214 protein-coding genes, 7 tRNA genes, 1 other RNA gene and 7 pseudogenes are annotated in these 230,686 nt (G+C 51.5%); 152 read left to right on the top strand and 77 right to left on the bottom strand.

Annotation, left to right across the window (positions count from 1 at the left end; genetic code table 11):
- Positions 1 to 111: 111 nt before the first annotated feature.
- Entirely contained in the window at positions 112 to 960 is an 849-nt protein-coding gene (locus FEK66_RS09125; protein ID WP_130207550.1) for a MurR/RpiR family transcriptional regulator, read from the bottom strand.
- A 207-nt stretch (positions 961 to 1,167) separates the two neighbouring features.
- Between FEK66_RS09125 and yfhb the strand changes: the two genes are divergently transcribed.
- A complete protein-coding gene (gene yfhb, locus FEK66_RS09120) occupies positions 1,168 to 1,803 on the top strand; it encodes a phosphatidylglycerophosphatase C (protein WP_130222054.1) in 636 nt (211 codons plus the stop codon).
- A gap of 57 nt (positions 1,804 to 1,860) precedes the next feature.
- The gene (gene tadA / locus FEK66_RS09115; protein ID WP_214251100.1) at positions 1,861 to 2,364 is read left to right on the top strand and encodes a tRNA adenosine(34) deaminase TadA; all 504 of its coding nucleotides are present in this window, start codon (positions 1,861 to 1,863) and stop codon (positions 2,362 to 2,364) included.
- Here tadA and mltF read toward each other — a convergent pair.
- On the bottom strand, positions 2,361 to 3,917 hold the full coding sequence (gene mltF, locus FEK66_RS09110) for a membrane-bound lytic murein transglycosylase MltF (protein WP_131162555.1): 1,557 nt from the start codon (positions 3,915 to 3,917) through the stop codon (positions 2,361 to 2,363). The genes tadA and mltF overlap by 4 nt on opposite strands.
- Before the next feature lie 257 nt (positions 3,918 to 4,174).
- On the opposite strand from mltF, the gene purL reads away from it, so the two are divergent.
- From purL to glnB, 5 genes are all read left to right on the top strand, one after another.
- Positions 4,175 to 8,062, top strand: a complete 3,888-nt coding sequence (purL, locus tag FEK66_RS09105) for a phosphoribosylformylglycinamidine synthase (protein WP_138211449.1) — start codon at positions 4,175 to 4,177, stop codon at positions 8,060 to 8,062.
- A gap of 596 nt (positions 8,063 to 8,658) precedes the next feature.
- A complete protein-coding gene (gene qseE, locus FEK66_RS09100) occupies positions 8,659 to 10,086 on the top strand; it encodes a two component system sensor histidine kinase QseE/GlrK (protein ID WP_135494862.1) in 1,428 nt (475 codons plus the stop codon).
- A 163-nt stretch (positions 10,087 to 10,249) separates the two neighbouring features.
- Entirely contained in the window at positions 10,250 to 10,963 is a 714-nt protein-coding gene (qseG, locus tag FEK66_RS09095; protein ID WP_135494860.1) for a two-component system QseEF-associated lipoprotein QseG, read from the top strand.
- Complete coding sequence (glrR, locus tag FEK66_RS09090; RefSeq protein ID WP_064526171.1) at positions 10,953 to 12,287, top strand: two-component system response regulator GlrR; 1,335 nt, start codon at positions 10,953 to 10,955, stop codon at positions 12,285 to 12,287. The genes qseG and glrR overlap by 11 nt, the downstream gene beginning before the upstream one ends.
- A gap of 60 nt (positions 12,288 to 12,347) precedes the next feature.
- Complete coding sequence (gene glnB, locus FEK66_RS09085; RefSeq protein WP_000717691.1) at positions 12,348 to 12,686, top strand: nitrogen regulatory protein P-II; 339 nt, start codon at positions 12,348 to 12,350, stop codon at positions 12,684 to 12,686.
- A gap of 43 nt (positions 12,687 to 12,729) precedes the next feature.
- On the opposite strand, the gene hmpA is transcribed toward glnB, so the two are convergent.
- Positions 12,730 to 13,920, bottom strand: coding sequence for an NO-inducible flavohemoprotein (gene hmpA, locus FEK66_RS09080; RefSeq protein WP_135494858.1), 1,191 nt, complete (start codon positions 13,918 to 13,920; stop codon positions 12,730 to 12,732).
- 330 nt (positions 13,921 to 14,250) lie between these two features.
- Between hmpA and glyA the strand changes: the two genes are divergently transcribed.
- On the top strand, positions 14,251 to 15,504 hold the full coding sequence (gene glyA / locus FEK66_RS09075; protein WP_000919159.1) for a serine hydroxymethyltransferase: 1,254 nt from the start codon (positions 14,251 to 14,253) through the stop codon (positions 15,502 to 15,504).
- Positions 15,505 to 15,701: 197 nt separating this feature from the next.
- Here glyA and FEK66_RS09070 read toward each other — a convergent pair whose 3' ends face one another.
- Complete coding sequence (locus tag FEK66_RS09070) at positions 15,702 to 16,895, bottom strand: ROK family protein (RefSeq protein ID WP_130260414.1); 1,194 nt, start codon at positions 16,893 to 16,895, stop codon at positions 15,702 to 15,704.
- A 117-nt stretch (positions 16,896 to 17,012) separates the two neighbouring features.
- On the opposite strand from FEK66_RS09070, the gene FEK66_RS09065 reads away from it, so the two are divergent.
- The 6 genes from FEK66_RS09065 to FEK66_RS09040 all read left to right on the top strand — a co-directional run bounded on the left by FEK66_RS09065 (position 17,013) and on the right by FEK66_RS09040 (position 25,942).
- Entirely contained in the window at positions 17,013 to 20,294 is a 3,282-nt protein-coding gene (locus tag FEK66_RS09065; protein WP_135494856.1) for a DUF5107 domain-containing protein, read from the top strand.
- Positions 20,295 to 20,390: 96 nt separating this feature from the next.
- Positions 20,391 to 21,374 carry a substrate-binding domain-containing protein gene (locus FEK66_RS09060; protein ID WP_105268353.1) on the top strand — a complete coding sequence of 328 codons (984 nt, stop codon included), beginning with the start codon at positions 20,391 to 20,393 and terminating at the stop codon, positions 21,372 to 21,374.
- A 22-nt stretch (positions 21,375 to 21,396) separates the two neighbouring features.
- On the top strand, positions 21,397 to 22,908 hold the full coding sequence (locus tag FEK66_RS09055) for a sugar ABC transporter ATP-binding protein (protein WP_131162559.1): 1,512 nt from the start codon (positions 21,397 to 21,399) through the stop codon (positions 22,906 to 22,908).
- Positions 22,909 to 22,932: 24 nt separating this feature from the next.
- Positions 22,933 to 23,931, top strand: coding sequence for an ABC transporter permease (locus FEK66_RS09050; RefSeq protein ID WP_113640591.1), 999 nt, complete (start codon positions 22,933 to 22,935; stop codon positions 23,929 to 23,931).
- Between the two features lie 32 nt (positions 23,932 to 23,963).
- Entirely contained in the window at positions 23,964 to 25,058 is a 1,095-nt protein-coding gene (locus FEK66_RS09045) for a zinc-binding dehydrogenase (RefSeq protein ID WP_171023568.1), read from the top strand.
- Positions 25,059 to 25,069: 11 nt separating this feature from the next.
- On the top strand, positions 25,070 to 25,942 hold the full coding sequence (locus FEK66_RS09040) for an aldose 1-epimerase (protein WP_135494854.1): 873 nt from the start codon (positions 25,070 to 25,072) through the stop codon (positions 25,940 to 25,942).
- A 159-nt stretch (positions 25,943 to 26,101) separates the two neighbouring features.
- On the opposite strand, the gene FEK66_RS09035 is transcribed toward FEK66_RS09040, so the two are convergent.
- Positions 26,102 to 26,524, bottom strand: coding sequence for a DoxX family protein (locus tag FEK66_RS09035; RefSeq protein WP_001087245.1), 423 nt, complete (start codon positions 26,522 to 26,524; stop codon positions 26,102 to 26,104).
- A 256-nt stretch (positions 26,525 to 26,780) separates the two neighbouring features.
- Between FEK66_RS09035 and FEK66_RS09025 the strand changes: the two genes are divergently transcribed.
- The gene (locus tag FEK66_RS09025) at positions 26,781 to 27,920 is read left to right on the top strand and encodes a 3-phenylpropionate MFS transporter (RefSeq protein ID WP_135407558.1); all 1,140 of its coding nucleotides are present in this window, start codon (positions 26,781 to 26,783) and stop codon (positions 27,918 to 27,920) included.
- Here FEK66_RS09025 and csiE read toward each other — a convergent pair.
- The 3 genes and pseudogenes from csiE to suhB all read right to left on the bottom strand — a co-directional run bounded on the left by csiE (position 27,912) and on the right by suhB (position 31,185).
- On the bottom strand, positions 27,912 to 29,192 hold the full coding sequence (gene csiE / locus FEK66_RS09020) for a stationary phase inducible protein CsiE (protein ID WP_138211448.1): 1,281 nt from the start codon (positions 29,190 to 29,192) through the stop codon (positions 27,912 to 27,914). The two genes, FEK66_RS09025 and csiE, sit on opposite strands and share 9 nt — an antisense overlap.
- A 190-nt stretch (positions 29,193 to 29,382) precedes the next feature.
- Positions 29,383 to 30,236: pseudogene (locus FEK66_RS09015) on the bottom strand (alpha/beta hydrolase).
- 145 nt (positions 30,237 to 30,381) lie between these two features.
- The gene (suhB, locus tag FEK66_RS09010; RefSeq protein ID WP_130260405.1) at positions 30,382 to 31,185 is read right to left on the bottom strand and encodes an inositol-1-monophosphatase; all 804 of its coding nucleotides are present in this window, start codon (positions 31,183 to 31,185) and stop codon (positions 30,382 to 30,384) included.
- A gap of 118 nt (positions 31,186 to 31,303) precedes the next feature.
- Here suhB and trmJ point away from each other — a divergent pair, with 118 nt between their 5' ends.
- The 11 genes from trmJ (at position 31,304) to sseB (ending at position 40,145) form a co-directional block, all read left to right on the top strand.
- Entirely contained in the window at positions 31,304 to 32,044 is a 741-nt protein-coding gene (gene trmJ, locus FEK66_RS09005) for a tRNA (cytosine(32)/uridine(32)-2'-O)-methyltransferase TrmJ (protein ID WP_135494852.1), read from the top strand.
- Between the two features lie 268 nt (positions 32,045 to 32,312).
- The gene (gene iscR / locus FEK66_RS09000) at positions 32,313 to 32,801 is read left to right on the top strand and encodes a Fe-S cluster assembly transcriptional regulator IscR (protein WP_001241357.1); all 489 of its coding nucleotides are present in this window, start codon (positions 32,313 to 32,315) and stop codon (positions 32,799 to 32,801) included.
- A gap of 111 nt (positions 32,802 to 32,912) precedes the next feature.
- On the top strand, positions 32,913 to 34,127 hold the full coding sequence (gene iscS, locus FEK66_RS08995) for a cysteine desulfurase (RefSeq protein WP_001295373.1): 1,215 nt from the start codon (positions 32,913 to 32,915) through the stop codon (positions 34,125 to 34,127).
- Positions 34,128 to 34,154: 27 nt separating this feature from the next.
- Positions 34,155 to 34,541: a Fe-S cluster assembly scaffold IscU gene (iscU, locus tag FEK66_RS08990; protein WP_000331707.1), complete on the top strand. Its 387-nt coding sequence runs from the start codon at positions 34,155 to 34,157 to the stop codon at positions 34,539 to 34,541.
- A gap of 16 nt (positions 34,542 to 34,557) precedes the next feature.
- Entirely contained in the window at positions 34,558 to 34,881 is a 324-nt protein-coding gene (iscA, locus tag FEK66_RS08985) for an iron-sulfur cluster assembly protein IscA (RefSeq protein ID WP_000028953.1), read from the top strand.
- A 95-nt stretch (positions 34,882 to 34,976) separates the two neighbouring features.
- Positions 34,977 to 35,492, top strand: coding sequence for a co-chaperone HscB (gene hscB / locus FEK66_RS08980; protein WP_000384413.1), 516 nt, complete (start codon positions 34,977 to 34,979; stop codon positions 35,490 to 35,492).
- 16 nt (positions 35,493 to 35,508) lie between these two features.
- The gene (gene hscA / locus FEK66_RS08975) at positions 35,509 to 37,359 is read left to right on the top strand and encodes a Fe-S protein assembly chaperone HscA (protein ID WP_001196587.1); all 1,851 of its coding nucleotides are present in this window, start codon (positions 35,509 to 35,511) and stop codon (positions 37,357 to 37,359) included.
- 1 nt (position 37,360) lies between these two features.
- Positions 37,361 to 37,696 (top strand): ISC system 2Fe-2S type ferredoxin, encoded by a 336-nt coding sequence (gene fdx / locus FEK66_RS08970; protein WP_001124471.1) that lies wholly within the window; start codon positions 37,361 to 37,363, stop codon positions 37,694 to 37,696.
- 11 nt (positions 37,697 to 37,707) lie between these two features.
- Positions 37,708 to 37,908: a Fe-S cluster assembly protein IscX gene (iscX, locus tag FEK66_RS08965; protein ID WP_000523616.1), complete on the top strand. Its 201-nt coding sequence runs from the start codon at positions 37,708 to 37,710 to the stop codon at positions 37,906 to 37,908.
- A 58-nt stretch (positions 37,909 to 37,966) separates the two neighbouring features.
- Positions 37,967 to 39,250: an aminopeptidase PepB gene (gene pepB, locus FEK66_RS08960; RefSeq protein WP_130207510.1), complete on the top strand. Its 1,284-nt coding sequence runs from the start codon at positions 37,967 to 37,969 to the stop codon at positions 39,248 to 39,250.
- 118 nt (positions 39,251 to 39,368) lie between these two features.
- Complete coding sequence (gene sseB, locus FEK66_RS08955; protein WP_135494850.1) at positions 39,369 to 40,145, top strand: enhanced serine sensitivity protein SseB; 777 nt, start codon at positions 39,369 to 39,371, stop codon at positions 40,143 to 40,145.
- Between the two features lie 31 nt (positions 40,146 to 40,176).
- Here sseB and timP read toward each other — a convergent pair whose 3' ends face one another.
- Together timP and sseA are read right to left on the bottom strand one after the other, a co-directional pair.
- A complete protein-coding gene (gene timP / locus FEK66_RS26195) occupies positions 40,177 to 40,302 on the bottom strand; it encodes a small toxic inner membrane protein TimP (protein ID WP_252152854.1) in 126 nt (41 codons plus the stop codon).
- A 339-nt stretch (positions 40,303 to 40,641) separates the two neighbouring features.
- Complete coding sequence (sseA, locus tag FEK66_RS08950; RefSeq protein ID WP_135494846.1) at positions 40,642 to 41,487, bottom strand: 3-mercaptopyruvate sulfurtransferase; 846 nt, start codon at positions 41,485 to 41,487, stop codon at positions 40,642 to 40,644.
- A gap of 206 nt (positions 41,488 to 41,693) precedes the next feature.
- Here sseA and yfhM point away from each other — a divergent pair, with 206 nt between their 5' ends.
- The 14 genes from yfhM to FEK66_RS08880 all read left to right on the top strand — a co-directional run bounded on the left by yfhM (position 41,694) and on the right by FEK66_RS08880 (position 68,346).
- A complete protein-coding gene (gene yfhM / locus FEK66_RS08945; RefSeq protein ID WP_135494844.1) occupies positions 41,694 to 46,652 on the top strand; it encodes an alpha2-macroglobulin in 4,959 nt (1,652 codons plus the stop codon).
- The gene (pbpC, locus tag FEK66_RS08940) at positions 46,653 to 48,965 is read left to right on the top strand and encodes a peptidoglycan glycosyltransferase PbpC (protein ID WP_135494842.1); all 2,313 of its coding nucleotides are present in this window, start codon (positions 46,653 to 46,655) and stop codon (positions 48,963 to 48,965) included. It abuts the gene before it with no gap.
- 148 nt (positions 48,966 to 49,113) lie between these two features.
- Positions 49,114 to 49,545: a nucleoside-diphosphate kinase gene (ndk, locus tag FEK66_RS08935; protein ID WP_000963835.1), complete on the top strand. Its 432-nt coding sequence runs from the start codon at positions 49,114 to 49,116 to the stop codon at positions 49,543 to 49,545.
- A gap of 149 nt (positions 49,546 to 49,694) precedes the next feature.
- Positions 49,695 to 50,849 carry a bifunctional tRNA (adenosine(37)-C2)-methyltransferase TrmG/ribosomal RNA large subunit methyltransferase RlmN gene (locus tag FEK66_RS08930; RefSeq protein WP_130207500.1) on the top strand — a complete coding sequence of 385 codons (1,155 nt, stop codon included), beginning with the start codon at positions 49,695 to 49,697 and terminating at the stop codon, positions 50,847 to 50,849.
- A gap of 284 nt (positions 50,850 to 51,133) precedes the next feature.
- Positions 51,134 to 52,144, top strand: a complete 1,011-nt coding sequence (rodZ, locus tag FEK66_RS08925) for a cytoskeleton protein RodZ (RefSeq protein ID WP_135494840.1) — start codon at positions 51,134 to 51,136, stop codon at positions 52,142 to 52,144.
- A gap of 26 nt (positions 52,145 to 52,170) precedes the next feature.
- Positions 52,171 to 53,289 (top strand): flavodoxin-dependent (E)-4-hydroxy-3-methylbut-2-enyl-diphosphate synthase, encoded by a 1,119-nt coding sequence (ispG, locus tag FEK66_RS08920; protein WP_000551807.1) that lies wholly within the window; start codon positions 52,171 to 52,173, stop codon positions 53,287 to 53,289.
- 110 nt (positions 53,290 to 53,399) lie between these two features.
- A complete protein-coding gene (gene hisS / locus FEK66_RS08915) occupies positions 53,400 to 54,674 on the top strand; it encodes a histidine--tRNA ligase (RefSeq protein ID WP_135494838.1) in 1,275 nt (424 codons plus the stop codon).
- A 17-nt stretch (positions 54,675 to 54,691) separates the two neighbouring features.
- Positions 54,692 to 55,312: an ancillary SecYEG translocon subunit YfgM gene (yfgM, locus tag FEK66_RS08910; protein WP_130207491.1), complete on the top strand. Its 621-nt coding sequence runs from the start codon at positions 54,692 to 54,694 to the stop codon at positions 55,310 to 55,312.
- A 10-nt stretch (positions 55,313 to 55,322) separates the two neighbouring features.
- Positions 55,323 to 56,501 (top strand): outer membrane protein assembly factor BamB, encoded by a 1,179-nt coding sequence (gene bamB, locus FEK66_RS08905; protein WP_135494836.1) that lies wholly within the window; start codon positions 55,323 to 55,325, stop codon positions 56,499 to 56,501.
- A gap of 117 nt (positions 56,502 to 56,618) precedes the next feature.
- The gene (der, locus tag FEK66_RS08900; RefSeq protein WP_032281443.1) at positions 56,619 to 58,091 is read left to right on the top strand and encodes a ribosome biogenesis GTPase Der; all 1,473 of its coding nucleotides are present in this window, start codon (positions 56,619 to 56,621) and stop codon (positions 58,089 to 58,091) included.
- A gap of 62 nt (positions 58,092 to 58,153) precedes the next feature.
- Positions 58,154 to 58,369 carry a zinc ribbon domain-containing protein gene (locus FEK66_RS08895; RefSeq protein ID WP_130207487.1) on the top strand — a complete coding sequence of 72 codons (216 nt, stop codon included), beginning with the start codon at positions 58,154 to 58,156 and terminating at the stop codon, positions 58,367 to 58,369.
- Between the two features lie 209 nt (positions 58,370 to 58,578).
- Positions 58,579 to 60,759: an intimin-like inverse autotransporter SinH gene (sinH, locus tag FEK66_RS08890; protein WP_135407542.1), complete on the top strand. Its 2,181-nt coding sequence runs from the start codon at positions 58,579 to 58,581 to the stop codon at positions 60,757 to 60,759.
- A gap of 55 nt (positions 60,760 to 60,814) precedes the next feature.
- Positions 60,815 to 61,780, top strand: a complete 966-nt coding sequence (locus tag FEK66_RS08885; RefSeq protein ID WP_135494834.1) for a SinI family autotransporter-associated protein — start codon at positions 60,815 to 60,817, stop codon at positions 61,778 to 61,780.
- 116 nt (positions 61,781 to 61,896) lie between these two features.
- Positions 61,897 to 68,346: a DUF823 domain-containing adhesin gene (locus FEK66_RS08880; RefSeq protein WP_138211447.1), complete on the top strand. Its 6,450-nt coding sequence runs from the start codon at positions 61,897 to 61,899 to the stop codon at positions 68,344 to 68,346.
- A 68-nt stretch (positions 68,347 to 68,414) separates the two neighbouring features.
- On the opposite strand, the gene xseA is transcribed toward FEK66_RS08880, so the two are convergent.
- Positions 68,415 to 69,791 (bottom strand): exodeoxyribonuclease VII large subunit, encoded by a 1,377-nt coding sequence (gene xseA / locus FEK66_RS08875; protein WP_131162106.1) that lies wholly within the window; start codon positions 69,789 to 69,791, stop codon positions 68,415 to 68,417.
- 161 nt (positions 69,792 to 69,952) lie between these two features.
- Here xseA and guaB point away from each other — a divergent pair, with 161 nt between their 5' ends.
- Both guaB and guaA read left to right on the top strand, forming a co-directional pair.
- A complete protein-coding gene (guaB, locus tag FEK66_RS08870) occupies positions 69,953 to 71,419 on the top strand; it encodes an IMP dehydrogenase (protein ID WP_001296289.1) in 1,467 nt (488 codons plus the stop codon).
- A gap of 68 nt (positions 71,420 to 71,487) precedes the next feature.
- Entirely contained in the window at positions 71,488 to 73,065 is a 1,578-nt protein-coding gene (gene guaA / locus FEK66_RS08865; RefSeq protein WP_000138266.1) for a glutamine-hydrolyzing GMP synthase, read from the top strand.
- 132 nt (positions 73,066 to 73,197) lie between these two features.
- Here guaA and FEK66_RS08860 read toward each other — a convergent pair whose 3' ends face one another.
- From FEK66_RS08860 to FEK66_RS08850, 3 genes are all read right to left on the bottom strand, one after another.
- Entirely contained in the window at positions 73,198 to 73,737 is a 540-nt protein-coding gene (locus FEK66_RS08860) for a DUF5384 family protein (protein WP_130207481.1), read from the bottom strand.
- A gap of 15 nt (positions 73,738 to 73,752) precedes the next feature.
- On the bottom strand, positions 73,753 to 74,271 hold the full coding sequence (locus FEK66_RS08855) for a glycine zipper 2TM domain-containing protein (protein WP_165382790.1): 519 nt from the start codon (positions 74,269 to 74,271) through the stop codon (positions 73,753 to 73,755).
- A 312-nt stretch (positions 74,272 to 74,583) separates the two neighbouring features.
- Positions 74,584 to 74,775 (bottom strand): YfgG family protein, encoded by a 192-nt coding sequence (locus FEK66_RS08850; RefSeq protein ID WP_165383277.1) that lies wholly within the window; start codon positions 74,773 to 74,775, stop codon positions 74,584 to 74,586.
- A gap of 28 nt (positions 74,776 to 74,803) precedes the next feature.
- On the opposite strand from FEK66_RS08850, the gene FEK66_RS25670 reads away from it, so the two are divergent.
- A complete protein-coding gene (locus FEK66_RS25670; RefSeq protein WP_167854240.1) occupies positions 74,804 to 74,944 on the top strand; it encodes a hypothetical protein in 141 nt (46 codons plus the stop codon).
- Between the two features lie 181 nt (positions 74,945 to 75,125).
- Positions 75,126 to 77,369 (top strand): sensor domain-containing phosphodiesterase, encoded by a 2,244-nt coding sequence (locus FEK66_RS08845; protein WP_130207477.1) that lies wholly within the window; start codon positions 75,126 to 75,128, stop codon positions 77,367 to 77,369.
- Positions 77,370 to 77,413: 44 nt separating this feature from the next.
- Here the strand turns inward: FEK66_RS08845 and ppx are convergent, their stop codons facing one another.
- The 4 genes from ppx to purM form a co-directional block, all read right to left on the bottom strand.
- Positions 77,414 to 78,955 carry an exopolyphosphatase gene (gene ppx / locus FEK66_RS08840; RefSeq protein ID WP_130207475.1) on the bottom strand — a complete coding sequence of 514 codons (1,542 nt, stop codon included), beginning with the start codon at positions 78,953 to 78,955 and terminating at the stop codon, positions 77,414 to 77,416.
- A gap of 3 nt (positions 78,956 to 78,958) precedes the next feature.
- The gene (gene ppk1, locus FEK66_RS08835) at positions 78,959 to 81,025 is read right to left on the bottom strand and encodes a polyphosphate kinase 1 (protein WP_130207473.1); all 2,067 of its coding nucleotides are present in this window, start codon (positions 81,023 to 81,025) and stop codon (positions 78,959 to 78,961) included.
- Positions 81,026 to 81,197: 172 nt separating this feature from the next.
- The gene (purN, locus tag FEK66_RS08830) at positions 81,198 to 81,839 is read right to left on the bottom strand and encodes a phosphoribosylglycinamide formyltransferase (RefSeq protein ID WP_130260487.1); all 642 of its coding nucleotides are present in this window, start codon (positions 81,837 to 81,839) and stop codon (positions 81,198 to 81,200) included.
- Complete coding sequence (purM, locus tag FEK66_RS08825; protein WP_130207469.1) at positions 81,839 to 82,876, bottom strand: phosphoribosylformylglycinamidine cyclo-ligase; 1,038 nt, start codon at positions 82,874 to 82,876, stop codon at positions 81,839 to 81,841. The genes purN and purM overlap by 1 nt, the downstream gene beginning before the upstream one ends.
- Positions 82,877 to 83,274: 398 nt before the next feature.
- On the opposite strand from purM, the pseudogene FEK66_RS25975 reads away from it, so the two are divergent.
- Positions 83,275 to 83,379: pseudogene (locus tag FEK66_RS25975) on the top strand (family 1 glycosylhydrolase); the annotation flags it as partial.
- A 19-nt stretch (positions 83,380 to 83,398) separates the two neighbouring features.
- Positions 83,399 to 83,719: a family 1 glycosylhydrolase gene (locus FEK66_RS08815; RefSeq protein ID WP_276606721.1), complete on the top strand. Its 321-nt coding sequence runs from the start codon at positions 83,399 to 83,401 to the stop codon at positions 83,717 to 83,719.
- 30 nt (positions 83,720 to 83,749) lie between these two features.
- Here FEK66_RS08815 and FEK66_RS08810 read toward each other — a convergent pair whose 3' ends face one another.
- On the bottom strand, positions 83,750 to 84,526 hold the full coding sequence (locus FEK66_RS08810) for a hypothetical protein (RefSeq protein WP_130207465.1): 777 nt from the start codon (positions 84,524 to 84,526) through the stop codon (positions 83,750 to 83,752).
- 168 nt (positions 84,527 to 84,694) lie between these two features.
- On the opposite strand from FEK66_RS08810, the gene upp reads away from it, so the two are divergent.
- The 3 genes from upp (at position 84,695) to FEK66_RS08795 (ending at position 87,496) form a co-directional block, all read left to right on the top strand.
- Positions 84,695 to 85,321, top strand: a complete 627-nt coding sequence (upp, locus tag FEK66_RS08805; protein ID WP_130207463.1) for a uracil phosphoribosyltransferase — start codon at positions 84,695 to 84,697, stop codon at positions 85,319 to 85,321.
- A gap of 88 nt (positions 85,322 to 85,409) precedes the next feature.
- Positions 85,410 to 86,699 carry a uracil permease gene (gene uraA, locus FEK66_RS08800; RefSeq protein WP_130207461.1) on the top strand — a complete coding sequence of 430 codons (1,290 nt, stop codon included), beginning with the start codon at positions 85,410 to 85,412 and terminating at the stop codon, positions 86,697 to 86,699.
- A gap of 95 nt (positions 86,700 to 86,794) precedes the next feature.
- The gene (locus tag FEK66_RS08795; RefSeq protein WP_074399451.1) at positions 86,795 to 87,496 is read left to right on the top strand and encodes a DnaA inactivator Hda; all 702 of its coding nucleotides are present in this window, start codon (positions 86,795 to 86,797) and stop codon (positions 87,494 to 87,496) included.
- A 137-nt stretch (positions 87,497 to 87,633) separates the two neighbouring features.
- Here FEK66_RS08795 and arsC read toward each other — a convergent pair whose 3' ends face one another.
- Positions 87,634 to 87,993: an arsenate reductase (glutaredoxin) gene (arsC, locus tag FEK66_RS08790; protein WP_131162103.1), complete on the bottom strand. Its 360-nt coding sequence runs from the start codon at positions 87,991 to 87,993 to the stop codon at positions 87,634 to 87,636.
- A 20-nt stretch (positions 87,994 to 88,013) separates the two neighbouring features.
- Positions 88,014 to 89,477 carry a beta-barrel assembly-enhancing protease gene (bepA, locus tag FEK66_RS08785; protein ID WP_130260490.1) on the bottom strand — a complete coding sequence of 488 codons (1,464 nt, stop codon included), beginning with the start codon at positions 89,475 to 89,477 and terminating at the stop codon, positions 88,014 to 88,016.
- Positions 89,478 to 89,689: 212 nt separating this feature from the next.
- Between bepA and FEK66_RS08780 the strand changes: the two genes are divergently transcribed.
- A complete protein-coding gene (locus FEK66_RS08780; protein WP_130207455.1) occupies positions 89,690 to 90,751 on the top strand; it encodes an AI-2E family transporter in 1,062 nt (353 codons plus the stop codon).
- A 108-nt stretch (positions 90,752 to 90,859) separates the two neighbouring features.
- On the opposite strand, the gene bcp is transcribed toward FEK66_RS08780, so the two are convergent.
- Entirely contained in the window at positions 90,860 to 91,330 is a 471-nt protein-coding gene (gene bcp, locus FEK66_RS08775; protein ID WP_130207453.1) for a thioredoxin-dependent thiol peroxidase, read from the bottom strand.
- Positions 91,330 to 91,902 (bottom strand): glycine cleavage system transcriptional repressor, encoded by a 573-nt coding sequence (locus FEK66_RS08770; protein ID WP_130207451.1) that lies wholly within the window; start codon positions 91,900 to 91,902, stop codon positions 91,330 to 91,332. Before FEK66_RS08770 ends, bcp begins: the two co-directional genes overlap by 1 nt.
- 146 nt (positions 91,903 to 92,048) lie before the next feature.
- On the opposite strand from FEK66_RS08770, the gene dapA reads away from it, so the two are divergent.
- From dapA to ypfH, 6 genes are all read left to right on the top strand, one after another.
- Complete coding sequence (gene dapA, locus FEK66_RS08765; RefSeq protein ID WP_130207449.1) at positions 92,049 to 92,927, top strand: 4-hydroxy-tetrahydrodipicolinate synthase; 879 nt, start codon at positions 92,049 to 92,051, stop codon at positions 92,925 to 92,927.
- Positions 92,928 to 92,943: 16 nt separating this feature from the next.
- The gene (gene bamC / locus FEK66_RS08760) at positions 92,944 to 93,978 is read left to right on the top strand and encodes an outer membrane protein assembly factor BamC (RefSeq protein WP_130207447.1); all 1,035 of its coding nucleotides are present in this window, start codon (positions 92,944 to 92,946) and stop codon (positions 93,976 to 93,978) included.
- 211 nt (positions 93,979 to 94,189) lie between these two features.
- Entirely contained in the window at positions 94,190 to 94,903 is a 714-nt protein-coding gene (gene purC / locus FEK66_RS08755; protein WP_001295467.1) for a phosphoribosylaminoimidazolesuccinocarboxamide synthase, read from the top strand.
- Between the two features lie 167 nt (positions 94,904 to 95,070).
- A complete protein-coding gene (locus FEK66_RS08750; RefSeq protein WP_130207445.1) occupies positions 95,071 to 95,934 on the top strand; it encodes a neutral zinc metallopeptidase in 864 nt (287 codons plus the stop codon).
- A 14-nt stretch (positions 95,935 to 95,948) separates the two neighbouring features.
- A complete protein-coding gene (tmcA, locus tag FEK66_RS08745) occupies positions 95,949 to 97,964 on the top strand; it encodes a tRNA cytosine(34) acetyltransferase TmcA (protein WP_135494833.1) in 2,016 nt (671 codons plus the stop codon).
- A 73-nt stretch (positions 97,965 to 98,037) separates the two neighbouring features.
- Positions 98,038 to 98,736 carry an esterase gene (ypfH, locus tag FEK66_RS08740; RefSeq protein WP_130260492.1) on the top strand — a complete coding sequence of 233 codons (699 nt, stop codon included), beginning with the start codon at positions 98,038 to 98,040 and terminating at the stop codon, positions 98,734 to 98,736.
- A gap of 97 nt (positions 98,737 to 98,833) precedes the next feature.
- Here the strand turns inward: ypfH and FEK66_RS08735 are convergent, their stop codons facing one another.
- Genes FEK66_RS08735 through FEK66_RS08725 form a run of 3 tightly spaced genes read right to left on the bottom strand, consistent with a single transcriptional unit; the run spans position 98,834 to position 100,549 of the window.
- On the bottom strand, positions 98,834 to 99,034 hold the full coding sequence (locus tag FEK66_RS08735; RefSeq protein WP_000383836.1) for a YpfN family protein: 201 nt from the start codon (positions 99,032 to 99,034) through the stop codon (positions 98,834 to 98,836).
- A gap of 27 nt (positions 99,035 to 99,061) precedes the next feature.
- The gene (gene dapE, locus FEK66_RS08730) at positions 99,062 to 100,189 is read right to left on the bottom strand and encodes a succinyl-diaminopimelate desuccinylase (RefSeq protein ID WP_130207439.1); all 1,128 of its coding nucleotides are present in this window, start codon (positions 100,187 to 100,189) and stop codon (positions 99,062 to 99,064) included.
- A gap of 3 nt (positions 100,190 to 100,192) precedes the next feature.
- The gene (locus FEK66_RS08725; protein ID WP_130207437.1) at positions 100,193 to 100,549 is read right to left on the bottom strand and encodes an ArsC family reductase; all 357 of its coding nucleotides are present in this window, start codon (positions 100,547 to 100,549) and stop codon (positions 100,193 to 100,195) included.
- A 378-nt stretch (positions 100,550 to 100,927) separates the two neighbouring features.
- Here FEK66_RS08725 and ypfM point away from each other — a divergent pair, with 378 nt between their 5' ends.
- Complete coding sequence (ypfM, locus tag FEK66_RS08720) at positions 100,928 to 100,987, top strand: protein YpfM (protein ID WP_001386977.1); 60 nt, start codon at positions 100,928 to 100,930, stop codon at positions 100,985 to 100,987.
- Positions 100,988 to 101,079: 92 nt separating this feature from the next.
- On the opposite strand, the gene acrD is transcribed toward ypfM, so the two are convergent.
- Together acrD and narQ are read right to left on the bottom strand one after the other, a co-directional pair.
- Positions 101,080 to 104,193: a multidrug efflux RND transporter permease AcrD gene (gene acrD, locus FEK66_RS08715; RefSeq protein ID WP_130207435.1), complete on the bottom strand. Its 3,114-nt coding sequence runs from the start codon at positions 104,191 to 104,193 to the stop codon at positions 101,080 to 101,082.
- 163 nt (positions 104,194 to 104,356) lie between these two features.
- Entirely contained in the window at positions 104,357 to 106,057 is a 1,701-nt protein-coding gene (narQ, locus tag FEK66_RS08710) for a nitrate/nitrite two-component system sensor histidine kinase NarQ (protein ID WP_130207433.1), read from the bottom strand.
- A gap of 205 nt (positions 106,058 to 106,262) precedes the next feature.
- On the opposite strand from narQ, the gene aegA reads away from it, so the two are divergent.
- The 3 genes from aegA to FEK66_RS08695 all read left to right on the top strand — a co-directional run bounded on the left by aegA (position 106,263) and on the right by FEK66_RS08695 (position 110,054).
- Positions 106,263 to 108,242 carry a formate-dependent uric acid utilization protein AegA gene (gene aegA / locus FEK66_RS08705; RefSeq protein WP_135494831.1) on the top strand — a complete coding sequence of 660 codons (1,980 nt, stop codon included), beginning with the start codon at positions 106,263 to 106,265 and terminating at the stop codon, positions 108,240 to 108,242.
- A gap of 67 nt (positions 108,243 to 108,309) precedes the next feature.
- The gene (gene nudK / locus FEK66_RS08700) at positions 108,310 to 108,885 is read left to right on the top strand and encodes a GDP-mannose pyrophosphatase NudK (RefSeq protein WP_000193711.1); all 576 of its coding nucleotides are present in this window, start codon (positions 108,310 to 108,312) and stop codon (positions 108,883 to 108,885) included.
- Between the two features lie 125 nt (positions 108,886 to 109,010).
- Positions 109,011 to 110,054 (top strand): DUF1176 domain-containing protein, encoded by a 1,044-nt coding sequence (locus FEK66_RS08695; protein WP_135494829.1) that lies wholly within the window; start codon positions 109,011 to 109,013, stop codon positions 110,052 to 110,054.
- Positions 110,055 to 110,105: 51 nt separating this feature from the next.
- Here the strand turns inward: FEK66_RS08695 and tkt are convergent, their stop codons facing one another.
- Both tkt and tal read right to left on the bottom strand, forming a co-directional pair.
- Positions 110,106 to 112,109 (bottom strand): transketolase, encoded by a 2,004-nt coding sequence (tkt, locus tag FEK66_RS08690; protein ID WP_138211446.1) that lies wholly within the window; start codon positions 112,107 to 112,109, stop codon positions 110,106 to 110,108.
- A 20-nt stretch (positions 112,110 to 112,129) separates the two neighbouring features.
- A complete protein-coding gene (gene tal, locus FEK66_RS08685; RefSeq protein WP_130207425.1) occupies positions 112,130 to 113,080 on the bottom strand; it encodes a transaldolase in 951 nt (316 codons plus the stop codon).
- A 287-nt stretch (positions 113,081 to 113,367) separates the two neighbouring features.
- On the opposite strand from tal, the gene maeB reads away from it, so the two are divergent.
- The 18 genes from maeB (at position 113,368) to eutR (ending at position 130,719) form a co-directional block, all read left to right on the top strand.
- On the top strand, positions 113,368 to 115,647 hold the full coding sequence (gene maeB, locus FEK66_RS08680) for an NADP-dependent oxaloacetate-decarboxylating malate dehydrogenase (protein ID WP_135494827.1): 2,280 nt from the start codon (positions 113,368 to 113,370) through the stop codon (positions 115,645 to 115,647).
- Positions 115,648 to 115,933: 286 nt separating this feature from the next.
- Complete coding sequence (gene eutS, locus FEK66_RS08675) at positions 115,934 to 116,269, top strand: ethanolamine utilization microcompartment protein EutS (protein WP_000356956.1); 336 nt, start codon at positions 115,934 to 115,936, stop codon at positions 116,267 to 116,269.
- A 12-nt stretch (positions 116,270 to 116,281) separates the two neighbouring features.
- The gene (gene eutP / locus FEK66_RS08670; protein ID WP_000820758.1) at positions 116,282 to 116,761 is read left to right on the top strand and encodes an ethanolamine utilization acetate kinase EutP; all 480 of its coding nucleotides are present in this window, start codon (positions 116,282 to 116,284) and stop codon (positions 116,759 to 116,761) included.
- Positions 116,736 to 117,437 carry an ethanolamine utilization acetate kinase EutQ gene (gene eutQ, locus FEK66_RS08665; protein WP_130222003.1) on the top strand — a complete coding sequence of 234 codons (702 nt, stop codon included), beginning with the start codon at positions 116,736 to 116,738 and terminating at the stop codon, positions 117,435 to 117,437. The genes eutP and eutQ overlap by 26 nt, the downstream gene beginning before the upstream one ends.
- Positions 117,434 to 118,237: an ethanolamine utilization cob(I)yrinic acid a,c-diamide adenosyltransferase EutT gene (eutT, locus tag FEK66_RS08660; RefSeq protein WP_135494825.1), complete on the top strand. Its 804-nt coding sequence runs from the start codon at positions 117,434 to 117,436 to the stop codon at positions 118,235 to 118,237. Before eutQ ends, eutT begins: the two co-directional genes overlap by 4 nt.
- Complete coding sequence (pta, locus tag FEK66_RS08655; protein ID WP_138211445.1) at positions 118,234 to 119,250, top strand: phosphate acetyltransferase; 1,017 nt, start codon at positions 118,234 to 118,236, stop codon at positions 119,248 to 119,250. The genes eutT and pta overlap by 4 nt, the downstream gene beginning before the upstream one ends.
- Before the next feature lie 38 nt (positions 119,251 to 119,288).
- Complete coding sequence (gene eutM, locus FEK66_RS08650) at positions 119,289 to 119,582, top strand: ethanolamine utilization microcompartment protein EutM (protein WP_000387713.1); 294 nt, start codon at positions 119,289 to 119,291, stop codon at positions 119,580 to 119,582.
- Positions 119,583 to 119,688: 106 nt separating this feature from the next.
- Positions 119,689 to 119,976, top strand: coding sequence for an ethanolamine utilization microcompartment protein EutN (eutN, locus tag FEK66_RS08645; protein ID WP_130207415.1), 288 nt, complete (start codon positions 119,689 to 119,691; stop codon positions 119,974 to 119,976).
- Between the two features lie 11 nt (positions 119,977 to 119,987).
- Positions 119,988 to 121,391 (top strand): aldehyde dehydrogenase family protein, encoded by a 1,404-nt coding sequence (locus FEK66_RS08640; RefSeq protein WP_131162094.1) that lies wholly within the window; start codon positions 119,988 to 119,990, stop codon positions 121,389 to 121,391.
- A 10-nt stretch (positions 121,392 to 121,401) separates the two neighbouring features.
- Positions 121,402 to 122,238 carry an ethanolamine utilization protein EutJ gene (eutJ, locus tag FEK66_RS08635; protein WP_001551440.1) on the top strand — a complete coding sequence of 279 codons (837 nt, stop codon included), beginning with the start codon at positions 121,402 to 121,404 and terminating at the stop codon, positions 122,236 to 122,238.
- A complete protein-coding gene (gene eutG, locus FEK66_RS08630) occupies positions 122,228 to 123,415 on the top strand; it encodes an ethanolamine utilization ethanol dehydrogenase EutG (RefSeq protein ID WP_135486910.1) in 1,188 nt (395 codons plus the stop codon). Before eutJ ends, eutG begins: the two co-directional genes overlap by 11 nt.
- 116 nt (positions 123,416 to 123,531) lie before the next feature.
- Positions 123,532 to 124,758 carry an ethanolamine utilization protein EutH gene (gene eutH / locus FEK66_RS08625; RefSeq protein WP_130260661.1) on the top strand — a complete coding sequence of 409 codons (1,227 nt, stop codon included), beginning with the start codon at positions 123,532 to 123,534 and terminating at the stop codon, positions 124,756 to 124,758.
- Positions 124,755 to 126,158: an ethanolamine ammonia-lyase reactivating factor EutA gene (gene eutA, locus FEK66_RS08620; RefSeq protein ID WP_135494823.1), complete on the top strand. Its 1,404-nt coding sequence runs from the start codon at positions 124,755 to 124,757 to the stop codon at positions 126,156 to 126,158. The genes eutH and eutA overlap by 4 nt, the downstream gene beginning before the upstream one ends.
- Before the next feature lie 11 nt (positions 126,159 to 126,169).
- Positions 126,170 to 127,531: an ethanolamine ammonia-lyase subunit alpha gene (gene eutB, locus FEK66_RS08615; protein WP_000769975.1), complete on the top strand. Its 1,362-nt coding sequence runs from the start codon at positions 126,170 to 126,172 to the stop codon at positions 127,529 to 127,531.
- 20 nt (positions 127,532 to 127,551) lie between these two features.
- Complete coding sequence (eutC, locus tag FEK66_RS08610) at positions 127,552 to 128,439, top strand: ethanolamine ammonia-lyase subunit beta (protein WP_135492878.1); 888 nt, start codon at positions 127,552 to 127,554, stop codon at positions 128,437 to 128,439.
- Between the two features lie 9 nt (positions 128,440 to 128,448).
- Positions 128,449 to 129,108, top strand: coding sequence for an ethanolamine utilization microcompartment protein EutL (eutL, locus tag FEK66_RS08605; protein ID WP_001111027.1), 660 nt, complete (start codon positions 128,449 to 128,451; stop codon positions 129,106 to 129,108).
- Between the two features lie 12 nt (positions 129,109 to 129,120).
- A complete protein-coding gene (eutK, locus tag FEK66_RS08600; RefSeq protein ID WP_130207402.1) occupies positions 129,121 to 129,621 on the top strand; it encodes an ethanolamine utilization microcompartment protein EutK in 501 nt (166 codons plus the stop codon).
- A 45-nt stretch (positions 129,622 to 129,666) separates the two neighbouring features.
- Entirely contained in the window at positions 129,667 to 130,719 is a 1,053-nt protein-coding gene (gene eutR / locus FEK66_RS08595) for an HTH-type transcriptional regulator EutR (protein ID WP_130207400.1), read from the top strand.
- 5 nt (positions 130,720 to 130,724) lie between these two features.
- Here eutR and hemF read toward each other — a convergent pair whose 3' ends face one another.
- The gene (gene hemF, locus FEK66_RS08590; protein ID WP_130207398.1) at positions 130,725 to 131,624 is read right to left on the bottom strand and encodes an oxygen-dependent coproporphyrinogen oxidase; all 900 of its coding nucleotides are present in this window, start codon (positions 131,622 to 131,624) and stop codon (positions 130,725 to 130,727) included.
- Positions 131,625 to 131,627: 3 nt separating this feature from the next.
- Positions 131,628 to 132,497, bottom strand: coding sequence for an N-acetylmuramoyl-L-alanine amidase AmiA (gene amiA, locus FEK66_RS08585; RefSeq protein ID WP_130207396.1), 870 nt, complete (start codon positions 132,495 to 132,497; stop codon positions 131,628 to 131,630).
- 213 nt (positions 132,498 to 132,710) lie between these two features.
- Between amiA and FEK66_RS08580 the strand changes: the two genes are divergently transcribed.
- The 4 genes from FEK66_RS08580 (at position 132,711) to yfeX (ending at position 135,346) form a co-directional block, all read left to right on the top strand.
- Positions 132,711 to 133,136 carry a GNAT family acetyltransferase gene (locus tag FEK66_RS08580; protein WP_000406000.1) on the top strand — a complete coding sequence of 142 codons (426 nt, stop codon included), beginning with the start codon at positions 132,711 to 132,713 and terminating at the stop codon, positions 133,134 to 133,136.
- On the top strand, positions 133,123 to 133,572 hold the full coding sequence (locus tag FEK66_RS08575) for a DUF2919 domain-containing protein (RefSeq protein WP_130207394.1): 450 nt from the start codon (positions 133,123 to 133,125) through the stop codon (positions 133,570 to 133,572). The genes FEK66_RS08580 and FEK66_RS08575 overlap by 14 nt, the downstream gene beginning before the upstream one ends.
- Positions 133,573 to 133,778: 206 nt before the next feature.
- Positions 133,779 to 134,351, top strand: a complete 573-nt coding sequence (locus FEK66_RS08570) for an RpoE-regulated lipoprotein (RefSeq protein ID WP_135494819.1) — start codon at positions 133,779 to 133,781, stop codon at positions 134,349 to 134,351.
- A 95-nt stretch (positions 134,352 to 134,446) separates the two neighbouring features.
- Positions 134,447 to 135,346 carry a porphyrinogen peroxidase gene (gene yfeX / locus FEK66_RS08565; RefSeq protein ID WP_000084590.1) on the top strand — a complete coding sequence of 300 codons (900 nt, stop codon included), beginning with the start codon at positions 134,447 to 134,449 and terminating at the stop codon, positions 135,344 to 135,346.
- A gap of 238 nt (positions 135,347 to 135,584) precedes the next feature.
- On the opposite strand, the gene pbp4b is transcribed toward yfeX, so the two are convergent.
- Genes pbp4b through murQ form a run of 3 tightly spaced genes read right to left on the bottom strand, consistent with a single transcriptional unit; the run spans position 135,585 to position 139,216 of the window.
- The gene (gene pbp4b / locus FEK66_RS08560) at positions 135,585 to 136,889 is read right to left on the bottom strand and encodes a penicillin binding protein PBP4B (RefSeq protein WP_135407494.1); all 1,305 of its coding nucleotides are present in this window, start codon (positions 136,887 to 136,889) and stop codon (positions 135,585 to 135,587) included.
- 2 nt (positions 136,890 to 136,891) lie between these two features.
- Positions 136,892 to 138,316 (bottom strand): PTS N-acetylmuramic acid transporter subunit IIBC, encoded by a 1,425-nt coding sequence (gene murP / locus FEK66_RS08555; RefSeq protein WP_135494817.1) that lies wholly within the window; start codon positions 138,314 to 138,316, stop codon positions 136,892 to 136,894.
- Positions 138,317 to 138,319: 3 nt separating this feature from the next.
- A complete protein-coding gene (murQ, locus tag FEK66_RS08550) occupies positions 138,320 to 139,216 on the bottom strand; it encodes an N-acetylmuramic acid 6-phosphate etherase (protein ID WP_130207386.1) in 897 nt (298 codons plus the stop codon).
- Positions 139,217 to 139,387: 171 nt separating this feature from the next.
- Between murQ and murR the strand changes: the two genes are divergently transcribed.
- From murR to cysM, 7 genes are all read left to right on the top strand, one after another.
- Positions 139,388 to 140,245, top strand: coding sequence for an HTH-type transcriptional regulator MurR (gene murR, locus FEK66_RS08545; RefSeq protein ID WP_131162080.1), 858 nt, complete (start codon positions 139,388 to 139,390; stop codon positions 140,243 to 140,245).
- A 128-nt stretch (positions 140,246 to 140,373) separates the two neighbouring features.
- Positions 140,374 to 141,165, top strand: coding sequence for an SDR family oxidoreductase UcpA (gene ucpA / locus FEK66_RS08540; RefSeq protein WP_000517431.1), 792 nt, complete (start codon positions 140,374 to 140,376; stop codon positions 141,163 to 141,165).
- Between the two features lie 170 nt (positions 141,166 to 141,335).
- Positions 141,336 to 142,352, top strand: a complete 1,017-nt coding sequence (gene cysP / locus FEK66_RS08535) for a thiosulfate/sulfate ABC transporter substrate-binding protein CysP (protein WP_000290223.1) — start codon at positions 141,336 to 141,338, stop codon at positions 142,350 to 142,352.
- Positions 142,352 to 143,185 carry a sulfate/thiosulfate ABC transporter permease CysT gene (gene cysT, locus FEK66_RS08530; RefSeq protein WP_000458420.1) on the top strand — a complete coding sequence of 278 codons (834 nt, stop codon included), beginning with the start codon at positions 142,352 to 142,354 and terminating at the stop codon, positions 143,183 to 143,185. Before cysP ends, cysT begins: the two co-directional genes overlap by 1 nt.
- Entirely contained in the window at positions 143,185 to 144,060 is an 876-nt protein-coding gene (gene cysW, locus FEK66_RS08525; protein ID WP_000852695.1) for a sulfate/thiosulfate ABC transporter permease CysW, read from the top strand. The genes cysT and cysW overlap by 1 nt, the downstream gene beginning before the upstream one ends.
- The gene (cysA, locus tag FEK66_RS08520; protein WP_135494813.1) at positions 144,050 to 145,147 is read left to right on the top strand and encodes a sulfate/thiosulfate ABC transporter ATP-binding protein CysA; all 1,098 of its coding nucleotides are present in this window, start codon (positions 144,050 to 144,052) and stop codon (positions 145,145 to 145,147) included. The genes cysW and cysA overlap by 11 nt, the downstream gene beginning before the upstream one ends.
- Before the next feature lie 133 nt (positions 145,148 to 145,280).
- On the top strand, positions 145,281 to 146,192 hold the full coding sequence (cysM, locus tag FEK66_RS08515; protein WP_135407487.1) for a cysteine synthase B: 912 nt from the start codon (positions 145,281 to 145,283) through the stop codon (positions 146,190 to 146,192).
- 2 nt (positions 146,193 to 146,194) lie between these two features.
- Here the strand turns inward: cysM and FEK66_RS08510 are convergent, their stop codons facing one another.
- Positions 146,195 to 146,563 carry a YfeK family protein gene (locus FEK66_RS08510; RefSeq protein WP_135494811.1) on the bottom strand — a complete coding sequence of 123 codons (369 nt, stop codon included), beginning with the start codon at positions 146,561 to 146,563 and terminating at the stop codon, positions 146,195 to 146,197.
- Positions 146,564 to 146,666: 103 nt separating this feature from the next.
- Here FEK66_RS08510 and pdxK point away from each other — a divergent pair, with 103 nt between their 5' ends.
- Positions 146,667 to 147,518, top strand: coding sequence for a pyridoxine/pyridoxal/pyridoxamine kinase (pdxK, locus tag FEK66_RS08505; protein WP_130257428.1), 852 nt, complete (start codon positions 146,667 to 146,669; stop codon positions 147,516 to 147,518).
- A 41-nt stretch (positions 147,519 to 147,559) separates the two neighbouring features.
- Here pdxK and crr read toward each other — a convergent pair whose 3' ends face one another.
- The 5 genes from crr to cysZ form a co-directional block, all read right to left on the bottom strand.
- Positions 147,560 to 148,069, bottom strand: a complete 510-nt coding sequence (crr, locus tag FEK66_RS08500; RefSeq protein WP_000522247.1) for a PTS glucose transporter subunit IIA — start codon at positions 148,067 to 148,069, stop codon at positions 147,560 to 147,562.
- A gap of 40 nt (positions 148,070 to 148,109) precedes the next feature.
- Positions 148,110 to 149,837 (bottom strand): phosphoenolpyruvate-protein phosphotransferase PtsI, encoded by a 1,728-nt coding sequence (ptsI, locus tag FEK66_RS08495; RefSeq protein WP_000623129.1) that lies wholly within the window; start codon positions 149,835 to 149,837, stop codon positions 148,110 to 148,112.
- Between the two features lie 44 nt (positions 149,838 to 149,881).
- Positions 149,882 to 150,139 (bottom strand): phosphocarrier protein Hpr, encoded by a 258-nt coding sequence (gene ptsH, locus FEK66_RS08490; protein ID WP_000487600.1) that lies wholly within the window; start codon positions 150,137 to 150,139, stop codon positions 149,882 to 149,884.
- A 382-nt stretch (positions 150,140 to 150,521) separates the two neighbouring features.
- Positions 150,522 to 151,493, bottom strand: a complete 972-nt coding sequence (gene cysK, locus FEK66_RS08485) for a cysteine synthase A (protein ID WP_000034402.1) — start codon at positions 151,491 to 151,493, stop codon at positions 150,522 to 150,524.
- A 184-nt stretch (positions 151,494 to 151,677) separates the two neighbouring features.
- Positions 151,678 to 152,439, bottom strand: a complete 762-nt coding sequence (gene cysZ / locus FEK66_RS08480; RefSeq protein ID WP_135494809.1) for a sulfate transporter CysZ — start codon at positions 152,437 to 152,439, stop codon at positions 151,678 to 151,680.
- Between the two features lie 229 nt (positions 152,440 to 152,668).
- Here cysZ and zipA point away from each other — a divergent pair, with 229 nt between their 5' ends.
- The 3 genes from zipA (at position 152,669) to FEK66_RS08465 (ending at position 155,955) form a co-directional block, all read left to right on the top strand.
- Positions 152,669 to 153,649: a cell division protein ZipA gene (zipA, locus tag FEK66_RS08475; RefSeq protein ID WP_130260672.1), complete on the top strand. Its 981-nt coding sequence runs from the start codon at positions 152,669 to 152,671 to the stop codon at positions 153,647 to 153,649.
- Between the two features lie 70 nt (positions 153,650 to 153,719).
- Positions 153,720 to 155,735 (top strand): NAD-dependent DNA ligase LigA, encoded by a 2,016-nt coding sequence (gene ligA, locus FEK66_RS08470; protein ID WP_135494807.1) that lies wholly within the window; start codon positions 153,720 to 153,722, stop codon positions 155,733 to 155,735.
- Position 155,736: 1 nt separating this feature from the next.
- Complete coding sequence (locus tag FEK66_RS08465) at positions 155,737 to 155,955, top strand: DUF3820 family protein (protein WP_111948453.1); 219 nt, start codon at positions 155,737 to 155,739, stop codon at positions 155,953 to 155,955.
- Here FEK66_RS08465 and FEK66_RS08460 read toward each other — a convergent pair.
- From FEK66_RS08460 to FEK66_RS08435, 6 genes are all read right to left on the bottom strand, one after another.
- On the bottom strand, positions 155,952 to 156,950 hold the full coding sequence (locus FEK66_RS08460) for a bile acid:sodium symporter family protein (RefSeq protein ID WP_130207366.1): 999 nt from the start codon (positions 156,948 to 156,950) through the stop codon (positions 155,952 to 155,954). The two genes, FEK66_RS08465 and FEK66_RS08460, sit on opposite strands and share 4 nt — an antisense overlap.
- Positions 156,951 to 157,301: 351 nt before the next feature.
- Positions 157,302 to 157,427, bottom strand: a non-coding RNA gene (locus tag FEK66_RS08455) — RtT sRNA.
- 30 nt (positions 157,428 to 157,457) lie between these two features.
- Positions 157,458 to 157,533 (bottom strand) — tRNA-Lys (locus tag FEK66_RS08450).
- Between the two features lie 4 nt (positions 157,534 to 157,537).
- Positions 157,538 to 157,613: transfer RNA gene (locus FEK66_RS08445), tRNA-Val, on the bottom strand.
- 46 nt (positions 157,614 to 157,659) lie between these two features.
- Positions 157,660 to 157,735 (bottom strand) — tRNA-Val (locus FEK66_RS08440).
- Between the two features lie 44 nt (positions 157,736 to 157,779).
- A tRNA-Val gene (locus tag FEK66_RS08435) sits at positions 157,780 to 157,855 on the bottom strand.
- A gap of 258 nt (positions 157,856 to 158,113) precedes the next feature.
- Between FEK66_RS08435 and gltX the strand changes: the two genes are divergently transcribed.
- Entirely contained in the window at positions 158,114 to 159,529 is a 1,416-nt protein-coding gene (gene gltX / locus FEK66_RS08430; RefSeq protein ID WP_130207364.1) for a glutamate--tRNA ligase, read from the top strand.
- Positions 159,530 to 159,581: 52 nt separating this feature from the next.
- On the opposite strand, the gene FEK66_RS08425 is transcribed toward gltX, so the two are convergent.
- Together FEK66_RS08425 and FEK66_RS08420 are read right to left on the bottom strand one after the other, a co-directional pair.
- Positions 159,582 to 159,974, bottom strand: a complete 393-nt coding sequence (locus FEK66_RS08425; RefSeq protein ID WP_130207362.1) for a YfeC-like transcriptional regulator — start codon at positions 159,972 to 159,974, stop codon at positions 159,582 to 159,584.
- A gap of 1 nt (position 159,975) precedes the next feature.
- Complete coding sequence (locus FEK66_RS08420) at positions 159,976 to 160,335, bottom strand: YfeC-like transcriptional regulator (protein ID WP_130207360.1); 360 nt, start codon at positions 160,333 to 160,335, stop codon at positions 159,976 to 159,978.
- A gap of 220 nt (positions 160,336 to 160,555) precedes the next feature.
- Between FEK66_RS08420 and FEK66_RS08415 the strand changes: the two genes are divergently transcribed.
- The 3 genes from FEK66_RS08415 (at position 160,556) to FEK66_RS08400 (ending at position 163,144) form a co-directional block, all read left to right on the top strand.
- Positions 160,556 to 160,631, top strand: a tRNA-Ala gene (locus FEK66_RS08415).
- A 39-nt stretch (positions 160,632 to 160,670) separates the two neighbouring features.
- Positions 160,671 to 160,746: transfer RNA gene (locus FEK66_RS08410), tRNA-Ala, on the top strand.
- A 208-nt stretch (positions 160,747 to 160,954) separates the two neighbouring features.
- Entirely contained in the window at positions 160,955 to 163,144 is a 2,190-nt protein-coding gene (locus tag FEK66_RS08400; protein ID WP_130207356.1) for a sensor domain-containing phosphodiesterase, read from the top strand.
- Positions 163,145 to 163,371: 227 nt separating this feature from the next.
- Here the strand turns inward: FEK66_RS08400 and nupC are convergent, their stop codons facing one another.
- The gene (nupC, locus tag FEK66_RS08395) at positions 163,372 to 164,574 is read right to left on the bottom strand and encodes a nucleoside permease NupC (RefSeq protein ID WP_064526382.1); all 1,203 of its coding nucleotides are present in this window, start codon (positions 164,572 to 164,574) and stop codon (positions 163,372 to 163,374) included.
- A 335-nt stretch (positions 164,575 to 164,909) separates the two neighbouring features.
- On the opposite strand from nupC, the gene FEK66_RS08390 reads away from it, so the two are divergent.
- Positions 164,910 to 166,148, top strand: a complete 1,239-nt coding sequence (locus FEK66_RS08390) for an Nramp family divalent metal transporter (protein WP_130216878.1) — start codon at positions 164,910 to 164,912, stop codon at positions 166,146 to 166,148.
- Positions 166,149 to 166,290: 142 nt separating this feature from the next.
- Here FEK66_RS08390 and ypeC read toward each other — a convergent pair whose 3' ends face one another.
- Complete coding sequence (ypeC, locus tag FEK66_RS08385) at positions 166,291 to 166,617, bottom strand: DUF2502 domain-containing protein YpeC (protein WP_130207352.1); 327 nt, start codon at positions 166,615 to 166,617, stop codon at positions 166,291 to 166,293.
- Positions 166,618 to 166,731: 114 nt separating this feature from the next.
- Positions 166,732 to 167,988: an ion channel protein gene (locus tag FEK66_RS08380; protein WP_135494794.1), complete on the bottom strand. Its 1,257-nt coding sequence runs from the start codon at positions 167,986 to 167,988 to the stop codon at positions 166,732 to 166,734.
- Positions 167,989 to 168,192: 204 nt separating this feature from the next.
- Here FEK66_RS08380 and glk point away from each other — a divergent pair, with 204 nt between their 5' ends.
- The 6 genes from glk (at position 168,193) to ptsP (ending at position 175,630) form a co-directional block, all read left to right on the top strand.
- Positions 168,193 to 169,158, top strand: a complete 966-nt coding sequence (gene glk / locus FEK66_RS08375; protein WP_130207348.1) for a glucokinase — start codon at positions 168,193 to 168,195, stop codon at positions 169,156 to 169,158.
- Between the two features lie 218 nt (positions 169,159 to 169,376).
- Positions 169,377 to 169,703 carry a PTS fructose transporter subunit IIB gene (locus FEK66_RS08370; RefSeq protein ID WP_000038455.1) on the top strand — a complete coding sequence of 109 codons (327 nt, stop codon included), beginning with the start codon at positions 169,377 to 169,379 and terminating at the stop codon, positions 169,701 to 169,703.
- A gap of 21 nt (positions 169,704 to 169,724) precedes the next feature.
- A complete protein-coding gene (locus FEK66_RS08365; RefSeq protein WP_135494792.1) occupies positions 169,725 to 170,972 on the top strand; it encodes a PTS fructose transporter subunit IIC in 1,248 nt (415 codons plus the stop codon).
- Between the two features lie 15 nt (positions 170,973 to 170,987).
- Positions 170,988 to 172,073, top strand: coding sequence for an aminopeptidase (gene ypdF / locus FEK66_RS08360; protein ID WP_135494790.1), 1,086 nt, complete (start codon positions 170,988 to 170,990; stop codon positions 172,071 to 172,073).
- Entirely contained in the window at positions 172,073 to 173,110 is a 1,038-nt protein-coding gene (gene ypdE / locus FEK66_RS08355) for an aminopeptidase (RefSeq protein WP_135494788.1), read from the top strand. The genes ypdF and ypdE overlap by 1 nt, the downstream gene beginning before the upstream one ends.
- 24 nt (positions 173,111 to 173,134) lie before the next feature.
- A complete protein-coding gene (gene ptsP, locus FEK66_RS08350; protein ID WP_131162068.1) occupies positions 173,135 to 175,630 on the top strand; it encodes a phosphoenolpyruvate--protein phosphotransferase in 2,496 nt (831 codons plus the stop codon).
- Between the two features lie 2 nt (positions 175,631 to 175,632).
- Here the strand turns inward: ptsP and FEK66_RS08345 are convergent, their stop codons facing one another.
- The 3 genes from FEK66_RS08345 to ypdA are packed head-to-tail and all read right to left on the bottom strand — an operon-like array spanning position 175,633 to position 178,949.
- Positions 175,633 to 176,490 carry an AraC family transcriptional regulator gene (locus tag FEK66_RS08345; RefSeq protein WP_135559773.1) on the bottom strand — a complete coding sequence of 286 codons (858 nt, stop codon included), beginning with the start codon at positions 176,488 to 176,490 and terminating at the stop codon, positions 175,633 to 175,635.
- A gap of 12 nt (positions 176,491 to 176,502) precedes the next feature.
- Positions 176,503 to 177,237: a two-component system response regulator YpdB gene (gene ypdB / locus FEK66_RS08340; RefSeq protein ID WP_130237839.1), complete on the bottom strand. Its 735-nt coding sequence runs from the start codon at positions 177,235 to 177,237 to the stop codon at positions 176,503 to 176,505.
- A gap of 14 nt (positions 177,238 to 177,251) precedes the next feature.
- The gene (gene ypdA / locus FEK66_RS08335; protein WP_131162066.1) at positions 177,252 to 178,949 is read right to left on the bottom strand and encodes a two-component system sensor histidine kinase YpdA; all 1,698 of its coding nucleotides are present in this window, start codon (positions 178,947 to 178,949) and stop codon (positions 177,252 to 177,254) included.
- A 375-nt stretch (positions 178,950 to 179,324) separates the two neighbouring features.
- On the opposite strand from ypdA, the gene alaC reads away from it, so the two are divergent.
- Positions 179,325 to 180,563, top strand: coding sequence for an alanine transaminase (gene alaC, locus FEK66_RS08330; protein WP_130207332.1), 1,239 nt, complete (start codon positions 179,325 to 179,327; stop codon positions 180,561 to 180,563).
- A gap of 64 nt (positions 180,564 to 180,627) precedes the next feature.
- Here alaC and ypdK read toward each other — a convergent pair whose 3' ends face one another.
- Complete coding sequence (gene ypdK / locus FEK66_RS08325; RefSeq protein ID WP_010723117.1) at positions 180,628 to 180,699, bottom strand: membrane protein YpdK; 72 nt, start codon at positions 180,697 to 180,699, stop codon at positions 180,628 to 180,630.
- Positions 180,700 to 181,021: 322 nt separating this feature from the next.
- Complete coding sequence (gene lpxP, locus FEK66_RS08320; RefSeq protein WP_130260687.1) at positions 181,022 to 181,942, bottom strand: kdo(2)-lipid IV(A) palmitoleoyltransferase; 921 nt, start codon at positions 181,940 to 181,942, stop codon at positions 181,022 to 181,024.
- Positions 181,943 to 182,293: 351 nt separating this feature from the next.
- Here lpxP and FEK66_RS08315 point away from each other — a divergent pair, with 351 nt between their 5' ends.
- Positions 182,294 to 182,536: a YfdY family protein gene (locus tag FEK66_RS08315; RefSeq protein ID WP_131162065.1), complete on the top strand. Its 243-nt coding sequence runs from the start codon at positions 182,294 to 182,296 to the stop codon at positions 182,534 to 182,536.
- 932 nt (positions 182,537 to 183,468) lie between these two features.
- On the opposite strand, the gene FEK66_RS08305 is transcribed toward FEK66_RS08315, so the two are convergent.
- Genes FEK66_RS08305 through FEK66_RS08275 form a run of 7 tightly spaced genes read right to left on the bottom strand, consistent with a single transcriptional unit; the run spans position 183,469 to position 189,701 of the window.
- The gene (locus FEK66_RS08305) at positions 183,469 to 184,779 is read right to left on the bottom strand and encodes a hypothetical protein (protein WP_131162064.1); all 1,311 of its coding nucleotides are present in this window, start codon (positions 184,777 to 184,779) and stop codon (positions 183,469 to 183,471) included.
- Positions 184,776 to 185,594 carry a glycosyltransferase family 2 protein gene (locus FEK66_RS08300; RefSeq protein ID WP_130207322.1) on the bottom strand — a complete coding sequence of 273 codons (819 nt, stop codon included), beginning with the start codon at positions 185,592 to 185,594 and terminating at the stop codon, positions 184,776 to 184,778. The genes FEK66_RS08305 and FEK66_RS08300 overlap by 4 nt, the downstream gene beginning before the upstream one ends.
- 5 nt (positions 185,595 to 185,599) lie before the next feature.
- Positions 185,600 to 185,956 (bottom strand): multidrug transporter, encoded by a 357-nt coding sequence (locus tag FEK66_RS08295; RefSeq protein WP_130216894.1) that lies wholly within the window; start codon positions 185,954 to 185,956, stop codon positions 185,600 to 185,602.
- A gap of 14 nt (positions 185,957 to 185,970) precedes the next feature.
- The gene (locus FEK66_RS08290; RefSeq protein ID WP_131162063.1) at positions 185,971 to 186,786 is read right to left on the bottom strand and encodes a TIM barrel protein; all 816 of its coding nucleotides are present in this window, start codon (positions 186,784 to 186,786) and stop codon (positions 185,971 to 185,973) included.
- Position 186,787: 1 nt separating this feature from the next.
- Positions 186,788 to 187,555: an NAD-dependent epimerase/dehydratase family protein gene (locus FEK66_RS08285; RefSeq protein WP_131162062.1), complete on the bottom strand. Its 768-nt coding sequence runs from the start codon at positions 187,553 to 187,555 to the stop codon at positions 186,788 to 186,790.
- The gene (locus FEK66_RS08280) at positions 187,543 to 188,580 is read right to left on the bottom strand and encodes a glycosyl transferase family 2 (RefSeq protein WP_131162061.1); all 1,038 of its coding nucleotides are present in this window, start codon (positions 188,578 to 188,580) and stop codon (positions 187,543 to 187,545) included. Before FEK66_RS08280 ends, FEK66_RS08285 begins: the two co-directional genes overlap by 13 nt.
- Positions 188,581 to 188,585: 5 nt before the next feature.
- On the bottom strand, positions 188,586 to 189,701 hold the full coding sequence (locus FEK66_RS08275; RefSeq protein WP_138211444.1) for an FAD-dependent oxidoreductase: 1,116 nt from the start codon (positions 189,699 to 189,701) through the stop codon (positions 188,586 to 188,588).
- 254 nt (positions 189,702 to 189,955) lie between these two features.
- Here FEK66_RS08275 and FEK66_RS08270 point away from each other — a divergent pair.
- The 3 genes and pseudogenes from FEK66_RS08270 to FEK66_RS08260 all read left to right on the top strand — a co-directional run bounded on the left by FEK66_RS08270 (position 189,956) and on the right by FEK66_RS08260 (position 194,323).
- A pseudogene (locus tag FEK66_RS08270) lies at positions 189,956 to 191,092 on the top strand (IS3 family transposase).
- Between the two features lie 294 nt (positions 191,093 to 191,386).
- A pseudogene (locus tag FEK66_RS08265) lies at positions 191,387 to 192,417 on the top strand (IS630 family transposase).
- Positions 192,418 to 193,297: 880 nt separating this feature from the next.
- Entirely contained in the window at positions 193,298 to 194,323 is a 1,026-nt protein-coding gene (locus FEK66_RS08260) for an acyltransferase (protein ID WP_138211443.1), read from the top strand.
- Positions 194,324 to 194,421: 98 nt separating this feature from the next.
- Here the strand turns inward: FEK66_RS08260 and intS are convergent.
- A pseudogene (gene intS / locus FEK66_RS08255) lies at positions 194,422 to 194,895 on the bottom strand (prophage integrase IntS); the annotation flags it as partial.
- Between the two features lie 160 nt (positions 194,896 to 195,055).
- Positions 195,056 to 195,130 (bottom strand) — tRNA-Arg (locus tag FEK66_RS08250).
- Between the two features lie 195 nt (positions 195,131 to 195,325).
- Between FEK66_RS08250 and FEK66_RS08245 the strand changes: the two genes are divergently transcribed.
- Positions 195,326 to 196,495 carry a site-specific integrase gene (locus tag FEK66_RS08245; RefSeq protein WP_135494786.1) on the top strand — a complete coding sequence of 390 codons (1,170 nt, stop codon included), beginning with the start codon at positions 195,326 to 195,328 and terminating at the stop codon, positions 196,493 to 196,495.
- On the opposite strand, the gene FEK66_RS08240 is transcribed toward FEK66_RS08245, so the two are convergent.
- The 11 genes and pseudogenes from FEK66_RS08240 to FEK66_RS08200 all read right to left on the bottom strand — a co-directional run bounded on the left by FEK66_RS08240 (position 196,479) and on the right by FEK66_RS08200 (position 200,798).
- Positions 196,479 to 196,661 carry a helix-turn-helix domain-containing protein gene (locus FEK66_RS08240; RefSeq protein ID WP_135494784.1) on the bottom strand — a complete coding sequence of 61 codons (183 nt, stop codon included), beginning with the start codon at positions 196,659 to 196,661 and terminating at the stop codon, positions 196,479 to 196,481. The two genes, FEK66_RS08245 and FEK66_RS08240, sit on opposite strands and share 17 nt — an antisense overlap.
- 10 nt (positions 196,662 to 196,671) lie before the next feature.
- Positions 196,672 to 196,818, bottom strand: a complete 147-nt coding sequence (locus FEK66_RS08235) for a hypothetical protein (RefSeq protein ID WP_135494782.1) — start codon at positions 196,816 to 196,818, stop codon at positions 196,672 to 196,674.
- Positions 196,802 to 197,161 (bottom strand): hypothetical protein, encoded by a 360-nt coding sequence (locus tag FEK66_RS08230; protein WP_135494779.1) that lies wholly within the window; start codon positions 197,159 to 197,161, stop codon positions 196,802 to 196,804. Before FEK66_RS08230 ends, FEK66_RS08235 begins: the two co-directional genes overlap by 17 nt.
- Positions 197,161 to 197,448 (bottom strand): hypothetical protein, encoded by a 288-nt coding sequence (locus tag FEK66_RS08225; protein WP_135494776.1) that lies wholly within the window; start codon positions 197,446 to 197,448, stop codon positions 197,161 to 197,163. Before FEK66_RS08225 ends, FEK66_RS08230 begins: the two co-directional genes overlap by 1 nt.
- 23 nt (positions 197,449 to 197,471) lie before the next feature.
- Positions 197,472 to 197,636: pseudogene (locus FEK66_RS25970) on the bottom strand (ATPase); the annotation flags it as partial.
- Between the two features lie 425 nt (positions 197,637 to 198,061).
- Positions 198,062 to 198,217, bottom strand: a complete 156-nt coding sequence (locus FEK66_RS25665; RefSeq protein WP_167854239.1) for a hypothetical protein — start codon at positions 198,215 to 198,217, stop codon at positions 198,062 to 198,064.
- A 53-nt stretch (positions 198,218 to 198,270) separates the two neighbouring features.
- Positions 198,271 to 198,495 (bottom strand): hypothetical protein, encoded by a 225-nt coding sequence (locus FEK66_RS08215; RefSeq protein WP_135494770.1) that lies wholly within the window; start codon positions 198,493 to 198,495, stop codon positions 198,271 to 198,273.
- A 48-nt stretch (positions 198,496 to 198,543) separates the two neighbouring features.
- Entirely contained in the window at positions 198,544 to 199,371 is an 828-nt protein-coding gene (locus FEK66_RS08210; RefSeq protein WP_135494767.1) for an SPFH domain-containing protein, read from the bottom strand.
- Entirely contained in the window at positions 199,368 to 199,526 is a 159-nt protein-coding gene (locus tag FEK66_RS26280) for a hypothetical protein (protein ID WP_346763424.1), read from the bottom strand. The genes FEK66_RS08210 and FEK66_RS26280 overlap by 4 nt, the downstream gene beginning before the upstream one ends.
- Positions 199,527 to 199,556: 30 nt before the next feature.
- Entirely contained in the window at positions 199,557 to 199,943 is a 387-nt protein-coding gene (locus FEK66_RS25965) for a hypothetical protein (protein WP_240782934.1), read from the bottom strand.
- A gap of 177 nt (positions 199,944 to 200,120) precedes the next feature.
- Positions 200,121 to 200,798, bottom strand: a complete 678-nt coding sequence (locus FEK66_RS08200; RefSeq protein WP_138211442.1) for a S24 family peptidase — start codon at positions 200,796 to 200,798, stop codon at positions 200,121 to 200,123.
- A 153-nt stretch (positions 200,799 to 200,951) separates the two neighbouring features.
- On the opposite strand from FEK66_RS08200, the gene FEK66_RS08195 reads away from it, so the two are divergent.
- From FEK66_RS08195 to FEK66_RS07990, 42 genes and pseudogenes are all read left to right on the top strand, one after another.
- Positions 200,952 to 201,212: a YdaS family helix-turn-helix protein gene (locus FEK66_RS08195; protein WP_135494764.1), complete on the top strand. Its 261-nt coding sequence runs from the start codon at positions 200,952 to 200,954 to the stop codon at positions 201,210 to 201,212.
- Positions 201,213 to 201,229: 17 nt separating this feature from the next.
- The gene (locus tag FEK66_RS08190; protein WP_135494761.1) at positions 201,230 to 201,523 is read left to right on the top strand and encodes a hypothetical protein; all 294 of its coding nucleotides are present in this window, start codon (positions 201,230 to 201,232) and stop codon (positions 201,521 to 201,523) included.
- Between the two features lie 328 nt (positions 201,524 to 201,851).
- Positions 201,852 to 203,468 (top strand): DEAD/DEAH box helicase, encoded by a 1,617-nt coding sequence (locus FEK66_RS08185; protein ID WP_135494758.1) that lies wholly within the window; start codon positions 201,852 to 201,854, stop codon positions 203,466 to 203,468.
- Positions 203,465 to 204,436: a toprim domain-containing protein gene (locus tag FEK66_RS08180; RefSeq protein ID WP_135494755.1), complete on the top strand. Its 972-nt coding sequence runs from the start codon at positions 203,465 to 203,467 to the stop codon at positions 204,434 to 204,436. The genes FEK66_RS08185 and FEK66_RS08180 overlap by 4 nt, the downstream gene beginning before the upstream one ends.
- Positions 204,436 to 204,852, top strand: coding sequence for an antiterminator Q family protein (locus FEK66_RS08175; RefSeq protein ID WP_138211451.1), 417 nt, complete (start codon positions 204,436 to 204,438; stop codon positions 204,850 to 204,852). The genes FEK66_RS08180 and FEK66_RS08175 overlap by 1 nt, the downstream gene beginning before the upstream one ends.
- A 92-nt stretch (positions 204,853 to 204,944) precedes the next feature.
- Positions 204,945 to 205,175: a hypothetical protein gene (locus tag FEK66_RS08170; protein ID WP_135494752.1), complete on the top strand. Its 231-nt coding sequence runs from the start codon at positions 204,945 to 204,947 to the stop codon at positions 205,173 to 205,175.
- A 98-nt stretch (positions 205,176 to 205,273) separates the two neighbouring features.
- Positions 205,274 to 205,825: a hypothetical protein gene (locus FEK66_RS08165; protein WP_135494749.1), complete on the top strand. Its 552-nt coding sequence runs from the start codon at positions 205,274 to 205,276 to the stop codon at positions 205,823 to 205,825.
- The gene (locus FEK66_RS08160) at positions 205,822 to 206,760 is read left to right on the top strand and encodes a hypothetical protein (RefSeq protein WP_240782932.1); all 939 of its coding nucleotides are present in this window, start codon (positions 205,822 to 205,824) and stop codon (positions 206,758 to 206,760) included. Before FEK66_RS08165 ends, FEK66_RS08160 begins: the two co-directional genes overlap by 4 nt.
- Positions 206,666 to 207,280, top strand: a complete 615-nt coding sequence (locus FEK66_RS08155) for a methyltransferase domain-containing protein (RefSeq protein WP_135494746.1) — start codon at positions 206,666 to 206,668, stop codon at positions 207,278 to 207,280. The genes FEK66_RS08160 and FEK66_RS08155 overlap by 95 nt, the downstream gene beginning before the upstream one ends.
- 43 nt (positions 207,281 to 207,323) lie before the next feature.
- Positions 207,324 to 207,644, top strand: coding sequence for a hypothetical protein (locus tag FEK66_RS08150; protein WP_060569213.1), 321 nt, complete (start codon positions 207,324 to 207,326; stop codon positions 207,642 to 207,644).
- On the top strand, positions 207,622 to 208,152 hold the full coding sequence (locus tag FEK66_RS08145; protein WP_084832871.1) for a lysozyme: 531 nt from the start codon (positions 207,622 to 207,624) through the stop codon (positions 208,150 to 208,152). Before FEK66_RS08150 ends, FEK66_RS08145 begins: the two co-directional genes overlap by 23 nt.
- Entirely contained in the window at positions 208,149 to 208,700 is a 552-nt protein-coding gene (locus tag FEK66_RS08140) for a hypothetical protein (RefSeq protein ID WP_135494744.1), read from the top strand. Before FEK66_RS08145 ends, FEK66_RS08140 begins: the two co-directional genes overlap by 4 nt.
- A gap of 135 nt (positions 208,701 to 208,835) precedes the next feature.
- Positions 208,836 to 209,264, top strand: a complete 429-nt coding sequence (locus FEK66_RS08135) for a hypothetical protein (RefSeq protein ID WP_023344738.1) — start codon at positions 208,836 to 208,838, stop codon at positions 209,262 to 209,264.
- Entirely contained in the window at positions 209,264 to 209,446 is a 183-nt protein-coding gene (locus FEK66_RS08130; protein WP_063931084.1) for a hypothetical protein, read from the top strand. Before FEK66_RS08135 ends, FEK66_RS08130 begins: the two co-directional genes overlap by 1 nt.
- Before the next feature lie 64 nt (positions 209,447 to 209,510).
- A complete protein-coding gene (locus tag FEK66_RS08125; RefSeq protein ID WP_048214540.1) occupies positions 209,511 to 210,515 on the top strand; it encodes a tyrosine-type recombinase/integrase in 1,005 nt (334 codons plus the stop codon).
- Positions 210,516 to 210,761: 246 nt separating this feature from the next.
- On the top strand, positions 210,762 to 211,364 hold the full coding sequence (locus FEK66_RS08120; RefSeq protein ID WP_138211441.1) for a hypothetical protein: 603 nt from the start codon (positions 210,762 to 210,764) through the stop codon (positions 211,362 to 211,364).
- A 198-nt stretch (positions 211,365 to 211,562) separates the two neighbouring features.
- On the top strand, positions 211,563 to 213,179 hold the full coding sequence (locus FEK66_RS08115; RefSeq protein WP_023150218.1) for a hypothetical protein: 1,617 nt from the start codon (positions 211,563 to 211,565) through the stop codon (positions 213,177 to 213,179).
- Position 213,180: 1 nt separating this feature from the next.
- Positions 213,181 to 214,644, top strand: coding sequence for a DUF1073 domain-containing protein (locus FEK66_RS08110; RefSeq protein WP_045354463.1), 1,464 nt, complete (start codon positions 213,181 to 213,183; stop codon positions 214,642 to 214,644).
- 76 nt (positions 214,645 to 214,720) lie between these two features.
- A complete protein-coding gene (locus FEK66_RS08105) occupies positions 214,721 to 215,254 on the top strand; it encodes a phage minor head protein (protein WP_135494800.1) in 534 nt (177 codons plus the stop codon).
- Between the two features lie 261 nt (positions 215,255 to 215,515).
- Positions 215,516 to 216,787 carry a DUF2213 domain-containing protein gene (locus FEK66_RS08100; protein WP_135494735.1) on the top strand — a complete coding sequence of 424 codons (1,272 nt, stop codon included), beginning with the start codon at positions 215,516 to 215,518 and terminating at the stop codon, positions 216,785 to 216,787.
- 11 nt (positions 216,788 to 216,798) lie between these two features.
- Positions 216,799 to 217,302: a hypothetical protein gene (locus tag FEK66_RS08095; RefSeq protein ID WP_135494733.1), complete on the top strand. Its 504-nt coding sequence runs from the start codon at positions 216,799 to 216,801 to the stop codon at positions 217,300 to 217,302.
- Between the two features lie 11 nt (positions 217,303 to 217,313).
- Positions 217,314 to 218,261, top strand: a complete 948-nt coding sequence (locus FEK66_RS08090) for a DUF2184 domain-containing protein (RefSeq protein ID WP_135494730.1) — start codon at positions 217,314 to 217,316, stop codon at positions 218,259 to 218,261.
- 45 nt (positions 218,262 to 218,306) lie between these two features.
- Positions 218,307 to 218,717: a hypothetical protein gene (locus FEK66_RS08085; protein WP_088728362.1), complete on the top strand. Its 411-nt coding sequence runs from the start codon at positions 218,307 to 218,309 to the stop codon at positions 218,715 to 218,717.
- Positions 218,689 to 219,099 carry a DUF4054 domain-containing protein gene (locus tag FEK66_RS08080; protein WP_023150225.1) on the top strand — a complete coding sequence of 137 codons (411 nt, stop codon included), beginning with the start codon at positions 218,689 to 218,691 and terminating at the stop codon, positions 219,097 to 219,099. The genes FEK66_RS08085 and FEK66_RS08080 overlap by 29 nt, the downstream gene beginning before the upstream one ends.
- Positions 219,096 to 219,602 carry a hypothetical protein gene (locus FEK66_RS08075; protein WP_135494727.1) on the top strand — a complete coding sequence of 169 codons (507 nt, stop codon included), beginning with the start codon at positions 219,096 to 219,098 and terminating at the stop codon, positions 219,600 to 219,602. The genes FEK66_RS08080 and FEK66_RS08075 overlap by 4 nt, the downstream gene beginning before the upstream one ends.
- On the top strand, positions 219,602 to 220,006 hold the full coding sequence (locus FEK66_RS08070; RefSeq protein WP_032625723.1) for a hypothetical protein: 405 nt from the start codon (positions 219,602 to 219,604) through the stop codon (positions 220,004 to 220,006). The genes FEK66_RS08075 and FEK66_RS08070 overlap by 1 nt, the downstream gene beginning before the upstream one ends.
- Entirely contained in the window at positions 219,999 to 220,544 is a 546-nt protein-coding gene (locus FEK66_RS08065; RefSeq protein WP_135494798.1) for a hypothetical protein, read from the top strand. The genes FEK66_RS08070 and FEK66_RS08065 overlap by 8 nt, the downstream gene beginning before the upstream one ends.
- Positions 220,545 to 220,547: 3 nt before the next feature.
- Complete coding sequence (locus FEK66_RS08060; RefSeq protein WP_135494724.1) at positions 220,548 to 221,693, top strand: DUF3383 family protein; 1,146 nt, start codon at positions 220,548 to 220,550, stop codon at positions 221,691 to 221,693.
- A gap of 11 nt (positions 221,694 to 221,704) precedes the next feature.
- Positions 221,705 to 222,145, top strand: a complete 441-nt coding sequence (locus FEK66_RS08055) for a DUF3277 family protein (protein ID WP_000257260.1) — start codon at positions 221,705 to 221,707, stop codon at positions 222,143 to 222,145.
- Positions 222,146 to 222,148: 3 nt separating this feature from the next.
- Entirely contained in the window at positions 222,149 to 222,601 is a 453-nt protein-coding gene (locus tag FEK66_RS08050; protein ID WP_135494721.1) for a phage tail assembly chaperone, read from the top strand.
- 11 nt (positions 222,602 to 222,612) lie between these two features.
- Positions 222,613 to 222,789, top strand: a complete 177-nt coding sequence (locus FEK66_RS25960) for a hypothetical protein (protein WP_024131618.1) — start codon at positions 222,613 to 222,615, stop codon at positions 222,787 to 222,789.
- Entirely contained in the window at positions 222,779 to 224,800 is a 2,022-nt protein-coding gene (locus tag FEK66_RS08040; RefSeq protein ID WP_135494718.1) for a transglycosylase SLT domain-containing protein, read from the top strand. The genes FEK66_RS25960 and FEK66_RS08040 overlap by 11 nt, the downstream gene beginning before the upstream one ends.
- Positions 224,800 to 225,387, top strand: a complete 588-nt coding sequence (locus FEK66_RS08035) for a phage baseplate protein (protein ID WP_135494715.1) — start codon at positions 224,800 to 224,802, stop codon at positions 225,385 to 225,387. Before FEK66_RS08040 ends, FEK66_RS08035 begins: the two co-directional genes overlap by 1 nt.
- The gene (locus FEK66_RS08030) at positions 225,387 to 225,689 is read left to right on the top strand and encodes a hypothetical protein (RefSeq protein WP_135494712.1); all 303 of its coding nucleotides are present in this window, start codon (positions 225,387 to 225,389) and stop codon (positions 225,687 to 225,689) included. Before FEK66_RS08035 ends, FEK66_RS08030 begins: the two co-directional genes overlap by 1 nt.
- 2 nt (positions 225,690 to 225,691) lie before the next feature.
- Positions 225,692 to 226,762, top strand: coding sequence for a hypothetical protein (locus FEK66_RS08025; protein ID WP_135494709.1), 1,071 nt, complete (start codon positions 225,692 to 225,694; stop codon positions 226,760 to 226,762).
- Entirely contained in the window at positions 226,762 to 227,103 is a 342-nt protein-coding gene (locus tag FEK66_RS08020) for a hypothetical protein (protein WP_135494796.1), read from the top strand. The genes FEK66_RS08025 and FEK66_RS08020 overlap by 1 nt, the downstream gene beginning before the upstream one ends.
- 5 nt (positions 227,104 to 227,108) lie before the next feature.
- Entirely contained in the window at positions 227,109 to 227,606 is a 498-nt protein-coding gene (locus FEK66_RS08015; RefSeq protein WP_135494706.1) for a hypothetical protein, read from the top strand.
- Positions 227,607 to 227,679: 73 nt separating this feature from the next.
- Positions 227,680 to 228,333, top strand: coding sequence for a Gp138 family membrane-puncturing spike protein (locus tag FEK66_RS08010; RefSeq protein WP_135494704.1), 654 nt, complete (start codon positions 227,680 to 227,682; stop codon positions 228,331 to 228,333).
- Positions 228,334 to 228,335: 2 nt separating this feature from the next.
- Positions 228,336 to 228,689, top strand: coding sequence for a hypothetical protein (locus FEK66_RS08005; protein WP_135494701.1), 354 nt, complete (start codon positions 228,336 to 228,338; stop codon positions 228,687 to 228,689).
- On the top strand, positions 228,690 to 229,886 hold the full coding sequence (locus FEK66_RS08000; RefSeq protein ID WP_135494698.1) for a baseplate J/gp47 family protein: 1,197 nt from the start codon (positions 228,690 to 228,692) through the stop codon (positions 229,884 to 229,886).
- Positions 229,883 to 230,563 carry a DUF2612 domain-containing protein gene (locus tag FEK66_RS07995; protein WP_138211440.1) on the top strand — a complete coding sequence of 227 codons (681 nt, stop codon included), beginning with the start codon at positions 229,883 to 229,885 and terminating at the stop codon, positions 230,561 to 230,563. Before FEK66_RS08000 ends, FEK66_RS07995 begins: the two co-directional genes overlap by 4 nt.
- Positions 230,563 to 230,686, top strand: a pseudogene (locus FEK66_RS07990) (phage tail protein); the annotation flags it as partial. The gene FEK66_RS07995 and the pseudogene FEK66_RS07990, both read left to right, overlap by 1 nt.

Below are 230,686 nucleotides of genomic sequence, written 5' to 3'. Positions count from 1 at the left end.
TATGCACTGGCGCACATATCACAATTGATGCATTTTTTAGTGATTAACAGCGCCATAAGGAAACTCTCAAAACAACACAAACCGGGCGGGCATTATACGCGCATTCTTTGCTCAAACCAGTTTTTTCACCAGTGCCTCGCTGTGGCGAATGCGCTCAGGGGCCAGTTCCAGGTCCTGCTGAATTAGCGCAATGAACAGCAAATCTGTAAGCATTCCCTGAGCGTGACAAGCGGAGATCGATGCACTATTCGTCGCCTGTTCTTCGGCAATCGTATACAGGCAGTGGGACGCTCGTTGTTGCAGAGCATTCGGCGTGAAACCGGTAATTGCCAGCACCTTTCCACCCACGCGCAGCATCTCATCTGCCGCGAGATTTAACTCACGTCGTACACCAGTGTAAGAGATGGCTAATAACAGGTCGTCCGGTGAAGATGCCTGTACAGTAGCGAGCAACGCATGCATATCGCGTTCTGCGGCAGCATTGAAACCAATCTTCATCAGTTTCCAGGCAAAGTTTTGCGCTACCAGACCCGAAGCACCAATGCCAGTTAAAATAATCCGCCTCGCAGAACGCAGCATCACCACGCATTCATGCAATTTCTCTTCACTGTTAACGTTCAGCGTCGCATACATGGCAGCCGTGTTTTCTTTTATGAGTTTTTCACCCACCAGTCGCAGCGGATCATCACCGCGAATTTGGTTATGAATGGGGACAGAAGGGGATTCCGGCTGGCTCGCCAGAGCTTCGCTTAACGCCAGTTTTAAGGCTGGAAAACCTTTATAGCCGAGTTTTTGTGCGAATTTCACTACGCTGGATTGACTGACCCCAGCTTCGTTGGCCAATTGCTGCGAACTTAAATGGCGCGCCGTATCAGGTTGTAGCAGGAGATAGTCCGCCAGTTTTTTATCACTCTGGGCAAGCTGCTGGTAACGCTGACGAATACGAAGTAAGCCGTTCATATCTTTCCTCGCGATGAAATAATGGCGACAACAGGCAATATGAGACACAAGCGAGTGAATATTATATTCCATAGCTTGTAAGATCTATGAATTAAAAATTCCATTCAGCATTATACGGTAGATTGTTGCCGGAAAAGTGATGATCTATCTGTTAGGCTATGTAGTAGCGATGATTAATCAGGATGTTTCAGTCCAGAGGAGTATGGTTTGGCAACTCACGAGCGTCGTGTGGTGTTTTTTGACTTAGATGGAACATTGCATCAACAGGATATGTTCGGTAGTTTTCTGCGCTACTTACTGCGTCGCCAACCGCTGAATACACTGCTTGTCCTGCCGCTATTGCCGGTTATTGCCATGGCATTATTGATAAAAGGCCGTGCTGCGCGCTGGCCGATGAGTCTGCTATTGTGGGGATGCACTTTTGGTCACAGCGAAGCGCGTTTACAGGCATTACAAGCCGATTTTGTACACTGGTTTCGCGACAATGTTACTGCCTTTCCGCTGGTGCAAGAGCGCCTGACCACCTACTTGCTCAGTTCCGATGCTGATATCTGGTTGATTACCGGTTCTCCACAGCCGCTGGTTGAGGCGGTCTATTTCGATACGCCCTGGTTACCGCGGGTGAATCTTATCGCCAGCCAAATTCAGCGTGGTTATGGCGGCTGGGTATTGACAATGCGTTGCCTCGGGCATGAGAAGGTCGCGCAACTGGAACGCAAAATCGGCACGCCACTGCGGTTGTACAGTGGTTACAGCGACAGTAATCAGGACAACCCGTTGCTTTATTTCTGCCAGCATCGTTGGCGAGTAACCCCGCGCGGTGAACTCCAGCAACTGGAATAGAGTAAAGCATAGCGTCCGTGTATAATGCGCCGCGCTTTTATAACCGGAGTTTTCTTTTTGTCTGAAGTCGAATTAAGTCACGAATACTGGATGCGCCATGCCATGACGCTGGCAAAGCGTGCCTGGGACGAGCGGGAAGTACCGGTCGGCGCGGTATTGGTGCATAACAACCGGGTAATCGGCGAGGGCTGGAATCGTCCGATTGGTCGGCATGATCCTACCGCGCACGCTGAAATCATGGCCCTGCGTCAGGGCGGTCTGGTGATGCAAAATTATCGCCTGATCGACGCCACATTATATGTCACGCTGGAGCCGTGTGTGATGTGCGCCGGAGCGATGATTCACAGCCGGATTGGTCGTGTAGTTTTTGGTGCACGAGATGCGAAAACGGGGGCTGCCGGATCATTAATGGATGTGTTGCACCATCCGGGCATGAATCACCGGGTGGAAATCACGGAAGGGATATTGGCGGAAGAGTGTGCAGCGCTGCTCAGCGACTTCTTTCGCATGCGCCGTCAGGAAATCAAAGCGCAGAAAAAAGCGCAATCTTCTGCGGATTAATTTTGCTTCTTTTCACTTCCCTTCCTGGAAAACAGCAGCGAAGGGGAGTGTGTCAGATAGTTAGATGACGACTGTGAAAGAAACGAGAGAAAAGGAAATTTCCCTTTACTCAATTCTGTTGGCGACACTGCCGGATAATCCTGAGCCAGCTGCATCGCCGCTTCTGTTGCCTGCTTTTCTTTCTCTTGCAGATACCCCACCAGACTAATCTGATACTTACGGATATTCTCGACATAGGCGTAAGCTTCATGTCCCCGCGCATAACCGTAAGTCAGCTTGCTGTAATAGGGTTTCTGGCTAAGTAAAGGCAGACGTTGTTTAACATCGGTCCAACTGTCTGGATTACCTTTGGTTTTTGCCGTCAGGGCGCGAGCATCCAGCATATGCGCATAACCCATATTGTAAGCGGCGAGCGCAAACCAAATCCGTTCATTTTCTGGCACGCTTTCCGGCACTTTACTCATCATATCCTGCAAATAACGCGCGCCGCCGCTGATGCTTTGTTCAGCATCGGTACGATCGGTAATGCCCAGGCTTTGCGCGGTATTTTTGGTCAACATCATCATGCCGCGCACACCGGTCGGCGAGGTGGCCTGCGCGTCCCAATGTGATTCCTGGTAAGCAATAGCCGCCAGCAAACGCCAGTCAATTTCCTCGGCGTATTTCTCAAACAAAGGTTTTAATTGTGGCAGCACCGCATCGACGGCGCGTAAAAATGTGCGCGTATCGACATAATCAAAATCATCGCCATGCCCCAGGTATTTCTCTTCAATGCGTGCCAGCGTGCCGTCCTCATTCATTTTGTTGAAGAAGTCGAGCAGAGCTGCGGAAAGGGTATTATCGTCATCTAACTGGCTAAACCAGGTCACTGGTTGTTCATCGGTGATATCGAGTGCCACGGCGAGTTCCGGATGAACTCGCTGGAACAGGCTGATGGCGACAGAATCAGCAATGGTGTAATCCAGCTTACCTCCGATGACATCTTCCAGTAATTCCGCTGAGCCTTTTTTGTCGTCCACCTTCCAGCTTAAATCCGGGAATTTAGTTTCTTTCAGTCTTTGTAGATCGTTAACGACGACGTGTCCTGGTGCGATGGAGAGCTGTTCCGCCGTCAAATTGCCCAGCGTGCGTGGGCGATATTGACCCACTTTGTAAACCAGTTGTTGTGATACGGAATAATAGGTAGGACCAGGCTGATAGTTTTTTACCCGCTCACTGTTATAAACCAGACCTGCTGCCAGCAGGTCGGCGTTGCCGTTGTCGAGATCGTCAAACAACTGGCTGATATTCTGCCGTACGGTCACTTTCAGTTTCACGCCGAGGTAGTCGGCAAATTGTTTGGCCAACTCATAATCCAGCCCGGAAGATTTACCGTTAATCTCATTCCATGTGAGGGGAGTATGAATGGTGCTCACGCGCAATTCTCCCCGCGCTTGAATGGCGGCGATACGGTTGTCGGCTTTACCAAACCAAGGAATAGATGGCCAGAGAGCTACCGCGAGAAGCAGTGCCAGAATGCCAATGAACAGATAATTAATCTTTAATTTTTTCAATTAGTTAATTCTCTGTGTCGTTCGTGTCCTGGCTTGAAAAAACGATATGCTAAACAAAGGTATAATCATCAATGAGCGGCATTTTGCGTAAACCTGTGCCAGTTGGCAACTTATTACAACCATTGGCGGCACGCGTTGCTAATTCACGATGGTGATTTTATTTCCACGCAAACGGTTTCGTCAGCGCAGCAGATTCTTTATAATGACGCCCGTTTCCCCCCCTTGGGTACACCGAAAGCTTAGAAGACGAGAGACTTATGATGGAAATTCTGCGTGGTTCGCCTGCACTGTCGGCATTCCGAATCAATAAACTGCTGGCGCGTTTTCAGGCTGCCAGGCTCCCGGTTCACAACATTTACGCCGAGTATGTCCATTTTGCTGACCTCAATGCGCCGTTAAACGAAGAAGCGCACGCGCAACTTGAACGCCTGTTGAAATATGGTCCGGCACTCGCCAGCCATGCCCCGGAAGGCAAATTACTGCTGGTGACCCCGCGCCCAGGCACCATCTCTCCCTGGTCTTCAAAAGCGACCGATATCGCCCATAACTGCGGGCTGCAACAGGTAAACCGCCTTGAGCGCGGCGTGGCTTACTATGTAGAAGCCGCTACGCTGACCAATGAACAGTGGCAGCAGGTTACCGCTGAACTACACGACCGTATGATGGAAACGGTCTTTTTTGCTTTAGATGATGCAGAGCAGCTGTTTGCGCATCATCAACCGACTCCAGTCACCAGCGTTGATTTACTGGGGCAGGGCCGTCAGGCGCTGATCGACGCTAACCTGCGTCTCGGCCTGGCACTGGCGGACGATGAAATTGACTATCTGCAGGATGCTTTCACAAAGCTTGGTCGTAATCCGAACGACATCGAGCTGTATATGTTCGCCCAGGCGAACTCTGAGCACTGCCGCCACAAAATTTTTAACGCCGACTGGATTATCGACGGTGAACAGCAGCCGAAATCGCTGTTTAAGATGATCAAAAACACCTTCGAAACCACGCCGGATCACGTTCTCTCAGCTTATAAAGATAACGCCGCGGTGATGGAAGGTTCTGAAGTTGGCCGCTACTTTGCCGACCACGAAACGGGCCGCTACGATTTCCATCAGGAACCGGCGCACATCCTGATGAAAGTCGAAACTCACAACCACCCGACGGCGATTTCTCCGTGGCCGGGCGCGGCGACGGGGTCTGGCGGTGAAATCCGTGATGAAGGCGCCACCGGACGCGGCGCGAAGCCGAAAGCCGGTCTGGTCGGTTTCTCCGTTTCCAACCTGCGTATTCCTGGCTTTGAACAGCCGTGGGAAGAAGATTTCGGTAAGCCTGAGCGCATTGTCACCGCGCTGGATATCATGACCGAAGGTCCGCTGGGCGGCGCGGCATTTAACAACGAATTTGGTCGTCCGGCACTGAACGGCTACTTCCGTACTTATGAAGAAAAAGTGAACAGCCACAACGGCGAAGAGCTGCGCGGTTATCACAAACCGATCATGCTGGCGGGCGGGATCGGCAACATTCGCGCCGATCACGTACAAAAAGGCGAGATCAACGTTGGTGCGAAGCTGGTCGTTCTCGGCGGTCCGGCAATGAACATTGGTCTTGGCGGCGGTGCGGCGTCTTCTATGGCGTCTGGTCAATCTGATGCCGACCTCGACTTTGCTTCTGTTCAGCGCGACAACCCGGAAATGGAACGTCGTTGCCAGGAAGTGATCGACCGTTGCTGGCAGCTTGGTGATGCCAACCCAATCCTATTTATCCACGACGTTGGCGCAGGCGGTCTTTCTAACGCGATGCCGGAACTGGTAAGCGACGGCGGGCGCGGCGGTAAATTTGAACTGCGCGACATCCTAAGCGACGAACCGGGCATGAGCCCGCTGGAAATCTGGTGTAACGAATCCCAGGAACGTTACGTGCTGGCGGTTGCTGCCGATCAGTTACCGCTGTTTGACGAACTGTGTAAGCGTGAACGCGCGCCCTACGCGGTGATTGGTGAAGCGACCGAAGAACTGCATCTCTCCCTACACGATCGTCATTTTGATAATCAGCCGATCGATCTGCCGCTGGACGTACTGCTTGGTAAAACACCGAAGATGACCCGCGATGTGCAAACGCTGAAAGCGAAAGGCGACGCGCTGGTCCGTGAAGGGATCACCATTGCTGACGCGGTGAAACGTGTGCTGCATCTGCCGACCGTGGCGGAGAAAACCTTCCTTGTGACCATTGGCGACCGTAGCGTAACCGGCATGGTGGCGCGCGATCAGATGGTTGGCCCGTGGCAGGTGCCGGTCGCTAACTGTGCGGTCACTACTGCCAGCCTCGACAGCTACTACGGTGAAGCGATGGCAATTGGCGAACGTGCGCCAGTTGCGCTGCTGGATTTCGCCGCTTCTGCCCGTCTGGCGGTCGGTGAAGCGTTAACTAACATCGCCGCAACACAAATTGGCGATATCAAACGCATTAAACTTTCCGCCAACTGGATGGCGGCGGCAGGCCACCCTGGTGAAGATGCGGGCCTGTATGAAGCTGTTAAAGCGGTGGGCGAAGAGCTTTGTCCGGCGCTGGGCCTGACGATCCCGGTGGGTAAAGACTCTATGTCGATGAAAACCCGCTGGCAGGAAGGTAACGAAGAGCGTGAAATGACGTCGCCGCTGTCGCTGGTCATTTCTGCATTTGCCCGCGTGGAAGATGTGCGTCACACCATCACGCCGCAGCTTTCTACCGAAGATAACGCACTGTTGCTGATTGATCTGGGCCTTGGCAATAATGCGCTGGGCGCAACGGCGCTGGCGCAGGTTTATCGTCAGCTTGGCGACAAACCGGCTGATGTGCGCGACGTCGCACAACTGAAAGGCTTCTATGACGCGATTCAGGCGCTGGTTGCACAGCGTAAGCTGCTCGCGTACCACGACCGCTCTGATGGTGGTCTGTTGGTGACGCTGGCGGAAATGGCATTTGCCGGTCATTGCGGCATTGAAGCGGATATCGCCTCTCTGGGCGACGATCATCTGGCGGCGCTGTTTAACGAAGAGCTGGGTGCGGTGATTCAGGTTCGTGCCGCTGACCGTGAAGCGGTCGAAGCGGTACTGGCACAGCATGGCCTTGCTGAGTGCGTCCATTATGTTGGCCAGGCGGTTTCCGGTGACCGTTTTGTGTTTACCGCCAACGGGCAGGCTGTATTCAGCGAAAGCCGTACTACGTTGCGCGTCTGGTGGGCAGAAACCACCTGGCAGATGCAGCGCCTGCGTGACAACCCGGAGTGCGCCGATCAGGAACATCAGGCGAAATCCAACGACGCTGATCCGGGCCTGAATGTGAAACTGTCGTTCGATATTAACGAAGATGTAGCAGCTCCGTTTATCGCTACTGGCGCGCGCCCGAAAGCTGCCGTACTGCGTGAGCAAGGCGTGAACTCGCATGTTGAAATGGCGGCAGCTTTCCATCGTGCGGGCTTCGACGCTATCGACGTGCATATGAGCGATCTGCTGGCTGGACGCACTGGTCTGGAGGATTTCCATGCCCTGGTCGCGTGCGGTGGTTTCTCCTACGGTGATGTGCTGGGTGCCGGTGAAGGTTGGGCGAAGTCTATTCTGTTCAACAACCGTGTACGCGATGAGTTTGCAACCTTCTTCCATCGTCCGCAAACGCTGGCGCTGGGGGTATGTAACGGTTGCCAGATGATGTCTAATCTGCGTGAGCTGATCCCAGGTAGCGAGCTGTGGCCTCGTTTCGTGCGTAACACCTCCGATCGCTTTGAAGCGCGTTTCAGCCTGGTTGAAGTGACCCAAAGCCCGTCTCTGCTGTTGCAGGGGATGGTGGGCTCGCAGATGCCGATTGCTGTGTCTCACGGTGAAGGGCGCGTTGAAGTACGCGACGCGGCGCATCTGGCGGCACTGGAAAGCAAAGGGCTGGTTGCGCTGCGCTATGTCGATAATTTCGGCAAAGTCACCGAAACCTACCCGGCTAACCCGAACGGTTCCCCGAACGGTATTACGGCGGTCACTACCGAAAGCGGTCGTGTCACCATTATGATGCCGCACCCGGAACGTGTTTTCCGTACTGTCAGCAACTCCTGGCATCCGGAAAACTGGGGCGAGGATGGCCCATGGATGCGTATTTTCCGTAATGCGCGTAAGCAGCTGGGGTAAGGCTGCGGAAATTCCACTCAACCCATTGTTTTGTAGGCCGGATAAGGCTTTCACGCCGCATCCGGCATTACACACAACCACTTCGCCAACAATTATAAGCTCCCAACTCCGGGAGCTTTTTTTGTGTCTGTAAATCACGACAATGGGTGGTTTGCCGTGTCGCTTATAGGTGACACATAACTTATTGATTTAATTTAAAACGAATAATTTAAGCTTTGGGCGTCTCTTTTAAGCGACACACTGGCTGATTTATAGCCAACCAGTGGAACAGCCATTAATCCATTAAAGCTATGTTTTATCAGTACGTTATCAAACTATTTTATTTATTGGCACAGTTACTGCATAATAATAACCAGTGGCTCATTCACCCACTTATGTCAGCCCCTTCGGGACGTGCTACATAAAATTCGAATGACGCACAACAAGGTGCCTGCCGTCCAACTTCTGATATCAGCGTAGCTATATCAACCATCGGGCGAAACGTCGAGTTAGGCACCGCCTTATTCCACAACAAAGCCGGGTAATTCCCGGCTTTGTTGTATCTGAACTCCCCCTCGGTTAGCATCAGACTATTCGCGTCTGACGAGAGTAACACCTTGAAACGTTGGCCTGTTTTTCCACGTTCATTACGACAATTAGTCATGCTGGCATTCTTGCTGATTCTGCTGCCTCTGCTGGTACTGGCATGGCAAGCCTGGCAAAGCCTTAATGCGCTTAGCGATCAGGCGGCGCTGGTCAATCGCACAACGCTTATTGACGCCCGGCGCAGTGAGGCAATGACTAATGCGGCACTGGAGATGGAGCGTAGCTACCGTCAGTATTGCGTGCTGGACGACTCAACCCTGGCGAAGGTCTATCAAAGCCAGCGTAAACGTTACAGCGAAATGCTCGATGCCCACGCTGGCGTGCTGCCGGACGATAAACTTTACCAGGCATTGCGTCAGGATTTGAACAATCTTGCCCAACTCCAGTGTAACAACAGTGGGCCAGATGCGGCGGCCGCCGCGCGTCTGGAAGCCTTTGCCAATGCCAATGCCGAAATGGTACAGGCCACGCGCACCGTGGTGTTTTCACGCGGGCAGCAACTCCAGCGAGAGATAGCCGAACGCGGACAGTATTTCGGCTGGCAGTCACTGGTGTTGTTTCTGGTGAGTCTGATAATGGTGCTGCTTTTCACCCGAATGATTATTGGTCCGGTGAAAAATATCGAGCGGATGATCAACCGTCTGGGAGAAGGACGCTCACTGGGTAATAGCGTCTCGTTTAGTGGACCGAGCGAGTTACGCTCGGTAGGACAACGTATTCTTTGGTTAAGTGAACGCCTGTCATGGCTGGAATCCCAGCGCCATCAATTTTTAAGACATTTATCTCATGAATTAAAAACACCACTGGCGAGTATGCGCGAGGGCACTGAATTACTGGCTGACCAGGTTGTCGGGCCGCTTACGCCAGAGCAAAAAGAGGTGGTGAGCATCCTTGATAGCAGCAGCCGCAATTTGCAAAAACTGATAGAACAACTGCTTGATTACAACCGTAAACAGGCAGATGGCGCGGTGGAACTGGATAATGTTGAGTTAGCACCGTTGGTGGAGACGGTAGTTTCCGCTCACAGTCTGCCAGCTCGGACTAAAATGATGCATACCGACGTTGATCTCAAGGCAACAGCATGCCTGGCGGAACCCATGTTGCTGATGAGCGTGCTGGATAATCTTTACTCCAATGCGGTGCACTACGGGGCTGAATCCGGTAACATTTGCCTTCGCAGCAGTTTACATGGCGCACGGGTTTATATTGATGTCATCAATACAGGCACGCCCATTCCGCAAGAGGAACGCGCCATGATCTTCGAACCCTTTTTTCAGGGAAGTCACCAGCGAAAAGGGGCGGTGAAGGGGAGCGGTCTGGGATTAAGCATTGCCAGGGATTGTATTCGCCGTATGCAGGGGGAACTGTATCTGGTCGACGAGAGCGGGCAAGACGTTTGCTTCCGCATTGAATTGTCTTCGTCGAAAAACACGAAATAATGTTAAGGCCTATCCCATTAGGCTATTTTATTTGCCAGTTCGGCCCCGGGCAGTGCTCGAAATCCTCACGTACTACGTGTACGCTCCGGTTTCTCCGCGCTGTCCGTGTCCAAACTGCCTGCAACAATTACGCCCACTGGGATAGGCTCTGAGTCTGGTGAATATGCGACACATTTTTCAACGATTTTTATCCCGACGGCTGTGGCTGGCGGGGTTGCCTTGTCTGGCGCTGCTGGGCTGCGTGCAGAATCACAATAAGCCAGCCATTAATGCGCCAGTAGAAGAAAAAATCCCGGTTTATCAACTGGCTGATTATCTTCCTACTGAATGTAGCGACATCTGGGCGCTGCAAGGTAAATCAACTGAAACTAACCCGCTTTACTGGCTACGGGCGATGGATTGCGCCAACCGCTTGATGCCAGCGCAGTCGCGTCAGGAAGCACGCAAGTATGGTGATGGCAGCTGGCAAAATACCTTTAAGCAGGGGATTTTGCTTGCCGATGCCAAAATCACGCCTTTTGAGCGCCGCCAACTGGTCGCGCGCATTGATGCGTTAAGTACTGAGATCCCGGCGCAGGTTCGCCCGTTGTATCAACTCTGGCGCGACGGACAGGCGTTGCAACTGCAACTGGCGGAAGAGCGCCAACGCTACAGCAAACTCCAGCAATCCAGCGACAGCGAACTGGACGCTCTGCGCCAGCAGCAACACGTTCTACAGCAACAACTGGAACTCACCACCCGCAAGCTGGAGAACCTGACGGATATTGAACGTCAACTCTCGACTCGCAAACCGGCCGGAAATTTCCCACCGGACACGACGCACGAGAGTGAAAAAAACGCGCCATCCACCAATGAGGTCACCCCTGATGAGCCATAAACCTGCGCATTTATTATTGGTCGATGACGATCCGGGATTACTGAAATTACTTGGCCTGCGCCTGACCAGCGAAGGCTACAGCGTGGTCACGGCAGAAAGTGGTGCCGAGGGGCTGCGGATACTGAATCGTGAAAAAGTGGATTTAGTCATCAGCGACCTGCGGATGGATGAAATGGATGGTATGCAACTGTTTGCTGAAATCCAGAAAGTGCAGCCAGGTATGCCGGTAATCATCCTCACCGCGCATGGCTCCATTCCCGATGCCGTTGCCGCGACACAGCAGGGCGTGTTTAGTTTCCTCACTAAGCCCGTCGATAAAGACGCGCTATATCAGGCAATTGACGATGCGCTGGAACAATCCGCGCCAGCCACCGACGAACGTTGGCGCGAGGCGATTGTCACTCGCAGCCCGCTGATGCTGCGCTTGCTGGAACAGGCCCGGCTGGTGGCGCAATCCGACGTTAGCGTTTTGATTAACGGTCAGAGCGGCACCGGGAAAGAGATTTTTGCCCAGGCTATCCACAACGCCAGCCCGCGCAACAGCAAGCCGTTTATTGCTATTAACTGTGGCGCATTGCCCGAGCAGTTGCTGGAGTCGGAACTGTTTGGTCATGCACGCGGCGCGTTTACTGGTGCTGTCAGCAATCGCGAAGGTTTATTCCAGGCGGCGGAAGGCGGTACGCTGTTTCTCGATGAGATTGGCGATATGCCCGCACCGTTGCAGGTCAAATTGCTGCGCGTATTGCAGGAGCGAAAAGTCCGTCCGCTGGGCAGTAACCGCGATATTGATATCGACGTGCGGATTATTTCTGCGACCCACCGCGACTTACCAAAAGCGATGGCGCGCGGGGAATTCCGCGAAGATCTCTATTACCGCCTCAATGTCGTCAGCCTTAAAATTCCGGCACTGGCGGAGCGCACGGAAGACATTCCGCTACTGGCAAACCACTTATTGCGCCAGGCGGCAGAGCGACATAAACCGTTTGTCCGCGCGTTCTCCACCGATGCGATGAAACGCCTGATGACTGCCAGCTGGCCGGGAAATGTGCGCCAGTTGGTGAACGTGATTGAACAGTGCGTGGCGCTGACCTCATCTCCGGTGATTAGCGATGCATTAGTAGAGCAGGCGCTGGAGGGCGAAAACACGGCGCTGCCCACCTTTGTTGAGGCACGTAACCAGTTTGAACTCAATTACTTGCGCAAGTTGCTGCAAATCACCAAAGGCAACGTCACCCACGCGGCGAGAATGGCGGGGCGCAACCGGACAGAATTTTATAAACTGCTTTCCCGACACGAGCTGGATGCAAACGATTTCAAGGAATGAATCGGTGTAATGTGTTACGTTTAGCAGATCAAAAGACAGGCGACCTTTTCAAGGAATAGCATGAAAAAGATTGATGCGATTATTAAACCCTTCAAGCTGGACGATGTCCGTGAAGCACTGGCCGAAGTCGGTATTACCGGCATGACCGTGACCGAAGTGAAAGGCTTTGGGCGCCAGAAAGGCCACACTGAGCTGTATCGCGGTGCGGAATATATGGTGGATTTTCTGCCGAAGGTGAAAATTGAGATCGTCGTGCCGGACGACATTGTCGATATCTGCGTAGACACGATTATTCGTACGGCGCAAACCGGCAAAATTGGTGATGGTAAAATTTTCGTCTTCGACGTGGCACGGGTCATTCGTATCCGTACCGGCGAAGAGGACGACGCGGCGATTTAAACCGCGTCAGGGTTGCCGGATGTCTCCATCCGGCAACATCAAATCACAGCACTTTATGTGGGCCAAAGCATTCGTAATGAATGTTTTCCTGCTTCACACCCAGGTCCACTAACTGTTTTGCCGCAAACTGCATGAAGCCGACCGGACCGCAGAGATAGAACTGCATGGCCGGATCGCTGAACGCACCTTCCTGTTTGCTCAAATCCATCAGACCTTCGCTATCAAACTGACCTTTAGCGCGATCGGCTTCGCTCGGCTCGCGATACCAGGTATGCGCGGTAAAGCGCGGTAGTGCTTGCCCCAGTTCCTTAACTTCATCAGCAAAGGCGTGAACATCGCCATTTTCTGCCGCGTGGAACCAGTTCACTTGTGCTGTGTGGCCTGTTTTTGCCAGCGTGTCGAGCATTGCCAGCATTGGCGTTTGCCCTACACCCGCAGAGATCAGTGTTACCGGCGTGTCATCTGCCACATCCATAAAGAAATCACCCGCCGGAGCGACCAGTTTCACGACATCGCCAACGTTGGCGTGATTGTGCAGCCAGTTGGATACCTGCCCTCCATCTTCGCGTTTCACCGCAATACGATAGCCTTTGCCATCAGGTTTGCGAGTCAAAGAGTACTGACGAATTTCCTGATGCGGGAAACCTTCTGGTTTCAGCCAAACGCCGAGATACTGTCCTGGACGGTATTCTGCCACTGCGCCACCGTCGACCGGTTCCAGTTCGAAGCTAGTGATCAGTGCGCTGCGCGGCGTTTTAGCCACAATGCGGAAATCGCGAGTACCTTCCCAGCCACCGGCTTTGCTGGCGTTTTCGTTATAGATTTCCGCCTCGCGATTGATAAATACATTAGCCAGTACGCCATAGGCTTTACCCCACGCGTCCAGCACTTCCTGGCCTGGGCTGAACATTTCGTCCAGGGTCGCCAACAGGTGTTCGCCAACGATGTTGTACTGTTCCGGTTTGATCTGGAAACTGGTGTGCTTCTGCGCGATTTTTTCTACCGCTGGCAGCAGCGCAGGCAGGTTTTCAATATTACTGGCGTAGGCGGCAATAGCGTTAAACAGGGCTTCACGTTGATCGCCATTACGCTGGTTACTCATGTTAAAAATTTCTTTGAGTTCTGGGTTATGAGTAAACATACGGTCGTAGAAATGGGCGGTTAACTTTGGCCCTGTTTCCACCAGTAAAGGGATGGTGGCTTTTACTGTAGCGATGGTTTGAGCGTCAAGCATATGGTCTTCCTTTTTTTGCATCTTAATTGATGTATCTCAAATGCATCTTATAAAAAATAGCCCTGCACTGTAAATGGTTCTTTTGGTGTTTTTCATCAAGAATGTGATGAAGTGAAAAATTTGCATCACAAACCTGAAAAGAAATCCGTTTCCGGTTGCAGGCCCTTTATTCTCCAAAGCCTTGCATAGCTTGAAGGTAATCGTTTGCGTAAATTCCTTTGTCAAGACCTGTTATCGCACAATGATTCGGTTATACTGTTCGCCGTTGTCCATCAGGACCGCCAAAATTAGGCGAAAAAATTTTATTGTTAGCTGAGTCAGGAGATGCGGATGTTAAAGCGTGAAATGAACATTGCCGATTATGATGCCGAACTGTGGCAGGCTATGGAGCAGGAAAAAGTACGTCAGGAAGAGCACATCGAACTGATCGCCTCCGAAAACTACACCAGCCCGCGCGTAATGCAGGCGCAGGGTTCTCAGCTGACCAATAAATATGCTGAAGGTTATCCGGGCAAGCGCTACTACGGCGGTTGCGAGTATGTTGATATCGTCGAACAACTGGCGATCGATCGCGCGAAAGAACTGTTCGGCGCTGATTACGCTAACGTTCAGCCGCACTCCGGCTCCCAGGCTAACTTTGCGGTCTACACCGCGCTGCTGGAACCAGGTGATACCGTTCTGGGTATGAACCTGGCGCATGGCGGTCACCTGACTCACGGTTCTCCGGTTAACTTCTCCGGTAAACTGTACAACATCGTTCCTTACGGTATTGATGCTACCGGCCATATCGACTACGCCGATCTGGAAAAACAAGCCAAAGAACACAAGCCGAAAATGATTATCGGTGGTTTCTCTGCATATTCCGGCGTGGTTGACTGGGCGAAAATGCGTGAAATCGCTGACAGCATCGGTGCTTACCTGTTCGTTGATATGGCGCACGTTGCGGGCCTGGTTGCTGCTGGCGTCTACCCGAACCCGGTTCCTCATGCTCACGTAGTGACTACCACTACTCACAAAACCCTGGCGGGTCCGCGCGGCGGCCTGATCCTGGCGAAAGGCGGTAGCGAAGAGCTGTACAAAAAACTGAACTCTGCCGTTTTCCCTGGTGGTCAGGGCGGTCCGTTGATGCACGTAATCGCTGGTAAAGCGGTTGCTCTGAAAGAAGCGATGGAGCCTGAGTTCAAAACTTACCAGCAGCAGGTCGCTAAAAACGCTAAAGCGATGGTAGAAGTGTTCCTGGAACGCGGCTACAAAGTGGTTTCTGGCGGTACTGATAACCACCTGTTCCTGGTTGATCTGGTTGATAAAAACCTGACCGGTAAAGAAGCAGACGCCGCTCTGGGCCGTGCTAATATCACCGTGAACAAAAACAGCGTACCGAACGATCCGAAGAGCCCGTTTGTAACTTCTGGTATTCGTGTAGGTACTCCGGCGATTACGCGTCGTGGCTTCAAAGAAGCAGAAGCGAAAGAACTGGCTGGCTGGATGTGTGACGTGCTGGACAGCATCAATGATGAAGCGGTTATCGAGCGCATCAAAGGTAAAGTTCTCGACATCTGCGCACGTTACCCGGTTTACGCATAAGAGAAACGGTGATTTGCTGACAACGTGCTCGTTGTTCATGCCGGATGCGGCGTGAACGCCTTATCCGGCCTACAAAACTTTGCAAATTCAATATATTGCAATATCCGTGTAGGCCTGATAAGCGTAGCGCATCAGGCAATCTTACGTTTGTGATCGTCAAGGCTTCCTTCGGGAAGCCTTGTTACGTTATCGCGCCATCAAATCTGTCGTAACTGCGCCTCAACATACAAATAGCCAATCCCCAGCACCTGTTGTGCACGGCTTAATTGCCCGAAGCCAATTTGCGTCGCTTTCACGCTCGGTCCTTCGTCGCGGTCGAACGGGTTAAATCCCGTCTGGCGAATAATGGTATTAAGCCAGTTCTCACCAAAGGCACAGCTGCGACCGTACAACCAAATCTGATTAATATTGAGGATGTTGAGGAAGTTATACAGACTCAAACCAATGGCGTTGGCACTGCGGTCAACCCAACTGGTGATCCACGGTTCTCCACTCTGCCAGGCAGCGATTAATTGCGCTGTAGTCAGTTTTTCTGGATCAAGTTGAGTATTGCCAGGTTGTGATTTTAGCCATACTCGCGCCTGTTTTTTTAATGCGCTTAACGAGGCGACGGTTTCCAGGCAGCCATAACGTCCACAGTCGCAGGCGACGCCATCCGGATTAACAATGGTGTGACCAATCTGCCCGCTACCATACAAACTACCGCGATAAATTTGCTCGTTAATCACGAACGACGAGCCAATGCCGTAATCAACGTTGATCACGCAGAAATCCCGTCCCTGCGAATTATTTTGCCATTTCTCCGCCAGCGCCAGCATCACGCAGTCATTATCAACCATTACCCGAATACCGAGCTTCTCTTCCAGCAGGTACTTCACCTCAACTGGCGTGGTCCACGGGGCTTGCGGCATGGTTTGCGATACACCAGTTACCGGATCAACCTGACCGTGAATTGCCAGCGCCAGGTTGATGGTGCGGCCCGGCCACAGTTTGCGATGACGATGCCAGCATTTTTCGATTTCGGACAGCAGTGCCTGCGGTGTCGGTGCATCAATCTGAAAATATTCAAATTCGCCTTTCGGACTTAAACAAGCGTTAGCGACCTGGCACTCAATGCTGGTGGGCGTCACGTTCAGGCATAGCGTCCAGTCACCTTCCGGCGCAATCAGCCATGTGCCGCTGCTATGCCCGCGCGTCTGGCTTTCATCGTCGATATTCACCACCCGTTTTTCGTTTTCCAGTTCCTGCAAAATATTACTGACCGCCGGAATTGAAATTTGCGCCAGCCGGGCCAGCGTCGACTTGTTGGCGCGCTTTTGCCGGTACAGCAGTTCCAGAATCACGCATTTGTTATGGTGGCGGATCTGTTGATTGTTAATGCAGGCTCTCATCTTCACTAAACCTTGTTTAGTTAATTGCGTGATTATTCCGCGAAAACATTGCCAGATTGTTCAATACACTGCCACAAATCTTTTAATTCAGTATGTCTTGTTAATATTGAGGGCACCATGACTCCAGTAAAAGTGTGGCAAGAGCGCGTTGAGATCCCGACCTATGAAACCGGGCCGCAGGATATACATCCCATGTTCCTGGAAAATCGCGTTTATCAGGGATCGTCCGGCGCGGTTTATCCCTATGGCGTGACCGATACGCTGAGCGAGCAGAAAACCCTGAAATCCTGGCAGGCGGTGTGGCTGGAAAACGACTACATCAAAGTGATGATCCTGCCGGAACTAGGCGGTCGCGTGCATCGCGCATGGGATAAAGTGAAACAGCGAGATTTTGTCTATCACAATGAAGTCATTAAGCCGGCGCTGGTGGGGCTGCTGGGGCCGTGGATTTCGGGCGGGATTGAGTTTAACTGGCCACAACACCATCGCCCGACCACCTTTATGCCCGTTGATTTCACCATCGAAGCCCATGACGACGGCGCACAGACGGTGTGGGTCGGCGAAACGGAGCCGATGCACGGTTTACAAGTGATGACTGGTTTCACACTGCGCCCTGACCGGGCGGCGCTGGAAATCGCCAGCCGCGTCTATAACGGCAACGCCACGCCGCGTCATTTCTTGTGGTGGGCCAACCCGGCAGTGAAAGGTGGTGAAGGGCATCAGAGCGTTTTCCCGCCGGATGTGACTGCGGTGTTTGATCACGGCAAACGGGCTGTTTCAGCTTTCCCCATCGCCACCGGCACCTACTACAAAGTGGACTACTCCGCCGGAGTGGACATTTCTCGCTATAAAAATGTGCCAGTGCCGACTTCGTATATGGCTGAAAAATCGCAGTACGATTTTGTTGGCGCGTGGTGTCACGATGAAGATGGCGGTTTGCTGCACGTTGCCAACCACCATATTGCGCCAGGTAAAAAACAGTGGAGTTGGGGACACAGTGAATTTGGCCAGGCGTGGGATAAGAGTCTGACCGACAATAACGGTCCGTATATCGAGCTGATGACAGGTATTTTTGCCGATAACCAGCCCGATTTTACCTGGCTTGATGCTTACGAAGAGAAGTGTTTCGAGCAGTATTTCCTGCCTTATCATTCTCTGGGCATGGTGCAAAATGCCTCCCGCGATGCGGTGATAAAACTCCAGCGTAGCGAGCGGGGGATTGAGTGGGGGCTGTATGCCATCTCCCCGTTGAGTGGATATCGTCTGGCGATCCGCGAAATCGGCAAATGCAACGCGTTGCTCGATGATGCCGTGGCCCTGACACCAGCGACCGCCATCCAGGGCGTGTTGCACGGTATCAATCCTGACAGACTGACCATCGAACTTTCCGATGCTGACGGCAATATTGTACTGAGTTATCAGGAACATCAGCCGCAAGAGTTGCCGTTGCCGGACGTTGCCAAAGCGCCACTGGCTGCACAAGACATTGCCAGTACAGATGAAGCCTGGTTTATCGGTCAGCATCTGGAGCAATATCATCACGCCAGTCGTTCACCGTTCGATTACTACCTGCGCGGCGTGGCACTGGACCCGCTGGATTATCGCTGTAACCTGGCGCTGGCGATGCTGGAATATAACCGCGCAGATTTCCCGCAAGCGGTGGCGTATGCCAGTCAGGCGCTGAAACGCGCACATGCGCTGAACAAAAACCCGCAGTGTGGACAGGCAAGTTTGATTCGCGCCAGTGCTTATGAACGTCAGGGACAATATCAACAGGCCGAAGAGGATTTCTGGCGTGCGGTCTGGAGCGGCAATAGTAAAGCGGGCGGCTATTATGGTCTGGCACGGCTGGCGGCGCGTAATGGTAACTTCGACGCGGGTCTGGATTTTTGCCAACAAAGTCTTCGTGCCAGCCCAACCAACCAGGAAGTGCTTTGCCTGCATAACCTGCTGCTGGTGTTAAGTGGTCGTCAGGACAACGCGCGTTTGCAGCGCGAGAAACTGCTGCGTGATTATCCGCTGAACGCCACTCTGTGGTGGCTGAACTGGTTCGATGGTCGTAGCGAATCAGCCCTCGCGCAGTGGCGCGGTCTGTGTCAGGGACGCGACGTTAACGCCCTGATGACCGCCGGGCAACTGATTAACTGGGGAATGCCCGCCCTGGCGGCAGAGATGCTGAACGTACTGGACTGCCAGCGCACGCTTCCGCTTTACCTGCAAGCCAGCTTGCTGCCGAAAGCCGAACGCGGCGAACTGGTCGCAAAAGCCATTGATGTCTTCCCACAGTTTGTCCGTTTCCCGAATACGCTGGAAGAAGTGGCGGCGCTGGAGAGTATTGAAGAGTGCTGGTTTGCCCGTCATTTACTGGCCTGCTTCTATTACAACAAGCGTAGCTACAACAAAGCCATTACTTTATGGCTGCGTTGCGTAGAGATGTCACCGGAGTTTGCCGACGGCTGGCGCGGGTTGGCGATCCATGCGTGGAATAAGCAGCACGATTATGAGCTGGCCGCGCGTTATCTTGATAATGCTTATCAGCTTGCGCCGCAGGATGCACGTCTGCTTTTCGAACGGGATTTGCTGGATAAGTTAAGCGGAGCCACACCGGAGAAACGACTGGCACGTCTGGAAAATAATCTGGAAATTGCTCTGAAACGCGACGACATGACCGCAGAACTGCTCAATTTGTGGCATCTCACAGGTCAGGCCGACAAAGCGGCGGATATTCTCGCCACGCGAAAATTCCACCCGTGGGAAGGCGGGGAAGGGAAGGTCACCAGTCAGTTTATCCTTAACCAAATGTTACGCGCTTGGCAACACCTTGATGCCAGACAACCGCAGCAGGCCAGCGAACTGCTTCATGCCGCGCTGCACTATCCGGAGAATTTAAGCGAAGGCCGTTTACCGGGGCAAACTGACAACGACATCTGGTTCTGGCAGGCGATATGTGCCAAAGCTCAGGGCGATGAAACTGAAGCGACGCGTTGTTTACGTCTGGCGGCGACCGGCGATCGTACCATTAACATCCACAGTTATTACAACGATCAGCCGGTTGATTATCTCTTCTGGCAAGGAATGGCGCTGCGACTGCTGGGCGAACAACAAACCGCACAGCAACTGTTTAGTGAAATGAAACAGTGGGCGCAAGAGATGGCGAAAACCAGTATCGAGGCGGATTTCTTTGCCGTCTCGCAACCTGACTTGTTGTCGCTGTATGGCGATTTACAACAGCAGCATAAAGAAAAATGCCTGATGGTGGCGATGCTGGCGGCCGCGGGACTAGGGGAGATTGCGCAATACGAATCTGCTCGCGCTGAATTGACTGCGATTAATCCGGCCTGGCCGAAAGCGGCATTATTCACCACCGTGATGCCTTTTATTTTTAACCGCGTTCACTAAACCCTATTAACTGTAATATTTGAGCGGCACGCGCTGCCGCTCACGCTCAAATAATTAAAATAAGCCGTTGTAAATAAAAACCCTACAGGAGGCACTATGCCTAAAAAAATGAGAACAACCCGTAATCTATTATTAATGGCTACGCTATTAGGTAGCGCACTATTTGCCAACGCTGCGGATAAAGAAATGACCATTGGCGCAATATACCTTGATACCCAGGGATATTACGCTGGAGTGCGTCAGGGCGTTCAGGATGCGGCAAAAGATTCTTCAGTACAGGTACAGTTAATTGAAACTAACGCCCAGGGCGATATTTCGAAAGAAAGTACTTTTGTAGATACCCTCGTGGCGCGTAATGTCGATGCCATTATTTTATCGGCAGTGTCTGAAAATGGCAGTAGCCGCACCGTTCGCCGCGCCAGTGAGGCGGGTATTCCGGTGATTTGCTACAACACCTGTATTAATCAAAAGGGTGTCGATAAATATGTCTCGGCGTATCTGGTGGGCGATCCGCTGGAATTTGGTAAAAAACTGGGTAACGCTGCCGCCGATTATTTTATTGCCAACAAAATTGACCAGCCGAAAATTGCCGTCATCAATTGCGAAGCCTTTGAAGTTTGTGTGCAACGACGTAAAGGGTTTGAAGAAGTATTAAAAGCCCGCGTTCCCGGCGCGCAAATTGTCGCTAATCAGGAAGGGACTGTTTTAGATAAAGCGATTTCTGTCGGTGAAAAACTGATTATCTCCACGCCAGATCTCAACGCCATTATGGGGGAATCGGGCGGAGCGACACTCGGCGCGGTAAAAGCGGTACGCAATCAAAATCAGGCCGGAAAAATTGCCGTTTTCGGTTCGGACATGACCACTGAAATTGCTCAGGAGCTGGAAAACAACCAGGTGCTGAAAGCGGTAGTGGATATTTCCGGTAAGAAAATGGGCAATGCTGTTTTCGCGCAAACATTGAAGGTTATCAATAAACAAGCCGACGGTGAAAAAGTGATTCAGGTGCCAATCGATCTCTATACCAAAACTGAAGACGGTAAACAGTGGCTGGCAACGCACGTTGATGGTCTGCCCTAATAGCTGATTCGCAGAGGTCCCTATGTTCACGGCAACAGAGGCAGTCCCGGTAGCAAAAGTGGTGGCAGGAAATAAGCGTTACCCCGGCGTCGTTGCGCTGGATAACGTTAACTTCACGCTCAATAAAGGCGAAGTTCGCGCGCTGTTAGGCAAAAACGGTGCGGGAAAATCGACCCTCATTCGAATGCTTACCGGTAGCGAACGTCCGGATAGCGGTGATATCTGGATTGGCGAGACGCGACTGGAAGGCGACGAAGCTACGCTGACTCGCCGTGCCGCTGAACTGGGGGTACGCGCGGTTTATCAGGAATTAAGTCTGGTGGAAGGGCTGACGGTGGCAGAAAACCTCTGCCTTGGTCAATGGCCTCGCCGCAACGGCATGATTGACTACCCGCAAATGGCGCAGGATGCCCAACGTTGCTTACAGGCGCTGGGCGTTGACGTTAGTCCTGAACAACTTGTTTCAACGCTAAGCCCGGCGCAAAAGCAACTGGTGGAAATTGCGCGGGTGATGAAGGGCGAGCCGCGCGTGGTCATCCTTGATGAACCCACCAGCTCGCTTGCCAGTGCGGAAGTTGAACTGGTGATCAGCGCCGTGAAAAAAATGTCGGCACTGGGCGTGGCGGTGATTTACGTCAGCCACAGGATGGAGGAAATCCGCCGTATCGCCTCTTGTGCCACCGTCATGCGCGACGGGCAGGTGGCGGGCGATGTGATGCTCGAAAACACCTCAACTCGCCATATTGTGTCGTTGATGCTCGGACGCGATCACGTTGATATTGCACCGGTTGCAGCTCAGGAGATTGCGGACCAGACCGTACTGGAAGTTCGCGCGTTACACCACAGACCAAAACTTACGGAGATCAGTTTTTCACTGCGTCGTGGCGAAGTGCTCGGCATTGCTGGCCTGCTGGGGGCAGGGCGCAGTGAATTGCTGAAAGCGATAGTTGGGCTGGAAGCGTATGAACAGGGCGAAATTGTTATCAATGGTGAGAAAATCACGCGCCCTGATTACGGCGACATGCTGAAACGTGGCATTGGCTATACGCCAGAAAACCGCAAAGAAGCGGGGATCATTCCCTGGCTGGGCGTTGACGAAAATACAGTGCTGACCAATCGGCAAAAAATCAGCGCCAACGGCGTACTGCAATGGTCCACCATCCGCCGCCTGACCGAAGAGGTGATGCAGCGGATGACGGTTAAGGCTGCCAGTAGCGAAACACCCATCGGCACGCTTTCTGGCGGTAATCAGCAAAAAGTGGTGATCGGTCGTTGGGTCTATGCCGCCAGCCAGATTTTGTTGCTCGACGAGCCAACGCGCGGCGTCGATATCGAAGCCAAACAGCAGATTTACCGTATTGTCCGCGAGCTGGCTGCCGAAGGAAAAAGCGTGGTGTTTATCTCCAGTGAAGTGGAGGAGTTACCGCTGGTGTGCGACCGCATTCTGTTGTTACAGCACGGTACGTTCTCGCAGGAGTTTCACTCTCCGGTCAATGTGGATGAGCTGATGTCCGCCATTCTGTCTGTGCACTGATGAATTTTACCGAGGAACCTGAAGATGTCTGCTTCGTCATTACCATTGCCGCAGGGCAAGAGCGTCTCGCTCAAACAATTTGTCAGTCGCCATATTAATGAGATCGGTTTGCTGGTGGTGATTGCCATTTTGTATCTGGTCTTCTCTCTGAACGCGCCTGGCTTTATCTCATTGAATAACCAAATGAACGTGCTGCGCGATGCCGCTACCATTGGGATCGCCGCCTGGGCGATGACGCTGATTATTATCTCCGGGGAAATTGATGTCAGCGTTGGACCAATGGTGGCTTTTGTCTCAGTGTGCCTGGCATTTTTGCTGCAATTTGACGTTCCGCTGGCGGTGGCGTGTCTGCTGGTGTTGCTGTTAGGGGCGCTGATGGGAACGCTGGCCGGGGTGCTGCGCGGCGTGTTTAACGTACCAAGTTTCGTTGCCACGTTGGGGCTGTGGAGCGCCCTGCGCGGAATGGGGCTGTTTATGACTAACGCCCTGCCAGTGCCGATTGACGAAAACGAGGTACTGGACTGGCTGGGTGGACAATTTCTCGGAGTGCCGGTATCCGCGCTGATCATGATGGTGTTGTTTGCGCTGTTTGTGTTCATCAGCCGCAAAACCGCCTTCGGGCGCTCGGTTTTTGCCGTTGGCGGTAATGCTACGGCGGCACAGTTGTGCGGCATCAACGTTCGTCGGGTGCGCATTCTTATCTTTACCCTTTCGGGATTATTAGCGGCGGTGACCGGCATTTTGTTGGCGGCGCGCCTCGGTTCTGGTAACGCAGGTGCCGCAAACGGTCTGGAGTTTGACGTCATCGCCGCGGTCGTGGTCGGCGGTACGGCACTTTCCGGCGGTCGCGGTTCCCTGTTCGGTACATTGCTTGGTGTGCTGGTGATTACACTAATCGGTAACGGTCTGGTATTGCTCGGGATTAACTCCTTTTTCCAGCAGGTGGTACGCGGCGTCATCATCGTGGTGGCAGTGCTGGCGAATATCTTGCTGACCCAGCGAAGCAGTAAAGCGAAACGCTAAACCTTAACGCCCCTGGCGCGGGTGCGGCAGGGATGAAAATTAATCGTATTGTTAATGAGGGATTTATGAAAACGATGCTGGCAGCTTATTTACCAGGAAATTCGACCGTCGATCTGCGGGAAGTTGCGGTGCCGACGCCGGGGATTAACCAGGTGCTGATCAAAATGAAATCCTCCGGGATTTGCGGAAGCGATGTCCACTATATCTACCATCAACACCGCGCCACGGCGGCGGCGCCCGATAAACCGTTATACCAGGGCTTTATCAACGGTCATGAGCCGTGCGGGCAAATTGTGGCGATGGGGCAAGGCTGTCGCCATTTTAAAGAGGGTGATCGCGTGCTGGTGTATCACATTTCTGGCTGTGGTTTTTGCCCGAACTGCCGCCGCGGCTTTCCTATCTCTTGTACTGGCAAAGGAAAAGCGGCTTACGGCTGGCAGCGTGACGGCGGTCATGCCGAATATCTGTTGGCGGAAGAAAAAGATCTGATCCTCCTGCCGGATGCACTGAGTTACGAAGATGGTGCGTTTATCAGTTGCGGCGTTGGCACGGCCTATGAAGGGATTTTGCGCGGCGAAGTTTCCGGCAGCGATAACGTGCTGGTGGTCGGGCTGGGACCGGTCGGCATGATGGCGATGATGCTGGCGAAAGGTCGTGGTGCAAAAAGGATCATCGGCGTTGATATGCTGCCGGAACGTCTGGCAATGGCGAAACAGTTAGGGGTGATGGATCACGGTTATTTAGCGACGACCGAGGGCTTGCCGCAGATAATCGCTGAACTCACTCACGGCGGCGCGGATGTTGCGCTCGATTGTTCCGGTAATGCTGCGGGGCGCTTGCTGGCATTGCAATCCACCGCCGACTGGGGGCGCGTGGTTTACATTGGTGAAACCGGAAAAGTGGAGTTCGAAGTCAGCGCCGATCTGATGCACCATCAACGGCGGATTATTGGCTCCTGGGTAACCAGTCTGTTCCATATGGAAAAATGCGCTCATGATCTGACCGACTGGAAACTATGGCCACGTAACGCCATTACCCACCGCTTCTCGCTGGAACAGGCGGGAGATGCCTACGCACTGATGGCGAGCGGCAAGTGCGGGAAAGTTGTGATTAACTTCCTGGATTAAGGAGTTAGCGGATGACCATCTATACCTTATCTCACGGGCCGCTAAAGCTGGACGTTTCTGACCAGGGCGGCGTAATCGAAGGCTTCTGGCGCGATACGACGCCGCTGCTACGTCCTGGTAAAAAAAGCGGTGTGGCAACCGATGCCTCTTGTTTTCCGCTGGTGCCATTTGCAAACCGGGTGAGTGGTAACCGTTTTGTCTGGCAGGAGCGAGAGTATCAACTGCAACCGAATGTTGAGTGGGATGCGCACTATCTACACGGCGATGGCTGGTTGGGGCAGTGGCAATGTGTCTCGCGCAGTGATGATAGTTTGTGTCTGGCGTATGAACATCACTGTGGCGTTTATCATTATCGTGTAAGCCAGGCATTTCATTTAACGGCGGATTCACTGACGGTCACGCTCTCTGTCACCAATGAAGGCACTGAGACGCTGCCATTTGGTACTGGCTGGCATCCTTATTTTCCGTTGTCGTCGAAAACGCGGATTCAGGCACAGGCGAATGGTTACTGGCTGGAGCGGGAGCAGTGGTTGGCGGGCGAGTTTTGCGAGCAGTTACCGCCAGAACTGGATTTCAACCAGCTCGCGCCGTTGCCGCGCCAGTGGGTGAACAATGGTTTTGCCGGATGGAATGGTCAGGCCCGCATCGAGCAGCCGCAGGAGGGTTACGCCGTCATCATGGAAACGACGCCGCCTGCGCCGTGCTATTTCATCTTTGTCTCCGATCCCGCGTTTGATAAAGGGTATGCGTTTGATTTCTTCTGTCTGGAGCCGATGAGTCATGCGCCGGATGACCATCATCGCCCGGAAGGTGGTGACCTCATTGCGCTTGCGCCGGGGGAATCAACAACCTCAGAGATGTCGTTGCGGGTAGAGTGGCTGTAATTTATAAAATGCCGGATGCACAGGCCTACAGGGTAATTTCGATTTTGTAGCACTCGGCGCACCATGCCTGATGCGACGCTTGCCGCGTCTTATCAGGCCTACAATTGGTGTTGGAGCGGTCGGCCGGATAAGGCGTTCACGCCGCATCCGGCATCTTTCCTAACGCCGATCGAGAGAAATTGCCCCCGGCCCGGTAATTGCCAGCAGCAGGAATGCGCCAGCAATGCTGATATTCTTCCAGAAATTAATCATATTTGGCCCAACCGCATCGCCAGTCATATCCCAGTAATGATGACCAATCACCGCAGTTCCCAGCGTGTAGAAAATAAACAGCACCGCCAGCGGACGGGTGAAAAAGCCAAGTATGATTAATATCGCGGCGGGTACTTCCATAATCACCGCAATAACTGCCGCCAGCATCGGCATCGGTGCGCCCAGCGAGGCCATATACTGTACCGTTCCGTCAAAGCCCATCATTTTGGGAAAACCAAAAATAATGAAAATTAAGATGACGGCGATACGGGCAATTAATAACAAAACGGGGCGGGCAGCACCAAAATCAAAATAACGTAGTGAGTTCATAACCAATCCCTTTGCAAGATAATGTGATTTAAACGTAATACACACTCTTGCACCTCGCCACGCCCCAGCGGATGAGAAATTTGGTAATTATCCAGGTCAATATCCAGCACATTTTCTTTAGGTGATATTTTGTTAGCGGTATTAACGATATTTTTTCCAGCTCTGTGTACTGGAAGCAAACTCGAATTTTCTTATTTTTCAACTTGCACCAACATTCGATTAACTCCAGACTAACGCCTCCTGACGGGAGGGACTCATGGTTTTGCAATCCACGCGCTGGTTGGCGCTCGGTTATTTCACATACTTTTTTAGCTACGGTATTTTTCTACCTTTCTGGAGCGTCTGGCTTAAGGGGATTGGCTTAACGCCAGAAACCATCGGCCTGTTGTTGGGGGCCGGGCTGGTTGCCCGTTTTCTCGGTAGTTTGATAATTGCGCCTCGCGTCAGCGATCCTTCTCGCCTGATTTCTGCGCTGCGTGTGCTGGCGTTGCTGACGCTACTCTTTGCCATCGCCTTCTGGGCGGGTGCGCATGTGGCGTGGTTGATGGTGGTGATGGTTGGTTTTAACCTCTTTTTCTCACCGCTGGTGCCGTTGACCGATGCGCTGGCGAATACCTGGCAAAAGCAGTTCCCGCTTGATTATGGCAAAGTGCGACTTTGGGGCTCGGTGGCGTTTGTCATTGGCTCGGCGCTGACGGGGAAACTGGTCAGCGTATTCGATTATCGGGTTATTCTGGCATTGCTGACGTTGGGCGTGGCATCCATGCTGCTCGGCTTTCTTATCCGTCCGACGATTCAGCCACAAGGGGCCAGCCGTCAACAGGAGAGCACGGGGTGGCCAGCGTGGTTGGCGCTGGTCCGCCAGAACTGGCGTTTTCTGGCCTGCGTTTGTTTATTGCAGGGGGCGCATGCGGCCTATTACGGTTTTAGCGCCATTTACTGGCAGGCAGCTGGCTACTCGGCCTCGGCGGTGGGCTATTTGTGGTCGCTGGGCGTGGTGGCGGAAGTCATTATCTTTGCGCTGAGTAATAAGCTTTTCCGCCGTTGTAGCGCCCGTGATATGTTGCTGATCTCGGCGGTATGCGGGGTAGTACGTTGGGGCATTATGGGGGCAACCACTGAGTTGCCGTGGTTGATTATGGTGCAAGTTCTGCATTGCGGCACCTTTACCGTGTGCCATCTGGCTGCTATGCGCTACATTGCCGCTCGTCAGGGAAGTGAGGTTATCCGCTTGCAGGCAGTTTATTCTGCCGTCGCGATGGGCGGCAGTATCGCCATCATGACCGTCTTCGCCGGTTTTCTGTATCAATATCTGGGGCATGGCGTGTTCTGGGTGATGGCATTGGTGGCGTTTCCGGCAATGTTTTTGCGCCCGAAAGTCGTTCCCTCATGCTGATTCAAGTATTTTGCGGATCTGTTCCTGTTGATGTGCCGTCAGGGTCAGATCCGTATAAATCAGCGGTGGTGAAAAAAGCGGTAGCGGCATGGTATAAGGCGCAATAATAAGTGCGGCATTGCGCGGCGCGCCAATCTGCAAAAATGTCTTCACAGACATGTGTTTAATATTGAGCGGCAGTATCGTTAGCTCACGCAATTGCAGCTCAATATTCGCTTCTCGTTCGCTGTCATTGCCCGTCAGCAAAATAATCTGCTTTTCGTGAATTTCATTTGCCTGCATCAGCCATGCACCGAAAATTACTGCCACCAGACAACTTTCTTCATCGGAAAGACTGACATTGTACTCATTTTCAAACCCGACCAGCGCTTCGCGGGTGGTGTGCACGAGCCGTGGATAAAGTCGACGAAACTCTTCCGGTAAAGTGTTATCAATGCCGATAGAAAACAAACAGCGGTTTAACGCCTGGGCCAGGTGAGTATAAAGCTGATAGCACAACCCCTGTTCATCATAGAAACGGACGTTACTCAACTGCCGAAAATGCTGTACCAGACGGTTAATTGACTGGCGCAGCTGTTTGCCACGCTGATGGGTGTCTCGCAGTGGATCGGGAACCCGCAACATGGAAAAAAGTAATGCCATAAATAGCGGTTCAGCTGGGGGAACAGGTTGACGCGCCCGCCGTTGCCAGTGGCGGCCAATTTCCTGTGCAACCTGAAATTCAATGCAAGATTCCAACCAGTGGCGTTGCAGCGGGTTAAATAAGGGCGAGATTCCGGCATGGTGTTGCAATAAGCAATATTGCAGATACAAACACAGGAAATGAACATCACGCGCGTCAAAGCGTTTTTGCAGCCTTCGCGAGCAGAGATTAACTAACGCCAGTAGATTGGTGTCGTCATAAAAATTACGAGCAATCCCCCGACGCTTTAGCTCCCCCTTTAACGCGGGCGTAAAATGGCTGCTGATAAATGACGTACAAAGGCGAAAAGCGCGTCGTAGCCAATGAAATAAACATAAGCGTTGATTAAGTATTGTACCTTCAATCCGGTAGCTCCCGTCATATCCAGTTGTAATGGTGAGTTGATGATAGCGCTGGATCTCCCGTCCTGTTTCGCTGATATCGCGACCCACCATTTCATCATCCACACCATTAATCTCGCTGAAAGTTGCCGTGGTGGCGCTCAACCCCGGCTGGAACAGCGTCAGCAATACCTGGCAACGGCGCTGGGGAGCTGAAAGTACAGATGGTGGGGCAAGTGTAGGTATCATCTGTAGATCTCCCATAAGCATAATTTATAAGAATAGCTAAAGTTTGCTTAGGGATACGGTGAATGGAATGCTATTAATCAGAAATGATGACAAACATCACAGAATTTTTATCGATATAAACACTTTCTGGCAGTTTAATGTCATCCCTTAAGGTGATTTCTTGCTGTTTTATCTGGTTTCGACCATAAGGTTAATTCTGTGGATTCAATGCGCTAAGGATAAAGTCCACCATTTGCTCGCGATAAACGTCTCCGTGACGATCGGAAAAGGCATCAAGATGTTCGCCATCGGGGATCAAAATCAGGCGTTTTGGCTCTTTCGCCAGGGCAAATAATTTCTCGCTATGCTGCCATGGAATAACATGATCAGCTTTGCCGTGAATCAGTAAAAGCGGGATCGGGCTGACGCTGGCGATGTAATTTTCGCCGCTGTAACTCTCATCAAGTAAGTAGCCACTGCCGGGTATCATCTGGTTAGCGATGGTCGAATAAGAGGCAAATGTGGAGTCGAGGATCACCGCACGTATGCCCTCGCGATCTCCTAACCCAATAACGTCAAGAATATTCGCCCCGCCAATACTCTGCCCGAACAGCACCAGCCGCTTGGGGTTTACATCGCTACGATGGCGCACCACGTTGATGGCACTTTGCGTATCGTCCAGTAATCCGGCTTGTGATGGAGTGCCTTTAGATTTACCAAACCCGCGATAATCAAACATAAAAACATTGAAATTATGTTCTGGTAACCAACTGACCAGCGGCCAGTGGGCGGACATATTCCCGGCATTGCCATGAGCATGAATTACGGTAGCAATAGCGTTTTCGGCGGGACCAGTGGAAGAGGGGATAAACCAGCCTTGTAGCCGTGTGCCATCTTTAGCAGTAAATTCAACAGATTCAGCAGACCATGGATCAGGACCGTAAATTTTGTCGTCGGGATAATAAAAGAAGTTGATGGCGATGCGCGGCACTAAATAAACGCAGAAAGCAGAAATAAAAAGAATAAACAGAATCTTGAAACGCGTTTGTTCGCTGGCAGAACCATGACCTTTCCTTACGACTTGCTTTGTAATCCATTAATCGGGAAAGGATGGTGGGAGAGTGGCGCAGGAAAGTAAAGCGGTGCGAAAGTATTTCGGAATAGCGCCTGAAAGGCAAGGGCGGGTGAGGAACGTCACCCGCCAGAGAAATTAACGCTTCAGTGCGTCGCTTAACTCGTCACGCATGTTCGCCAGCATGGCTTTAACAACGCGCGGGTTACCGGCAACGATGTTACCGGTCAGCATGTAGTTATGGCCACCGATGAAGTCGCTGACGATACCGCCCGCTTCACGAACCAGCAGCTCGCCTGCCGCGAAGTCCCACGGACGCAGACCGATTTCAAAGAAACCGTCAACGCGACCCGCAGCGACGTAAGCCAGATCCAGCGCCGCGGAACCGGTACGACGGAAGTCTGCACATTCGTTGAACAGTTTGCCAACGATGTTGATGTAGGTGGTGGCGTACTGTTTTGCTTTGAACGGGAAGCCGGTCGCCAGAATAGTACCGTCGAGATCGCGAGCGGTGCTGCCGCGCAGACGGTAGCCGTTCAGCTGTGCGCCCTGACCGCGAGTCGCGGTGAACAGTTCGTTACGCATAGGATCGTAAACCACAGCAACTTCGGTGCGGCCTTTGATACGAACAGCGATAGATACCGCGAAGTGCGGCAGACGTTTGATAAAGTTGGTAGTGCCATCCAGTGGATCGATAACCCATTGAACATCCTGATCAGTACCTTCAAGTTCACCACTTTCTTCGGTGATGATGGTGTGCTGTGGGTAAGATTTACGAATCGTGTCGATAATCACCGCTTCGGCAGCTTTATCTACGTTGGTCACGAAATCGTTACTGCCTTTCTGGCTCGCCTCTACAGCGTCCGGGGTTTCATAGTTTTTGGCAATTAAATTACCCGCCTTGCGCGCTGCGCGCACGGCGATGTTCAGCATCGGATGCATCGGTTTCTCTCACTGGATGTTAAAGAACGGGAAAACGGCGCAGAGTATAGCAGCGAGATCGGCATCTGTCTTCGTTTTATGTTAAGATGCGCGAATAATCTTTAGACGAAGAAAGACAATGCTGCAAAATATTCGAATTGTGCTGGTGGAGACGTCACACACCGGCAATATGGGTTCTGTTGCCCGTGCCATGAAAACAATGGGATTAACTAATCTGTGGCTGGTTAATCCACTGGTGAAACCCGACTCCCAGGCGATTGCCCTGGCGGCAGGCGCCAGCGATGTGATTGGTAATGCTCACATCGTCGATACGCTCGACGAAGCGTTAGCCGGTTGTAGCCTGGTGGTTGGCACCAGTGCACGTTCGCGCACGTTGCCGTGGCCGATGCTCGACCCGCGCGAATGCGGTCTGAAAAGCGTCGCTGAAGCGGAAAATACCCCAGTGGCGCTGGTTTTTGGTCGCGAACGTGTCGGCCTGACCAATGAAGAGTTGCAGAAGTGCCATTATCATGTCGCGATTGCCGCTAACCCGGAATACAGCTCGCTGAACCTGGCGATGGCGGTTCAGGTTATTGCCTATGAAGTGCGTATGGCCTGGCTGGCAACTCAGGAAAACGGCGAGCAGGTTGAGCATGAAGAGACGCCGTATCCGTTGGTCGATGATCTGGAGCGTTTTTATGGTCATCTCGAACAAACGTTGCTGGCAACCGGTTTTATCCGTGAAAACCATCCGGGGCAGGTGATGAATAAACTGCGTCGTCTGTTTACCCGTGCGCGCCCGGAAAGCCAGGAATTGAATATCCTGCGCGGGATTCTGGCTTCTATTGAACAGCAGAATAAAGGTAATAAGGCCGAATAACAGTGATTGCCTGATGCGACGCTTAACGCGTCTTATCAGGCCTGGAAGTGCACGCAATCCCAGGTCGGATAAGGCGTTCACGCCGCATCCGACAACAGGTACAAACGGCACGATAAAAAATGGCACTGAAGGTTAAATACCTGACTAAATCAGTCAAGTAAATAGTTGACCAAATTACTCGGGAATGTCAGACTTGACCCTGCTATGCAATACCCCCACTTTTACAATAAAAACCCCGGGCAGGGGCGAGTTTGAGGTGAAGTAAGACATGAGACTGACATCTAAAGGGCGCTATGCCGTGACCGCAATGCTTGACGTTGCGCTCAACTCCGAAGCAGGCCCGGTACCGTTGGCTGATATTTCCGAACGACAGGGAATTTCCCTTTCTTATCTGGAACAACTTTTTTCCCGTCTGCGTAAAAATGGTCTGGTTTCCAGCGTACGCGGACCAGGCGGTGGTTATCTGTTAGGCAAAGATGCCAGCAGCATCGCCGTTGGCGAAGTGATTAGCGCCGTTGACGAATCTGTAGATGCCACCCGTTGTCAGGGTAAAGGCGGCTGCCAGGGCGGGGATAAATGCCTGACCCACGCGCTGTGGCGTGATTTGAGCGACCGTCTCACCGGTTTTCTCAACAACATTACTTTAGGCGAACTGGTTAATAACCAGGAAGTGTTGGATGTGTCTGGTCGTCAGCATACTCATGACGCGCCACGCACCCGCACACAAGACGCGATCGACGTTAAGTTACGCGCTTAATAAAAAGAATTCAGAATCAGGCCGGGGCGTATCGCGCTCCGTAAACACGGTCGTACATCCAGCCGGTAGCCTGATTCCTTGCATTGAGTGATGTACGGAGTTTATAGAGCAATGAAATTACCGATTTATCTCGACTACTCCGCAACCACGCCGGTGGACCCGCGTGTTGCCGAGAAAATGATGCAGTTTATGACGATGGACGGAACCTTTGGTAACCCGGCCTCCCGTTCTCACCGTTTCGGCTGGCAGGCTGAAGAAGCGGTAGATATCGCCCGTAATCAGATTGCCGATCTGGTCGGCGCTGACCCGCGTGAAATCGTCTTTACCTCTGGTGCAACCGAATCTGACAACCTGGCGATCAAAGGTGCGGCCAACTTTTATCAGAAAAAAGGCAAGCACATCATCACCAGCAAAACCGAACACAAAGCGGTACTGGATACCTGCCGTCAGCTGGAGCGCGAAGGTTTCGAAGTCACCTATCTGGCACCGCAGCGTAACGGCATTATCGACCTGAAAGAACTCGAAGCGGCGATGCGTGACGACACCATCCTCGTTTCTATCATGCACGTGAATAACGAAATCGGCGTGGTGCAGGATATCGCGGCTATCGGCGAAATGTGCCGTGCCCGTGGCATTATCTATCACGTTGATGCAACCCAGAGCGTGGGCAAACTGCCTATCGATCTGAGCCAGTTGAAAGTTGACCTGATGTCTTTCTCCGGCCACAAAATCTACGGTCCGAAAGGTATCGGTGCGCTGTATGTGCGTCGTAAACCGCGCGTACGCATCGAAGCGCAAATGCACGGTGGCGGTCACGAACGCGGTATGCGTTCCGGCACTCTGCCTGTTCACCAGATCGTCGGTATGGGCGAAGCCTATCGCATCGCAAAAGAAGAGATGGCGACCGAGATGGAACGTCTGCGCGGCCTGCGTAACCGTCTGTGGAACGGCATCAAAGATATCGAAGAAGTTTACCTGAACGGTGACCTGGAACACGGTGCGCCGAACATTCTCAACGTCAGCTTCAACTACGTTGAAGGTGAGTCGCTGATTATGGCGCTGAAAGACCTCGCTGTTTCTTCAGGTTCCGCCTGTACGTCAGCAAGCCTCGAACCGTCCTACGTGCTGCGCGCGCTGGGGCTGAACGACGAGCTGGCACATAGCTCTATCCGTTTCTCTTTAGGTCGTTTTACTACTGAAGAAGAGATCGACTACACCATCGAGTTAGTTCGTAAATCTATCGGTCGTCTGCGTGACCTTTCTCCGCTGTGGGAAATGTACAAGCAGGGCGTGGATCTGAACAGCATCGAATGGGCTCATCATTAATCGGTATCGGAATCAGGAGAATTTATAATGGCTTACAGCGAAAAAGTTATCGACCATTACGAGAATCCGCGTAACGTGGGTTCCTTTGACAACAACGACGAGAACGTGGGCAGCGGCATGGTGGGTGCACCGGCCTGTGGCGACGTGATGAAGTTGCAGATTAAAGTCAACGATGAAGGTATCATTGAAGACGCGCGTTTTAAAACTTACGGCTGCGGTTCCGCTATCGCTTCCAGCTCCCTGGTCACCGAATGGGTGAAAGGGAAGTCTCTCGACGAAGCACAGGCGATCAAAAACACCGATATTGCTGAAGAACTTGAACTGCCGCCGGTGAAAATTCACTGTTCTATTCTGGCAGAAGACGCGATCAAAGCCGCCATTGCGGACTATAAAAGCAAACGTGAAGCAAAATAAGAGTTGAGGTTTGGTTATGTCGATTACACTGAGCGACAGTGCAGCAGCGCGAGTAAATACCTTTCTGGCTAACCGCGGCAAAGGGTTTGGCCTGCGTCTGGGCGTGAGAACCTCCGGATGTTCAGGTATGGCTTATGTACTGGAATTTGTTGACGAACCGACGCCGGAAGACATCGTGTTTGAAGACAAAGGCGTGAAAGTCGTGGTCGATGGCAAAAGCCTGCAATTTCTGGACGGTACGCAGCTGGACTTCGTAAAAGAAGGTCTGAACGAAGGGTTTAAATTCACCAACCCGAACGTTAAAGATGAGTGTGGTTGCGGCGAAAGCTTCCACGTTTGATGCGCATACCGATAACCCCACCGTGGTCGCCTGCGCGTGGGGTTTGTTTTACCTGATTCGCCGTTATCGCGGCGGATCGCAGCCCTGAGAATGTTATGGATTACTTCACCCTCTTTGGCTTGCCTGCCCGTTATCAACTCGATACTCAGGCGCTGAGCCTGCGTTTTCAGGATCTACAACGTCAGTATCATCCTGATAAATTCGCCAGCGGAAGCCAGGCGGAACAACTCGCCGCCGTACAGCAATCTGCAACCATTAACCAGGCCTGGCAAACGCTGCGTCATCCGTTAATGCGTGCGGAATATTTGCTTTCTTTGCACGGTTTTGATCTCGCCAGCGAGCAGCATACTGTGCGTGACACCGCGTTCCTGATGGAACAGCTGGAGCTGCGCGAAGAACTGGACGAGATCGAACAGGCAAAAGATGAAGCGCGGCTGGAAAGCTTTATCAAACGTGTGAAAAAGATGTTTGATACCCGCCATCAGTTGATGGTTGAACAGTTAGACAACGAGACGTGGGACGCGGCGGCGGATACCGTGCGTAAGCTGCGTTTTCTCGATAAACTGCGAAGCAGTGCCGAACAACTCGAAGAAAAACTGCTCGATTTTTAATTTCTGGAAGCTAAACATGGCCTTATTACAAATTAGTGAACCTGGTTTGAGTGCTGCGCCGCATCAGCGTCGTCTGGCGGCCGGTATTGACCTGGGCACAACCAACTCGCTGGTGGCAACAGTGCGCAGCGGTCAGGCCGAAACGTTAGCCGACCATGAAGGCCGTCACCTGCTGCCGTCTGTTGTTCACTATCAACAGCAAGGGCATTCGGTGGGTTATGACGCGCGTACTAACGCTGCGCTTGACACCGCCAACACCATTAGTTCTGTTAAACGCCTGATGGGGCGCTCGCTGGCTGATATCCAGCAACGCTATCCGCATCTGCCTTATCAATTCCAGGCCAGCGAAAACGGGTTGCCGATGATTGAAACGGCGGCGGGGCTGCTGAACCCGGTGCGCGTTTCTGCGGACATCCTCAAAGCACTGGCGGCGCGGGCAACTGAAGCCCTGGCAGGCGACCTGGATGGTGTAGTTATCACCGTTCCGGCGTACTTTGACGATGCCCAGCGTCAGGGCACCAAAGATGCCGCGCGTCTGGCGGGCCTTCACGTCTTGCGCTTACTTAACGAACCGACCGCCGCGGCTATCGCTTACGGGCTGGATTCCGGTCAGGAAGGCGTGATCGCCGTTTATGACCTCGGCGGCGGGACGTTTGATATTTCCATTCTGCGCTTAAGTCGCGGCGTGTTCGAAGTGCTGGCAACCGGCGGTGATTCCGCGCTCGGCGGCGATGATTTCGACCATCTGCTGGCGGATTACATTCGCGAGCAGGCGGGCATTCCTGATCGTAGCGATAACCGCGTTCAGCGTGAACTGCTGGATGCCGCCATTGCAGCCAAAATCGCGCTGAGCGATGCGGACTCTGTGACCGTGAATGTTGCGGGCTGGCAGGGCGAAATCAGCCGTGAACAATTCAATGAACTGATCGCGCCACTGGTTAAACGGACGTTACTGGCCTGTCGTCGCGCGCTGAAAGACGCGGGCGTTGAGGCTGATGAAGTTCTGGAAGTGGTGATGGTTGGCGGTTCTACCCGCGTGCCACTGGTGCGTGAACGGGTAGGTGAATTTTTCGGTCGTCCGCCGCTGACTTCCATCGATCCGGATAAAGTCGTCGCCATTGGTGCAGCAATTCAGGCGGATATTCTGGTGGGTAACAAGCCGGACAGCGAAATGCTGTTGCTTGATGTGATCCCGTTGTCGCTGGGCCTCGAAACGATGGGCGGCCTGGTGGAGAAAGTGATCCCGCGTAATACCACGATTCCGGTGGCCCGCGCCCAGGATTTCACCACCTTTAAAGATGGTCAGACGGCAATGTCTATCCATGTAATGCAGGGTGAGCGTGAACTGGTGCAGGACTGCCGCTCGCTGGCGCGTTTTGCGCTGCGTGGTATTCCGGCGTTACCGGCTGGCGGCGCGCATATTCGCGTAACGTTCCAGGTCGATGCCGACGGTCTTTTGAGCGTGACGGCGATGGAGAAATCCACCGGCGTTGAGGCGTCTATTCAGGTCAAACCTTCTTATGGTCTGACTGACAGCGAAATCGCTTCGATGATCAAAGACTCAATGAGCTATGCCGAGCAGGACGTAAAAGCCCGTATGCTGGCTGAACAAAAAGTAGAAGCGGCGCGCGTGCTGGAAAGTCTGCACGGCGCGCTGGCTGCTGATGCCGCGCTGTTAAGCGCCGCAGAGCGTCAGGTCATTGACGATGCTGCCGCTCACCTGAGTGAAGTGGCGCAGGGCGATGATGTTGACGCCATCGAACAAGCGATTAAAAACGTAGACAAACAAACCCAGGATTTCGCCGCTCGCCGCATGGACCAGTCGGTTCGTCGTGCGCTGAAAGGCCATTCCGTGGACGAGGTTTAATATGCCAAAGATTGTTATTTTGCCTCATCAGGATCTCTGCCCTGATGGCGCTGTTCTGGAAGCGAATAGCGGTGAAACCATTCTCGACGTTGCGCTGCGTAACGGTATCGAGATTGAACACGCCTGTGAAAAATCCTGTGCTTGCACCACCTGCCACTGCATCGTTCGTGAAGGTTTTGACTCGCTGCCGGAAAGCTCAGAGCAGGAAGACGACATGCTGGACAAAGCCTGGGGGCTGGAGCCGGAAAGCCGTTTAAGCTGCCAGGCGCGCGTTACCGACGAAGATTTAGTGGTCGAAATTCCGCGTTACACTATCAACCATGCGCGTGAGCATTAACAGAGGTTAGTATGGGACTTAAGTGGACCGATAGCCGCGAAATTGGCGAAGCACTGTACGATGCGTATCCCGATCTTGATCCGAAAACGGTTCGATTCACCGATATGCATCAGTGGATTTGCGATCTGGAAGATTTCGACGACGACCCGCAGGCATCCAACGAGAAAATCCTCGAAGCGATTTTGTTAGTCTGGCTGGACGAAGCCGAATGAATAAACGGGCTGCCTGAGGGTGGCCCGTTTTGCTGTTAAACGAATAAGGATAACTAAAATGACAGAAGCGATGAAGATTACCCTCTCTCCCCAACCTGCCGACGCGCGCTGGGGAGAAAAAGCGACTTACAGCATTAATAATGATGGCATTACCCTGCATTTGAATGGGGCTGACGATCTGGGGCTGATCCAGCGTGCGGCGCGCAAGATTGACGGTCTGGGCATCAAGCATGTTCAGTTAAGCGGTGAAGGTTGGGATGCGGATCGCTGCTGGGCATTCTGGCAAGGTTACAAAGCCCCGAAAGGGACGCGTAAAGTGGAGTGGCCGGATCTGGACGATGCCCAGCGTCAGGAACTGGATAACCGCCTGATGATTATCGACTGGGTGCGTGACACAATCAATGCACCTGCTGAAGAATTAGGGCCATCGCAACTGGCACAGCGTGCTGTTGATCTGATCAGCAACGTCGCAGGCGATCGTGTGACTTACCGGATCACCAAAGGCGAAGATTTGCGTGAGCAAGGTTATATGGGGCTGCACACCGTCGGACGCGGTTCAGAACGTTCTCCGGTATTGCTGGCGCTGGATTACAACCCAACTGGCGATAAAGAAGCGCCGGTGTACGCATGCCTGGTTGGTAAAGGCATCACCTTTGATTCCGGCGGCTACAGCATCAAACAGACCGCGTTTATGGACTCAATGAAGTCGGACATGGGCGGCGCGGCAACGGTTACCGGGGCGCTGGCATTTGCCATTACGCGCGGACTGAACAAGCGCGTGAAGCTGTTCCTCTGCTGTGCGGATAACCTGATCAGCGGCAACGCGTTCAAACTGGGTGATATCATCACCTATCGCAACGGTAAAAAAGTCGAAGTGATGAACACTGATGCCGAAGGGCGTCTGGTGCTGGCCGATGGCCTGATTGATGCCAGTGCGCAGAAACCGGAACTGATCATTGATGCGGCGACCCTCACCGGGGCGGCGAAAACCGCGCTGGGTAATGATTATCACGCGCTGTTCAGTTTTGACGATGCGCTTGCTGGTCGCTTGCTGGCGAGTGCCGCGCAGGAGAACGAACCGTTCTGGCGTCTGCCGTTGGCGGAGTTCCACCGCAGCCAGCTGCCGTCTAACTTTGCCGAACTGAACAACACGGGCAGTGCTGCTTATCCGGCAGGTGCAAGTACGGCGGCGGGCTTCCTGTCGCACTTTGTTGAGAACTATCAGCAAGGCTGGCTGCATATTGACTGTTCGGCGACTTACCGTAAAGCGCCGGTTGAACAGTGGTCTGCGGGGGCGACCGGGCTGGGTGTGCGCACGATTGCCAATCTGTTAACGGCGTAAACGTCTTATTTGGCCTACAAAATTGCGAAAATTCAATAGATTGCGACTCCCTTGTGGGCCTGATAAGCGTAGCGCATCAGGCACTTCCGCCCCGAACGTTGAATGAATTGTGGTTCTTATGTCCGAAACAAAAAACGAACTTGAAGACCTGCTGGAAAAAGCAGCAACCGAACCGGCGCACCGCCCGGCCTTTTTCCGTACTCTACTGGAATCCACCGTCTGGGTGCCCGGTACGGCGGCACAGGGCGAGGCTGTAGTTGAAGATAGCGCGCTCGAGTTACAGCACTGGGAAAAAGATGACGGCACCAGCGTCATTCCTTTTTTCACCTCGTTAGAAGCACTTCAACAGGCGGTTGAAGACGAACAGGCATTTGTCGTAATTCCCGTTCGCACATTGTTTGAGATGACCCTTGGCGAAACGCTCTTCCTTAATGCCAAACTGCCAACCGGTAAAGAATTTATGCCGCGTGAAATCAGTTTGCTGATTGGTGAAGAAGGGAATCCGCTGAGCAGCCAGGAAGTACTGGAAGGCGGTGAATCGCTGATATTATCGGAAGTCGCAGAGCCGCCAGCACAAATGATTGATTCACTCACCATCTTATTTAAAACCATTAAGCCAGTGAAGCGTGCTTTTATTTGTTCAATTAAAGAGAACGAAGAGGCACAGCCTAATTTACTTATTGGCATTGAAGCCGATGGTGATATCGAAGAAATTATTCAGGCAGCGGGAAGTGTAGCGACCGATACATTACCTGGCGATGAACCAATAGATATTTTTCAGGTAAAAAAAGGGGAAAAAGGAATTAGCCACTTTATTACCGAACATATTGCGCCATTCTATGAACGTCGCTGGGGTGGTTTTTTGCGTGACTTTAAACAGAATCGGATAATCTAAAATATGCCGCCCCAAAGGGCGGCATTCGGGCTTACCTGCTGTTCTGAAGGTTGTTAACCACCAGTAAATTGTTACCGGAGAGATTCCGGTTATTATTTACTTCGGAAAACAGCGCACCAGAAACAATAAGTACGATACAAAAGCACCGTATCTTCATTGTGCGGTCCATGCGAAGACCGCATCACGGCAGCACCACTGGCGATATTGCCGCGATAGCAAGCGCTGAGACGCGCTTGCCCTAACGGTCGCGGAACATCCTTTCCTGAAGCCAGCGCCCGCTTGCGAGACGGCGGAAAGGGCCGTAGTGGATAATACACTAGCTGAACAAAAATCACTCTCTTTGGCTTGACAAAAAGAGAGTTACTGGCGAGTATTGCTCTGCTGTGAAGCACCTGCGTTGCTCATGCAACACAAGTCAACCTGCTGGAAAGGCCGCGAACCAGACCAGCAATAAAAAACCGCCAAATTCGGCGGTTTTTTATTGCCTGTAAAAAGCTTATTTCAATGGCTCAACCGGTAAATCGGCCCGTGCGCCCCATTCACTCCACGCCCCGTCGTATAGTTTCACATTTGGCACATCCAGTGTTGCGAGTGCCAATAAAACCACGGCTGCCGTTACACCAGAGCCGCAGCTGACGATAATTGGTTTGTCATAGCTGATGCCGCGACCAAAAAATATCGCATCCAGTTCATCGGTCGTTTTCAGTTCGCCTTCGCGCACCAGTTCTGTCCATGGGACATTCAGCGCGCCGGGAATATGTCCGCGACGTAAACCTGCGCGAGGTTCATCAACTTCCGCGTTAAAACGCGCAGCCGGGCGGGCATCGATAATTTGTGCCGTTTTTTCATGACTTGCCAATAACACATCGGTCACTTTCACCACGGCTTCCGGGGTAAACGCGACGTTAAACTCACCTTCCGGCAGTTCCACTGCGCCTTCTTCTAACAGCAGATCATCACGTTGCCAGCCCGCTAAGCCACCGCCAAGGATTGACACTTTCTCCACACCAAAAGCGCGCAGCATCCACCACGCGCGCGGCGCAGAAAATAGGCTTCCTTCATCATAGACAATCAGATGCTTGTCCTGATTAACGCCCAGTTCACGCATCGCGACGGCGAACGTTTCCGGGCGAGGCAGCATGTGCGGAAGGGGGGATGTATGATCAGAAAGAGCTTCGATATCGAAAAATACTGCACCGGGGATATGACCGTTCAGATACTCTTGGGCAACGTTACGATCTTCCTGCCCGGGCGGCGCCATACGAGCATCAATAATCTGAATTTCCGGGTCATCAATATGTTCGGCGAGCCAGTCGGCTCCTACAAACCATGTCGTGGACATAGGCATCTCCATTTTTGCCGGGGTTAAGTTAAATTGTCGGATGTTTGCCGAAAAGCGACAAGCAAAAGAGGCTGATTTGGCTGCCTGAGCCACATTTCTCACTAAAATTCGGATTTTGTAGATGTGATAGTGAATTACATAACGTCATTTCTCACGCATAATAATCATTCGACGTTGCTAACGGGCCATTGTGGCAGGGATGAGAGATGAAAAAGTTACGCTTAGCCGCCTGTATGTTGATGCTGGCGCTGGCAGGGTGCGACAACAACGATAACGCGCCAACTGCAGTGAAAAAAGATACGTCTTCTGAAGTTGCTAAAGAGTCATCTTCGACAAATGCGACTTCTGCGAAACTCTCCTCGCCGGCGCGACAAAAACTGGCACAACAGAGTGCGGGTAAGGCACTGACATTGCTGGATCTCTCTGAGGTGCAGCTCGATGGCGCAGCCACGCTGGTACTGACTTTCTCTGTCCCCCTCGACCCGGATCAGGACTTCTCTCGTGTTATTCATGTCGTCGATAAAAAGAGCGGCAAAGTGGATGGCGCCTGGGAGTTGTCAGATAATCTCAAAGAACTGCGTTTACGCCACCTCGAACCGAAACGTGATTTGATCGTCACTATTGGCAAGGAAGTTAAGGCACTCAATAACGCCACCTTCAGTAAAGATTACGAAAAAACCATCACCACCCGCGATATCCAACCCAGCGTCGGCTTTGCCAGCCGTGGTTCGCTGCTACCCGGAAAAGTCGTGGAAGGACTGCCGGTAATGGCGCTCAACGTTAACAATGTCGATGTTAACTTCTTCCGTGTTAAGCCGGAATCGCTGCCAGCTTTCATTAGCCAGTGGGAATATCGTAACTCACTGGCGAACTGGCAATCGGACAAACTGTTGGAGATGGCGGACCTGGTCTATACCGGGCGGTTTGATCTCAATCCTGCGCGTAACACCCGCGAAAAATTATTGCTGCCGCTGGGCGATATCAAGCCGCTTCAGCAGGCGGGCGTGTATCTGGCTGTAATGAATCAGGCCGGACATTACGATTACAGTAATCCAGCCACGCTATTTACGTTAAGTGATATCGGCGTATCGGCCCACCGTTATCACAATCGTCTGGATATCTTTACTCAAAGCCTGGAAAACGGCGCGGCCCAGCAAGGAATTGAAGTCTCGCTATTAAATGAGAAAGGGCAGACCCTGACTCAGGCGACCAGTGATTCACAGGGCCATGTACAGCTGGAAAATGATAAAAACGCGGCGCTACTGCTGGCGCGTAAAGACGGTCAGACAACGCTGCTCGATTTAAAACTACCGGCACTGGACTTAGCGGAATTTAACATTGCTGGCGCGCCAGGCTACAGCAAACAGTTCTTTATGTTTGGTCCGCGCGATCTTTATCGCCCTGGCGAAACGGTAATCCTCAACGGCTTACTGCGTGATGCAGACGGTAAAGCTCTGCCGGATCAACCCATCAAACTGGACGTGATTAAACCTGACGGGCAGGTACTGCGTAGTGTTGTTAGCCAGCCGGAAAATGGCCTCTACCACTTTACCTGGCCGCTGGATAGCACCGCGGCAACCGGAATGTGGCATATCCGAGCCAACACTGGGGATAACCAGTATCGGATGTGGGATTTCCACGTCGAAGATTTTATGCCGGAGCGCATGGCGCTGAATCTGACCGGTGAGAAAACCCCGCTCATGCCGAAAGATGAAGTGAAATTCTCCGTGGTGGGGTACTACCTGTATGGTGCACCTGCTAATGGCAATACCTTGCAGGGACAGCTTTTCTTGCGGCCGCTGCGTGAAGCGGTTTCTGCATTGCCTGGTTTCGAATTTGGCGATATTGCTGCCGAAAACCTTTCGCGCACGCTGGATGAAGTCCAGCTGACGCTGGATGATAAAGGACGCGGCGAAGTTTCCATTGAAAGCCAGTGGAAGGAAGTACATTCCCCATTACAGGTTATTTTCCAGGGGAGTTTGCTGGAATCGGGTGGTCGCCCGGTGACGCGCCGCGCTGAACAGGCTATCTGGCCTGCCGATGTGCTGCCAGGGATCCGTCCGCAGTTCTCTTCAAAATCAGTTTACGATTATCGCACTGACAGCATGGTAAAACAGCCCATTGTTGATGAAGACAGTAACGCTGTTTTTGATATCGTTTATAGCGATGCGCAGGGCGTGAAAAAAGCAGTGTCGGGCTTGCAGGTGCGACTGATTCGCGAACGTCGCGATTACTACTGGAACTGGTCGGAAGATGAAGGCTGGAAGTCACAGTTCGATCAAAAAGATCTGATCGAAAATGAGCAAACGCTGGATCTGAAAGCGGATGAAACCGGCAAGGTAAGTTTTCCGGTAGAGTGGGGCGCTTATCGTCTGGAAGTCAAAGCGCCGAATGAAGCGGTCAGTAGCGTGCGTTTTTGGGCCGGATATAGCTGGCAGGATAATAGCGACGGTAGCGGCGCAGTGCGTCCGGACCGTGTCACGCTGAAACTGGATAAGGCCAGTTATCGCCCGGGCGACACCATTAAGTTGCATATCGCCGCGCCAACGGCGGGTAAAGGTTATGCGATGGTCGAGTCCAGTGAAGGGCCGCTGTGGTGGCAAGAGATTGATGTTCCGGCTCAAGGGCTGGATCTGACGATTCCGGTCGATAAAACCTGGAATCGTCATGATCTTTATTTGAGTACTCTGGTGGTGCGTCCTGGCGATAAATCTCGCTCCGCGACGCCAAAACGCGCGGTTGGTGTGTTGCATTTGCCGCTTGGTGATGAAAACCGTCGCCTTGATCTGACGCTGGAAACACCATCAAAAATGCGTCCCAATCAACCATTAACCGTGAAAATTAAAGCCAGCACTAAAAATGGCGAGAAGCCAAAACAGGTGAATGTGCTGGTGTCTGCCGTTGATAGTGGTGTGCTGAATATTACTGACTACGTCACGCCAGATCCGTGGCAGGCGTTCTTTGGTCAGAAACGCTATGGCGCAGACATTTACGATATTTACGGTCAGGTTATTGAAGGTCAGGGGCGTCTGGCTGCACTGCGCTTTGGTGGCGATGGTGATGAACTGAAACGCGGTGGCAAACCGCCAGTAAATCACGTCAATATTGTCGCGCAACAGGCGCTGCCGGTAACGCTCAACGAACAGGGCGAAGGCACGGTTACATTGCCTATTGGCGATTTTAACGGTGAATTGCGCGTCATGGCGCAAGCATGGACGGAAGATGATTTCGGCAGCAACGAAAGCAAAGTGGTTGTTGCGGCACCCGTGATAGCGGAACTGAACATGCCGCGCTTTATGGCTAGCGGCGACACCTCACGTCTGACGCTGGACATCACTAATCTTACCGATAAACCGCAAAAACTTAACGTTGCTCTGACCGCCAGTGGCTTGCTTGAACTGGTGAGTAATTCCCCCGCACCTGTTGAATTAGCGCCAGGTGTGCGAACCACGCTGTTTATCCCGGTGCGTGCTCTGACGGGGTTTGGCGATGGTGAAATTCAGGCCACCATTAGCGGGTTAGCGTTACCAGGTGAAACCGTTGCCGATCAGCATAAGCAGTGGAAAATCGGCGTCCGTCCGGCATTCCCGGCACAAACGGTCAATTACGGTACGGCATTACAGCCTGGTGAAACATGGGCGCTCCCGGCTGATGGGTTGCAAAACTTCTCGCCTGTTACGCTGGAAGGGCAGTTGTTGTTGAGCGGCAAGCCACCGCTGAACATCGCGCGTTATATCAAAGAGTTAAAAGCATATCCCTACGGCTGCCTGGAGCAAACCACCAGCGGCCTGTTTCCGTCACTTTATACCAATGCAGCCCAACTGCAGGCGTTGGGTATAAAAGGTGACAGCGATGATAAACGCCGTGCGGCAGTCGATATTGGCATTTCGCGTTTGCTGCAAATGCAACGTGATAACGGCGGCTTTGCCCTGTGGGATAAAAACGGTGACGAAGAGTACTGGCTGACCGCCTACGTGATGGATTTCCTGACCCGTGCTGGTGAACAGGGTTACAGCGTGCCGACAGAAGCCATTAATCGTGGAAACGAGCGTCTGCTGCGCTATTTACAAGATCCGGGCATGATGTCGATTCCGTACGCTGATAATCTTAAAGCCAGTAAGTTTGCCGTTCAGTCTTACGCTGCACTGGTGCTGGCACGGCAGCAAAAAGCACCGCTGGGTGCGCTACGTGAAATCTGGGAGCGTCGTGCAGATGCGGCTTCTGGTTTACCGCTGCTGCAACTTGGCGTTGCGCTGAAAACCATGGGTGATGCGACGCGTGGTGAAGAAGCGATTGCGCTGGCGCTGAAAACGTCGCGTAACGATGCACGGAAATGGCTGGGCGATTACGGTAGCCCACTGCGCGATAACGCGCTGATGCTCTCTTTACTTGAAGAGAACAAGCTACTGCCTGATGCACAGCAGGCATTGATTAACACCCTTTCACAGCAGGCATTTGGCGAACGTTGGCTCTCGACCCAGGAAAGTAACGCGCTGTTCCTGGCCGCCCGTACTCTTCAGGATTTACCGGGTAAATGGCAGGCGCAGACGTCTTTGTCTGCCGAGCCGTTGACAGGCGAGAAAGCGCAAAACAGCAATCTGGATAGCGATCAACTGGCAGCGTTGCAGGTGACCAACCGTGGCGACCAGCCGTTATGGCTGCGTGTGGATGCCAGCGGTTATCCGCAATCCGCACCACAACCTGCGAGCAATGTGCTGCAAATTGAGCGTCATATTCTTGGTACTGACGGTAAGAGTAAGTCTCTGGACTCGTTGCGTAGCGGCGATCTGGTGCTGGTCTGGTTGCAGGTAAAAGCCAGTGACAGCGTGCCGGATGCTTTGGTCGTTGATTTACTGCCAGCGGGCCTGGAACTGGAAAACCAGAACCTGGCTAACGGCAGCGCCAGCCTGGAGCAAAGTGGCAGCGAAGTGCAAAACCTACTCAATCAAATGCAACAAGCGAACATTAAGCATATTGAGTTTCGGGACGATCGCTTTGTAGCGGCGGTTGCTGTAGATGAATATCAGCCGGTAACGCTGGTGTATCTGGCGCGGGCGGTAACGCCGGGAACGTATCAGGTTCCGCAACCGATGGTGGAATCAATGTATGTTCCCCAATGGCGGGCGACTGGCGCTACTGAAGATTTGCTGATTATCAGACCGTAAATGCCTCGTCTGTTAACCAAACGTGGCTGCTGGATAACGCTGGCAGTCACGCCCTTTATTATCATTCTGGCAGCGTGGGGGGCAGATAAACTCTGGCCTCTGCCGCTACATGAAGTTAACCCCGCACGCGTCGTCGTGGCGCAGGATGGGACGCCGCTCTGGCGCTTTGCCGATTCTGATGGCATCTGGCGTTATCCGGTAACCATCGAAGATGTTTCTCCACGTTATCTCGAAGCACTGATCAATTACGAAGATAGCTGGTTCTGGAAGCATCCAGGCGTGAACCCATTCTCGGTGGCTCGTGCTGCCTGGCAGGATCTTACTTCTGGTCGGGTTATCTCCGGCGGCAGTACGCTCACCATGCAGGTAGCTCGCCTGCTTGATCCACATTCGAAAACCTTTGGCGGTAAAATTCGCCAACTCTGGCGCGCATTTCAACTGGAATGGCACCTGTCTAAACGTGAAATTCTGACCTTGTATCTTAACCGCGCCCCATTTGGCGGTACGTTACAGGGGATCGGTGCGGCAAGCTGGGCTTATCTCGGGAAATCGCCTGCTAATTTGAGCTATTCCGAGGCAGCAATGTTGGCGGTGTTACCGCAAGCGCCCAGCCGACTGCGCCCGGATCGCTGGCCGGAACGTGCCGAGGCCGCACGTAATAAAGTGCTCAAACGGATGGCTGCGCAAGGTGTGTGGTCCCGTGAGCAGGTAAAAGAATCTAGTGAAGAGCCCATCTGGCTGGCCCCCAGGCAAATGCCGCAATTGGCACCGCTGTTTTCGCGCATGATGCTCGGTAAAAGTAAAAGCGACAAAATCGTTACTACGCTGGATGCAGGTCTTCAACGACGTCTGGAAGAACTGGCGCAAAACTGGAAAGGACGATTGCCGGCGCGCAGCTCACTGGCGATGATCGTGGTTGATCATACCGATATGCGTGTTCGCGGCTGGGTGGGATCGGTCGATCTCAACGATGATTCACGCTTTGGTCATGTTGATATGGTTAATGCGATCCGATCGCCAGGATCGGTGCTCAAACCATTTGTTTATGGTCTGGCGCTGGATGAAGGTTTGATCCACCCGGCATCGCTGTTGCAAGACGTCCCCCGACGCACCGGTGATTATCGACCTGGTAACTTTGACAGCGGTTTTCATGGCCCGAGCAGCATGAGTGAGGCGCTGGTGCGCTCGCTGAACTTACCTGCTGTGCAGGTGCTGGAAGCCTATGGCCCGAAACGGTTTGCGGCAAAATTACGCAATGTTGGATTGCCGTTGTATCTGCCCAACGGTGCTGCGCCCAATCTTTCGCTCATTCTTGGCGGAGCTGGTGCAAAACTGGAAGATATGGCTGCAGCGTATACCGCGTTTGCTCGCCACGGTAAGGCGGGTAAGTTGCGCTTACAGCCGGGCGACCCATTACTTGAGCGACCGTTAATGTCGCCGGGGGCCGCGTGGATTATCCGCCGTATTATGGCAGATGAAGCGCAGCCGCTTCCGGATAGCGCCTTGCCACGCGTCGTACCACTGGCGTGGAAAACAGGAACCAGTTATGGCTACCGCGATGCATGGGCAATAGGGATAAACGCTCGCTATGTGGTCGGTATCTGGACCGGCAGGCCGGACGGCACGCCCGTTGTCGGTCAGTTTGGTTTTGCCAGCGCCGTACCGCTGTTGAATCAGGTCAATAATATCTTACTGTCGCACAGTGCGAATCTGCCGGAAGACCCGCGTCCTGACTCTGTAAGCCGTGGCGTTATCTGCTGGCCGGGCGGACAGTCTTTGCCGGAAGGTGACGGTAACTGTCGCCGCCGCCTGGCAACCTGGCTGCTGGACGGGAGCCAGCCGCCAACTCTATTACTACCGGAGCAGGAAGGCATTAATGGCATTCGTTTCCCCATCTGGCTGGATGAAAACGGCAAACGTGTTGCCGCTGATTGCCCTCAGGCGCGACAAGAAATGATAAATGTCTGGCCGCTACCGCTGGAACCCTGGCTGCCTGCATCGGAGCGCCGCGCCGCACGCCTGCCATCGGCATCAACAAGTTGCCCGCCGTACGGTCACGATGCCCAGCTCCCGCTGCAGCTGACAGGCGTTCGCGATGGCGCGATTATTAAACGTTTACCTGGCACTGCTGATGCTTCTTTGCCTGTGCAAACCACGGGTGGCACAGGTGAACGATGGTGGTTTCTTAATGGTGCGCCGTTAACTGAACGTGGGCGTAACATTACGTTGCGTTTGAGTGAAAAAGGTGATTATCAGTTACTGGTGATGGATGAAATGGGACAGGTCGCGACGGTGAGATTTGCCATGCAGTAGTCTGTTTTGTCAGATTTTGTTGCTTAAACTCGGTTTATTTTAAAAAAATGTTACCTTCATCAATAGTCAACGGCCCTGTAGCTCATTATAATCCGCGCCATCTCGTACGCTGGTACAGACAACAACAGAATAATTTACAGAGGTAAAAATGGCTATTGAACGTACTTTTTCCATCATCAAACCGAACGCGGTAGCAAAAAACGTTATTGGTAATATCTTTGCGCGCTTTGAAGCTGCTGGATTCAAAATTGTCGGCACCAAAATGCTGCACCTGACCGTTGAACAGGCTCGTGGCTTTTATGCTGAACACGATGGAAAACCGTTCTTTGATGGTCTGGTTGAGTTCATGACCTCTGGCCCGATCGTGGTTTCCGTACTGGAAGGTGAAAACGCCGTTCAGCGTCACCGCGATCTGCTGGGCGCGACCAACCCGGCAAACGCACTGGCCGGTACTCTGCGTGCTGATTATGCTGACAGCCTGACCGAAAACGGTACCCACGGTTCTGATTCTGTAGAATCTGCCGCTCGCGAAATCGCCTTCTTCTTCGGTGAAGGCGAAGTGTGTCCGCGCACACGTTAATATTTTCGTAAATGCCGCGTGCAAACGTGGCATCCATGCGCCAGAATTTGTACAATGCAGCGCCCCCGGACGAGCAGTCGCTCACCGGGGCGTTTCTTTTTTCAACCCTCCAGGGGCCATAACGTGTAATAACGAGGCCGGAATAGCATATGTCTGAACAATTAGTCACACCTGAAAACGTCACCACGAAAGATGGAAAAATCAACCTGCTGGATCTCAACCGTCAGCAGATGCGGGAGTTTTTTAAAGATTTGGGTGAAAAACCCTTCCGCGCCGATCAGGTGATGAAGTGGATGTATCACTATTGCTGCGACAACTTTGATGAGATGACCGACATCAACAAAGTGTTGCGTGGCAAGCTGAAAGAGGTGGCGGAGATCCGCGCACCGGAAGTGGTTGAAGAACAGCGTTCATCTGACGGCACCATTAAATGGGCAATTGCCGTGGGCGATCAGCGCGTTGAAACGGTGTACATTCCGGAAGACGACCGCGCCACACTTTGCGTCTCCTCGCAGGTCGGCTGTGCGCTGGAGTGTAAATTTTGTTCCACTGCCCAGCAAGGTTTCAACCGTAACCTGCGGGTGTCGGAAATTATCGGCCAGGTGTGGCGTGCGGCGAAAATCGTCGGCGCAGCAAAAGTCACCGGTCAGCGCCCGATCACTAACGTAGTGATGATGGGCATGGGCGAACCGCTGCTCAACCTGAACAATGTCGTTCCGGCGATGGAAATCATGCTCGACGATTTTGGCTTTGGCTTGTCTAAACGTCGCGTGACGCTCTCTACATCGGGTGTTGTTCCGGCACTGGATAAACTGGGCGATATGATTGACGTTGCGCTGGCAATCTCTCTGCATGCGCCGAACGACGAAATTCGTGACGAAATTGTACCGATCAACAAAAAGTACAACATCGAAACTTTCCTCGCTGCAGTACGCCGCTATCTGGAAAAGTCCAATGCCAATCAGGGCCGCGTCACCATTGAATACGTGATGCTTGACCATGTTAACGACGGTACAGAGCACGCGCATCAACTGGCGGAGCTGCTGAAAGATACGCCGTGTAAGATCAACCTGATTCCGTGGAACCCGTTCCCGGGCGCGCCGTATGGCCGCAGTTCGAACAGTCGTATCGATCGCTTCTCAAAAGTGTTGATGAGCTATGGATTCACAACCATCGTGCGTAAAACGCGTGGGGATGATATCGACGCAGCCTGCGGGCAATTAGCGGGCGAGGTTATCGACCGCACTAAACGTACCCTGCGCAAACGGATGCAGGGTGAAGCCATCGACGTGAAAACGGTTTGATGTCTCTTGCGCCACGGTTACTTTTTGTACCGTGGCGTAATCTTTTATGAATATAGCATTAAGTTGCAATTGTCTGATCAATATTAACGGTGCGTTTTTGCTGACTTTAAGGCAGTATGTAACGATGCAACAGTGAGTTAGCTTTGATTCATGTGGGCTTTGTCATGAGCACACAGACAGTCTTATACTGTATGATAAAGGTTAACTTAATGGATGTCTCGCGGTGTGGGTGAGCATGATGGCTCACCGGCATCTCAATTCTCATTTAAACGTACCTGCAGCGAATGAATACTGAAGCCACGCACGACCAAAATGAAGCACTTACTACCGGCGCTCGCTTGCGTAATGCCCGCGAACAACTTGGACTTAGCCAGCAAGCCGTTGCCGAACGACTTTGTCTGAAGGTTTCCACGGTACGCGATATTGAAGAGGATAAGGCGCCAGCCGACCTTGCATCAACATTCCTGCGCGGGTATATCCGGTCTTATGCACGACTGGTGCATATTCCGGAAGAAGAACTGCTGCCGGGGCTGGAAAAACAGGCTCCGTTACGGGCCGCAAAAGTTGCGCCTATGCAGAGTTTCTCTCTCGGCAAGCGACGTAAAAAACGCGATGGCTGGCTGATGACCTTCACCTGGCTGGTGTTATTCGTGGTGATTGGACTGAGCGGTGCCTGGTGGTGGCAAGATCACAAAGCCCAGCAGGAAGAGATCACGACTATGGCCGATCAGACCACAGCGGAACTGAACGGTAATAGCGGCCAGGCGCAGAGCGTGCCGTTAGATACCTCCTCAAACGCTAGTCAGAGTGACTCCACCACGACGTCAGCACCTGCGGATACTACCGCTGCAAACACGCAAACGTCAGACGTGACCACGCCAGCACCTGCCGTTGAACCACAGCAGAACGCAGTTGTTCCGCCTTCGCAGGCGAATGTGGATACCACTGCTACGACCGCGCCAACGGCAACGACGTCAGATGACGCGGCACCACTGCCAACCGATCAGGCAGGCGTGACTACGCCGGCGGCTAACCCGAATGCACTGGTGATGAACTTTACTGCCGATTGCTGGCTGGAAGTCACTGATGCTACCGGTAAAAAACTGTTCAGCGGGATGCAGCGTAAAGACGGTAATTTGAATTTAACCGGCCAGGCACCGTATAAACTGAAAATTGGTGCGCCGGCCGCAGTACAGATCCAGTATCAAGGGAAACCTGTCGATCTGAGTCGTTTTATCAGAACTAACCAGGTTGCGCGTCTGACCCTAAATGCCGAACAATCACCGGCGCAGTAACAGACGGGTAACGCGGGAGATTTTGCATGCATAACCAGGCTCCAATTCAACGTAGAAAATCAACACGTATTTACGTTGGGAATGTGCCGATTGGCGATGGAGCTCCCATCGCCGTACAGTCCATGACTAATACGCGCACGACGGACGTCGAAGCGACGGTCAATCAAATCAAGGCGCTGGAACGTGTTGGTGCCGATATCGTCCGTGTTTCAGTACCGACGATGGACGCAGCAGAAGCGTTCAAACTCATCAAACAGCAGGTTAACGTACCGCTGGTGGCCGACATCCACTTTGACTATCGCATTGCGCTGAAAGTGGCGGAATACGGCGTCGACTGCCTGCGCATTAACCCAGGCAATATCGGTAATGAAGAGCGTATTCGCATGGTGGTTGACTGTGCGCGCGATAAAAACATTCCGATCCGTATTGGCGTTAACGCGGGATCGCTGGAAAAAGATCTGCAAGAAAAGTATGGCGAACCGACGCCGCAGGCGTTGCTTGAGTCCGCCATGCGCCATGTTGATCATCTTGATCGTCTGAACTTCGATCAGTTTAAAGTCAGTGTCAAAGCGTCAGACGTTTTCCTGGCAGTAGAATCGTATCGTCTGCTGGCAAAACAGATCGATCAGCCGCTGCATCTTGGGATCACCGAAGCCGGCGGCGCACGCAGTGGGGCGGTGAAATCTGCCATCGGTTTAGGTCTGTTGCTGTCTGAAGGTATTGGTGACACGCTGCGCGTTTCGCTGGCTGCCGATCCGGTTGAAGAGATCAAAGTCGGTTTCGATATCCTTAAATCGCTGCGAATCCGTTCGCGCGGGATCAACTTCATTGCCTGCCCGACCTGTTCTCGTCAGGAGTTTGACGTCATTGGTACGGTTAACGCACTTGAGCAGCGTCTGGAAGATATCATTACCCCGATGGACGTTTCGATCATTGGTTGCGTGGTGAATGGCCCTGGCGAGGCACTGGTTTCTACACTCGGCGTCACGGGCGGCAATAAGAAAAGCGGCCTTTATGAAGATGGCGTGCGCAAAGACCGTCTGGACAACAATGACATGATCGACCAGCTGGAAGCGCGCATTCGTGCGAAAGCCAGTCAGCTGGACGAAGCGCGTCGAATTGACGTTCAGCAGGTTGAAAAATAATAACGTGATGGGAAGCGCCTCGCTTCCCGTGTATGATTGAACCCGCATAGCTCCCGAAACATTGACGGAAGCGTTGAGGGTTCATTTTTATATTCAGAAAGAGAATAAACGTGGCAAAAAACATTCAAGCCATTCGCGGCATGAACGATTACCTGCCTGGCGAAACGGCCATTTGGCAGCGCATTGAAGGCACACTGAAAAACGTGCTCGGCAGCTACGGTTACAGTGAAATCCGCTTGCCGATTGTAGAGCAGACCCCGCTATTCAAACGTGCGATTGGTGAAGTCACCGACGTGGTTGAAAAAGAGATGTATACCTTTGAGGATCGCAACGGCGACAGCCTGACTTTGCGCCCTGAAGGGACGGCGGGCTGTGTACGCGCCGGCATCGAGCATGGTCTTCTGTACAATCAGGAACAGCGTCTGTGGTATATCGGGCCGATGTTCCGCCATGAGCGTCCGCAAAAAGGCCGTTATCGTCAATTCCATCAGCTAGGTTGTGAAGTCTTCGGTCTGCAAGGTCCGGATATTGACGCCGAACTGATCATGCTTACTGCTCGCTGGTGGCGTGCGCTGGGTATCTCTGAACACGTTACCCTCGAACTGAACTCAATCGGTTCACTGGAAGCGCGAGCGAACTACCGCGACGCTTTAGTGGCATTCCTCGAACAGCATAAAGAAAAGCTGGACGAAGACTGCAAACGCCGCATGTACACCAACCCGCTGCGCGTGCTGGATTCCAAAAATCCGGAAGTGCAGGCGTTACTTAATGACGCTCCGGCGTTAGGCAATTATCTTGACGAGGAGTCTCGCGAGCATTTTGCTGGTCTGTGCAAACTGCTGGAGAGCGCAGGTATTGCCTACACCGTCAACCAGCGTTTGGTGCGTGGTCTGGATTACTACAATCGTACCGTTTTCGAATGGGTGACTAACAGTCTCGGTTCCCAGGGAACCGTGTGCGCAGGCGGTCGTTATGACGGTCTGGTGGAACAGTTGGGTGGCCGTGCAACACCGGCAGTAGGTTTTGCGATGGGCCTCGAACGTCTTGTATTGTTAGTTCAGGCAGTTAATCCGGAATTTAAAGCCGATCCCGTTGTCGATATATACCTGGTGGCTTCAGGCGCCGATACACAATCTGCGGCGCTGGCATTAGCTGAGCGTCTACGTGATGAATTACCGGGTGTGAAATTGATGACCAACCACGGCGGCGGCAACTTTAAGAAACAGTTTGCCCGTGCTGATAAATGGGGCGCACGCGTTGCTGTGGTGCTGGGTGAGTCCGAAGTGGCCAACGGCACGGCAGTAGTGAAGGATTTGCGCTCTGGTGAGCAAACGGCAGTTGCGCAGGATAGCGTAGCCGCGCATTTGCGCACGTTACTGGGTTAAGGAAGGAGAAGGACAGCGTGGAAATTTACGAGAACGAAAACGACCAGGTTGAAGCGGTTAAACGCTTTTTTGCTGAAAATGGCAAAGCACTGGCTGTTGGGGTGATTTTGGGCGTTGGCGCACTGATTGGCTGGCGCTACTGGAACAGCCATCAGGTTGATTCCGCACGCTCCACTTCTCTTGCCTATCAAAATGCGGTTACCGCAGTTAGCGAAGGCAAACCAGACAGCATTCCGGCGGCGGAAAAATTCGCTGCTGAAAATAAAAATACTTATGGCGCGCTGGCTTCTTTGGAACTTGCGCAGCAATTTGTTGACAAAAATGAACTAGAGAAAGCTGCCGCCCAATTGCAACAGGGGTTGGCGGACACGAGCGATGAAAATCTCAAAGCCGTGATAAATCTGCGTCTTGCCCGAGTTCAGGTGCAGCTCAAGCAGGCTGATGCCGCGCTGAAAACCCTTGAAACCATTAAAGGTGAAGGGTGGGCTGCCATTGTTGCCGACCTGCGTGGTGAAGCATTGCTGAGTAAAGGTGATAAGCAAGGTGCGCGTAGTGCATGGGAAGCAGGCGTGAAAAGCGATGCTACCCCGGCACTGAGCGAAATGATGCAGATGAAAATTAATAATTTGTCCATCTGAGAGGGACCCGATGCAATTGCGTAAATTACTGCTGCCAGGACTGCTTTCCGTTACTCTTTTAAGCGGCTGTTCGCTGTTTAACAGCGAAGAAGATGTGGTAAAGATGTCCCCATTGCCGACCGTTGAAAACCAGTTTACGCCGACCACGGCGTGGAGCACCTCTGTTGGTAGCGGCATTGGCAACTTCTATTCTAATCTTCATCCGGCGCTGGCGGACAACGTTGTCTATGCAGCAGACCGCGCTGGTTTAGTAAAAGCGATGAATGCGGATGACGGCAAAGAAATCTGGTCTGTCAGTCTGGCTGAGAAAGATGGCTGGTTGTCTAAAGAGCCGGCATTGCTTTCTGGCGGCGTGACCGTAGCAGGTGGTCACGTTTACATTGGCAGCGAAAAGGCGCAGGTTTACGCGCTGAATACCAGCGATGGTACTGTAGCATGGCAAACTAAAGTCGCAGGTGAAGCACTTTCTCGCCCGGTGGTTAGCGATGGTCTGGTACTTATCCACACCAGTAATGGTCAGTTGCAAGCGCTGAACGAAGCAGACGGTGCTGTTAAATGGACAGTTAACCTCGATATGCCTTCGCTCTCTTTGCGTGGCGAATCTGCGCCAGCCACAGCGTTTGGCGCAGCAGTTGTTGGTGGTGATAATGGCCGCGTCAGCGCAGTACTGATGCAACAGGGCCAGATGATTTGGCAACAGCGCATCTCCCAGGCGACCGGCTCTACTGAAATCGACCGTCTGAGCGATGTTGACACAACTCCGGTAATCATTAACGGCGTTGTTTTTGCACTGGCCTATAATGGTAACCTGACGGCGCTTGATCTGCGCAGCGGTCAGATTATGTGGAAACGTGAACTGGGTTCGGTGAATGATTTCATCGTCGACGGCAACCACATCTATCTGGTCGATCAAAATGACCGGGTGATGGCGTTGACCATTGATGGCGGCGTTACGCTGTGGACGCAAAGCGATCTGTTGCATCGCCTGCTGACTTCTCCGGTGCTGTATAATGGCAACCTGGTGGTGGGTGACAGTGAAGGCTATCTGCACTGGATTAACGTCGAAGATGGTCGTTTCGTTGCCCAGCAAAAAGTTGATAGCTCCGGTTTCCAGACCGAACCGGTTGCCGCTGATGGCAAACTGCTGATCCAGGCAAAAGACGGGACTGTGTACTCCATTACACGTTAATCGTCTCTGTCGTTCACTTTGAAAACGGCTCCTGGACAGGGGCCGTTTTCCTGTTTTTAACAACGACGCAAAAAAAGCGATCGTTGTCTGATGATTTATAAAAATGAGGCTTTAAACATGGTACCTGTGGTCGCGCTTGTCGGGCGCCCTAACGTAGGAAAATCCACGTTATTTAACCGTCTAACTCGCACCCGAGATGCGCTGGTTGCGGATTTCCCGGGTCTGACTCGTGACCGTAAGTACGGTCGTGCAGAAATTGAAGGCCGCGAGTTTATCTGTATTGATACCGGCGGTATTGACGGTACGGAAGACGGTGTTGAAACCCGCATGGCGGAACAGTCGCTACTGGCGATTGAAGAAGCAGACGTTGTACTGTTTATGGTTGATGCGCGTGCTGGCCTGATGCCAGCAGATGAAGCTATTGCCAAGCACCTGCGCTCCCGAGAAAAACCTACCTTCCTGGTGGCAAACAAAACTGATGGTTTAGATCCAGACCAGGCAGTTGTTGATTTCTATTCGCTCGGTTTAGGCGAAATCTACCCAATTGCCGCGTCTCATGGTCGTGGTGTATTAAGCCTGCTGGAGCACGTTCTTCTGCCGTGGATGGAAGATCTCGCGCCGCAAGAAGAAGTGGACGAAGACGCAGAATACTGGGCGCAATTTGAAGCGCAAGAGAACGGCGAAGAAGAAGAGGAAGACGACTTCGACCCGCAAAGTCTGCCGATCAAACTGGCGATTGTGGGGCGTCCGAACGTCGGTAAGTCTACACTCACTAACCGTATTCTCGGTGAAGAACGCGTTGTGGTTTACGACATGCCAGGCACAACACGTGACAGTATCTACATTCCAATGGAACGTGACGGACGTGAGTATGTACTCATTGACACCGCAGGCGTACGTAAACGCGGCAAAATCACCGATGCGGTAGAGAAGTTCTCAGTAATCAAAACGTTGCAGGCAATTGAAGATGCCAACGTGGTGATGCTGGTTATTGATGCACGCGAAGGTATTTCCGATCAGGATCTCTCTCTGCTGGGCTTTATTCTCAATAGTGGGCGCTCACTTGTGATTGTGGTGAACAAGTGGGATGGCCTGAGCCAGGAAGTGAAAGAGCAGGTGAAAGAGACGCTGGACTTCCGTCTGGGCTTTATTGATTTTGCTCGCGTGCACTTTATCTCTGCATTGCACGGCAGTGGTGTTGGTAACCTGTTTGAATCAGTGCGTGAAGCATATGACAGCTCTACCCGTCGCGTGGGTACGTCTATGCTGACACGAATCATGACCATGGCTGTTGAAGATCACCAGCCGCCACTGGTACGCGGGCGTCGCGTGAAGCTGAAATATGCCCACGCCGGTGGTTATAACCCGCCGATTGTGGTGATTCACGGTAACCAGGTAAAAGACCTGCCGGATTCCTACAAGCGTTATCTGATGAACTACTTCCGCAAGTCTCTGGATGTGATGGGGACGCCGATTCGTATTCAGTTCAAAGAAGGGGAAAACCCATATGCGAACAAGCGTAACACCCTGACGCCGACCCAGATGCGCAAGCGTAAGCGCCTGATGAAGCATATCAAGAAAAGTAAGTAATTACTTATCTGGTTTCCCTTTCCATATGGAAAGGGAAACTCATGAAAATGTGAGGATTATTTATGGAACTCAGCTGCCCAATCTGCCAAAAACCTCTCGAACGTCAAGGCGAGACGGCTCACTGCGTAACTTGCGACAAAGATTTCATCGTCCAGGCACTTTGCCCTGACTGCCACCAACCGTTACAGGTGTTAAAAGCGTGTGGTGCGGTGGATTATTTCTGCCAGCATGGTCACGGTTTAATTTCTAAAACCCGTATTGAATTTGTCATTGCTTAATATCACTGGGATATATGATTTCGCATTATATATTCCTAATATAAATATTATAATCTCTTCTCTATTAGATAAATGGCTAATTAAAAATGAACAAAGTCTCATTGTTATAACTTTAAGACTATGTTTAGCACTTCTGGTGTGCAGTTGCTGCGTTATCTGGAATACAATGTTAGACATTATTTTAGAATTAAATCCCCACAGGGAAAAACATGTTGCAATGGATCCGCTATATAACACTAATATTTATCTCCGGTGCTGCTTATGCAGCACCGGAGATAAATATTAAGCAAAGCGAATCTTCATTACCTGATCTGGCAAGCGAAGCTGCTCAACAAGAAGAACAAAGTAACAAAGGCAAATCCGTCAAGGAACGTGGTGCCAATTACGTTACCGAGTCCGCCCAACAGGGCTTTGAGAACCTGACTCCAGAAGCGCTTGAATCCCAGGCGAGAAGCTATCTGCAAGGGCAAATCACATCATCCGCACAGTCTTATATCGAAGGTGCGCTTTCTCCTTATGGTAAAGTTCGCTCTAACCTTTCCATCGGTCAGGATGGCGATCTGGACGGCAGTTCAATCGACTATTTTGTCCCCTGGTATGATAATCAGAGTACGGTCTATTTCAGTCAGTTTTCTGCGCAACGAAAAGAAGATCGAACGATAGGTAATATAGGTTTAGGCGTAAGACATAATTTTGATAAATGGCTTCTGGGGGGGAATATATTTTATGATTATGATTTCACCCGTGGACATCGCCGTTTAGGCTTAGGAACAGAAGCCTGGACGGATTATTTAAAATTTTCTGGTAACTATTATCATCCGCTTTCAGACTGGAAAGATTCAAAAGATTTTGATTTCTATTTAGAACGACCCGCACGTGGCTGGGATATCCGGGCGGAAGCCTGGTTACCTTCTTATCCGCAGCTGGGGGGCAAAATTGTTTTCGAGCAATATTACGGTGACGAAGTGGCGCTCTTCGGCACCGATAATTTAGAAAAAGATCCCTATGCAGTGACGCTCGGCGTGAACTATCAACCCGTTCCGTTACTGACGGTCGGGACAGACTATAAAGCAGGTACCGGAGATAACAGTGATCTTAGTGTTAACGCCACGATTAACTATCAGTTCGGTGTTCCGCTAAAAGATCAACTGAATAGCGATAACGTCAAAGTTGCTCACTCGCTGATGGGCAGTCGCCATGACTTCGTCGAACGTAATAACTTTATCGTGCTGGAATACAAAGAAAAAGACCCACTTGATGTCACCTTGTGGCTTAAAGCAGACGCCACCAATGAGCACCCGGAATGCGTGATTAAAGACACGCCAGAGGAAGCGGTTGGCCTGGAAAAATGTAAATGGACCATCAACGCGCTGATCAACCACCATTACAAAATTGTCGCCGCCTCGTGGCAGGCGAAAAATAACGCTTCCCGCACGCTGGTCATGCCTGTTGTTAAAGCGAATACCATCACTGAAGGTAACAACAACCACTGGAATCTGGTGCTGCCAGCCTGGCAGTACAGCTCCGATCCTGCCGACCAGGAAAAACTCAATACCTGGCGCGTGCGTCTGGCGCTGGAAGATGAAAAGGGCAACCGGCAAAACTCCGGTGTGGTGGAAATCACCGTGCAGCAGGATCGTAAAATTGAGCTGATCGTCAACAACATCGCAGATGTGCCGGATGAGAACAATCACAGCCACGAAGCCAGCGCCCAGGCAGACGGCGTCGATGGCGTGGTGATGGATCTCGACGTCACCGATAGCTTTGGGGATGACACTGACCGCAACGGCAATGCTCTGCCAGTAGATAACCTTTCGCCGCAGCTTTACGATGCGCAGGATAAAAAAGTTACGCTCACCAATAAACCCTGTTCAACCGAGAATCCCTGCGTCTTTATCGCTAAGCAGGATAAAGAAAAAGGCACCGTTACGCTCTCCAGTACGCTACCCGGTACTTTCCGCTGGAAAGCGAGAGCCGCGCCGTATGACGACAGTAACTATGTAGATGTGACTTTCCTCGGCGCGGGGGGCAATGATGTTAATGCCTTTATCTACCGTGTATCTGCGACTAACCCTGTCAATCTTATCGGCAATGAGAAAGAGCATTTGCCTGTTGATAATGCCTATCGCTTTGTCTTGTGGCGCGATGTCAACAACGATGGAGTTTTCCAGCAGTCGGAAAAACTGACGGAAGAGGAAATGGCGCAATACGACTACCAGTGGGAGTTTACCGGGCACAGCGTCAATGGCTATACCGGTGCGCAATCGAATACCAGTAATGAAGATATTGTCATCCCTGCGACAAACGAAGAGGCCGTACAGAAATTTGGTGCCCAAAAAGAAGATGGCGTGCAGGGGTATGGATTACGTGTGGTTTACAGCAAGCACTAGATCGGCGTAATGGCCGATCGGCCAGTCGCTGGATATTAATCAAGGAGAGAATTGAATGAACAATCATTTAACGCGGCCGTTGACGAAAGTCGCGCTAGCGCTGGCTTTAGCGGGGTACTGTGCAGTGCCTGTCGCAATGGCTGAAGGGCAGGGCAATCTTAGAGCTGGGCAGTGGCAATCAGAATCACAAAGTACCGGCACCATTCAGGGGACCGTGCCGTGGATCACCAGAAGTGCTTCAGAGATAGCGGATGCTGATAAATCACATGTCACTATTGATATTGATCGTGGTAGCCGCACGGTCACAACGGACGGTGATAAGCAGTTTCATGTGGGGGACACACTGACAGCCAACTGGGCGATTGGTGATACTCAGGGGGACCTTGATGACAATAACACAGCGACTAAAGCAACCCTCCAGTGGATGAGTTATAGCGACCAGTCAGGAGCAGATCCTAAAGAGATTGGTACCGTAGGGAGCGATACATATACCATCGCGGCTGCGGATGCTGATCGATACATAGGTTTGAAAATCACGCCGACTACCACTACCGGTGATCCGAATGTTGCGGATGAGGTGGTGATGCTTGATCTTTCCACCAATGCGGGCGGTGGTTCTGACAGCGATGATATTCCGGAAGGTCCGGTATTTGATGATGCCGTTCACGTCGTAATTCACGAAAAAGACATCAATACGAATCTGTTGGGTAAAACGACGAAACTCAAAACTAATACCACTTATCAAGTCATGTTGTGGAAAGATAAAAACAACAACAGTACTTATGATGCAGGCGAAGAGGTTACCAGCCAGTACAACTATCGCTGGCGCTTTACCGGAACCAGCCTCCAGTTGGGCACAGCCGGTGGTCTTGTTAATCCGACTTACAACAACAGCGACCTGGTTATCCCTGTTACCAACGCCGAAGCGAAAACCGTGTTCGATTTTGCCGGAAGTGGCGTTGTCCTCGGCAACGATGGCGTTCAGGGCTACGGCTTATCTATCGACTACCAGAGAAAATAATCGTTACCAGCACCATTCCCGCCAGGGAATGGTGCTTTTCCGCGCACTTTGCTTAGCCAGCGTTAAGCAAAGTGGGTTGAGGTGAAAACGCAACTTTTAACGGGCAGGTTTCAATCATGGACGGGGCTTTGAAACTAATAAAAGTAATAACGGCGATTTTATTGCTATCCCTGACCTTGCCTGCAATGGCCGTGTTAAAAGGGGGACAGTGGCAACAATCAAGAGCTTCAACTGATGCTATAAATGGCACCGTTCCCTTTGCAGATAGCGCCAGCGTACCCGTCTATCAAGGAAGTGTTCAGCTTGATCCCACTGTGGAGCATGATATTGCTAATACAGCTATGCCCGGTAATTTCAGCATTGAGGCCAGCGCAACGAGCATGATTTTAACCAACCCGCGCGACAATGAAGGTGACATATTCAACAGTCCGCCATTACTGCGCTGGGAAGATCAAATGTTGCCAGCCGTCACCCTTATCTGGGCAGACGCCGCTACGCCCGATGTGCCGCTCACCCCACAACCACGTCCTGATCGTTCCTTTTGTGTACAAAACCTGGCGGGTCATAAACTGGTGGCGATTCCGCAGTTTGATCCAGACAAAACGCTCCCAACATTGGATCTCTTTACCCTTACAGGCGTACCTAATCAGGGAACGGTGTTACTTAATGAAAAACAGGTCACGTTAAATATTGCCAGCGCAGTGGGTGATCTGGTTACTGTCAGTGCCAGTGACTATGATGAAACACTAAACGCGGCTAAAACTACCGTTGGCAACTCAATCACTTTAACCGTAACGACCAAAGATTGTCAGGGTAATACGGCAGGTAATATACCTTTTATTATCAAACGTAAAGATGCGGTAAACCGGCAGAATGTTGTGAATAACACCGGTCCAGTAAGACTCGGGAGTACAGAGTTAACGACTACAGCTACGGAATATCGTGGTACTACCGATGCCAATGGCACCGCTACTGTTACGGTAACGCAGGCGAATGGTCCCGGTGTAAAAACGCCCCTGGTTGTCAGTCTTTCTGGCATTACGCAAAGCAGCGAAACGGCGGTGATCTTTACCGTTCTCACCAGCCCGGATGTCCCGCAGGCTAATATGTGGGGCCATATGGCAGAAACGTTAAAGGCGATGCAATACACCTTCAGCCGTCCGAAACTGGCAGCAGAAGTGGATAATGAAGCGGGTACAGTCATCGATCATAACGAAACATGGTCAACCTTCACCTGGAGTGGTGCAGATAACCACTGCGACATTCTGCCTGGTATGCGGCAGTTTGGTGCGATGAAAACCGTCATTCCTACTTCAGTGCAAGAAGTCGTCGGTTGGCCAATGCAGGGAGATTATTACTGGTCTTCGCTGGCAGGGACCTCCGGGAAGCATCATGCCGCAGATGTTACGAACCATAGCGAAACACAGCAAGCAGATAGTACGAAGTATCTGGTGAGTTGTGTGGACAAAGACGCACCGGAGGTTGACCCCGAACTGGTGCTGACCCCCGAAAACTATGATGAGAGTTTGCAGGCAGTAAAAGTTCAGGTGGGTGAAGATACACTCATGCGCCTGACCATTACTGATAAAAAAAATAATAATCAGCCGCTGGCTTACTACTATTTCTCACTTCATTTAGATGATGGAATTAACCGTAAAAATCAATCCGATCCCACGTGGGAAGCGCATCCAGTACATATTTCCGGCGACTCGAATTTACACCAGATTGATGCACACAACTATGAAGGCATAACCGACTTTAACGGTCAGGCTACGCTTACACTTTCGCAACCAGACGGTGCTGGTGTTAAAACGCATATCACCGCGACAATGCGCAGCAACTTTGCTGCATCGGATGAGAAGGACGTGATTTTTACAGTTATCACCAGTCCGGACAGCGATCAGGCCCGGATGTGGGGGCATATGGCAAGAGGGATTATTTCCGATGGGAATATCTATAAACGCCCACTGCTGGCAGATGAAACGGCGCATGAAGTGGGGGTAATGCGCGAAAACAACGAGGACTGGGCTTTGTTTGATCAAGAGTCCAGTATGCAGAAGGAATGCGGCGTTGGACATATTCCGAGGCAACGTTCTCTGGAAGCTTTATACATAGCAAATCAAGGAAATGCGATTGGTACTGAGTATGGTTGGCCGACGATAAAACAAGATTACCTCACAGCGGTTGAACAAGCAGATTCACATTCCTCTGTTGCTCTCGATAATGGCTCGGTTACCACTTATTCTGGTTTCAGGCAAAACTATCTCACTTGTTCTGCCAATGATCTCGTGGCTCGTGTCGTGGTAGAAACAGACAAAGATATCTCACCCGGTTCCAATTCTGCTAAAGCGAAGGTGGGTGAAAAAATAACCATGACGGTTCGTACCGTTAACGCGATGAACAATGATACTCCTGTCCCTTTTACCGCATTTACCGTTACCAAAGGGATGAGTCAGAACAGAGCTGGGTTGGTATCTGGTTTTACCGATCCGTCTGGTGGTGCTCTCACAATGAACGGAACCGCCTATGGTACCTCGCAACCATCAGTAATTTATTCAGGTCTTACGGATGCGCAGGGAGTGGCGACAATCGTAATTGAGCAGCCCGCAGGCGTTGGCTTAAGTACACCACTGACAATTACCCCAACTCAATCAGCGGTTCCGAATAATATTGTAAATTACAATGTGACCTTTACCGTGCCAACAAGTCCTGATGTTTCTGTGGCACAAATGTGGGGGCATATGGATGACTCAATTACTGTTGGAACCATGACCTTTAATCGCCCGAAATTAATTCAGGAGGTCAGTGGCGGGCGTAGTCCACAAGTAGAAAATAATGAAAGCTGGGTACGAGTCAATCAGGCGGATATTGAAAACAGTGCTGTGGGCGGTTGTGAAAAAAATAAAGTACCACGCAAAAACCAACTTGCTGTGTTGTACAGCGCCAACACTAACAATGCCATTCAGACAGTACACGGTTGGCCGACTCAGCTCCAGGAATACTGGAGTAGCACTCCAGTCGATAAGGTGCCGCATTTTGCGGCAGTCTGGTTAAATAATGGTAATGTACAAAGCAATGTTACCCCTCCTGTTTATATAAGCTGTCTGACTACTGCAAATACTGTTGCCAACAGCATCACGTTAGAAATTGTGGATCCAGCTCAGTGGAATAGTAGCCTCAATGCGGCAAAGCTGAAAAAGGGCGAGACATTACAGGTCAAGGTGACAGTAAAAGACGCCGCGGGTAATCCAATGGCAGATATGCCGTTTATCCTTCAACGTGGTGATGGTTATACCCGTTCAGAGGAACGTCATGTGGCGGGCAGCGGCGATGGCATTGTATCCTCAGTGGTTGTCGATGGCGGCCAGCCTGATGAGATAACGCTGAGCGATACCGCCACGAGCTATATCGCAATGACCGGCAGCGATGGCAGCAAGATCCTCACCATTACCCGTCCGGATACCCACGGCACTAAAACGGCGCTGATCGCAGCGTTGTATTCCGACCCGACCAAAAAAGCCAGCATGGACACCATCTTCACTGTGGTGACCAGCCCGGATAGCGCAAATGCCAAAATGTGGGGCCATATGCCGGAAACGCTAACGGCGGGCGGGCTAACGTTTAAACGTCCTTTGCTGTTCTCGGAACTGAGCGGTTCAGCGGGCAATGTGCGCAAAGGGCCTGAAGAAGACAATGAGATTTGGGCGCTGTTTACCGAAGCGCAGGCTGCTAAAAATACTAAAAATAACGGCTGCGGCGCGGATTTTATCCCGACAAAAGACGCGCTGACTATGTTGTCCGGCAACTGGGGCGGGCATACCGTAGACGGCTGGCCGGTGTTGAAAGTTTATGACTCCAGTACGGCGGATAGCGCCAGCGTGGAAAATCGTAATTATCTCGGCGTACAGCTCAGTAGCGGTACCAGCAGCGTGCTGGAGACGAACGGGGGATACCTGAGTTGTCAGACGACGGCAAATAAGAAAGTGGCGAAAATTGAGCTGACGTCAGAACAAACGGTTAGCATCGACGGTCTTGATGCAGTAAAAGTCAAAACCAATTATGAAGATGTTCATGAGCAAATGACGTTCAAAGTGACGACCCGTGATGCCCAGGGGAATGTTGTAGGCAACACGCCATTCTTACTGAGCCACGGGAAAACGGTTAGTCGCCAGAATGTCGAGGTGACCGATTATCAGTCCAGACTGATTTCAGTGACAGACCAGTATAATCACCAGGCCTATCTGCTGAACACTGGTGATAATTTTTATGGCACGACCGGGTCGGACGGTACGGCGACGCTGACCATCAACCAGCCCAATACCGGTTTTGGTGAAAGAATACCGATGCAGGCTACGCTGGATGATATCAGCGTAGCTTCCCAGACTTTGAGTGCGATCTTTACGGTTGTGACCAGCCCTGATACGCCGAAAGCGAACTACTGGGGGCATATGTCTGAAACCCTCACGGCAAAAAATGGCAAGGTTTTCAGCCGTCCACTGTTGCAGGCTGAAGCCGCATCAACAGCTACTGTAACGGTAAATAATGAAGTGTGGCCGCGGGTTAACATCACGTCTGCACTGGACGGCAGCAATGGCGGCTGCAAAGACAAATTGCCAGTGATGAACGATCTCCAGTCATTGTATGATGCCTGGCCTGACGGAACGTTACAGACTGCGCAGGGATGGCCTCTCTATTCATCATCACCTTTGTTCTGGTCGCGTAATGTGAAATCAAGCGCCGGAACTACCACGCCTTTGTATCAATATATGAATCTCAAAACGGGCGAAGCCGGCGCGACGTCGAGTACGTCCAACACCTATTCGCAGGTGTGCCTGGAGACAGCGGAACCGATTGGCAGCGTGACCTTTATGCCTACAGCGGAAAACTGGGACAGCACGCTGTCTGCCGGAAAAGCGAAGGTGGGAGAAGCGCTGCCTGTGACGGTAACGGTAACCCATACGGATGGTTCGCCTGCGGCGTATGAGTCGGTGGGGATCCAGCGTGGCATCAGCACGCAACGAGACGGTACGACAATCGGGAGTTCCTCTACTTTCGATGATCTTGTGCTGGATGAATTTAATCCGACGGAAACCATGACATCCAGCATCCTCAACGGAAGTGCCAACCTTAACTATCTGCTCTTGCAAACGGATGCTCAGGGGCAGGTCACCTTTAAGCTCCATCAGGATCAATCAACCGGCCTGAAAACCCCGATGAGCGCGACGGCGTTTGGGCACGCCAATAAACCTATAGCACCGCTGGACGTTATCTTTACCGTTATCACCAGCCCGAACAGCGACAAAGCGCATATGTGGGGCCATATGCCGGAAACGGTCACCGCGGCTGACGGTACGGAATTTGAACGACCCAAACTGTGGGCTGAAATGGGTGCCACCAGCGGTGCGGGTAAAACGCTCACTAAAGTGAAGCTTAATAATGAAGACTGGCCTGCACCACATTCCTCGCAGAGAGGCGATGTGGGGGGAACCGATCCGTGTGAAGAAGCGCGCCACCCTTCGCTGGACGAACTTAAATCGTTATACGCTCGCTACCCTAATGGCACTATCGTGAAAGAGATTGGTTGGCCAGTGAAGCAGAGCGGTTATGCGTGGTGGACCAATGCAACCTGTCCAGCGAAAGAAGGGTCCACTGTTTGTGAAGCAATAGATCTGTACACGGGGCTACTGGCATCAGGGAAAACTTGGGCCTATGAGGCGTGCCTGGTGCATCCACACTCGACGGTTTCTGCCGTGACGCTGACCTCGACGACGTTTGATTCAGCTTATCAGGCGGCGGTGGCAAAAAAAGGCGATGCCATGCCGGTGATGGTTACGGTGAAAGACAGTTCCGGAAGAGCGGTGCCGAACGTGGCCTTTATGTTACACCGCGGCGATGCTGCGCCGCGTAACAGCGGGGCGACGTTGTCGCCTGCAAATGGAGTTAGTGTAGCGGAAATGGATGATATCACCATCCAGCCATCATCAGGAGTGGCTACTCGGTTGGCTGCAAGTGGGGACGAGATCAGTGGCGTGACAGGTGCAGACGGCACGGCAAGCTTTACTGTTCGTCAGGACAATACGCCGGGTTATAAAACGCCGCTAACAGTAACGCTGGATAATTACCCAACTGTGACTGCAACGATGGACACTATTTTTACCGTTTTAACCAGTCCAAATGTCTCTTCAGCTCACTTCTGGGGACATATGGCAGACTCGGTAGTGGTGAATGGCAAAACATTACATCGACCTTTGCTGAAAACAGAATTACCTGCTGGTGCGGTTGCTGTGGTGGCTCCAAATGTGGTCAACGAAACCTGGGCGTTGGGACACAGAGTTGATTCAGCCAAATGGGATATAGCAAAGCAGTGTGGAAGTATGAGCAATGCGCCAACGTACAGTGAGTTAGAAACGCTGCACACAAGTTTTAGCTCGTTGGGGTGGCCTTCAATTACGCCAAGCTATCCCTATTTATCCTCCGAGCAATGCGGAATGTTTGAAGACACGGGGACGCAGGATTGTAGTGTAGTTCTGCAAAATAAGGCTGGTCTAATCGCCTGCTTTCAGTGATGGCCTGGTTGTATCTGATGTTAGCATGGCGATATTACCTGATGCGATGCTGGCGCATCTTGTCCGACCTACGGATTAGCCGCTTTTTTGCGTGGTTTGCGAGTTTTCGTCACGTCACTCACTACGCTTACCACAATGCCATCATCTAAACGCGTGGTCATCGTATCGCCCGCTTTTACCTGTTTCACCTGCTTTAACACCGTGCCATCTGCGGCGCTGGTGACGCTATAGCCGCGCGCCAGCGTTGACAGTGGGCTAACCGCTTCCAGATGCGTCACCGCATTACCGAAACGTTCACGCGTGGCGCTAAGCTGTGCGCGCAGGGTTTCTGCTAAACGATATTCCAGTTGTTGAATGCGCGTTTGCACGCGATGAATCTTCGGCTGTGGATTTTGCTGATTCAGCCGCTGTGTTAACCGCTGCTGCTGTTGTCCGGCTCGTTTAAGCTGATTTTCCAGCGCAAAGCTCATCCGCTTTTGTAGACGTTCGAGTGTAGTCTGCTGACGCGCCAGCCGAAGCTGCGGATGCTGTTGCTGCAAGCGATGATGAATTTGCGTAAAGCGACGCGTGCGGTTGGCGAGATAATAATCCATCGCCATTTCCAGCCGCTGCTGCGCAGACTGCACCTGGCGCAGTAACTCCTGCTGATTACGGCTCACCACTTCAGCGGCAGCCGACGGAGTTGGTGCTCGTAAATCGGCAACGAAATCGGCAATGGTCACATCGGTTTCATGTCCAACGGCACTGACAACCGGAATGCGACTGGCAAAAATTGCCCGCGCCACGCGTTCGTCGTTAAAACTCCATAAATCTTCCAGCGAACCGCCACCGCGCCCGACAATTAACACGTCGCACTCGTTGCGCTGATTCGCCAGCTCAATGGCACGAACGATTTGCCCTGGCGCATCATCACCCTGTACCGCGGTAGGATAAATAATCACTGGCAATGACGGATCGCGACGTTTAAGCACATGCAAAATATCGTGCAGTGCGGCACCTGTTTTTGAGGTGATGACACCTACACAGTGCGCAGGGGAGGGGAGTAGTTTCTTAAGCTCTTGATCGAACAAACCTTCAGCCTGCAATTTCGCTTTGAGTTGTTCGTATTTCTGTTGCAACAAACCTTCACCGGCGGGCTGCATACTTTCGACGATAATCTGATAATCGCCGCGTGGCTCATAGAGTGTAATATTGGCGCGAACCAGCACTTGCTGCCCGTGTTGCGGGCGAAAGGCCACCCGGCGGTTGCTGTTGCGGAACATTGCGCAGCGTACCTGGGCGGTATCATCTTTGAGCGTAAAGTACCAGTGACCGGAAGCCGGTTGCGTGAAGTTAGAAATTTCGCCGCTGATCCACACTTGCCCCATCTCCTGCTCAAGCAGCAAACGGACGGTCTGATTCAGGCGACTAACCGTAAAAATAGCGGGGGATTGAGATGGTAACATGTGAGCGAGATCAAATTCTAAATCAGCAGGTTATTCAATCGATAGTAACGTGCTGACCGGGGAGCGCAAGCATTATTTGCAAAAAGGGGTAGATGCAATCGGTTACGCTCTGTATAATGCCGCGGCAATATTTATTAACCACTCTGGTCGAGATATTGCCCATGCTACGTATCGCTAAAGAAGCTCTGACGTTTGACGACGTTCTCCTCGTTCCTGCTCATTCTACCGTTCTGCCGAATACTGCTGACCTCAGCACTCAGCTGACGAAAACTATTCGTCTGAATATTCCTATGCTTTCCGCAGCAATGGATACCGTAACGGAAGCGCGCCTGGCTATTGCTCTGGCTCAGGAAGGCGGTATCGGCTTTATCCACAAAAACATGTCCATTGAACGCCAGGCGGAAGAAGTTCGCCGCGTGAAAAAACACGAATCTGGCGTGGTGACTGACCCGCAGACTGTTCTGCCAACCACGACGCTGCGTGAAGTGAAAGAACTGACCGAGCGTAACGGCTTTGCTGGCTACCCGGTTGTTACCGAAGAAAACGAACTGGTCGGCATCATCACTGGTCGTGACGTGCGTTTTGTCACCGACCTGAGCCAGCCGGTTAGCGTTTACATGACGCCGAAAGAGCGTCTGGTAACTGTGCGTGAAGGGGAAGCCCGTGAAGTTGTGCTGGCAAAAATGCACGAAAAACGCGTTGAAAAGGCGCTGGTGGTTGATGATGAATTCCACCTGATCGGCATGATCACCGTGAAAGATTTCCAGAAAGCAGAACGTAAACCGAACGCCTGTAAAGACGAACAAGGTCGTCTGCGTGTTGGTGCTGCGGTTGGCGCAGGTGCGGGTAACGAAGAGCGTGTTGATGCGCTGGTTGCCGCAGGCGTTGACGTTCTGCTGATCGACTCCTCTCACGGTCACTCTGAAGGCGTTCTGCAGCGTATCCGTGAAACTCGTGCTAAATATCCGGATCTGCAAATCATCGGCGGCAACGTGGCAACAGCTGCGGGTGCACGCGCTCTGGCAGAAGCCGGTTGCAGCGCGGTCAAAGTCGGTATCGGCCCTGGATCTATCTGTACGACTCGTATCGTTACTGGCGTAGGTGTTCCGCAGATCACTGCCGTTGCTGACGCAGTTGAAGCCCTGGAAGGCACCGGTATTCCGGTTATTGCTGACGGTGGTATTCGCTTCTCCGGCGATATCGCGAAAGCCATCGCCGCAGGTGCAAGCGCGGTGATGGTCGGCTCCATGCTGGCAGGTACTGAAGAATCTCCGGGTGAAATCGAACTCTACCAGGGCCGTTCTTACAAATCTTACCGTGGGATGGGTTCTCTGGGCGCGATGTCCAAAGGTTCCTCTGACCGCTACTTCCAGAGCGACAACGCTGCCGACAAACTGGTGCCGGAAGGTATCGAAGGTCGCGTAGCCTACAAAGGTCGTCTGAAAGAGATCATTCACCAGCAGATGGGCGGCCTGCGCTCCTGTATGGGCCTGACCGGCTGTGGTACTATCGACGAACTGCGTACTAAAGCGGAGTTTGTACGTATCAGCGGTGCGGGTATTCAGGAAAGCCACGTTCACGACGTGACCATCACCAAAGAGTCCCCGAACTACCGTCTGGGCTCCTGATTCTCTTCGCCCGACTTCATGTCGGGCGATTTATATTATCTGTTTCACTTGCCTCGGAATAAGCGTCAATGACGGAAAACATTCATAAGCATCGCATCCTCATTCTGGACTTCGGTTCCCAGTATACTCAACTGGTTGCGCGCCGCGTGCGTGAGCTGGGCGTTTACTGCGAACTGTGGGCGTGGGATGTGACAGAAGCACAAATTCGTGACTTCAATCCAAGCGGCATTATTCTTTCCGGCGGCCCGGAAAGTACCACCGAAGAAAACAGCCCGCGTGCGCCGCAGTATGTCTTTGAAGCAGGCGTACCGGTATTCGGCGTTTGCTATGGCATGCAGACCATGGCAATGCAGCTGGGCGGTCATGTTGAAGCCTCCAACGAACGTGAATTTGGTTATGCGCAGGTTGAAGTTCAAACTGATAGTGCGCTGATTCGTGGTATCGAAGATGCGTTAAGCGCAGATGGCAAGCCGCTGCTTGATGTGTGGATGAGCCACGGCGATAAGGTAACAGCAATTCCTGAAGGCTTTGTTACCGTCGCCAGCACCGAAAGCTGCCCATTTGCCATCATGGCTAACGAAGAAAAACGTTTCTATGGTGTTCAGTTCCACCCGGAAGTGACTCATACTCGTCAGGGTATGCGTATGCTGGAGCGTTTTGTGCGCGATATCTGCCAGTGTGAAGCGCTGTGGACGCCAGCTAAAATTATCGACGACGCTGTAGCCCGCATTCGCGAGCAGGTGGGCGACGATAAAGTGATCCTCGGCCTCTCTGGTGGCGTGGATTCTTCCGTTACCGCGATGCTTCTGCATCGTGCAATCGGTAAAAACCTGACTTGTGTATTTGTCGACAACGGTCTGCTGCGTCTGAATGAAGCTGAACAGGTAATGGATATGTTCGGCGATCGTTTCGGTCTGAACATCATTCACGTTCCGGCAGAAGAGCGTTTCCTGGCAGCGCTGGCTGGCGAAAACGATCCAGAAGCAAAACGTAAAATCATCGGTCGCGTTTTCGTTGAAGTATTCGATGAAGAAGCGCTAAAACTGGAAGACGTGAAGTGGCTGGCGCAGGGCACCATCTACCCTGACGTTATCGAATCTGCGGCGTCTGCAACCGGTAAAGCACACGTCATCAAATCTCACCACAACGTGGGCGGCCTGCCGAAAGAGATGAAGATGGGCCTGGTTGAACCGCTGAAAGAGCTGTTCAAAGACGAAGTGCGTAAGATTGGTCTGGAGCTGGGCCTGCCATACGACATGCTGTACCGTCACCCGTTCCCGGGACCGGGCCTCGGCGTTCGTGTGCTGGGTGAAGTGAAGAAAGAGTACTGCGACCTGCTGCGCCGTGCTGATGCCATCTTCATTGAAGAACTGCGTAAAGCGGATCTGTACGACAAAGTCAGCCAGGCGTTTACTGTCTTCCTGCCGGTACGTTCCGTTGGCGTAATGGGCGATGGTCGTAAGTATGACTGGGTTGTCTCTCTGCGTGCAGTCGAAACCATCGACTTTATGACCGCACACTGGGCACATCTGCCGTACGATTTCCTCGGTCGCGTTTCCAACCGCATTATCAATGAAGTGAACGGTATTTCCCGCGTGGTGTATGACATCAGCGGCAAGCCACCAGCTACCATTGAGTGGGAATGATTTAATTCCTGCACTATGAATGAACAAAACCCTCTGTTGCTACAGAGGGTTTTTTATATTGCGGACTAAAGTCAGCAATATAAAAAAGCCTGTAATCCTCACGAATCATAGGCTTGAAGTGACTGACATCGATTAGTTAAACCAACTGTCCGATTTATTCTCTTCTGCTTTACCCACGCTTTTCATCAAATCGCGACCACCTTCTGTCACATTCCTGTTAGCGTCAGCTTCAGATTGCACGACATCAGTTTGCGCGGCTTTGTGCTTCAGCTCCTGATCGATAAATTCGTTCTCGCGCTTAACGCGGGCTTCTTCTTTCGCCAGCGCCAGTTTTTGTTTCTGAATCTCTAAGCTGCGCAGCTCATCTTCATAACTTTGATCGCGTTTTTTATCCGCAGTGGCTTCGGCGTCCAGTTTATCCTGGCGAGCTTTCTTATCCGCTGCTGCTGCCGCCGCTCTTTTATTGGCGGCGGCCTGAGCGTTTGCGCGACGCTGTTTCTCTTGTTGAATTTCCCTGTTGCGCTCCGCGACCCATTCGTCATGCTGCCTTTGCTCTTCATTTTTACCTTGCTGTTCCGCTTCTGCGACAGCCGAGAGTTGATCCTGCAATGATGAGGCGGCAGCCGGATAGCTTAAGGAGGCTAAGATGGCGCAAAGAAAAACTTTCTTCATGACTCCTCCTGATTATTAGCTCTTTTCAGGACATTTGGTATTTGGCTGAATACGCGTTTCGTTATACGTTGTGGTAATAACGACAGCTAAACCCGTCGTAAACTGGCATTCTTTACCCACCTGTGTGGATGTATACACTTTGGTGCCTTCCTTATAAGTTAAAGAAACACCTTCCACTAAGGTTTTATCATTCACCATAGAACCTGCTGCTGCGCCTACAGCTCCGCCGCCAACTGCACCTGCCGTCGTTCCGGAATTACTGCCAGACCCGACGTTGTGGCCGATAACGCCGCCAGCGACTGCGCCAATAAGTGCGCCGAAGGCTTGTGCGTTCCGTTTATTTTGGGAGTTGTCTACGGCAACTTTTGCGGGAAGAATGGAAATGATATTAACGGTTTTAGTTTCTTGCTTGGTATTCAGTTGATCAGTTTGATAAACATCGGCGGCATGATCGTCAGCATTTGATTGGCATCCTGCCAACATGAATGACGCTAAAATTGCCACAGGCAGAAGACATTTTTTAAATTTCATCACTATTCCTTGTTATATACTTTACGAAAAACAAGACATTTAAGATCATCGAAAGAGGAAAGTAAATGTATAGACTATGAAGGAATAGATTAAATTTATTTATATTCATTGAATAAATATATATGCATTAACGAATAATAAAAACATATATATTATGTCTAATATACATTGCGTCTTATTGCAGAATGATTCGAAATCAGAACAAAGAGGTAAAAATTTAGATAAATAAATGCCTGCCGCTTTGATAACAACAAAGAGCAACCGTATCTGACAGCATTGAGCCGTCTTGTTCAGTAAAGGTGACGAAGGTAACCGCTAACGTTGTACCGGGGATTCGATAGAGAATGTGGATTGCTGAGCTTCTTTTTTGCTCTGATGATGCTGCCAGGCGCCAACGGAGGAGTAGATAAAGCGGCCAAAGAAGAAGAGAAAGCTGATAAGCAATACGATACGAGTCATGCGACTGTTAAATCGGTGTCGTTTTCGCATACTGGTTGGCTGACTCACAAAGGGTTCCTCAAGGTATGTCCATGCCATGGACGGTACTTACATTAAGGCATACCCGGGCGCAATGGTCAATTGTTCATTATGTAAAAAAGCGTCAGTTGATACATATTTTAATGTTATGAAAGTTAATTTAATTATTTACAATAATGATGTAATAATGACAGGTTAACATGATAAACGTAATAATTCATTGAACAGGGTAATTTTGTTTGATATATATCAATTGGAACTTTCATATGACAATTAGAATCAATGCTCCTTAATTGCGATGAATAATCATCCATCGAAGTCAGGTGGGATGCCTGTCTGAATACACCCTTTCAGGATGTAAGGGGTTCTGCTGAGCATCTATGAAACTGAATGCAACTTATATAAATATACGTGATAAATGGTGGGGGCTTCCGCTGATCCTGCCGTCTATAATCTTGCCTGTTTTTGCCCATATAAATACGTACGCACATATTTCTTCTGGTGAAGTTTTTCTCTTTTATCTGCCGCTAGCGCTGATGATCAGTATGATGATGTTTTTTAGCTGGGCAGCATTGCCAGGTATTGCTTTAGGGATTTTTATTCGCAAGTATGCCGAGCTTGGTTTTTATGAAACGCTCTCGTTAACGGTTAATTTCATTATCATTATCATTCTTTGTTGGGGCGGCTACAGGGTGTTTACTCCCCGACGTAACAACGTTTCACATGGCGATACCCGCTTAATTTCCCAGCGCATTTTTTGGCAGATTGTTTTCCCTGCAACGTTGTTTCTGGTGCTCTTCCAGTTTGCGGCGTTTGTAGGTTTACTGGCGAACAGAACAAATCTGGTTGGCGTCATGCCCTTTAATCTGGGAACCTTAATTAATTATCAGGCTTTGCTGGTGGGTAATCTGATAGGCGTCCCGCTTTGCTACTTCATCGTTCGTTCTGTACGAAATCCATTTTATTTGCGAAGCTATTATTCTCAATTAAAACAACAGATTGACAGTAAAGTTACAAAAAAAGAGTTCGCGCTGTGGTTGCTTGCTCTGGGCGCATTGTTATTTCTGCTATGTATGCCTTTAAATGAAAAAAGCACAATTTTCAGCACCAACTATACTTTGTCGTTATTGCTGCCGCTGATGATGTGGGGAGCGATGCGTTATGGCTACAAGCTGATCTCGTTGCTCTGGGCAATAGTGCTGATGATCAGTATCCATAGCTACCAGAATTATATTCCCCTTTATCATGGGTATACCACTCAACTAACCATAACCTCCTCCAGCTATCTGGTATTTTCTTTTATCGTCAATTACATGGCGGTTCTGGCAACGCGTCAACGAGCGGTGACCAAACGCATTCAGCGGCTGGCTTACGTGGACCCGGTTGTTCATCTGCCGAATGTTCGAGCTTTGAATCGCGCGCTGCGTGATGCGCCCTGGTCCGCGCTATGTTTTTTACGCATTCCCGGTATGGAAATGCTGGTAAAGAACTATGGCATCATGCTGCGTATCCAATACAAACAAAAGCTTTCACATTGGCTGGCACCTTTACTGGAACCCGGAGAAGACGTTTATCAGCTTTCTGGCAATGATCTCGCGCTGCGACTGAATACAGAGTCTCACCAGGAGCGCATTATCGCATTGGATAACCATCTTAAGCAGTTTCGTTTCTTTTGGGATGATATGCCATTGCAACCACAGATTGGCGTCAGCTATTGCTATGTCCGTTCACCAGTGAATCATATTTATTTGCTGTTAGGCGAGTTAAGTACGGTTGCTGAACTCTCTATAGTGACTAATGCCCCGGAAAATATGCAGCGTCGCGGAGCAATGTATCTGCAACGAGAATTAAAAGACAAAGTGGCAATGATGAATCGGCTACAGCAGGCGCTTGAGCACGACGATTTTTGCCTTATGGCCCAGCCAATTACTGGAGTGCGCGGCGATATCTATCATGAAATTTTGCTGCGTATGCGAGGGGAGAATGATGAACTCATCAATCCTGATAATTTCTTGCCGGTTGCGCATGAATTTGGCTTATCGTCCAGTATCGACATGTGGGTCATCGAACATACATTGCAATTTATGGCGGAAAATAAAGAGAAAATGCCCGCCCAACGATTTGCGATTAATTTGTCGCCAACTTCAGTTTGTCAGGCCCGCTTTCCTGTTAAAATTAGTAAGTTATTAGCGAAATACCAAATAGAGGCGTGGCAGCTTATCTTTGAAGTCACCGAAAGTAATGCCCTTACCAATGTTAAGCAGGCACAGAATACGTTACAACATCTTCAGGAGTTAGGATGCCAGATTGCTATTGATGATTTCGGCACCGGATACGCAAGTTATGCGCGGCTAAAAAATGTGAATGCCAATTTATTAAAAATTGATGGCAGCTTCATCCGTAATATTGCCTCGAATAGTCTGGATTACCAGATAGTGGCATCGATTTGTCATCTGGCACGAATGAAGAAAATGCAAGTGGTTGCGGAGTATGTTGAAAATGAAGAGATTCGCAAAGCCGTACACTCTTTGGGTATTGATTACCTGCAAGGCTTTTTGATTGGTGAACCGCAGCCGTTAATTGCGATTACGGCTGAAAGAGAACCTGTTCGAGAAAGCGCGTAATTCATTTGGGCCAACGCAACAGGTTGGCCCGTTTTCATTTCATATTAAGCCGCGATTTCCGGCGTGCTTTCTTCTTCAATTTTTAACCGCCAGCCACTCACGCCTTCCCAGTATTCTTGCTCCTTTTCCAGATCAAGCAATACCAGCGCGTTCTGGCTAAACCAGTCATGCGGAAAACGTAACGTCCAGTGGCTATCATCAGTAATCAGAGTCAATGTCGGCGGTGTTGTGGTTGCCTGACGTTGATTGTTAAGTAATACGCCAAGACGCAACAGTTGAATTAACGGCAGGAACTGTTTTTTCTTAAACAGCGTAAAGCGTGGCAAATCGTCGAGCTTAATCGCTTTACGATGATAACGCACCAGCGTCGCCATCATCAGTTGTTGTTCCTGATTAAACCCTGGCAAGTCGCTGTTTTGCAGGATATACGCCGAATGGCGATGAAGGCCGCTATGATTAATGCTTAATCCGACTTCATGCAGCATGGCGGCCCAGCGCAGTAATGCTTCCAGTTGTGGATGCGCCAGCTTCGGTTGCTGTTCCCGCCATTGTTCGTACATTTGCATAGTTGTGTCGAGCACCCGTCGGGCCTGTTCACTATCAATGTGATACTGGTTGGCCAGACTGCTGGCGGTGCGGCTACGCACATCCTGATGGCGGAAACGTCCTTCCATTTCATACAAAACGCCTTCACGCAGCGCCCCGTCAGAAAGCCGCAGTTCACGAATAGCTAAGGCATCAAATACACCACACAAAATAGCCAGACCAGGAACAAAAACTGTTTTACGTTCTTCCGAAAGACCCGGCAAACTTAACGCCGAGAAGTTACGATGCCGTAAAACTTCTTTCACCAGTTTATCGAGGCGCTCTGGTGTGATGATGCCGTCTTTCTCGCCCATTTCCAGCAACACTTCGTGGGCGGCTTTAATGGTGCCGGAAGCCCCCATAGCAACGTTCCAGCCCTGAATACGGAATTGCCAGGTTAATGTTTCCAGTTTTTGTGCAGCCGCCATGCGTGCGCGCTGAAAATTCTCTTTATTGATGACCCCGCCCGGAAAATAAAGCTGGGCAAAGCTAACGCAACCCATCCGGCGGCTTTCGACGAGAATCGGTTCGAAATTTTCTCCAATTACCAGCTCTGTTGAGCCGCCGCCAATATCAATAACCAGTTTGCGACCTTTTTCCGGCTGGGTATGTTCCACACCCATAAAAATCAGACGAGCCTCTTCGTTGCCGGAAATAATTTCAATCGGATAGGGAATAACCTTTTCGGCGCGTTTCAGAAAATCAGTAGCGTTCAGCGCCTGACGCAGTGTATGTGTCCCGACAATGCAGACACTAGAGGGAGAGAAACCTTGCAAGCGCTCGGCAAACAGCGACAGACAGCTTAAACCGCGCGTCATCGCCTCCTCACTCAACATATTATCTGGCCCCAGGCCATCAGCCAGGTGTACCCGTTGTTTCAGGCGGCCAATAATCTGCATGGCGCCATCCACCACACGGGCAATAACCATGTGGAAACTGTTTGAACCAAGATCGACCGCAGCAAACTCCTGCGGGCGAGGGGATTTGTCGTGTATTGGCATAGGTTATTCTGGTTGTTCGAGTGATTTTATGTAGTCGTAGATCGCCAACTGCGCCCGAACTTTCCGGCGATTACCGCGGGGAACGTAGCGATTACTGAGTTCTTTATCGATATAACGTGCTTTCACCGTATCGCTGAACAGAATATCTACGATATCCAGTACCCGCTGCTTCAGGCGCGGGTCGAGCAGCGGCGTTGCCACTTCAATACGATAATCAATGTTGCGCGTCATCCAGTCGGCGGAAGAGAGGTAAACTTTTTTATCGCCACCATTTTCAAAAATATATACCCGATCATGTTCAAGGTAACGGTCAACAATGCTGATAGCACGAATATTGTCGCTAATGCCTTCCAGATTGGGGATCAACGAACACATCCCGCGTACCAGCAGATTTACCGGCACGCCGGAACTGGATGCCGCATACAGACGATCGACCAGTCCTTTATCGACCAGGTTATTCAGTTTCAGAGTAATACCGCTGGGCAGCCCTTGTTGTGCGTTGGCGATCTCGCGATCCACCATTTCATACAACAGACGGCGGGAGTTTTGCGGCGACACCATTAAATAATCAAATGTCACCGGACGGTATGGGTTTTCAATAAAGTTGAACACCCGCCGCACTTCGTTGGTGATGCGCGCATCGGCGGTCAGCAGCGAATAGTCGGTATAAAGACGTGCGGTTTTTTCGTTAAAGTTCCCGGTCCCGATATGCGCGTAACGGACGACTTCACCGTTTTCTTTACGTGAAATCAGGAACAGTTTGGCGTGAATTTTCAGCCCCGGCGCAGAGAAGATAACGTGCACGCCAGCTTCGGTTAGTCGCTTCGCCCAATGAATGTTAGCTTCTTCGTCAAAACGTGCCTGTAGTTCAACCACCACGGTCACTTTCTTGCCGTTGTGCGCTGCGTGGATCATCGAGTCGATGATGCGTGAATCTTTTGCCACACGGTAAATGTTGATTTTAATCGCCAGCACGCTCGGATCGAACGAGGCCTGACGCAACAGTTCCAGTACATGCTCAAAGGTGTGATAAGGGTAATAGAGCAGAACATCGCGTTCGCGAATGGCATCAAAACCGTTGCGGAACTGGGCTTTATCAAACCAGATATGGCGTAAACGCGGCAGTGGTTTGTTAACCAGATTCGCTTTGCCGACATTAGGGAAATTAATAAAGTCTTTAAAATTGTGGTAACGACCGCCAGGGACGATTGAGTCGTAACGGGAAATAGTCAGTTTCTCACGCAACACTTCAACCAGCGCGTTAGGCATATCACGCTGATAAACAAAACGTACTGGCTCTGCGGTTAAACGCTGTTTCAGACTGGAAGACATCAGCTCCATCAGGCTGGCTTCCATCTCGTGTACTAAATCGTATTCGGCGTCGCGGGTCATCTTCATTGAATAGGCATTCAGCGCGTCATAATCAAAGAAGCCTTTGAAGATATCATCAAGGCAGTAACGCAGAATATTATCCAGCAAAATCATTGGCTTGCGTCGACGTGGTGCTTCCGGCGGCAAATTCACAAAGCGCGGAACTTTATCCGATGGGATCTCCAGCAGCGCGTAACGGATGGTATCGCCACGAATAATCTCCACTGCCAGATAGGTATAATCATCTTTCAGAAACTGCACTAAGTCAGTGTCAGGATTGATTAAAATCGGCGTAATGTGCTGACGCAGATACTGCTTAAAATAATGACGCAGCCAGTTTTGTTGATTAACGGAGAGTTGGCGTTCATTAATCAGGAAGATCTGGTTACGCGCCATCTCCAGTAGCAGTTCATTGTAAAGGCCGTCAAATTCCTGATCGGCTTTCAGCACGCGGGATTGAATTTTGCCCAGCAAATGGCGGGAATGAGAGTTAGAACCTTGTTCTTCGCTAATAATGATCCGTCGCTTCAGTTCAGCGAAGCGAACTTTATAGAACTCATCAAGGTTATTGGAATAGATCCCAAGAAAACGCATCCTTTCAATCAGCGGGTTAGATTTGTCCGCCGCTTCCTGAAGCACGCGTTCATTGAACGATAACCAACTGAGCTCTTTCTCGATGTATAGCTTTTCCTGACCCATTACCACTTTTACTCCGTTTTATTCACGGGACACTGCCTGGATATTATGGCGAGCAATGTTGGCAGATGTCCAACTATGCCAGAAAAGGGGGAAAAAAACTGCTGAAGCCTGCGATTTACAGGATAAATGAGAAGCGCCAGCAGTAGCGCTGGCGCTTAAAATATGCGGAAGATTACTCGTCGTCGGCGGCGTAGCCCTGCGGTGGAAGACGCTGATCATCCAGCCACGCGGCGTTTTCATGCATCTTCAGACGACCATCAACAAACCAGCTAATGACCAACGGGTAAATAGCATGTTCCTGAGTTTGCACGCGAGCGGTGATTTCATCTTCCGTATCACCGGCAAAAACCGGAACTTTAGCCTGCAAAATCACCGGGCCGCCGTCCAGCTCATCGGTGACGAAATGCACTGATGTACCGTGTTCTTCATCGCCATTTTCCAGCGCCTGACGATGGGTATGCAAGCCGGGATATTTCGGTAGCAGGGAAGGGTGAATGTTCAGCAAACGCCCGGCGTAGTGGGAAACAAACGCTGGGCTGAGAATGCGCATAAAACCGGCCAGAACTACTACATCGGGTGCGTACATGTCGATTTCGTGCATCAACTCCCGATCATAGTCTTCCCGACTGTCAAATTGGCTGGCAATTAGCGTATGCGTTGCGATACCGGCTTTGCGGGCGCGCTCAAGGCCGAACGCGTCGGCCTTATTGCTGAAAACTGCCCGTAGGGTGCCTTTAATCTTGTTGGTTTTACAGGCATCAATAATTGCCTGCAAATTACTTCCGTTGCCGGAAATAAGCACCACAATATTCATTATTCGATAACCACGCGTTGTTCGGAATCAGAAGCTTTGATGATACCGATTTTCCACGCGTTTTCACCGTTGGCATTGAGCAGGGCGAGAGCTTTGTCCACTTCCGGAGCAGGCAGGGCGATAACCATCCCGACGCCGCAGTTGAAGGTACGATACATTTCATGGCGGCTGACGTTACCTGCCGTTTGCAGCCAGTTGAACACTTCCGGCCACTGCCAGGAGGATTCATCAATCACTGCCTGAGTGTTTTCTGGTAATACGCGAGGAATGTTTTCCCAGAAACCGCCGCCGGTCAGGTGCGCAATGGCGTGAACATCAACCTTTTCAATCAATTCCAGCACTGACTTCACATAAATACGGGTTGGCGCCAGCAGATGATCGGCTAAAGGTTTTCCGTCCAGCTCTGTAGTTTGCGGGTCGCAACCGCTGACTTCGAGAATTTTGCGTACCAGCGAGTAACCGTTCGAGTGCGGGCCGCTGGAGCCGAGCGCAATGAGCACATCGCCGTCGCTAACTTTAGAACCGTCGATGATTTCTGATTTTTCTACCACCCCAACACAGAAACCAGCGACATCGTAATCTTCGCCGTGATACATCCCCGGCATTTCTGCCGTTTCGCCACCCACCAGCGAACAGCCCGATTGCAGACAACCTTCCGCGATGCCGCTAATCACCGCTGAAGCGGTATCAACATCCAGTTTTCCGGTTGCGTAATAGTCGAGGAAAAACAGCGGTTCCGCGCCTTGCACCACCAGGTCATTAACGCACATGGCGACCAGATCAATACCAATGGTGTCGTGACGTTTTAAGTCCATCGCCAGACGTAGCTTGGTGCCTACACCGTCAGTGCCGGAAACCAGTACGGGTTCTCGATATTTTTGCGGCAGCGCGCACAATGCGCCGAATCCACCCAATCCCCCCATCACTTCCGGGCGACGGGTTTTCTTCACAGTCCCCTTGATTCGGTCAACCAGAGCGTTTCCTGCGTCAATATCAACACCGGCATCTTTATAGCTGAGAGAGGTTTTGTCGGTCACTGCTAAGTCTCCACGCGTTTGCGTTAGCAAGAAAAATCGGCGCAATTCTAACAGTCTAAGCAAACGTTTGCGAGCCCATTGTGCATCCATTTTTTAGGGGGTGGATTTTTGCCGTTCGGCCTGAGAACGCGGTCAACTTTGATACTATTCACGAAAATGAAACCGGGTACATTTTTGTCCTTGCATCAGTTGCGTTGAATGCACATGGTGCAACTGAAATCGGTTTCTGTTTTTGCGAAAACGAGAAGTCAGCGTGTCGTTTTACCATTCGGGAAGGATGAGAACGATGGGCATTGCAGCATTTGATATTGGCGACACCGCGCTAAAAATGGGCGGCGCTATCCGTCGCTTCGATAACTTTGCTATGAAAACGTGGCTGATGTAATGACGGCAGGCGTAACCGTAAACTCATCGACTTCTTCGTGCGCTTTGCCCAGGTTGTCTTCACCCATTATCAGCATCCAGTGAAGTACTGGATGACCTTTAACGAGATAAACAACCAGCCAGGTTTCTAACCCATACGTGCATAAATTCTATTGGGGATGGCAGATTGACCCGGTAGGGCTGCGCTATTCGCTGAACTGGTTCTGTGACCACTATCAGCTACAGCTGTTTATCGTAGAGAACGGTTTTGGCTCGATCGACGTGCAGGAAAGCGACGGTACGGTGAACGACCAGTACCGTATTGATTATCTCGCAGCCCATATTAACGAGATGAAAAAACGCTACGGCTTTATTTACGTTGATAAAGATAACGAAGGTAACGGCACGCTAGCACGCAGCCGTAAAAAATCGTTCAACTGGTATAAAGAGGTGATCGTCTCTAACGGCGAGAAGCTGTAATCATGGAACGACCAGCGAAAGCTGGCCGCGTTAGGATGCTTTTTTCTTCGTGCGCCTGGAATTGCGTTCAATCACCTCGTAAATAACCCAGGAACGCGCTATTTTCCTGCCGTTGATCGTCACAATCTCGCTGTTTCCCCCGCCTCTGATGGCGGTTATTTTCTTTTGATTCAGCAGAATATTGACCTCTTTTTTATTATTTGTTTCCAACAGTAGCTGTCCGGTTTGCCTGTCGCTAATCCGATACCACTGCTGTTTTGGTGGCGGTTGAGATGCTCGCCGAAATCGCTGTTTTACTTTTTCAGCGGCAATGGTTACAGCGATGCCTAATGCACCCATTATGGTCAATGACCAGAAGCCAAAGGGGAATCCAAAATAGCCTTTGTGAAGTTTGAACCAGAAGGCGTGGCAAAATTTTACAATTTCGGGGTTGCTTTTCACATAATTGATACAGACAGACTTTCTGTTGCCGGGATTCCAGGATGTATCAATAAATTCTGCTGTTCTTTTGCGTCCACTCGCCTGAAATTCAACGGTGAAGGTATATCGAAAATCGCAATTCGCGTTCCGGCCATGTAGTTTACATAAGCCTTTACTTGCAGCTTCTTCCGGTGAGATGAAACGCACATTGTAAATCGTCGACATCGTCGCAACTGAGTCTTGCCGCATCTGCACTTCATCATAAACCACCCAGCCAGTCCACAGGCTAAAAATCACAAAAGCTGCCTGATAGCTCCGGTATAACACCTTCTCAAAAGTAGAGGCTTCCGCCCACGCTTGCTCTTTTTTACTTTTCCGTTTTTTCATGTCTCGCGCATCCTGGCGCAAAAGCTGATGAGTACTGAGATTTGCTACTCTATTCCTGGCAACCCCGCCTATGCTTGATCAGCATCAAGTAAAAAAATGTTGTCGATGAAAAGAATGGCGGTATAATCCGTCGATTTTTTTTGTGGCTGCCCTCAAAGGAGAAAGAGTATGAAGATCGTGGAAGTCAAACACCCACTCGTCAAACACAAGCTGGGACTGATGCGTGAGCAAGATATCAGCACCAAGCGCTTTCGCGAACTCGCTTCCGAAGTGGGTAGCCTGCTGACTTACGAAGCGACCGCCGACCTCGAAACGGAAAAAGTCACTATCGAAGGTTGGAACGGCCCGGTAGAAATTGACCAGATCAAAGGTAAAAAAATTACCGTGGTGCCAATTCTGCGTGCGGGTCTGGGGATGATGGACGGTGTTCTGGAAAACGTTCCGAGCGCGCGCATCAGCGTAGTCGGTATGTACCGTGATGAAGAAACACTGGAGCCGGTACCGTACTTCCAGAAACTGGTTTCTAACATCGATGAGCGTATGGCGCTGATCGTTGACCCAATGTTGGCAACCGGTGGTTCCGTTATCGCGACCATCGACCTGCTGAAAAAAGCGGGCTGCAGCAGCATTAAAGTGCTGGTGCTGGTGGCTGCGCCAGAAGGTATCGCTGCGCTGGAAAAAGCGCATCCGGACGTCGAGCTGTATACCGCATCGATTGACCAGGGGCTGAATGAGCACGGATACATTATCCCGGGCCTCGGCGATGCTGGTGATAAAATCTTTGGTACGAAATAACGAATAAAAAATAATTAAAGCCGACTTTAAGAGTCGGCTTTTTTTTGAGTAAAGCGCCTATAACACATAATATACAGAGGATAATACTATGACGCGCCGTGCTATCGGGGTGAGTGAAAGACCGCCACTTTTACAGACAATCCCGCTTAGTTTACAACATTTGTTCGCCATGTTTGGTGCAACCGTCCTGGTGCCCGTCTTATTTCATATCAACCCGGCGACCGTACTGTTATTTAACGGTATCGGAACGCTGCTGTATCTCTTCATCTGTAAAGGGAAAATCCCGGCTTATCTTGGTTCGAGCTTTGCCTTTATTTCTCCGGTGTTATTGCTGTTGCCGTTGGGTTATGAAGTCGCGCTGGGCGGCTTTATTATGTGCGGCGTGCTGTTCTGTCTGGTTTCTTTTATTGTGAAGAAAGCAGGGACTGGCTGGCTGGATGTGCTGTTTCCTCCAGCGGCAATGGGGGCAATCGTTGCTGTCATCGGTCTGGAGCTGGCGGGCGTGGCCGCTGGCATGGCTGGCTTACTCCCGACTGAAGGGCAAATGCCAGATTCCAAAACCATCATTATCTCCATTACTACCCTTGCGGTTACGGTTTTAGGTTCCGTTCTGTTCCGCGGTTTCCTGGCGATTATCCCGATTTTGATTGGCGTGTTGGTGGGGTACGCGCTCTCCTTCGCAATGGGTATTGTCGATACCACGCCGATTATTAATGCTCACTGGTTTGCTCTGCCGACCTTTTACACGCCGCGCTTTGAGTGGTTTGCCATTTTGACCATTCTGCCTGCGGCGCTGGTGGTTATTGCCGAACACGTGGGGCATCTGGTGGTAACGGCTAACATCGTGAAAAAAGATCTGCTGCGCGATCCGGGCCTGCACCGTTCCATGTTCGCTAACGGCCTGTCGACCGTTATCTCCGGGTTCTTTGGTTCCACGCCAAACACTACCTACGGGGAAAACATCGGCGTTATGGCGATCACCCGCGTCTACAGTACCTGGGTAATCGGTGGTGCGGCGATCTTCGCCATTCTGCTCTCCTGTGTTGGTAAACTGGCTGCGGCTATCCAGATGATCCCACTGCCGGTGATGGGTGGCGTTTCGCTGCTGCTTTACGGTGTCATTGGCGCTTCTGGTATTCGTGTGCTTATTGAATCGAAAGTGGATTACAACAAAGCACAGAACTTGATCCTGACTTCCGTGATCCTGATCATCGGCGTCAGCGGCGCGAAGGTAAACATCGGTGCGGCAGAACTGAAAGGTATGGCGTTGGCGACCATCGTCGGCATTGGCTTAAGCCTGATCTTTAAATTGATTAGCGTGCTCCGTCCGGAAGAAGTGGTGTTGGATGCAGAAGACGCCGATATAACAGAAAAATAATGTAGCGACCGGGCAGTAATGCTGCCCGGTTCAAACATGATGGAATTCTGTGGTAAACTTCTCGTGATTTTGTGAAATCCCTGGTTGAGGTATCTCTGAACACACCGGCACAGCTCTCTTTGCCACTTTATCTTCCTGACGACGAAACCTTTGCAAGTTTCTGGCCGGGGGATAACTCCTCTTTACTGGCCGCGATGAAAAACGTGCTGCGTCAGGAACATAGCGGTTACATCTATCTCTGGGCACGCGAAGGCGCGGGGCGCAGCCATCTGCTGCACGCGGCTTGCGCGGAATTGTCGCAGCGTGGCGATGCGGTAGGTTATGTCCCGCTGGATAAACGCACCTGGTTTGTTCCGGAAGTGCTCGATGGTATGGAACAACTGTCGCTGGTTTGCATCGACAATATTGAGTGTATTGCTGGCGATGAGTTGTGGGAGATGGCGATTTTCGATCTCTACAATCGGATTCTGGAGTCAGGTAAAACACGGTTGCTGATCACTGGCGATCGTCCACCACGTCAGTTGAATCTGGGGTTACCGGATCTTGCGTCACGTCTCGACTGGGGGCAGATCTACAAGTTGCAGCCACTTTCTGATGAAGACAAATTGCAGGCTTTACAGTTACGCGCCCGTTTGCGTGGTTTTGAACTGCCGGAAGATGTGGGACGTTTCTTGCTGAAGCGGCTCGACAGAGAGATGCGCACGCTATTTATGACGTTGGATCAGCTGGATCGCGCATCGATTACGGCACAACGTAAGTTGACCATTCCGTTTGTGAAAGAGATCCTGAAGCTGTAGACAGGACGTTTATTGTCGGATGCGGCGCGAGCGCCTTATCCGACCTACTCGAATCAAGTTCATTGTATTTGTAGGCCGGATAAGACGCGGCAAGCGTCGCATCCGGCAATATGCCTTAGCTACCGAAGGGGTACATCTTAACCCACGATTTCCAGCACTTGCTCCGGTGGGCGACCAATACGCGCTTTGCCATTCACGACCACAATCGGGCGTTCCATCAGCTTCGGATTATCCACCATCGCCTGAATCAGCGCCTCTTCGCTAAGCGAACTGTCTGCAAGATTCAGCTCTTTATAAAGGTCCTCTTTCTGGCGCATCAGTTCACGGGCGCTATTCATACCCAACATTTTCAGCAAATTACGTAGCGTTGCCGCATCGGCGGGTGTCTCAAGATAGAGCACCACTTCCGGCTCCACACCATTTTCTTTCAGCAGGTTCAGCGTTTCACGGCTCTTTGAGCAGCGTGGGTTGTGGTAGATTTTTACCTGTTTGGTCATTGTTCTTCCTTTAATGCGAATTACATCTTGGTATAAGGCTTAAAGCGTTCCTGCAACTGGCGCAACTGGTCGATGCGCGCATCGTAACGCGCTTGTTGTAGGCTGCCTAATTTCACCTGCGAACTTGCGCTACTTAACAGAGAAATGGCCTGGTCGAGTCGCCCGGCCAGCGCATAACCTTCTGCTCGCGCAGCCAGTTCCTGATCGCGGTTATTTAGCGCGGCCTCCGCCTGTGCCAGCAAATCCCAGCCATTGCTGTCATCTTTATTATTAAAAGTATAGCGATTCAGAATATTGGCCGCTTCCTGCGGTTGACCGCCTTGCAGATACGCGTTTGCCAGGTTGAGCTGCAACACCGGACTGGTGCGTAAATCGCGGGCATTTTTCAGCCTATTGATCGCGTCATTGGCTTTGTGTTGCCCAAGGTCAATATCGGTTGCCAGATCGAGAAACCATGCGTTAGCCGGTTCTGCCGCCAATAATGGCTGAAGCGTTTTCCGTGCTTCATCGAATTTATTGGCTACCATCGCCTGTAAAGCACGGCCATACTGTGCGGCCCGTTGCTGACGAACATTGCCTTTCGCCCATTCATCCAGCAAGTCGCTGGTGAGCTGATTACGTCCGGAATTGTACATCCCTAGAGTACGCGCTTTCGCCAGATAGAAATCTTCTGACGATTGCACCACCATCGGGCGCATCTGATTAGCACGGTTACGAGCATCAGCCAGACGGCTTTCCGGCAACGGGTGAGTCAGCAAAATTTCCGGCGGACGCGAAGAGTAACGCGCTTGATCGAGCAATTTTTCGAGGAAGGTCGGCATCGCCTGCGGATCGAACCCCGAGCGTTGCAGCACCTGAATCCCAATGCGGTCTGCTTCCTGTTCGTTTTGCTGGGTGAAGCTGATCATCCCCTGGCGTGTTCCCGCCAGCGTACCGGTCAGCGCTGCCATTCCCGCCTGCGGGCTGGCCATCGCCAGTAAAATAGAACCTAACGCCCCGACCCAGGTGAGTGGTGCGCTACGTTGCTGATCTTCCATCGCTCGCGCCAGGTGGCGCTGGGTGACGTGGGAGATTTCATGCGCCATAACCGAAGCCAGTTGGCTTTCGTTATCGGAATAACGGAACAGGGCAGAATGCAGCACTACGTTGCCGCCAAAGAAAGCAAAGGCGTTAATTTCGTCGTTATTGATCAGAAAGAAATGGAATGGCGTCTTAACTGAATTGGCATGCGAAACCAGACGCATCCCCAGCGAGTTAATGTATTGCGTTAATAGCGGATCATTAATTAACGGCGCGCTGCCGCGTAACTGGCGAACATAATAGTCGCCCATTTGCATTTCCTGACCAATGGAAAGCGTGCTTCCTGCGGAGGTTCCCATATCCGGCAAGGTGTCTGCGCTATCGGCAAACGCCGGGGCCACCTGACCGAGGGTCACAGCAGCAATGAGGGTAGCAACCAGGTTTTTTTTCAACTGCCTGAACATAACCTCTGTCCTGTATTTCTGGAGATAGTCATTTGACCGATACTGTGAAATATCGTTCCCACCGCGCCGTCTTTGAGTGTAACGGTGAAGATTAACCCACTCAAATGACTTTTTAGTTTCCTGAATCCGTCATAAAAAGCGAAGTCTTTTTTGTGACATTTCGATACAATTGCGGATCGCAATCCCCCTCTTGAGGTTCAGGGAAGGTCTTTATGCTCGAAATGTTGATGCAATGGTATCGCCGCCGTTTTAGCGACCCGGAAGCGATTGCCTTGCTGGTTATTTTAGTTGCCGGTTTTGGCATTATCTTTTTCTTTAGTGGATTACTCGCGCCGCTGCTGGTGGCTATTGTGCTGGCCTATTTGCTGGAATGGCCCACTGTGCGCCTGCAATCTATTGGCTGTTCCCGCCGTTGGGCGACGTCGATTGTGCTGGTCCTGTTTGTTGGCATCCTGCTACTGATGGCATTTGTGGTCATGCCTATCGCCTGGCAACAGGGCATTTATTTAATCCGCGATATGCCGGGTATGCTCAATAAGCTTTCTGATTTTGCCGCCACGTTGCCGCGCCGCTATCCGGCGTTGATGGACGCGGGCATTATTGATGCGATGGCTGAGAATATGCGTAGCCGGATGCTTACCATGGGCGATTCAGTGGTGAAAATCTCCCTCGCCTCGTTGGTCGGTTTGCTGACCATTGCCGTCTATCTGGTGCTGGTGCCATTGATGGTCTTCTTCCTGCTGAAAGACAAAGAGCAAATGCTGAATGCCGTTCGTCGGGTGCTGCCGCGCAACCGTGGACTGGCAGGGCAGGTGTGGAAGGAGATGAACCAGCAAATCACCAACTACATCCGTGGCAAGGTACTGGAGATGATCGTTGTGGGGATCGCCACCTGGCTGGGATTCTTACTCTTCGGGCTGAACTATTCGCTGCTGCTGGCGGTGCTGGTTGGTTTCTCGGTGCTTATTCCGTACATTGGCGCATTTGTGGTGACCATTCCGGTGGTCGGCGTGGCGCTATTCCAGTTTGGCGCTGGCACCGAGTTCTGGAGCTGCTTCGCGGTGTATCTGATTATCCAGGCGCTGGACGGTAACTTACTCGTACCGGTGTTGTTCTCTGAAGCCGTGAACCTGCATCCGCTAGTGATTATTTTATCGGTGGTGATTTTCGGCGGGCTGTGGGGATTCTGGGGCGTATTCTTCGCTATCCCACTGGCAACGCTAATCAAAGCAGTAATCCATGCCTGGCCGGATGGTCAAATTCCGCAAGAGTAATCTTCAGCGAAAAGGGCTTTGAAACGAGTGTCGCAGGGCGTGATTTACATCACCGGATGTGAAATGTGCTGGCCGCAAGCGCAGCCAGCACGGAATGGAGCAAAGTAATCAGGCGTGTTCTTTTAGCCAGTTAAGCACTACGTCGTGGTGATTGCTGGTTTTGAAATCGTCAAATACGTGTTCGATTTTGCCGTTGGCATCGATCAGGAAGCTGATACGGTGAATACCATCGTAGGTTTTGCCCATGAAAGACTTCTCGCCCCAGACGCCGAATTGTTCGCATACCTGGTGGTCTTCATCGGACAGAAGCGTAAAGTTAAGCAGTTCTTTATCTGCGAAACGGGAAAGTTTTTCAGGTTTATCGGTGCTGATACCGAGCACATCAACGCCCGCTTTTTTTAACTCTTCCATGTTATCGCGTAAGCCGCAGGCCTGTACGGTACAGCCGGGGGTCATGGCTTTCGGGTAGAAATAAACCAGAACACGCTGTCCCTGGAAGTCGGTCAAATTAACTTGTTCTCCGTCTTGGTCCGGCAAGCTAAATTTCGGTGCGATGTCACCGGCTTTCAGTGGATTCATTAATTAACTCCATCCTGTTCATCATGTTGGGAATAGTTGACGACGTTAATACTGCCTTGCGCATTGAGTTCTGTACATAGTGCTTTGAACGCTTGCTCAATATTTGCTGAGTCCGCAGACGCCGGGCTGTGGGCGGTGATCTGAATATGTAGCTGCGCAGCCCTTTCATTTTCAGCAGGTTGCGTGCGTGACACTAGTTCTGCAATGTTCATATGGTGCGCGTCGAAAAGTGCTGTGAAGCGCTCAATTAAATGCGGGGAGTCCGCCACATCGACCTGAACCCAGACAGATGCGGGCATAGGTGGACGCGGGCGAGCGGTCGTTCGCTTCATCACGATTAAAAGATCCAGCTCGGCGCCTTTCAACGGTAACGTTGATTCAATCAAGGTGATGGCGTTCCATGAACCGGAAAGCAGCATGATAAACGTGAACTCTTCTCCCAACATCGCCAGGCGACTGTCTTCGATATTACAGCCGCAACTACTGACATGACGGGTGATGGTATTCACAATTCCTGGGCGATCGGCACCCAGCGCAGTGATCACCAGATAATGTTGCGATGACAGTGTCAAACTGGTTATTCCTTTAAGGGGGTGAGATGTTCCTAAGGAAAGCATAAAAAAAACATGCATACAACAATCAGAACGGTTCTGTTTGCTTGCTTTTAATGCCATACCAAACGTACCATTGAGACACTTGTTTGCACAGAGGATGGCCCATGTTCACGGGAAGTATTGTCGCGATTGTTACTCCGATGGATGAAAAAGGTAATGTCTGTCGGGCTAGCTTAAAAAAACTGATTGATTATCATGTCGCCAGCGGTACTTCGGCGATCGTTTCTGTTGGTACTACTGGTGAGTCCGCCACTCTGAACCATGACGAGCATGTCGATGTCGTGATGATGACGCTGGAGCTGGCTGATGGGCGCATTCCGGTGATTGCCGGGACCGGTGCTAACGCCACCACAGAAGCCATTAACCTGACGCAGCGCTTCAACGACAGCGGTGTTGTTGGCTGCCTGACGGTAACCCCTTATTACAACCGCCCATCGCAAGAAGGTCTGTATCAGCATTTCAAAGCCATCGCTGAACATACTGACCTGCCGCAAATTCTGTATAATGTGCCGTCCCGTACTGGTTGCGATCTGCTACCAGAAACGGTGGGCCGTCTGGCGAAAGTAAAAAATATTGTCGGAATCAAAGAAGCAACAGGGAACTTAACGCGGGTAAACCAGATCAAAGAGCTGGTTTCAGACGATTTTGTTCTGCTGAGCGGCGATGATGCGAGCGCGCTGGATTTCATGCAGTTAGGCGGTCATGGCGTAATTTCCGTTACGGCTAACGTCGCAGCGCGAGATATGGCCCAGATGTGCAAACTGGCGGCAGAAGGGCATTTTGCCGAGGCACGCGTTATTAATCAGCGTCTGATGCCATTACACAACAAACTATTTGTCGAACCCAATCCAATCCCTGTGAAATGGGCATGTAAGGAACTGGGTCTTGTGGCGACCGATACGCTACGCCTGCCAATGACGCCAATCACCGACAGTGGTCGTGAGACGGTCAGAGCGGCGCTTAAGCATGCCGGTTTGCTGTAAAGTTTAGGGAGATTTGATGGCTTACTCTGTACAAAAGTCGCGCCTGGCGAAGGTTGCGGGTGTTTCGCTTGTTCTTTTACTCGCAGCCTGTAGTTCGGACTCACGTTATAAGCGTCAGGTGAGCGGCGATGAAGCCTACCTGGAAGCGGCACCGCTTGCAGAACTTCACGCCCCGGCAGGAATGATTTTGCCGGTGACCTCCGGCGACTATGCGATTCCGGTAACTAACGGTAGTGGCGCAGTTGGCAAAGCGTTAGATATTCGTCCACCAGCCCAGCCGCTGGCGCTGGTTTCAGGTGCGCGTACCCAGTTCACGGGCGATACCGCTTCGCTGCTGGTGGAAAATGGTCGTGGCAATACTCTGTGGCCGCAGGTCGTTAGCGTGCTGCAGGCGAAAAACTATACCATTACCCAACGCGATGATGCCGGTCAGACGCTGACCACCGATTGGGTACAATGGAACCGTCTGGACGAAGACGAGCAATATCGTGGTCGTTATCAAATCTCCGTTAAACCGCAGGGTTACCAGCAGGCGGTAACGGTGAAATTGCTGAACCTGGAGCAGGCTGGCAAGCCGGTTGCAGATGCGGCGTCTATGCAGCGTTACAGTGCTGAGATGATGAACGTCATTTCCGCTGGCCTGGATAAATCCGTCACTGACGCGGCTAATGCGGCGCAAAACCGTGCTTCCACAACAATGGATGTACAAAGCGGCGCTGACGACACTGGTTTACCGATGCTGGTCGTGCGTGGTCCGTTCAACGTAGTATGGCAACGTCTGCCTGCTGCGCTGGAAAAAGTGGGCATGAAAGTGACCGACAGCACTCGTTCACAGGGCAGCATGGCCGTAACTTACAAGCCACTGTCTGACAGCGACTGGCAGGAACTGGGCGCCCGTGATCCTGAACTGGCATCCGGCGACTACAAATTGCAGGTCGGTGATTTAGATAACCGCAGCAGCTTACAGTTTATTGATCCAAAAGGTCATACGCTGACCCAAAGCCAAAACGACGCACTGGTATCAGTCTTCCAGGCTGCGTTTAGCAAGTAAAAATACAGGGCTGGAGTCATCCGGCCCTTTTTTCTGATATGATACGCAAACGTGTGCGTCAGCAGAAAAACGCGATTTTAGCGTTAATTCGCACGAAATTTGTTTGTCGGCGTAGGTCGGTTAAGGCGTTCACGGTACAGCCGACAAAACGACAGGCACACCAGACAGCAAAAGATTTTAAAACGTTAATTCACACCCAGGAGTGATAAAGATGCAAAAGCAAGCTGAGTTGTATCGTGGTAAAGCGAAAACCGTATACAGCACGGAAAACCCGGACCTGTTGGTGCTCGAATTCCGCAATGATACGTCAGCAGGGGATGGCGCGCGCATTGAGCAGTTTGATCGCAAAGGTATGGTGAACAACAAGTTCAACTACTTCATTATGAGCAAACTGGCTGAAGCGGGTATCCCGACTCAAATGGAGCGTCTGCTCTCTGATACCGAATGTCTGGTGAAAAAACTGGATATGGTGCCGGTTGAATGTGTCGTGCGTAACCGTGCTGCTGGCTCTCTGGTGAAACGTCTTGGAATCGAAGAAGGTATTGAGCTGAACCCGCCGCTGTTCGATCTGTTCCTGAAAAACGACGCCATGCACGATCCGATGGTCAACGAATCTTACTGCGAAACCTTTGGCTGGGTAAGCAAAGAGAACCTGGCGCGCATGAAAGAGCTGACCTACAAAGCGAACGACGTGCTGAAAAAACTGTTCGACGATGCCGGTCTGATTCTGGTCGATTTCAAGCTGGAGTTTGGTCTGTACAAAGGCGAAGTGGTACTGGGTGATGAGTTCTCCCCGGACGGTAGCCGCCTGTGGGACAAAGAAACGCTGGAGAAAATGGACAAAGACCGTTTCCGCCAGAGCCTCGGTGGCCTGATCGAAGCCTATGAAGCCGTCGCCCGCCGCCTGGGTGTACAGCTGGACTGATTTTTCTGTTCATCGTCTTGCCGTGCTGCTGGCACGGCAAGACAACCGCTCTCGTAAGATGTGCATTGAACGCTCATTCCTCCATCATTTCCTCCCGTTTTCCTGTGGTAATCTTCCCCTGAACCACCTACGATCATTCCTATAATGAATATATTGTTGAGGTATCTATGCGCTGGCAAGGGCGTCGTGAAAGTGACAATGTTGAAGACAGGCGAAACAGTTCCGGTGGTCCGTCAATGGGCGGTCCCGGTTTTCGCCTACCAACCGGTAAAGGCGGGTTAATTTTACTGGTGGTTGTGTTGGTCGCTGGCTACTATGGTGTTGATTTAACTGGATTGATGACCGGGCAGCCCGTTTCCCAACAGCAATCAACGCGTTCAATTAGCCCAAATGAAGACGAAGCGGCAAAATTCACTTCGGTGATTCTGGCAACCACGGAAGACACCTGGGGACAGCAATTCGAGAAGATGGGTAAGACCTACCAGCAACCGAAGCTGGTCATGTACCGTGGAATGACTCGCACCGGTTGCGGGGCGGGGCAGTCCATTATGGGACCGTTTTATTGCCCGGCGGATGGCACAGTCTATATCGATCTCTCCTTCTATGATGACATGAAAGACAAACTGGGCGCGGATGGTGATTTTGCTCAAGGGTACGTTATCGCCCATGAAGTCGGTCATCACGTGCAGAAACTGTTAGGTATCGAGCCGAAAGTCCGTCAACTGCAACAAAACGCGACGCAAGCGGAAGCCAACCGCTTATCTGTGCGTATGGAACTCCAGGCCGACTGCTTTGCCGGTGTCTGGGGGCATAGCATGCAGCAGCAAGGCGTTCTGGAAACCGGCGATCTGGAAGAGGCGCTGAACGCGGCGCAGGCCATCGGCGATGACCGCTTACAACAGCAAAGTCAGGGGCAGGTAGTGCCAGACAGCTTTACCCATGGTACATCTCAGCAGCGCTACAGCTGGTTTAAACGTGGTTTCGACAGCGGCGATCCGGCACAATGCAATACTTTTGGTAAAAGCATTTAACTTCCGGGGCAGGGATGGCTGAACTGACTGCGCTTCACACATTAACAGCGCAAATGAAACGTGAAGGGATTCGCCGCTTGTTAGTGTTGAGCGGTGAAGGAAGCTGGTGCGGTGAGTATGCGCTTAAGCTGCGTGACGTATTACCGGGCGACTGGCTGTGGATTTCGCCGCAGCCAGCTTCTGAAAACCACTGTACGCCATCAGCGCTACAAACTTTACTTGGGCGCGAGTTCCAGCATGCGGTATTCGACGCCCGCCAGGGTTTTGATGCCGCCGCTTTTGCGGCACTTAGCGGAACGCTGAAAGCGGGAAGCTGGCTGGTGTTGTTGCTCCCTGCGTGGGAAGAATGGGAAAACCATCCTGATGTCGATTCGCTGCGCTGGAGTGATTGCCCTGGTCCTATTGCGACTCCGCATTTTGTCCAACATCTCAAACGCGTACTTGCGGCGGATAACAACGCTATCCTCTGGCGACAAAATCAGCCGTTCAAGTTGGCGCATTTTGCTCCTTATCCAGACTGGCGTCCTGCTACTGGCGAGCCGCAACCAGAACAACAGCACATATTACAGCAACTGCTGACTATGCCGCCGGGCGTGGCTGCGGTAACTGCTGCACGCGGGCGCGGTAAGTCGGCGCTGGCGGGGCAACTCATTTCCCGTATCTCTGGCAGTGCGATTGTTACAGCACCTGCGAAGGCTGCAACGGATGTGCTGGCGCAGTTTGCGGGCGAGAAGTATCGCTTTGTGGCGCCAGATGCCTTATTAGCCAGTGATGAAAAAGCCGACTGGCTGGTGGTTGACGAAGCCGCAGCCATTCCTGCACCACTGTTGCATCAGCTTGTATCGCGTTTCTCACGCACTTTGTTAACTACAACGGTACAGGGCTATGAAGGCACCGGACGTGGTTTTTTGCTGAAATTTTGCGCCCGCTTTCCGCATTTACACCGTTTTGAACTGCAACAGCCGATCCGCTGGGCGCAGGGATGCCCGCTGGAAAAAATAGTCAGTGAGGCACTGGTTTTTGACGATGAAAACTTCACTCACGAACCACAAGGTGACATCGTCATTTCCGCTTTTGAACAGGCGTTATGGAGAAGCGAACCAGATACACCGTTAAAGGTATATCAGCTATTGTCTGGTGCGCACTACCGGACCTCGCCGCTGGATTTACGCCGGATGATGGATGCGCCTGGGCAACATTTTTTACAGGCGGCTGGCGAAAACGAGATCGCCGGGGCGCTGTGGCTGGTGGATGAGGGCGGATTATCTCAAGAACTCAGTCAGGCGGTATGGGCGGGTTTTCGTCGCCCGCGGGGTAATCTGGTGGCCCAGTCGCTGGCGGCGCACGGCAGCAATCCACAGGCGGCGACATTGCGCGGACGGCGGGTCAGCCGGATTGCAGTCCATCCGGCGCGTCAGCGCGAAGGCGTTGGGCAACAGCTCATTGCCAGCGCTTTGCAATATACGCATGGCCTCGACTACCTTTCGGTAAGCTTTGGCTACACCGAGGAATTATGGCGTTTCTGGCAACGATGCGGTTTTGTGTTGGTGCGGATGGGCAATCATCGCGAAGCCAGCAGCGGCTGTTATACGGCGATGGCGTTGTTACCGATTAGCGAAGCGGGTAAACAGCTGGCAGAACGTGAGCATTTTCGTTTACGCCGCGATGCGCAAATTATCGCGCAGTGGAATGGCGAAACTATTCCAGTCGATCCGCTTAACGATATCGTGGTTACTGACGGCGACTGGCTGGAACTGGCTGGTTTTGCTTTCGCTCATCGTCCGCTTTTAACGTCATTAGGCTGTTTAATGCGTCTGCTGCAAATCAGCGAACTGACATTACCAGCGCTGCGTGGGCGCTTGGAGAAAAACGTCAGCGACGCGCAGTTATGTACCACACTTAAACTTTCGGGGCGTAAGGCGTTGTTGGCCCGTCAGCGTGAAGAGGCGGCACAGGCGCTATTCGCGCTTGATGATACCCGCACTGAACGCCTGCGCGATCGCATAACGCAATGGCAATTTTTTCACTGACTCCTTCAATTTTATCCCATGGTCATTGTGAGTCAGCGGCGTAAAATTAATGACATCAGTTAAGGAGTTCGCCATGAAACATGACCATTTTGTTGTTCAAAGCCCGGATAAACCTGCGCAACAGTTGTTGCTGCTTTTTCACGGTGTCGGCGATAACCCGGTAGCGATGGGGGAGATCGGCAGTTGGTTTGCACCGCTGTTCCCGGATGCGCTGGTGGTGAGTGTCGGTGGCGCGGAGCCGAGCGGTAATCCGGCGGGGCGTCAGTGGTTTTCGGTGCAGGGCATAACGGAAGATAATCGCCAGGCGCGTGTGGATGCCATCATGCCGACCTTTATTGAGACGGTGCGCTACTGGCAGAAACAGAGCGGAGTAGCGGCTAACGCCACGGCGCTAATCGGTTTCTCCCAAGGCGCGATTATGGCGCTGGAGAGCATTAAAGCCGAACCGGGCCTTGCCTCACGCGTCATTGCTTTTAACGGACGCTATGCCAGCCTGCCGGAAACCGCGTCTACAGCCACGACAATTCACTTGATTCATGGTGGTGAAGATCCGGTTATCGATTTGGCGCATGCGGTTGCGGCGCAGGAAGCGTTAATCAGTGCCGGTGGTGATGTAACGCTGGATATCGTGGAGAATTTGGGCCATGCGATCGACAATCGTAGTATGCAATTTGCCCTGGATCACTTGCGTTATACCATTCCGAAACATTATTTCGACGAAGCGCTAAGTGGTGGTAAGCCTGGCGATGATGATGTAATTGAAATGATGTAATAACAGCTGCGTAGGCCTGACAAGACGCGTGAGCGTCGCATCAGGCATTGTTCACCGTTGCCGGATGCGGCGTTAACGCCTTATCCGGCCCCTCAGCTTACTTCTTCGGTTGATCCTTTTTCGGCCAGTCGTCGTCATCGTCCCACTTATCGTTGAAATCACGATGCGGGGGAAGCTCCGGCTTGTTGGCGAGAAATTTCTTATGGTCGACGCGCTTGAGATCTTTAATCACGTTCAGCAGGACGCCCACCAAAAAGACAATCACCAGAATCCACCAATATTTAGCCAGCCAGTCCATGCTTATTTCCTCTTACAGAACGACTCATCAGGCGACGAGCTGTTCCATGATACGTTGATACATACGGGCAAGTAGCTGCAGGTCGGCAGCATTCACACATTCATTAATTTTATGAATGGTAGCATTGACCGGCCCGAGTTCCACCACCTGCGCCCCCATGCGAGCAATAAAGCGCCCGTCGGACGTTCCGCCTGTGGTCAGTAGCTGCGGTTTAATTTCATTATAGTGCTCAACGGCGTTCACCACCGCATCCACCAGTTTACCGCGGGCGGTCAAAAATGGCTGCCCGGAAAGCCACCAATCCACTGTATAACGCAGTTGATGTTTTTCAAGCAGGGCAAGCACCTGCGCTTTGATCATCTCATCAGTCAGTTCGGTACTGAAGCGGAAGTTAAACTGCACAAACAGTTCACCCGGAATAACGTTGTTACTGCCCGTTCCCGCCTGAATATTGGCAATCTGCATACTGGTCGCCGGGAAGAATTCATTGCCCTGATCCCACTCAATAGCCACTAATTCATTAAGGAAAGGTGCTGCGCGATGTACTGGATTATCAGCCAGATGCGGGTAGGCCACATGCCCTTGCACGCCATGAATGGTGAGATTGCAGGTTAACGATCCGCGACGGCCATTTTTCACTACATCGCCAACCACTTCGATACTCGACGGCTCACCGACCAGGCAGTAATCCAGCCGTTCATTACGCGCCATTAACGCTTCGACTACTTTGACCGTGCCATTGTGGGCGCTGGCTTCTTCGTCTGAGGTGATCAGAAATGCCAGTCGGCCTTTATGGTTGGGATGTTGCGCGACAAAACGTTCTGCTGCCACTACCATTGCCGCCAGCGAGCCTTTCATATCAGCCGCGCCGCGCCCGAACAACATGCCATCGCGAATGGTTGGCTCAAATGGTGGGTTGATCCAACGATCGGCATCGCCTGGAGGGACTACGTCAGTATGTCCGGCAAAGGCCAGGGTTTCTCCCTGTCCACGCCACGCCCAAAAATTCTGCGTATCCGCAAAATCCATGCGTTCAATGGTAAAACCGATTGCCTGCAGACGGTCGATCATGATTGCCTGACATCCTGCATCATCAGGACTTAAGGATGGGCGGCGAATAAGCTGCTGTGTCAGCTCAATAACCGGACACGACATAGACTACACCTCATGGAAAAATTGCTGATAACTGGATTCACTGAAACCCAGCAGCATAGGCTTCCCTGGCGCACAGAGCAATGGGCGTTTGATGATTGCAGGCATTTCAGTCATTAATGCCATAGCGGAGGCCGCATCGGTGATATTGTTGCGGGTAGCTTCGTCCAGCTTGCGCCAGGTGGTGCCACGGGTGTTAAGTAACGCTTGCCAGCCTAATTCATTGATAAAAGAGTTCAACAATTCACTGTTCAGGCCATCAACACGGTAATCGTGAAAGCGAAAGTCGATGTTATTGGTTTCCAGCCAACGACGTGCTTTTTTAATGGTGTCACAATTTTTGATACCGTAAAGGGTAACCATAATGAATCCTTTTGCGATTATTAAGAATAACTAATCATTTAACGGTCAATACATATTTCCCGCAAATGATTATCAGGCAATATAACATTATTAAGGTATTTAACTTAACAATTATTAAATGGTTGTGAACAATTTTAATGCAATTATTAAGAATGTTCCTCTTGGTATGTTTTTGTATTTTAAACAGAATTAATTCAGTATTAGAATCCGTATGAATATGTCGAAATGTTGCTGTTCATCACATAAAAATCCCTGTCACAGGGCCATAGTATTAACGTAGGCTTTACCCCGGAGGTAGTAATCACAGCAATCGAATAAATTAGCTTCACCACGGTATATTGTTTCCGTAGAATACCCATAATTATAAGAGAGGTTGTTATGATTGAACGTGAACTGGGGAACTGGAAAGACTTTATCGAAGTTATGCTTCGTAAGTAATTTTCAGAACAGGAAATGAAAGAACCTGACGTCAGGTTCTTTATCAGAGAGTTGAAAAAGGCGACACATACGTATGTCGCCTTTTTTATTGCTTATTCTGGTCGAGGCTTCAGTGGGAAGCGACGACGCACCAGCACAAAGAATAGCGGCACGAAGTAAATCGCCAGAATGGTGGCAGAAATCATCCCGCCCATTACGCCAGTACCGACGGCGTGTTGACCACCGGAACCGGCACCACTGCTGATCGCCATCGGCAATACGCCGAAGATAAACGCCAGCGATGTCATCAGAATCGGACGTAAACGCTGACGGCAGGCGTGGAGTGTCGCTTCAAACAGGTCGTGGCCTTTTTGATTCATCTCGTTGGCAAACTCAACAATTAGGATGGCGTTTTTCGCCGACAAACCAATGACTGTTAGCAGGCCAACCTGAAAGTACACATCGTTTTCCAGCCCACGCATCCAGGTTGCCAGCAGCGCGCCGATAACCCCCAGCGGTACAACCAGCATTACCGAGAACGGTACTGACCAACTTTCATAAAGTGCAGCCAGACACAGGAATACCACCAGCAATGAAATGGCGTACAGCGCCGGAGCTTGTGCACCTGAAAGTCGTTCCTGGTACGACATCGCTGTCCACTCCAGTCCAAAGCCGTTCGGCAACTGCTTCACCAACGATTCCATAATATCCATCGCGGTACCCGTACTGACGCCCGGGGCGGCTTCCCCGACAATTTCTACCGCAGAATAGCCGTTATAGCGTTCCAGACGCGGCGAGCCTGTTTCCCAGCGAGAGGTCGCGAAGGCGGAGAAAGGCACCATGCCGCCGTCTTTGTTACGCACATACCACAGGTTAATGTCATCTGGCAGCATGCGATACGGCGCGGCAGCCTGCACATAGACTTTCTTCACGCGACCGCGATCCATAAAGTCATTCACATAGCTCGAGCCCCACGCGGTTTGCAGCGTGTCGTTAATATCGTCAATGGCAACGCCCAGTGCCTGCGCTTTGCGCTGGTCGATATCAATCTGCAATTGCGGGCTGTCGTCCAGACCGTTATGGCGCACACGAGTAAGTTCTGGGTTTTCCGCCGCGAGCGCCAGTAGCTGATTACGCGCGGCCATCAGCGCATCGTGACCAGCCCCGGCGTGGTCCTGCAACTCCATATCAAATCCAGCGGAACTGCCAAGACCGCTGATAGCAGGCGGGCTACTGGCGATAACGCGAGCTTCTTTGATTTTATTAAATTCTTTTGTTGCACGTTCGATAATGGCAAACGAGGTGCCTGTTTTACTGTCGCGTTCGCTCCAGTCTTTCAGGCGGACAAACATTCGTGCCACGTTTTGCCCGTTCCCCCCTGGGCCAGAGCCGACAGTGGCAAACACCGACATGATGTTGTCTTTCTCATGGGTGAAGTAATACTTCTCGATCTGTTCCACCACTTTCAGAGTCTGTTGCTGAGTCGAACCGCTGGGTAACTGTACCGAGGTGGTAAACATGCCACGGTCTTCCAGAGGCAGGAACGACGTCGGCAGACGCAGAAACAGGAACACCATGCCGCCTAACAGCAGGACGTAAATCAAAATCCAGCGCAGGCTGCGGTGGAGAATTTTCGCCACCCCTTTTTCGTAGCGTTCGGCGTTGCGGTTGAACATCTGGTTAAACCAGGCAAAAAAGCCTTTCTGCCCGTGATGTTCACCTTTTTTCAGTGGCTTAAGTAGCGTAGCGCACAATGCCGGAGTCAGGATCATCGCCACCAGAACCGACAGCACCATTGCCGCAACAATGGTTATAGAGAACTGGCGATAGATAGCCCCGGTGGTGCCGCCAAAGAAGGCCATTGGCACAAATACAGCAGAAAGCACCATTGCAATCCCGACCAGTGCGCCCTGGATTTGCCCCATCGATTTACGTGTGGCTTCGCGAGGAGTGAGTCCTTCCTCACTCATAATACGTTCGACGTTTTCCACCACCACAATGGCGTCATCCACCAGCAGGCCGATAGCCAGCACCATCGCGAACATGGTTAAGGTGTTGACGCTATAGCCGAAGGCATAAAGCACCGAGAAGGTTCCCATCAACACTACCGGCACGGCGATAGTTGGAATCAGCGTAGCGCGGAAGTTTTGCAGGAACAGATACATGACGAGGAAAACCAGCGCGATAGCTTCTAACAGAGTTTTCACTACGTCTTCAATGGAGGCCTTAACAAACGAGGTGGTTTCATACGCCACCTTGTACTCCAGTCCGGGCGGGAAATACTGCGCCAGTTCATCCAGACGGTTGATCACCAGTTCTGCCGTTGCCATTTCGTTCGCACCGGAGGCCAGTTTTACCCCCAGCCCCGAGGCTGGTTTACCGTTGAAACGGCTAAGATAATCGTATTTCTCCGCTCCCATTTCGACGGTGGCGACATCACCCAGTTTCACTTCCGAACCGTCCTGATTTACCCGCAGAGTGATATCACGGAACTGTTCTGGCGTTTGCAACAGTGATTGGGCGTTAATGGTGGCGTTGAGTGCCTGGTTATCGACAGAAGGCGTACCGCCAAGCTGTCCAACCGCAATCTGTGCGTTCTGCGATTCAATGGCGTCAGTGACATCTTTAGCGGTCATCTGGAAACTGTTCAGTTTTGCCGGATCCAGCCAGATACGCATCGAATATTGCGAACCGTAAGCGTCGATATCACCAACGCCGTTCACGCGGCTTAACGGGTCCTGAATATTACTGGCAACGTAATCGGCAATATCCTGTTTATCCATCGAACCATCGGTTGAGACGAAGGCAATGGTCAGAATGTTGGTATCGCCGGTTTTACGCACCGTTACGCCCTGATTTTGCACCGCCTGCGGTAGTTTACGCATGGCCGACTGCAACTGGTTTTGCACCTGTTGCACCGCTTCGTCTGGATCTGTGCCAGCTTTAAAACTGAGCGTTACTGACGCCTGTCCAGTACCGCTGCTTTGTGATGACATATACATCAGGTTATCGAGACCAGTCATATTCTGCTCGATAACCTGGGTCACGGTGTTTTCCAGCGTCTGGGCTGACGCGCCAGGATAGTTAGCGGTCACTCGCACATTCGGTGGCGCGAGATCCGGGTACTGTTCAACGGGCAATGAGAAAATGGCCAGGGTTCCTGTCAGACACAACAGAATTGCCAGCACCCAGGCAAAAATGGGGCGATCAATAAAGAAATTCGCCATTAAAAGAGGACCTCGTAGTTCTGCGTATCGTTATGGGCATGCCTTGCTTCACTGTAGCGGCAAGGTACGAGCCAATCGTGGAGAAAAAAAGGAGATAATGTAAATTATCATGCCCTTTTATACTGAACCTAAAATGCCAGTATTTAATGAATAGTAGGCAGCATCATATCTGCTGGCTTTCCTCGCTCTCTGCAGAGCGAAAGCTAATACTCACTAACGTGCCGCCGCCGGAAGGTTGCGAAAAAGTCAGCGTCCCACCCAATCTTTCCGCGCGCTCGCGCATGATATTCAGACCATAATGACCTTCGGGTTCCTCCGGTTCACCGATGCCAATACCGTTGTCGCGAATATAAACTGTGTGATTGCCATCCGGCGCGGTGACGCAGCTAACGGCAATTTCGCTGGCGTTGGCGTGCTTCATGGCGTTCAGCACCGCTTCGCGAATAATTTGCAACAAATGCACCTGCATCTGCGCATCCAGCGCCAGGGTTGGCAGACGGCAGTCGAGCGTCAGTTTGGCGCTGGTTTGGTTTTGTAATGTATCCAGCATTTCACGCAGCGCAGAGGGAAGATCCGCTTGCTGTAGCGTCAGTCGGAAAGTGGTTAACAGCTCGCGTAACTGCCGATAAGCATCATTCAGTGCCTGGGAGAAGTCGGCCATGATACTTTGTGCAGTGGCGTTATCTTCGGGTATCGAACGCTTCAGTAACGTCAACTGGATACGTAAATAAGAAAGCACCTGGGCCAGCGAGTCGTGCAGTTCGCGGGCGATGGTCGCGCGTTCTTCCATCAACAGCAACTGCTGAAAATGCTTCTGCGCCTGATTAAAGTACAAACCGCGTCCCAGCATCGATGAAACGCTGTTAAGCAGTGGTTCTGATGATGACACGTGGCTATTTTGCCAGTGCAACTCGCCGTAAACCGTCTCTTGCATGGTGACCGGTAAAATCTGCATTGGCAGCTCAGGGTTTGGCTTCCCTTCGCTAATCCGCCAGTTATCCCCAACGTTCAGCTCCAGATATTCAGCAGCCTCATTGTCGCGAACAATCTGCAAAATATGGCGGAAACAATGCACATCAATCTGGCTGGTGTTCAGTGCCTGCGAACACTGATACAACACCTCCAGGCGACGCTTGGCCTCGTGGAGATCGCGGGTTTTTTCTTCTACTGACGCTTCCAGCGAGCGGTACAACTTATGCAGCTCGCTCGACATCTGGTTAAAGGTTTTTGCAAGCAGGCCCAGTTCATTGGGTAGGCTGGTATCCAGCGGCGGCGAGTCGAACTGCCCGTGTTCAATACGCTGACTGGCGGTAACCAGTTGATTCAGCGGGGCTACCACCTGATGGCGTATGCGGCGCAGAGTAAAAAAGACCAGCGTGAAAATGCCAATACCGCCAGCCAGCGAAATCGCCACCACCAGCAGCATTTTTCGTTCGGCGTAGTGCTGTAGAGCCAGCACGAACAGGTCTATCTGATTAACATAATTATTAATATTGGCCTGATACCACGGCAAATCACCCTTGATGAGCCGATTATTCATCTCCAGCCAGTTGGCATTCAGATGCGCATAGCGGGCTTTTACTGCCTCTGGCACATACCAGACGTTGAGATTGGTTAATACCGGTGAATGCAGTGCCTGCTGGAACAGTTGGCGGTGTGCGTTAAGCTGTGGACTTCCACTTTGCAGATCGTAACCCAGACGATAACTCTGCATACGCAGCGATCCGGCAATATTGATAGCCTCAGCGTCGCGCAAACTGCTCGCCAGAGTTAGCAGAGCGATACCCGTGGAAAGAATCGACAGCAGCACAATGTAAAAAAAGGCCCGGGCCAGACTGGCCGAGACGGGGCGTTTGACAATCACACGCGTCTTCTCCACATAAAATAATGAATGTTACAGCTCGCTGAAACGCAATTTGATAAGCGATGAGATTATTTGATCTGCCACAGTTTATAGCGAAATAGTTACTTGTTCTGGGCACATGAACATTGCCGATCCCCGTCTAAGTCGGGTAATAACAACACTCATATAAAGAATAAGGTTTTTACAACCAAAAAAGAAGGTCGTTATGAATCGTTTTATTATGGCCAACAGTCAGCAATGTCTGGGGTGCCATGCTTGTGAAGTGGCCTGTGTGATGGCTCACAATGATGAGCAACACGTGTTGAGTCAGCACCATTTCCACCCCCGAATTACGGTTATTAAACATCAGCAGCAACGTAGCGCAGTGACTTGTCACCATTGTGAAGATGCGCCCTGCGCCCGTAGCTGCCCTAATGGCGCGATCAGCCACATTGATGACAGCATTCAGGTCAATCAGCAAAAGTGTATTGGCTGTAAATCCTGCGTGGTGGCCTGTCCATTTGGTACGATGCAAATCGTCCTGACGCCCGTCGCGGAGGGCAAAGTTAAAGCCACCGCGCATAAATGCGACCTGTGTGCAGGGCGCGAAAACGGCCCTGCCTGTGTCGAGAATTGCCCGGCGGACGCGCTGCAACTGGTCACTGACGCTGCACTCTCCGGAATGGCGAAATCCCGCCGCCTGCGCACCGCGCGCCAGGAACATCAACCGTGGCATGCCAGTACCGCGGCACAAGAAATGCCGGTAATGAGTAAAGTCGAGCAAATGCAGGCAACGCCCGCGCGTGGCGAGCCGGATAAACTGGCGATTGAAGCGCGCAAAACTGGTTTTGATGAAATTTATCTGCCGTTTCGTGCCGACCAGGCACAACAGGAAGCCTCGCGCTGCCTGAAGTGCGGCGAGCATAGCGTCTGTGAATGGACCTGCCCGTTGCATAACCACATTCCACAATGGATTGAACTGGTGAAATCTGGAAACATCGACGCCGCCGTTGAGCTTTCTCACCAGACCAACACCCTGCCGGAAATTACCGGACGCGTCTGCCCGCAAGACCGTCTGTGCGAAGGTGCCTGTACTATTCGCGATGAGCACGGTGCGGTGACTATCGGCAATATTGAACGCTACATTTCGGATCAGGCGCTGGCGAAAGGCTGGCGTCCTGACTTAAGTCATGTCACCAAAGTCGACAAGCGAGTGGCGATTATTGGCGCGGGGCCGGCAGGGCTGGCCTGTGCGGATGTTCTGACCCGCAATGGCGTGGCGGTGACGGTGTACGATCGCCATCCCGAAATCGGTGGCTTGCTCACTTTCGGCATTCCTTCTTTCAAACTGGATAAATCCCTGCTGGCACGCCGCCGGGAGATCTTCAGCGCGATGGGGATTCACTTCGAACTCAATTGTGAAGTGGGTAAAGATGTCTCTTTGGGTTCGCTTTTGGAACAATACGACGCGGTTTTCGTTGGCGTAGGCACTTACCGTTCCATGAAAGCGGGTTTACCTAATGAAGATGCGCCGGGCGTTTATGACGCGCTGCCGTTCCTCATTGCCAACACCAAACAGGTGATGGGACTAGAAGAGCTACCGGAAGAGCCGTTTATTAATACCGCCGGGATGAATGTGGTAGTACTGGGCGGTGGGGATACCGCGATGGACTGTGTGCGTACCGCGCTGCGCCACGGCGCGAGCAATGTCACCTGTGCCTACCGTCGTGATGAAGCCAACATGCCAGGCTCGAAGAAAGAGGTGAAGAACGCCCGCGAAGAGGGGGCGAACTTTGAGTTTAATGTTCAGCCAGTGGCGATTGAGCTGAATGAACAAGGTCACGTCTGCGGGATTCGTTTCCTGCGCACGCGTCTTGGCGAAGCGGATGCACAAGGGCGTCGGCGTCCGGTACCGATTGAGGGCAGTGAATTTGTGATGCCAGCCGACGCGGTGATCATGGCATTTGGCTTCAACCCGCACGCGATGCCGTGGCTGGAGTCGCACGGTGTAACGGTGGATAAGTGGGGCCGCATCGTGGCGGACGTTGAAAGCCAGTACCGTTACCAGACCACCAATCCGAAAATCTTCGCCGGTGGCGACGCCGTGCGTGGCGCGGATCTGGTGGTTACCGCAATGGCAGAAGGACGTCATGCGGCACAGGGGATCATTGACTGGCTAGGCGTAAAATCAGTCAAATCTCACTGATAGCCTACGCAGACAAACCCGACTTCACAGCGTAAGATAATTGTTCATTTCGCGCTGTGGAGTCGGTATGACGCAACAAATCACCCTCATCAAAGACAAAATTCTCTCCGATAACTATTTCACCCTGCACAACATTACCTACGATCTTACCCGCAAAGATGGCGAAGTTATCCGCCATAAACGTGAAGTTTACGATCGCGGTAATGGTGCGACGATCCTCCTCTACAACGCGAAGAAAAAGACTGTAGTTCTGATTCGTCAGTTCCGCGTCGCTACCTGGGTTAATGGTAATGAAAGTGGGCAGCTGATTGAAACCTGCGCCGGGCTGCTGGATAACGACGAACCGGAAGTCTGTATTCGCAAAGAAGCGATTGAAGAGACGGGCTATGAAGTGGGCGAAGTGCGCAAATTATTTGAACTGTATATGTCGCCAGGCGGTGTGACTGAGCTAATCCACTTTTTTATCGCCGAATACAGTGACAATCAGCGCGCTAACGCCGGTGGCGGTGTCGAAGATGAAGATATTGAAGTGCTCGAGCTGCCGTTCAGCCAGGCGCTGGAGATGATCAAAACCGGCGAGATACGTGACGGTAAGACGGTGTTATTGCTTAACTATTTGCAAACGTCACATTTAATGGACTGAAAAATAACAATAATATTTCGTTGTTTATTATTGGCTCAATCCGATAAATCCGATTGAGCCGCGCTACCTGCGCAACGAAGATACGACTTGTGCTGTTTGTTTGAACTTCTGGGGTCGTACCGTCCATGCGCTATCGCATTTTTCTTCTCTTTTTTTTCGCTTTGTTGCCGACGTCTTTGGCGTGGGCGGCACCAGCGCAACGGGCGTTTTCCGACTGGCAGGTCACCTGTAATAACCAAAACTTCTGTGTGGCACGCAATACTGGCGATCATAATGGACTGGTGATGACCCTGAGCCGCAGCGCCGGGGCGCATACCGACGCCGTTTTACGTATTGAGCGCGGCGGGTTGAAATCACCGGATGTGTCGGAAGGGGAAATAGCGCCACGGCTGCTGTTAGATGGTGAGCCGTTGGCGTTAAGTGGTGACAAGTGGCGGATTTCACCATGGTTATTAGTAACCGATGATACGGCAACCATCACCGCGTTTTTGCAGATGATTCAGGAAGGGAAGGCAATCACCTTACGCGATGGCGATCAGACCATTTCTTTGAATGGCTTAAAAGCGGCGTTGTTGTTTATTGATGCCCAGCAAAAGCGCGTTGGCAGTGAAACCGCGTGGATAAAGAAAGGGGACGAACCGCCGCTCAGCGTACCGCCCGCGCCTGCGCTGAAAGAGGTCGCGGTGGTTAACCCAACGCCGACACCACTCTCACTCGAAGAACGTAACGATTTGCTGGATTATGGTAACTGGCGGATGAATGGTCTGTGCTGCTCGCTTGATCCGTTGCGTCGTGAAGTGAGCGTTACGGCACTGACCGATGATAAAGCATTAATGATGATTAGCTGTGAGGCTGGTGCTTATAACACCATTGATTTGGCATGGATTGTATCGCGTAAAAAGCCACTGGCCTCGCGGCCGGTACGGTTACGTTTGCCGTTCAACAACGGTCAGGAGACGAATGAACTGGAGTTGATGAACGCAACATTTGATGAAAAAACGCGTGAACTGGTGACCTTAGCGAAAGGTCGCGGATTAAGCGATTGTGGCATTCAGGCGCGCTGGCGTTTTGACGGCCAGCGTTTTCGCCTGGTGCGTTACGCCGCAGAACCGACCTGCGATAACTGGCATGGGCCAGACGCCTGGCCCACGTTGTGGATCACCCGTTAAACATCATGGCGGGGACAGGTAGGCCGGATAAGACGCATCCGGCAATCAGCATCAGGCACCTTTCACTCCCAGCACCTTATGCGCTTTTGCCACAATATTCTCGGCGGTAAAGCCAAAGAACGGGAACAGCTTATCCGCCGGAGCAGATTCCCCGTAACTCGTCATCCCGACAATCGCCCCTTTCAAACCAACATATTTGTACCAGTAATCGGCTATACCCGCTTCTACCGCCACGCGGGCCGCAACGTTAGAAGGCAACACCGACTCGCGATATTCCTCATTCTGGGCGTCGAAAATATCGGTCGAGGGCAGGGAAACCACGCGAACATTGCGACCTTCTCCCGCCAGTTTCTCTGCGGCCTGTAGGGTGATTTCCATCTCTGAACCGGTAGCAATCAAAATGATATCCGGCTTGCCGCCGCTGTCTTTCAACACATAACCACCACGAGCAATCTCTTTTACCTGATCCGGTGTTCGTTCTACCTGTGCCAGATTCTGCCTGGAGAGGATCAGCGCCGTCGGTCCGTTGTGGCGCTCAACCGCCAGCTTCCAGCCCACCGCTGCTTCCACCTGATCGCACGGTCGCCAGGTGCTGAAATTCGGCGTTAAGCGCAGACTTGCCAGTTGCTCCACCGCCTGGTGCGTCGGACCATCTTCGCCCAGACCAATTGAGTCGTGGGTATAAACCATAATCTGCCGCGCTTTCATCAGTGCCGCCATCCGCGCGGCGTTACGGGCGTATTCAACAAACATCAGAAACGTTGCGGTATACGGCACAAAGCCACCGTGGTGTGCAATGCCGTTGGCAATAGCAGTCATACCAAATTCGCGTACCCCGTAGTGAATATAATTCCCTGCGGGATCTTCCTTCAGCGACACAGACCCTTTCCAGATGGTGAGATTACTTGGGGCCAGATCCGCCGAACCGCCAAGCAGCTCCGGCAGCATAGGGCCGTAGGCGTTAAGCGTATTTTGCGACGCTTTACGGGTAGCGATTTTCGCCGGATTCGCCTGCAACTCATTGATATATTTCTGAGTGGTTTTCTCCCAGTCCTTCGGCAGACCACCGCTCATTCGGCGAGTAAACTCTTCTGCAAGTTGTGGATGGGCCTTTTTATAAGCGGCAAACTTCTCATTCCAGCTCTGCTGGGCTTTTTCACCTTTTTCGCGGGCATCCCAGGCGTGATAAATCTCTTTGGGGATCTCAAAGGGTGGATGATGCCAGCCCAATTTTTGCCGTGCCAGCGCGACTTCTTCTTCGCCCAGCGGAGCACCGTGGGCCTCTTCCTTACCCGCTTTATTAGGCGAACCAAAGCCAATCACCGTGCGGCAGATAATCAGCGATGGTTTATCTTTCACGCTTTGCGCTTCGAGGATCGCTTCCTTGACCGCCTGCGGATCGTGGCCGTCGATCTCGTGGACAACATGCCAGTGGTAGGCTTCAAACCGTTTTGCCGTATCGTCGGTAAACCAGCCTTCGGTTTCACCATCAATCGAAATACCGTTGTGATCGTAAAAGCCGATCAGCTTGCCGAGTCCCAGCGTTCCTGCCAGCGAACAGACTTCGTGAGAGATACCTTCCATCAGACAGCCGTCGCCCATAAACACATAGGTGAAGTGATCGACAATCTCATGATCCGGCTGGTTAAACTGCGCTGCCAGCGTGCGCTCCGCTATCGCCAGTCCAACCGCGTTCGCCAAACCTTGTCCAAGTGGACCGGTGGTGGTTTCAACACCTGGCGTATAGCCAATCTCCGGGTGACCTGGGGTTTTCGAATGCAACTGACGGAAATTTTTCAGTTCTTCCAGCGGCAGGTCATAACCAGTCAGATGTAGCAAACTGTAGAGCAACATCGAGGCGTGACCGTTGGAAAGAATAAAGCGGTCGCGGTTATACCAGGTCGGATCGGTGGGGTTATGTTTGAGAAAGTCGTTCCACAGCACTTCGGCAATATCGGCCATGCCCATCGGCGCGCCGGGATGACCGGAATTGGCTTTTTGCACCGCATCCATACTGAGCGCGCGAATCGCATTGGCAAGGTCTTTTCGGGACATAAAACACTCCGTGGCTGGTTTTAGAATTTGGCGGCAAGAAGATCTTCCAGTTTGCGTTGATCAACGGCGAACAGGCGGATGCCTTCAGACAGTTTTTCTACCGCCATCGGATCCTGATTGTGCTCCCAACGAAATTCCGCTTCGCTCATCGGGGAGGGGCGAGGGAAGGATTGCGATGCCGGGATCAGTTTGCGAACCACTGGCGAAACCTTTTCCTGCAACTCCTTCAGCAAATTCGGCGCGATGGTCAGACGGTCACATCCGGTTAACGCGAGGATTTGTTCGGTACGACGGAAGCTGGCACCCATCACAATGGTTTCGTAGCGATGCTGCTTATAGTAGTCGTAGATGTTGCGCACAGATTTGACACCCGGATCTTCCTCTACCACATACGGGTCCATCGGTTTGCGCGCCTGATACCAGTCATAAATACGACCTACAAACGGCGAAATCAGAAAAACGCCCGCTTCTGCACAGGCCCGTGCCTGAGCAAAGGAAAACAGCAGCGTCAGGTTGCAGTTAATGCCTTCTTTTTCCAGTTCTTCTGCTGCGCGAATTCCTTCCCAGGTGGAGGCCAGCTTGATCAGAATGCGAGATCTCTCAATGCCCTGTTGTTGGTACAACTCCACGAGATGGCGTGCTTTTTCGATACTTTTTTCTTTGTCAAAAGAGAGGCGTGCGTCAACTTCTGTCGACACGCGACCGGGTACGATTTTGAGAATTTCTGTACCGAAATTGACTGCCAGTTTGTCGCAGGCCGCGATGACTTGTTGTTCCTGGGTCTTGCCATTTTTTTTACCCCAGGCAATAGCATCGTCTATTAAATGTTCATATTGTGATAAACCGGCAGCCTTGAGTAACAGCGAAGGATTGGTGGTGGCATCCTGGGGATGATAATGGCGAATGGACTCAATATCACCGCTGTCTGCCACGACAGTGGTGAACTGTTTGATGCCGTCTAACTCGTTCATAGGAAATACTCCTTGAAAAGTAAAGTGTTAGATGAGTGCGTTAATTCACACTTCTGAGAAATTTCGCTAAACGCATCAAAAAAGCATAGCAGACAGGCATGGTATTGCTGGATGAAGCAGGTAACATCAGTGTTATGGGATTATTACCAAAACATTATTTGATGGGGGAGAGTTTGGGCTTGCTCAGAGTCTCGAAGCTCCGGCAAGGTAATAATGTGCGCCACGTTGTGGGCTGAGGCAGTTGCCCACACCTATTTTTGTGAACGTTACGTGAAAGGAACAACCAAATGGATGAGCAGTTAAAACAAAGTGCACTTGATTTCCATGAATTTCCTGTACCAGGAAAAATCCAGGTTTCTCCGACCAAACCTCTGGCAACCCAGCGCGATCTGGCGCTGGCCTATTCACCGGGTGTCGCCGCGCCTTGTCTTGAAATCGAAAAAGATCCGTTAAACGCCTACAAATATACCGCGCGCGGTAACCTGGTGGCAGTTATCTCTAACGGTACGGCGGTGCTGGGGTTGGGTAATATTGGCGCGCTGGCAGGCAAACCGGTGATGGAAGGTAAGGGCGTTCTGTTTAAGAAATTCGCCGGGATAGATGTGTTTGACATCGAAGTTGATGAACTCGACCCGGACAAATTTATCGAAGTGGTCGCCGCACTTGAGCCGACCTTCGGCGGTATCAACCTCGAAGATATTAAAGCGCCAGAATGTTTCTATATTGAACAGAAACTGCGCCAGCGGATGAACATTCCGGTATTCCATGACGACCAACACGGGACGGCAATCATCAGCACCGCCGCCATTCTCAACGGATTACGCGTAGTAGAGAAAAATATCTCCGACGTACGGATGGTAGTTTCTGGTGCGGGCGCAGCGGCAATTGCCTGTATGAACCTGCTGGTGGCGCTGGGTCTGCAAAAACATAACATCGTGGTGTGCGACTCAAAAGGTGTTATTTATCAGGGCCGTGAGCCGAACATGGCGGAAACCAAAGCGGCTTACGCGGTGGTGGATGACGGCAAACGTACCCTCGACGATGTGATTGAAGGCGCGGATATTTTCCTTGGTTGTTCCGGCCCGAAAGTGCTGACTCAGGAAATGGTGAAGAAAATGGCCCGCGCGCCGATGATCCTGGCGTTGGCGAACCCAGAACCGGAAATTCTGCCGCCGCTGGCGAAAGAAGTGCGTCCGGATGCCATCATCTGTACCGGTCGTTCCGACTATCCGAACCAGGTTAACAACGTGCTTTGCTTCCCGTTCATCTTCCGAGGCGCGCTGGATGTTGGCGCAACGGCTATCAATGAAGAGATGAAACTGGCGGCAGTCCGCGCGATTGCGGAACTGGCCCATGCCGAACAGAGCGAAGTGGTGGCTTCTGCGTATGGCGATCAGGATCTGAGCTTTGGCCCTGAATACATCATTCCAAAACCGTTCGATCCGCGTCTGATCGTTAAGATCGCCCCAGCGGTCGCTAAAGCGGCGATGGAGTCCGGCGTGGCGACGCGCCCGATTGCCGATTTTGACGTCTACATCGACAAGCTGACCGAGTTCGTTTACAAAACCAACCTGTTTATGAAGCCGATATTCTCCCAGGCTCGCAAAGCGCCGAAGCGCGTTGTTCTGCCGGAAGGGGAAGAGGCGCGCGTTCTGCATGCGACGCAGGAACTGGTAACCCTGGGACTGGCAAAACCGATCCTTATTGGCCGTCCGAACGTGATCGAAATGCGTATTCAGAAACTGGGCTTGCAGATCAAAGCGGGCGTTGATTTTGAGATCGTCAATAACGAATCCGATCCACGCTTTAAAGAGTACTGGAGCGAATACTTCCAGATCATGAAGCGCCGTGGTGTTACTCAGGAACAGGCACAACGTGCGCTGATCAGCAACCCGACGGTGATCGGTGCGATCATGGTTCAGCGTGGTGAAGCCGATGCGATGATCTGCGGAACGGTGGGCGATTATCACGAACACTTTAGCGTAGTGAAAAATGTCTTTGGTTATCGCGATGGCGTTCACACCGCAGGCGCAATGAACGCGCTGTTGCTGCCGAGTGGTAACACCTTTATTGCTGATACCTATGTTAATGATGACCCAGACGCAGAAGAGCTGGCGGAGATCACGCTGATGGCGGCAGAAACTGTCCGTCGTTTCGGTATTGAGCCGCGTGTTGCTCTGTTGTCGCATTCCAACTTCGGTTCTTCTGACTGCCCGTCGTCGAGCAAAATGCGTCAAGCGCTGGAGCTGGTCAGGGAACGTGCGCCTGAGCTGATGATTGATGGCGAAATGCACGGTGATGCGGCGCTGGTAGAAGCGATTCGCAACGACCGTATGCCGGACAGCACCCTGAAAGGTTCCGCTAATATTCTGGTGATGCCGAACATGGAAGCTGCTCGTATTAGTTACAACTTACTGCGCGTTTCCAGCTCGGAAGGTGTCACCGTCGGCCCGGTGCTGATGGGCGTGGCGAAACCGGTTCACGTGTTAACACCGATCGCGTCAGTGCGTCGTATCGTCAACATGGTGGCGCTCGCCGTGGTTGAAGCGCAAACCCAACCGCTGTAATTCTTGCTTAACTATCACGCTTACCCTGAGTAATTCGGGGTAAGCGATTTTTATATTATTAATACGTCTTACTGCTTTTACTAATAGCAAATAAATTACCCGACATAAAATAAAGCAATATTTTTATATTTATTCATGCTCTGCATATGAAAGTTTATGTATCACGGTAAATATCTCTCCATTCTTAGTGATCTACCTCACCTTTTAAACACGCTTGCCGAATTTTGTTATTTACTCTGACGAAAAATTGTCACGATACACGCACGTTTTTTACAGGCGGCGACTCATGGACAAAGAACGCATCATTCAGGAATTTGTACCCGGGAAACAGGTCACGCTGGCGCATCTGATTGCGCATCCGGGTGAAGAACTGGCGAAGAAAATCGGCGTTCCGGATGCTGGCGCAATTGGCATTATGACGCTAACTCCCGGCGAAACAGCGATGATTGCCGGTGATTTAGCATTAAAAGCTGCCGATGTACACATCGGTTTTCTCGACCGTTTTAGCGGCGCGCTGGTGATTTATGGCTCGGTGGGCGCAGTAGAAGAAGCGTTATCACAAACCGTCAGTGGTTTAGGACGCTTATTAAATTATACGCTGTGTGAAATGACTAAAAGTTAATACGAGGCATTCATGAAACGAATTGCGTTTGTGGGTAGCGTCGGGGCAGGAAAAACAACGTTATTTAATGCGTTGCAGGGAGATTATACCCTCGCCAGAAAAACACAGGCCGTGGAATTTAATGATAATGGCGATATTGATACTCCGGGTGAATATTTTAGCCATCCCCGTTGGTATCACGCCTTAATAACCACGCTACAGGATGTGGACATGCTGATATATGTCCACGGCGCAAATGATCCAGAAAGCCGATTACCTGCCGGGCTGCTGGATATTGGCGCCAGTAAACGGCAAATCGCCGTCATCAGTAAAACGGACATGCCGGATGCTGACGTCACCGCAACGCGACAGTTATTGCTTGAGACTGGCTTTGAAGAGCCAATTTTCGCGCTAAACAACCATGACCCGCAAAGCGTGCAGCAACTGGTGGATTATCTGGCATCTCTCACCGAACAGGAGGAAGCAGGTGAAAAAACTCATCACAGCGAATGATATTCGTGAAGCACACGCGCGCGGCGAACAGGCAATGTCCGTGGTTCTGCGCGCCAGCATTATTACCCCTGAAGCGCGCGAAGTGGCGGATCTACTGGGTTTTACCATCACCGAGTGCGATGAATCGACGCCTGTAACGGCATCCGTTCCCGTCAGTGCATCAGCCGATAAAACCGAAAGCCAGCGCATCCGCGAAACCATCATTGCCCAGCTGCCAGAAGGCCAGTTTACCGAAAGCCTGGTCGCACAGCTGATGGAAAAAGTGATGAAGGAAAAACAGTCACTGGAGCAGGGCGCGATGCAGCCGAGCTTCAAATCGGTGACCGGCAAAGGCGGCATCAAAGTGATTGATGGCAGCAGCGTCAAGTTTGGCCGTTTCGATGGCGCTGAACCGCACTGCGTGGGCTTAACTGATCTTGTGACCGGAGACGACGGCAGCAGTATGGCCGCTGGTTTCATGCAGTGGGACAACGCCTTCTTCCCGTGGACCCTGAACTACGACGAAATCGACATGGTGCTGGAAGGGGAGCTGCATGTTCGCCACGAAGGCGAAACCATGATTGCCAAAGCGGGCGATGTGATGTTTATCCCGAAAGGATCCAGCATCGAATTTGGTACGACATCCAGCGTGAAATTCCTGTATGTCGCCTGGCCGGCTAACTGGCAATCCCTATGAAAGATTTCATCACCGAAGCATGGCTAAGAGCGAACCATACGCTCAGCGAAGGCGCAGAGATCCATCTCCCTGCGGACAGTCGCCTGACGCCCTCTGCCCGGGAGTTGCTGGAAAGCCGCCATCTGCGCATCAAGTTTATTGACGAGCAGGGTAGCCTGTTTGTTGATGATGAACAGCAGCAGCCGCAGCCCGTTCACGGGCTGACCAGTAGCGATGAACATCCGCAGGCGTGCTGCGAACTGTGCCGCCAGCCGGTGGCGAAAAAACCAGACACACTGACTCATCTGTCGGCGGAAAAAATGGTTGCCAAAAGCGATCCGCGCCTGGGTTTTCGCGCTGTTCTCGACAGCACCATTGCGCTGGCTGTGTGGCTGCAAATTGAACTGGCGGAACCGTGGCAGCCGTGGCTGGCGGATATTCGCTCGCGTCTTGGCAACATTATGCGTGCCGATGCGCTGGGGGAACCGCTGGGCTGCCAGGCGATTGTCGGGCTTTCTGACGAAGATCTGCATCGACTTTCTCACCAGCCGCTGCGCTATCTCGACCACGATCATCTGGTGCCGGAAGCCAGCCACGGGCGCGATGCGGCGTTGCTGAATCTGCTACGTACCAAAGTGCGTGAAACCGAAACCGTAGCGGCGCAGGTGTTTATCACCCGCAGTTTTGACGTATTTCGCCCGGACATCTTGCAGGCGCTGAACCGCCTTTCGAGCACAGTTTACGTGATGATGATCCTGAGCGTAACGAAGCAGCCGCTAACGGTGAAGCAGATCCAACAACGACTGGGGGAGACGCAATGATTATTGAACGTTGTCGTGAACTGGCGTTGGGAGCGCCCGCCAGAGTGGTTTTTCCGGATGCGTTAGATCAACGTGTGCTGAAAGCTGCGCAATATTTACATCAACAAGGTCTGGCAACGCCCATTCTGGTCGCCAATCCGTTTGAACTTCGTCAGTTTGCGCTCAGTCACGGCGTGGCGATGGACGGGCTACAGGTGATTGATCCGCATGGCAACCTCGCAATGCGGGAAGAATTTGCTCATCGCTGGCTGGCCCGCGCGGGCGAAAAAACGCCGCCGGATGCGCTGGAAAAACTCACCGAACCGCTGATGTTCGCCGCCGCAATGGTCAGCGCCGGTAAAGCGGATGTCTGTATCGCGGGCAACCTCTCTTCCACGGCGAATGTGCTGCGTGCCGGATTACGCATTATTGGCTTGCAGTCTGGCTGTAAAACGCTCTCTTCCATTTTCCTGATGCTGCCACAGTACAGCGGTCCGGCGTTGGGCTTTGCCGATTGCAGCGTGGTGCCGCAGCCGACGGCGGCGCAGCTGGCGGATATTGCGCTTGCCAGCGCCGAAACCTGGCAGGCCATCACCGGAGAAGAGCCGCGCGTGGCGATGCTGTCGTTTTCCAGCAACGGTAGCGCCCGTCACCCCTGCGTTGCCAATGTGCAACAGGCGACAGAAATCGTCCGTGAACGCGCACCGCAGTTGGTAGTCGATGGCGAGTTGCAGTTTGACGCCGCTTTCGTGCCGGATGTCGCGGCGCAAAAAGCGCCTGCCAGCCCGCTACAGGGCAAAGCCAATGTGATGATTTTTCCGTCGCTGGAAGCCGGAAATATTGGCTACAAAATCGCACAACGGCTTGGCGGGTATCGTGCCGTCGGGCCATTGATACAAGGACTTGCCGCGCCGATGCACGATCTCTCTCGTGGTTGTAGCGTGCAGGAAATTATCGAACTGGCGCTGGTGGCAGCCGTACCGCGTCAGACAGAAGTGAACCGCGAAAGCAGTTTACAAACACTGGTTGAATGAACGGTCCCGTTCTGGACCCTGATAAAGAGGAAAACACAATGGAAGCATTAGGAATGATCGAAACCCGGGGCCTGGTTGCACTGATTGAGGCTTCTGACGCGATGGTGAAAGCTGCGCGCGTCAAACTGGTCGGCGTGAAGCAGATTGGCGGCGGCCTGTGCACTGCGATGGTTCGCGGTGATGTTGCAGCCTGTAAAGCCGCGACCGATGCTGGTGCCGCAGCGGCACAGCGTATTGGCGAGCTGGTATCTGTACACGTTATCCCGCGTCCGCACGGCGACCTGGAAGAAGTCTTCCCGATCGGCCTGAAAGGCGACAGCAGCAACCTGTAATCACCCTGTGTGACGTCGATTCGGGCGTCACGCTCTCTCCTTTTTCATTTTACCTTCCGCGGAGGGTAGGGGGAGCTTTTACCTGAAATACGCCACGGAGGCGGGTATGAAACTGGCAATCGTCACTGGACAAATTGTTTGTACCGTACGCCATCACGGACTGGCGCATGACAAATTGCTGATGGTGGAAATGATTGATCCACAAGGTAATCCTGACGGGCAATGTGCCGTCGCCATCGACAATATTGGCGCGGGAACCGGGGAGTGGGTGTTGCTGGTGAGTGGCAGTTCCGCCCGCCAGGCGCATAAAAGCGAAACGTCACCGGTCGATCTGTGCGTGATTGGCATCGTCGATGAGGTGGTGTCTGGCGGTCAGGTTATTTTCCACAAATAAGGCAGAACATCATGAATCAACAGGATATTGAACAGGTGGTGAAAGCGGTACTGCTGAAAATGCAAAGCAGTGGCACACCGCCCGCCGCCGTTCATGAGATGGGCGTTTTCGCTTCCCTGGATGACGCCGTTGCGGCAGCCAAAATTGCCCAGCAAGGATTAAAAAGTGTGGCAATGCGCCAGTTGGCGATAACAGCCATTCGTGAAGCAGGCGAAAAGCACGCCAGAGATTTAGCGGAACTTGCCGTCAGTGAAACCGGTATGGGCCGCGTTGAAGATAAATTTGCCAAAAACGTCGCCCAGGCGCGCGGTACGCCAGGTATTGAGTGTCTCTCTCCGCAGGTGCTGACGGGTGACAACGGCCTGACCTTAATTGAAAACGCGCCCTGGGGCGTGGTGGCTTCGGTGACGCCTTCCACTAACCCGGCGGCAACCGTAATTAACAACGCCATCAGCCTGATTGCCGCGGGCAACAGCGTCATTTTTGCCCCGCATCCGGCGGCGAAAAAAGTCTCCCAGCGGGCGATTACGCTGCTCAACCAGGCGATTGTTGCCGCAGGCGGGCCGGAAAACTTATTGGTTACCGTGGCCAATCCGGATATCGAAACCGCGCAACGCTTGTTCAAGTTTCCGGGCATCGGCCTGCTGGTAGTGACGGGCGGCGAAGCGGTAGTGGAAGCGGCGCGCAAACACACCAATAAACGCCTGATTGCCGCAGGTGCCGGTAACCCGCCAGTGGTGGTGGATGAAACCGCCGACCTCGCCCGTGCCGCTCAGTCCATCGTCAAAGGCGCTTCTTTCGATAACAACATCATCTGTGCCGATGAAAAGGTGCTGATTGTTGTTGATAGCGTAGCCGATGAACTGATGCGTCTGATGGAAGGCCAGCACGCGGTGAAACTGACCACAGAGCAGGCGCAGCAGCTGCAACCGGTGTTGCTGAAAAATATCGACGAGCGCGGAAAAGGCTCCGTCAGCCGTGACTGGGTTGGTCGCGATGCGGCGAAAATCGCGGCGGCAATCGGCCTGAACGTCCCGTCAGAAACGCGTTTGCTGTTTGTGGAAACCACCGCAGAACATCCGTTTGCCGTGACCGAACTGATGATGCCGGTGCTGCCCGTCGTGCGCGTCGCCAACGTGGCGGATGCCATTGCGCTGGCGGTGAAACTGGAAGGCGGTTGCCACCACACGGCGGCGATGCACTCGCGCAATATCGAAAACATGAACCAGATGGCAAACGCTATTGATACCAGCATTTTCGTCAAAAACGGACCGTGCATTGCCGGGCTGGGGCTGGGCGGGGAAGGTTGGACCACCATGACCATCACCACGCCAACCGGTGAAGGGGTAACCAGCGCGCGTACTTTTGTCCGTCTGCGTCGCTGTGTATTAGTCGATGCGTTTCGCATTGTTTAAGGAGTAACCGATGGCGCACGACGAACAATGGCTCACCCCGCGTTTGCAAACGGCGGCAACGCTGTGTAACCAGACGCCCGCCGCGACGGAATCTCCGCTGTGGCTGGGGGTGGATCTGGGCACCTGCGATGTGGTGTCGATGGTTGTCGATCGCGACGGTCAGCCGGTGGCGGTATGCCTCGACTGGGCCGATGTGGTCCGCGACGGCATCGTCTGGGATTTCTTCGGCGCTGTCACCATTGTTCGTCGCCATCTCGACACGCTTGAGCAGCAATTCGGTCGCCGTTTTAGCCATGCGGCGACCTCATTTCCTCCTGGTACGGACCCGCGTATATCCATCAACGTGCTGGAATCCGCCGGGCTGGAAGTGAGCCATGTGCTGGATGAGCCAACTGCCGTGGCGGATCTGCTGCAACTGGATAACGCAGGTGTAGTGGATATCGGCGGCGGCACCACCGGCATTGCCATCGTGAAAAAGGGCAAGGTGACTTACTCGGCGGATGAAGCCACCGGCGGACATCACATCTCTCTGACTCTCGCCGGAAATCGCCGTATTTCGCTGGAAGAGGCAGAGCAGTACAAGCGCGGACATGGTGAAGAGATTTGGCCTGCGGTGAAACCGGTGTACGAAAAAATGGCGGACATTGTCGCCCGGCATATTGAAGGGCAGGGCATTACTGATTTATGGCTGGCGGGCGGCTCCTGTATGCAACCGGGCGTGGCGGAACTGTTTCGCAAACAATTCCCGGCGTTACAGGTGCATCTACCGCAGCACAGTTTGTTTATGACCCCGCTGGCGATCGCCAGTAGTGGGCGAGAGAAAGCGGAGGGGATCTATGCAAAATGAATTGCAGACCGCGCTCTTTCAGGCGTTCGATACCCTGAATCTGCAACGGGTAAAAACATTTAGCGTCCCGCCTGTCACACTCTGCGGTCTGGGCGCAGTGAGCAGTTGCGGGCAGGAAGCACAAACGCGCGGGCTGAAACATTTGTTTGTGATGGCGGATGGCTTTTTGCATCAGTCGGGGATGACCGCCGGGCTGATTCGCAGTCTGACCGTCAAAGGTATCGCTATGACGCTCTGGCCGTGTCCGGTGGGCGAACCGTGCATTACAGACGTGTGCGCAGCCGTGGCGCAGCTGCGTGAATCAGGCTGCGATGGTGTCATCGCGTTTGGCGGTGGCTCGGTGCTCGATGCAGCGAAAGCCGTAGCGTTGCTGGTGACGAATTCCGATAGCACGCTGGCAAAAATGTCAGAAACCAGCGTTCTGCAACCACGATTGCCGTTAATTGCCATTCCAACGACCGCCGGAACCGGCTCTGAAACGACTAACGTGACGGTGATTATCGATGCGGTAAGCGGGCGCAAACAGGTGTTAGCACATGCCTCGCTGATGCCGGATGTCGCGATTCTCGACGCTGCGCTAACCGAAGGCGTGCCGTCGCATGTCACGGCGATGACTGGCATCGATGCGTTAACTCACGCCATTGAAGCGTATAGCGCGCTGAACGCCACCCCATTTACCGACAGTCTGGCGATTGGCGCCATTGCGATGATTGGTCAATCGCTGCCGAAAGCGGTGGGCTACGGTCACGACCTTGCCGCTCGCGAGAGTATGTTGCTGGCTTCATGTATGGCGGGAATGGCGTTTTCTAGCGCCGGGCTTGGGTTATGCCACGCGATGGCGCATCAGCCAGGGGCGGCGCTGCATATTCCGCACGGTCTGGCGAACGCCATGTTGCTGCCAACGGTGATGGAATTTAACCGGATGGTTTGTCGCGAACGCTTTAGCCAGGTTGGTCGGGCGCTGCGAACTAAAAAATCCGACGATCGTGACGCTATTAATGCGGTAAGTGAGCTGATAGCGGAAGTTGGGATCAACAAGCGGCTGGCTGATGTGGGTGCAACAACCGGGCATTACGGTGCATGGGCGCAGGCCGCGCAGGAAGATATTTGTCTGCGTAGCAACCCGCGTACCGCCAGCCTGGAGCAGATTGTCGGCCTGTACGCAGCGGCGCAATAAATGCCGGATGCGACGCTTGTCGCGTCTTATCCGGCCTGGGGGATTGCACATGTAGGGCGGATAAGGCGTTTACGCCGTATCCGCCAATAAATAACAACTAACAGGGAGTAAAGGCGATGGGAATTAACGAAATCATCATGTACATCATGATGTTCTTTATGCTGATAGCTGCCGTAGACAGGATCCTGTCGCAGTTCGGCGGTTCTGCACGTTTCCTCGGTAAGTTCGGTAAAAGTATCGAAGGATCCGGCGGGCAGTTCGAAGAAGGTTTTATGGCAATGGGCGCACTGGGCCTGGCGATGGTCGGTATGACCGCGCTGGCACCGGTACTGGCCCACGTACTCGGGCCGGTGATCATCCCGGTTTACGAAATGCTCGGCGCCAACCCGTCAATGTTCGCCGGTACGCTGCTGGCGTGCGATATGGGCGGCTTCTTCCTCGCCAAAGAGCTGGCGGGCGGCGACGTAGCAGCGTGGCTATACTCTGGGTTAATTCTCGGGTCGATGATGGGGCCAACGATTGTGTTTTCCATTCCGGTGGCGCTCGGCATTATCGAACCTTCTGACCGTCGTTATCTGGCGCTCGGTGTGCTGGCCGGCATTGTGACCATTCCAATTGGCTGTATTGCTGGTGGTCTGGTAGCTATGTATTCCGGCGTGCAAATCAACGGCCAGCCTGTGGAATTCACCTTTGCCCTGATCCTGATGAACATGATCCCGGTACTGATCGTCGCGGTACTGGTGGCGCTGGGGCTGAAATTCATCCCGGAAAAAATGATCAACGGCTTCCAGATCTTCGCCAAATTCCTCGTTGCATTGATTACCCTCGGCCTTGCTGCCGCGGTGGTGAAATTCCTGCTTGGCTGGGAACTGATCCCGGGCCTGGATCCGATCTTCATGGCCCCTGGCGATAAACCAGGTGAGGTGATGCGCGCCATTGAAGTTATCGGTTCTATCTCCTGCGTGCTGTTAGGGGCATATCCGATGGTGCTGTTGCTGACCCGCTGGTTTGAAAAACCGCTGATGAGCGTCGGTAAAGTGCTGAATATGAACAATATCGCGGCAGCTGGCATGGTGGCAACGCTTGCTAACAACATCCCGATGTTCGGCATGATGAAGCAGATGGATACCCGCGGCAAAGTCATCAACTGCGCCTTCGCCGTTTCCGCTGCTTTCGCCCTGGGCGACCACTTAGGCTTCGCCGCTGCCAACATGAACGCCATGATCTTCCCGATGATTGTCGGCAAATTGATCGGCGGCGTTACGGCGATTGGCGTGGCGATGATGCTGGTACCAAAAGAAGACGCGACTGCGGCTAAAGCCGAAGTGGAGGCGCAATCGTGAACACTCGCCAGCTACTAAGCGTCGGTATCGATATCGGCACCACCACCACCCAGGTGATTTTCTCCCACCTGGAGCTGGTTAACCGTGCGGCGGTGTCGCAGGTGCCGCGCTACGAATTCATCAAACGCGAAATTAGCTGGCAAAGCCCGGTGTTCTTTACCCCTGTCGATAAACAGGGCGGTTTAAAAGAAGCGGAGCTGAAAACTTTAATCCTCGAGCAATATCAGGCTGCGGGCATTGCACCGGAAAGCGTTGATTCCGGTGCCATCATCATTACTGGCGAAAGTGCAAAAACCCGCAATGCCCGTCCGGCGGTGATGACGCTCTCCCAGTCGCTGGGGGATTTTGTGGTCGCCAGCGCCGGACCGCATCTCGAATCTGTGATCGCGGGTCACGGTGCCGGGGCGCAAATACTCTCTGAACAACGGCTGTGTCGGGTACTGAATATCGACATCGGCGGCGGCACGGCGAACTACGCCCTGTTCGATGCCGGAAAAATCAGTGGTACTGCCTGCCTCAACGTCGGCGGTCGCCTGCTGGAAACCGACAGCCAGGGGCGCGTGGTGTACGCCCATAAACCGGGGCAGATGATTGTGGATGAGTGTTTCGGCGCAGGCACTGACGCCCGTTCGCTGACTGGCGCGCAGCTGGTGCAGGTTACCCGGCGGATGGCGGAACTGATTGTCGAAGTGATTGACGGAACGCTCTCGCCGCTCGCGCAGGCATTGATGCAAACCGGTTTACTGCCCGCAGGTGTTACGCCCGAAATCATTACGCTTTCTGGCGGCGTGGGCGAATGTTATCGCCACCAGCCCGCCGATCCGTTCTGTTTTGCCGATATTGGCCCGCTTCTGGCAACGGCGCTGCATGACCATCCGCGCCTGCGTGAGATGAACGTGCAGTTTCCGGCGCAAACCGTGCGCGCCACGGTGATTGGCGCGGGCGCACATACTCTTTCGCTCTCTGGCAGCACAATCTGGCTGGAGGGCGTACAACTGCCGCTGCGTAATTTGCCGGTGGCGATCCCAATTGATGAAACGGATCTGGTGAGTGCCTGGCAACAGGCGCTGATTCAGCTGGATCTTGATCCCAAAACTGACGCGTACGTGCTGGCGCTTCCCGCCTCGCTGCCTGTGCGTTACGCCGCGGTACTGACGGTCATCAACGCGCTGGTCGATTTCGTCGCGCGTTTTCCGAATCCGCATCCCCTGCTGGTGGTGGCCGGGCAGGACTTTGGTAAAGCTCTGGGCATGTTGTTGCGCCCACAGCTACAACAACTCCCGTTGGCAGTCATTGACGAAGTGATTGTCCGCGCGGGGGACTATATCGACATTGGTACGCCTCTTTTTGGCGGATCGGTTGTGCCGGTGACGGTGAAATCACTCGCATTTCCTTCCTGAGGGAACGACTTATGAAACTAAAGACCACATTGTTCGGCAATGTATATCAGTTTAAGGATGTAAAAGAGGTGCTGGCTAAAGCCAACGAACTGCGTTCGGGGGATGTGCTGGCGGGCGTTGCAGCGGCAAGCTCACAGGAGCGCGTGGCGGCAAAGCAGGTGTTGTCGGAAATGACCGTAGCGGACATCCGCAATAATCCGGTGATTGCCTATGAAGATGACTGCGTCACGCGGCTGATTCAGGACGACGTTAACGAAACGGCCTACAACCAGATTAAAAACTGGAGCATCAGCGAACTGCGTGAGTATGTGCTGAGCGATGAAACCAGCGTGGACGACATTGCCTTTACCCGCAAAGGGCTGACCTCGGAAGTGGTCGCAGCGGTAGCGAAGATTTGCTCCAACGCGGACCTGATCTACGGCGCGAAGAAAATGCCGGTGATCAAAAAGGCCAATACCACCATCGGTATTCCGGGCACCTTTAGCGCCCGTTTGCAGCCGAACGATACCCGTGACGACGTGCAAAGTATCGCCGCGCAAATCTACGAAGGGCTTTCCTTCGGGGTGGGCGATGCGGTGATCGGCGTTAACCCAGTGACTGACGACGTGGAAAACTTAAGCCGCGTGTTGGATACCATCTATGGCGTGATCGACAAATACAACATTCCGACCCAGGGCTGCGTGCTGGCGCACGTCACTACCCAGATTGAAGCGATTCGTCGCGGCGCGCCGGGCGGGCTGATTTTCCAGAGTATTTGCGGCAGCGAAAAAGGGCTGAAAGAGTTTGGCGTGGAACTGGCGATGCTCGATGAAGCGCGCGCAGTGGGCGCGGAGTTCAACCGTATCGCCGGGGAAAACTGCCTCTACTTCGAAACCGGACAAGGTTCTGCGCTGTCCGCAGGTGCTAACTTCGGCGCTGACCAGGTGACGATGGAAGCGCGTAACTATGGGCTGGCGCGTCATTACGATCCGTTTATCGTCAACACCGTGGTCGGCTTTATTGGGCCGGAGTATCTCTACAACGACCGCCAGATTATTCGTGCGGGCTTAGAAGATCACTTTATGGGCAAGCTGAGCGGCATCTCTATGGGCTGTGACTGCTGCTACACCAACCACGCTGACGCTGACCAGAACCTCAACGAAAACCTGATGATCCTGCTCGCCACCGCAGGCTGCAACTACATCATGGGGATGCCGCTGGGCGATGACATCATGCTCAACTACCAGACCACGGCGTTCCACGATACCGCCACTGTGCGTCAGTTACTCAACCTGCGTCCGTCACCGGAGTTTGAACGCTGGCTGGAAAGCATGGGCATTATGGCAAACGGTCGCCTGACCAAACGGGCGGGCGATCCGTCACTGTTCTTCTGATGACGCGGAGATAACACATCATGGATCAAAAACAGATTGAAGAAATTGTACGCAGCGTGATGGCGTCAATGGGACAAGCGGCCCCCGCGCCGTCAGAAGCAAAGTGCGCCACCACCACCTGTGCGACACCAGTGACCTCGGAAAGCTGTGTGCTGGATTTAGGTTCCGCTGAAGCGAAGGCGTGGATTGGCGTTGAAAATCCGCATCGCGCAGACGTATTAACAGAACTGCGCCGCAGCACCGTGGCCCGCGTTTGTACCGGTCGTGCTGGTCCGCGTCCGCGTACCCAGGCGCTGCTGCGTTTCCTGGCCGATCACTCTCGTTCGAAAGATACCGTACTGAAAGAAGTGCCGGAAGAGTGGGTGAAAGCGCAGGGCTTGCTGGAAGTGCGCTCTGAAATTAGCGACAAAAATCTCTACCTGACTCGCCCGGATATGGGTCGCCGCCTGTGTGCAGAAGCTGTTGAAGCCCTGAAATCACAGTGTGTCGCCAGTCCGGACGTACAGGTCGTTATTTCTGATGGCCTGTCTACTGACGCGATCACCGTGAATTATGAAGAGATCCTGCCACCGCTGATGGCGGGCCTGAAACAGGCTGGTTTGAAAGTCGGCACGCCGTTCTTTGTGCGTTACGGTCGCGTGAAAATTGAAGATCAGATCGGTGAGATCCTCGGCGCGAAAGTAGTGATCCTGCTGGTGGGCGAACGCCCGGGGTTAGGGCAGTCAGAAAGTCTTTCCTGCTACGCCGTTTACTCACCGCGTATGGCGACCACCGTTGAGGCCGATCGCACCTGTATCTCTAACATTCACCAGGGCGGCACGCCGCCAGTTGAAGCCGCAGCAGTTATTGTGGATTTGGCGAAACGTATGCTGGAGCAGAAAGCATCCGGCATCAACATGACCCGATAAGGAGGCATCATGCCAGCTTTAGATTTGATTCGACCGTCGGTCACCGCCATGCGGGTGATTGCCTCCGTTAACGCCGATTTTGCGCGTGAGCTGAAATTGCCGCCGCATATTCGTAGCCTTGGGCTGATTTCCGCCGACTCCGATGACGTCACCTACATTGCCGCTGATGAAGCGACCAAACAGGCGATGGTGGAAGTGGTGTATGGCCGCTCGCTGTATGCAGGAGCCGCACACGGCCCGTCACCGACTGCCGGTGAAGTGCTGATTATGCTGGGCGGGCCAAACCCGGCGGAAGTGCGTGCTGGTCTGGATGCAATGGTTGCGCATATTGAAAACGGTGCGGCCTTCCAGTGGGCCAACGATGCGCAAGATACGGCATTCCTTGCACATGTGGTTTCGCGCACTGGTTCTTATCTCTCTTCCACTGCGGGTATTACGCTTGGCGATCCGATGGCGTATCTGGTGGCGCCGCCGCTGGAAGCGACTTATGGCATTGATGCAGCGTTAAAATCTGCCGACGTGCAACTGGTGACTTATGTCCCGCCGCCGTCAGAAACCAACTATTCCGCCGCATTCTTAACGGGAAGCCAGGCGGCGTGTAAAGCGGCCTGTAATGCCTTTACCGATGCAGTGCTGGAAATCGCGCGGAATCCAATCCAGCGTGCGTAACGGAGGTTGCCGATGATCAATGCACTGGGATTGCTGGAAGTGGACGGCATGGTCGCAGCAATCGATGCGGCGGATGCGATGCTGAAAGCGGCCAACGTACGTCTGCTCAGTCATGAAGTACTTGACCCTGGCAGGTTGACGCTGGTGGTGGAAGGCGATCTGGCGGCGTGTCGTGCGGCGCTGGACGCAGGTTGTGCTGCTGCGATGCGTACCGGGCGCGTCATTAGCCGCAAGGAGATCGGTCGGCCAGACGATGACACCCAGTGGCTGGTTACTGGCTTTAACCGCCAGCCGAAGCAAGCTGTAAAGGAACCCTGCGTGCCAGCTATCGTTGCGGAATCTGCTGACGAGTTGTTGGCGCTGTTAACATCAGTACGTCAGGGAATGACGGCAGGAGAAGTGGCTGCCCACTTTGGCTGGCCGTTGGAAAAAGCCAGAAATGCGCTCGAACAGCTCTTTTCTGCCGGGACGTTACGTAAACGCAGTAGTCGTTATCGTCTCAAGCCCCATTAATCTGTCGGAGGTGCCGGGTGTCATATAACACCCGGCATTAACATCATGAAAAAGCCCCGTACAGCTAATTTGCACCATCTTTATCATGAACCCTTATCCGAAAACCTGAAGCTTACGCCGAAGGTCGAAGTGGATAATGTTCATCAACGACAGACAACGGATGTCTATGAACATGCTTTGACGATTACCGCCTGGCAGCAGATTTACGATCAGCTGCATCCGGGCAAGTTTCATGGTGAATTTACGGAAATTCTGCTTGATGATATTCAGGTTTTCCGTGAATACACCGGTCTGGCACTGCGTCAGTCGTGCCTGGTCTGGCCGAACTCTTTCTGGTTTGGTATTCCGGCGACACGCGGCGAACAGGGATTTATCGGCTCACAATGCCTGGGACGCGCGGAAATTGCCACGCGCCCTGGCGGCACCGAGTTTGAACTGAGTACACCAGATGATTATACGATCCTTGGCGTAGTGCTTTCTGAAGATGTCATTACCCGGCAGGCTAACTTTTTGCATAACCCGGAAAGGGTGCTGCATATGTTACGTAACCAGTCGGCGCTGGAAGTGAAAGATCAGCATAAAGCCGCGCTGTGGGGCTTTGTCCAACAGGCGTTGGCGACATTTTGCGAGAACCCGGAGAATCTTCATCAGCCTGCGGTGCGTAAAGTGCTGGGGGATAATTTGCTGATGGCGATGGGGGCGATGCTGGAAGAAGCGCAACCAATGGTGACAGCGGAAAGTATTAGTCATCAGAGTTACCGACGTTTGCTTTCCCGCGCCCGTGAATATGTGCTGGAAAACATGTCCGAACCGGTAACCGTACTGGACTTGTGTAATCAACTGCACGTCAGCCGCCGCACCTTACAAAACGCATTTCACGCTATTTTGGGCATTGGCCCGAATGCGTGGCTAAAACGCATTCGCCTGAACGCCGTGCGCCGTGAGCTGATTAGTCCGTGGTCGCAAAGTATGACGGTAAAAGACGCCGCCATGCAGTGGGGATTCTGGCATCTGGGGCAATTCGCCACGGATTATCAGCAACTGTTTGCCGAGAAGCCGTCACTGACACTGCATCAGCGGATGCAGGAGTTGGGATGAGGGAGTTACACCCAATCCCTGACCTTAATAAACTCACTCAACGCTGCTTCCGGGCTGCCTGCTTCTGGCTGATAATCATACTCCCAGCGTACCAGTGGCGGCATCGACATCAGAATAGACTCGGTGCGCCCGCCGGTTTGTAAGCCAAACAGCGTCCCGCGATCCCATACCAGGTTGAACTCGACATAGCGCCCGCGGCGGTACAACTGGAAATTGCGCTCGCGTTCGCCGTATTCCATTGCTTTACGCCGTTCAACAATCGGTAAGTAAGCGTCGGTGTAGCCTTTGCCTACCGCCTGCATAAAGGCAAAACAGTGGTCGAAATCTGGCGTGTTCAGATCATCAAAGAACAGCCCGCCAATGCCGCGCTGTTCGTTGCGATGTTTGAGGTAGAAGTAATCGTCGCACCACTTTTTGTAACGGGGATAAACGTCTTCACCAAATGGCAGGCACAGGTCACGGGCAGTGCGATGCCAGTGAATGGCGTCGTCTTCAAAACCATAGAATGGAGTTAAGTCGAAGCCGCCGCCAAACCACCAGACGGGATCGGCCCCCGGTTTTTCGGCAATAAAAAACCGCACATTCGCGTGGCTGGTGGGAACGTACGGATTATGCGGATGCACTACCAGCGATACGCCCATCGCCTCGAAACTGCGCCCGGCAAGTTCCGGGCGATGAGCGGTCGCGGAAGCGGGCATCGCGTTGCCGTGGACGTGAGAAAAGTTGACGCCCGCCTGTTCGAAAACACCACCATTACGCAACACCCGACTACGCCCGCCGCCACCAGCTTCACGTTGCCAGCTATCTTCGACAAACTCTGCGCCATCTACGGCGGCCAGTTGCTGGCAAATTGTATCCTGAAGGTCGAGAAGGAACTGTCTAACCTGGTGTGCGTCGGGTTTCATCACTTACCGCTTTTTCGAGTGTGCTTTCTGGTTATCAAACCAGTGGAAATAACTGATCACGCCTTCAGCAATCGCTGTGGCGATTTTCTGACGAAACGCCGCCGTGCCTAATAGCCGTTCTTCTTCCGGGTTGGTGATAAACGAAGTTTCCACCAGCACCGAAGGAACCGACGGTGATTTCAACACCACAAATGCCGCTTGTTCGGTGTTGCGGCTGTGCAGTTTATGCACCGGCTTAATCTTCTTCAGAATATGCGAGCCGAGCGTCAGACTATTTTTAATGGTATCTGTTTGCACCAGATCAAACAGCACTTGTTGCAATAGGTGATCCCTGTCGGTCGCCTTTTTCCCGGCAACTTCATCAGCACGGTTTTCGCGTTCCGACAAATATTTTGCCATCGCGCTACTTGCGCCACGGTTAGAGAGGGCAAAGACCGATGCACCAGCGGCTTTCGGGTTGGTAAAGCCGTCGGCGTGAATTGACATAAACAGGTCAGCGCCATGTTTATGGGCGATTTCAACGCGATCGTACAGTGGAATAAAGGTATCGCCAGAACGCGTCAGCCGCGCATCAATGCCATGATTGCGCAAAATTGAACGGACGTTTTTGGCAATCGCCAGCACCACGTGTTTTTCTTTTGACCCGTTGCGGCCAATCGCCCCGGTATCAATCCCGCCGTGACCCGGATCGAGAACGACTATCCGCTTGCCCCCAGCTTTTTTGGCTTTCGGCTTAGTGTGTCCGTTGCTGGTTTTTAAAGGTTCTTCTTTGGCGATGGCTTGTGACATTCCTGACAACGTCAGGGCAGCCAATCCGGCTTTCAGCACCTGGCGGCGCGAAGTGAGTGTTTTTAGTGGTTTAAAAGTGCTCATACGGCCTGAGTTGTAATAATGAAGTTCCAGATGTTATATCGTATCGCGTAATCCGTTACGACGGTTTGCTGGTGAGAATTGTTTTACTTTTCATTTCAATAAATGACAACGCGTCATTATGCCACTTTTTCAACCGATTTTCGTCAGATATTGGCTAATTCGGTCGTTCACGCCATAATCACCCTTTTAACCCCCAAAAAGGTAACTCATACCATGGAGATACGCGTATTTCGCCAGGAAGATTTCGAAGAGGTCATCACCCTTTGGGAGCGTTGCGACTTGCTGCGTCCGTGGAACGATCCGGAAATGGACATCGAACGCAAGATGAACCATGACGTCAGTTTGTTCCTGGTCGCGGAAGTGAATGGTGAAGTGGTGGGAACGGTGATGGGCGGTTATGACGGGCATCGTGGGTCTGCTTATTATCTTGGCGTGCATCCGGAGTTTCGCGGGCGCGGCATTGCTAACGCGTTGCTTAATCGGCTGGAGAAAAAGCTCATTGCCCGCGGTTGCCCGAAAATTCAGATCAACGTGCCGGAAGACAATGACATGGTGCTCGGAATGTACGAACGCCTGGGATACGAACACGCTGATGTGCTGAGTCTGGGTAAGCGTTTGATTGAAGATGAAGAGTACTGAGTTTCATCCTGTCCATTATGATGCGCACGGACGCCTGCGTTTACCCTTCCTTTTCTGGCTTGTGCTACTGCTTCAGGCGCGAACCTGGGTGCTGTTTGTGATTGCCGGTGCGTCGCGTGAGCAGGGTACTGCGCTGTTGAATCTGTTTTATCCCGATCATGATAATTTCTGGCTGGGGTTAATTCCCGGCATTCCAGCAGTGCTGGCGTTTTTGCTGAGTGGTCGGCGGGCGACGTTTCCCCGTATCTGGCATGGGCTCTATTTTCTGTTGCTGTTGGCGCAAGTGGTTTTACTTTGCTGGCAACCGTGGCTGTGGCTGAACGGTGAATCGGTTAGCGGAATCGGTCTGGCGCTGGTAGTGGCGGATATTGTGGCGTTAATCTGGCTGCTGACCAATCGACGTTTACGCGCTTGTTTTAATGAAGAAAAAGAATAACGCAGAGGTGCGCTTTGTTTATGCCGGATGCGGCGTGAACGCCTTATCCGGCCTACAAAACATCGAAAATTCAAGATATTGCAGGAAAAAGCAGGCCTGATAAGCGTAGCGCATCAGGCAATTTTGTGTTTGTCATCTACCTCTAACGGCACTTTTTTGCAAATTTGCACTCCAAGCAACGTTATTGAATAACCAAAGGAAGTGAGATGAAATCGCTGCGTTTAATGTTATGCGCTATGCCGTTGATGCTGACCGGCTGTTCCACTATGTCGTCAGTTAACTGGTCTGCCGCTAATCCGTGGAACTGGTTTGGTTCATCTACCAAAGTGAGCGAGCAGGGCGTGGGTGAATTAACGGCGTCCACACCATTACAAGAACAAGCTATTGCCGATGCGCTTGATGGTGATTATCGCCTGCGCAGCGGAATGAAAACCGCTAACGGTAATGTAGTGCGCTTTTTTGAAGTGATGAAAGGCGACAGCGTGGCGATGGTCATCAATGGTGAGCAAGGTACAATCAGCCGCATTGACGTTTCAGATAGCGATATTCCTGCGGACTCCGGTGTTAAAATCGGTACACCGTTTAGCGACCTTTACAGCAAAGCATTTGGCAATTGCCAAAAAGCAGATGGTGATGATCGTGCTGTCGAATGTAAAGCTGAAGGCAGTCAACATATTAGCTACCAGTTCAGCGGTGAATGGAGTGGTCCTGAAGGGTTAATGCCTTCGGACGATACCTTGAAAAACTGGAAAGTCAGTAAAATTATCTGGCGACGTTAATTTGCGTCTGAGCAAACCGCTAATCACAAAAAACACGTAAAATAGCGCCCAACAATGCCACGGATTGCGTGGCATTATTATTTTCAGGAGGAACAATGTCTCAGGTTCAGAGTGGCATTTTGCCAGAACATTGCCGCGCGGCGATTTGGATCGAAGCCAACGTAAAAGGGGAAGTTGATGCCCTGCGTGCGGCCAGTAAAACATTTGCCGACAAACTGGCAACTTTTGAAGCGAAATTCCCGGACGCACATCTTGGTGCAGTCGTTGCCTTTGGTAACAACACCTGGCGTGCTCTGAGCGGCGGCGTTGGTGCCGAAGAGCTGAAAGATTTTCCGGGCTACGGCAAAGGTCTTGCGCCGACCACTCAGTTCGATGTGTTAATCCACATTCTTTCTCTGCGTCATGACGTAAACTTCTCTGTCGCCCAGGCGGCGATGGAAGCCTTTGGTGACTGCATTGAAGTGAAAGAAGAGATCCACGGCTTTCGTTGGGTGGAAGAGCGTGACCTGAGCGGCTTTGTTGACGGCACAGAAAACCCGGCGGGTGAAGAGACGCGTCGCGAAGTTGCGGTTATCAAAGACGGCGTGGATGCGGGCGGCAGCTATGTGTTTGTGCAGCGTTGGGAGCACAACCTGAAGCAACTCAACCGTATGAGCGTTCACGATCAGGAGATGATGATCGGCCGTACCAAAGAAGCCAACGAAGAGATTGATGGCGACGAACGTCCGGAAACTTCTCACCTGACCCGTGTTGATCTGAAAGAAGATGGCAAAGGACTGAAGATTGTTCGTCAGAGCCTGCCGTACGGCACCGCCAGTGGCACTCACGGTCTGTACTTCTGCGCCTACTGCGCGCGTCTGCATAACATTGAGCAGCAACTGCTGAGCATGTTTGGCGATACCGATGGCAAACGTGATGCGATGTTGCGTTTTACCAAACCGGTAACCGGCGGCTATTACTTCGCGCCGTCGCTGGACAAGCTGATGGCGCTGTAAGCGTTTCTGATTCGATGATTAAAGGTCAGCCAATAGCATTACTGACTGGCTTCAGATTGTTGATAAAGTGCGCGTTGTACACGCCGGATGCGACGTAAACGTCTTATCCGGCCTACAAATCGTGCGAATTCAATACATTGCAGGGGCCGCGTAGGCCTGATAAGCGTAGCGCATCAGGCAGTATTGCGTTTGTCAGCAGTCTCAGGCCAGCCAGTAACAAAACTGACTGGCCTTTTTATTACTTCTGCTTTAACGCCGCGTACACCTGATCAACTACCCAACCATAAGTTGCAATCGGTAACTGACCGCTTTCGAACATATTGGGATTTTTTTGTGGATCGGCAACTGGCGAATGGGGCTTGTTGCTTAACATCACAATCGCCATATGATTGACCGGATCGATAACGGTTACCGTCCCTGTCCAGCCAGTGTGACCGTAGGTTTGCGGGCTTGCCAGCGTGCCAAACGTCGGCGTCATGGTGGCATTACCATTCACGCGCCAGCCAAGGCCAAAAGTGGCGTCCTCCTTTGAGCTGGTGGTGAACATCTTCACCGTTTCCGCACTGAACAGCTTCACATCACCATAGCCACCGCCGTTCAGCATCGTTTGCATTAACACCGCAATATCGCCGGTATTGGAAAACAAACCTGCGTGTCCGGAAACGCCGCCCATCGAATAGAACGCTTTTTCATCGTGCACCTGACCCCAGATAGTGGAGGTGCGGATATTCGGAAAGTGGATCACGCCATCGCGGGTATTGCCGTTCAGTTCCGTCGCGGCAATTTGCTGCGGTTTAAAGCCTTTCAGCAGCGGGTTAAATACCGTATGTGTCAGGCCGAGCGGGCGATAAATCGACTCTTCAACATAGCGGTCAAGCGGCTGACCGGTAACCGACTCGACGATAAATCCAAGCAGCATATAATCGACATCGCTGTAGATATGTTTGCTGCCGGGCTGATATTCCAGCGGCGTGCGCTTGATCATCTCCAGCGTCTGGCCTTTATCCTGCGAATATAACGCGCCAGCGACCGCTTTATTCGGATATTGTGGGTCCGCTGGGAAACCGCCGCTGTGATGCAGCAGATCAGAAATCCGCAACGTGTTTTTGCCTTTGATGGTGTCATTTGGACTGTCGGCAAACCCTGGAATATATTTCGCAATCAGATCGTCAGGATGCAGTTTGCCTTCGCTCATCAGCTTTTGCAGAGCGAAGTTAGTGGCGTACATTTTGGTATTTGAGGCCAGGTCATACAGCGTCTCGGTGGTGGCTTTTACAGGCTGCGCCATCAACACGCTGCCATCGTACTTTTTCGCCATCCCCCAGGCTTTGCGATACACAATCTGATTATCTTTAATAATCAGTAGGTTTACGCCGGGATAACCGGCATCAACTTGCTGGTTAATCCAGCGATCCATCTGGTTAAGCCGTTCGACATTAAACCCTGCTTTCTCTGGCGAACTTTCTGTCAGAACAGGGTATTTTGCGGCGCTGACGCTACAGCTGACAGCCAGCAGAGAAAGATAGAGCATTGTCCGTTTCATAATCAGTCCAGATTGACGTTACGGCAGCCAAAGAACGTGGTGAAAATAAACCCACTAACCCATGCCACCAGAATCCCACCTGCATATACCGCCATTGCCGGAAGGATACCTTGAGCGGAAGCCATCAGCGGTAGTGCCACCAGGCCAGACGGTCCGAAGGCGCTGTTTAAGCCCATTGGCAGACCCCACCAGGCTATCAGCCCGATAAACAAACCGCCCGCCGCGCCGCCTAAACAGGCGGTAACAAACGGCTTCATGCGGGGCAGGGTGACGCCGTAAATCAACGGTTCACCAACGCCCAGCAGGCCGGGAATAATCGCCCCGCGTACCTGACTGCGTAATGCGCTATGCGGTTGCGCCCGCCAGTAGAGCGCCAACGCCGCGCCCACCTGGCCCGCGCCCGCCATCGAAAGGATGGGAAATAAGCTGTTGAACCCCTGACTGTCCATTAAAGCCAGATAAACAGGAATGAAGCCCTGATGCACGCCAAACACCACGGCGATCAGGAACAGCCCGGCTAAAACCGCACAACCGAGCGGATTACTATTCAGGTGCATAAACAGCCACGACATACCTTCGAATAACCAGCCGCCCAGCGGCATAATGATCAAGTACGCAAGCGTAGCGGTGATCAACAGAGTGATTAACGAGGTCAGCAGCATGTCGAGATCGTCCGGCATAAAGCGGCGCACCATGCCTTCAATGCGGGCGCAGGCCCAGGCGGCAATCAACACGCCGATAATATTGCCGCGCGGATCGATGGGCAGACCGAAGAAATCGTGAAATCCGGCGTAGTAACCAGTGGTGGCAGCAGGGTTATAACCGAGCAAAAAGAGCGCGGCAATAATTGCGCCATTGACGCCCGTGCCGCCGAACGCCTGGGCCGCGTTATAGCCCACCAGAATTACCAGGAAGGTGAACAAGCCTTTGCTGAACACCTTCATAAAATTCAGCGCGTCGGGCAGCGTTCCCTGAGCATCTGCCGGAACGTGCATCACCGTGGCGATTAGCGTCGCTATCCCCAGCAACAGACCCGCAGCAATAAAACCGGGGATCAGCGGTGTAAAGATGGTGGCGAATTTGGCGAGAAATTGTTGCACGCCGGAAGTTTGTCTGGCTTTTAACTGGCGTTTATTCTGGGCGGCGATCTCCGCGGCATCCTGCACGGGTGCTTCGCCCAGCAACTCGCTCATGGCTTTTGCGGCACGATGCGCTTTGCCCGGCCCAAAGACCACTTGCACCTGATCGCTGGTCAAAATGACGCCCTTTACACCTTCCAGGGTTTTGATATCGGGATCAACCAGTGAACTGTCATGTACACCCAGACGCAGACGCGTCATACAGTTACCACAGCTGGCGATGTTTCCCGGGCCACCGACCCGGGTAAGAATGGTGTTCAGAAGTTCACTGCTGATCTCTTTAGCCATGGGTTATTCCTTTTCCAGAGCTTTGCGAATAAAGCCGCCATGTTGATCCAGGCGTTTTTTAGCTTCTGCGGCATCGAGATTTTTCAGCACCATCACAATAGCCGTTTTACAGTGGCGGTCGCAGGCAACCAATGCCGCTTCCGCTTGCTCAGCGCTACATCCGGTGGCGTTTTTGACGATATTGACCTGGCGTACATGCAGTTTTTCATTGGTGGCGACCACATCGACCATCAGGTTACCGAACACTTTGCCTGACTTAATCATCAGACCGGTGGAGAGCATATTGAGCACCAGTTTCTGCGCCGTGCCAGCTTTCATTCGCGAAGAACCCGTGACCACTTCGGCCCCAACAATCGGCGTAATAGCAAACTCTGCGGTAGTTGAAACGGCGCTCCCCGGATTACAGGAAATTCCCACTGTGCGGCAACCGAGCTGGCGGGCGTATTCCAGTCCGGCAATCACATACGGCGTACGACCGCTGGCGGCAATACCAACCACCACATCCTGTGCCGTTAAATTAATACTTTTCAGATCGTTAACGCCGCCTTCCCGGCTATCTTCCGCGCCTTCCACCGCGTGCTGAATGGCATATTCGCCCCCAGCAATCAAACCAACCACCAGGCCCGGTTTCACGCCGTAGGTGGGAGGGCACTCGCTGGCATCAAGAATACCCAGACGACCAGAAGTCCCCGCACCGATGTAAATCAGACGGCCGCCGCCGCTCACCTGGGCGTGAATAACATCGATCGCCGCTGCGATATCTGGCAGTACGCGCTCAACGGCGAGTGGTACGGTTTTATCTTCATCGTTGATAATCCGGCACATTTCCAGCGTCGAAACGCGGTCAATTTCAGCCGAGGCGGCATTCGAGCCTTCTGTAATCATCTTTTCAAGTTGCATCAGTGGTGACCTTAGTATTCACAATCAAATAATTGCATATTGATGGAATCATATATCTCAATTTGCTAGTTTTAAAGGAATCATTGAGTCTGAAATCACAGAGTGTGAAGAGCGTCAAAGGGCAAAATCCGTGTGCTATGCTGCGCGCAGGATGTGGTGAGGGAGTGGAAGATGTTGTACCTGACAAAATTACGCAATGCAGAAAGTGACTTTACTGAAAATGAGCAAAAGATAGCCGACTTTCTGCAGGCCAGGGTGAGCGAACTGAAATCTGTTTCTTCACGAAATATGGCGAAACAGCTCGGTATTAGCCAGTCGAGTATTGTGAAGTTCGCTCAGAAACTCGGCGCGCAAGGGTTTACTGAATTGCGTATGGCGTTAATTGGCGAATACAGTGCCAGCCGGGAGAAAACGAATGCCACGGCACTGCACCTGCACAGTTCGATTACCAGTGATGATTCGCTGGAAGTGATCGCGCGCAAACTGAATCGCGAAAAAGAGCTAGCGCTGGAGCAAACCTGCGCGTTGCTCGATTACGCGCGGCTGCAAAAAATCATTGATGTCATCAGTAAAGCGCCATTTATTCAGATAACGGGCCTGGGCGGATCGGCGCTGGTGGGGCGCGATCTGTCGTTCAAACTGATGAAAATTGGCTATCGCGTGGCCTGCGAAGCCGACACGCACGTACAAGCCACCGTTTCCCAGGCGTTAAAAAAAGGCGATGTACAAATCGCTATCTCTTACAGCGGCAGTAAAAAAGAGATTGTCTTGTGCGCAGAAGCGGCACGAAAGCAGGGGGCAACGGTGATTGCCATTACTTCTCTGACTGACTCTCCGCTGCGGCGGCTGGCGCATTTCACGCTCGATACCGTTTCCGGCGAAACCGAATGGCGTAGCTCGTCGATGTCTACCCGCACGGCGCAAAATTCTGTTACCGATTTACTGTTTGTTGGCCTGGTGCAACTCAATGATGTGGAGTCATTGAAAATGATTGAGCGCAGCAGTGAGCTAACACAACGCCTGAAATGATGCATAAAGCAGCGACTGGATTGAGATTTTCCTGAATTAGTGAGCTGATACGCAGCAATATTTTGTTTATCCTGTATTTTCAGAGGGAATGGAGTGTAACGCTCTGTATTAACAAGGAGAGCATTAAAATGGGTAAACTCACGGGCAAGACAGCACTGATTACAGGCGCATTGCAGGGAATTGGCGAAGGAATTGCCAGAACTTTTGCACGTCATGGCGCGAATCTAATCTTGCTGGATATCTCCCCTGAGATCGAAAAGCTGGCGGACGAACTGTGTGGTCGTGGTCATCGCTGTACGGCGGTTGTCGCCGATGTGCGAGACCCGGCGTCGGTAGCTGCTGCTATCAAGCGCGCGAAGGAAAAAGAAGGGCGCATTGATATCCTGGTGAATAACGCAGGCGTTTGTCGCCTGGGCAGTTTCCTCGATATGAGCGATGACGATCGCGATTTCCATATTGATATCAATATTAAAGGCGTATGGAACGTCACAAAGGCGGTGCTGCCGGAGATGATTGCCCGCAAAGATGGCCGCATTGTGATGATGTCTTCGGTCACTGGCGATATGGTGGCCGATCCTGGCGAAACGGCGTATGCCTTAACGAAAGCGGCGATTGTTGGCCTGACTAAATCGCTGGCGGTGGAGTACGCGCAGTCTGGTATTCGCGTAAATGCGATTTGTCCGGGCTACGTGCGCACGCCAATGGCGGAAAGTATTGCCCGTCAGTCGAACCCGGAAGATCCAGAATCGGTGTTGACTGAAATGGCAAAAGCAATCCCGATGCGTCGCCTCGCCGATCCGCTGGAAGTCGGCGAACTGGCAGCCTTCCTCGCATCGGATGAATCCAGCTATTTAACCGGTACACAGAATGTGATTGATGGCGGCAGCACACTGCCGGAGACGGTAAGCGTCGGTATCTGATTTCCTTCTGTTTCCTCCCTGCATTCGTGGGGAGGATTTCGTTTTGAACCCGGTTCTTATTCCCTTTTCAACTTCCAAATCACCAAACGGTATATAAAACCGTTACTCCTTTCATGCCCGTTATAAATATGATGGCTATTAGAAAGTCATTAAATATATAAGGGTGCGCAATGGCCGTTAACTTACTGAAAAAGAACTCACTCGCGCTGGTCGCTTCTCTGCTGCTGGCAGGCCATGTACAGGCAACGGAATTGCTCAATAGTTCTTATGACGTCTCCCGCGAGCTGTTTGCTGCCCTGAATCCGCCGTTTGAGCAACAATGGGCAAAAGATAACGGCGGCGACAAACTGACGATAAAACAATCTCATGCCGGGTCATCAAAACAGGCGCTGGCGATTTTGCAGGGCTTAAAAGCAGACGTTGTCACTTATAACCAGGTGACCGACGTACAAATCCTGCATGACAAAGGCAAGCTGATCCCGGCGGACTGGCAGTCGCGCCTGCCGAATAACAGTTCGCCGTTTTACTCCACCATGGGCTTCCTGGTGCGCAAGGGTAACCCGAAGAATATCCACGACTGGAACGATCTGGTGCGCTCCGACGTGAAGCTGATTTTCCCGAATCCGAAAACCTCCGGTAACGCGCGTTACACCTATCTTGCGGCATGGGGTGCGGCGGATAAAGCCGACGGTGGCGATAAAGCCAAAACCGAACAGTTTATGACCCAGTTCCTGAAAAACGTTGAAGTGTTCGATACCGGCGGTCGTGGTGCGACCACCACTTTTGCCGAGCGCGGCCTGGGCGACGTACTGATTAGCTTTGAATCGGAAGTGAACAATATCCGCAAACAGTACGAAGCGCAGGGCTTTGAAGTCGTTATTCCGAAAACCAACATTCTGGCGGAATTTCCGGTGGCATGGGTCGATAAAAACGTGCAGGCCAACGGCACAGAAAAAGCTGCCAAAGCCTACCTGAACTGGCTCTATAGCCCGCAGGCGCAGACCATCATCACCGACTATTACTACCGCGTAAATAATCCGGAAGTCATGGACAAACTGAAAGATAAATTCCCGCAGACCGAGCTGTTCCGCGTGGAAGACAAATTTGGCTCCTGGCCGGAAGTGATGAAAACTCACTTCACCAGCGGCGGCGAGTTAGACAAGCTGTTAGCGGCGGGGCGTAACTGATGTTTGCAGTTTCATCAAGACGCGTGCTGCCGGGCTTTACCTTAAGCCTTGGCACCAGTCTGCTGTTTGTGTGCCTGATTTTGCTGCTGCCGCTCTCCGCGCTGGTGATGCAGCTTTCTGAGATGAGCTGGGCGCAGTACTGGGAAGTGATCACCAACCCGCAGGTGGTCGCGGCCTACAAAGTGACGCTGCTGTCGGCGTTTGTGGCTTCGATTTTTAACGGCGTTTTCGGCCTGCTGATGGCGTGGATTTTAACCCGTTATCGCTTCCCTGGCCGCACGCTGCTTGATGCACTGATGGATTTACCCTTTGCGCTGCCAACGGCGGTGGCCGGTTTGACGCTGGCCTCGCTCTTTTCTGTGAACGGTTTTTACGGTGAATGGCTGGCGAAGTTTGATATCAAAGTCACCTACACCTGGCTGGGGATTGCGGTAGCGATGGCCTTTACCAGCATTCCGTTTGTGGTGCGTACCGTGCAGCCGGTGCTGGAAGAGTTAGGCCCGGAATATGAAGAAGCGGCAGAAACGCTCGGCGCAACGCGCTGGCAGAGTTTCTGTAAAGTGGTGCTGCCGGAGCTTTCTCCGGCGCTGGTGGCGGGCGTGGCGCTGTCGTTTACCCGTAGCCTCGGTGAGTTTGGCGCGGTAATTTTTATCGCCGGGAACATCGCCTGGAAGACGGAAGTGACGTCGCTGATGATTTTCGTTCGCTTACAGGAGTTTGATTACCCGGCGGCGAGCGCGATTGCCTCGGTGATCCTCGCGGCATCCCTCCTGCTGTTGTTCTCAATTAACACTCTGCAAAGTCGCTTTGGTCGGCGTGTGGTAGGTCATTAATGGCGGAAGTTACCCAATTGAAGCGTTATGACGCGCGCCCGATTAACTGGGGCAAATGGTTTCTGATTGGCACCGGGATGCTGGTTTCGGCGTTCATCCTGCTGGTGCCGATGATTTACATCTTCGTACAGGCATTCAGCAAAGGGTTGATGCCGGTTTTACAGAATCTGGCCGATCCAGACATGCTGCACGCCATCTGGCTGACGGTAATGATTGCGCTGATTGCCGTGCCGGTGAACCTGGTGTTCGGCATCCTGCTGGCCTGGCTGGTGACACGTTTTGATTTTCCTGGGCGTCAGTTGCTGCTGACGCTGCTGGATATCCCGTTTGCCGTCTCTCCGGTGGTCGCAGGCCTGGTGTATCTGCTGTTCTACGGCTCTAACGGCCCGCTGGGCGGCTGGCTGGATGAACATAATCTGCAAATTATGTTCTCCTGGCCGGGAATGGTGCTGGTCACCATCTTCGTGACGTGTCCGTTTGTGGTGCGCGAGCTGGTGCCGGTGATGTTAAGCCAGGGCAGCCAGGAAGACGAAGCGGCGATTTTGCTTGGCGCGTCTGGCTGGCAGATGTTCCGCCGCGTCACATTGCCGAATATTCGCTGGGCGCTGCTTTATGGCGTGGTGCTGACCAACGCCCGCGCGATTGGCGAGTTTGGCGCGGTATCTGTGGTTTCCGGCTCGATTCGCGGCGAAACCCTGTCGCTGCCGTTACAGATTGAATTGCTGGAGCAGGACTACAACACCGTCGGCTCCTTTACCGCCGCCGCGTTGTTGACGCTGATGGCGATTATCACCCTGTTTTTAAAGAGTATGTTGCAGTGGCGCCTGGAAAATCAGGAAAAACGCGCGCAGCAGGAGGAACATCATGAGCATTGAGATTGCCAATATTAAGAAGTCTTTTGGTCGCACCCAGGTGCTGAACGATATCTCACTGGATATTCCTTCTGGTCAGATGGTCGCGTTGCTGGGGCCGTCCGGTTCCGGAAAAACCACGCTGCTGCGCATTATTGCCGGGCTGGAGCATCAAACCAGCGGGCATATTCGCTTCCACGGCACCGACGTCAGCCGCCTGCACGCGCGCGACCGTAAAGTCGGTTTCGTCTTCCAGCATTACGCGTTGTTTCGCCATATGACGGTATTCGACAATATCGCTTTTGGCCTGACGGTGCTGCCGCGTCGCGAGCGCCCGAATGCGGCGGCGATCAAAGCGAAAGTGACAAAATTGCTGGAAATGGTGCAGCTTGCCCATCTGGCGGATCGTTATCCGGCGCAGCTTTCCGGCGGGCAGAAACAGCGTGTGGCACTGGCGCGTGCGCTGGCTGTGGAACCGCAAATTCTGCTGCTCGATGAACCGTTTGGCGCGCTGGATGCGCAGGTGCGTAAAGAGCTGCGTCGCTGGCTGCGTCAACTGCATGAAGAACTGAAATTCACCAGCGTGTTCGTTACCCACGACCAGGAAGAAGCGATGGAAGTCGCCAACCGCGTGGTGGTGATGAGCCAGGGCAATATCGAACAGGCCGATGAACCGGATCAGGTCTGGCGCGAACCGGCGACCCGTTTTGTGCTCGAATTTATGGGCGAAGTGAACCGCCTGCGTGGCACCATTCGCGGTGGGCAGTTCCACGTTGGCGCACATCGCTGGCCGCTGGGCTACACGCCTGCGTATCAGGGGCCAGTGGATCTCTTCCTGCGCCCGTGGGAAGTGGATATCAGCCGCCGCACCAGCCTTGAATCGCCACTGCCGGTCCAGGTGCTGGAAGCCAGCCCGAAAGGTCACTACACCCAATTAGTGGTGCAGCCGCTGGGGTGGTACAACGAACCGCTGACGGTCGTGATGCATGGCGACGATGCCCCGCAGCGTGGCGAGCGTTTATTCGTTGGTCTGCAACATGCGCGGCTGTATAACGGCGACGAGCGTATCGAAACCCGAGATGAGGAACTTGCTCTCGCACAAAGCGCCTGATAGGTTGAGTGAATGTTAAACGCCCGGAGGCGCTTCCCGCGATCCGGGCTTTTTAATGGCAAGGTTTGTAACCTGTAGGCCTGATAAGACGCGCAAGCGTCGCATCAGGCAACACCACGTATGGATAGAGATCGTGAGTACATTAGAACAAACAATAGGCAATACGCCTCTGGTGAAGTTGCAGCGAATGGGGCCGAATAACGGCAGTGAAGTGTGGTTAAAACTGGAAGGCAATAACCCGGCAGGTTCGGTAAAAGATCGTGCCGCGCTATCGATGATTGTCGAGGCGGAAAAGCGCGGAGAAATCAAACCGGGTGATGTCCTGATTGAAGCCACCAGTGGCAATACTGGCATTGCGCTGGCGATGATTGCCGCGCTAAAAGGCTATCGCATGAAATTGCTGATGCCGGACAACATGAGTCAGGAACGCCGTGCGGCGATGTTGGCTTACGGCGCGGAACTGATTCTGGTTACCAAAGAACAGGGCATGGAAGGAGCGCGCGATCTGGCGCTTGAAATGGCAAATCGTGGTGAAGGCAAGCTGCTCGATCAGTTCAATAATCCCGATAACCCTTATGCGCATTACACCACCACCGGGCCGGAAATCTGGCAGCAAACTGGCGGTCGCATTACCCATTTTGTCTCCAGCATGGGGACGACCGGCACCATTACCGGCGTGTCACGCTTTATGCGTGAGCAATCCAAACCGGTGACCATTGTCGGCCTGCAGCCGGAAGAGGGCAGCAGTATTCCCGGCATTCGCCGCTGGCCTGCGGAATATCTGCCTGGCATCTTTAACGCTTCGCTGGTGGATGAGGTGCTGGATATTCATCAGCGCGATGCGGAAAACACCATGCGCGAACTGGCGGTGCGGGAAGGGATTTTCTGCGGCGTAAGCTCTGGCGGTGCGGTTGCTGGCGCGATACGCGTGGCAAAAGCTAACCCTGGCGCGGTGGTGGTGGCGATCATCTGCGATCGCGGCGATCGCTACCTTTCCACCGGGGTATTCGGGGAAGAGCACTTTAGCCAGGGGGCGGGGATCTAAGATTATTGCGCAGGCACTGTTTTATCCGTCTGCGCAATCAGTGCATGTAAAAAAGGTTGCGCATTTTCATCGCTCTTACCGGGCATCTTCACGATGTAAGGCTTCCCGGTAATCGATGATGACGAGGCAACCTTATCAATAAATTGTTCGGCAGTGTCAATGCGGTTTCGGGTGTTGCCCAGCTTCAGGCGCAGGTGGGAAACTGCTTCATCGCAGGTATGTTCATCACCGTTGCGCACAAATATCAAATCCTTTTTCTGTGCTAATCCCTCCATCATGGCGTTGATGCGGGCTTCTTCGTGGGCAGTTAACTTCGCGTAAGCGGGGAGTGTCATTAGCAGCGTAATGACCAGACAAATGATTTTCTTCACTGAATTACCATATCCTTGTTTTGTGATAGCCGATTTGACTGCCAAAATCAGGTAAAGTTTCGGTTGGGATGCGATGAGGATCATCGGCAAGGAGAAAAATTAAATGAGTAGTTTGTTGTTGTTTAACGATAAGAGCAGAGCGTTGCAGGCGGATATTGTCGCTGTGCAGTCGCAGGTGGTGTATGGCAGCGTAGGCAACAGCATTGCCGTGCCTGCTATTAAACAGAACGGCCTGAATGTCTTTGCCGTGCCGACCGTGTTGCTCAGCAATACGCCACATTATGATACGTTCTACGGTGGTGCGATTCCGGACGAATGGTTTAGCGGATATTTACGCGCACTACAGGAGCGTGATGCGCTGCGCCAGCTGCGCGCTGTCACCACCGGTTATATGGGAACCGCGTCGCAAATCAAAATACTTGCCGAGTGGCTGACTGTATTACGAGAAAACCATCCTGACTTATTGATTATGGTCGATCCGGTCATTGGCGATATTGATAGCGGTATCTACGTCAAACCTGATCTTCCGGAGGCGTATCGGCAATATTTGTTGCCACTGGCGCAGGGAATTACGCCAAATATCTTTGAGCTGGAAATCCTGACCGGTAAAAACTGCCGCGATCTCGACAGCGCCATTGCCGCAGCAAAAAGTTTGCTTTCAGACACATTAAAATGGGTGGTTATTACCAGCGCCTCTGGTAACGAAGAAAATCAGGAGATGCAGGTGGTAGTGGTCAGTGCCGACAGCGTGAATGTCATTTCCCATTCTCGGGTAAAGACGGACCTTAAAGGAACAGGCGATCTGTTTTGCGCCCAGCTCATCAGTGGCTTGTTGAAAGGTAAGGAATTAACTGACGCGGTACATAGCGCAGGCTTACGCGTACTGGAGGTGATGCGCTACACCCAGCAACATGAGAGCGATGAATTGATTTTGCCGCCGTTGGCGGAAGCATAAAAAATGGCGCCGATTGGCGCCATTTTTCACTGCGGCAAGAATTACTTCTTGATGCGAATAACCGGGGTTTCGCCCACAGTCACGCTACCGGACAGTTTGATCAGTTCTTTGATTTCGTCCATGTTGGAGATAACAACCGGAGTCAGGGTAGACTTGGCTTTCTCTTCCAGCAGCGGGAGATCGAATTCAATCACAGTATCGCCAACTTTCACGCGCTGACCTTCTTCAGCAATACGCTTGAAGCCTTCGCCTTTCAGTTCAACAGTGTCGATACCGAAGTGAACGAACAACTCAACGCCGCTATCAGATTCGATGGAGAACGCGTGGTTGGTTTCAAAGATTTTACCAATGGTGCCGTCAACCGGAGCGACCATTTTGTTACCAGTTGGTTTGATAGCAATACCATCACCAACGATTTTTTCCGCAAAAACGACATCCGGCACGTCTTCGATATTGACGATCTCGCCAGAGAGCGGAGCAATGATCTCAATAGTTCCAGTATCCTTCTTGTCGTCGGAAACCAGAGATTTCAGTTTATCGAACAAACCCATGATCTTCTCCTAAGCAGTAAATTGGGCCGCATCTCGTGGATTAGCAGATTGTTTTTTCTTCAATGAACTTGTTAACCAGCGTCATTAACTCGTCCGTTGTCGGTTGAGCAAGAGCCTGCTCTGCTAACACCTTCGCATCTTCGAAGTTCGTGTTACGGATAATCTTCTTAATGCGCGGGATAGAAATGGCGCTCATAGAGAATTCGTCCAGACCCATCCCCAGCAACAGAAGTGTAGCACGTTCATCGCCAGCAAGCTCACCACACATACCTGTCCATTTGCCTTCAGCATGAGAAGCATCAATAACTTGCTTGATCAAGTTCAGCACGGACGGTGACATTGGCTGGTAAAGGTGTGAAATCATATCATTACCACGGTCAACTGCCAGAGTGTACTGCGTTAAATCATTGGTGCCGATACTAAAGAAATCAACTTCTTTGGCTAAATGACGCGCAATTGTCGCGGCAGCCGGTGTTTCCACCATTACGCCAATTTCAATTGACTCGTCAAACGCTTTACCTTCGTCGCGCAGTTCCTGTTTGTAGATTTCGATCTCTTTGCGCAGTGCACGCACTTCTTCAACAGAGATGATCATCGGGAACATGATGCGCAATTTACCGAAAGCAGAGGCACGCAGGATAGCGCGAAGCTGATCGCGCAGGATCTCTTTACGATCCATCGCGATACGGATAGCACGCCAGCCGAGGAACGGGTTCTCTTCTTTCGGGAAGTTCATGTACGGCAGCTCTTTATCGCCGCCAATGTCCATGGTACGAACAATAACTGCCTGTGAGCCACACGCTTCAGCCACCGCTTTGTAAGCAGCAAACTGTTCTTCTTCGGTTGGCAGCGCGTCGCGGTCCATGAACAGGAATTCGGTACGATACAGACCAACGCCTTCAGCGCCGTTACGCTCTGCACCTTCAACGTCACGAACAGTACCGATGTTAGCGCACACTTCGACCTGGTGACCGTCCAGCGTAATTGCTGGCAGATCTTTCAGTTTAGCAAGCTCTGCTTTTTCAGAAGCAACTTGCTCCTGAACGGCGCGCAGTTTATCAATAACTTCATTGGTTGGATTGACGTAAACTTGATTGTTTACGGCATCCAGAATCAGATAGTCGTCGTTTTTCACCTGAGAGGTGACGCTACCGGTACCCACGATGGCTGGCAGTTCCAGAGAACGCGCCATGATAGAGGTGTGGGAAGTCCGGCCACCCGCGTCGGTGATGAAACCCAGCACCTTCTTCAGGTTTAGCTGTGCGGTTTCAGACGGCGTCAGGTCAGCGGCAACCAGGATTACTTCATCCTGAATGGCGCTCAGGTCGATGATCTTCAGCCCAAGGATGTTGCGCAGCAGGCGCTTACCGATATCACGTACGTCGGCCGCACGCTCTTTCAGGTATTCGTCATCCAGTTCTTCCAGGGCAGAAGCCTGACCTTCGATAACTTCATGAGCAGCTGCATCAGCGGTCATGTGCTTATCTTTAATCAGGGCTATGATTTCCTGCTCCAGCTCCTCATCTTCGAGCAACATAATATGCCCTTCGAAGATGGCTTCTTTTTCTTCACCGAACGTTTCACCAGCTTTCGTTTTGATCGTTTCCAGCTGGGCAGATGCCTTGGCACGACCGCTCAGAAAACGTTCAACTTCCTGATCAACCTGGTCGGCAGAAATTTTTTTCCGGTCAATGACGATTTCGTCTTCTTTCAAAAGCAGAGCTTTACCGAAAGCGATACCCGGGGATGCTAAAATGCCTGAAATCATAACCCTACCTTACTTGTGACTGATTTTTAAAAGAACCCGGGAAATTACTCGAGTTCCGCCATCAGTTTAACCAGATGTTCAACCGCTTTTTGCTCGTCTTCGCCTTCTGCAGAGATAGTCACAACGGTGCCTTGAGTCAGGCCCAGAGTCTGCAGTTTGAACAGGCTTTTGGCGCTGGCGCTTTTGCCGTTAGAAGTCACAGTAATTTCAGAAGTGAAGCCCTTAGCTTCTTTTACAAACTGGGCAGCAGGGCGGGTGTGCAGACCGTTCGGAGCGGTAATGGTAACTTCTTGCTGGAACATTGTATTTCCCCAACTTATAGGTTTAGTGTTGTGGAACTAAAGTCTAGCCTGGCGGTTCGACTTTAGCCTGTATTGTTAGCGCCAGTTTTAACAGACGCGACGCACGAAGTGCTCTATACAGTCCATTGCTGGCGGATGTTGGCCGCTGACGTTTCGTTCATCATTAAACATTATGCCGCTAAAGGAAGACTTGAACCAAATCATAAAATCGATTCAGCTAAGGCTTTTCCTGTAACGATTAATTTCGCGCATCAAAATAATTAGTCAGGTTAAATACCAGTTCCGACAAGTTGAATCAATGCCAGGAGGGGTGAAAGTTTGAAGCAGGCCACAAAAAAGCACCTGAAAAGGTGCTTTTTTACGCATTTCTAACAAGCTGGCATTACTGTTGCAATTCTTTCTCGGTAAAGAGATCGGCAAACAGTGCAGTGCTTAAATAACGCTCACCCGATGATGGAAGAATAACCACAATATTCTTATTGGTAAAGCTTTCATCTTCTTGTAGTTTCAACGCCGCAGCAACAGCCGCGCCAGAAGAGATCCCGGCAAGAATGCCTTCTTCTTCCATCAGGCGACGCGCAGTAGAGATGGCTTCTTCATTGGTGATGCCAATAACTTTGTCGACCAGTTTGAGATCAAGGTTAGCTGGGATAAAGCCAGCACCGATGCCCTGGATTTTATGCGGCCCGGGTTTGATTTCTTCACCTGCCAGCGCCTGGGCGATAACGGGAGAGTCGGTTGGTTCTACGGCAACAGAGATGAGGTCAGTCTTGCCTTTGGTGCCTTTAATGTAGCGGCTGACGCCGGTCAGCGTACCGCCAGTGCCGACACCAGCAATAAACACATCGACCTGACCGTCAGTATCTTCCCAGATCTCCGGGCCGGTGGTTTTTTCATGAATTTCCGGGTTTGCCGGATTGCTGAATTGTTGCAGCAGCAAGTATTTTTCTGGATTGCTGGCAACAATTTCCTCCGCTTTTTGAATCGCACCTTTCATGCCTTTAGCACCTTCGGTCAGCACCAGATTTGCACCTAACGCTTTGAGCAGCTTGCGGCGTTCAATACTCATGGTTTCCGGCATGGTCAGAGTGAGTTTATAACCGCGAGCGGCAGCCACATACGCCAGTGCAATCCCGGTATTGCCGCTGGTTGGCTCCACCAACTCAACGCCCGGCTTCAGTACGCCGCGCTTTTCGGCATCCCAAATCATATTGGCACCGATACGGCACTTAACGCTGAAGCTGGGGTTTCGGGATTCCACCTTCGCCAGAATACGTCCGTTACCGATGCGATTCAGGCGAACCAGCGGTGTGTGACCGATAGTCAGCGAGTTATCTTCAAAAATCTTACTCATGGCCTGTCCTTAACTGTATGAAATTGGGATACAACAGGTAGCATACCCGCTCAGAGAATATGCGGAAGTAAGGATTTAGCATATCTATATGCAGAAGGGAAATAATGGCTCGCAAGATGGAATAAGGGGCGGCATAAGCCACCCCTGTTCCACACATAATGTTTACAAAATAATCGGTAAATTGTTACCGCCATAATGCATGTTTAGCGCGGTAGCAATCGACCCACATCGCCGTAGCGCCACAAACGGCCACCGGCATGATGAACAGGTTGAGTACCGGGATCATCGTGAACAAGCTGGTTAAAGCACCAAACTGCATATTAGTGATTTTGCGCGTGCGCAGGGCAGTGCGCATCTCTTTGAATGGCACTTTGTGGTTATCGAACGGATAGTCGCAGTACTGGATGGCTAACATCCAGGCGCTGAACAGGAACCACAGCACCGGTGCAACGGTTTGCCCAATGCCAGGGATGAAGTAAAGGATCAGCAATACAATCGCGCGCGGCAGATACCAGGCAAACTTTTGCCATTCACGTTTCATAATCCGCGGCACATCTTTCATGATGCCGAAAATACCGGTATCCGGTGGCGTAGCGCCAGTCAGTCTTGCTTCCAGTTGTTCAGCCAACAAACCGTTAAATGGTGCGGCAATCCAGTTGGCGATGGTGGAGAAAAAATAGCCAAAAACCAGTAGCACGGAGATAACCGCTACAGGCCACAGCAAATAGCTCAACCATTGCAGCCAGTCAGGTACGTGACTCATTAACGACGGGATCCAAACATCCAGCTGGCTAAAGAGCCACCAGAACGCGCCTCCCATCAACAAGATATTGATCAACAGCGGTAAGATGACAAAACGGCGAATCCCAGGTTGCGAGACGAGCTTCCAGCCTTGCGCAAAATAGTAAAAACCGCTGCGTGAGGCAGATGTGAATGTTGAAGCCATAATCAGGATATGCTCCTTTTGACCAATCCCAGGAAAGTTCTGCGTATTTTACCGGGTATTTGCGCAATGGACAGTTAGGATATGTTCGAAAAACCAGCAAAAAGCACGATTTCATCTATCTTTGTGCTGTGAAAGTTAATAGTGCACTTGCACTTGAGGTAATCGACAAATACTCTTAGTGAGTAAATGTTTGCCGTGGTGGCAAGGTGTTAGAACAACAGAGAATATAATGATGCAGGATTTGCGTCTGATATTAATCATTGTTGGCGCGATCGCCATAATCGCTTTACTGGTACATGGTTTCTGGACCAGCCGTAAAGAACGATCTTCTATGTTTCGCGATCGGCCACTAAAACGAATGAAGTCAAAACGTGACGACGATTCTTATGACGAGGATGTCGAAGATGATGAGGGCGTTGGTGAGGTTCGTGTTCACCGCGTAAATCATGCCCCGGCTAACGCCCAGGAGCATGAGGCTGCTCGTCCGTCGCCGCAACACCAGTACCAACCGCCTTATGCGTCTGCGCAACCGCGTCAACCGGTTCAGCAGCCGCCTGAAGCGCAGGTACCGCCGCAACATGCTCCGCATTCAGCGCAGCCTGTTCAGCAACCGCAGCCAGTGCAACAACCGCAGCCAGTACAGCAGCCGGCTTACCCGCCGCAGCCTGAACAGCCGGTTGTTTCGCAGGTGCCTCCAGCTCCGCAGCCTACTTTCCAGACCGCGGAACCTGTAGCGGCACCACAGCCTGAACCTGTAGCTGAACCAGCGCCTGTGATGGATAAGCCGAAGCGCAAAGAAGCGGTGATCATCATGAACGTCGCGGCGCATCACGGTAGCGAGCTAAACGGTGAACTGCTTCTTAATAGCATTCAACAGGCGGGCTTTATCTTTGGCGATATGAATATTTATCATCGCCATCTTAGCCCGGATGGCAGCGGCCCTGCGTTATTCAGCCTGGCGAATATGGTGAAACCGGGAACCTTTGATCCTGAAATGAAGGATTTCACAACGCCGGGTGTCACTATCTTCATGCAGGTGCCGTCTTACGGTGATGAACTGCAAAACTTCAAGCTGATGCTGCAATCCGCGCAGCATATTGCCGATGAAGTAGGTGGCGTAGTGCTTGACGATCAGCGCCGTATGATGACTCCGCAGAAACTGCGCGAGTATCAGGACATCATCCGCGAAGTCAAAGACGCCAACGCCTGATACACTTAAGGCAAATTAACTTCTTTTCGAACCCCCGCTTGTCGGGGGTTTTTAGCATTGATGGTGCGATATGGAATCAATCGAACAACAACTGACAGAACTGCGAACGACGCTTCGCCACCATGAATATCTTTATCATGTGATGGATGCGCCGGAAATCCCCGACGCTGAATACGACAGGCTGATGCGCGAGTTGCGTGAGCTGGAAGCCAAACACCCAGAGCTGATTACCCCTGATTCACCTACCCAACGTGTAGGTGCTGCGCCGCTGGCAGCCTTTAGCCAGATCCGTCATGAAGTACCAATGCTGTCGCTGGATAACGTATTTGATGAAGAGAGTTTTCTCGCCTTCAACAAACGCGTACAGGATCGTCTGAAAAGCAACGAAAAAGTGACCTGGTGCTGCGAGTTAAAGCTCGATGGGCTTGCCGTCAGCATTCTGTATGAGAATGGTGTACTGGTAAGCGCGGCAACCCGTGGCGATGGCACTACTGGGGAAGACATCACGTCTAACGTGCGTACCATTCGCGCCATTCCGCTGAAACTGCATGGTGAGAATATTCCAGCACGTCTGGAAGTGCGTGGTGAAGTGTTCCTGCCGCAGGCGGGCTTTGAGAAGATTAACGAAGAGGCGCGACGCACGGGCGGAAAAGTGTTTGCTAACCCACGTAATGCGGCGGCAGGTTCTCTGCGCCAGCTTGATCCGCGTATTACTGCGAAGCGACCGCTTACTTTCTTCTGCTATGGCGTTGGCGTACTGGAAGGTGGCGAGTTGCCGGACACTCATCTGGGCCGCTTAATGCAGTTTAAAGCGTGGGGATTACCAGTCAGCGATCGGGTAACGCTTTGCGAATCAGCAGAAGACGTGTTGGCGTTTTACCACAAAGTGGAAGAAGACCGCCCGACGCTGGGCTTTGATATTGACGGTGTAGTCATTAAGGTCAACTCGCTGGCGCAGCAGGAGCAACTTGGCTTTGTTTCCCGCGCCCCGCGCTGGGCTGTTGCGTTTAAATTCCCTGCGCAGGAACAAATGACTTTTGTGCGCGATGTAGAGTTTCAGGTTGGGCGTACAGGTGCGATTACGCCCGTTGCGCGTCTGGAACCAGTCCATGTTGCAGGCGTGCTGGTGAGCAACGCCACACTACATAATGCCGACGAAATTGAACGTCTCGGTTTACGCATTGGCGATAAAGTGGTGATTCGCCGCGCAGGTGACGTGATCCCACAAGTGGTTAACGTCGTGCTTTCTGAACGCCCGGAAGATACCCGTGAGGTTGTATTCCCGACGCATTGTCCGGTATGTGGTTCTGACGTGGAACGTGTGGAAGGCGAAGCGGTGGCCCGCTGTACTGGTGGCCTGATTTGCGGTGCTCAACGTAAAGAATCGCTGAAACACTTTGTTTCCCGTCGTGCGATGGACGTTGATGGCATGGGTGACAAAATTATCGATCAGCTGGTTGAAAAAGAATACGTTCACACTCCGGCGGACCTGTTCAAACTCACCGCAGGCAAACTTACCGGGCTGGAGCGAATGGGGCCGAAATCGGCACAAAATGTGGTTAACGCGCTGGAAAAAGCGAAAGAAACCACCTTTGCCCGCTTCCTCTATGCCCTTGGCATCCGTGAAGTCGGTGAGGCTACCGCAGCCGGTCTGGCGGCATATTTTGGCACGCTGGAAGCGCTGGAATCAGCCTCGATTGAAGAGCTGCAAAAAGTGCCAGACGTCGGGATCGTGGTGGCATCTCATGTTCACAACTTCTTTGCCGAAGAAAGCAACCGCAATGTCATCAGCGAGCTGTTGGCGGAAGGCGTTCACTGGCCTGCGCCGGTGGTGATTAACGCGGAAGAGATCGACAGCCCGTTTGCCGGTAAAACCGTGGTGCTCACCGGTAGCTTAAGTCAGATGTCGCGTGATGACGCTAAAGCTCGCTTGATCGAACTGGGCGCGAAAGTGGCGGGCAGCGTGTCGAAGAAAACCGATCTGGTGATTGCCGGAGAAGCTGCAGGCTCTAAACTGGCGAAGGCGCAGGAACTGGGTATTGAAGTCATCGACGAAGCTGAAATGCTGCGTTTGCTGGGGAGCTGAGGTGGAGAAAGAGCAGCTGATTGAAATTGCCAATACGGTGATGCCGTTTGGCAAGTACAAAGGACGTCGCTTAATTGACCTGCCGGAAGAGTATCTGCTGTGGTTTGCCCGCAAAGATGAGTTTCCGGCAGGCAAACTTGGTGAGTTAATGCAAATCACGTTGCTGATTAAAACCGAGGGGCTGACGCAACTGGTCCAGCCCCTGAAACGTCCGCTTTAAACTTTTCCGGCGCTGCTTTCCTGCTGCGCCTGCAGTTGCTCGGTCTGGCGCTTATAACGACGCGCCAGTACCGCGCAAACCATCAGTTGGATCTGATGGAAAATCATCAACGGCAGTACCATCATACCGATCACCGATGTGGGGAACAGAATGTTCGCCATCGGAATACCATTCGCCAGACTCTTTTTCGAGCCACAGAAGACGATAGTGATTTCATCCGCCTTATTGAAACCCAGTCGACGCGCCATAAAGACGTTAATCACAATCACAATAGCCAGCAATACGCAGCTAACTACCACAATAAACAGCAGCGAACCCCAACCGACTTTGTGCCAGATGCCGTTAACGACGGCTTCGCTGAATGCCGTATAAACGACCAAAAGAATGGATGTCTGGTCGGTTTTTGCTATCCACTTTTTATTGCGTGCTACCCAGTTACCAATCCACGGGCGAGAAAGATGTCCCAGCACGAACGGCAGCAGTAGTTGCAACATAATCTTACCGACCTGTTCCAGACTGCCTTCTGCTCCGTGGATATTCATTACCAGACCGACCAGCAACGGCGAAAGGAAAATCCCCAGCAGGCTGGATGCCGACGCAGAACAAACCGCCGCCGCGACATTACCGCCCGCCATTGAAGTAAAGGCGATTGCAGACTGCACGGTAGCCGGGAGAATGCACAAATAGAGAAAACCGGAATAGAGCATCGGATCGACATTTACCGGTTTCCACCAGGCAAACAGTACGCCCAGAATCGGAAACAGTACGAAGGTGCTGCACATTACCCACAAATGCAATCGCCAGTGACTACCGCCAGCAATTATCGCCTCACGCGACAGCTTCGCACCGTGCATAAAGAACAACAGGGCAATAGCTGCCGTGGTCAGATTTTCAAAGAAGGGGACAAAACCGCCTCTGGCCGGAAAGAAAGAAGCCAGCAATACCACCGTGATCAGGGTTAAAGTGAAAGGATCGAGGATACGAAAAAGTTTCATAAAGACTCCAGATGACCGATGCTTTCATTGTGCGTTGTTCTGATTGATAAATAAAACTGAATTGCTTATCAATTTGTGCGTGGTAATGGGAAGTCAGGGGGAGCTTCGCCTGGTTGACAAATAGGGGCTGTTAACTGAGGAAACTATGTGACAGCCGAAAAAATCACAGAAGGTTATTACTACTGATGTACATAGCAGTTTTAGCGTGGTCAGCGCTGGTTTTAGAACGGGTATTTTATTGAATAAAGAATGTTACACGGAGTTCGCTGCGCTCAACTCGAACCTGCTGCAGGTTCGAATCTTTGAGTATCGCAGATAGCAAAAAGGCGCCTTTAGGGCGCCTTTTTACATTGGTGGGTCGTGCAGGATGACTCGCTTCGCTCGCCCTTCGGGCCGTCGCCGCAAGCGGCTCCGTTGTTTCGCTGCGCTCAACCCGAACCTGTTGCAGGTTCGAATCTTTGAGTATCGCAGATAGCAAAAAGGCGCCTTTAGGGCGCCTTTTTACATTGGTGGGTCGTGCAGGATTCGAACCTGCGACCAATTGATTAAAAGTCAACTGCTCTACCAACTGAGCTAACGACCCGAAGTGGTGGGTGATGACGGGATCGAACCGCCGACCCCCTCCTTGTAAGGGAGGTGCTCTCCCAGCTGAGCTAATCACCCACTTCGGTACTTCACATTTTTACAAGAAATTTAGCTGGCGAGAAAGTGGTGGGTGATGACGGGATCGAACCGCCGACCCCCTCCTTGTAAGGGAGGTGCTCTCCCAGCTGAGCTAATCACCCACTTCTCAATTTCTTGCTACACGGCGGAGACTACATAAAGTAGTTGGTGGGTGATGACGGGATCGAACCGCCGACCCCCTCCTTGTAAGGGAGGTGCTCTCCCAGCTGAGCTAATCACCCCCGCTGTGTGGAGTCGCATTATAGGGAGAGTTGGAAATGAGTCAACGCATTTTCTAAAGAAATTGTTTGTTCGTCGTAAATTTAAGCAAGGTGATCGCAAAACAGACCGCGTTGCGCAATTTGTCAACGAAAACAATAATGCGTAAGGTAGCAACCCGAACTACATTGAGGAATCAGGCGGGAGTGATAGAATATCGCCCACTCAATTTTTCCAGGATTTGCCGGTTGTCGGCATCTTTCTAAACGTAAGGCCATTTCATGAAAATCAAAACTCGCTTCGCGCCAAGCCCAACAGGCTATCTGCACGTTGGCGGCGCGCGTACTGCTCTTTACTCCTGGCTTTTTGCACGTAACCACGGCGGTGAGTTCGTGCTGCGTATTGAAGACACCGATCTTGAGCGTTCCACGCCGGAAGCTATCGAAGCCATTATGGATGGCATGAACTGGCTGAGTCTGGAGTGGGATGAAGGCCCGTACTTCCAGACCAAACGTTTCGATCGCTATAACGCGGTGATCGATCAGATGCTGGAAGAGGGTACTGCCTATAAATGCTACTGCTCTAAAGAGCGCCTCGAAGCGCTGCGTGAAGAGCAGATGGCAAAAGGCGAGAAGCCGCGTTATGACGGCCGTTGCCGCCACAGCCATGAACATCACGCTGATGATGAACCGTGCGTTGTACGTTTTGCTAACCCACAGGAAGGTTCCGTTGTTTTTGACGATCAGATCCGTGGTCCGATCGAGTTCAGCAACCAGGAGCTGGATGATCTGATTATCCGCCGTACCGATGGTTCTCCGACCTATAACTTCTGTGTGGTGGTTGACGACTGGGATATGGAAATCACTCACGTCATCCGTGGTGAAGACCATATCAACAACACGCCGCGCCAGATCAACATCCTGAAAGCACTGAAAGCGCCCGTACCGGTTTACGCGCACGTTTCTATGATCAACGGTGATGACGGTAAAAAATTGTCCAAACGTCACGGTGCAGTCAGCGTAATGCAGTACCGCGACGACGGCTATCTGCCAGAAGCACTGTTGAACTATCTGGTGCGTCTGGGCTGGTCTCACGGCGATCAGGAAATCTTCACCCGTGAAGAGATGATCAAGTACTTCACCCTGAATGCCGTCAGCAAATCTGCCAGTGCGTTCAACACTGACAAACTGCTGTGGTTGAACCATCACTATATTAACGCGCTGCCGCCGGAGTATGTGGCTACTCACTTACAGTGGCACATCGAGCAGGAAAATATTGATACCCGTAACGGTCCGCAGCTTGCTGAGCTGGTGAAACTGCTGGGCGAACGCTGCAAAACGCTCAAAGAGATGGCGCAAAGCTGCCGTTATTTCTACGAAGATTTTGCTGAGTTTGATGCCGATGCTGCGAAAAAACATCTGCGTCCGGTAGCGCGTCAGCCGCTGGAAGTAGTGCGCGATAAACTGTCTGCTATCACTGACTGGACGGCGGAAAATGTTCACCACGCAATTCAGGCAACGGCGGATGAGCTGGAAGTGGGCATGGGTAAAGTTGGTATGCCGCTGCGTGTCGCCGTTACCGGTGCGGGGCAGTCTCCGGCGCTGGACGTTACCGTTCACGCGATCGGTAAGACACGTAGCATTGAGCGTATCAACAAAGCGCTGGCCTTTATTGCTGAACGCGAAAATCAGCAGTAATTAGCGTATAAAAAGATAAACGGCAGGAGATAATATCCTGCCGTTTTTTTATTTATGCTGATTCGTCAATATCGAGACGGGCGAGGAAATTGCGAATTCCTTCACGTGACAAAAATTGCGCGACTTTTTCCTGCTCAATGTCAGTCATATTATCTAGCGCGTTGATAATTTGTCGATACGCCGGGGCGCGTGCTCCAGGAGCGTATTCAGCAATTCTCTCTTCAGCTTCCATCAACATTGGTGTGTTATGGAACGCAGGCGTGTTCTGAATAAACTCGCAAACCTGCGAATCGACCAGAATAAGTCTGGCACGACCTCCTTTCACGCCGGGAAATTTTTCCGTTCTCCAGCCTTTTTCTCTGATCCAACGGTTAACAGTTTGTTTAGCCACACCCAGGCATTCCGCCAGCTCTTCGGTGGTCATTTTATTACGTAATCTTTTCATATTATTTGCTGTCGCGAATCCCTAAGCGTTGTAATAATCCGATAATCCCTTCCCGCAGAAGCAAGGATGTAAACTGTTTTTGTTCAAGAGGCGTCATCTCTTTCGCCAGCGTCACCAGCAGCACTTCAAGAGGCGTATCGGCAGACAGTTCAGGTGCCTCTCTTTGATCGTCCGGACGTTCTGCATTACGAATATATTCACGAACTTGTTTATTGACGTGAATCAGCCGGGCCTTGCCACCCTGGACACCTGGTTTTGGTGATGTCGTCCAGCCTTGCTTGCGTACCCATTTATTAATGGTCTGGCGGCTATAACCGGTCAGCCTGGCAAGTTCATCTGGCGTCATCCTCTCCTTGAACATAACAATTCCCTGAATGATTGCGGGTCTATTAGTGGTTCATTTTATAACACCACTTTACAAGAAACCGTGACAGGAATAACTACTGAATGCGAGCGACTATCCAAAATAGTTCATTTGCCTGATTTTTCAGCGATTGAAACTACGCCTTGCAATTTGCCGTTGACACATTCGGGCGGAATTCATATGATGCCGCCCGTCAACTCGACAAGCTTTACGTGATGGGGCTATAGCTCAGCTGGGAGAGCGCCTGCTTTGCACGCAGGAGGTCTGCGGTTCGATCCCGCATAGCTCCACCAAATTTTGCACCCAGCAAATTTGGTACGTAAACGACTCGTGGGGCTATAGCTCAGCTGGGAGAGCGCTTGCATGGCATGCAAGAGGTCAGCGGTTCGATCCCGCTTAGCTCCACCAAATTTCAAACCCTCGCTGCGAAGCGGGGGTTTTTTGTCTCTGCTTTTTGCCGCTTTTGTAATACAGTCTACCTTCCAGGTTAGTGTTGCCTGTTGGAAACATCATTGGATGAAATATCGGCAACAGGTCGGTCCCTGTTTGCTTCGCGATGCGAATAAACATATTATTTGTGTGCCTTAAAACCCCGATCAGTGAGAGTAGTGTACTCATGTTTGTGGAGCATAACCTGATAAAAAATATCAAGATATTTGCACTAGCGTTTACGCTCACCGTGGTACTTATTCAGCTATCCCGTTTTATCTCGCCACTTGCTGTTATCCATTCCAGCTATATTTTCCTGGCGTGGATGCCACTGTGCGTAATGCTGTCAATCTTGTTTATCTTTGGCTGGCGCGGTGTCGTTCCTGTTTTATGCGGGATGTTTTGCACCAATCTGTGGAACTTTCATCTCTCTTTTTTACAGACCGCGGTCATGCTCGGTAGCCAGACGTTTGTCGTGTTGTGTGCCTGCGCAATATTACGCTGGCAGCTGGGGACGCGTTGGCGTTATGGATTGACCAGCCGATATGTCTGGCAACGTCTGTTCTGGCTTGGTTTGGTGACACCGATCGGCATCAAATGCAGCATGTATCTTGTGGGGAGCTTCTTTGATTTCCCGCTAAAGATATCTACCTTTTTCGGCGATGCGGATGCCATTTTCACGGTCGTTGATTTGCTAAGCCTTTTCACCGCAGTGCTGATTTACAACATGCTTTTTTACTATCTCACCCGCATGATTGTAAGTCCCCACTTTGCACAGATATTGTGGCGTAGGGATATCGCTCCGTCGTTGAGCAAAGAGAAACGCGCATTTACCTTAAGCTGGCTGGCAGCTCTTAGCGTGTTGCTACTTCTGATGTGCACACCGTATGAAAATGACTTTATTGCCGGTTATCTGGTACCTGTTTTCTTTATCATCTTTACCCTCGGTGTCGGTAAGCTTCGCTATCCGTTTTTAAATCTCACTTGGGCTGTTTCAACGCTTTGCCTTCTGAATTACAACCAGAACTTTTTGCAAGGGGTACTAACCGAATATTCGCTGGCATTTATTCTCGCAGTGCTGATTTCCTTTAGCGTTTGCCTGCTCTATATGGTACGCATTTATTATCGTAGCGAATGGCTTAACCGTCGCTGGCATTTGCAGGCACTGACCGATCCGTTAACGCTATTACCCAACTTTCGCGCACTGGAGCAATCGCAGGAGCAAGAGGCTGGTAAGAGTTTTTGCTGTCTGCGCATTGATAATCTTGAGTTTATGAGTCGCCATTACGGGTTAATGATGCGCGTTCATTGTATTCGCTCAATTTACCGTACATTGCTGCCGTTGATGCAGGAAAACGAAAAGTTGTATCAATTGCCGGGGAGCGAATTGCTGTTGGTACTGACCGGGCCGGAAACGGAAGGGCGGTTACAGCATATGGTTAACATTCTCAACAGTCGGCAAATCCACTGGAACAATACCGGGCTGGATATGGGCTATGGTGCTGCCTGGGGACGTTTTGACGGTAATCAGGATACTCTGCAGCCAATGCTGGGGCAGTTAAGCTGGCTGGCGGAGCAATCCTGCGCACATCATCATGTGCTGGCGCTGGACAGCAGAGAGGAGATGGTTTCCGGGCAGACCACTAAACAGGTGCTATTGCTGAATACCATTCGCACGGCGTTAGATCAGGGTGATTTGCTTCTCTACGCCCAGCCAATTCGCAACAAAGAGGGTGAAGGTTATGATGAGATCCTCGCGCGACTGAAGTATGACGGCGGCATTATGACCCCGGATAAGTTTCTGCCCCTTATTGCTCAGTTTAACCTTAGCGCGCGATTCGATTTACAGGTGCTGGAATCCCTGCTGAAGTGGCTGGCAACCCACCCTTGTGACAAGAAAGGCCCGCGCTTTTCAGTCAATTTAATGCCGCTCACTCTGCTGCAAAAGAATATCGCCGGGCGAATTATTCGTCTGTTTAAACGTTACCGTGTCTCCCCGGAGGCTGTGATTATTGAGATCACCGAGGAGCAGGCGTTTTCTAACGCAGAAAGCAGTATGTACAATATCGAACAACTGCATAAGTTTGGCTTCCGTATTGCGATTGATGACTTTGGCACAGGCTATGCCAACTACGAACGGTTAAAACGTTTGCAGGCTGATATCATCAAGATTGATGGCGTCTTCGTTAAGGATATCGTCACTAATACACTGGATGCGATGATAGTGAGATCAATTACCGATCTGGCGAAAGCGAAGTCATTGAGTGTGGTCGCGGAGTTTGTCGAGACGCAACAGCAGCAGGCGCTATTGCATAAGCTCGGGGTGCAATATCTGCAAGGGTATTTAATTGGTCGCCCGCAACCATTAGTTGATTAACAGGCGTAAAAATGCCGGGGAATTATCCCCGGCATTTGAGGTTGATGACAAACGGACAATTGCCTGATGCGCTGCGCTTATCAGGCCTACATGGAAACACAATTTATTGAATTTGCGTTGTTTTGTAGGCTGGGTAGGGCGTTCACGCCACATCCGGCATAAACAGAGCACACTTTGTCAACAAACTGAAGCCGGGGAATTATCCCCGGCTTTTTTAATGGATTCGCTTACAGTACCAGTGCTGCGATTGACGCAGACAGCACACTCACCAGCGTAGAGCCGTAAACCAGTTTCAGACCGAAGCGAGAAACCACGTTACCTTGCTCTTCGTTCAGGCCTTTAACGGCACCTGCGATAATCCCGATAGAAGAGAAGTTAGCGAAGGATACCAGGAACACAGAGAGGATACCTTCAGCACGCGGAGAGAGCGTGGACGCAATTTTCTGCAGATCCATCATCGCAACGAACTCGTTGGAAACCAGTTTGGTCGCCATGATGCTGCCTACTTGCAGTGCTTCACTGGAAGGAACACCCATCACCCATGCAATCGGATAGAAGATGTAGCCCAGAATGCCCTGGAAAGAGATGCTGTAGCCAAACCAGCCAGTCACGGTAGCAAACAGAGCGTTCAGTGCAGCGATCAGGGCGATAAAGCCGATCAGCATTGCGGCAACGATAATGGCCACTTTGAAGCCTGCCAGAATGTATTCGCCCAGCATTTCGAAGAAGCTCTGGCCTTCGTGCAGGTCGGACATCTGAATGTTTTCTTCGCTGGCATCAACACGGTAAGGGTTGATCAGCGACAGCACGATAAAGGTGCTGAACATGTTCAGTACCAGCGCAGCAACTACGTATTTCGGTTCCAGCATCGTCATGTATGCACCAACGATGGACATAGAAACGGTGGACATCGCCGTGGCTGCCATGGTGTACATACGATTACGGGAGATTTTGCCGAGGATATCTTTATAGGCGATAAAGTTCTCGGACTGACCCAGAATCAGGGAGCTGACGGCGTTAAAGGATTCCAGTTTGCCCATGCCGTTGACTTTGGAGAGCAGGAAACCAATTGCACGGATAATCACCGGCAATACGCGAATGTGCTGGAGAATACCGATCAGCGCAGAGATAAAGACGATTGGGCATAGCACTTTCAGGAAGAAGAATGCCAGGCCTTGATCATTCATGCTACCAAAGACGAAGTTAGTCCCTTCGTTGGCAAATCCGAGCAGTTTTTCGAACATTTCGGAGAAGCCTTTCACGAAGCCCAGACCAACGTCGGAGTTCAGGAAGAACCACGCCAGTAACACTTCGATAACAAGCAGTTGAATAACATAACGGATACGAATTTTTTTGCGGTCGCTGCTTACCAGCAGTGCGAGAATCGCAACAACGGCAAGTGCCAGTACAAAATGAAGGACGCGGTCCATATTTGCTCCAAATATGAGGCAGGTTAAATTTCCGTGCACATTCTATGTAACATGGGTAAGGAAAACGAGATCTGACACACACTATAATGACGTCCTGTGACAAGCTTCAAAAATAGTGACCTGTCATACATATTTGCTATGTTGTGTATGGAAGCTGAAAGTTATGTAAATGTGCTAACATTAAACATAATTATAACATTCAAATCATCAATCTTTTCGTAGTCATAATCCTGGTCTATCAGAGAAATCACCACAATTCATTTAAATGAATTTGATAATCATTCTCGTTTAGCATGGCATGAAACATAGCAAAGGCTATGTTTTAGAGGCACAAGATGACGAACTATCGCGTTGAGAGTAGCAGCGGTCGGGCAGCGCGCAAGATGAGGCTCGCATTAATGGGACCTGCGTTCATTGCGGCAATTGGTTATATCGATCCCGGTAACTTTGCGACCAATATTCAGGCGGGCGCCAGCTTCGGCTATCAACTGCTGTGGGTGGTCGTCTGGGCCAACCTGATGGCAATGCTGATTCAGATCCTCTCGGCCAAACTCGGGATTGCCACTGGTAAAAATTTGGCGGAGCAAATTCGCGATCACTATCCACGTCCGGTAGTCTGGTTCTATTGGGTCCAGGCGGAAATTATTGCGATGGCGACCGATCTGGCGGAATTTATTGGTGCGGCGATCGGTTTCAAACTCATTCTTGGTGTTTCTTTATTGCAGGGGGCGGTGCTGACAGGTATCGCCACTTTCCTGATTTTAATGCTGCAACGTCGCGGGCAAAAACCGCTGGAGAAAGTGATTGGTGGGCTTCTGTTGTTTGTCGCGGCGGCCTACATTGTTGAGCTGATTTTCTCCCAACCGAATCTGGTGCAGTTGAGCAAAGGTATGGCGATACCGAGTTTACCGACCTCGGAAGCGGTCTTCCTGGCGGCTGGCGTGTTAGGGGCGACGATTATGCCGCATGTGATTTATCTTCACTCTTCGCTTACCCAGCATCTACACGGTGGTTCACGCCAACAACGTTACTCTGCGACTAAATGGGATGTGGCGATTGCCATGACCATCGCTGGCTTTGTCAATCTGGCAATGATGGCAACGGCTGCCGCAGCGTTTCATTTTTCTGGTCATACTGGTGTTGCCGATCTTGATGAGGCTTACCTTACGCTGCAACCGCTGTTAAGCAATGCTGCGGCAACGGTTTTTGGTTTAAGTCTGGTGGCGGCGGGGCTTTCGTCAACGGTAGTGGGTACGTTGGCAGGGCAGGTGGTGATGCAGGGGTTCATTCGCTTTCATATTCCGCTGTGGGTACGCCGTACGGTAACCATGCTGCCGTCATTTATTGTCATCCTGATGGGATTGGATCCGACACGGATTTTGGTTATGAGTCAGGTGCTGCTCAGTTTTGGTATTGCTCTGGCGCTGGTGCCGTTGCTGATTTTCACCAGTGACAGCAAGTTGATGGGCGATCTGGTGAATAGCAAATGGGTTAAACAAATCGGCTGGATGATTGTGGTGCTGGTGGTAACGCTGAATATCTGGTTGTTGGTGGGAACGGCATTGGGGCTGTAGTTGAATGAGCGTCGCATCAGGCACCACTGGCGGATGCGGCGTAAACGCTTTATCCGCCCTACGCGTTAAATGAAGTGGGTTTGTAGGCCTGATAAGAAGCGCAAGCGTCGCATCAGGCATTGTGCTCCATTAGCGAATGTGTTTAATGACGATGCCCATGTCCACGGCCTTTTCCGCGATGATCATCACGGTCGCTCCAGCCTTCGCGATAGCCACGCTCATACGCTTTACGCTTATCCCAACCACGGTGATAGCCATTATCATGACGCCACCAGCGGTTTTTACGCCATTCATAATTACGGTGCCAGTAGTCACGATCGCGCCAGTGGCCACCGTCCCAGTAGTTACCATAATTATCGCGATCGCCAATTTGTAATTTAATTGATGGCAGCAAGGTAATTTCACCTGCGTTTGCTGCAAGCGGGATAAATGCCATCAGGGCGGCCGCCAGAAACAGTGACCTGAACATTGTTATTCTCCTTCACGATCGAAGCCGTCAGCGGCCTGTTAACGCAATATTACGGGGAGGTAAAGCCCCGTTTCATCGCCATAACTCTTAAATCATAAGGGAGAGCATTTTTTGCTAAAGGTTATCGTGGGGTGGCTGTTGTTTTGGACGATTCACCATCATCATCGGTTTACCTGCCAGTAATAACCATGCCGGAAGCATGACGATACACAGTAGCGGTAACAATGTGGAATCAGGTACAACGACCGCCGCCATAAACAAACTTAGCCAGCCATCGCGCGTTACCACCAGTACGAGGCCGAGAATCGCGCAGGAGACGGTAATGGCCGCTGGAACGGCGGGAACGTGCGCATGCAACATCAAACCTAACGCTACGCCGACAAATACCGCCGGGAAGATTCGCCCGCCGCGAAACCCGCTGGCGGCGGCAATGACCAGGGCGGCAAGTTTGATTACCGCCAGCAATAAGTAATCGCTGGTGCTGAAAGCCTGATTTGTCACCATCTGCTGCATCTCGTCCAGCCCTTTAAATAGCGAAACAGGCCCACCAATAACACCCAGAATACCGAGAATAAACCCGCCAACCCCCAGCATGAGGACCGGATTTTTAATCTGATGCATCATCGCGTGCACCCGTGGGAAACACCACACTGCAACCATACCTGCCGCAATGGCGATCGCCGTCACAATTGCACCACTGATGATGTCTGCTAACTGCATCTGTCCGTAATGAGCAATGGGCAGCGAAAAATGAGGATGGAAAAACAATCCGGTGGTTAGCGCACCAGCCGCCGCTGCCATTAACGGCGCAAAGAGACGATCCCAAAGTGGAACGTCGTGGCTGCCATTTAAGGTTTGCGAAAATATCAACGCCGCCGCAACAGGTGTGCCAAACAGTGCGCCGATGGTGCCCGCAGAGGCTAAAATAGTCCACTCCATCCGGTTCACTCGTGGTAACAGACGCGCGCCAATCGCTACCGCGAGGGCGATATTGACGGTCATAATGGGATGTTCCGGCCCAAGACTGACGCCGCCAGCAAGACCGAGAATTAATGCTACGATCAGTCCTGGTAGCGCAGAGGGAGGGACTGGCGCGCCTATCAGCGCTTCACTGGCAGGATCCGGCCCGGCATGACCCCGGCTGAAACGGATGACTAGCCCAACAGCAGCCCCTGTCAGCGTTAAAATTCCGATGATCCAGAGCGGTGAATCCTGGGCTATCCCCAGACTTCCCGGCAGTCGTTGCCAGAGCAGATTCTGTAATACCGAGGCGATTTTCATTACCACCATCAGAATAAGACTGGACGCAATCCCAATTGCCAGAGCGGGGAGCGATAATAACAACATGGTTCTGGCTCGCGGATGGAGCATGTTCTATTCCTTTATGCGGGTTCAGATATTTAGTTTGCCCAGCTTGCACAAAGACATCGCTGCAATTGATGCTGAAACGATAAAGTAAATGTGTGACCCAGATCGATATTTACAGGGAGCCTGCCTTTTCGGCGTTGTTGTTATGCCCCCACGTATTTACAGTGTGAGAAAGAAGTATTTTGACTTTAGCGGAGCAGTTGAAGAATGACAAAGTATGCATTAGTCGGTGATGTGGGCGGTACTAACGCACGTCTTGCTCTGTGTGATATTGCCAGTGGTGAAATCTCGCAGGCTAAAACCTATTCAGGGCTTGATTATCCCAGCCTGGAAGCGGTCATTCGCGTTTATCTTGAAGAGAATAAAGTCGAGGTGAAAGATGGCTGCATCGCCATTGCTTGCCCAATTACTGGTGACTGGGTGGCAATGACCAACCACACCTGGGCGTTTTCGATTGCCGAAATGAAAAAGAATCTCGGTTTTAGCCACCTGGAGATTATTAACGATTTTACGGCGGTTTCGATGGCGATCCCGATGCTGAAAAAAGAGCATCTGATCCAGTTTGGCGGCGCAGAACCGGTTGAAGGTAAACCTGTCGCGGTGTACGGTGCCGGGACAGGGCTTGGGGTCGCACATCTGGTCCATGTCGATAAACGCTGGGTAAGCCTGCCTGGTGAAGGCGGTCACGTTGATTTTGCGCCAAACAGTGAAGAAGAAGCCATTATCCTTGAAATACTGCGCGCGGAAATTGGCCATGTCTCGGCTGAACGCGTGCTCTCTGGCCCTGGACTGGTGAATTTGTATCGCGCGATTGTGAAAGCGGACAACCGCCTGCCGGAAAATCTCAAGCCAAAAGATATTACCGAACGCGCGTTGGCTGACAGCTGCACCGATTGCCGCCGCGCGTTGTCACTGTTTTGCGTCATTATGGGGCGTTTTGGCGGCAATCTGGCGCTCAATCTCGGAACATTTGGCGGCGTCTATATTGCGGGCGGTATCGTTCCGCGTTTCCTTGAGTTCTTCAAAGCCTCCGGTTTCCGTGCCGCTTTTGAAGACAAAGGGCGCTTTAAAGATTATGTTCATGATATTCCGGTCTATTTAATTGTGCACGATAACCCTGGGCTTCTCGGTTCCGGTGCACATTTACGCCAGACCTTAGGCCACATTCTGTAAATCCTTCCTGTCATATCGGGAGGTGACTCTCCCGATAATCTTTTAAATCAATCAGTTAATTCAATTTTTCTTTGTGTCTCTTCACAAGGCCGACCTGCGTCACACTTCCGCACTACGGGATTAATTCTCCAGTAAATGCATTATTTGTCTGGTAACGGCTATTTGTTTTGCACGTTCATAATTTCATTCGTCAACTATAAACGAACGAGGAAATAACGATGAGTAAGAAACTGATTGCCTTATGTGCCTGCCCAATGGGGCTGGCTCACACCTTTATGGCCGCCCAGGCGCTGGAAGAAGCGGCGGTGGAAGCCGGCTATGAAGTGAAAATTGAAACTCAGGGTGCGGATGGCATCCAGAACCGCCTGACGGCGCAGGATATCGCCGAAGCGACAATCATCATTCATTCCGTGGCAGTAACACCAGAAGATAACGAACGTTTCGAATCACGCGACGTTTATGAAATCACTTTGCAGGACGCAATTAAAAACGCTGCGGGCATCATCAAAGAAATCGAAGAGATGATTGCCGCTGAACAACAGTAATATTCGACAGGGATAATTGTTATGGCCATTAAAAAACGCAGTGCAACCGTTGTGCCTGGCACATCCGGTGCGGCAGCGGCAGTTAAGAATCCGCAGGCCTCTAAAACCAGCTTCTGGGGTGAACTCCCGCAGCATGTGATGTCAGGGATTTCACGCATGGTGCCGACCTTAATTATGGGCGGTGTGATCCTCGCTTTCAGCCAGCTGATTGCTTATAGCTGGCTTAAAATTCCCGCAGACATCGGCATTATGGATGCTCTTAATAGCGGGAAATTTTCCGGTTTCGACCTCTCCTTACTGAAATTTGCCTGGCTGTCGCAGTCCTTTGGCGGCGTGCTGTTTGGCTTTGCCATTCCGATGTTTGCCGCTTTTGTGGCGAATTCTATTGGCGGCAAACTGGCGTTCCCGGCTGGGTTTATCGGCGGGTTGATGTCTACCCAGCCCACGCAACTGCTGAACTTCGATCCCAGCACTATGCAGTGGGCGACCTCTTCACCAGTCCCGTCTACCTTCATTGGTGCGCTGATTATTTCTATCGTCGCGGGTTACCTCGTGAAATGGATGAACCAGAAAATCCAGTTACCGGATTTCCTGTTAGCGTTCAAAACCACATTTTTGCTACCGATTCTTTCCGCCATTTTTGTCATGCTGGCGATGTACTACGTGATCACGCCGTTTGGTGGCTGGATCAACGGCGGGATCCGTACCGTGCTGACCGCTGCTGGTGAGAAGGGCGCGCTGATGTACGCAATGGGCATTGCTGCGGCGACCGCAATCGACTTGGGTGGTCCAATCAACAAAGCAGCTGGTTTCGTCGCCTTCAGCTTTACCACCGACCATGTATTACCAGTCACCGCGCGTTCTATCGCTATTGTTATTCCGCCGATTGGTCTGGGTCTGGCGACCATTATCGATCGTCGCTTAACTGGCAAACGCCTGTTTAACGCCCAGCTTTATCCGCAGGGTAAAACCGCGATGTTCCTGGCGTTTATGGGGATCAGTGAAGGTGCGATTCCGTTTGCGCTGGAAAGCCCCATCACCGCCATTCCGTCCTATATGGTTGGCGCGATTGTCGGTTCCACTGCTGCTGTCTGGCTGGGCGCAGTGCAATGGTTCCCGGAATCCGCTATCTGGGCGTGGCCGCTGGTCACTAATCTGGGCGTCTATATGGCGGGGATCGCGCTGGGAGCAATCATTACTGCGCTGATGGTGGTGTTCCTGCGTCTGATGATGTTCCGCAAAGGCAAATTGTTAATCGATAGCCTGTAAGAAGGAAAAGTCCAGATGACATTACTCGCTTCGCTGCGCGACTGGCTTAAGGCGCAACAACTGGATGCGGTGCTTCTCTCCTCACGGCAGAACAAACAGCCGCATCTGGGGATCTCCACCGGATCAGGTTATGTGGTGATTAGCCGTGAAAGTGCGCACATTCTGGTGGACTCGCGCTATTACGCGGATGTAGAAGCCCGCACGCAAGGCTACCAGCTGCATTTGCTCGACGCGATGCACACGCTTGCCACCATCGTCAGGCAAATCATTGCCGATGAGCAGTTGCAAACGCTCGGTTTTGAAGGCCAGCAGGTGAGTTGGGAAACCGCGCACCACTGGCAGTCTGAACTCAATGCGAAACTGGTAAGCGCCACGCCGGATGTGCTGCGGCAAATCAAAACGCCAGAGGAGGTGGAGAAAATCCGCCTCGCCTGTGGGATTGCCGATCGTGGCGCAGAGCATATTCGCCGCTTTATTCAGGCGGGGATGAGCGAATGCGAGATAGCCGCTGAACTGGAGTGGTTTATGCGCCAGCAGGGCGCAGAAAAAGCCTCTTTTGACACCATTGTCGCCAGCGGCTGGCGTGGGGCGCTGCCGCACGGTAAAGCCAGCGACAAGATTGTTGCAGCAGGCGAGTTTGTCACTCTCGATTTCGGTGCGCTGTATCAGGGTTACTGCTCTGATATGACGCGCACCTTGCTGGTGAATGGCGAAGGGGTGAGCGCCGAATCTCACCCGCTGTTTAACGTCTACCAGATTGTCCTGCAGGCACAGCTAGCGGCAATCTCCGCGATTCGCCCCGGCGTGCGCTGCCAACAGGTTGACGATGCCGCGCGCCGGGTGATTACAGAAGCCGGTTATGGCGACTATTTCGGTCATAACACCGGCCATGCTATCGGCATTGAAGTGCACGAAGATCCGCGTTTTTCACCGCGGGACACCACGACGCTACAACCAGGCATGTTACTGACCGTGGAGCCGGGGATTTATTTGCCAGGGCAAGGGGGCGTGCGCATCGAAGATGTCGTGCTGGTCACCCCGCAAGGCGCAGAAGTGCTCTACGCCATGCCGAAAACAGTGTTGCTCACGGGAGAGGCATAATGGATTTATCGCTATTAAAAGCATTGAGCGAGGCAGATGCGATCGCCTCCTCGGAACAGGAAGTGCGGCAGATCCTGCTGGATGAAGCGGATCGCCTGCAAAAAGAAGTGCGATTTGACGGCCTGGGATCGGTGCTGATCCGCCTCAATGAATCGACAGGTCCGAAGGTGATGATCTGTGCGCATATGGACGAAGTGGGATTTATGGTGCGCAGCATCTCCCGCGAAGGGGCGATTGATGTGCTGCCAGTTGGCAATGTGCGCATGGCTGCCCGCCAGTTGCAGGCGGTGCGCATCACCACCCGTGAAGAGTGCAAAATTCCCGGCCTGCTTGATGGCGAGCGGCAGGGGAATGACGTTAGCGCCATGCGCGTGGATATTGGCGCGCGCTCGTATGACGAAGTGATGCAGGCGGGAATTCGTCCAGGCGATCGCGTCACGTTTGATACTACTTTTCAGGTTCTCCCTCACCAGCGGGTGATGGGGAAAGCCTTTGATGATCGCCTCGGTTGCTACCTGCTGGTGACTTTGCTGCGCGAGCTGCACGACGCTGAACTGCCTGCGGAAGTGTGGCTGGTGGCAAGTTCCAGCGAAGAAGTGGGCTTACGCGGCGGGCAAACCGCCACGCGTGCGGTGTCGCCGGATGTCGCCATTGTGCTTGATACCGCCTGCTGGGCGAAAAACTTTGATTATGGCGCAGCTAACCATCGCCAGATTGGTCACGGACCGATGCTGGTGTTAAGCGATAAGTCACTGATTGCGCCGCCAAAACTTACCGCCTGGATCGAAACTGTGGCGGCAGAAATTGGCGTGCCGTTACAGGCGGATATGTTCAGTAACGGCGGCACGGACGGTGGAGCGGTGCACTTAACCGGTACTGGCATATCCACAGTGGTGATGGGGCCAGCAACCCGCCATGGACATTGCGCCGCATCGATTGCCGACTGCCGCGACATTTTGCAGATGCAGCAGCTTTTATCTGCCCTTATTCAACGTCTTACCCGTGAGACGGTTGTTCAATTGACGGATTTCAGATGATCTCCTGATTAACCCGGAGCGGTTATGTTAACGATTCAATTTCTCTGTCCTTTGCCAAACGGTCTGCATGCTCGTCCGGCGTGGGAACTTAAAGAGCAGTGCAGCCACTGGCAAAGCGAAATCACCTTCATCAACCATCGCCAGAACGCGAAGGCGGATGCCAAAAGTTCGCTGGCGCTGATTGGCACCGGCACATTATTTAATGACAGTTGCAGCCTGAACATTGGCGGCAGCGATGAAGAGCAGGCGCGGCGCGTGCTGGAAGAGTACATCCAGGTGCGCTTTATCGACAGCGACAGCGTCCAGCCGACGCAGGCAGAACTGACGGCGCACCCGCTGCCGCGTTCATTAAGCCGCCTGAACCCTGATTTACTGTACGGCAATGTGCTGGCAAGCGGCGTCGGCGTGGGTACGCTGACCCTGTTACAGAGCAACAGCCTCGACAGTTATCGGGCAATCCCCGCCAGTGCGCAAGACTCCACCTGGCTGGAACACAGCCTGGCAACGCTTGCCGAGCAACTGAACCAGCAGTTGCGCGAGCGTGACGGCGAAAGCAAAACTATCCTCAGCGCCCATTTGTCGCTGATTCAGGATGATGAATTTGCAGGGAATATCCGTCGCCTGATGGCAGAACAGCATCAGGGGCTGGGAGCGGCGATCATCAGCAATATGGAGCAGGTTTGCGCCAAACTTTCTGCCTCTGCCAGCGATTATCTGCGCGAGCGGGTCAGTGACATTCGTGATATCAGCGAACAGTTGCTGCATATTACCTGGCCGGAACTGAAGCCGCGTAATAATCTGGTGCTCGAAAAACCGACCATTCTGGTGGCCGAGGATTTAACCCCTAGCCAGTTTTTGAGCCTCGATTTAAAAAATCTTGCAGGCATGATTCTGGAGAAAACCGGACGCACCTCGCATACTCTGATTCTGGCCCGCGCCTCGGCGATCCCGGTTTTGAGCGGCCTGCCGCTGGATGCGATTGCCCGTTATGCCGGACAACCGGCGGTGCTTGACGCCCAATGTGGCGTGCTGGCGGTAAATCCTGATGACGCGGTGAGCGGTTATTATCAGGTTGCGCAGACGCTGGCGGATAAACGTCAGCAGCAACAGGCGCAGGCCGCCGCGCAGCTGGCCTATTCCCGTGATAACAAGCGTATTGATATTGCGGCGAATATTGGCACTGCTCTGGAAGCACCAGGCGCGTTTGCTAACGGCGCGGAAGGCGTCGGGCTGTTTCGTACCGAAATGCTCTATATGGATCGTGACAGCGCGCCGGACGAACAGGAGCAATTTGAAGCTTACCAGCAGGTATTACTGGCGGCGGGCGACAAACCGATTATCTTCCGCACGATGGACATCGGCGGTGATAAAAGCATTCCTTACCTCAACATTCCCCAGGAAGAGAACCCGTTCCTCGGCTATCGCGCGGTACGTATTTATCCGGAATTTGCTGGCCTGTTCCGCACTCAACTGCGGGCGATTTTGCGCGCTGCCAGTTTCGGCAACGCCCAGTTGATGATCCCGATGGTCCACAGCCTTGATCAGATCTTATGGGTGAAAGGTGAGATCCAGAAAGCGATCGTTGATCTTAAGCGCGATGGCCTGCGTCATGCAGAAACGATCCCGTTGGGGATCATGGTTGAGGTGCCGTCGGTATGTTACATCATCGATCACTTCTGCGATGAGGTCGATTTCTTCAGCATCGGCTCTAACGATATGACCCAGTATTTGTATGCGGTCGATCGTAATAACCCGCGGGTATCGCCGCTATATAATCCGATCTCGCCATCGTTTCTGCGCATGTTGCAGCAGATAGTTACCACTGCGCATCAGCGGGGCAAATGGGTAGGTATTTGCGGTGAACTGGGTGGTGAAAGCCGTTATCTGCCGCTTCTGCTTGGGCTGGGCCTGGATGAGCTAAGCATGAGTAGCCCACGCATTCCGGCGGTGAAAAGCCAGCTTCGTCAACTGGATAGCGAGGCGTGTCGGGAACTGGCGCGTCAGGCATGTGAATGCCGCAGCGCGCAGGAAATTGAAGCGTTACTCACCACGTTTACGCCGGAAGAAGACGTTCGCCCACTGCTGGCGCTGGAGAATATCTTCGTTGATCAGGACTTTAGCAATAAAGAGCAGGCGATTCAGTTCCTGTGCGGTAACCTCGGCGTTAACGGGCGTACTGAGCATCCGTTCGAGCTGGAAGAAGATGTCTGGCAGCGGGAAGAGATTGTTACTACTGGCGTTGGTTTTGGCGTGGCGATCCCGCACACCAAATCGCAGTGGATCCGCCATTCCAGTATCAGCATTGCCCGACTGGTGAAACCGGTTGACTGGCAGTCAGAAATGGGCGAAGTCGAACTGGTGATCATGCTGACGCTGGGCGCTAACGAAGGGATGAATCATGTGAAAGTCTTCTCGCAGCTGGCGCGTAAACTGGTGAATAAAAACTTCCGCCAGTCGCTTTTCGCCGCAAGTGATGCGCAAAGCATCCTGACGCTGCTGGAAACGGAAATAACCTTCTAAACTTAGCCCTGAAAACGGGCGCTGTACTCTCCCGGCGTCAGGCCAAACTGACGCCGGAAGACGCGACAAAAATAGTCGCTATCCGGAAAGCCGCAACGCTGCGCCACTTCATGAATCGACAGATGATATTTCTGCAAAATCATCCTCGCTTTTGCCATTCGTACCCAGCGAACATACTCGATAAAACGCATCGTCCCATGCTGCGCAAACAGTTTTGACAGATGATTGGGCGTGATATTAAAAAATTGCGCCACGCTCTCGCGAGTGAGCGGCTGAGCGTAGTTATCCTGAACCCAGTTACAAATGCTGTGGTAGAGAAAATCGCTGCGCGGTTGCGAATTACCCGGTGGCATGTTGACCACGTTGCGGCAAAGATGCAGCAAACTTAACACCAACGGTTGAATGATACTCTGCTCCAGTGGCGAACGGCTAAGATGGGTGAGGGCGGTAAGCATCGCTTCACCTTCGCCGCGTTGCAGGCTGGGAAGCTGGATCTGGCGAGCAGGATGCAGTAACGACGTGGTGCGGCTATCGTAAAACGATAACCCCAGCCAGGTCGGCGCAAACACCAGGCTTAACAGCATTACCGGTTTGTGGTTGACCGGTAAATTAGCCGCGCGCGCCGGAATAAACAGCATTTCTCCTTCCACCATACGCTGCTGCTTTGCTTCCAGCAGATTGCCATATTCGCCGCGTAGCACAATATCCAGTCGGGGAAAATCAATACACAAACTGCCTACCGGCAGCGAGGCGGGCTGGCAGGCAAACCAGACGCGCCCAAGCAGTTGCGGGTTAAGCACCAGGCCGCTGAACAGATCGGCGAAAAATTGTTGATCGGCGGGCAAGCCTGCTGCTTTCATGAAAGTTCCCGATTACAGATGCATTAACTGGCGGAATTCTTTAACTTTGCTGCGGCTGACTGGCACTTCAAAATCTAGATCTTTCAGCCGCAGAATATAGGTATTATTAAACCATGGTTCTATCTCGCGGATTTTGTTCAGGTTGACGCAAAACGAGCGATGGCAGCGGAAAAAGTGCGACGACGGCAGTTTGCTGCAAAACTCGGTGATGTTCATTGGCATCACATAAGATTCACGCCGCGTATAGACAAAGGTCATTTTCTCGTGCGCTTCGGCGTAGTAGATATCATTGACCGGCGTCACGATGAGGCGTTCATCCTTCACCAGATTAATGGTGTCATTCTCACGCGTTAACGGCACGGCAGGCGTGCTGCTGGTTTGCTGTTGCTGCCAGGCGGCTTCCAGCTTTTGCAGCATCCCGGTAATCCGTGACTCCTGATACGGTTTGAGAATGTAGTCAAACGCCTCCAGTTCAAACGCTTCCACCGCATGTTCTTTCCACGCGGTGATAAACACAATAAACGGCTTATGGGCGAACTGGCTGATGTTTTGTGCCAGCAGCACGCCATCCAGCGACGGAATATTGATATCCAGAAAAATAGCGTCGACGCGGTTATGCTGCAAAAACTTCAACACGTCCAGACCGTCGTCAAAGGTGCCGACAATCTCCATCTGGCTGTGCTCTTTAATAAGCCAGCTAAGTTCCTGTTGTGCCAGGAATTCGTCTTCAACAATGATGACTTTCACAATATCACTCCGGCTCAAAGCAATAACGTAGCCTGTGAGGCGACAGGGGTGCGTTGGTTAGGAATGTAAAACGCAATTTCCGTTCCTGGTTCCAGGCGGCGGATATGCAGCCCCTCGCCATATAACAACTTCACGCGATGATGCACATTCAGCAGGCCGATTTTATTGCCCGGCATTTCATTCGCTTCGACCCGCTCAATCACCTTTGGATCGATGCCATGCCCGGTATCTCTTACCGCAATACGGACCCGATTACCGCACTCCGCAACGCTGATGGTGACAACACCTTTTCCCTTGCAAGGCTGAATACCGTGGACAATGGCGTTCTCCACCAACGGCTGGATAAGCAGGCTGGGAATGCAGCAATTCACCTCTTCATCAATATCATAGATAACCGTCAGCTTGTCGCCAAAGCGGGCCTGCTCAATGGCGATATAGTCTTTAATTTGGTACAGCTCTTTTTTGATATCAATTTGCTCATCGTCTTTTAATTCAATGTTATAGCGCAGATAGCGCGACAAATTAAAGATTAGCTGGCGAGCAGTGTCTGGATTCAGACGAATCGACGATGAAATCGCGTTCAGAGCGTTAAACAGAAAATGGGGATTAATTTTGCTTTGCAGGGCGCGAAGCTCTGCCTTATTTGCCATTTCCCGTAGCTGCTCGGCGCGAGAAACCTCCAGTTGGGTAGAGATGATTTGCGACAGACCGACCGCCATCTCCTGTAATGATGACGTAATCTGGTGCGCGTGGCAGTAGTAAATTTTCAGCGTTCCGGTCACAACGCCTTTCTCCCACAATGGGATCACCAGCATGGAATGAATCTCTGGTGTGCGGTGGGCTTCATCATTGTTTTTAATAATGATTTTCCCGTAATTCATCGCCTGGCGGGTAGTCGGGCTAATGAAGTCATCGCCATTCTGATAGTTGTGTTCGCCCACGCCGACATACGCCAGCACATGATCGGTATTGGTGATTGCCACCGCGTCAGCGTGAATGTCATCGCGGATAATTTCGCAGACCTTGCGTAATGACTCGCTATTGACATGGCGAAACAGAGGCAGCGTTTTGTTGGCGATATCCAGCGCCAGCTTGGCCTGTCGCGCGGCGCTGGCCTCTTTTTCGCCCTCAACACTTTGTACCAGCAGCACAATAAAGCCGATACAGACACTGCCGAGGATCATCGGGATACCGATTTTGGAGACGATATCCAGCCCCAGCTCAGTGGTCGGCGCCCAGACAATCACCAGAATCATGGTCAACGTTTCACAGAGCATGCCGCCGAGAATACCGACGCGCCAACGCTGCGCTTTGGGGATTTTCAGGTTGATCCAACCAGAGATGCATCCCGCCAGAATACTGGTGATAAAGCAGGGGATAGCCGTCACGCCGCCGATATCAATTAAATAACGATGAATACCCGCGATTACCCCGGTAATGATGCCCACCCATGGGCCAAACAGAATCCCGCCCGACATCACCGCAATAATACGCACGTTAACCAGCGAACCTTCCACCGGTACGCCAGACCAGGTGCTGAACAAGGCGAACAGCGAGAAAATGGCGGTAACAGCGAGCAGCTCTTTCGCTGAGTGCGCCGATTTGTGCAACAGCTCGCGAAACAGGCGGATACGGATGAGGAAAAACAGGCAGATAAGCATTAGCGCTGCCCGATCGAAGACCGCCAGCAGCATGTTGAATATTTCGTGCACGGGTGACTCTGAATAAGGTTTAAACCTCTATGATAGGTAACCTGAAGGCTGATGACCAGTGCGCTACTTTTGAGGAAAAACCACAAATTTAAAAGGGGATTGAAAGCTAAATGGTGTACTGGCAATACATCTCTTGTCAGTATCAAGCTAATTGGTAAATTTATTGAAATTATATTGTTAATGTAATGGGTGGTAATTTTCTTGTTGGCGAATCTGACTTTCCTGTTTTTAAGGTTTTGTTCCTCTTTTTTCGCATTAATAAAAATTTTCCAAAACGCTGGACAGACAGAAATTAATCAGGCTATTTTCAAAACAGCCACCATCGTGGCAGCGTCGCTCGGACGGTCCGGGCGCTAACGTTAATCTGAGGAAATTATGGCTGACACTCGTCCTGAACGTCGCTTTACGCGCATTGATCGTCTCCCGCCCTACGTTTTTAACATTACCGCTGAACTGAAGATGGCTGCGCGTCGGCGCGGCGAAGATATTATCGATTTCAGTATGGGCAACCCGGACGGCGCGACCCCGCCGCATATTGTCGAAAAATTATGTACTGTGGCGCAGCGACCGGACACACACGGTTACTCCACCTCGCGCGGTATTCCTCGGTTACGTCGCGCGATTTCCCGCTGGTATCAGGAACGTTATGACGTTGAAATCGACCCGGAATCAGAAGCCATCGTCACCATCGGTTCGAAAGAGGGGCTGGCGCACCTGATGCTGGCGACGCTGGATCACGGTGACACCGTGCTGGTGCCGAATCCAAGCTACCCCATTCATATTTATGGCGCGGTGATTGCTGGTGCTCAGGTACGTTCAGTGCCGCTGGTGGAAGGTGTCGATTTTTTCAACGAACTGGAACGCGCTATTCGTGAAAGTTATCCGAAACCGAAGATGATGATCCTTGGCTTCCCGTCAAACCCAACCGCGCAATGCGTAGAACTGGAGTTCTTCGAAAAAGTAGTGGCGCTGGCGAAACGCTACGATGTGTTGGTGGTCCATGACCTGGCCTATGCGGATATCGTCTACGATGGCTGGAAAGCGCCGTCAATCATGCAGGTGCCGGGCGCACGTGACGTAGCGGTCGAGTTCTTTACGCTGTCGAAAAGCTACAATATGGCGGGCTGGCGTATTGGCTTTATGGTCGGCAATAAAACACTGGTCAGCGCGTTGGCACGTATTAAAAGCTATCACGATTACGGTACCTTTACACCGTTGCAGGTGGCGGCGATTGCGGCGCTGGAGGGCGATCAACAGTGCGTGCGCGACATTGCCGAACAGTACAAACGCCGCCGCGATGTGCTGGTAAAAGGGCTGCATGAAGCGGGCTGGATGGTTGAAATGCCGAAAGCCTCGATGTATGTCTGGGCGAAAATCCCGGAACCGTATGCGGCAATGGGCTCGCTGGAATTTGCCAAGAAGCTGCTTAACGAAGCGAAGGTTTGTGTCTCACCCGGCATCGGCTTTGGCGACTACGGCGACACGCATGTACGCTTTGCGCTGATTGAAAACCGCGACCGTATTCGTCAGGCGATTCGTGGGATTAAAGCGATGTTCCGCGCTGACGGCTTACTGCCCGTCAGCAGCAAACATATTCACGAAAACGCGGAATAAACACCATCGCCAGAAATGCAAACAGGAGCCTGATGGCTCCTGTTTTTCGTTTCGCAGTTTACTTTTAGATCATCAGGGCAAAAGTACCGGCCCAAACGATGACCATAAAAGAAATGCCCATAAAGAAATATTTCACTTTACATCTCTCCGCGTAATTACTGTTACGCCTGAATGACTTCATTACACCTGTTACAGTGAGCTGACACCCGCGGGCATCACCTCAGAATTCTGAGCATATTGGCTCGAGACGGCGCTAATGTACGCCTAAAACTAAATCGAAACAAGTGGCATTTTCTTATTTACTTTTAGTAACTTACGAGTGTCGCATATCGGCGACAGATTGATTTCTGGAAGTAATAATTCACGATTCAGCGAAGGGGAAAATCTTAAGAAAAAAGCCATAAAAACCATGATGTTATTATGGCTTATCTGAGGAGGGAAAAAGCCTGGGTTATTTGTTAAACGTATAACGAGGCTTCACCCACCGGACGCGTTTTGAAGCGGCGATGGATCCAGAGATACTGCTCTGGTGCGCGCATAATCTCTTTCTCAATAATTTTATTCATATAGGCGGCGGCCTGAATTTCATCAGCCGGATAGCCTTCCATTTCTGGCGTAATAAACAGACGGTAACCGCTATAATCGGTTTTTCGTACCATCGTCACAGTTAGCATAGCTGCGCCAGAGAGGCGAGAGAGAACGTAGGTGCCATTGGTTGTAGCAACATTTTCTACCGCAAAGAACGGCGCGAAGGAGCTACCTTTACGACCATAATCCTGGTCAGGTGCAAACCATACGGCTTCACCTTTTTTCAGCGCACTGACAATGCCGCGCAGATTATTTCTACCGATCATCGCTTTATTGGAACGCATGCGACCACGGGTCTGTACCCATTCCATCAGTTGATTATTATGCGGACGGTAAGTTGCCATCATCGGTTGGCAAAGCCCCATTACGCGGCCACCCAACTCCAGCGACATAAAGTGCACACCGACAACCATCACGCCGCGATTTTGCATTTGCGCGCGTTGCAGGTTATCCAGCCCTTCGACATCAAACCATTTACGCACGCGACGATCTGGCCAGAACCACGCCATTCCAGTTTCTACCAACGCCATTCCGAGCGAGCGAAAGTTGTCAGTAATCATCTTCTCGCGCTCTTCGGAGGAAAGCAGCGGGAAGCAAAGCTCAAGGTTTTTGCAGGCGATGGATTCGCGACGTTTCAAGAACGGTCTGGCCATTGTGCCGATACGCGTGCCAAGGAAGCACAGAACAGGGTAAGGAAGTTGTACCCAAAGCCAGAGTACGCCAAGACCAAACCACGTCAGCCAGTAGCGAGGATGCAGGAACTCGCGGGAAAATTTGCATTGTGGAAACATAGTTACCTTCTGTAGATACGAATTGTTGTATCGCAGAAGATTCCATGTCTACAGCGGTACACTCAATTGATTGGGCCATCATGTACGACAATGGTTCCTGTAAAGAGTGTAAAGACTAGTCAGGACATAACCACGAGGAGCATGAATACGGTATTTCTATTTTATCACCAGCTGATTATTTTCAGCTACTGATTATTTATCACTCAAGTGAATATTTTTCAGTGATTTATAGTTATGTTGATAATATATTGTTTTTATTGATATTTTGCTGAAATTGCCAGTGGTTAAGAATTGTCTTACTATTGGAGTAATTGAAGTAACACGTTTTTTAGCACGGCAGGAGGTTGAGCTATGATTTATTTATGGATGTTTCTCGCCCTGTGTATCGTCTGCGTTAGCGGATATATCGGTCAGGTATTAAATGTAGTTTCTGCTGTCTCTTCATTTTTCGGTATGGTCATCCTTGCCGCACTCATTTATTACTCCACGATGTGGTTAACCAGTGGCAATGAGTTGGTCACGGGAATATTTATGTTTCTTGCACCAGCCTGCGGATTGATAATTCGCTTTATGGTGGGGTATGGAAGGCGGTAGTGGAGCGAAAATTTTAATGGCAGGTGTTCAGAGCACCAACTGAAGAGATTGTTCACCTGTGACCATCCATTTCGTGAATATATAATGCCACTTTAGAGCAATCGGCTGGACATGATCGTTATTGTTGAGTTGGTGGCCGTTTTTACGTCATTTCCGATAAAAGGTCTTTGCGTAAAATTGTGTACAAACACGAAAAAAGAGAGTGTGAGAAATTCTGGGGCATTTCAGTAACTTGCAATCAGAAAGGAATGACGTATGTCCAGCCCTTCGATTTTGATAAAACCCTTAGGTGCTTCAGTCCGGAGCTAACGGATGAGGACGGCATTTTAGATCATTTAATCAAATAGTTAACCTCAGCTGCATTGACTGAGGAATTTGGCTCTCGTCTGGTTCAGTAGTTGGAAGCCAGGTCTAAAAACGGTTCCAGTAAAAAGATTATTAAAGCCACAAAGGGCAGTTTCGAATGGACTACGGACTACGTCACGCGACTCTAATCGCTCGGTTGATTCCCAATTAGTGAAAAAGGCGCTAGACCACGTTCCCCTATAAGATCGAACGGATTATCATTCTCTTGTTGTGCCTGGGGTACGCTGCAGGATCTCTGTAGTGAGATTGAAGATTTATATGCTTTCAGCGTGCCCGCTATGACCATTATCGCCATGACAAATAAGGCCATTTCTGAGTTAAACCAGTGGCAACAATGTCCACTGGAAAAGTTCTATCGTCTGTCTGGATGCCATTCAATATAAAATACAGGAAGATGACCGTTATCAGGACAAAGCAGTTAAGACGATACAAGAGCTGAATCTGGAAAGTAAAAAGAAGTTCTGAGTCTGTATCGGCTTAAAAAAGAATCGCTAGTTTCTGGTCATTTGTATTAAGTGACTAGCAAAATTAAAGCCCCAGCTTCGGGGCATAAATCATGCAATACTTTAGTGGCAGTGAATTTCGCTAATTAAGTTTGTTGGAACAATCATAACCCAGTTTGCTGGTTTGATTTGTATGGCTGAATTTGCGTTATCAATTTTTTCAGCGTGACATATTGAATAATAAAAATGATCATTTAAAAAAATGTTTTTCTTCGCCATTTCACTTTCTGATATTATGTCTGCATTCACAATATAAATACACAATAACACTCCGGAAATAAAATAAGATAAATAACTGATTGGTTTTGAGAAATTACATTGAGATAAACATGCTATGAACAATAAGATAGAGAGAAAGTTTGTTCCAACAAAATATCTATCGGGAAATGTGGTTTGATAGTTATTCAGGAGATCACTGAGGCCGATTCTACCAAAAACAGTCGTAACAAGACAGATAAAGAGTGCGATCGCTAAAGTAAGTAAATGCTTTTTTATTGTTACATCTTTAGTTTTGTAAATAATAGTTGTACAAAAGATAATATATACAAATGATAGAATTATCGATATTGAATCATTTAATTTTTCATACCACGGAAATACAAATGGATAAAGTAGCAGTCGAGCCGTTACCATTTCAATAATGTTATTAGGATTGTAGCCAGCGTCACCAAGTCCACCAGAGCCGTTGATTCGAGGAAGTATAAATAAAGCTAATATGACCATGGATATAGCTAAAGGTAGCATATCCTTAATTAAAATATATTTATTTTTAACATTCAATAATTTGAAGAAATAATAAACCCCTACAATTATAAATACGACAGGGTTTGTTGCGGCAGTTAACCAGATCATTATGTCAATAATAATTTTGGCAATTTTTTTATTGACGTACTCTCTCTGTATAATAAGAGCACTCGCTATAGCTGGCATATAAAAACCAATTTGTAGCAAATGACCGATATTTTCAGATTGAGAATGACCTAAAGGCAATAATAGAGCTATGAAGTATGCTAAAATAGAAAATAATGGATTGGATATTTTAATGATTAAATGAAAAGCCATAACGGCCATTAGACTATAGAAAAAATACGATACTATAGCTAGGGATTGCGGAAGAAGTAATAATGGGCTCCCGCTTATAATACTGCTGATTGATGTTGATACAAACAAAAAGAAAATATTAAAGAATACAAAATAATCTTCTCTGGCATTAATGAAGGTTTCTAGCCAACCATGATTCAATGCATTAGCAACCCAGACGCCATCTTCCGCATAAAGCCAGGGGTTGATGATTGGAGTCGTATAACGCATAGCCAAAATTAGCATGCCAAATATTATTAAAATAATATAACTGCTGATGTTTATATTTCTCATTTTCCTTTTCTCTGATTATAAAATCCAAAACACGCTTTAAATAAGACAATCAATACGGAAAAATTTCCTTTGATTCCATTTATTTTTGTAGGTATTTCACCTTTAGGATAACGACGAATGGTCGGAATTTCTAAGCAACGATAACCAAGTTGTGGGACTCGGTATGAAAGATATGCCAGTAGTTCATAAGATGAGAAAATATCTCGGAACGGTGCAACACGCTCGTCAAGCAACATTTTACTACTATAACCCCTAAATCCTTGAGTGGTATCTGTCCATTTAAATCCTGAAAAGAAACTAAGCATAGGCGCATGGATAAAACGTATTGCAATATCTCGGGTGAGAGGAGTATTTTCTGCTAAACCACCATTAAGGAAACGAGACGCTTGGACGAAATGTACACCATTTTTTAGAGCTGTGATAAATTGTGGAATAGCTACAGGATCATCTTTGTCATTTCCATCAATAGTCACAATGCCTTCATAACCTCGCTCAAGAGCAAAAGCATAGGCACATCTTAGCTGTGCGCTTAGCTTACCCGGTGCTGTTTTCAGTATTAGACCACGAACGCCTTTTTCCTGTAGGATATTGGGATTCAGAGAACCATCGGTGCTACCACCATCAACAATAATTATATCCGCATAAGTTGATACATTTATGGCAGCCATTCTTGCTAATAGGTTATGTATACGATTACCTTCGTTAATTACGGGGATAACGACGCAATAATTGTGTTTTTTACCAAGCCACATTTGGTTTTCGTAGGCAGGGACTTGCCATTTGGCGCGAAGTGTTTGAGATATGAATTCAGTCATAATGTTTACTTAACTTTAAGGGTAATAAGGGCGACACCACTCATCACCAACAGAATTCCAGTAATGGTAGACCAGTAAACTGGTTCGCGGAAAATAATGACAGAGAATAATGCGACACAGGCAATTGCACCAGAGGTCAGTATTGGGTGTGCTACATTCAAAGGTAAAAATGCCAGTGTAACAGCATATAACAAAAAGGCAATTCCATATAGAAATATCCCTAACCATAATGGCCAATTTGCAAGCGCGGCAAGAGGTTCAGCCAAACTTGGGAGCCTTCTGGGAGGGGTTATTGCTAATTTTATAAGAACACTGGCCGAGGCATTAGAAAATATGCCAAGAATTAAAATGAGCCACTTCATGCTATTCCCCCTTTCTACTGGCGATAATGAGAAATTGCGAAATCAAGAGCATCCTCAATAGAGGAAAGCGAATGCTTATTTTGGGGATCGAGCATTTCGATTGTTGCAATAGAGTTCGGTAATGCGTGATAGAGAGCATTAGCAATATGTGTATGGTTCGCACCACTACAGCCTAAAGGAGCCAGATCTGGCTCACTGAGATGAATATGACCTATAATGTCAGCGTCTTGCTGAAGGATATCATTAATATTTTCTTTGTTAATTATGATGGCACCAGTATCCAGCTGCATTTTAATTGCTGGGTGATTTACTTGCCGAACAACAAAAGCAGTTTCAGCACTGTCAATCATAAAGTTTGCCCCGTAACAGACTGGGTTAGGTTCAAGGCAAAAATAAACGCCTTCTTGCCGCGCAATATCACCAAGATGATTAAAGAAATTTATTGCAGTTTCAAGAGTGATACTATCAGATAATCCCTTTCGGTCGCGGTTTTTAGGTGATCCAAACACTAATGCTGGAATTCCTAAACCAGCAGCAATACGACTGATAGCCTGTAAGTGAACCAACATTTTTTTTTGTACTTCGTTGGTTGAAAAAAGATTTAACCCTTGGGTTCCAAATAATAATGATTGCATGCCAACTAATGAAATTCCATTGTCATGCCAGTAATTACGAACGGCAAATATTTCGCGTTCACTAGCATCTAACGGATTGGGGAAGTATTTCCCAGGGACAATATCTATTGCATCAATCTGTCTGGAATGTAGTAGGTGACAGATAGAATCATCATCGGTTATATTCCAGGCCAAACCTGAGAGTGAAAGTCTCATTTTAATTACTGCCTATTTCAGATTGTGCATAAGCGCGTATTGCCATCAATGATTCACGACGGTTATACTGATAGTCATGATCGTTAGTAAATAGGTGGCTATGGCAACTTTTCATATCGTAATATCCAGGTTTATCCTGAATGTGATTGCAAAACTCGAAGCCAAAACTATGTTGTGCTATATCAGCGACGCTTATTGGTGCCGCAGTCAAATGTACCAGTGATAATTTATGTTGTAGCGCAATGTTAATGTCATACCACAAGTTGATCATCGGGTAAAATTGAAAAACACTACGACTTTCGATTTGTAAAATATTATTTTTATGCAAAAAATCATAGATAATGTTTTTTTTGAGACCTGGCCCAACGAGGCCTGGTAATCGTATAATTAGATTGTCAGGGAATTGTTTGCTAACAAATTGTTCTAAATAATATCTGTGTGCACCATAAGCATGTAATCCTTCTGTTTCGATTGATGTAGTCTCATCAACATTAACTGGATCTTTAAATACATCCACAGTACTAATCAAAATAAATTTTTGACAAGATATGGTTTTTAATTTTTCAATTAGGTTATTGATTTTTTTTATGTCGTCGGCAGGGTCTTTATTTGCAAGCCATTTTTGTGCAGGGGCACCGGCACAAACTACAGTATCAAATGTTTTTCCAACAATTTCGTCGATGTTGGTTGAGCGATATAGTGCATCGAAACGACGTTGTCTTAATAAAGTTGTACCGACAAAACCGGTATATCCAATCAATGCGTCCATTCTTCCCCCATAGCCTGTGGTGTTAAACCATCACGACCAGTTTGTACATAATTAGACTCTAGTGGCAGAGAAGTGTGCATAACATTAAACCTATCGGTATTAACCATGACTTCACTTGTTCGTTCATAAACCACTGCATACTCTGCCTGTGAGTTGCTTTCATCTAGCAGGCGTCCCAAATACTCGCCAAAAAAAGCCATCATGACGAACTGAATTATAAATAATGAAGTTACAACTAATATAGACGTTGTCCAGCCTTCAACAACAAGCCCACTGAACAGATGGATCAACACGCTATAACAAGCAAATAGAAAACCTGCAAGACTTCCGCCGAAACCGAGAATAGACATCCAACGTAGCGGCTTCGTGGAGTTAAATATTACCAGGTGCATCAATCGATGCAATGATTTTACTACCCCGGCGCCCTCTGATTGTTTTAGAGGTTTGTAGATGAGGGCTTCGGCTGGATAGCCGGTTTTGTGAATACGAAGATAGAATTGGTGGTGAAATCGCCCGATTCGAGTAACGGCATTTACAGCGCGACGGCTTAAACAACGTAACCCCGTTGAGTTAGAAGGAATCTCATAATCTATGGTGCGCAATGCAACATTCATGAGTCGACGAAGTATCCGATAACGTAGTGAACGAACGCTATTCGAGACACCAATTACGACATCGGCACCTTCACGACATTTGTTAACACTTTGAGGTACGACTTCTACCGGATCGGCCAGTGGATTCCATAAAACAACAAAATCACCGATAGCACTTTCTAATCCAGCCGCTAACGCAACATCATGAAATACGGGAGTGGATAGCTGGATTATTCGTACACAAGGAATATCCTTCAACACACGATCTTCTACCTGTGCACTAGTATTGTCTAACCCCGGTGCTATAACGACTAATTCGTAATCACTGTATAGCGTATCCAGAAGTGAGGCTAGTTTAGATAAAGGAGTATAGATATCATTCAAGTGGTCTGGAATGACAATAACGACTGATACAAAAGATTCACTTTTCATTTTTATCAACTCAACTCGATCACGCGTTCTATTTCATGTAGAGCATCATAAATATTGTCAATTTTCCCACCCATCACGCAGTGAAGCCCCTTCAATATATAATTCGGGCGAAATAAAATTGGGCGAGAATCATCGCTATCACTTCGTGGAAGGATTGTTTTTACTTCCCAGATAGAGCTTTGATATTGGCATTCACCCAAACAAGGGATATAACGCGTGGCATCTCTTATCATATGCCCCCAGGCCGAATGCCGTTCATTCAGTTCATACTTTCTATATGCATCCTCGTAAGGTTTATTTGGTCTGTCATTCCATTGGTAATGGGGGGTGTATCGAACATGGCTGAAGGAATGTAGTTGAGCTGGTGGGAATGGCATAACAGAAAAAAAAGGGCCACACATTAGTGTTAACCCCATTTTTTTTAGCTCGTCTGGAACAGTTACAAGGCACATTTCCGTCATTTCATGACGAAGGGGAATTAATGTAAGCTCAGAGCCATTCAAGAGATAATTAATTCTTGAATAAGTACAATTGAAAAGATGATCAACATAGCTAATATCTGGTTGTCCAGATATTGTTGTGATTACCTCTAACCCCTCACCAGATTTGCTAACTTTTTCAACAACCGCGTCCGTTACAATAGTAACTTTTGCCGCTGAAAGCCGTTGTAGCATTATATTACGCAGCTTATGGGAATCAAATGCATACTCACGGGTAGTAAACACCGCATCGATAAGTACAGGATTAATCAAACGTTTCACTGACGGAGGAGCATCTTCACATTCAGCACCTATACGTTGACAAAATCGGCTAAATTGTGCACCTGTTATTTTACTTAACGCACCTGCAACAAGGTAATATTTGGCAAAATCATCTTCAATGCAGTCGCGAAATTCAGTAACAAAACGGGGGAAAGAGATACGAGAGCGTAACGCTGTCAAGATGCTGCGTGGATAATGATAGCCATTGTGCACTCGAGCCTGATTAACATAGGATGCTCGGGACATGAGTTCTTGACTTTTCTCATAAACTGTAACTTTACAACCCTTCAATGCAAGTTGTTCTGCCAGATACAAACCAAAAAAACCGCCTCCTGCGATTGCAATATTTTTACTCCCCATAATCGAAACCTCCGAAAATACGTTAAAACTAGAAGTATTAATGTTTATAAGTATTAACGTTGATAAGTATTAATGTTGGTAAGTTTGGGCGTACAAAAATTTAACTGCGGCTATATTTTTAGATTATCCTTAATATTGGGATAATACTTAATTCGTTAGATGAATGAAAGTCTATTGTGAATTTTAGTGGTTTATTTAATTTGTTCATCTGAACAGAGGTGATATGCTCACCTCAGAACAATACAGGTGCACAAATGAAAAGCCGAAAATCTAGTCCTGAATTCAAACGCGAATCCGCTCAACTGATTGTTGACCAGAACTACACAGTGGCAGATGCCGCCAAACTATTGATGTTGGCCTTTCCACGATGACAAGATGGGGCAAACAACTGCGTGATGAGCGTCAGGGAAAAACACAAACAGACTTCCCGATAACTCCGAAACAAATCGAAATACGTGAGCTAAAGAAAAAGCTACAACGAATTGAAATGGAAAACGAAATATTAAAAAAGGCTACCGCGCTCTTGATGTCAGACTCCCTGAACAGTTCTCGATAATCGGGAAACTCAGAGCGCATTATCCTGTGGTCACACTCTGGCTACAGATACTGGAAAAACCGTCCTGAAAAACCAGACGGCAGACGGGCTGTATTACGCAGTCAGGTACTTGAGCTACATGGCATCAGCCACGGTTCGGCCGGAGCAAGAAGCATCGCCACAATGGCAACCCGGAGAGGCTACCAGATGGGACGCTGGCTTGCTGGCAGGTTCATGAAAGAGTTGGGATTGGTCAGTTGCCAGCAGCCGACTCACCGATATAAACGTGGTGGTCATGAACATGTTGCTATCCCTAACTACCTTGAACGGCAGTTCGCCGTAACCGAGCCAAATCAGGTGCGGTGATGTGACCTATATCTGGACGGGTAAGCGCTGGGCGTACCTCGCCGTTGTTCTAGGCCTGTTCGCAAGAAAACCAGTGGGCTGGGCCATGTCGTTCTCGCCGGACAGCAGGCTCACCATGAAAGCGCTGGAAATGGCATGGGAAACCCGTGGTAAGCCCGGCGGGGTGATTTTCCACAGCGTCCAGGGCAGTCATTATACGAGCAGGCAGTTTCGGCAGTTACTGTGGCGATACCAGTTCAGGCAGAGTATGAGCCGGCGCGGAAACTGCTGGGATAACAGCCCAATGGAACGCTTCTTCAGGAGTCTGAAGAACGAGTGGATACCGGTGGTGGGTTACGTAAGCTTCAGCGAGGCTGCTCACGCCATAACGGACTATATCGTTGGATATTACAGCGCACTAAGACCGCACGAATATAACGGTGGGTTACCCCCAAACGAATCGGAAAATCGATACTGGAAAAACTCTAACTCGGTGGCCAGTTTTTGTTGACCACTTCAACTCTGGACGGGTAAACGATGCTTAAGTCTTGCCAGGAGCTTTCCGGATAGAGAACGGTCAGTATTCGAACATGGTTTGTTGTACAAGTGATGGTACTGTCAGAACGGCCTACTATATCAATAACTGTAATGACCTCACCATGACCAGTTGTGCCTATGAGTTACCATCTGCAACTGATATTGGAATGGGGGTAGGAATGCATTTGCAGTCAGGTAACGATAATACAATTAACGATTTTATACCCGTGATCATTGGAACTGATTGATTTTTCAGCAATCGGAGATCATGCTGTCCAACATGAAAATATTCATCACTGAGCAACAAAAAGCTGAACTTGAACGCCTTCATGATTCCAGCCGTGACGGGCGAGTCAGAGCTCGTATTTAAGCTATTCTTCTGGCCTCCGAAGGCTGGAGTTCTGCCATGATTGCTCAGGCTTTACGCCTACATTAGACAACGATTGATCACCATATCAGTGAATTCCTGAATAAAGGGAAACTGAAGGCCGAAAACGGCGGCTCAGGCCGCAAACTCAGAGCTGAACAAATGGCCCTTTTTATCAGTCAGTTATCCGATAATTTATTTCACCGTACCCGCGATGTTATTGCGTTTGTCACCCGGACATGGAACATCATTTTCAGCATTCTGGGGATGAATAAGTGGCTGCATTGTAATGGTTTCACCTACAAAAACCGTCAGGCGTTCCCCATAAATTCTGTGAAGAGAAACAAAGGCAATTCATTGAATATTATGTGGAACTGAAAACAACTGTGGGTGATGAACCGATTCTTTTTATTGATGGAGTCCATCCGACTCAGGCCACTAAAATCAGCTATGGCTGGATACGCAAAGGCCAGAAAAAAGCAGTAAAAACAACAGGCAGCCGCACACGCCTGAATATCATGGGGCGCTAAATCTGAAAGCACTGACGTCACCGCTAATCTGCGAATATAAAACCATTAATGAATATAATGTATACCGTTTTTTCAATGATATACGAAAGGTTTATCCTGATTATAACCAGAAAATCCACGTTATTCTGGATGGAGCAGGTTATCACCGTTCACAGTTAGTGAAAGACTGGGCGGAAGTGGTAAATATCAGGCTGCATTACCTTCCCCCTTACAGTCCAAACCTGAATCCGATAGAAAGAATGTGGAAATTAATGAACGAACATGCGCGGAATAATCGCTACTTCAGCAGTACGCGAGTGTTCAGGGACGCAATATCTGTCTTTTTTAACCAGACGCTGCCGGATATAGCGGCTGACATCCAGAATTAATGATCACTTTCGGGTGTTCACACCCACATCTTGATGTTTATTGGGTATATATGCATACCAAAAGATGGGGGGGATCAGATTGTTTCTGTTAAAGATAATAATTACGTAACTTTTAATAATCCAATGCTTTCGTGGGGGAAATCATATTCATGGAACTTCTACATACATGGCCCAGGTAATCATATTGTCATAAATGGCGGTAAATTTGGCACGGGAATGCCGCTAATTGGCTGTACAGATGACGCTGCAGGGTTAACTATTGGCAGGGTCAACTATTGTATATAACACTTCGGCTAATATCTATGCAGCATGAATTACATCTGTTCAGAATGCCTTGCAACTAGAGTCATTAAGAGAACGACGCTCTATTGATGGTGAGATTACGATAACATTTGGTGATTCGACAAATGGTATTGGACTTTTAGCTAGGGATGTTAAATATCATCAAAATGGAAGTTTGGTTACTATAGAGTTTATTATAAGACTGAACGTATTCGCAGAACAATCAGGTTAAATGAGAATGAGAAACCAACCGCACAAAGCCGCAAACCAAGTATCTGGCGTTATTTCCATAACTTTTGGTTTGACAACTGGGTGGCAAGTGTTTACGGCGAGCCATCGATCGCGGAAATGATTACATTGATTTTTACAAATTTAACAACCCTGATTGTGATCCTGTACATAAAAGCGATGTCAATGTTGATGCCACAATAAAAGGTTCTATAACTTATAGTATTGATTCTTATTGGGCATAGAAAGCATTTAACAAAAATGGTTTATTAACACATTAATAAGGAAGTTGATGTTTATCATATTTTTACACCGTATATTGCGAATAGTATGATATGGGAAAAGAGAACTGGACTTTCGATCGGTATAGTATAAAATGCATGAAAAAACATTAGGATTTATCCGTGATTAAGTCAATACAAATCTTAAGAGCACTTGCTGCTTGGGCAGTTGTTTATCATCATATTTCTCAAGTCATGTTTCAATGGTCTGCATCATCCAAATTGATGCACACTATTGCACTTAAGGCTGGCAATGGTGTCGATATGTTTTTTATCATAAGTGGCTTTATTATTTATAAGTCAATATCGAAAAATAATATTACACCTACGTCATTTGCTCTCAATAGGATGGTAAGAATTATTCCTGCATATTGGTTCTACACATTGCTGGTAGTGGTAATATCATACAATTTTCACGGAGTTATTCCGTTTGCTGAGATTGGATTAAATAATGTATTAAAAAGCCTTGCTTTTATTCCGGTAATGAATCAACAGATAGGTTGGTATATTCCAACCCTAACGGTTGGGTGGACTCTTAATTTTGAAATGCTATTTTATACGTGCGTATTTATTTCTCTGTTATTCCCTGAAAACAACAAAAAAATTTGCTGTATTCTAATTCCTCTTGTTGTAATGAATTTGTTTTCATGGCTTGGCAATAATGAGTCTACTGTATTTCTTTTCTATAATGATGAACTGTTGTTTGAGTTTGTTATGGGGGGGGTAATAGCTATATGTTATAATAATGGGCTATTCAGAAATATCGGTGTTAAAACTGCACTAACAATATCCGTATTATCACTGATAAGTATATTTTTTAGCAATGAATCAAAAAGACTTCTCCAAATTGGAATCCCTTGCGCTGCTTTAATTGTTTCCGCTTTATGTCTTGAAAACAATATTGGCAATAGCACTATATCAAGAATTGCATCTAAACTTGGAGATTGGTCATACTCGACATATCTTTCGCATGTGATCATTATATGTATAATAAATAAGCTATGTGATATCTATATGTTAGATAAATTATTGATGGTTGTACCAATTATAGTACTTATTCTTCTGTCTTCATACTTAAGCTATAAATATATTGAGATTCCATGCGGCTTAATTTTGAAAAGAAAATCTAAAATTAAATGCATCAAATAATTCTAAATAAAAAGATACGTTTAAGCGTAAGACAAAACTGAGACACACAAAGCTTTGCACTGGATTGCAAGGCTTTGTGCTATTCGAGATATAGTAAGGTTGGCTCGCTCCATTGCACCGCGATCTTCAAATCTGCGGATTACTTCAAGAAGTTGCATCGGCTCAATATCCTGAATTTCAAGACCGCCGATGATAGGTAAAATGTCGTCGTCAAACATTTTGGCAAGTTCAGTCGCATAGCCGACTGACCATACTTGCCTCTTATGCTCGTACCATTCCTTGTAAATCGCACTAAAGGAATTGTTGTTATACGAAGCCTTTTTCGCCTTTACCGGATCTATGCCAACCGAGATATCTTTCCTCGCGGTCCATGCCTTATCCCTTGCCTCTTGCAAAGTCATAAGCGGATATTTTCCGACGGTCAGGATTTTCTCCTTACCGTCAATCTTGTAGCGAAGCTGCCATACCTTTTTCCCGGATACAGGAACATAAAGGTACAGGCCATTACCATCGAGAAGGCGGTATGGTTTTTCTTTCGGCTTTGCTGCTTCAATCTGCTTAACGGTGAGCATGGGTAAAAATCCGGTGGGTAAATTATTTTATCCACTTTTTACCCGTCATGGTGTGCGGCTGTCAACGATCTGACGCGAACCATGACGAACCGTGAATATACGGAAGGCTTGATATTCAGGGGATTTTGCGGACTGGTACGGATGGGAGCGAACTGATAAATGGTGTCCCCTGCAGGAATCGAACCTGCAATTAGCCCTTAGGAGGGGCTCGTTATATCCATTTAACTAAGGGGACATTGATCGGCGATGTTTTTGGTTGTTCACCGTGATGCTGATTCTACCGCCTTTACTGCTTTGACATCAAGATGTAAGTGCGTCTTTGTTCATCATTTACCAGCTTGTTTATGCTGATATTTGCGTTCGTTCACTTGCCATTGAGTACAGATTGAGTACAGAATGCCTGAAACCCTTGTGTACAGGATATAGCGCATTGGCACTCAGCGACACTAAACTACGGAGCATCAACGGTAAACCGTATTCTGCGGCACCAGAAATCACCGATGGTGATGGTCTCAGTGCCCGGATCACGCCAACTGGCACAATCACTTTTCAGTATCGTTATCGATGGAACGGTAAACCAGTGCGCCTGACGGTTGGCCGCTATCCTTCGACATCCCTCAAGGACGCTAGGGTTATCGTCGGTGAGATGCGCGCATTGTACACGAAGGGTGTGAACCCCAAAAATTATTTTGCCCGTGAAGATGGCGAGCTGACACTCAAAGAATGCCTTGATCAGTGGTGGGATAAGTATGCATCCGGTCTGAAGCCCAACACCCAGACGCTTTATAAATCGGTCGTGTACAACACGATGTACACACAATTTGAAGATGCGCCAGTGGCGAATGTACCGGTTTCTGCATGGGTGCGTTTTTTCGATAAACAGGAAAGCCTGAACAAAAAGAAAGCGCGCGTTCTGCTGTTACAGCTACGCTCGGTAATTAACTGGTGCATCAGCCGGCAGTTGGTTCCGTCATGCGAGCTGATGAAGTTAAGTGTGAAAACCATAGGCAAGAAGCCTGACGTCGGTGAGCGGGTGTTAACATACACCGAACTGGCGAAGGTTTGGCTGGCACTGGAAAATAACAAGATCGTCTCCTCCAATAAAGTGCTGCACCAGCTGCTATTGCTCTGGGGACCACGCTTATCTGAGCTGCGGCTTTCAACGCCGGATGAGTTCAATATGGATGATCTGATCTGGACGACTCCATCTGAGCATTCCAAGATGGGAAATGTCATCCGACGGCCTATCTTTGACCAGGTTAAACCCTATGTTGAGCGGCTGCTGAATAGTGGGAACTCTGTGCTGTTTCCCGGACAGACGCTTGACCGCGCTATAGACCGTTCGTCGTCAAATCTCTATATGAAAAAATTGAGAGGTAAAATCGATATCCCGGAGTGGCGAACGCATGATTTCCGCCGTTCGTTGGTAACGAATTTATCTGCAGAAGGGGTGATGCCCCATGTCACCGAAAAGATGCTGGGGCACGAGCTTGGCGGGGTGATGGCCGTGTATAATAAACACGACTGGTTACCTGAGCAGAAAGCAGCTTACGAGCTGTATGCTGATAAAATCCTCTGGCACGTTAAACAGCTCGGTTAACTCCGCCTGCACTGATCCAGTTTTCCACGGCTTTGCGGCTATATCTCGCTGGGTGGGTGAGGACTGGCTCAGGGAAACCATGTTTTTTTCTGAGGTTATATAAAGCTGTTCTTTTTTTCTGAAGCAACTCAGAAACCTCTTGTTCTGTCATGAAGTCTGTACTCATATTTCCTCCGCTAAACCACGCTCAGGCCACGGCAGTGGCACCACACATCAAACATCCGCTTAACCACTTCCCGGCAATAGAAACCTTCGCAATCTCGCGACAGGTCGTAGCGGTTTCCGTACCGCTTGCGAACCCACATTTCAAAAGCCTTGTTCATCTTCTTCTTCCCAGCGTTGCCGCTCTGCCTCAATACAAGGTTTGCATACCTCATAGACACGTCCGCAGCTCCCCTCCTCGATATCCCGATGAGGGTACAAGTGATCGGCATGTTTTCTGCACCAATCACATTTACCTGAATAATCAGCTTCACGGGATGCGCGTAAATGTTCCTCTAAGCATTCCTGGCACATATCGTGGTATTCACAGCCAACTGAATCAGTTTCACCCTGTATTCGTCTTACCGCGTTTTTCTCCGGATGTTCATCGCACATTGCGCCAACTGGAACATTTGAAAATTGTCCGGGAAGTGTCGATACTGGGCCACGGCTAACATCGGACATTATTTCACCTCCGTAGATAACGTTGTCACGATCGCGTGTTGTTCTTTCGGGAACACGATAAACATTGCCCGCCCGCTACTCAGCGTATAACCACCAGCGCGATCGGCAGCAACTGCTGAAGCACAACATCTGCGAGAGTGGCCTCTTTGGTTAAAATCGAACAACCATGAGTTGTCTATTTCCGCAATCATGTCGCCAGCATCGCCGCCAATACGCTCGATATAACGTTCGAGAGCGTGAACAGTGATCAGGTAATGGCGATGGCGAATGCGGCCTGACGCTACCATCTTGGGTTATGGGGAATTGCTAATCATTTCACCTTCACCTCAATACCTGCGATAACGCAATTACGCTCGATCGCTTCCTTCACCCAGCGGCGGTAGGTTTCAGGATGGAAAACCTCGCTCTTACCTGTACCGCTCCAGAATGCCTTCGAGCTGATATCGGGCAGATTTATGGTCAGCGTTTTGGCTGTGGCCGCCGCCGGCGAAACAGAAGGGAGCATTGCTTTAACCGCTTCAATATTGGTGTCATGCTTAACGCGCTCCTCTGGGGTCATGGCATCAATTTCGGCGTAATAATCAGCACGCCGTTGCAATGACTCCAGCATGGTGTTTGTCTTACACCCTTTTCCGATAATCAGGCCTGGCTTTAATTCAACAGCGCAGGGTAACAACTCTGGATACTCGGGTTGTTTCTGGGCTCGCAGACGTTCGATCTCTGCTGCCATGTAGTAGCCAGTTTTACTCCAGGTATCGACAGAATCACCCGTCATATCCGGCTCCATTGTTGCCATCAAAACCGCATCGCGGTAGTCACTGCTGCCGCTGGTTATCGCGACAGCGTAGGTATCGCTATTTTCTCGTTTGTGAATAATCACCACGGGGTTCTGAATTTTGCTCACTTTGCCGTCTCCTTCTCCGCTTCAATAATGCTGTCGACCATCATCATTAGTGATCCGGCCATGTCGTCGTAATCATCCCAGGCATTGCTTTCGAAGAACTGCGCAGCGACTACGGGCGCAAGCTGACTTACCAGGTACTGGCGGTATGTCATGCCGTAGGGGGTTGCGTTACTGGGGCATGGCTAGGCTGGTTGTTGGCCTTTGCTCATCGTTTCACCTCACGCTGTACGGTTTTATAAGCCCGCAGCGCATCGCGGGTTTTCCCTGAGATAAACGTCTTCATGAAGAAGGAGCCGCGCCGTTCGCTGACCACTCCCGGCACCAGAAACAGAGTGGTGTCGACCACCCGGTTATGCTTGCGAAACTCAAAGATAGTGCTGGTGAGCGTCACCGATGCCACGGCCCCGTAGTCGTTGAAGTCAATTTTCATTTCAGCCTCATTTTTCTGTTAGCCCGGCGCTACACCGGGCTGGTGCGATTACTTAACCTGGATAAATGGAGTGCCAGCGCCGCTGGTCATGTATTGCGGCAGGGTGCCGTTCCATTTGTTAATGGCTTCCAGCTGCAGCACCTCGGGGTTTTCACGCATGGCCTGCCCACGGATCTGGATAGATTTCGCTTCGGCTTCTGCCAGCTTCAGTTTTGCGTCTGCCTGGCCATCCGCTTCCGCGCGCAGCATGTTGGCTTCAGCTTCACGCTGTTTCACCTCCTGCTCGCGCTGCAGCGTCTTCTGGTTGGCGGTGACTTTGGCGTTGATGCTGTCGATAACAGTCGGTGGGTACTCCGGACGGCCAACATAGGAGAGGCTAATAACCTGAATGCCGACCGGCCCCATGTCGGACTGGATCTCTTTCAGGGCACTTTCCAGCAGATCCGCTTTACCACCATCAATGAACTTGTCGGTGCTCATGCGGCTGGCAAGACGGTTAAGCGCATCGGCGATCTTCTGTCGAAGGTCGGTATCGGTAATGTCGTCCACGCCTTTCCGGTAGGTCTGGAAAACGGTGGTAACTTTGGTTGGATCAACTTTGTACGCCACGCCGATGTGATAACCGATTGTCGTACCGTCGCTCATCTGGAAATTGAACGCGTCGTCGTAGGTTTTCATCTGTTTGAAGGTCGGGAAGATGTAGACCTCCGTGTTCCAGCCGGTCCAGTAGCGGCCAACGCCGACAACCTCACCAACGCCTTTGTCGTCGCCCAGCTTGTTCACCTTGATACCTACGTTGCCGGGTTCGACACGATCGCAGCCAGTCAGGCCAGCAGCGGCGGCGGAAATCAGAACAGCGAAAATAACCTTTTTCATTTTTTATCCTTTCCGGAAGACAGACCCATAAAAATGGCGTAGAGGCACGGCGGGGTCAGGAATGCCAGTGCTAAGCCAGAGATAACGGACACGGTGTCCTTCATCGAAATGAGTGAAGGAACAAGGAGCCCGTAGACGCTGGCAAAGATCCCCAGCGGTTAAGCTGTATTTGATTTTCACCTTTTTTAGTTGAGCTTTTCTTTGATGGCTTTTAATTCGCCATTTATTTTTATTACGTAATCAAATATGACTGAAGCCATAAGGCACAATGGGTTGTCACTATCTTTATCTGTGAAATAATTCTCAGAATATATATGTGTAAGTTCTTTACGTTTTTCTGCAGTGACAACCGCACCAAATATATCATCATAGCCGTCATCACACTCTTTATCTGTAGGGCGAGTAATCCCCTTACCTTCGCCTTTGGAAATAGATTCTATGGCATCACATAAGTAAGCATTAATGACTGACAGATTTGTTTCTATCTCAGAAATATCAATTTCGTGGCAGGCTTCAAAGAGAGAGCTTAGGACTGCTTGCGCTTTATTAAGCGAATTATTGAGAGTATCCATTTTCTTCCCCTAATCGATGAACACGGTAGTGTCGCATTGGTTTAAGTTAATCAAGATTAACTTGATGATTAGAGGTTATGACCAGATGAGATTTGTGTCAAGTTAAACTTGATTATTTTCTTGATGATATGCGAAGACAGCGAGGTAACGGGCACAAGCCCGTTATAAATCAATTAATTATCCAAATCTATTGATGTTGAAAGGAACAGAGGATATTACTTTTGACTGGATGTAGAGCATGTTTAATGCTTCTTTTTCTATATTCCATGCTTGATAGTTTGCATTATCGGATAAGACCACTATTTTTGTGCCAACCTTTTGCAGGCGTTTTACATAACATTCCCCATCAAAACAGAAAGCGTAGATCCCGTCACCATCAAAGTATGTAACTGTTTTATCGAGAAATAGTAGGTCTCCAGGGGCTATAGTGGGACACATGCTGTCCCCACGAGCATTACCTATCTCGATATTTTTGAATGGTCTATTACCTACGAGCTGGCGGGCGTACTCTGGATCAAGTTCTATTGACCTGACAACATCAACAAAGTCCCCCTTTACACTCGTCCCATCACCACAACTGAATTCAACATCAAGAACCTTAAAAGTAACGCTATCAGTCTGCTCATCTGGTGCAGCGGCCGCAGGGAAAGTCGTGCTTTGTTTCTCGCCAAGAAACCATGATTGCGGGAGACCGCTGATCTCCGAAAGCCGCGCAAGTCGCTTACCTCTTGGGAATGTTTTCCCCGTTGTCCAGTATTGAACTGATTGGGCGCTGACATTGAGCCTGCGAGCCAGTTCTCGCTGAGTCCAGCCCTTCATTTTTAGCAGTTCGTTGATCGTGTTTGTGGTGTCCATAACCTCTCCCAGTTTGTCGGTTACTCGCAAGATTATCACGCATAAAAATAAAGCAATCCTTGATATCAAGTCTACATGAGAAGTGTTTGTGTTGCATGTTAATTAAAACTTGATATATTACATTCAATATCAAATTTAACTTGATGGTGATTTATGAACGAAATCGTTCGCTCTCGTTTGGGGGAATTGCTCTCTCAGCGCGCTATCTCTAAAGGGTTAGGGATCACGCCTCAGGCAGTAAATCAGTGGTTTAGCAAGTCAGTTATCCCGCCTCGATTTGTATTACAGCTCTGTGAGTTGACGGGCTGGAAGGTCATTCCACATGAAATTCGCCCTGATTTATATCCAAGCACTGATGACGGACTACCTGAAACGTTACGCGGAACAAGTCACGCAGAGCAAAGCGAGGTGTGACATGCCCCGGAGGCGATATGTACCCGGATTATGTGCAGGTTGATCTGCCATTGGCTTACAGCCAGGCAGATGCAGCGTGGATCCAGCAGCAGTTACTGAGTTTGCCTCCGTCCCTCCGCCGCAAAGTCGCGCTGAAGTACGCAGAGGTTTACGAAATCACGTTTGACGCCGAGCCGGTTACATACCGCAGGGAGAACCGGGCAAGGCATGAAGCCAACGTGAGGCTTCGCAGGTTCGTTGAAACACACGGGCGGGCAATTCAGGGCTACACGGCCCAGCCGCCTCTGGCAGGAACGCAACAGCGCGCCTGACGATACCGGGCTTAAAGGTGCCTGGTTGCAGTCTGACTTAAAGGCGTCAGCTGCTGATGAAGCTGGGACCACCCACTTACTTTTTTACGCCTGATTGTACTAGCTATCTAGTACATGAATAAGGGAGAGGTAAGAGGGGGGTAAGGGGGGAGATCGGAGAGGGATGGGAATAGGCCTTTTCCAGAAGGCAGCTCCATTGGTTAGGTAGGTGCTGATCTCAGAGACAGAGCCCAAAATCGCCACTGTACTAGCAAGGTGATGCGCAGTTGGTCGGGTAAGAAATCGGGAAAGGTTTTTCCTGGAAGAGTGAAACGTAAAGGGGTTGATAATGCTGAACATCACACCAAATTTTGCACAGGAACGCGCGCTGAACATGCTGCGCCGCGACTGGAAGGCCTATGAATCTTTCATGATGTATATGCCGACCGGCAGCGGAAAAACTGGACTGGCTGCTTTCGTTACTGATGGTCTGGTAAGCCGTGGTATGCGCGTTCTCTTTGTCGCCCCTTACACCATCCTGATCAACCAGACGGCGCAGCGCTTCGCTCAGTATGGTCTTCCGGAAGACCAGATCAGCTTTATCTGGCGTGACCATCCGAACTATGACCCCAGCCTGCAGATCCAGATTGCCAGCGCCGACACGCTGATCCGCCGGGAATTCCCGCAGGATATCGATCTGCTGATTATCGACGAAGCCCATCTGCGCAAACGCCGCATTCTGAAAGAGATTGAGCGGATCACCACGGAAACCAAAGCGAAGGTTATCGGCCTGTCGGGAACCCCATTTTCACCTTTCCTGGGGAATTACTACCAGCGCCTTATCAAGCCGACCACCATCGGCGAGCTTATCCAGCGTGGCGATCTGAGTAATTACGAATTTTACGCGCCAACAAAGCCGGATCTGAAAGGCGTTAAAACTAAAGCGTCGATGGAGTATGGCAGCGACTACGACGAAGCGCAGCTGGCGGAGATTATGTGCGGCTCTGACCTGGTGGGCGATATTGTCGATAACTGGCTGCGTAACGGCCGGGACCTTCCGACAGTGGCGTTCTGCGTCAATAAGGCCCACGCCAACTACGTCACGATGCAGTTCAACAAAGCGGGCGTGAATGCTGAGGTGATGGTGGCCGAAACGCCGCACGAAGAACGCCAGCTGATGATCCACCGCTTTGAAACTGGCGCGACAAAAATCATTGTCAGCGTCGGCGTGCTGGTGGCGGGCTTCGACAGTGATGTTCGCTGCGTCATTTACGCCCGTCCGACGAAAAGCGAAATTCGCTGGCTTCAGGCACTCGGGCGCGGTCTTCGCACTGCACCGGGCAAAGACGCCTGTCTCATCTTCGATCACAGTGGCACCGTCCACCGCCTGGGGTTTCCTGACGCGATTGAGTACAACGATCTCCCGTCCAAAAACGATGGCATGAAAGAGGCCGCAGCCCGCACGGCTGAGGAGCGGGAGGAAAAACTTCCGAAGGAATGCCCGGAATGCCATTTCATGAAGCCTGCTGGCGTCTACGTCTGCCCGAAATGCGGCTTTAAGCCACTGGTGGGGGAGGATGTGGAAACCGACACCCAGCGAAATATCAAAAAGCTCAAAAAGGGCGAAAAGGTTTACACCAAGTCGGACAAACAGTCCTGGTGGAGCCAAATCAAATTCTATCAGCGCCAGCGTAATTCTATGGGTAAACCCATCAGTGACGGCTGGTGCGCGCATACATTCCGCGAAAAATTCGACGAGTGGCCCAATGGGCTGAGCGATTTCCCGATGGAGATTACCCCTGAGGTAAACAACTACATCAAACACAAGCAGATCAAATTTGCGAAGGGGCGGGAAAGGTCCGGCAGTCAGCCGGAGGAGCCCGCCGACAACACCACAAACCGGATCATCAACGCCAGAAATCAGGTTGCTAACATTCGTAGTATGCTGGGGAGAAGAACAGCGTGAAGACAGCAGAAGCGGCGAAAGGCCGCTGGCCCGAAATATTTGAGCATTACGGCCTGCCACCAATAACCGGGAAAAACCACTACAAAGGGGAGTGCCCGGTATGCAGCGCACGCGGTAAGTTCCGTATAGACGATCGCGATGGTGCCGGTACATGGATCTGCGTGTGCGGCAGCGGCGACGGCATGAAGTTGCTTTCGGCCACGCAGACCAGTAAAACCTTCTCGGCACTCTGCGCCGAGGTGGATCAGCTTATTGGTAATGACTACCAGCGTGAAAAAATCCCTGCCCACAGCTCCGCCGCGAAGCTGCGCCAGCGGGTGATCAGCAAGTTTTCAAAACTTCCGGCTCTGCACGGTACCAATGGTGCCGGATATTTCCGTCAGCGCGGGATCAACAAATTACCCGCTGAAGCCATCAGGTTTTGCGATAAGCAGCGCCATGCTGGCAAGATTTATCACGTCCTCTACGCCCTCGCCACCGATGATAAAGGTGAGCTGTGCTATCTCCATCGGACGTTGCTCGAAGGGGATCGCAAAGCGCCGCTGGGCGAAAGCGCCAAACGGCAAAAATCCCTGCAGGAAGACAACTATCTCGAATATGCCCGCTCTGTAGCCATTCGCATGTTTCCGGTTTCCTCAACGCTGGGGATCGCCGAGGGTATCGAAACGGCGCTGTCCTGTTATCAGATCTACGGCGTGAATACCTGGGCGGTGATGAACAGCAATTTCATGAAGAAATTCCGTGCGCCGGCGGGGGTAAAACACTTGGTTATTTTCGCTGATATGGATAAACACTCTGCCACCGGCCAGGCGGCGGCGTTCGAGTGCGCCCACGCCAATCTCATGGCGAAAAATGACATCGTTAAAGTCAGCGTGCGCTGGCCTGATAACGGCGATTTCAACGACATGCTCATGAACGGTGATCAGGTCCGTGAGCAGGTTTTCTATAAGAAAAAGGTGGCTGCATGATGCGTGATATGCAAAAGGTTCTTGATATGTGGGGCGCGTGGGCGGCAAGCGATTCATGCAATATTGATTATTCTTCCATCGCTGCTGGTTTTAAGGGGCTGCTTCCGCAAACCAGCAAAACGCGGATCATGTGTACCGACGACGATGGGCTGATTATCGAGGGCTGCATGGCACGCCTGATAAAAAAATGCCCATACGATTATCACTTGCTGGTCGGGCATTATATTCTCCGGTATTCAAAACGGCAGATGGCGAAGCGCAGGAAGAAAAGCGAAAAGCAGATACGCATAGAGATGCTGCTTGCCGAGGGATTCATTGAAGGCTGCCTGTCGATGCTGGATGTTCGCCTGGAAATGGACGCCGTAGTGAGCATTCAAAATAATCAAAAAAGTGCTAGTGCGGTCCGCATTTTTTAGTTTAACGTGTTAAGAGTGGTCACTTCGACACAACGCTTAATAATCGAAACCCTGCCAGCAATGGTGGGGTTTTGTCGTTTCTGGAGCCAGTTATGCAATTTAACGAATTATCTTCTGAATCCCGCTCACAGGCAAAAATCGCACTGGGCCAGCTTATTGTGGCTCGGGCTAACTCGGGAGTGAGTGATTTTGAATATTTGGGGCGTTGCATAGCCGCCGCGTTTATTGCAATGGAGCGTCACGATAGCACCTGTGATAAGTGCGGCGACGGGCAGAATACGATCACCACCAATGCTGTAACAGTGGTGATTTCGCAATCGTGACACCATGCGGGTGACAGCGGCAGCCATTCGGAAATTCGGCTCAGTGTGTGAGCCAATTGCAAGGGCTATTCGGCTCAATATCAAACGGTGATTCTCGTATGAACACGGCGATCGTCTGCGCTTCCGGTCCATCCCTCACTCACGACGATTGTCAGACGGCTATCAGCACGGGCTTTCCCGTCATAGCGGTCAATTCGTCCTGGCACGCGGTACCGGGTTGCTCGCACATTTACGCGGGTGATCTTCGCTGGTGGGATGCAAATATTGGCGTTCTGCCTCCCTCGGCTGCCCTGTGGACCTGCAATTATCGGGCACACACGCGCTACGGCCTGCACCTTTTCGATACGGACACGCGCTGGGCGTTCAACTCAGGTCAGCGATCAATTCTGTTCGCCGCCAGCCTGGGCGCGAAAAATATCATTCTGCTCGGGTTCGACTGTTCTGTCGCTGATGGCAGTCACTGGCATGGTGATCATGTTGGGCTCGATAACCCAACGGCAGAAAATGCCGAACGGTGGCGCGGCGAGTTCGCCAGTACAGCCAGAGCGCTGGCCGGGAAGGTCAACATCATTAACAGCAGCCGCCAGACTGCGCTGAAGTGCTTCCGGCGGCTCAGCCTCAATGAGGCGCTTCGCGAGGTCGCACTTTGAACGTTCCTCTTTTTATCGATGGCATGCTGGGCATGGGTGACAGTATCTACCAGCGGGCTTTCGTAAAGCAGTTACCGCCGGGGAGTTACATCAAAACCGCCTGGCCTGAAATCTACGAAGATTTACCCGTTCTGCCCGTTCGTAGCTTTACAACGCTCCGAACGCAACGCAAGAACGAATACCGGACGCAAGCCGCTTTCCAGCAGCCACCGGATATGCGCCAGACAAAGCGCATTTTCTACGGGCCACAGCACCTGCGGCGCGGCTCAATTTTTGACGCTATGCGCCAGCAGTTCGGCGTAGAGCCAGCAGCGCTGGATCTGCCTTCCTTCGGCCCGGCGGAATTTACCCACCAAAAGCCGATTGCGGTGATCCGCCCGGCAACAGTGCGATCTGAGTGGCGTAGCGACTCTCGCAACCCTGATCCTGATTATCTGCTGCAGGCCTCCCGGTTACTGCGAAAACATTTCTGTGTGATCAGCGTGGCTGACCTGCAGGAGGGGGAAGAGTGGGCGGTCGGCGAACTTCCCGAAGCGGATCTGCGGCTGCACTCCGGCCAGCTCAATTTTAAATCGCTGATGCGCCTGATTGAACACGCTGCCGTAGTGGTTTCGCCGGTTGGCTGGGCGCTTCCTGCTGCCATCGCCTACAGAACGCCTGTCTATGTTGTTGCTGGTGGGCGGGGCGGCCACAACGCCCCGGAAATCGTAACCGATCCGGCGATGGACCTTTCTCGTGTTGGCTGGGCAATTCCCGACAATTACTGCCGCTGTGAAGCATGGGATCACCACTGCGACAAGCGGATTTCAAATTTCTCCGATAAATTCGAGGCCTGGCTCCATGAAGTCGTTTTATCAGGAACTGGAAAGCGGGCTGGTATTTTTACCGGAGCTGGGGATCGGACGTTACCCCGTTCCGGCATCACGCCCGTATGACGAGCAGTATTTCGCAAAGTATCAGCAGCTGGCTGACACCGAAACGGGCAGAGCTTTAACGCAATCCCGTATTGAGCTGGTGGATCGCCATTTTCACGGCCCTGTTCTCGACGTTGGTATCGGTGCCGGTCAGTTCGTCTCTATCCGACCGGGAACGCTTGGGTATGACGTTAATCCGGCCGGTATTGCCTGGCTGAACGAGCGGGGCGCATTCGCAGATCTCTACGCCAATAAGTGGCGAGCACTGACGATGTGGGATGTACTGGAACACATCGACGAGCCGGAGCTGGCGGTACAGCAGGCCAGTGAATACGTTTTCGTGTCGATCCCGATTTTCACTGATGCCGGAGACATTCTCCGCTCCCATCATTTCAGAAAGAACGAGCACATCTGGTATTTCACTGATGAAGGTATCAGGCGCTGGTTTGCAGAGCAGGGCTTCACCTGCGCAGAGCAAAACACAATCGAATGCCAGTTAGGGCGTAAGGGCGTCGCTTCGTACGCTTTCCGCAGAATTTAATTTCCCATTTCATCACACAGCACCCCGAACCCGGAGGTGTGGAATGCAACGTATGAACCCAACAAATGGACACGACTTACCGTATTGGTGGTCGGCTGCTTTAGGGGTGTTCTCTTTGCTCAGCCTACAGGATTACGTATTTATTATCGGTGCCCTTGTATCGGCATTTTTCACGATAAAAACCTACTACGCAAAGCGCAAAGAAGAGCGTGAGCGCATGGCAGAGGAAAGGAAAAGAACCCAACTGCTGGCGAACTACTTATCAGATGTAGGTAAAAAACCACACTCCGATCGTCCGGCTACCGCCGAGGTGGTAACGGAGGCTATGCGGAGAATTTCTAGTGGCACAGTTGAAACTGAGTAAGAAAAGTGGAGCTGCCGGAATTGTTTGCTCGGTAGCTACGATTATCGCAATAGTGCTCAACGCTGGGCATGTTCGGACCAATGAGCGCGGTCTTGAACTCATCGGCAACGCGGAATCATGTCGTCGAGATCCTTATATTTGCCCGGCTGGTGTGCTCACTGATGGCATGGGCAACACCCACGGGGTTAAACCCGGCACAGTTAAAAACGACCAGCAGATCGCGGCGGAATGGGAAAAAAATATCCTCGATGCTGAATCCTGTGTTAACCGGTACGCCAACGGCAGAAATCTGTCTGATGATACTTTCAGCGCTGTAGTATCGGTCACGTTCCGTGCTGGGTGCGGCAATATGCGGAGCTCGACAATGTTCTCCCTGTTCCGAAAAGGTGACCTTAAGGCGGCGTGCTACCAATTTCCTCGCTGGGTTTACGGTGGCGGCCGGGTTCTTCCTGGGTTGGTGACTCGCGCAGGTAAAGAGGAAGCTCTCTGTCTGGACGGTCTGAAATGATCACCATAGCCGATATCAAAGCCTCATGGCGTCTGATACTGCTGGTGGCCGTCATTGCAGTAGTCGCCGTGCTGTGTGTCCTGCTGGCAAACAGCCGCTCTGACGTAGCTACGCTGAAGAGTGATAACGGCGTTCTGCGCAGTGACAACGCCCTGCAGGGGACGGTTATCGCTGCTCAGGCTTTCAACTTCAACCGGTTTAACCAGGTTGCCGAAAACGCCAGCCGACTAAACTCGCTGATTGATGCCAGCTCCGATAAAACCGTTATCGAATATCGGGAGATCCTCCGCCGTGAAAAAACCTGTGATCTGCCTGTTCCTGCTGATGTCGCTGGTGGGCTGCTCAGCTACGCGAACAGTTTACGTGCCAGCGCAGTGCACACCGATTCCGGGGACGCTGACGCAGCCGGTGATAGCGCCACTACCACCAGCGCGCTGACGTATTGCCAAGCTGTTCTCTGGATCAAGCCGCTGCTGGCCGCTATCGAAAAAGCGAATAACCAGCTGGCTGGGATACGTGAAATAGAGAAAACCAGAGCCTCGCAATAGCGGGGCTTTTTTCTGCGCCTCGTACGCGCATTTCAGAGAGTCTTTCAGTAGTGAGCCTGAGGAGCATCGTTAAAGGTGGCGACCTCTCTCGGGCGTTGCTCCTGTACGACAGGCTCACACCTTAAAGGAAACGCAATGAAGAAATTTTTCACTGATGCAGCAACAAAAATAACTTTTTACGCGCTGCTCGCCGCTTTGCTTTTTGCTGTTACTACAGGTGCCGGTTCTTTATTGAGAGTTGTTGCCGCCGCCTACTGGGTGATCGTATTGCTTGGCGCGGTAGTTGGTTTGTTAGCTCTCATTATTACGTTTGGTGTCGAGTATTCAAAGGATGATAAGTCCCGGCGGGAGGGTATTGAATACCTTGAACGCTTTGCTAAGCGCAAGAACGCAATAGCGAGAGTATGGGGATGGTTCTGCCTGGTGCTGGGGGCTTCCATGCTTGCATACGGTGGGTGGGTGTTTACAGCGGTAGCCTACGTAATAGCGTCATTGTTTGTGCGCCTGTGCTGTTCGCTTGCTCGTGATAAGGTCGAGAAACTAACCGAAAAAGAGGTGGCTTGATGGCTCGCTTAAATGTCGAAGTAATCCCGCCGAGTAATGAGCAAATAAACCAGGTGATTGAAGAAATAAGCCGGAAATATGCACGTAAGCCACTTACTCCTCAGATCGAAGGCGAGCTCCAGCGTGAAGCCGCTCGACTGGTGCGCCGGTTTACAAAAACGAAAGTAACGCTGGTCCGATAAATTCATTACAAAAGCCATTCACCGAGTGGCTTTGATAATGTTTTTTGAGTGAGGATTGTTCAGTATGGCTTCGATAAAAGAATCCACTGATGCCAATGGACAATCAAAATATTACGTCCACTGGAAGGATGAAAAATCCGGTCATGGGCGCCGCCGCATCTTTAAGAATATTGATGATGCCGCACATCTTTTCTGGCAAAAACAGAATATTGAGCTGGATTGTCGAACCGCCAGCTGGACCGGAATAGACCATTCCTGGACTTTCCGAAAGTTAATTCTGTTTTATCTGGGGTATCAGGCCGGCAAGCTGGAAAAAAATATCATACGGCTGTCGTCATATACGAAATGCCGTCACGATCTTCTCGCTGTAGACGGGCCGATACTGGAAAAAAATATTCTCCATATCAGCCATCGCGATATCGTTGATTCGGTTCGCACCGGCTGCCATCGCTGGATTCGTTCGGCTTTCTTCCTGCTGGTGGAAAAGCGGCTCATCACTTTTAACCCTGTTGACCGTCCAGCGCGCCGGAAGCGTCGACCCATCACCATACCGCCATCATCATCGGTCAGGGAGCTACTGAATAACGCGCCAGTTCGTGAGCGTATCGCGTGCTGGCTCGGGATTTGTGGCCTGCGTATCGGTGAGGCTCTGGCGGTTACTTATAACGACGTGTCAGCCGACTGGATCGACATCCGGGGGCATGTTGTTGACGGCGTTATACATGAGGGGCTGAAAAGAGGAGTGGAGCGCCGGGTACGGATGCCGCGTGAGCTTTTCGCGTTGCTGGATAAAAATAAGCTGGGTTCCTCTGAGCCTCTTATCTGCAATCAGTTTACCGGCGCATGCCTTGCTACCAGTTACGGCACTCAGGGCGTTCTCGTCAGAACCCTGAACGACTATGGCATTAAGCGATTCCATCATCTTCGCCACTTTGCTGTATCTCGCCTGGCAAACAAAGGCGTCGATATTCTGAAGGTTTCCCGACTTATTGGGCATTCGAACATCAAAACCACAATGGACGTTTACGGTCACCTGTTCGGTGAAGTGGTGGAGATGGATTTGGACTGAGTTATCCACATAGTGGAAATATTAGGGCGATCCACTATCTCCCCATTCTGCGCGGCCTCCGGGCATAAAATCGCAGTTTTTACGGAAAATTGATAACTCCGCATTTTTTGACGTTTTTAATTCCGCACTCAAACCCAGCAGGCTTGCGGCCCCGGAGCAGATTTTTTCTCAGAATTATTCCGCACGCAAAATGCGGAAAAATAATTTTGAACAAAATATAAACAGCACCCGATTTCAGGTAAGCGTATGGCCCGTAAAAATAGCTTTAAGAAGGCCTACGTCGGTATCGTTATTGATATGGCTCTGGCCCGTAACAAGATCTCAAACCGTATGGTTGCCCAGCGACTGGAAATTGACGAGGCGACTATCCGCAACTGGCGCAAGGAACACGCCGACTTTAATCGTGCCTTTACCGAGGCTCGCGAAGTTCTGATGGAAAAGATTAACAACGTTGCAGGTAAAAGCCTGGACGTTCGGAAGCGAAAGATTGTCACCAAATCCCCTGATGGACTGAAAACAACCGTCGAGGATGTTTTACCAACGCACAATGATGTTGCGGTGTTTGCCAAAGCTCTTGGACTCGGCCGCAGTGTTTATGGGGAAGAGGACCGTCAGCGTGATGTGCTTCGTGAGGTGATGAAGCACAAGGTAGATGGTAAATACACCGCGCTGCAGGCGGCGCAGCTGCTTGAGGCTGAGGGAATAAAGGTTCCGGAAACCCTGCTTATGGAGCTTGGAGCGCCGAAAATTTTCGAATCGTTCACCAATATGGACGAGGCAGCCAAAGCCGACGCGGCGAACCTGTCCCCGCATGAGGTCGCAGATATCTACAAAAAATTCATGGGCTGAAAATTGCAAAAACAGGCGTTTCGAACCGTAAAAACGCTATGCACTTTTTGACCCGTTTTATGCACGTTTTATTCATCCCGATTTGACCACTTTTCTCTTCAAAACAGAGGCTTCACGCCGTTTGCGTGATGGGTGCTGTTGCGCCAGTGCGGGTAACGACCATTATGTTAAATTGGGGCGTTTTTGAGGAATTTTTCTGTGCCGATCCCGTTCCCCTTTGACTTCCGAAAACCGGACTATACCGCCGTGTTTGAGTGGAGAATGGAGAGGCTGGAGCGGATCAGGAAAGCGCCTGAAATGCTTCCGGCACTCCGTGAGTTTTACCGCACTAACCCGGCCCAGTTCATCATCGACTGGGGCATGACGACAGACCCGCGCAACCTCGATTATGGCCTGCCTGCGACCATCCCGTTTTTGCTGTTTCCCCGCCAGGAGGAATGGATTAACTGGATCATGGACAGGCGCGCCAGTCTTGAGCATGGACTGACAGAAAAAAGCCGCGAAATGGGGCTGAGCTGGACCTCTATCGGTCTGGCCTGTTCGCTTTGCCTGTTCAACAAAGAAATGGTGATCGGGTTCGGTTCCCGTAAAGAGGAATATGTCGACAGTACCGGCGACCCGAAAGCACTGTTCTGGAAAGCGCGTAAGTTTGTCGAGCTGCTGCCGGTAGAGTTTCGCGGTTCATGGAGTGACAAAAAACATGCTCCTTACATGCGCGTGGAGTTCCCGGAAACGGGCGCGGTCATTAAGGGAGAGGCTGGCGATAACATTGGCCGTGGTGACCGTACCACGCTTTATTTCGTGGATGAGTCGGCATTCCTCAAACGGCCATTACTCATCGATGCTGCGCTCTCTCAGACGACCCGCTGCCGTATAGACCTCTCATCCGTCAACGGCATGAATAACCCGTTTGCCCGTAAGCGTCACAGCGGAAATATCCCGGTGTTTACGTTCCACTGGCGCAGCGACCCGCGCAAGGATGATGAGTGGTACCGCAACGAATGTCTGAAAATTGATGATCCGATTATCGTTGCTCAGGAACTGGACCTGAACTACAGTGCATCCACAGAGGGGATTCTCATTCCTTCTGAATGGGTACAGGCTGCCGTCGACGCACATATCAAACTGGGTATTCAGCCCAGCGGCCAGCGCCTCGGCGCAATGGATATTGCAGACGAAGGGAAAGACAAAAACGGTTTTTCTTGCCGCTATGGCTTCCTTCTGCAGAACGTTCACGAATGGTCTGGCATTGGCAGCGACATCTACGCCTCTGTCGTTAAATCGTTTGGGTACTGTGACGATTACGGTCTGGATGAGTTCCGTTTCGATGAGGACGGTCTGGGTGCTGGTGCGCGTGGCGATGCTCGCGTGATAAACGAGCTCAGGCAGGCTGAAGGCCGGGGAACAATCACAGCTACGCCTTTCCGTGGTAGCGGTAGCGTATTCGATCCGGAAGATGAAGCCGTTCCTGGTGATAACGGTAAAGCGGCGCGCCTGAATAAAGACTTCTTCGCGAACGCGAAAGCACAGAGCTGGTGGCATCTTCGTAAGCTGTTTCGTAACACCTTCCGCGCGCTGAACGGGATGGACTACAACCCCGACGAAATCATTTCGATAAGCAGCGAGATAGAAAATATTGACCGCCTGCTGATGGAGCTTTCACAGCCTACATGGTCGAAAAACGCCGTGGGTAAAATCCTCGTGGATAAACAGCCGGAAGGCACAAAATCGCCGAACCTCGCTGACGCCGTGATGATTAACTACGCGCCGATGGATTCCTCTCTTGATAATTGGGCCAAACTGGCCGGAGCGTGACATGTCCCGTAAGAAACGCCAGAACGGCGCACAAAAGCCCGTTGCGACAGCTGACGGGTACAACAATTTCACGGCCAAACTTGGCAGCGACACCAGAAACATACAGACGGGCGGAATGTACATGCCCGGGTACATCAGCCGTAACAGGGTGATGCTGGAGTTTGCGTATCGTTCATCGTTCCTCGTTGGTGCCGGTGTGGATGCGATGGCCGATGATATGACCCGTAAGGGGATTAACATCAGCTCAAAGCTGAAACCTGGACAAAAGGGTAAGCTCGAAACCTTCTGGGATGAGCTCGCTATATGGGATGGGCTTAACGATAACCTCAAATGGTCACGATTGTACGGTGGAGCGGTGCTGGTGGTCCTGCTTGAAGGACAGGATATGTCCTCCCCGCTGAAACTGGATCGCATCAAAGAGGGGCAGTTTAAGGGCGTAATGAGCCTTGACCGCTGGATGGTTAACCCGAGTTATTACGATCTCGTTACCGATTACGGTCCCGATTTCGGGAAACCGAAATATTACAAGGTAATCACGAACCAGCAGGGGATTCCCCCCTGGAAGATTCACCATAGCCGCGTTATCCGCATGGAGGGCGATACGCTTCCTTTCCAGCAGGCCCAGACGGAAAACGGCTGGGGGATGTCTGTTGTGGAGCGTATTTTCGAGCGTATCGAGGCGTTTGATACTGCGACGGTCGGCACCACACAGTTGATCCACAAAGCGCACCTGCGAACCTACAGCATTGAAGACCTGCGCAAGATTCTTGCTACCGGAGGCGACCTTGAAAAGGCGCTGATGAAGCACCTGGACATGATACGTCAGTTCCAGACCATCGAAGGCATGACCATCATGGATGGTAAGGATAAGTTCGAAACCCACAGCTATACGTTTGCGGGTATCGCTGATGTCCTTCTGCGCTTTGCTGAGCAGGTTTCCGGCGCGACGGGAATTCCTCTCGTCCGTCTGTTCGGGCAATCCCCTGCAGGTTTCAACACCGGCGACGGCGATCTGGAAAACTACTACAGCCGGGTTAACTCGCTGCAGGAGAGACGCTTACGCCGACATATCCGTTGGCTGCTCGATATCTCCTGGCGTTCTCTGTTCGGTGAACCACTGCCTGACGATTTTACTTTCGAGTTTAACAAGCTCTGGGAGATGTCAGACGTGGACCGCGCAACGATGGCGAATAATGTGGTTACCGCACTCGGTACCGCCGTTCGTGACCTTGGGATGCCACCTGCAGCAGCGCTTAACGACCTCAGGAACATTTCTGATGTGATTGGCATCGGTGGTTCTATCACTGACGAGGACATAGAAGATGCGAAGGCCCAGTGGGAGGAGGATGAACCTGAAACCATCCCTCCGCCGCCGTTCGGAGATCCAGTATCGAAAAAGCCTGTTGGCGATAGCAAACCAGATAGGGCAGATCGTCGATGGTACCTACGATGGTTCACAGGCTAGCGCTGACAGCATTTCGAAAACGCTGGTGGACTATTCCGAAGTAATCAGCGACTGGGCAGAGCAGGTCGGGCGAAGGATGTTTGCCCAGGTCGAGCAGGAGGAATGGAATCTGTGGAAATCGGTATCAGAGGAAATCGGCGCTGGCCTGCGCGATGTGGTGGGTAATACCCCCGTCGGGCAGGTGGCGCAGGATATAGTGTACCGCCAGATTCAGCTGATGAAGTCCCTGCCGCTGGAAGCTGCCGATCGCGTGATGGACATACAACAGCGTGCAATGCAGGCGGTTATCACTGGCGAACGTCCGGATCAGCTCTACGAGATGATTATGGCCTCCGGTGACGTGGCCGCCAGCAGGGCGCAGCTGATTGCCCGTACAGAGATTGGACGAGCTACCGGCGCGCTGACGCAGGCCAGAGCCCTTTCGGTTGGCTCAGAGGGTTACTGGTGGCGTATTCATGGTGCTGGCACCCGCCCGTCACATCGGAAAATGAAAGATAAATTTGTCCGCTGGGATAACCCTCCAACGCTGGATGGTATGACCGGGCACGCCGGATGTTTACCGAACTGCGAATGCTGGCCTGAGGTACAGATTCCTGCACCGAGAAAATGAAAAATACGGCTTTGAGCATTCATTTCATGCGAACTGCAATACCCGCGAAATGTTATGAAAATGTTGTATTCGAAAAGGCCGATTTTCAGCCCAGTTAATCGCTACTTTTACGGCTTTAAGGGGACATTTTAATCGAGTCCATTTTCGTCGGTGCGGGTAAGAACCCTTATGTTAAATAGCCCGTTATTTCGAACATTTTTCCCATCTCACAAGGTCGCCTCCGGGCGGCCTTTTTGTTGCCCGTAATCGAGCAGGTAACCCATGAAATATTTCTTCACTACACGCCTGGGCGAAACGCGCTATCTACAGGCGGACGGCTCGCTGCTGTGTAAAGACGTGCCGATCGCACGCACAGGGACGCAGGTCTATTTACCTGAGGAAATCGACCTCGAACCGGACGGCACCGGCACGGTGACAGTCTGGCGAACGGAAGACGAGGTGTTTTCCCCGGAGACGATGGCGAGCTTTGAGGGCGTAGCCGTCACGCTGGGGCATCCAGAGGACAGCCTGGGCAACATCGTTTTCGTGAACCCTTCTAACTTCGCAGAGCTGGCACACGGACACATTCAGAACGTCCGGCGCGGCACCGGCGAGAAATCGGATCTGCTCATTGCTGACGTGCTGATTAAACGCCAGGAAGCAATCGACGCGGTGAATTCAGGCCTGACCGATGTCAGTTGTGGCTATGACGCGCAGTACAAGCAGCTGGCACCCGGTAAGGGCAAGCAATACCAAATCACAGGTAACCACCTCGCTGTCGGCATCGACCGGGGGCGTGCTGGTGGCCGCTGTGCAATCGGGGATTCCATCCCATCAACAACAAAGGAGAAGCCTGTAATGTCATGGCTTAAAAAACTGGCTCAGGCCATTAAGACGAAAGATGAGGATGCACTGGCAAAACTCATCGACGAAGCGCCGGATATGCCGTCTGATGGCATGCCTTCAATCCCCGGTTCCTCTATCACCATCAACATTCCTTCACAGGCCACAGCCTTACCTGAAGGCAATCGCACCACTACGGACGAAGGCGATCCGAACAAAGACAAAACCGGCACCGGCGATGAAGAAATTCCGGCCTGGGCGAAAGCGCTGCTGGCTCGTCTGGAAAAGCTGGAGGGTAAAACCACCGACGGCGATCCGGACCCGGGTAACATGACCACCGACGAAGATGAAGAAGAAAACCGCAAAGTGACAGGTGATGCAGCCTTTAAGCGCAACCTGATCGCCGATGCGGAAATTATCTGCCCTGGCTTCCAGCCTGCTGGCGATAAGAGCCTGAAGCGTCAGGTGCTGAGTCATGCAATGCGCACCGGCGACAGCCTGAAATCGTTCGGCGTGGATGATTTCTACAAAGCGCCAAAGGCTACGGTCGATGCGGTGTTTACTGCCGCTGTGGCGCTGCATAAGGCGAAAAATCAGCTGACCCCGCTAAACAACATCACCCGCACCACAGACAGCGGAATCAGCACTAAGCACCTTTCCCCGGCAGAACTGAACAAGGTCAACGCCGAATTCTGGGCAAAAAACAAATAAGGTAAATCATCATGGCAGGTACTGCATATTTAACGCGCATGCCCTTGGGCATTGCCGGGGGCGTTACCCGTCCTCGTGATCTCACCATCGAGCCGATTAGCCTGGACCACACGAAGCAGTTCGCGTCCTACGGGCTGCCAGGTAAATACGTGAACGATAAATTCGTTCCGCTGGAGTCTGGCGACACCATCAGCAAAGTGAAAGGGATTCTGGTTCGTCCGTTCCCGATCACCTCTGCTCTGGACCTTGCTTACATCGGTGTGACGGCTAATCAGGTTGGTGACAACCTGAAACGCGGTTACATCTGCGTAACTGCTACCGCAGGCAACGCGGCGACCGCGAAAAAAGGCGATCCGGTTTACGTTCGCGTGGCTGGTGGCACCACTCAAAGCCCGGTTGGCTCCTTTGTGCTGTCTCCGGACTCTACCGCATCAAATACACCTCAGCTGCCAAATGCAGAGGTCATGGGGCCGGGTGAAGCCGACGGCCGTATTGAAATCGCTTATAACATCTGAGGGAATAATTAATGTTTACAATTGACAGAGCGACCATCGACTCCACCGGCGTGTTTCTCGTCGGCGAACTGGAGCGCATGGATCAGACGCTGAACATGCCTTTAGTGTCCTACAAATGGTCACGCGACATGCCGCTGCGCAGCGATATTTCTATCGCTGATGAAGTGTCATCCTTCACTAATACCGATTTTGTTGGCGTTGGTGGTCCAAACCCTAACGGTAAAAACTGGATCGGTAAAAAAGCTACTGCCATTCCTGGTATCGAACTCGATATTCAGCCTACCCGTAACAACCTCACCTTGTGGGGGCAGGAAATCAGCTGGACGGTGCCGGAACTGGCTTCTGCCCAGAAACTGGGCCGTCCGGTTGATGTCCAGAAATACGAAGGCATGAAGCTGAAGTGGAACATGGACACCGACGAACAGGTTTACATCGGTGATAGCGAACTCGACGTTCCTGGCCTGCTGAACCTGCCGGATGTTACCCCTGTCGCTGCAGCTGCAGCATGGACCGCTACTACCGATCCGGATGTGATTGTTCAGGATATCAACCTGGTGCTGTCTGATGGCTGGGTTCGTTCTGGTTATGCGGTCTGCCCGGCGAAAATCGGTCTGGCGCCGGAGCTGTTCGGCCTGCTGGCGAGCAAAAAGGTTTCCTCTGCAGGGAATATCTCTGTGCTGGAATACGTGAAGATTAACACCATCGCGTTTCAGGAAAACGGCACACCACTGGAGATCGTCTCCATGAAGTGGGCCTCCAAGCGTGGCGCTGGTGGCGCGCATCGTATCGTTGCTTACACCCAGGACGAAAAATACGTTCGCTTCCCAATGGTTCCTCTGCTGAACACGCCGCTGGAGTATCGCGGGCTGCAGCAGTTGACCACTTACTACGGCAAGCTGGGCCAGGTGGAAACCCCGTATTCCAATACGATCTCTTACCTGGACGTTCCGGCGTCTTAACCTGAAACGGGCGGGGAAACCCGCCTTTTTTTATGGAGCAAAAACATGAAATACGTTGTTTCCGGTGGCGCGACTCTCAGCTTTTCCGACGGTTCTAAATTTGAGCTGTCTCAGGGCATTCACGACAGTTCCTCTTTCCCGAAAGAAGTTAAGGACCACTGGGCCTTTAAAGCCTATGCGCGCCCGATTGACGAGGCCGACCTGGCGAACGAGCAGAGCAATGAAGACCTTTCCGCGAGCCTTGTTCTCCTGGCAGAAGAAAATAACACCCTGAAAGCGCAGCTGGCTGAGCATGAAAAAACCATCACCGCGCTGGGGAATGAAAACACCGACCTGAAAGCGCAGCTGGCAGCCGCTCAGGCACCAGCAGGCGGTAAACCTGCCGACAGCACGGACAAAACCGATAACACCGGCGGGGACGCGAAAAATGCCAAAAAACAGCAGGCTTCCGACTAACGAGCAGTTCCGCACCGACTTTCCCGAGTTCGCCGATAAAACCCGCTACCCTGACCCCTCAGTGAATTTCTATCTGGGGCAGGCCGATTCACTCCTGAATCAGGACGTACAGGGCGATCAGTTCGTCTACCTGGCCGAGCTATTCACAGCTCACTATACGGAGCTGCGCGGCCGCACGCTGGCCGCCGCTGCCGCTGGTGGTGTGAACAGCAACGGCGCTGCAGGTGTAGTGTCCTCTAAGTCCGTGGATAAGGTTTCAGTGAGCTATGACGTGTCCGGGGTAATCAATCCGGATGCCGGTTTCTGGAACAGCACCGCCTACGGGCGCGAGTTCTACTGGTGGTGGTCGATGTTCGGTGCTGGTGGCAGGCAGCTGCTATGAAAAGTGGGTTAACGGTTCGTGCTGATAACGCCGTGGCTGTTCTGGAATCCCTCCGCCAGCTATCCGGAATGGATGTGCTGGTAGGAATACCTGAGGACAAGGCAGGGCGTGAGGATGGCTCTCCGATTAATAACGCGGAACTGGGATATCTCCACTCGACGGGTGCAACGGCGGAAATCGACGGTACGACAGTCACGCTTCCCCCGCGTCCTTTTCTGGATATGGGGATCGAGGATTCAAAACCCCGAACCACTGCACACCTCAAGGCAGCGGCAACCGCCGCGCTGGAGGGGCAGACTGAAGCAGCAGTGCGTGAGCTGGAGAGCGCCGGACAGATTGCCCGTGACGCTGCAAAAGCCGTTATCGGGGCTGGTGACCGGCTGCACCCACTTTCTGAGAAAACCCTCGAACGCAGAAGGGCCGAGGGCATTCCCGGCGAAAAACCGCTGTATGCCCACGGTTACCTGCTGCGCTCAATTAACTACGTCGTGAGGAAAAAATAATGCCTCTTCTCGATGTGAGCGATGTTCTTCTCGATCCCGACTTCATGGACACCAGTCTGGTGTGTCACCGGCAGGTTCAGACGGTGGATGAGGACAATTTCACGAAAAACACAGCTCAGGATATCCCGTTCTCTGGAGTGGTGACGGTTGACCGTTCTCTGGAAGCCAGGCGAATGGCGGCAGGCCAGAACATCAGCGGCGCGATCCTCATCGTGACGCAGTTCCGATTAACCCAGGGCCAGCCTGGTACAGACAGTGCCCCGCGACTTGATGCCGATATCGTGAGCTATAACGGGCGTGCTTACCGGGTGACATTTGTCGACCCGTATACCAGTTACGGCGCCGGATTCGTCCAGGCGCATTGTGAGCTGGTGGACTTTAACGGAGGGACGCCAGTTGAGTAACGACAGCAACGCGCGCGGTTATCTGACGCCTGTCGGGGATCTACCCCAATACGACGAGGCGCTGGAGCGTGAAATCAGCCGGTGGATTCGTGGTGTTTCTGGCTTGCCGGCCGCTCTTGTTTTCCCCCGATGGACTGACCCGCAGCCGCAGATCCCCAACAACGGGGTAACGTGGTGCGCCTTCGGTATCACTACCGTTCCTCAGCCGTTGAGCCAGTCCGATGTTCAGGTTTCGGAAGAACAGTCCGAGCAATGGACATGGGAACAGGTAACGGTGATTTGCTGCTTCTATGGCCCTCTGGGGGCCAACACTGCATCAACTTTCCGCGCGGGAATATTCGTCGAGCAAAACAACGCCGAGCTGAACCGCTCGGGGCTTTCGCTGGTGGACGCCGGGACTATCTACAACCTGCCAGAACTCATTAATAACCAGTGGGTGAGGCGATACGACCTCACCATTACGCTGTCCCGCAAAAACATTCGTACCTACAACGTCCGGACGCTGCAAGATGCGCCCGTCTCATTTTTCGGAGACTAAATTATGCCGCAGGGATTACCTGTATCAAACGTCGTCAATGTCGACGTGATCATTGGGCCGCGTGCGGCTACTGGTCGAAACTTTGGTTCGCTGCTCATTCTCGGGAGCTCAACGGTTATCCCGGTTACTGAGCGTATTCGCCTTTACTCATCCCCCGAAGATATAGGCACAGATTTCGGTGTGGATAGCCCGGAATATGAAGCCGCTACGGTGTATTTCTCGCAATCACCGAAACCTCAGCAGGTGTATGTTGGTCGCTGGGCTAAAACGCTGGTATCGGCTGAAGACGGTTCTACGGAAACGCTGCAGCAGGCCGTGAACGCTGTACTGAATTACACGAGTTGGTACGGTTTGGGCGTAGCCGATGATGAAGAGATCGATGATGCCGACTGGCTGAGCGTGGCCGCCGCGATCGAAGCTTCCAGCCTCAGTCGTATTCTGGCAATTACCACTCAAGACTCGGAAGCGATTAACACGACATCCACAACCGATCTCGCCTATAAGCTGAAGGCGGCAAAATACGGTCGCACGTTTGTGCAGTATTCCACCAGCAGCAAGTACGCCGCGCTGTCTGCATTTGGTCGCGCGTTCACGGTGAATTTCAACGGCAGCAACACCACCATTACCCTGAAATTCAAGCAGGAGCCGGGTATCACCTACGAGACACTGGACCTCAGCCAGGCTAAGGCGCTGGATAACAAAAACTGTAACGTCTACGTGTATTACGAAAACGATACGGCAATCCTGCAGCAGGGCGTCATGTCCAGCGGCGATTTCTTCGATGAGCGCCACGGGCTCGACTGGCTGCAGAACTACGTTCAGACCAACCTGTATAACCTGCTCTACACCAGCACAACCAAAGTCCCACAGACCGATGCTGGCGTTACGCGCCTCCTTTCCAATGTCGAACAGTCGATGGATCAGTCTGTCACAAACGGGCTGGTGGCTGCCGGTGTATGGAATGGCGGCCCGATCGGGCAGCTGGATTCCGGCGATACGCTGACAAAAGGCTATTACGTCTACGCGCAGCCGATTTCCGAGCAGGCGCAGGCAGACCGCGAAGCCCGTAAGGCACCGGTTATTCAGGTGGCCTGTAAGCTGGCGGGTGCGGTTCATTTCGCTGATGTGCAGATCAACGTCGTTCGCTAAGGAGAACATGAATGGCTACTTATTCTTTTATGGACGTCACGGCGTCCCTCTCCGGCCCGACCGGCGAGATTGATCTGGGCTACGGTTCCGCCAGTTCAGAGGAGGGGATCACCGTTGCAATGGGCGGTCCTAAAAACACCATGACAATTGGTGCTGATGGCGAAGTGATGCACAGCCTGCACGCAGATAAAAGCGGCACGGTAACCGTCAACCTGCTGAAGACCTCGCCGACAAACAAAAAGCTGTCGCTGGCGTACAACGCGCAGAGTCAGTCCTCAGGCACCTGGGGAAACAACGTCATTGTGATCCGAAACAAGGTGAGCGGAGACATCATCACGGCGCGCAGCGTGGCGTTCCAGAAACAGCCGGATAACGCCAACGCTAAGGCCGGTAATACGATGCCCTGGGTGTTTGACTGCGGCAAAATCGACCAGGTTCTCGGAGAGTTTTAACAGATGGAATGCTCAATCAAAGGCCACGATTACCGCGTGGCGAAACTCAGCGTTTTTGACCAGCTGAAAGTGACCCGCAAACTGCTGCCGGTGCTGGCGGGAATGATGTCAGAATTTGGGAGCATTCGCTCCCTTCTGCCTGCTGATGGCAAAATCGACACTGTGAAATTCGATCAGCTGAAACCGGTGTTTGAAACCCTGCTCCCGCGTATCGCTGAGGAGCTGTCTTCCCTGACCGAAGAAGACACCAACGCGATTATTCATCCGTGCCTGGCCGTGGTATCACGCAAGCACATGGACGGATGGACGCCGGTATTCAACAGCGGTCAGCTGATGTTCGATGATATCGACCTGCTGACCATGCTGCAGCTGGTGGCGCGGGTGGTCGCCGATTCACTGGGAAATTTTTTGCCCGTGAGCCCTACCAGCGCGACGCCGGGCCAGCCTCAGGGTTAACCCTCAACAGCCTGCCTGACGGGCTGTCTTATCTTCTTGACCCGGTTGACGCCGGGTTAATCCCTTATTACGCGCTGAAGGATGGATCAGTCGATCTGTGCGATATCGCGCTGATGAATGACCACCTGGCCGTTAAGGCAGACAACCAGCGCCGTATAGAGAAATGGAGAGAGGATAATGAACGCTGAGACTATTAAAGATTTCCTTGTTTCGCTCGGTTTCGATATCGACGAAGCGGGCGCGTCAAAGTTCGACTCTGTTCTCGCCGGTACGACCGCAAACGCCATCAAAATGGGGCTGGCTGTCGAAGGTGCCGCGCTTGCCGTGGTGGCCTTCACGGCTAAGATCGCCTCCGGTCTGGATAATCTCTACTGGGCGTCACAGCGCACCGGCGCGACGGTTCAGGGGATTCAGTCTATTGGCTATGCGGTTTCGCAGGTGGGCGGCAGCGTCGACGCGGCGCGTTCCTCTCTGGAAAGCCTCGCCCGGTTTATGCGGCATAACCCCGGAGCGGAAGGTTTCCTGAACCGTCTGGGCGTACAGACCCGTGACGCCAGCGGTAACATGCGTGACATGGCCGCTATTTTTACGGGCGTCGGCCAGAAGCTCAGCAGCATGCCGTATTACAGGGCTAACCAGTATGCGCAGATGCTGGGTATTGACGAAAATACCCTCATGGCGATGCGCCGGGGTGTGGGCGGTTTCACCGGGCAGTACAGCGCAATGGCGAAAGCTATCGGCTTTAATGCTGACGAAGCGGCCAGAAGCTCCAACAAATTCATGACCTCCCTGCGCGAGTTCGGCGCGATGGCAGGCATGGCCCGTGACAAAATCGGCTCTAATCTTGCTGGTGGTCTGGCGGGTTCGCTGGACACGCTGCGCCGCCACATTCTGGATAACTTCCCGCGCATCGAGCAGACCCTGACGAAAGCCATCAAGGGTATTCTGGCGCTCGGGGATATTATTGGTCGTCTGTTCTTCCGGTTGATTGAGGGGACGTCTGATCTTCTTACCTGGTGGAAGTCGCTCGATAAACAGACGCGTGAGATGATCGCCTTATTCGGCGCGCTGACCATCGCGCTGCGCATTCTGAACAGCACCTTCTGGATGTCCCCGATTGGCTTAATTACGGCGCTGGCCGCCGGGATAGCGCTGCTGTGGGAAGATTACAAAACGTGGAAGGAAGGTGGTCAGAGCCTGATTGACTGGCAGAAGTGGAAGCCAGAGGTTGACCAGGCCGTCAAGATGATTGGCGACCTGCAAAAGACCGTCAAAGATCTGACACAAGCGCTGGCGAAGCTGCTCGGCATAGACCCGAAATCGTGGTCCCTGAAATGGGATTTCGATAACTTTATTTCGCAAATGGGCGAGTTCGGCAAGATGCTGAACATGATTGCCGACCTGCTGAATGCCATTAAAGACGGGAACTGGGCGCAGGCCGCCAGCATTGGCAAGCAGCTACTTAACCAAGGCAGCGGACAGCCGAGCGCCACTCCGATGGTGGAGGATAGCGCTAATAGCGTTGCTGACTGGATTAAAGATAAAACGGGGTGGGATCCCCGCAGTGTGGGCAGACGTTTACGCGGGGAATCAGGGCCTTCAGACGACGAACCGGAACAGCACGCACAGTCAGTGAAACGTCCGCGCGCGACCGCTCAGGGTAAAGTTCTCCTTGACTGGATGGGACCTATGCTCAACAGACTGGAGGCAGTTTATCAACTTCCCGCCGGGCTGCTGAAAAGCGTTGCCATTACGGAATCTGGCGGTAATCAGTTCGCAACATCTGGCGCTGGTGCAAAGGGGCTATTTCAGTTTATGGATGGCACCGCGCGCGACATGGGCTTACGCGGGAACGATGTTTTCGACCCAGAGAAGTCAGCGCAGGCTGCTGCGAAATATCTGGCTCAGTTACTTCAGGCGAACGGCGGCGACCTGAGTAAGGCGTTAGCGTCTTACAACTGGGGAATAGGGAATGTGCAAAAGCACGGGATGGCCCTCATGCCTCAGGAAACCCGCAACTACATCCCTAAAGTGATGAGCAACATGCCGGGGTATGGCAGAGCGCCAGAGGTGAACCAGCAGAACACGTATCACATCTACGGTGGTGGTGACGCCCGGGCGGTCGGTAATGAAGTCGAACGTCGGCAGCAGTCATCAAACGCCCAGGTGATGCGCGGCAACCAGACGAAGGTGGGATAATGGACATTCTCTCTACGCTGTTTCATCAGCAATCTAGGCGATTCGGTCCAAGTTACGATTTGATAATTCCAAGTGTCGTTATTTCTGAGAAGCACAGCGACACACTGGAAATCACAGAGCACCCCGTTGAAGTCGGGGCCGCAGTTGCTGACCACGCCTATAAAAAACCGTCTGAAGTGACGATGGAGGTCGGTTTTGCTGGTGGTGGCTCGCTGTTGGATTTTGCCGACACATCAAAAATCGGGCTGAGTCTTGGCCTTAGCCCGCAGGAGACGTATCAGAAGTTACTGGAGCTGCAGAATAGCAGAATCCCCTTCGATGTGGTGACTGGTAAGCGACTATACAGCAACATGCTGATCCGCGCGCTGGAGGTGACGACGGATAAGACGACCGAAAATGTCCTGTCCGCCGTTCTCACCCTGCGCGAAGTCCTTATATCCCAAACGCAACAAATCAGCGTGGCGGATAAAACAGACATGAAAGATGGTGTAAGTACCTCTGCGGTACTGAACACCGGCACTAAAACGACGAAGCCACCTAACAGCTCCTTGCTGCAAAGAGGTGTGTCATTACTGGGGCTGGGTTAATGGCTATTCAGGAAATACCGCTGACGGCGGATAACCAGCAGTTCAGTATCAATATCGCAGGCGCTACCTGGCGGATCAGCATCAACTGGCGGGATCTGTACTGGATTATGGACCTGCAGAACGACAGAGGGGAGCCGGTTATCTCCGGCATTCCCCTTGTCACCGGCGCTGACCTGCTGGCGCAGAATGCCTATATGAGGCTGGGCTTTAAGCTGGTGGTGGTCTGCGACGACAGCGCGCAGGATTATCCGACGAAAACCGACCTGGGCGGCCGCAGTCATTTACTGGTATCAACGGAGTAAACATGTCACTGAACTGGATGAGACATTTCGAGCTGCAGCTCGTGGACGAGAATGGGAAGGGCATTGAGCTTAGCGATTTTAAGGTGACCTTTACGATCGACTGGTTCAACATCAGCAGCGCGTCCCGGCTGGGAACCTTCAAGATTTACAACCTGTCAGCCGATACCTCAAATCGGATCACCGGTAAAGAGTTTTCAAAGGTGCGACTGATCGCCGGTTACGACGGCATAGCGCCGGAAGTATCGGCCAGCGACGTCGGAAAGGTGCGAGAGGTTGACGCGGCAGATGTGGGTCAGAGCGATGGGCGAAACTATGGGCTGATTTACAGCGGCGAAATTCGATACTCGGTGACTGGTAAGGAGAATCCCATTGATTCCTATGTCCTGATTCAGGCAGCGGATACGGATCTGGCTTTTGCCACTAGCATAACCTCGCAGACGCTGGCAGCCGGTTATACGGTCGCAGATGTGAACCGCGCGTTGATGAAAGATTTTGAGGCTAAAGGTGCGACTGAAGGCCTGACGGCTGAAATGCCTGCCACCGTATTCCCCCGGGGCCGGGTGCTGTTTGGTATGACCCGGCATCTTATGGATAACGTGGCTGGACAATGTGGTGCAACCTGGCTGTTCGTGGACGGTCAGCGCCAGATGGTGGCGAATAACGAGTATGTTCACGAAGCGATTGTGCTCAACAGCGCCACCGGGCTGATCGGCATGCCGCAGCAGACCATCGGTAACGGTGTGAACGTTCGCGCGCTGATAAACCCGAACATCCGGGTTAACGGGCTCATTCAGCTGGATCAAGCGTCGGTATACAAAACAGCGCTACCGGGTAACGACATATCCATGACGGCTGGTCGTTATTTCGACGATACCATAAACGGCAATTCGAACGTAGCGCTGCCAGTGTCCAAGCAAATGACAGCCAGCATCGCCACGGATGGCGTTTATATTGTACGCGGGATTATGTACACTGGCGACACAAGGGGCCAAGCGTGGTACATGGATATGATGTGCGAGGCGCGTGGTGCGGTGGATATTAAAACTCAGGAAGCTTTTAACCGGGGTGGATGATGAGAAAATATGCGTTGCTGGTTGGGCTATTGGTTTCGTTACCTTCTTTCGCAGCTTTCCAGTGCGGCGGCTATAAGATGACATTATCGGATGCTGAAGGCCTTGTGCGTATTAACGGCGAATTAGTCACAAGTCAAAAAGTAAAATACCTCGGCGCTCAAGGTGATGAATCTAAGGCTGTGTGGAATATGGGGCTGATGCCTGCGCGTGACGGCAACAATTATGGCTTTGAATTTGTGAAGCGTAACGGGAAATCTTTCCTGAATGTCCAGCTTCTCCAAAACAGTATGGATGCTCCAAGAGTAATTGGCTCGTTTCCGTGTAAGAATATTAAGGACTGACGGCCATGTTCACAAAAATGCTAAGGATTGCGTTATTGGCTGTGATTGGATTTGCGGCGTATGCGATTTTTGATACGAGCCAAGAGGAAGATCAAGCGAGTCAGGCGCGAAGTAAGCCTGCTGAATCAAGAAGTGAGAGTGATAAGGCGGCCATCCGGTCAGCAGAAGAAAAAGAAACTGCAAGGCTTAAGCGTAAGGCCATTTATGAAAAAGAACTTGCTGATGAGGCTAAAAAGAACCAGCTTCCTGTCGATGTTCTTGCTAAAAATAATGTCATTTTCGCGTGCAAGGATATTGCTCGAAATACCCTAACTAGGCCTGAGACGTTTGATACGGAACAAACAGAAAGTGGCATAGATGACACGGTGAGTCCAAAGCAGTATTACTTCACTCTTCATTACTCAGGGCTGAATGATTTTAATGTTAAGGTTATTCATACAATTGAGTGCTATGGCAGCCTGACCAAACCTAACGGACAGGTAACTTATCGGATGTTTAAGTAACTCCCTGTAAATATTTACAATCACTTCTCAAACCTTGCTTCGGCGAGGTTTTTTGCTTTCTGGAGTCTACCAAATGGCAGTATCTGACCAGACCCGCAGCGGCGATCTTGCCGAAACCCTCAAATCTGAGCGGGAAACAACAAAAAACCAGATCCGTGTCGCGTTGCCTGGAATCGTTCAGTCATTCGACCCGGGAACAGTAACTGCGGTAGTGCAGCCTGCTATCCGTTCGGTTGAAACCGATAACGACGGGAAGCGCATTACGAATAATTATCCGCTGCTGGTGGATGTGCCGGTGGTGTTTCCGCGCGGCGGCGGTTGCACGCTAACGTTCCCGGTGAAGGCCGGTGATGAATGTCTGGTGATATTTGCCGATCGCTGCATCGATTTCTGGTGGCAAAGCGGCGGTGTGCAGGAGCCCGTCGACGATAGGGTGCATGATTTATCAGATGCGTTCTGCATTGTCGGACCACAGTCGCAGGCGCAGAAAATCGGCGGTATCAGCACCAGCGGCGTGGAGTTGCGTAGTGACGATGGCGAGACCAAGCTGAGCCTAAACCCATCAAGCGGGGCGATAACCGGTACCGCGCCGGGAGGGTTCGACCTGAATGGGCTGAAAATACTGCCTGACGGACGCCTGCAGCTGGTGGATGGTTCTATCGTCGACAAACACAAGCACGGTGGCGTACAGAGTGGCGGCAGCAATACCGCGCCGCTGGGAGGTTAAACATGCGATACCGGCGTGAAGATGCCGACGGTGATTATACCTTTGGCAGCGGTGATGATACCTGGCTGATTAACTCACCAGAGGCTGTGGCGCAGGCGATAAAAACGCGATTCGAATTATGGTATGGGGAATGGTTCCTCGATACGACGGCAGGCACGCCGTGGATCCAGTCCGTTCTCGGTAAGCAAAAACCGGAAACCTACAACCTAGCGATACGCCAGCGCATTCTCGAAACGCGTGGCGTGAAATCCATTCTCTCTTTCAATACGACAGTGAACACCACGACGCGGCGCGTTGAGTTCACAACCACAGTCGACACCATCTACGGAACAACGACAGTAACCAGCGAGGCATAAATGGCCCTCAATTTGGACACACTCGGCTTATCGGCAACGGTAACCGCTGAGGGTATTAGCGCACCTGATTTTCAGACGATAATCGATACCCTGACGAGCTTTTTTCAGCAGATTTACGGCGCTGATGTGTACATTGACCCGGACAGCAAGGACGGACAAGTTGTGTCGCTGGTAGCGCTGGCGATCCACGATGCCAATAACTCAGCCATCAGTGTCTACAACAGCTTTTCCCCTGCGACCGGGTACGGTGCCGGATTGACCAGCAATGTAAAAATTAACGGTATCGCCCGTAATGGGGCGACAAACTCTACCGTAGATTTGCAGCTGACCGGAACCGCCGGGACGACCATCACGAACGGCTCGGTTAAAGACGACAATAACGTGATCTGGAATCTTCCACCTTCAGTGGTCATTGATGGAGGTTCAGTTATCGTTACGGCCACATGTGCGAATAGCGGTGCGGTAGCGGCGCTGGCCGGGACAATCACCACCATTAACACGCCGACTCGTGGCTGGACTTCGGTAACGAACCCGACGGCGGCCACAGTGGGCGAACCTGCAGAAACTGACGCAGAGCTGCGCGTCAGGCAGGGGCAAAGCGTTGCGTTGCCGTCGATTACACCGTTTGAGGCTGTTGATGGCGCTCTTGCCAACGTTGCTGGTGTGACACGTCACAAGCTCTACGAAAACGACAAGGGCACAACTGACAGCAACGGACTGCCGCCTCATTCCATTGCAGCCATTGTCGACGGTGGGGATGCAACGGCAATAGCCCAGGCCATCAGGGGGAATAAGGGGCAGGGAACGACTCCCTACGGATCAACTGTTGTCTCTGTACCGGACAAATACGGTAACCCGCATGATGTCGGATTTTCTCGCTCAACCGACGTGCCTGTTTTCGGACACATCACGCTGAAGGCCTTCACCGGTTACACATCGCAAATCGGCACGCAGATTCAGCAGGCGGTGGCGGACTACATCAACGGGCTGACGATCGGTGATTCAGTGCTGTTGAGCCGTATTTACTCCCCGGCGAACCTCGGTGTGGTGAGCGGCGGTAATGCTCGCTATTACGACATTACCGAGCTGTTGATCGGAAAGTCTTCCGGTTCGGTGGCAGCGGCAAATATCGTTATTGCCTACAACGAATCAGCGTCCTGTAAGCCCGATAATATCGCTCTCACGGTGACCTCATGAGCAAATATACGGACAGGATCACCAATTACCACGCGACCAAGCCCAAATTCTTCGATCACGTTGACCTGAGCACCCGACCGCTTATCGATATTTCCAAAAGCATGGGCGGCCTTGTCTCTGCTTTCGATATCGATACAGCTGTCGGTGTGCAGCTCGACACGCTCGGGCTATGGATTGGGCGCAGCCGCATTGTCAGCCAGCCTATTTCCGGAGTTTATTTCAGCTGGGATACCGATGGGCTGGGATATGACCAAGGTGTCTGGCAAGGGCCATATGACCCGGATTCGGGCTATACGTCGCTGAGCGATGACACCTACCGCATCATTCTGAAAGCGAAAATCGCTATTAACAACTGGGACGGGCGGAACGACTCGCTGCCACCCATTCTTGACGCTGCGACAGCAGGTTCTGGCCTGAAAATGCAAATCGTCGATAACCAGGACATGACGATTTCGGTCTGGGTATTCCCTGAGACTGATATTTCAGATGTGTCTCTTGAACTGATCGCCGCTATTAAACAGGGCTATCTCACCGTTAAAGCAGCTGGCGTATGGGCCGGTGACGTTGAAACACCTTCGGTAGAAACACCGTCCGAAGGAACGAAATTTTTTGGGTTTGATATGGATAACGAATATATCGGCGGTTTCGATACCGGCGCTTGGGGGGTATTACTCTGATGGCTAACAAGAATGATTTTAAGGCATTTGCACTTGATCCAAATGCAAACGTAATGTCACAGGCTGAGTGGGAAGCGCTTCCGGCTTTACTGTCAGGGTTCATGGCAGGCAAAGCATCCAGTG

Source organism: Escherichia sp. E1130 (genome assembly GCF_005781065.1).
In the GTDB taxonomy this organism is placed as follows: domain Bacteria; phylum Pseudomonadota; class Gammaproteobacteria; order Enterobacterales; family Enterobacteriaceae; genus Escherichia.
The sequence above is the reverse complement of the archived record's forward strand: the minus strand, read 5'-3'. Positions and strand labels throughout refer to the sequence as shown.

Bases quoted from the DNA above. Each gene is read 5' to 3' on its own strand.
- FEK66_RS09125 (WP_130207550.1), bottom strand. From the start codon at position 960: ATGAACGGCTTACTTCGTATTCGTCAGCGTTACCAGCAGCTTGCCCAG.
- purL (WP_138211449.1), top strand. From the start codon at position 4,175: ATGATGGAAATTCTGCGTGGTTCGCCTGCACTGTCGGCATTCCGAATC.
- qseG (WP_135494860.1), top strand. From the start codon at position 10,250: ATGCGACACATTTTTCAACGATTTTTATCCCGACGGCTGTGGCTGGCG.
- glrR (WP_064526171.1), top strand. From the start codon at position 10,953: ATGAGCCATAAACCTGCGCATTTATTATTGGTCGATGACGATCCGGGA.
- glnB (WP_000717691.1), top strand. From the start codon at position 12,348: ATGAAAAAGATTGATGCGATTATTAAACCCTTCAAGCTGGACGATGTC.
- hmpA (WP_135494858.1), bottom strand. From the start codon at position 13,920: ATGCTTGACGCTCAAACCATCGCTACAGTAAAAGCCACCATCCCTTTA.
- glyA (WP_000919159.1), top strand. From the start codon at position 14,251: ATGTTAAAGCGTGAAATGAACATTGCCGATTATGATGCCGAACTGTGG.
- FEK66_RS09070 (WP_130260414.1), bottom strand. From the start codon at position 16,895: ATGAGAGCCTGCATTAACAATCAACAGATCCGCCACCATAACAAATGC.
- FEK66_RS09065 (WP_135494856.1), top strand. From the start codon at position 17,013: ATGACTCCAGTAAAAGTGTGGCAAGAGCGCGTTGAGATCCCGACCTAT.
- FEK66_RS09060 (WP_105268353.1), top strand. From the start codon at position 20,391: ATGCCTAAAAAAATGAGAACAACCCGTAATCTATTATTAATGGCTACG.
- FEK66_RS09055 (WP_131162559.1), top strand. From the start codon at position 21,397: ATGTTCACGGCAACAGAGGCAGTCCCGGTAGCAAAAGTGGTGGCAGGA.
- FEK66_RS09050 (WP_113640591.1), top strand. From the start codon at position 22,933: ATGTCTGCTTCGTCATTACCATTGCCGCAGGGCAAGAGCGTCTCGCTC.
- FEK66_RS09045 (WP_171023568.1), top strand. From the start codon at position 23,964: ATGAAAATTAATCGTATTGTTAATGAGGGATTTATGAAAACGATGCTG.
- FEK66_RS09040 (WP_135494854.1), top strand. From the start codon at position 25,070: ATGACCATCTATACCTTATCTCACGGGCCGCTAAAGCTGGACGTTTCT.
- FEK66_RS09035 (WP_001087245.1), bottom strand. From the start codon at position 26,524: ATGAACTCACTACGTTATTTTGATTTTGGTGCTGCCCGCCCCGTTTTG.
- FEK66_RS09025 (WP_135407558.1), top strand. From the start codon at position 26,781: ATGGTTTTGCAATCCACGCGCTGGTTGGCGCTCGGTTATTTCACATAC.
- csiE (WP_138211448.1), bottom strand. From the start codon at position 29,192: ATGATACCTACACTTGCCCCACCATCTGTACTTTCAGCTCCCCAGCGC.
- suhB (WP_130260405.1), bottom strand. From the start codon at position 31,185: ATGCATCCGATGCTGAACATCGCCGTGCGCGCAGCGCGCAAGGCGGGT.
- trmJ (WP_135494852.1), top strand. From the start codon at position 31,304: ATGCTGCAAAATATTCGAATTGTGCTGGTGGAGACGTCACACACCGGC.
- iscR (WP_001241357.1), top strand. From the start codon at position 32,313: ATGAGACTGACATCTAAAGGGCGCTATGCCGTGACCGCAATGCTTGAC.
- iscS (WP_001295373.1), top strand. From the start codon at position 32,913: ATGAAATTACCGATTTATCTCGACTACTCCGCAACCACGCCGGTGGAC.
- iscU (WP_000331707.1), top strand. From the start codon at position 34,155: ATGGCTTACAGCGAAAAAGTTATCGACCATTACGAGAATCCGCGTAAC.
- iscA (WP_000028953.1), top strand. From the start codon at position 34,558: ATGTCGATTACACTGAGCGACAGTGCAGCAGCGCGAGTAAATACCTTT.
- hscB (WP_000384413.1), top strand. From the start codon at position 34,977: ATGGATTACTTCACCCTCTTTGGCTTGCCTGCCCGTTATCAACTCGAT.
- hscA (WP_001196587.1), top strand. From the start codon at position 35,509: ATGGCCTTATTACAAATTAGTGAACCTGGTTTGAGTGCTGCGCCGCAT.
- fdx (WP_001124471.1), top strand. From the start codon at position 37,361: ATGCCAAAGATTGTTATTTTGCCTCATCAGGATCTCTGCCCTGATGGC.
- iscX (WP_000523616.1), top strand. From the start codon at position 37,708: ATGGGACTTAAGTGGACCGATAGCCGCGAAATTGGCGAAGCACTGTAC.
- pepB (WP_130207510.1), top strand. From the start codon at position 37,967: ATGACAGAAGCGATGAAGATTACCCTCTCTCCCCAACCTGCCGACGCG.
- sseB (WP_135494850.1), top strand. From the start codon at position 39,369: ATGTCCGAAACAAAAAACGAACTTGAAGACCTGCTGGAAAAAGCAGCA.
- timP (WP_252152854.1), bottom strand. From the start codon at position 40,302: ATGAAGATACGGTGCTTTTGTATCGTACTTATTGTTTCTGGTGCGCTG.
- sseA (WP_135494846.1), bottom strand. From the start codon at position 41,487: ATGTCCACGACATGGTTTGTAGGAGCCGACTGGCTCGCCGAACATATT.
- yfhM (WP_135494844.1), top strand. From the start codon at position 41,694: ATGAAAAAGTTACGCTTAGCCGCCTGTATGTTGATGCTGGCGCTGGCA.
- pbpC (WP_135494842.1), top strand. From the start codon at position 46,653: ATGCCTCGTCTGTTAACCAAACGTGGCTGCTGGATAACGCTGGCAGTC.
- ndk (WP_000963835.1), top strand. From the start codon at position 49,114: ATGGCTATTGAACGTACTTTTTCCATCATCAAACCGAACGCGGTAGCA.
- FEK66_RS08930 (WP_130207500.1), top strand. From the start codon at position 49,695: ATGTCTGAACAATTAGTCACACCTGAAAACGTCACCACGAAAGATGGA.
- rodZ (WP_135494840.1), top strand. From the start codon at position 51,134: ATGAATACTGAAGCCACGCACGACCAAAATGAAGCACTTACTACCGGC.
- ispG (WP_000551807.1), top strand. From the start codon at position 52,171: ATGCATAACCAGGCTCCAATTCAACGTAGAAAATCAACACGTATTTAC.
- bamB (WP_135494836.1), top strand. From the start codon at position 55,323: ATGCAATTGCGTAAATTACTGCTGCCAGGACTGCTTTCCGTTACTCTT.
- der (WP_032281443.1), top strand. From the start codon at position 56,619: ATGGTACCTGTGGTCGCGCTTGTCGGGCGCCCTAACGTAGGAAAATCC.
- FEK66_RS08895 (WP_130207487.1), top strand. From the start codon at position 58,154: ATGGAACTCAGCTGCCCAATCTGCCAAAAACCTCTCGAACGTCAAGGC.
- sinH (WP_135407542.1), top strand. From the start codon at position 58,579: ATGTTGCAATGGATCCGCTATATAACACTAATATTTATCTCCGGTGCT.
- FEK66_RS08885 (WP_135494834.1), top strand. From the start codon at position 60,815: ATGAACAATCATTTAACGCGGCCGTTGACGAAAGTCGCGCTAGCGCTG.
- FEK66_RS08880 (WP_138211447.1), top strand. From the start codon at position 61,897: ATGGACGGGGCTTTGAAACTAATAAAAGTAATAACGGCGATTTTATTG.
- xseA (WP_131162106.1), bottom strand. From the start codon at position 69,791: ATGTTACCATCTCAATCCCCCGCTATTTTTACGGTTAGTCGCCTGAAT.
- guaB (WP_001296289.1), top strand. From the start codon at position 69,953: ATGCTACGTATCGCTAAAGAAGCTCTGACGTTTGACGACGTTCTCCTC.
- guaA (WP_000138266.1), top strand. From the start codon at position 71,488: ATGACGGAAAACATTCATAAGCATCGCATCCTCATTCTGGACTTCGGT.
- FEK66_RS08860 (WP_130207481.1), bottom strand. From the start codon at position 73,737: ATGAAGAAAGTTTTTCTTTGCGCCATCTTAGCCTCCTTAAGCTATCCG.
- FEK66_RS25670 (WP_167854240.1), top strand. From the start codon at position 74,804: ATGGACGGTACTTACATTAAGGCATACCCGGGCGCAATGGTCAATTGT.
- FEK66_RS08845 (WP_130207477.1), top strand. From the start codon at position 75,126: ATGAAACTGAATGCAACTTATATAAATATACGTGATAAATGGTGGGGG.
- ppx (WP_130207475.1), bottom strand. From the start codon at position 78,955: ATGCCAATACACGACAAATCCCCTCGCCCGCAGGAGTTTGCTGCGGTC.
- ppk1 (WP_130207473.1), bottom strand. From the start codon at position 81,025: ATGGGTCAGGAAAAGCTATACATCGAGAAAGAGCTCAGTTGGTTATCG.
- purN (WP_130260487.1), bottom strand. From the start codon at position 81,839: ATGAATATTGTGGTGCTTATTTCCGGCAACGGAAGTAATTTGCAGGCA.
- FEK66_RS08810 (WP_130207465.1), bottom strand. From the start codon at position 84,526: ATGAAAAAACGGAAAAGTAAAAAAGAGCAAGCGTGGGCGGAAGCCTCT.
- upp (WP_130207463.1), top strand. From the start codon at position 84,695: ATGAAGATCGTGGAAGTCAAACACCCACTCGTCAAACACAAGCTGGGA.
- uraA (WP_130207461.1), top strand. From the start codon at position 85,410: ATGACGCGCCGTGCTATCGGGGTGAGTGAAAGACCGCCACTTTTACAG.
- arsC (WP_131162103.1), bottom strand. From the start codon at position 87,993: ATGACCAAACAGGTAAAAATCTACCACAACCCACGCTGCTCAAAGAGC.
- bepA (WP_130260490.1), bottom strand. From the start codon at position 89,477: ATGTTCAGGCAGTTGAAAAAAAACCTGGTTGCTACCCTCATTGCTGCT.
- FEK66_RS08780 (WP_130207455.1), top strand. From the start codon at position 89,690: ATGCTCGAAATGTTGATGCAATGGTATCGCCGCCGTTTTAGCGACCCG.
- bcp (WP_130207453.1), bottom strand. From the start codon at position 91,330: ATGAATCCACTGAAAGCCGGTGACATCGCACCGAAATTTAGCTTGCCG.
- dapA (WP_130207449.1), top strand. From the start codon at position 92,049: ATGTTCACGGGAAGTATTGTCGCGATTGTTACTCCGATGGATGAAAAA.
- bamC (WP_130207447.1), top strand. From the start codon at position 92,944: ATGGCTTACTCTGTACAAAAGTCGCGCCTGGCGAAGGTTGCGGGTGTT.
- purC (WP_001295467.1), top strand. From the start codon at position 94,190: ATGCAAAAGCAAGCTGAGTTGTATCGTGGTAAAGCGAAAACCGTATAC.
- FEK66_RS08750 (WP_130207445.1), top strand. From the start codon at position 95,071: ATGCGCTGGCAAGGGCGTCGTGAAAGTGACAATGTTGAAGACAGGCGA.
- tmcA (WP_135494833.1), top strand. From the start codon at position 95,949: ATGGCTGAACTGACTGCGCTTCACACATTAACAGCGCAAATGAAACGT.
- ypfH (WP_130260492.1), top strand. From the start codon at position 98,038: ATGAAACATGACCATTTTGTTGTTCAAAGCCCGGATAAACCTGCGCAA.
- FEK66_RS08735 (WP_000383836.1), bottom strand. From the start codon at position 99,034: ATGGACTGGCTGGCTAAATATTGGTGGATTCTGGTGATTGTCTTTTTG.
- dapE (WP_130207439.1), bottom strand. From the start codon at position 100,189: ATGTCGTGTCCGGTTATTGAGCTGACACAGCAGCTTATTCGCCGCCCA.
- FEK66_RS08725 (WP_130207437.1), bottom strand. From the start codon at position 100,549: ATGGTTACCCTTTACGGTATCAAAAATTGTGACACCATTAAAAAAGCA.
- acrD (WP_130207435.1), bottom strand. From the start codon at position 104,193: ATGGCGAATTTCTTTATTGATCGCCCCATTTTTGCCTGGGTGCTGGCA.
- aegA (WP_135494831.1), top strand. From the start codon at position 106,263: ATGAATCGTTTTATTATGGCCAACAGTCAGCAATGTCTGGGGTGCCAT.
- nudK (WP_000193711.1), top strand. From the start codon at position 108,310: ATGACGCAACAAATCACCCTCATCAAAGACAAAATTCTCTCCGATAAC.
- FEK66_RS08695 (WP_135494829.1), top strand. From the start codon at position 109,011: ATGCGCTATCGCATTTTTCTTCTCTTTTTTTTCGCTTTGTTGCCGACG.
- tkt (WP_138211446.1), bottom strand. From the start codon at position 112,109: ATGTCCCGAAAAGACCTTGCCAATGCGATTCGCGCGCTCAGTATGGAT.
- tal (WP_130207425.1), bottom strand. From the start codon at position 113,080: ATGAACGAGTTAGACGGCATCAAACAGTTCACCACTGTCGTGGCAGAC.
- maeB (WP_135494827.1), top strand. From the start codon at position 113,368: ATGGATGAGCAGTTAAAACAAAGTGCACTTGATTTCCATGAATTTCCT.
- eutS (WP_000356956.1), top strand. From the start codon at position 115,934: ATGGACAAAGAACGCATCATTCAGGAATTTGTACCCGGGAAACAGGTC.
- eutP (WP_000820758.1), top strand. From the start codon at position 116,282: ATGAAACGAATTGCGTTTGTGGGTAGCGTCGGGGCAGGAAAAACAACG.
- eutT (WP_135494825.1), top strand. From the start codon at position 117,434: ATGAAAGATTTCATCACCGAAGCATGGCTAAGAGCGAACCATACGCTC.
- pta (WP_138211445.1), top strand. From the start codon at position 118,234: ATGATTATTGAACGTTGTCGTGAACTGGCGTTGGGAGCGCCCGCCAGA.
- eutM (WP_000387713.1), top strand. From the start codon at position 119,289: ATGGAAGCATTAGGAATGATCGAAACCCGGGGCCTGGTTGCACTGATT.
- eutN (WP_130207415.1), top strand. From the start codon at position 119,689: ATGAAACTGGCAATCGTCACTGGACAAATTGTTTGTACCGTACGCCAT.
- FEK66_RS08640 (WP_131162094.1), top strand. From the start codon at position 119,988: ATGAATCAACAGGATATTGAACAGGTGGTGAAAGCGGTACTGCTGAAA.
- eutJ (WP_001551440.1), top strand. From the start codon at position 121,402: ATGGCGCACGACGAACAATGGCTCACCCCGCGTTTGCAAACGGCGGCA.
- eutG (WP_135486910.1), top strand. From the start codon at position 122,228: ATGCAAAATGAATTGCAGACCGCGCTCTTTCAGGCGTTCGATACCCTG.
- eutH (WP_130260661.1), top strand. From the start codon at position 123,532: ATGGGAATTAACGAAATCATCATGTACATCATGATGTTCTTTATGCTG.
- eutB (WP_000769975.1), top strand. From the start codon at position 126,170: ATGAAACTAAAGACCACATTGTTCGGCAATGTATATCAGTTTAAGGAT.
- eutC (WP_135492878.1), top strand. From the start codon at position 127,552: ATGGATCAAAAACAGATTGAAGAAATTGTACGCAGCGTGATGGCGTCA.
- eutL (WP_001111027.1), top strand. From the start codon at position 128,449: ATGCCAGCTTTAGATTTGATTCGACCGTCGGTCACCGCCATGCGGGTG.
- eutK (WP_130207402.1), top strand. From the start codon at position 129,121: ATGATCAATGCACTGGGATTGCTGGAAGTGGACGGCATGGTCGCAGCA.
- eutR (WP_130207400.1), top strand. From the start codon at position 129,667: ATGAAAAAGCCCCGTACAGCTAATTTGCACCATCTTTATCATGAACCC.
- hemF (WP_130207398.1), bottom strand. From the start codon at position 131,624: ATGAAACCCGACGCACACCAGGTTAGACAGTTCCTTCTCGACCTTCAG.
- amiA (WP_130207396.1), bottom strand. From the start codon at position 132,497: ATGAGCACTTTTAAACCACTAAAAACACTCACTTCGCGCCGCCAGGTG.
- FEK66_RS08580 (WP_000406000.1), top strand. From the start codon at position 132,711: ATGGAGATACGCGTATTTCGCCAGGAAGATTTCGAAGAGGTCATCACC.
- FEK66_RS08575 (WP_130207394.1), top strand. From the start codon at position 133,123: ATGAAGAGTACTGAGTTTCATCCTGTCCATTATGATGCGCACGGACGC.
- FEK66_RS08570 (WP_135494819.1), top strand. From the start codon at position 133,779: ATGAAATCGCTGCGTTTAATGTTATGCGCTATGCCGTTGATGCTGACC.
- yfeX (WP_000084590.1), top strand. From the start codon at position 134,447: ATGTCTCAGGTTCAGAGTGGCATTTTGCCAGAACATTGCCGCGCGGCG.
- pbp4b (WP_135407494.1), bottom strand. From the start codon at position 136,889: ATGAAACGGACAATGCTCTATCTTTCTCTGCTGGCTGTCAGCTGTAGC.
- murP (WP_135494817.1), bottom strand. From the start codon at position 138,316: ATGGCTAAAGAGATCAGCAGTGAACTTCTGAACACCATTCTTACCCGG.
- murQ (WP_130207386.1), bottom strand. From the start codon at position 139,216: ATGCAACTTGAAAAGATGATTACAGAAGGCTCGAATGCCGCCTCGGCT.
- murR (WP_131162080.1), top strand. From the start codon at position 139,388: ATGTTGTACCTGACAAAATTACGCAATGCAGAAAGTGACTTTACTGAA.
- ucpA (WP_000517431.1), top strand. From the start codon at position 140,374: ATGGGTAAACTCACGGGCAAGACAGCACTGATTACAGGCGCATTGCAG.
- cysP (WP_000290223.1), top strand. From the start codon at position 141,336: ATGGCCGTTAACTTACTGAAAAAGAACTCACTCGCGCTGGTCGCTTCT.
- cysT (WP_000458420.1), top strand. From the start codon at position 142,352: ATGTTTGCAGTTTCATCAAGACGCGTGCTGCCGGGCTTTACCTTAAGC.
- cysW (WP_000852695.1), top strand. From the start codon at position 143,185: ATGGCGGAAGTTACCCAATTGAAGCGTTATGACGCGCGCCCGATTAAC.
- cysA (WP_135494813.1), top strand. From the start codon at position 144,050: ATGAGCATTGAGATTGCCAATATTAAGAAGTCTTTTGGTCGCACCCAG.
- pdxK (WP_130257428.1), top strand. From the start codon at position 146,667: ATGAGTAGTTTGTTGTTGTTTAACGATAAGAGCAGAGCGTTGCAGGCG.
- crr (WP_000522247.1), bottom strand. From the start codon at position 148,069: ATGGGTTTGTTCGATAAACTGAAATCTCTGGTTTCCGACGACAAGAAG.
- ptsI (WP_000623129.1), bottom strand. From the start codon at position 149,837: ATGATTTCAGGCATTTTAGCATCCCCGGGTATCGCTTTCGGTAAAGCT.
- ptsH (WP_000487600.1), bottom strand. From the start codon at position 150,139: ATGTTCCAGCAAGAAGTTACCATTACCGCTCCGAACGGTCTGCACACC.
- cysK (WP_000034402.1), bottom strand. From the start codon at position 151,493: ATGAGTAAGATTTTTGAAGATAACTCGCTGACTATCGGTCACACACCG.
- cysZ (WP_135494809.1), bottom strand. From the start codon at position 152,439: ATGGCTTCAACATTCACATCTGCCTCACGCAGCGGTTTTTACTATTTT.
- zipA (WP_130260672.1), top strand. From the start codon at position 152,669: ATGATGCAGGATTTGCGTCTGATATTAATCATTGTTGGCGCGATCGCC.
- ligA (WP_135494807.1), top strand. From the start codon at position 153,720: ATGGAATCAATCGAACAACAACTGACAGAACTGCGAACGACGCTTCGC.
- FEK66_RS08460 (WP_130207366.1), bottom strand. From the start codon at position 156,950: ATGAAACTTTTTCGTATCCTCGATCCTTTCACTTTAACCCTGATCACG.
- gltX (WP_130207364.1), top strand. From the start codon at position 158,114: ATGAAAATCAAAACTCGCTTCGCGCCAAGCCCAACAGGCTATCTGCAC.
- FEK66_RS08425 (WP_130207362.1), bottom strand. From the start codon at position 159,974: ATGAAAAGATTACGTAATAAAATGACCACCGAAGAGCTGGCGGAATGC.
- FEK66_RS08420 (WP_130207360.1), bottom strand. From the start codon at position 160,335: ATGTTCAAGGAGAGGATGACGCCAGATGAACTTGCCAGGCTGACCGGT.
- FEK66_RS08400 (WP_130207356.1), top strand. From the start codon at position 160,955: ATGTTTGTGGAGCATAACCTGATAAAAAATATCAAGATATTTGCACTA.
- nupC (WP_064526382.1), bottom strand. From the start codon at position 164,574: ATGGACCGCGTCCTTCATTTTGTACTGGCACTTGCCGTTGTTGCGATT.
- FEK66_RS08390 (WP_130216878.1), top strand. From the start codon at position 164,910: ATGACGAACTATCGCGTTGAGAGTAGCAGCGGTCGGGCAGCGCGCAAG.
- ypeC (WP_130207352.1), bottom strand. From the start codon at position 166,617: ATGTTCAGGTCACTGTTTCTGGCGGCCGCCCTGATGGCATTTATCCCG.
- FEK66_RS08380 (WP_135494794.1), bottom strand. From the start codon at position 167,988: ATGCTCCATCCGCGAGCCAGAACCATGTTGTTATTATCGCTCCCCGCT.
- glk (WP_130207348.1), top strand. From the start codon at position 168,193: ATGACAAAGTATGCATTAGTCGGTGATGTGGGCGGTACTAACGCACGT.
- FEK66_RS08370 (WP_000038455.1), top strand. From the start codon at position 169,377: ATGAGTAAGAAACTGATTGCCTTATGTGCCTGCCCAATGGGGCTGGCT.
- FEK66_RS08365 (WP_135494792.1), top strand. From the start codon at position 169,725: ATGGCCATTAAAAAACGCAGTGCAACCGTTGTGCCTGGCACATCCGGT.
- ypdF (WP_135494790.1), top strand. From the start codon at position 170,988: ATGACATTACTCGCTTCGCTGCGCGACTGGCTTAAGGCGCAACAACTG.
- ypdE (WP_135494788.1), top strand. From the start codon at position 172,073: ATGGATTTATCGCTATTAAAAGCATTGAGCGAGGCAGATGCGATCGCC.
- ptsP (WP_131162068.1), top strand. From the start codon at position 173,135: ATGTTAACGATTCAATTTCTCTGTCCTTTGCCAAACGGTCTGCATGCT.
- FEK66_RS08345 (WP_135559773.1), bottom strand. From the start codon at position 176,490: ATGAAAGCAGCAGGCTTGCCCGCCGATCAACAATTTTTCGCCGATCTG.
- alaC (WP_130207332.1), top strand. From the start codon at position 179,325: ATGGCTGACACTCGTCCTGAACGTCGCTTTACGCGCATTGATCGTCTC.
- lpxP (WP_130260687.1), bottom strand. From the start codon at position 181,942: ATGTTTCCACAATGCAAATTTTCCCGCGAGTTCCTGCATCCTCGCTAC.
- FEK66_RS08315 (WP_131162065.1), top strand. From the start codon at position 182,294: ATGATTTATTTATGGATGTTTCTCGCCCTGTGTATCGTCTGCGTTAGC.
- FEK66_RS08305 (WP_131162064.1), bottom strand. From the start codon at position 184,779: ATGAGAAATATAAACATCAGCAGTTATATTATTTTAATAATATTTGGC.
- FEK66_RS08300 (WP_130207322.1), bottom strand. From the start codon at position 185,594: ATGACTGAATTCATATCTCAAACACTTCGCGCCAAATGGCAAGTCCCT.
- FEK66_RS08295 (WP_130216894.1), bottom strand. From the start codon at position 185,956: ATGAAGTGGCTCATTTTAATTCTTGGCATATTTTCTAATGCCTCGGCC.
- FEK66_RS08290 (WP_131162063.1), bottom strand. From the start codon at position 186,786: ATGAGACTTTCACTCTCAGGTTTGGCCTGGAATATAACCGATGATGAT.
- FEK66_RS08285 (WP_131162062.1), bottom strand. From the start codon at position 187,555: ATGGACGCATTGATTGGATATACCGGTTTTGTCGGTACAACTTTATTA.
- FEK66_RS08280 (WP_131162061.1), bottom strand. From the start codon at position 188,580: ATGAAAAGTGAATCTTTTGTATCAGTCGTTATTGTCATTCCAGACCAC.
- FEK66_RS08275 (WP_138211444.1), bottom strand. From the start codon at position 189,701: ATGGGGAGTAAAAATATTGCAATCGCAGGAGGCGGTTTTTTTGGTTTG.
- FEK66_RS08240 (WP_135494784.1), bottom strand. From the start codon at position 196,661: ATGAGTACAGACTTCATGACAGAACAAGAGGTTTCTGAGTTGCTTCAG.
- FEK66_RS08235 (WP_135494782.1), bottom strand. From the start codon at position 196,818: ATGAACAAGGCTTTTGAAATGTGGGTTCGCAAGCGGTACGGAAACCGC.
- FEK66_RS08230 (WP_135494779.1), bottom strand. From the start codon at position 197,161: ATGTCCGATGTTAGCCGTGGCCCAGTATCGACACTTCCCGGACAATTT.
- FEK66_RS08225 (WP_135494776.1), bottom strand. From the start codon at position 197,448: ATGGTAGCGTCAGGCCGCATTCGCCATCGCCATTACCTGATCACTGTT.
- FEK66_RS25665 (WP_167854239.1), bottom strand. From the start codon at position 198,217: ATGACATACCGCCAGTACCTGGTAAGTCAGCTTGCGCCCGTAGTCGCT.
- FEK66_RS08215 (WP_135494770.1), bottom strand. From the start codon at position 198,495: ATGAAAATTGACTTCAACGACTACGGGGCCGTGGCATCGGTGACGCTC.
- FEK66_RS08210 (WP_135494767.1), bottom strand. From the start codon at position 199,371: ATGAAAAAGGTTATTTTCGCTGTTCTGATTTCCGCCGCCGCTGCTGGC.
- FEK66_RS25965 (WP_240782934.1), bottom strand. From the start codon at position 199,943: ATGGATACTCTCAATAATTCGCTTAATAAAGCGCAAGCAGTCCTAAGC.
- FEK66_RS08200 (WP_138211442.1), bottom strand. From the start codon at position 200,798: ATGGACACCACAAACACGATCAACGAACTGCTAAAAATGAAGGGCTGG.
- FEK66_RS08195 (WP_135494764.1), top strand. From the start codon at position 200,952: ATGAACGAAATCGTTCGCTCTCGTTTGGGGGAATTGCTCTCTCAGCGC.
- FEK66_RS08190 (WP_135494761.1), top strand. From the start codon at position 201,230: ATGTACCCGGATTATGTGCAGGTTGATCTGCCATTGGCTTACAGCCAG.
- FEK66_RS08185 (WP_135494758.1), top strand. From the start codon at position 201,852: ATGCTGAACATCACACCAAATTTTGCACAGGAACGCGCGCTGAACATG.
- FEK66_RS08175 (WP_138211451.1), top strand. From the start codon at position 204,436: ATGCGTGATATGCAAAAGGTTCTTGATATGTGGGGCGCGTGGGCGGCA.
- FEK66_RS08170 (WP_135494752.1), top strand. From the start codon at position 204,945: ATGCAATTTAACGAATTATCTTCTGAATCCCGCTCACAGGCAAAAATC.
- FEK66_RS08165 (WP_135494749.1), top strand. From the start codon at position 205,274: ATGAACACGGCGATCGTCTGCGCTTCCGGTCCATCCCTCACTCACGAC.
- FEK66_RS08155 (WP_135494746.1), top strand. From the start codon at position 206,666: ATGAAGTCGTTTTATCAGGAACTGGAAAGCGGGCTGGTATTTTTACCG.
- FEK66_RS08150 (WP_060569213.1), top strand. From the start codon at position 207,324: ATGCAACGTATGAACCCAACAAATGGACACGACTTACCGTATTGGTGG.
- FEK66_RS08140 (WP_135494744.1), top strand. From the start codon at position 208,149: ATGATCACCATAGCCGATATCAAAGCCTCATGGCGTCTGATACTGCTG.
- FEK66_RS08135 (WP_023344738.1), top strand. From the start codon at position 208,836: ATGAAGAAATTTTTCACTGATGCAGCAACAAAAATAACTTTTTACGCG.
- FEK66_RS08130 (WP_063931084.1), top strand. From the start codon at position 209,264: ATGGCTCGCTTAAATGTCGAAGTAATCCCGCCGAGTAATGAGCAAATA.
- FEK66_RS08125 (WP_048214540.1), top strand. From the start codon at position 209,511: ATGGCTTCGATAAAAGAATCCACTGATGCCAATGGACAATCAAAATAT.
- FEK66_RS08120 (WP_138211441.1), top strand. From the start codon at position 210,762: ATGGCCCGTAAAAATAGCTTTAAGAAGGCCTACGTCGGTATCGTTATT.
- FEK66_RS08110 (WP_045354463.1), top strand. From the start codon at position 213,181: ATGTCCCGTAAGAAACGCCAGAACGGCGCACAAAAGCCCGTTGCGACA.
- FEK66_RS08105 (WP_135494800.1), top strand. From the start codon at position 214,721: ATGTTTGCCCAGGTCGAGCAGGAGGAATGGAATCTGTGGAAATCGGTA.
- FEK66_RS08100 (WP_135494735.1), top strand. From the start codon at position 215,516: ATGAAATATTTCTTCACTACACGCCTGGGCGAAACGCGCTATCTACAG.
- FEK66_RS08095 (WP_135494733.1), top strand. From the start codon at position 216,799: ATGGCAGGTACTGCATATTTAACGCGCATGCCCTTGGGCATTGCCGGG.
- FEK66_RS08090 (WP_135494730.1), top strand. From the start codon at position 217,314: ATGTTTACAATTGACAGAGCGACCATCGACTCCACCGGCGTGTTTCTC.
- FEK66_RS08085 (WP_088728362.1), top strand. From the start codon at position 218,307: ATGAAATACGTTGTTTCCGGTGGCGCGACTCTCAGCTTTTCCGACGGT.
- FEK66_RS08080 (WP_023150225.1), top strand. From the start codon at position 218,689: ATGCCAAAAAACAGCAGGCTTCCGACTAACGAGCAGTTCCGCACCGAC.
- FEK66_RS08075 (WP_135494727.1), top strand. From the start codon at position 219,096: ATGAAAAGTGGGTTAACGGTTCGTGCTGATAACGCCGTGGCTGTTCTG.
- FEK66_RS08070 (WP_032625723.1), top strand. From the start codon at position 219,602: ATGCCTCTTCTCGATGTGAGCGATGTTCTTCTCGATCCCGACTTCATG.
- FEK66_RS08060 (WP_135494724.1), top strand. From the start codon at position 220,548: ATGCCGCAGGGATTACCTGTATCAAACGTCGTCAATGTCGACGTGATC.
- FEK66_RS08055 (WP_000257260.1), top strand. From the start codon at position 221,705: ATGGCTACTTATTCTTTTATGGACGTCACGGCGTCCCTCTCCGGCCCG.
- FEK66_RS08050 (WP_135494721.1), top strand. From the start codon at position 222,149: ATGGAATGCTCAATCAAAGGCCACGATTACCGCGTGGCGAAACTCAGC.
- FEK66_RS08040 (WP_135494718.1), top strand. From the start codon at position 222,779: ATGAACGCTGAGACTATTAAAGATTTCCTTGTTTCGCTCGGTTTCGAT.
- FEK66_RS08035 (WP_135494715.1), top strand. From the start codon at position 224,800: ATGGACATTCTCTCTACGCTGTTTCATCAGCAATCTAGGCGATTCGGT.
- FEK66_RS08030 (WP_135494712.1), top strand. From the start codon at position 225,387: ATGGCTATTCAGGAAATACCGCTGACGGCGGATAACCAGCAGTTCAGT.
- FEK66_RS08025 (WP_135494709.1), top strand. From the start codon at position 225,692: ATGTCACTGAACTGGATGAGACATTTCGAGCTGCAGCTCGTGGACGAG.
- FEK66_RS08020 (WP_135494796.1), top strand. From the start codon at position 226,762: ATGAGAAAATATGCGTTGCTGGTTGGGCTATTGGTTTCGTTACCTTCT.
- FEK66_RS08015 (WP_135494706.1), top strand. From the start codon at position 227,109: ATGTTCACAAAAATGCTAAGGATTGCGTTATTGGCTGTGATTGGATTT.
- FEK66_RS08010 (WP_135494704.1), top strand. From the start codon at position 227,680: ATGGCAGTATCTGACCAGACCCGCAGCGGCGATCTTGCCGAAACCCTC.
- FEK66_RS08005 (WP_135494701.1), top strand. From the start codon at position 228,336: ATGCGATACCGGCGTGAAGATGCCGACGGTGATTATACCTTTGGCAGC.
- FEK66_RS08000 (WP_135494698.1), top strand. From the start codon at position 228,690: ATGGCCCTCAATTTGGACACACTCGGCTTATCGGCAACGGTAACCGCT.
- FEK66_RS07995 (WP_138211440.1), top strand. From the start codon at position 229,883: ATGAGCAAATATACGGACAGGATCACCAATTACCACGCGACCAAGCCC.